Here is a 223579-nt window from a genome sequence, read left to right on the forward strand (position 1 = left end):
CAGTGAAACGATGCATCGCCGATGGTAGTGTGGGGTTTCCCCATGTGAGAGTAGGTCATCGTCAAGATTCATTTCGCAAAACCCCTATCTGCGCATGCAGGTAGGGGTTTTGTCTTTGTGGGCCAAAAAAGTCCCCTGGCCTCACAACAATTCCTGTGGGAGCGGGCGCGCCCGCGAAGCAGAGAACGCGGTGGATGGCACCGGCTTTGCCGGTGTTCGCGGGCGTGCCCGCTCCCACAGGGATTTGCGCCAGCATTCAGAAATTGAGCAAGACAGTCGCTCCCACAGGTAACGCATCACGCGTGATATCGTTCCCCCCACCGACCTCAGCAGCTGCCAGAGAGTTTCCGATGCCCCACAACACCCATCTCCACCCCGGCTTCATGATCGTCCACGGCAACCGCCTCGACGACCTGCGCAGCCTGGTAGTGAGCTGGATGCGTCGCTACCCCCTGGCGCCGCTGGAAAACGAAATCGCGCTGGTACAAAGCAATGGCATCGCCCAATGGCTCAAGTTGGCCTTGGCCGAAGACCCGCAGGCCGACGACCTGGGCGGCTGTGGCATCGCCGCTGCAATCGATGTGCAATTGCCTGGCAGCTTCATGTGGACGCTGTATCGGAGCGTGCTGGGCCGCGACGAGATCCCGGAAGTTTCCCTGCTCGACAAGGCACCGCTAACCTGGCGCCTCATGCGCCTGCTGCCAGCGTTGATCGAGCGCCCGCATTTCGAGCCGCTGCGGCGTTTCCTTACCGATGACAGCGACCTGCGCAAGCGTTACCAACTCGCCGAGCGGCTGGCCGACCTGTTCGACCAGTACCAGGTCTACCGTGCCGACTGGCTAAAGGACTGGGCTGCGGGCGAGCACATCCTCAATACTGCACGGGGCGAGCGCAAAGCGCTGCCTGGGGGCAACCGCTGGCAAGCCGAACTGTGGCGTGCGCTGCTGGACGATGTCGGCGAAGAGGGGATGGCACAGAGCCGCGCCGGGGTGCATCAACGCTTCATCGAGCGTATCAACAGCCTGCAGGAGGCACCTGCCGGGCTGCCATCGCGGGTAATCGTATTCGGCATTTCCTCGCTGCCAGCCCAGGCTCTGGAAGCACTGGCCGGGTTGGCGCGCTTTAGTCAGGTGCTGTTGTGCGTGCACAACCCCTGCCGCCACCACTGGGCCGATATCGTTGCCGACAAGGACCTGCTGCGCCATCAGTACAAGCGCCAGCAGCGCAAACAAGGCATGCCCCTGCAACTGGACGACCAGTCGTTGCATCAGCACGCCCACCCGTTGCTGGCTGCGTGGGGCAAGCAAGGCCGGGACTACATCAACCTGCTCGACAGCTACGACGACCCAGGCAGTTACCAAGGTGTATTCAGCGATGGTCGCATCGACCTGTTCAGTGACGGCTCGCCCACCACGCTGCTGAACCAGCTGCAAGACGACATCCTCGAGCTGCGCCCGCTCGCCGAAACCCGCGAGCTATGGTCGCCCGTCGATACCGCAAAAGACCGCTCCATTCGTTTCCACATTGCCCACAGCCCGCAACGCGAAGTGGAGATCCTTCACGACCAGTTGCTGGCCCGCTTCAGCGCCGACCCCACGCTACGCCCGCGTGACGTAATCGTCATGCTGCCGGCCATCGACACCTACGCGCCACATATCCGCGCCGTATTCGGCCAGTTGCAGCGCAATGACCCGCGCTTTATCCCCTTCACCCTCACCGACCAGGGCCAGCGCGGCCGCGAGCCATTGCTGATTGCCCTCGAGCACCTGCTCAAGTTGCCGGACAGCCGCTTTGCGGTCAGCGAAGTGCTCGACCTGCTGGACGTTCCGGCAGTCCGCGCCCGCTTCGGCATCCGCGAAAACGACCTGCCCACGCTTCACCGCTGGATCGAGGGTGCCGGCATACGCTGGGGGCTCAATGCCGAGCAGCGTGCCAGCCTGGGCTTGCCCGCAGGGCTTGAGCAGAACAGCTGGCGTTTCGGCTTGCGGCGCATGTTGCTGGGTTACGCGGTGGGTGTGGGTGACGCGTGTGACGGCATTGAGCCCTACGATGAAATTGGTGGCCTGGATGCGGCACTGATCGGCCCGCTGGCCGCGCTGCTCGATGCACTCGAAGTGGCGTGTCAGGCTTTGGCCGAGCCTGCTACCGTCAGCCAGTGGGGCGAGCGCCTGAATGCATTGTTGCAGGTGTTCTTCCTTGCCGAGGGCGAGCGTGATGAACTGTTGCTGATGCAATTGCAGGACCTGCGCGACAGCTGGCTTGAAGTATGCGAGGCCGTTGGCCTCCACGACCCGCTGCCATTGACCGTGGTGCGTGAAGCCTGGCTGTCGGGCCTCGACCAAGGCAAGCTGTCGCAACGCTTCCTCGCCGGCGCGGTGAATTTCTGCACCCTGATGCCGATGCGTGCCATCCCGTTCCGCGTGGTCTGCCTGCTGGGCATGAACGATGGCGACTACCCCCGCGCCCAGCAGCCGCTGGACTTTGACCTGATGGCCAGCGACTACCGCCCAGGTGACCGCTCGCGCCGCGAGGATGACCGATACTTGCTGCTCGAAGCGCTGCTATCGGCACGTGACCAGCTCTATGTCAGCTGGGTCGGGCGCAGTATCCGCGACAACAGCGAACGCCCGGCCTCGGTGCTGATCGGTCAGTTGCGCGATCACCTCGCCGCCGGCTGGCAGCTGGCCGGTGCGGAGCACGGGCAGCCTGCACAACCGGGCGAACAGCTGCTGCATGCCATGACCCAGGAGCACCCGCTGCAGCCATTCAGCCCGCGTTACTTCCAGAAGGGCAGCCCGTTGTTCAGCTTTGCCCACGAATGGCAGGTGCTGCACCGGCAGGACCAGCAGGACGAGCAGGGCGACTCCACCCTGGCGCCTTATCACGACGATGAAGCCTTGACCCTGACCCAGCTGAACGACTTCCTGCGCCACCCGGTGCGGCATTTCTTCAGTCAGCGGCTGAAGGTGTACTTCGAAGCGCTGGAGGCACCCACCCCGGACGAAGAACCCTTTGTCCTCGACACCCTGCAACGCTACGGCGCCAGTGAAAGTTTGCTGGGTGCAGCCTTGTCCGAGCCGGATAACGCCGAGCAAGCCTTGCACGCCCAGGCCCATCGCCTGCAAGCCTGTGGCCTGCTGCCGCTGGCCGGTTTCGGCGAGCTGCTGCAAAGCGAACTGATTGAACCACTACCCGACCTGCTGCAACGCCACGGCCAGTTGTTGCAACGCTGGCCGCAACTGGTCGAGGGCGCCTTGCCGGTGCATTTCGAGCACGGCCAGCATCGCCTTGAAGGTTGGCTGGGCCGGGTGTTCCAGGCGCCTGACCAGAGCCTGCTCAGCATCACCACCGTACCCAACACCATCAGCGCCGGGCGTAACAACCTCAAGTGGCACCGTTTGATTGCGCCCTGGGTCACGCACCTGGCAGCTTGCGCTGCGGGCTACCCTTACAACACTGCGTTGGTGGCCAGTGACCTGACCTTGTTGCTGGCACCATTGCCGCAAAACCAGGCCGCACAGCTACTGAGCGACCTGTTGGTGGCCCGCCAGGCAGCGATGAACGCGCCGCTGCCGGTTGCGGCCAAGACGGCATTCGCCTGGCTGGCCCAGGACGATGCCGACAAGGCGCTGGCAGCGGCTGCCCGCGCCTACGAAGGTGACGAGCGCACCAGCTTTGGCGAGCGTAGCGAGAGCATCGCCCTGGCACGCCAGTTCCGCGATTTTGCCGCACTCACCGCTGACGAAACCTTTGAAGGCTGGTGCGAAACGTTGTACCGCCCGTTGTTCACCGCCCCTTGGCAAACCCTGGGCAACCCGGAGAAAGGCGCATGACCCAGGCACGTCCATTGGCATTGAGTTTCCCGCTGCATGGCAGCCAGCTGATCGAGGCCAGCGCCGGTACGGGCAAGACCTTCACCATTTCGGCGCTCTACCTGCGGCTGATCCTCGGCCATGGTGGTGAGCAAGGCTTCGAGCGCGAACTGTTGCCTCCGCAAATCCTCGTGGTGACCTTCACCGACGCCGCCACCAAAGAACTGCGCGAACGTATCCGCGCCCGCCTGGCCGAAGCCGCCCGCTTCTTCCGTGGCGAACTTGAAGCTGCCGACCCGCTGTTGCACCAGTTGCGTGATGACTACCCGCAAGAGGCCTGGCCGCGTTGTGCCGGCCGCCTGGAAATCGCCGTGCAGTGGATGGACGAAGCCGCCGTGTCGACCATTCACGGCTGGTGCCAGCGCATGTTGCGCGAGCATGCTTTCGACAGCGGCAGCCTGTTCACCCAGACCCTGGAAACCGACCACAGCGAGCTGCTGGGCCAGGTGATGCGCGATTACTGGCGGCGTTTCTGTTATGGCATGCAGGGTGAGGCGCTGGCCTGGGTGCGCAGCCACTGGGTCAGCCCCGATGCCTTGCTGCCGCGCATCCGCCCGCTGTTTGGCCGTGTGCGTGCCCTGCAGGATGGGCCAGAACCCGCAGCACTGATCCAGGCATCGCTGCAGCAACGTGGTGAACAACTGGCCCGGCTCAAGGCGCCGTGGGCGCAGTGGTCCGAGGAGCTGCGGCAAATCTGCCGCGATGCACTGGCCGCCAAACAGGTCGACGGCCGCAAGATGCAGGCCCGCTACTTCGAGCCTTGGTTCGACAAGCTCTGCGCCTGGGCGGGTGATGAGCAACTGGTGGAGCTCGACCTGGGTACAGGCTTCACCCGCCTGACCCCGGCGGGCATGGCCGAAGCCTGGAAAGGCGAGCCACCCGAGCACCCGGCGCTGAACGCCATGCAGACCTTGCAGCAGCAATTGCAGGCCCTGGAAAGCCCGGATGCGCCCCTGCTCGAACATGCTGCCAACTGGGTATCGGCACGGTTCGAAGTGGAGAAGCGTCGGCGTGCGGAAATGGGCTTCGATGACATGCTGGTGCGCCTGCAATACGCCTTGGCCAGTGAGGCAGGTGAGCGCTTGGCCAGCCTGATCCGCGAACAGTTCCCGGTAGCGCTGATCGACGAATTCCAGGACACCGACCCGGTGCAGTACGGCATTTTCGAGCGCATCTACCAGATCAGCGAAAACCGCACGCAAACCGGCCTGTTCATGATTGGTGACCCCAAGCAGGCGATCTACGCCTTCCGGGGTGCCGATATCTACACCTACCTCGCTGCCCGGCGCGCCACCAGCGGCCGCCTGCACAGCCTGGACACCAACTACCGCTCCAGCAAGGCCATGGTTGCGGCGGTCAACCAGGTGTTCCTGCAGGCCGAGGCGCGTGAAACGGGGCGGGGTGCATTCCTGTTCCGCGAGGCCGATGACAACCCGCTGCCGTTCATCGAGGTACGCGCCAAAGGCCGTGGCGAGCAATTGCTGGTCGACGGTGAAGCGTGCGCAGCCTTGCAATGCTGGCAGCTGGAAAGCGAAGAGCCGGTTTCCAGCAGCGTCTACCGCCAGCAGTTGGCCGCCAGTTGCGCCAGCCATATCGTCGCCTTGCTCAATGGTGGGCAACAGGGCACGGTGGGCTTCCAGAACAGTGAGGGCACATTGCGCCCGTGCCTGCCCTCGGACATCGCCATCCTGGTGCGTGATGGCCATGAAGCGCAAATGGTGCGCGCCGAACTGGCTGCGCGTGACGTGCGCAGCGTGTACCTGTCCGATAAAGACTCGGTGTTTGCCGCCCAGGAAGCCCACGACCTGCTGGCCTGGCTCAAGGCCTGTGCCGAGCCTGACTCGGAGCGCCTGCTAAAGGCTGCACTTGCCAGCCTTACACTGGGCCTTTCGCTGGCCGCGCTGGACCGGTTGAACCAGGACGAGCGGGTCTGGGAAGGCTGGGTCATGCGTTTTCGTCATTACCGTGACACCTGGCAACGTCAGGGCGTGCTGCCGATGCTGCGGCACCTGCTGCACGACTTCCAGCTACCGCGCACGCTGATCCGTCGCAGTGATGGCGAACGGGTACTGACCAACCTGCTGCACCTGGCCGAGCTGTTGCAGCAGGCGTCCGGTGAGCTGGACGGTGAACAGGCGCTGATCCGTCACCTGGCCGAGCACCTGGCCAGTTCCGGGCAGGCGGGTGAAGAGCAGATCCTGCGCCTGGAAAGCGACGAACAGTTGGTCAAGGTCGTGACCATCCACAAGTCCAAGGGCCTGGAGTACCCCTTGGTCTATTTGCCGTTCATCTGCACCAGCAAACCGGTGGACGGCAGCCGCCTGCCGCTGGCCTGGCATGATAGCCAAGGCAACGCTCACCTCACCCTTACCCCGGACCAGGCGCAAATCGAGCGTGCCGACGACGAGCGCCTGGCCGAAGACTTGCGCCTGCTCTACGTCGCCCTGACCCGTGCCCAGCATGCTTGCTGGCTGGGTGTTGCCGACCTCAAGCGCGGCAACCAGAAAAGTTCGCAACTGCACCGCTCGGCATTTGGCTACTTGCTGGGTGGTGGCCTTGCCCTGGCGAGCTCCGGGCAACTTGCCGAGTGGTTGCAGGCATTGGCGGCGGCCTGCCCGCACATCGCGTGCCCAGGCCTGCCGCAGGCAGATGAGCAGTTGTATCGCATGCCACACGCCGAACGTGAGCTGCTGCCCGCACGCAAACCGCGCCGCTCGGCTGCCGAGCACTGGTGGATCGCTTCGTACAGTGCCCTGCGCGTCGGCGATCAGACGCTCGTTGCCGACAGCTCGCAGGCCCAGCAACTGCTGGATGACGAAGTGGCCGATGCCCAGGTACTGCGCGAGGTCCCGGCCGACAGCGGCGATATCCACCGTTTCCCGCGTGGGCCCAGCCCAGGCACCTTCCTTCATGGGTTGCTGGAATGGGCGGGCCATGAGGGGTTCGGCCAGGTCAGCAGCAACCCTCAGCTGATCGAACGTACGGTTGGCCAGCGCTGCAACCGCCGTGACTGGACGGGCTGGATTCCCACCCTTGACCAGTGGCTGCGACGTTTGCTGGTCGAGGCGCTGCCGTTGCCGGGCAACCAGCAGAGTGTGACCCTCGCGCAGTTGCAGCACTACCAGATCGAGATGGAGTTCTGGTTCGCCAGCCACCAGGTCGATGCCGAACAGCTCGACCGCCTGGTTGCACGCTACACCCACCCCGGCCTGGCGCGCCCTGCGGCGCAGCCGACCGTGCTCAACGGCATGTTCAAGGGCTTCATCGACCTGGCGTTCGAGCTGGACGGGCGGTACTACGTGGCCGATTACAAGTCCAACTGGCTGGGCCCGGACATCCAGGCCTACGATGCCATGGCCATGGAAAAGGCCATCATCGAGCATCGCTACGACCTGCAGTACGTGCTGTACCTGCTGGCGCTGCACCGGCAGTTGCGTGCCCGCCTGCCGGACTACGATTACGACCGCCATGTCGGCGGCGCCCTGTTCATCTTCCTGCGCGGCGCCAGCAGCAGCGGCCATGGCGTGTACCACACCAAGCCGCCACGCGAGCTGATCGAAAGCCTGGATGCGTTGTTCCGCGGTGAGCGTGCGCCCGCTCAGCAGGACCTGTTTGCCGGAGCTTTGATATGAGCCGCGCCATAAGCCGAAAGCTGGTCGACCTGTTACCCACCCCGCTGCACGCCGAGCACCTGTTGGCGCTGGCGCCGCAGCATGACAGCGGTGACCTGCTGCAACTGCTCGACCGCTGGGTAGAGCGGGGCTGGCTGCGTGCCCTGGACCGCGCGTTCGTGATGTTTCTTGAAGAGCGCGACCCCGGCAGTGACCCGTTGCTATTACTGGCGGCGGCGCTGGCCAGTCACCAGCTGGGCCATGGGCATGTCTGCCTGGACCTGCAACAAACCCTGGCTGAGCCCGATTTTGCCTTGTCGCTGCCGCCCGAAGGCGACGCCCTGACCGGCCCCTTGCTGCTGCCATCGCAGTTGTTGGCCAACCTCGATCTGCAGGCCTGGCGCCAGCGCATTGCTGCCAGCCCGCTGGTGGCTATCGGCGATACTCCAGGCCAGCAAGCTCGGCCGCTGGTGCTCAGCAGCGAGCGCTTGTACCTGCGCCGTTACTGGAGCTACGAGCGGCGCATCGACCATACCCTGCGTCAGCGCCTGACCCAGGCCGAGGCCCCACCGGCCGACCTGCCAGAGCGCCTGGCACAGTTGTTCGAAGCGGGTGCGCAAGCAGGCCAGGTGGACTGGCAGAAGCTCGCCTGCGCCCTGGCGACCCGTGCCGGTTTCAGCATCATCACCGGCGGCCCCGGCACCGGTAAAACCACCACAGTGGTGCGCCTGCTGGCGTTGTTGCAGGCGCCCGCGGTGGAGCAGGGCAGGCCGCTGCGCATTCGCCTGGCTGCGCCGACCGGCAAGGCGGCCGCTCGCCTCACAGAATCCATCGGCCAACAGGTCGAGCGCTTGCAGGTCAGCGCCGAGGTACGCGGGCAGATCCCCACCGAGGTCAGCACCGTGCACCGTCTGCTTGGCAGTCGCCCCGGCTCGCGGCACTTCCGCCACCATGCCGGCAACCCGCTGCCGCTGGATGTGCTGGTGGTGGACGAAGCATCGATGATCGACCTGGAAATGATGGCCAACCTGCTCGATGCCCTGCCACCACGCGCACGCCTGGTGCTACTGGGCGACAAGGACCAGCTGGCTTCGGTCGAAGCGGGTGCGGTACTGGGCGACCTGTGCCGTGATGCCGAGGAGGGCTGTTACTCGTCGGCGACCCAAGCTTGGCTGGAGCAGATTGGCGGCGAGTCGCTAGCCGGCAGTGGCCTGAAGGCCGGCGATGAACAACGCAACCCACTGGCCCAGCAGGTGGTCATGCTGCGCTTCTCACGGCGCTTTGGCGAAGGCAGCGGCATTGGCCAGCTGGCGCGGCTGGTCAACCGGCAGGAGTCCCACGCGGCGCGCAACCTGCTGGCCAAGCCGCCGGCCGACGTGCACAGCCTTGCCCTCAAGCACGAGCAGGACCGAGCATTCGACCGCCTGCTGCTCGACGGCCTGAACCGCGGCGCGGACGGTCCGCAGGGCTATCGCAGCTACTTGCGTACCCTTGGCCGCTACCGGCCTGCACTGGAAACCGCATTTGACGACCCCGCGTGGGAGCAATGGGCGGGCAAGGTGCTGCACAGTTTCGAGGACTTCCAGTTGTTGTGCGCGGTGCGCCGAGGTGCCTGGGGTGTCGAGGGCCTGAACGAGCGCGTGGCGCGGGTGCTGCACAATGCCGGCCTGATCGACAGCCAGCAGCCCTGGTACGAAGGGCGCCCGGTACTGGTGACGCGCAACGACTACGGCCTGGGCCTGATGAACGGTGACATCGGCATCGCCCTGCGCCTGCCGGATGAGCGTGGCGAGCCACTGCTGCGCGTGGCCTTCCCGCGTAACGACGGCAGTGGCGGCGTGCGTTTCGTCCTGCCCAGCCGGCTCAACGAAGTGGAAACGGTATTTGCCATGACCGTGCACAAGTCCCAGGGCTCGGAGTTCAGCCACACGGCACTGGTGCTGCCCGACGCTCTCAACCCGGTGTTGACCAAGGAGCTGGTGTATACCGGCATCACCCGTGCAAAGCACTGCTTCAGCCTGGTCGAGCCACGCCAGGGCATTTTCGAAGAGGCGGTGGCGCGCAAGGTAAGGCGTATTTCCGGGTTGATGCTCGAACAGGTGTAGGAGCGCGAAGGCCCTATCGCCGGCAAGCCAGCTCCCACAGGTACTGCATGGCCCTTGAAAGCTGCACTGTACTTGTGGGAGCTGGCTTGCCGGCGATAGGGCCTTCAATCCCCACACATACAGCGGCTCATTCCTACATTGATGCGGCCATGTGCTATCGTTGCGCCGATACCGTAAAGGACCTGAGAGATTTCCCACATGAACGTGGCCGCAAGGCGAGTGACAAGCTGTGCGCTTTCGCTATTGCTGGCCGCCCTGTTCATTTTTACAGGCCCCGCCCGGGCAGACACCGCCACAACCGCCGCCCAGGCGCAGCAACGCGCCAAGGCCGTCACCCAGGTCGTACTGGGCATCTTCAGCTACGCCCGCTGGCCCGTCGAACCCTCACCGTTGCGTTTGTGCCTGGTCGGCCCGACCGAATACGCCGATGACCTGATCAAAGGCCATGTGCAGGAGTCCGGCCGCCCGCTGCAAGTTCGGCGCTTGCTGGCAGATGATGCCCAGGTCGCCCAGGCCTGTGATGCCATCTACATCGGCAAACTCGACCAGGGCCAGCGCGACAAGCTGTTCGAGCGTGTCAGCGGTCACCCGGTACTGAGCATCAGCGAAGCGAACGACCCCTGCACCGTTGGCAGCCTGTTCTGCTTGCGGGTCAGTGACCAGCAGGTGGCCTTCGAGGTGAACCTGGATTCGGTGGCGCGTTCCGGCGTGCGCATCCACCCCAGCGTGCTGCAACTGTCGCGGCGCCGGGCGGTGCAGCCATGAAGGCCACCCGCAAGCCTGGCGTGCGCCCCACCCTGCGTTCGGTGCTGGGGCGTGGCCACCTCAGTGTCGCCCTGCTCGCCGTGGGCCTGGCCGGTATTTCGCTGACCCTCCTGGGTGTGCTCGCGCTGCGCGTCTACGCCAACCACAACCTGCACCTGATCGCCCGATCCATCAACTACACCGTGGAAGCCGCTGTGGTGTTCGACGACAGCGCCGCGGCCAACGAGTCGCTGGCGCTGATCGCCAGTAATGAGGAGGTGGCCGAGGCCAAGGTCTTCAACAACGAAGGCGAGCTGCTGGCGCACTGGCAACGCGGGGATACGGGCATGCTCGCCAAGCTTGAAGTGCAGGTGGCCACCGCCTTGCTGGATGAGCCGGTCAACCTGCCGATCATGCACCAGCAGCAGAAAGTCGGGCACACCGAATTGGTCGGTCAGGGCCGTAGCCTGTTGCTGTTTATGCTCAGTGGCTTGGCCGGCATCCTGTTCTGCACGATTCTCAGTGCCTTGGCCGCCCAGTATCTGTCGCGGCGCCTGCTCAGCAATATCACCCGCCCTCTGCGTGGCCTGGCCAGCGTTGCTCACGCCGCCCGCCGCGAGCGTAGCTTCGACAGGCGTGTGCCGGAAGCGCCGATTGCCGAGCTCAACGAACTGGGCAACGACTTCAATGCCCTGCTCGACGAGCTTGAAGTGTGGCAAAGCCACTTACAGAGCGAAAACCAGACCCTGGCCCACCAGGCCAGCCACGACAGCCTCACCGGGCTGCCCAACCGCGCCTTCTTCGAGGGGCGCTTGAGCCGCAGCGTGCGCAATGCGGCGCGGCAGCAGGAGCATCTGGCGCTGCTGTTCCTCGACAGCGACCACTTCAAGCAGATCAACGATACCCTCGGGCATGCCGCGGGCGACGAAGTGCTGATCAGTGTGGCCGAACGTGTGCGTGCCCAGCTGCGCGAGCACGACCTGGTGGCCCGCCTGGGCGGCGACGAGTTCGCCGTGCTGCTGACGCCGCTGCAGTCGCGTCAGGACGCTGAGCACATTGCCGAAAAGATTGTGGCCAGCATGAAGCTGCCGGTGCAGCTCGACAGCGGCCGAACTATCGCCACTTCGCTGAGTGTCGGTATTGCCTATTACCCGGACGACGGCGCTGACCCCGCCAGTCTTCTCAATGCCGCCGATGCGGCGATGTACCAGGCCAAACGCAAACGCCGTGGCCATTGGCAAGTGGCGCAGACGGAACGGTCCGCCAGTGAAATCAAGAACAGGAGCTGAACCCGTGATGCAAGCTTTACGTTTTCCCCTTTGGGCCTTGTTGCTCGCCGTGCTGGCGTTGACCGGTTGCCAGACTGCCCCACCCAAAGGCCTCACCCCCGAACAGATTGCCGTGCTCAAGCGCGAAGGCTTTACTCCAACCGATGAAGGCTGGGCCTACGACCTGTCCGGCAAAGTGCTGTTCGGTAGCGATCTGGATAGCCTCAACGGCCAGAGCCAGGAGATTGTCGAGCGCATTGGCAAGGCGCTGCTTGGCGTTGGCATCCAGGGCGTGCGAGTGGACGGGCATGCCGATGCGTCGGGCAAGGCGGCGTACAACCAGCAGCTGTCCGAGCGCCGTGCGCAGAGCGTGACCAAGGCACTGGTCGGGGTTGGCATGCTGGCGCAGAACATTCAGTCCCGAGGCCTGGGCAGTACCCAGCCGGTTGCGGACAACCGCACCAGCGCCGGGCGCACCGAGAACCGGCGGGTGTCCATTGTGGTGGCGTCTTACTGAGCCCAGTCTCGTGGCTCACCACATTCCACTGTGGGAGCGGGCGTGCCCGCGAAGCAGGCAACGCGGTGTCTGGCACCGGCTTCGCCGGTGTTCGCGGGCGCGCCCGCTCCCACAGAATCGGTGTTGCCCCGTCACTCCTGGGCAAAGCGAATCTGCCGCGTTTCCCCCATCAACAACGGCGCATTCGCCTCGGTCACGCCACGGATGTAATCCCACAGCAAGGTAATCCGCTTCAACTTGCGCAAATCCTCCCGGCAATACATCCAGAACTGCCGCGTCACCTCGATCTCCTCCGGCAATACCGTCACCAGGCGCGGGTCCTGCGCCGCCAGGAAGCACGGCAGTATGGCCAACCCACGGCCTTGCAACGCGGCGGTGTATTGCGCAATCACACTGGTACTGCGTAAGTGCGCGCTGGCGCTTGGAATCAGGTTGGCCAGGTAAAGCAGTTCCGAACTGAACGCCAGATCATCCACATAACTGATAAAGGGATGTTTGGCCAGGTCCGCCACCTGGCGAATCGGCGCATGGCTGTCCAGGTAGTCCTGGGTCGCATACAGCCGCAAGCGGTAATCACACAGCTTGCAGCACACGTAAGGCCCGTGCTCCGGCCGCTCCAGCGCGATCACGATGTCTGCCTCGCGCTTGGACAGGCTGATGAAGTGCGGCAGCGGCAGGATATCCACGGAAATCGCCGGGTAGGCATCCACAAAGTGGCTCAGCTGCGGGGTAATGAAAAAGCTGCCAAAGCCCTCGGTGCAGCCCATGCGCACATGCCCCGACAACGCCACGCCCGACCCGGACACCTGCTCGCAGGCCATGTGCAGTGTGCTTTCGATCGACTCGGCATAGCCCAGCAGGCGCTGGCCCTCGGCAGTGAGGACAAAGCCGTTGGTCCGCGACTTTTCGAACAGCAACGTGCCTAGCGCCCCCTCCAGCGAGCTGATGCGCCGCGACACCGTGGTGTAGTCCACGCTCAGCCGTTTGGCAGCACTGCTGGCCTTGCGGGTTCGGGCCACTTCAAGGAAAAACTTCAAATCGTCCCAGTTGAGCGCGCTCAGGGATGTGAGGTCTTTTTGCATGATGATCCGGTTTTTTTGTGCGTTCTTGTTGGATGTTTGCACATCTATACTCGAAACAAGCCTCAGGACGCCACCTCGCGTTTGCTTGGCGCTGGCGATCTCGTCCCGACAATAATTCCAAGGAGAACGCAGATGAACGCACCGCAATCCCCGAACCCGACCAAGGTCGAGCAGGTGAAGCTGCTGATCGACGGCCAGTGGGTCGAGTCGAAGACCACCGAATGGCGCGACATCGTCAACCCGGCCACCCAAGAGGTGCTGGCGCGCGTACCGTTCGCGACAGTAGAAGAAGTCGATGCAGCCGTAGCCGCTGCCCACCGAGCCTTCAAGACCTGGCGAGACACCCCGATTGGCGCGCGCATGCGCATCATGCTCAAGCTGCAGGCGCTGATCCGCGAACATAGCAAGCGCATTGCCCAGGTGCTCAGCGCCGAGCAGGGCAAAACCCTGGCTGACGCCGAAGGTGATATTTTCCGCGGCCTGGAAGTGGTGGAACACGCCGCTTCCATCGGCACCTTGCAGATGGGTGAATTCGCCGAAAACGTCGCCGGCGGTGTCGATACCTACACCCTGCGCCAGCCTATCGGCGTATGTGCCGGCATCACCCCGTTCAATTTCCCGGCGATGATCCCGCTGTGGATGTTCCCCATGGCCATCGTCTGCGGCAACACCTTCGTGCTCAAACCGTCCGAGCAGGACCCGCTGTCGACCATGCTGCTGGTCGAGCTGGCGCTGGAAGCCGGCGTACCCGCCGGTGTGCTGAACGTGGTGCACGGTGGCAAACAGGTGGTGGATGCCATCTGCACCCATCAGGACATCAAGGCGATTTCCTTCGTTGGCTCTACCGAAGTGGGTACCCACGTGTACAACCTGGGCAGCCAGCACGGCAAGCGCGTGCAGTCGATGATGGGCGCCAAGAACCACGCCGTGGTGCTGCCCGATGCCAACCGTACGCAAACCATCAATGCCCTGGTCGGTGCCGCCTTCGGCGCGGCGGGTCAGCGCTGCATGGCCACCTCGGTGGCGGTGCTGGTGGGCAAGGCCCGTGAGTGGCTGCCGGACATCAAGGAAGCAGCCAGCAAGCTCAAGGTCAATGCCGGGTGTGAGCCGGGCACCGATGTCGGCCCGGTGGTTTCCAGACGCGCCAAGGAACGTGTGCTGGGCCTGATCGAAAGCGGCATCAAGGAAGGCGCCAAGCTGGAACTCGATGGCCGCGACGTCACGGTGCCGGGTTACGAGCAAGGCAACTTCGTTGGCCCAACCCTGTTCTCGGGGGTGAAGACTGACATGCAGGTCTACACCCAGGAAATCTTCGGCCCGGTGCTGGTGACCCTGGAGGTCGATACCCTCGACGAAGCCATCGCCCTGGTCAACGCCAACCCGTTCGGCAACGGCACTGGCCTGTTCACCCAAAGCGGCGCGGCAGCGCGCAAGTTCCAGAGCGAAATCGATATCGGCCAGGTTGGCATCAACATCCCGATCCCGGTACCGGTGCCGTTCTTCAGCTTCACAGGCTCCCGTGGCTCCAAGCTCGGCGACCTCGGCCCGTACGGCAAGCAGGTGGTGCAGTTCTACACTCAGACCAAGACCGTCACCGCCCGCTGGTTCGATGACGACAGCGTCAACGACGGTGTGAACACCACCATCAGCCTGCGCTAAGGAGACGTCATGCGTATTGCATTCATTGGCCTGGGCAACATGGGCGCGCCCATGGCCCGCAACCTGATCAAGGCCGGGCACCAGTTGAACCTGTTTGACCTGAACAAAACCGTTCTGGCCGAGCTGGCAGAACTGGGTGGGCAGATCAGCCCGTCGCCCAAGGACGCGGCAGCCAACAGCGAGCTGGTCATCACCATGCTGCCGGCGGCGGCCCATGTGCGCAGCGTGTACCTGAACGAAGATGGCGTGCTGGCCGGTATTCGTGCCGGTACGCCTACCGTGGACTGCAGCACCATCGATCCGCAGACTGCCCGTGATGTGTCCAGGGCCGCAGCGGCCAAAGGCGTGGACATGGGCGATGCGCCGGTGTCCGGTGGCACTGGCGGTGCGGCAGCCGGCACCCTGACCTTCATGGTCGGCGCCAGCGTCGAGCTGTTCGCCACCCTCAAGCCGGTACTGGAGCAGATGGGCCGCAATATCGTGCACTGTGGTGAAGTCGGCACCGGGCAGATCGCCAAGATCTGCAACAACCTGCTGCTGGGCATCTCGATGATCGGCGTGTCCGAGGCCATGGCCCTGGGCAACGCGCTAGGCATCGATACCAAGGTGCTGGCCGGCATCATCAACAGCTCGACCGGGCGTTGCTGGAGTTCGGACACCTACAACCCGTGGCCGGGCATTATCGAAACCGCGCCAGCGTCGCGTGGCTATACCGGTGGCTTTGGCGCCGAACTGATGCTCAAGGACCTGGGGCTGGCCACCGAAGCGGCGCGCCAGGCACACCAGCCGGTGATCCTGGGGGCCGTGGCCCAGCAGTTGTATCAGGCCATGAGCTTGCGTGGCGAGGGGGGTAAGGATTTCTCGGCTATCGTCGAGGGGTATCGCAAGAAAGACTGACGCAAGAGGTGGGCTTCATCGCGGGCCAGGTGGCCTTCCCTCTGTAACTGCGCACCAGAGGGAAGGGCACCTGCCCCGCGATTTTTTTTGCCCCGATTCTGCAGGCGCCACATAACCCTGTGGGAGCGGGCATGCCCGCGAAAACCGGCAAAGCCGGTGCCATCCACCGCACTGCCTGTTTCGCGGGCGCGCCCGCTCCCACATAGTTAGTTGTGCAGTGTCTGATCAGGCGAAGACGAAATACTTGCGCACGGTCTCGACCACTTCCCAGGTGCCTTTCATCCCCGGCTCGATCACGAACACGTCACCGGCCTTCAGGTGCTTCGGCTCTTCGCCTTCCGGGGTGATGATGCAGTAGCCATCGAGGAAGTGACAGAACTCCCACTTCTCGTAATTGACCTCGAACTTGCCCGGGGTGCAGATCCAGGTGCCCATGATCTTGCTGCCGTCGGCCGACAGGTAGGCATTGAGGTTGACGGTGTGCGGATCGCCGCCGATGCGCTTCCACTTGGTGGCGTCCACGACCGGCGTCGGGCAGGTTTCGCGCAGGACGGTGATGAAATCGGACATGGGGCAACTCCTGGTGACTGGTTGAGTGACTGGTCACCATAGGGCCATCGGCCGAGCCGCAGTTGCCTGGGCTCGACGTCCAGCTGTCTGGTCGCGCTATGCCCACCAATACCGCACAAAGTGGAAGAACACCGGCGCCGCAAAGCACACCGAATCCATGCGGTCGAGCATGCCGCCATGGCCTTCGATCATGTGCCCCCAGTCCTTCACCCCGCGGTCGCGCTTGATTGCCGACATCACCAGCCCGCCGAAGAAGCCCATGGCGTTCACCGCCAACGCCATCAGCGCGGCCTGCCAGAAGGTGAACGGGGTAATCCAGCACAGCAGGGCGCCGATCAGGGTGGCCAGTGCCACACCGCCGGCCAGCCCTTCGACAGTCTTGGACGGGGACAGGTTGGGCGCCACCTTGTGTTTGCCAAACAGCTTGCCGCACACGTACTGCAACACGTCACTGATCTGGACCACCAGAATCAGCCAGGCGATCAACAACAGGTTGCGGCCCTCGTAACCCGGGATATCCAGCGTCATCAAGGCGGGTACGGACGACACGCAGTACACCGCGATCATCAGCCCCCACTGCACTTTCGAGGCGCGTTCGAGAAAACGCGTGGTGTCGCCGCCAAGGCTGGCCAGGATTGGCAGCAGCAGGAACAGGTACACCGGGATGAAGATGCTGAACAGGCCGTACCAGTCCATGGCGATCAGCACGTACTGCACCGGCAGCGCCACATAGAACGCCGCCACCAGCGCCGGGTAGTCGCTGCGCCGGGTCGGGGTAAGGGTCATGAACTCGCGCAGGGCATAGAACGACACGCCGTAGAACAGCACGATCACGCCGTACTTGCCGAACAGGAAGGCGATGCCGATCACCAGCACCATCACCCACCAGGCGTTGATGCGGGCGTTGAGGTTGTCGATTACCGCATGCGGTGCTTGGCCGGCGCGCCATTTGAGCAGGCGGCCGATCACGCTGGCGAGCAGCAGCAGGGCGCCGATGCCGGCGAACAGCGAAAGGGTGTTGTTGTCCATGTCAGGCATCCTTCGGGGCCAGGTTCAGCAGGGCCTGGCTGGCCCGCTCGAGAAAGGCCTGCTTGCTTTCATTAGCGTGCAGGTGCAGCGGTTCGCCAAAGCTCAGTGTGCACAGCAATGGCAGGGGCAGGGCACGGCCCTTGGGCATCACCCGGTTGAGGTTGGCGATCCAGACCGGTACCAGCTCGACGTCGGGGTTGGCTGCCGCCAGGTGGTACAAGCCGCTTCTGAACGGCATCAGCGGTTCGTCACCCAGGTTGCGGGTACCCTCCGGGAAGAAGATCAGCGAGTCGCCCTGGGCCACGGCTTCGAGGATCGGTTGCAGCGGGCTGGCCTGGCCTTCGCTGCGTTGGCGGTCGATCAGCACGCCGTTGAACACCTTGCGAATGAGAAAGTCGCGAATGCCCGGCTTGGCCCAGTAGTCCGCGCCAGCCACCGGGCGGGTGCGCTTGCGCAGCGGTTGCGGCAAGGAGGCCCACAGCAGCACGAAGTCACCATGGCTGCTGTGGTTGGCAAAGTACAGGCGCTGCACCGGCAGCGGCGTGCAACCCAGCCACAGGGCGCGGGCGCCCGTGATCAGGCGGGCGGCGGAGGTGATGACGTAGGCGGTCAGGTTGGCGAGCATGGGGCGTTCGTTATCCCTTCAAAGGCAGTGTCAGCAGGGTAGCCAAGGCTAGCGAGAGCTGCAGGCCCAGGCATACGGCCTGACGGCGCAACAGGCCTAGTGCGGCCTGGCTGCGGGCAGGCCAGGCGCGGCTGTCGGTGGCCTGTGGTTTGAGTTTCAGTTCGAACAAGGCGCGGTCCAGGGCCTGGGTGTCTGCCGCCAGGTCTGCGCTATTGGCAAGGTGGGCAAACAGCTCGGCATCGATTGCCACGCGGATGGCCCAGTACTTGTGCAGCACGCCGAGCGCCAGCAGCACGCTGCACAGCAGGCTGGCCAGCGGTTGCAGTGGGGCATTCAGCAGAGGTGCAAGGCCGTAGGCCAGGGCCAGCAAGGTGAGGCCGTCGGACAGGCGTTCCAGCTGTTTGCCTCGGCCCAGCAGGCTGGCAACCACGCGCAGGTTCATGGCTGTGCTCCCAGTTGCTGGAGCACATGGCGATGGGCACTGTGCAAGACGATGCCGGGGCGTGCTTTACGGATAAGGGATTCTGCCTGCTGGGCGTCATCGCAGCGGCCGGTAACGATCAGCCAGGCTGCCACGGCAGTGGCGCTGCGTGAGTAACCCAGGGCGCAGCAGACCAGTACCGGGCCTTGGGCGCGCAGGTGTTCGATGGCGTTGGCGGCCTGCCGTAGCAGGGCAATGTCTGGGGCTATCAAGTCCAGTGCAGGAAAACACTGATAGCCGAGAACTGACACGACCTCTGTGGGAGCGGGCGTGCCCGCGAAGCAGGCGCCGCGGTGGATGGCACGGGCTTCGCCCGTGTTCGCGGGCACGCCCGCTCCCACAATGGGAGCACCAGCGTTTGGCAGCTCCGCACACAGATCGACAATCGCAGCAAATTTCTCCCCCTCTCCGTGTCCTGGAATGCGCCCAAGGTATACGCCATCGCATACCTCATCCGCTTGAGGGTGGCCCTTCGTCCAAAGCCGCGAATTGAGCCACGCACCTGCCAGATAGGGCGCCAACAGCCACCGGCTCGCATTCGACAAGCGCCCGTCGACACCCTTCTGAAAACCACCCGCCCCGAACACGGCGTAGTTCAGCGCCACCAGCCCCAATGACACCGCCGGCCAACTCAACCACAGCCAAGCCCCGCCCATCGCAGCGGCAGGGAGTACACACAACAGCGCGCCCAAGGCATAACAACCGGCGACCTTCCAGCGCTTGGCATCCTGAGCAAGACGGGCCGCCTGAAAGGGCAGGCGCCCCGGATACCGCCACAGCCACAGGCAGGCAAACCCGGCCAGCGCCCCAGTGGGCACATCGATGAAATGATGCTGCCAGGTGGTCAGCACCGACACCCCGATCAGCGCCATCCAGCCATGCATCAGCCAACGCCAGGGCTGGCGTCGCACATGCCGGGCAAACATCGTCCAGATAATCACCAGCAAGGCGATGTGCAGCGAAGGCGCCTGGTTGAACGGCTTGTCGAAGCCCATCAACACATCGAACAGCCAGCCGAACAGCCCACCCAGCTCCGGCCGCTCAAAGGTGAAGCGCAGCGGCCACAGCAGGAAACAGGAGACGCTGATCACCTGTGCGCTGAGTAGCGCCAGCGCGTGGCGGTCCATTTCCTGGCGTGTGCGCGGCAGCAGGAAGGACAACCCGTAAAGCAAGTCGATCGACCAGTACGGGATGATCGTCCAGGGCCACAGCGGCATGCCGTGCTCCCAGCCGAACACCAGGCTGCCGACATCACTGCGCCCAGCCGTGTAATGGTTCGCCAGCCCATAGCTGATGAAGAACAACGGCCCCAGCAGCAGTAGCCAGAACACGCCCCGGCGGATCAACCCAGGCTCGCGTGGCGGGCTCACTCAGCGCACCCGCTGTGCCAGGCTGACGCTGAAAATGCCCCATTCATCGATACGCTGGGCCAGCTTGCGGAAGCCCGCCGCCTCAACCAACTGGTCCATCTCGGCCTGGCTGCGGCGGCGCATTACCCAAGCCTCGCCACCGCGGTGGCTGATGAGCGCGCGGGCGATCATCTCCAGTTGCGGGTGCCATGGCTGGCCGGTGTAGACCAGGTAGCCGCCATCCTCTACGGCGTCGGCCAGCCCGGCCAGGGAATTGCCCACCAGTTGGTTACTGGGGAAGAGTTCGTACAGCCCTGACACCACGGCCAGCGTTGGGGGTTGTTCTAGCGTGGCCAGGCTCTGGCGATCGAAAGCATCGCCCTGGACGAAGCGGGCAGTGTCGGCCAGGCCCTTTTCGCTGATCAGCGCGCTGCCTTGCTGAACGTTCAGTTCGCTGTAGTCGCGCAGAAGGATCGAATCCGGCAACTGCTCAAGGTCTTGCAGGGCTTCGAGGATATAGCGGCCATGGCCGGCGGCGATATCGACAATGTGCACGGGCCGTTGTTGTTCACGCAGGCAGGCGATGGCCAGGCGCAGCAATTCTTCGACGTGCAGCTTGCGCTGGCGAATGCCACGCCAGCCGATGGCGTGGAGGTAGTTCTGGTCGATCAGGCGGCCCAGCTTGCCCTTGCCGGTCGGCTGGTTGCGGTAAACGTAGTCGAGGGTGCTGCCGGAATCGAAGCCGGTGTCAAAACCTAGCTTCACGCCCGCAGACAACCCCTTGCCCAGGCTCAAGCCGGCGCGGGTGGCGCGCCAGTAAAGATCGCGGGGCGAGTTGCGTGGCAGCGGGGCAGCCAGGCTTTCTGCCTCGGCGCAACTGGCGCCGGTCTTGTCGGCATCCAGCAGTGAAGGCAACGCGGCGGGGCTGGCGAAGCAATGGTCGACAAACCGTTCGATGCGCCTCAGGGCATGGGCCCGATCACGTTCACCCAAGGTGTCGTGGAAGAACCCGGGCAGGATGTGCATTTCCTTGCGTGTGCTGCCGAGCCGGTCGAAAAACCGTTCTTGCGGCTGGCGCTCGACCACGAAGTCGGCCCCTGAGACCAGCACTTGGGTTGGTACCTGAATGGCCTGCGCATCCGCCACCACCCGGTCGGCGGCCTCGTACAGGCCCAGCAGCATGGTCACGGAAATCGGCCGGCTGATCAGTGGGTCGGCCACATATGACATGACCCGCTCAGGGTCATGGGTGAGCAGGCGCGGCTTGACGTAGCTGTTGACGAAGAAGTTGCCGCGCAAGGCTTTCAGCAGCTTCAGGCCCGGGCGGGCGAATGGCACGTACAGTTTGACCTTGAATGCCGGCGAGGCCAGCACCAGGCAGCGTACCTTGGGTGCGTAGTCGTGGGCCCAGGTGGCAATCAGCACGGCGCCGACGCTTTGCGCCAGCACCACCATGTCCTGTTCGGCGATACCGTGGTGGGCCTGGATATGTTCGATGAAGGTTTGCACGTCGCGCACGCTGGTGGCAAACCCTGGGCTGTCGCCGCGTGCACCGGGCGACTGGCCATGGCCGCGGGCATCCCAGGCGAAGAAGTCATAGCCCGGCATGTCCAGCTCATCGGCCAGGTGGGCCATGCGCCCGCCGTGTTCGTGGCCCCGGTGGAACATCACCACGGCCCGGCGTGGCTGGTGTTCGTTGCGGGTGGCAGGCCAGTGACGGTAATGCAGCTCGACACCGTCATGGGTGGAGAAGTGCAGCGCTTGCGCTTGGCGCATGGTCAACGTCCTTTTGCGACGACTATAGGCTCAGCGGGTTTCGGCCAGCCCCTGGCGAACCCGGTTGTAGAGGGTATAGAGCGAGAGCGCGAGGATGACCAGCAGCAGGCCATTGAACCAGCTGCCGTTCAGCAGGCCAAAGGCGACACCGGTGCCCAGCACGCCGAAGGCAAAGGCGCGGTCGCTTTTACCCATGGGGCCGTCGTAGCGCCGCGAGGCGCCTGCCAGCGGGCCCATGACACCGGCGTATTCGCTGAAGGTGGCGCACAGCACCACCAGCACTACCAGCGTAGGTGACACCCCGGGCAACAAAGCGAAGGGCAGGTACAGGGCTGCATCGGCAATCACGTCGCAGAGCTCGTTGAGGTAGGCACCAAGGGTGGATTGCTGGCCGAACTCCCGGGCCAGCATGCCATCAACCGCGTTCAGCGCCATGCGCAGCAGCATCCATACCGGCACCAGGATGAACAGCCAGGTGATGTGCGCCAGGGCGGCCAGCAGCAGGCCCAGCAGGACCGATACCACGGCGGCGGCGACGGTGACCTGGTTGGCGGTGACGCCTCGGTCGTAAAGGCGTTGCACGGCCGGGCGCAACAAGGCCTGGAAGCGTGGTTTCAGCTGGTAGATCGATGCCACTGGAAAGTCCTTTTAGTGGGGCGTCATGGCGCCATTGTGTGTGAGCCTTCTTCGCGGGTAAACCCACTCCCACAGGTATAGCGTCAACGCGCAAGTCTCCCAGCCCTTCAGGCTGCGCTGTCGTGCATAGCACTGATGCTGGGCACACCGCATACCCTGTGGGAGCGGGCGTGCCCGCGAAAAATCCAACGCGGTGTATGGCACCGGCTGCGCCGGTGTTCGCGGGCGCGCCCGCTCCCACAGGGATCGCGCCAGCTTTTAGTAATTGAGCAAGACAGTTGCTCCCACCAGCCGATCAACCAACCCCGACGCATACCCTGGCAACGCCGCAAAGTCCCGCGCGCACACCAGCAACCGGCGGTTGGCCCAGGGTTCCGCCAGGGCTACCCAGTGCAGGGGCAACAGCCCTTGCCAACGCTTCACCGCTGCCAGTGGCACCACCCCGACCCCAGCCCCGCCTGCAACCATGCGGATCACCCCATCAAACCCTTCGGCCCGCACTCTCACCTGCATGCGCCGCCCCTCCCGCAGTGCCTGTTCCTCCAGGTACAACGCCAATGCACTGCCTGCTCCAAGCCCGACATGACCATGCGCCAGGCTGTCGATGAAGCTGGGGGCAACCTGGCTGGCCAGCGGATGGCCTGGCGGCGTTACCAGCACCAGTGGGTCGTCACGAAACGGCCGGGTTTGCAGGTGCTGGAAAGGCGCGGCGGTTGAAACAATGCCAAGGTCTGCCATGCCTTGAGTAATCGCCTGCACGATGCGCAGGCTCGGCAGTTCCTGTATGTCCACGCTGATTCCGGGGTTGTCAGCCAGGTAACCGGCCACAAGTTCAGGCAGGTACTCCGTGAGTGCTGCGGTGTTGCACAGCAGGCGTACTTGGCCTTGCTGCCCCTGAGCGTACTGGCCCAGGTCGAATTGCAGGCGTTCGACCTGCTGGGCAATCAGGCGGGCATGCTGCAACAGCGCCTGGCCGGCCGGGGTCGGCTGAACACCACGGCGGTTACGCTCCAGTAAAGGGATGCCCAGCGACGCTTCCATGGCCCGGATGCGCGCACTGGCTGCCGGCAGCGACAGGTGGCTGCGGCTGGCACCGGCGGTGATGTTGCCGCACTCCAGGGTGTGCTGGAAAAGTTTGAGGTCGATCAGGTCGAAATGCATGTGCCTCTGGCTTTGCAAGAGTCTGGCTAATGGTATGGCAGATTTTCAGCTTGCCCGCCACGGGCCATTATCGGCCCATGAATACCTTGCTCGCTTTTTACCACAACATTGGCCCGGCGCTTACGCTGCTGGTGGTGCTGACCTTCCTGCTGGCCGGCGCAGTGAAAGGCGTGATCGGCCTGGGGCTGCCCACCATCGCAATGGGCCTGCTTGGCCTGGCTATGCCTCCGGCGCAGGCTGCTGCACTGCTGATCGTGCCGTCGACCCTTACCAACCTTTGGCAGTTGGCCAGCGGCGGGCACCTTCGCGCATTGCTGGTACGGCTGGGCCCGATGCTGGCGCTGATCTTCATTGGTACCTTGCTGGGCAGTGCCTGGCTGGGCATCAACAGTGGGCCATGGGCCGTGCATGCGTTGGGTGCGGCCTTGCTGGCGTACGCGGTGTACGGGCTGGTTGGGCCGGGCTTGCACCTGGCGACGGGGCACGAGCGTTGGCTGGGGCCTGTCTGCGGGCTGGTGACGGGGGTAATCACGGCGGCAACCGGGGTGTTCGTGATACCTGCGGTGCCCTACTTGCAGAGCCTGGGCCTGAGCCGCGAGCAGATGATCCAGGCCTTGGGCCTGTCGTTCACGGTTTCGACCCTGGCACTGGCTGTTGGCCTGGCCGGGCAGGATGCCCTCGGTGGCCAGGCCTTGGGTGCTTCGTTGCTGATGCTGGCGCCAGCCTTGCTTGGCATGCTGGCCGGGCAGTGGTTGCGTCAGCGCATCAGCGCGTTGCTGTTCAAGCGTTGTTTCTTCATCGGCCTGGCCGCACTGGGCGGCCACTTGCTGATCAACGGTTAGCGCTTGATGCGCTCAGCATGTCGACCCGCTGGATATCGAAATCGCGCTCCAGGTAGTCCATGCGCTTTTCGAAGAAGGCGGCCATGTGCGGCAGGGCCGAGTGCACATCCAGCGCGGCCTGGTCGGCCCACACTTCGAAGAACACGAACAGGCTCGGGTCCTGCTGGTCGCGCAGCATGTGGTACTCGATGCAACCTGGCTCCTGGCGGCTTGGCTCGACATAAGGGCGGAACAGGTTTTCGAACGCATCGGCCATTTCCGGGCGGGTCTTGGCTTTGAGGATGAAGGCGAACTGCTCACTCATGGGGCGCTACTCGGTGATGGGAGGTGAACCGATTCTACGGCAATAATGTGATGCTGATTCGTGACTTCTGGTCAATTGTATTTTGCCCGGCCACTGCTGTATCCCACCCCTGCGAGCCTCTAACCTGCCGACATCAAATTTTGACTCGGCCGGGGAGGCCAGCATGAAAAAGATTCTTCTGCTTAATGGTGGTAAACAGTTCGCTCACTCCGACGGCCGCCTCAACACGACCTTGCACGAAGCGGCCATCGCCCACCTGGACCGCGCCGGTTTCGATGTGCAGCAGACGTTCATCGACGGTGGCTACGACGTGCAGGCCGAGGTAGCGAAGTTTCTCTGGGCCGATGTGATCATCTACCAGATGCCGGGCTGGTGGATGGGCGCGCCCTGGACCGTGAAAAAGTACATCGACGATGTCTTTACCGCTGGCCATGGCAGCCTCTACGCCAACGATGGCCGCACCCGTTCGGACCACACGCAGAAGTACGGCAGCGGTGGCCTGGTGCACGGTAAGCAGTACATGCTGTCGCTGACCTGGAACGCGCCGCAGCAGGCCTTCGATGACCCGAGCGACTTCTTCGAGGGCAAGGGCGTGGATGCGGTCTACTTCCCGTTCCACAAGGCCAACCAGTTCCTCGGCATGACCGGGCTGCCGACTTTCCTGGCAACGGATGTGATGAAGCGCCCGGATGTACCGGCGGCGTTGGCAGCGTATGAAGCACATCTGGACAAGGTGTTCGGCAAGGCAGGGTAACAGGTTGCCTGCGCTGGCCTCTTCGCGGGCAAGCCCGCTCCCACAGGTATTACACAGCTTTCAAGGGCGGTGCAGTACCTGTGGGAGCGGGCGTGCCCGCGAAAGGGCCGGTACAAGCACAGCCGGACCTGGCCTGGACATGCGACTATCCAATCCTTGCACAGACCCATCACAGGCCCGAATGTGAAAACCCGATCCGAAGAACTCCAGGTATTCGTCGCCGTCATCGATTGCGGCTCGATCTCTGCCGCCGCCGAGCAGATGGGCCAGACCCCGTCCGCCGTCAGCCGCACCTTGTCGCGCCTGGAGGCCAAGCTGGGCACCACGTTGGTCAACCGCACCACCCGGCGCATGGACCTGACCGAAGAGGGCCGTTTCTTCCTCGAACGCTCGCGGCTGATCCTGGAGCAGATGGACGAGATGGAAGAGCGCCTGTCGATGAACCGGCAGACCCCCACCGGGCGCCTGCGCATCAATGCGGCCGCGCCGTTCATGCTGCATGCCATCCTGCCGTGGATCGGCGAGTTCCGCCGCCAGTACCCGGGCATCGAGCTGGAGCTGAACACCGATGACCTGATCATCGACCTGCTGGAGCAGAGCACCGATGTGGCCATCCGCATCGGCGAACTGGCTGACTCCAGCCTGCACGCACGCAACCTGGGTTGCAGCCCGGTGCAGGTGCTGGCCAGCCCGGCGTACCTTGAGCAGCACGGCACGCCGCAGCGGGTCGAAGACCTGGCCAACCACTGCCTGCTCGGTTTCAGCCAGCCCGAGTCGCTCAACCACTGGCCGCTGCGCCACGCCGAGGGGGACCGCTACATCATTCGCCCGGCGCTGATTGCTTCCAGCGGCGAGACCCTGCGCCAGTTGGCGCTGGCCGGCGAGGGCATCGTCAGCCTGTCGCACTTCATGACCCACGAAGACATCCGCGCCGGGCGCTTGCAGGTAGTGCTGAGCGAGGCCAACAACGGCTACCGCCAGCCGATTCACGCGGTGTACTACCGCAACACCCAGCTGGCGCTGCGTATCCAGTGCTTTCTTGATTTCATCCAGCAGAAGCTGACCATGTACGCCTGCTGAGTTGCCTGATCGCGACAGGTCCTGTCCACAGGCGGCGAAACTTCCTACGTGTGATTGCACAGTCGAAACGCTTCGGCCTTACTGACTGCTCAACAAAAACAACACCAAGGAAGTGTCATGCGTATTGTCCCGTTCCAGTACCTGGCTCTCGCAGCCGCGATCCTGAGCTGTTCCTCGGTTCATGCCGCCACGCTGGAGGGCGGCGCGGTGGCTGCACCCGATCAATATGGTGCACAGGTAGCCGCCGATATCCTGAAAAAGGGCGGCAACGCGGTAGACGCCGCAGTGGCGACTGCCTTCACCCTCGCGGTGACCTACCCTGAGGCCGGGAACATCGGCGGTGGCGGGTTCATGACCCTGTTCGTCGACGGCAAGCCTTACTTCCTCGACTACCGTGAAGTCGCGCCCAAGGCCGCGACGCGCAACATGTACCTCGACGACAAGGGCGAGGTCATCGAGAACCTCAGCCTGGTCGGCGTACGCGCCGCAGGTGTACCCGGCACGGTGATGGGCTTGTGGGAGGCACACAAGAAGTTCGGCAAGCTGCCCTGGAGCGAGCTGCTGACCCCGGCCATCGGCTATGCGAAAAACGGCTTCAAGGTGGCGGAGAAACAGTACCAGTACCGCAACGATGCCCAAGGCATGTTCAAGACGGCGACCAATTTCAACGACTACTTCGGCAACATGAAAGTCGGTGAGTTGTTCAAGCAGCCAGAAATGGCCCAGACCCTGGAGCGCATCGCCGACAAGGGCGTGAGCGAGTTCTACCAAGGCAAGACCGCCGACCTGCTGGTGGCGCAGATGCAGGCCGACAAGGGCCTGATCACCAAAGCAGACCTGAAGGATTACAAGGCCGTATGGCGTGAGCCGATGGCCGTAAGCTGGCGCGGCAACGTGGTCTACACCGCACCACCGCCAAGCTCTGGCGGCGTCGCCCTTGCCCAGTTGCTGGGCATCAAGGAAGACCGCGCGGCAGACTTCAAGGGGGTGGCGCACAACTCGGCGCAGTACATTCACCTGTTGGCCGAGATCGAGAAGCGCGTGTTTGCTGACCGCGCCGATTACCTCGGTGACCCTGCGTTCACCAAAGTGCCTGTGGATAAACTGGTGGCCAAGGATTACCTGGCCAAGCGTGCCGCGCAGGTCAACCCGAAGGCCATTTCCGACACCGACAAGGTCAAGCCGGGCCTTGAACCGCACCAGACCACGCACTTCTCCATCGTCGACAAGCAGGGCAACGCGGTCAGCAACACCTACACCCTCAACCTCGACTACGGCAGTGGTGTGGTGGTGAAGGGCGCCGGGTTCCTGCTCAATGACGAGATGGACGACTTCAGCGCCAAGCCGGGGGCGGCAAACGCCTTTGGTGTAGTGGGTGGCGATGCCAACGCCATCGAACCGGGCAAACGCATGTTGTCGTCGATGAGCCCGAGCCTGATGACCCGCGATGGCAAGGTGGCGCTGGTGATCGGTACACCGGGTGGCTCGCGGATCTTTACCTCGATCTTCCAGGTGATGAACAACCTGTACGACTACGGCATGCCGCTGGACAAGGCGGTAGCGGCGCAGCGGGTGCACCATCAGTTGCTGCCCAAGGACACCATCTACTTTGACGCCTATGCGCCGTTGACCGGGCCGGAGGCCGACAAGTTGAAGAAGATGGGTTATGTGCTGGAAGACCAAGGCTGGGAGATGGGCGATATCCAGGCGATCCGGGTGGATGGGGCGAAGCTGGAAACCGCCTCTGATCCGCGTGGGCGTGGGGTGGGGATGATCGTCAAATAAGCGGTCGCCTGTGCCGGCCTCATCGCCGGCAAGCCAGCTCCCACAGGTACGGCGCTGTTTTCAAATACTGCACCGTTCCTGTGGGAGCCTGGCTTGCCGGCGATGGGCCGCAAAGCGGCCCCAGGTTCTCAAGGTCAGACGCGGAACTGACTGACCAATGTTTGCAACTGCCCACCAAGGCGCGCCAGTTCAACACTGGACGCCGCGGTCTCATCACTGGCCGCCGCTGTCTGTTCCGACACATCACGCACATTCAGGATACTGCGGCTGATTTCTTCAGCCACGGCACTCTGCTGCTCGGCCGCCGCAGCAATCTGCTGGTTCATCGACTGGATGCTCGACACCGTGCTGGTGATGCTCTCCAGCGACGCCCCGGCCTTGCGCGCCAGATCGACACTGCTGTCGGTCAGGGTGCGGCTGCCCTGCATGGCGTTCGCCACTTGCTGGGTGCCGTGCTGCAGGCTGGCAATCAGCTCTTCGATCTCTTCGGTGGACTTCTGCGTACGCTGGGCCAGGCCGCGCACCTCGTCGGCGACCACGGCAAAACCACGCCCGGCCTCGCCGGCACGGGCTGCCTCGATTGCCGCGTTCAGCGCCAGCAGGTTGGTTTGTTCGGCCACCGACTTGATCACATCCATCACGCTGCCGATCTTCTGGCTTTCCTGCTGCAGCAGGTTCATGGCTTCGGTGGAGCGGTGCATGTCTTCGGCCAGGCGCTCAATCTGGCCAATTGCCTCGCCGACCACGCGGTCGCCGGCACGGGCTTCGTCGTCGGCACCGGTGGCGGCATGCGAGGCCTGCTCGGCATTGCGTGCCACTTCCTGAACGGTGGCGGCCATTTCGTGCATGGCGGTGGCCACCTGGTCGGTCTCGACCTTCTGGCTGTTGGCGCCCGCGCTGGTCTGTTCGGTGACTGCAGACAGCTCTTCGGCGGCGCTGGCGATCTGGGTGACGCCATCACGGATGCCGGTGATCAGCTCGCGCAGGGTGGTGCCCATGCGGGCAATGCCTTGCTGCAGCACGCCCAGTTCGTCGCGGCGGGTGACGCGCAGGTGCTGGGTCAGGTCGCCGCTGGCGATCTTTTCCACCGCTGCCAGGGTTTCACGCAGTGGCCCGGTGATCTGGCGGGTAATCAGCACCGCTGCCAGTACGCCAACCAGCAATGCCAACAGGGTGGCGATGGCCTGCAGGCTGCGGGCCTGGGTGCTTTCGATGTCGCGGCGTTGCAGCTGGATCTGGTACAGCGCATCGCTGCGCTTGACGATGTCGGCGCCCTGCACGGTCATTTCGGCGCGTGAGGTGGTGATGTCGGCGACTGCGTCGCGGAACTGGCGTACGGCGTCGCGGTAGGCCAGCACCGAGCGCTCGAACTGTTGCAGGCGGGCGTCTTCGGCGGGCAGCTGGCGCTTGAGGTTGTCGATGTCGGCCAGCGCCGCGTCCAGCTGGCGCAGGGCGGCCTGTTCGTTGGCGGCGGTGTTGTCGGCAATGTAGCCGCGCACGTCGATGCGCACCTGCAACAGTTGCTGGCGAGCCTTGCTGATCAGCTGGTACTGGGCCAGGCGTACGCTGTCGGCCTCGGGGCGTGCCATGACTTCCTGGCTAAGCACGTCCATGGCCTGGTCGGCGCGGGTGGCCGAGCTGTCCATTGCCGCACGTGCACTGCGGGTGGCGTCGTAGCCTTGGCGCATCTTGTTCAGCGACAGCTTGTAGGCGCTGATGGTCTCGCCCAGCTCATTCAACAGCTTGATGTTCTCCGGGCTCTTGAAGGTGCTGGCCAGGTAGGTTTGCTGCTTGCTGAAGGCGTCCAGCTTCGCCTGGGTGTTGGCGGCAGCGGTATCATCGCCGTTGGCGATCATGTACTGCAGGCGCGCAATACGCAGGTCGGTGAGGTCCTTGTTCAGCTGGCCGATGTCGCCCATCCAGTTGCTGCGGTCGATCAGGCTGCCCAGGCTGGTCCAGCCGGTGAGGGCCAGCAGGCCGGTAAGGACCAGCACCAGGCCGAAGCCCAGGCCGAGTTTGAGGTTGACGCTGATGTTGGCGAACCAGCTGTTCATGCACGCTCTCCAGAAGTAGTTTTCGCTCGCTTGATCTTCGATCGCCAGGCGTTGTTGTTCTGGATGCCCGCTGACTCGTGCAGGGGTTATCGGCAATGATGGGGGAAGCTGAAACGCTTTTTCAGCAGATTTGTAACTGGATTATTGGGGCTGCTTTGCAGCCCTTCGCGGGCACGCCCGCTCCCACAGGTTGATCGTTGCCCTTGAAGTCAGCGCAGTCTCTGTGGGAGCGGGCGTGCCCGCGAAGGGCCGCAAGGCGGCCCCAATTTGTATCAAAGGTTACGCGCACTGAAGGTATCGCAGCTGTTGACCTCGCCCTGGGCAAACCCGGCCTTGAACCAGCGCACCCGCTGCGCCGAAGTGCCATGGGTGAACGAGTCCGGCACCACGCGCCCGCGACCTTGCTGCTGCAACCGGTCATCACCAATGGCATTGGCCGCATTCAGCGCTTCCTCGACGTCACCCGGCTCCAGCCAGTTCAGGCGCTTCTGCGCCTGGTAGGCCCACACGCCCGCCAGGCAGTCGGCTTGCAGTTCCTGGCGCACCAGCAGGCCGTTGTCGCCTTCCATGCGTTGGCCATTGCGGCGTGCTGCATCCACCTTGGCCGAAACGCCCAGCAGGGTTTGCACGTGATGGCCGATTTCGTGAGCGATCACGTAGGCCTGGGCGAAGTCGCCAGCCGCGGCAAAGCGGGTTTCCATTTCGCGGAAGAACGACATATCCAGGTAAACCCGCTGGTCCGCCGGGCAATAGAACGGCCCCACTGCCGCAGAGGCAAAGCCACAGGCCGAGTTGACCTGGCCACTGAACAGCACCAGCTTGGGGTCGCGGTATTGTTTGCCAGCTTCGGCGAACAGGGCTTTCCAGGTGTCTTCGGTGTCGCCCAGGATCGAGGCGACAAACTCGGCCTGTTGGTCATTGGCCGGTGGCGCCTTGCCACCCGCACCACTGGGCGCCGTTTGCTGTTGCTGCTGCTCCATCTGGCCGGTGAGCTGGCCAAGAATCTGCAACGGGTCCTGCCCGGTGAGCCAGCCGATGCCGACGATCAGCAGGATCGCCCCAAGCCCCAGCCCCTTGCCGCCGCCAAAACGCATGCCGCCGCCGCCGCCACCTTCGCCTCGGGCATCGACCACGTTGTCGCTGCGTCGGCCTTTTCGCCATTCCATGAGTGCTCTCCCGAGCGTGAAACAAGAAGACAAAGATTAGTTCACGACAGCGACAGGTGTGAGGCCAAGGTGTTAATCCATAACCAAATGGTTATGTTTAAGGTGCCTGATTTCAATATTCATCGCGCGCGACTTGCCTGAAACTGCAAGTCCGCCTGCCACGCCCAGGCGTTCACATAATTCCAAGAGAGGAAACCGGCATGCCCGCACAGGACAACAGCCGCTTCGTGATCCGTGATCGCAACTGGCACCCCAAAGCCCTTACGCCTGACTACAAAACGTCCATTGCCCGCTCGCCGCGCCAGGCACTGGTCAGCATTCCACAGTCGATCAGCGAGACCACTGGTCCGAACTTTTCCCACCTGGGCTTCGGTGCCCATGACCATGACCTGCTGCTGAACTTCAACAATGGTGGCCTGCCGATCGGCGAGCGCATCATCGTTGCCGGCCGCGTCGTCGACCAGTACGGCAAGCCTGTGCCGAACACCCTGGTGGAGATGTGGCAAGCCAACGCTGGCGGCCGCTACCGCCACAAGAACGACCGCTACCTGGCACCGTTGGACCCTAACTTCGGTGGTGTCGGCCGCTGCCTGACCGACAGTGACGGCTACTACAGCTTCCGCACCATCAAGCCGGGCCCGTACCCATGGCGCAACGGCCCGAACGACTGGCGCCCGGCGCACATCCACTTCGGCATCAGCGGCCCGTCGATCGCCACCAAGCTGATCACCCAGCTGTACTTCGAAGGTGACCCGCTGATCCCGATGTGCCCGATCGTCAAGTCGATCGCCAACCCGGAAGCTGTACAGCAGTTGATCGCCAAGCTCGACATGAGCAACGCCAACCCGATGGACTGCCTGGCCTACCGCTTCGACATCGTGCTGCGCGGCCAGCGCAAGACCCACTTCGAAAACTGCTGAGGACACCGCCATGCCAATCGAACTGCTGCCGGAAACCCCTTCGCAGACAGCCGGCCCCTACGTGCACATCGGCCTGGCCCTGGAAGCGGCCGGCAACCCGACCCGAGACCAGGAAATCTGGAACCGCCTGGCCAAGCCTGACGCGCCGGGCGAGCACATTCTGCTGATCGGCCAGGTGTATGACGGTAACGGCCACCTGGTGCGCGACTCGTTCCTGGAAGTGTGGCAGGCCGACGCCAATGGCGAGTACCAGGATGCCTACAACCTGGAAAACGCCTTCAACAGCTTTGGCCGTACCGCTACCACTTTCGATGCCGGTGAGTGGACACTGCACACGGTCAAGCCGGGTGTGGTGAACAACGCCGCGGGCGTGCCGATGGCGCCGCACATCAACATCAGCCTGTTTGCCCGTGGTATCAACATCCACCTGCACACACGCCTGTACTTCGATGACGAGGCCCAGGCCAACGCCAAGTGCCCGGTGCTCAACCTGATCGAGCAGCCGCAGCGGCGTGAAACGCTGATTGCCAAGCGTTGCGAGGTGGACGGGAAGACGGCGTATCGTTTCGATATCCGCATTCAGGGTGAAGGCGAGACGGTGTTCTTCGACTTCTGAATGGGCCGGGGCTGCCAGGCAGCCCCCGTCTTTCAGCTTTTGACCGGCTTCAGGTCAAAGGCGCCAGGCTGATACTGGAACAGCAGGCAATCGGCAGCCGCCGTGCAACCGCTTTCGTGCACCAGGTCGGCTGGCAGCTTGTAGTAGCCACCGGCCGGGTATTCGACACGCTTGCCGTTGATCACTGCGTAGAAGGTTCCGCTCAAAACCACTGTAGGCAGCGTCTGGCTGTGCTGGTGCAGGCCGTTGTCAGTGCCTTTCCTGAATTTCACATACGCGGAGTACGGGCCGTTGCCGAAGATATCGCCTTCGACATTGGCGTAGCTGACGGCGCCATGGGTGTTGGGCACGTCCTGCCATTTCAGGGCGGCGCTATCGGCAACCGAAACGGTTTTTTCCGTGGCTTGGGCGCCGACTGCCAGGGTGGCGACGATGACGGCTGCAATGGCCGCGGGCAATGATTTCATGATGAAGCTCCTGCGCTGGATGAGGGTGCAGCGCAGATTAATCAATCACTCAGCACACAAATACGGCCTAACTGACGCATAACTTGTGCAGAAACAGCACAAATTATGCCGGCCACCTGTCTTGCGCATAGTAAGCCTGAACGTAGTCCAGCAACGCTCGTACCTTGGGTGCCAGGTAGCGGCTCTGCGGGTAAACGGCGTACAGGGTTCGCGCCGGTAGCCGCCATTCGCCCAAAACGGGTAACAGGCGCCCGTCACGCAGGGCGTCCTGCACGATGAAGCGGTCGAAGCTGGCGATGCCCAGCGCACCGATCGCGGCGGCACGCAACGCCATGGGCGAGTTGGCGCTCAAGCGCCGGGGCATGAGGATTTCCTGTCGTTCATCCGCGTCGTTGACCATTTGCAAGCGCTGGGGGTGGGGCAATTGGCTGTAACCGAGCAGAGGGTGACGGGCCAGGTCGGCGGGCGAGATGGGCGTGCCGTGGCGTTCCAGGTAGCGTGGTGCGGCCACCAGCAGTACTTCGCTGGTGGCCAGCCTCCGCGCCACCAGGCTTGAATCAGGCAGATGGCGGGTGACCCGCAGGCAGACATCCACCTGTTCCTCCAGCAGGTCGACGAAGCGGTCGCTGCAGTTCAGTTCGATCTGTAGCTGAGCATGGCGCTCGACGAAGTCCGGTAGCCAGCGGCCCAGTTCCAGCTCACCGAAGGCAGTGGACACGCCCAGGCGCAAGGTGCCGGTGGGTTGTTGCTGATGTTCCGACAGCTCCAGGGTCATTGCCTGCATCTGTTCGAGGATCTGCACGCAGTGACGGTAGAACAGTGCCCCGGCTTCGGTCAGGTGCAGGCGGCGAGTGGTACGGGCAAGCAGTTGTGTGCCGAGGTGGCGTTCAAGGTGCTTTACCTGGCGTGACAGCACGGTATGGGACAGGCCTGCCTGGCTGGCGGCGGCGCTGAAGCTGCCAAGTTCGACGACCCGGCGGAAGGTTTGCATGGCGCTCAACTGGTCCATCGGCACAACTCTCCTGGCAGCGTGCGGCAAGGCCCGTGAGGCCCTGCCGCGGCGCGGATCAGCGCCGAACCAGCAGCACCCCGCTTTCCATATGGTGGGTGTAGGGGAACTGGTCAAACAGCGCGCAACGTTCGATACGGTGGGTATCTTGCAGCTGGGCGATGTTCTGGGCCAGGGTCTCAGGGTTGCAAGAGATGTACAGAATCCGCTCGAAGCGCCGGGTCAGCTCGCAGGTATCCGGGTCCATCCCCGCGCGCGGCGGGTCGACGAACACCGTGCCGAAGTCGTAGCTTTTCAGGTCGATGCCTTCCAGGCGACGGAACGGCCGCACCTCATTCAGCGCCTGGGTCAGCTCTTCCGCCGACAAGCGCACCAAACGCACGTTATCCACAGCGTTCTCGTCGAGGTTGCTCAGCGCGGCATTGACCGAGGTCTTGCTGATTTCGGTGGCCAGCACCTGGCGCACGCGGGTGGCCAGCGGCAGGGTGAAGTTGCCGTTGCCGCAGTACAGCTCCAGCAAATCATCCTCACGCTCGCCAATGGCTTCGAACGCCCAGCTCAGCATCTTCTGGTTCACTGCTCCGTTAGGCTGGGTGAACGCGCCTTCCGGCTGGCGATAGCTGAACACGCGGCCCGCCACGTCGAGCTTTTCCTGCGCATAGTCGCGGCCGATCACCAGGCGCTTGCCTTTGGAACGGCCAATCACGCTAACGCCCAGCGCTTCGGCCAGTTGCCGTGCGGCCACTTCCCAGGCCTCGTCCAACGGGCGGTGGTAGCACATGGTGATCATGGCATCGCCGGCCAGGGTGGTCAGGAACTCCACCTGGAACAGGCGGTTGCCCAGTTCCTCGCTGGCCTGCCAGGCCGCCTTCAGGCGCGGCATCAGCGCATTGATGCGCTGGCTGGCAATGGGGAAATCCTCAATCAGGATTGCCTTGTGCTTCTCGCCCGGGGCGAACATGGCGTAGTGGCGCTGGCCGCCCTCGCGCCACAGGCGGAACTCGGCGCGCAGGCGGTAGTGCTCGCGCGGCGAGTCGAAAACAGCCGGCTCCGGCGCGCCGAAGGGCGCCAGCAGCTCGCGCAGCCGCGCCACCTTGGCATCCAGCTGGGTGGCGTAGGAGGAGGGGTCGAAAGCAGCACTCATGCGTTGAACCAGCCCAGCTTGATGACGAACAGGATGGAAAGGATCACCAGGGCCGGGTTCAGGTCGCGGTGGCGGCCAGAGATCAGCTTGACGGCGGTCCAGGAAATGAAGCCGAAGGCGATGCCGTTGGCGATCGAGTAGGTCAGCGGCATGGCCAGGGCGGTCACTACCACCGGCGCGGCTTCGGTGACGTCGTCCCAGTTTATTTCTGCCAGGCCCGAAGCCATCAGCACAGCGACGAACAGCAGTGCCGGCGCGGTGGCGAACGCCGGCACGCTACCGGCCAGCGGGGCGAAGAACAGCGCCAGCAGGAACAATACGGCAACCACGATGGCGGTCAGGCCGGTGCGGCCACCAGCGCTCACGCCCGCTGCGGATTCGATGTAGCTGGTGGTGGTAGAAGTACCCAGCAGCGAACCGGCCATGGCGGCGGTACTGTCGGCGATCAGGGCGCGGCCCATCTTCGGCATGTGGCCGTCCTTGCCCATCAGGCCGGCGCGCTTGGCTACGCCGATCAGGGTGCCGGAGTTGTCGAACAGGTCGACGAACAGGAAGGCGAAGATCACGCTGACCAGGCCTACGTCCAGTGCGCCGGCAATGTCCAGTTGCAGGAAGGTCGGCGCCAGCGACGGCGGCATGGAAACGATGCCGCCGAACGGCGTCACGCCCATCACGATCGAGGCAATGGTCACCGCCAGGATGCCGATCAGCACGGCGCCGCGCACTTTCAGCGACTCCAGGCCCACGATCAGGAAGAAGCCCAGCGTGGCAAGGATGGGGGCTGGCTGCTTGAGGTCGCCCAGGCCCACCAGGGTAGCCGGGTTATCGACGACGATGCCGGCGTTGTGCAGGGCGATCAGCGCCAGGAACAGGCCGATACCCGCAGCAATCGCCGACCGCAGTGGCAGTGGAATGCTGTTCACGATCCATTCGCGGATGCGGAAGATCGACAGCAGGAAGAACATCACCGCCGACAGGAACACCGCACCCAGCGCCACTTGCCAGGTGTGGCCCATGTGCAGCACCACGGTGTAGGTGAAGAACGCGTTCAGGCCCATGCCCGGCGCCAGGGCGATCGGGTAGTTGGCGATCAGGCCCATGGTGGTGGAGCCGATGGCTGCCGCCAGGCAGGTGGCGACGAAGATCGCCCCCTTGTCCATGCCGGTCTCGCCGAGGATGCTCGGGTTGACGAACAGGATGTAGGCCATGGCCAGGAAGGTGGTGACGCCCGCGAGAATCTCGGTGCGCACATTGGTGTTGTGTGCTTTTAGTTGAAACAGCCTTTCCAGCATGCCCGCTCCCCAAGGCGCCCCCGGCGCCATGAATGTATCGACCCCATCAGCAAAGCACAGACCGTACCGGTTGCCGTGGTTTTGTGTGGGGAGGAAAAAAGCCGCGCATCATACCAGCATGCTTGGCGGGGGCCTATGGCCGTTGGGGAATGGGTTATCTGTAGCCTGTACCGGCCCCTTCGCGGGCGCGCCCGCTCCCACAGGTACAGCGCAGGGCCGGAATGTGGCGCGGTCCCTGTGGGAGCGGGCGTGCCCGCGAAAGGGCCGGTACAGGCTATCCCTCAACCATTGTGCAACCGGTCCCGCCTGGCCAGTGTCGGGAACATTTTTATCCACACCCCGGTCACCACCAGCGTGCCTACCCCGCCCATCACCACTGCGGGCACTGTGCCAAACCAGTGCGCCGTCACCCCAGACTCGAACTCACCGAGCTGGTTTGAGGCACCGATGAACAAGCCGTTCACCGCGCTCACCCGCCCGCGCATTTCATCCGGGGTTTCCAGCTGAACGAACGAACTGCGAATTACCATGCTGATCATGTCCGCAGCGCCCAGCACCACCAGCACCGCCAGCGAGAACCAGAACGAGGTCGACAGGCCAAAGGCAATGGTCGCCACGCCGAACACGCCCACCGCGGTGAACATGGTGCGCCCCACGTTCCGCTCGAACGGGAAGCGCGCCAGCCACAGCGACATCAGCAACGCCCCCACTGCTGGCGCCGAGCGCAGCAGGCCCAGGCCCATCGGGCCGGTCAGCAGGATGTCCTTGGCGAATACCGGCAGCAGCGCGGTAGCCCCACCCAGCAGTACGGCGAACAGGTCCAGCGAAATGGCGCCGAGAATGTCAGGCCGGCTGCGGATGAAGCGAATGCCGGCCAACAGTGATTCGATGCTGGCACGCCCGCGCTGCACGACCTGGCCGCGCGCCTGCAGGCTCAGGGTGAGCACGCAGGCGATGGCGTACAGGGCCACGGTGGGGCCATACACCCAGATGCTGCCAAAGGCATACAGGAAACCGCCCACCGCTGGCGCCACGATGGTCGCTGATTGGGTAGCCGATGCCGAAGCCGCCACGGCCCTTGGGAACAGGCCAGGCGGTACTACGTTGGGCAATAGCGCCTGGGTTGCCGGCATTTCAAACGAGCGTGTGGCGCCCAGCAGGAAGGCCAGGGCGAAAATCAACTCGCGGGTGACGTTGTCGGTGGCGCTGCCCACTGCCAGCGCCAGGGCAATCAACCCTTGCAGGCTCTGGCACAAGGCAGCCACCTTGCGCCGGTCATAGCGGTCGGCCACATGCCCGGTGTGCAGCATGAACAGCACACGCGGGGCGAACTCGACCAGGCCGACGAGGCCCAGGTCCAGCACATTGCCGGTCAACTGGTAGAGGTGCCAGCCAATGGCCACGGTGAGCATCTGGAAGCCGCTGGCGGTGAACACGCGGGCCAGCCAGAAGGCCAGGAAAGGGCGGTGGTGACGCAACAACTGCGGTGCGGAATCAGACATCGGAAACCAGTGGCCTCGGCGCAGTAGAGGGGTTGCGCAGCGTATCATCTGTTTGTAACAAACGGTTACTGTTTGCCCATGTCGGCACTTTTCCACGCGTTGTGAAAGAGGGTGGGGCAACCGGTCACGCGGCAATCAACCACACGGCTTGCCGGGCCATTCGGGACTATGCTTCCTAGCATTCGTTGACCTGGATCAATCGTTCCAGATTCAACGAATTGGCCCTCTGGGCCGGAATCCCTGCGATCGAACAGAACAATTCCAACGCGCCGTACTCGACCAAGTGGGGGCAGTGGGCGACGGGGCCACAAGCCCGGACGCCGGATTATCTGAAGAGGAAGCACCATGTTCGGAATAGAGGCCTTAGAGCTCGCCCGAATGCAGTTTGCCTTTACCGTGTCGTTCCACATCCTGTTCCCGGCCATCACCATTGGCCTGGCGAGCTACCTGGCAGTCCTCGAAGGCCTCTGGCTGCGGACCCACAACCAGGTCTACCGTGACCTCTATCATTTCTGGTCGAAAATCTTCGCCGTCAACTTCGGCATGGGCGTGGTCTCGGGCCTGGTCATGGCCTACCAGTTCGGTACCAACTGGAGCCGCTTCTCCGAGTTCGCGGGCGCCGTAACCGGGCCGTTGCTGACCTACGAGGTGCTGACCGCCTTCTTCCTCGAAGCCGGCTTCCTGGGCGTCATGCTGTTCGGCTGGAACCGTGTGGGCCGTGGCTTGCATTTCTTTTCCACCTGCATGGTGGCGCTGGGCACCCTGGTTTCGACCTTCTGGATTCTTGCTTCCAACAGCTGGATGCAGACGCCCCAGGGCCACGAGATCATCGATGGCCGTGTGGTGCCAGTGGACTGGTTTGCGGTGGTGTTCAACCCCTCGTTCCCCTACCGGCTGATGCACATGGCCACGGCCGCGTTCGTTTCCACGGCGTTCTTCGTCGGTGCTTCAGCTGCCTGGCACTTGCTGCGCGGGCGCGATAACCCGGCGGTGCGCAAGATGCTGTCGATGGCCATGTGGATGGCGTTGATCGTGGCCCCGATCCAGGCGGTGATCGGTGACTTCCACGGCCTCAACACCCTCAAGCACCAGCCGGTGAAAATCGCTGCAATTGAAGGCCACTGGGAGAACGTGCCCGGCGAGCCGACCCCGCTGATCCTGTTCGGCATCCCCGACATGAAGGCCGAAACGACCCACTTCAAGCTTGAAATCCCGGCGCTGGGCAGCCTGATCCTGACCCACAGCCTGGATAAGCAGGTACCGGCGATGAAGGAGTTCCCGCCCGAAGACCGGCCCAACTCGACCATTGTCTTCTGGTCGTTCCGCATCATGGTCGGGCTTGGCTTGCTGATGATCTTCGTGGGCCTGTGGAGCCTGTGGCTGCGCAAGCGGGGCACGCTCTACACCTCGCGCCCGTTCCTGTACCTGGCGCTGTGGATGGGGCCTTCCGGGCTGATCGCCTTGCTGGCCGGCTGGTTCACCACCGAGATCGGCCGCCAGCCCTGGGTGGTGTATGGCCTGATGCGCACGGCGGACGGTGTGTCCAACCACAGTTATGCACAGCTTGGCTTCACCCTGGTGGCGTTCGTGGTGGTGTACTTTGCCCTGTTCGGCACCGGCCTTGGCTACATGATGCGCCTGGTGCGCAAAGGGCCACAGACCGGCGAAGGCGACGAGCACACACCGGGCGGCCCTGGCCAGCAACGTACGCCGGCGCGGCCGCTGTCTGCCGCCGATGATGGCCATGAGGCCAAGACTGCCAGCCTGAGCAAGGAGGACTGAGCCATGGGTATCGACCTTCCGCTGATCTGGGCCGTGATCATCATCTTTGGCGTCATGATGTACGTGGTGATGGACGGTTTCGACCTGGGTATCGGCATGCTCTTCCCCTTCGTCAAGGGCGAGCAGGACCGGGATGTAATGATGAACACCGTCGCCCCGGTGTGGGACGGCAACGAAACCTGGCTGATCCTGGGCGGTGCCGGGTTGTTCGGGGCGTTCCCGATGGCCTATGCAGTGATCCTCGAAGCGCTGTACCTGCCATTGATCCTGATGCTGATCGGCCTGATCTTCCGCGGCGTGGCGTTCGAGTTCCGCTTCAAGGCCACGGCCGACAAGCGGCATATCTGGGACAAGGCATTCATCTGGGGGTCACTGGTTGCCACCTTCTTCCAGGGCGTGGCCTTGGGCGCCTTCCTCGAAGGGTTCAAGGTGGTCGACCGCCATTTTGCCGGCGGCACCCTCGACTGGCTTACCCCGTTCAGCCTGTTCTGTGGCCTGGGCCTGATCGTTGCCTACACGCTGCTGGGCTGTACCTGGCTGATCATGAAGACCGAAGGGCCACTGCAACAGAAGATGCACGACATGGCGCGGCCGCTGGCGCTGGTGCTGCTGGTGGTGATCGGTATCGTCAGCCTGTGGACACCCATTGCTTATCCACAGATCGCCGACCGCTGGTTCAGCATGCCTAACCTGATCTGGTTCATGCCGGTACCGCTGCTGGTGCTGGTGACCTTCTACGGGTTGCTCAAGGCGGTGGCGCGCAATGCGCACTACACGCCGTTCCTGCTGACCCTGGTGCTGATCTTCCTCGGCTACAGCGGCCTGGGTATCAGCCTGTGGCCGAACATCATCCCGCCGTCGATCTCGATCTGGGATGCTGCCGCGCCACCGCAAAGCCAGGGCTTCATGCTGGTGGGCACACTGTTCATCCTGCCGTTCATCCTCATGTACACCTTCTGGAGCTACTACGTGTTCCGCGGCAAGGTGACCCATGAAGACGGCTACCACTAGGAGGGCCGCATGATGACCGGCAAGCATGGCTTGGAAGAGAAGAAACCGCTGTGGCAGCGGCTGGGTTGGCTGGTGCTGATCTGGGCGATGAGCGTGGCGGCGCTGGGTGTGGCGGCATGGGTGATGCGCCTGTTCATGGGGGCAGCGGGCCTTACCACCCATTAAGCTAAGCCTGCTCTGGCCCTATCGCCGGCAAGCCAGCTCCCACAGGTACTGCATAGGGCTTGAAGCTGATGCTTTCCCTGTGGGAGCTGGCTTGCCGGCGATAGGGCCGGTGCAGGCTTACTTGCGGGCTTTCAGGATGACGAACTTGGGCGTCGCCGCCACCTGCTCCACACCCCGGAACAACCGCGCCAGCTTGCTGTGATAGCCCAGGTGGCGGTTGCCCACGATATACAACGCCCCACCCACCACCAGCGCCTCACGCGCCTGCTGGAACATGCGCCAGGCCAGGAAGTCGCCCACCACCTGCTGCTGGTGGAACGGGGGGTTGCACAGCACCACGTCCAGCGACTGCTTCTCCACACCTGCCAGCCCATCGGCTGCGGCGAAGGTTGCCGGGCGCTCGCCCAGCGCGGCCTGCCAGTTTTCCCGCGCCGATTGCACCGCCATGTACGACTCGTCGACCAGCGTGTATTCGGCATCGGGGTTGGCCAATGCACTGGCAATCGCCAGCACACCGTTACCACAACCCAGGTCTGCGACCCGCGCGCGGCCCAGGTCGCGTGGCAGGTGCGGCAGGAACGCACGCGTGCCGATATCCAGGCCTTCACGGCAGAACACGTTGGCGTGGTTGACCAGCTCCAGCGCCGGCGCGTCCAGCTGGTAGCAGCTAGGGTAGGGCGAGCGGGCGGCTGGCCGTTCTGCCACCGTTGCCGTCAGCAGGCGGGCCTTTTTCTGCGCCAGCGAGGCCTGGACCGGGCCGATGTACTTTTCCATCAGGTCGCCGGCCGCGCGCGGCAAGTGCTTGATCATTGCCCCGGCAATCACCTGTGCCCCCGGCGCCAGGTGGCCCTGCAAACGGATCAGCTGCTCTTCGAGCAGCGCCAGGGTTTTTGGTACGCGCACCAGTACCCGGTCGAACGGGCCCTGCCAGTGTTCGCTTGCCGGTACGAAGGGCACGCTGTCGAACGGCAAGCCATTGCGGGCCAGGTTTTTTTCCAGGGCCAGGTGCGCCAGGTGCGAATCGCCACTGCTGACCACCTGCAACTGGCCCGCCAGGCTGGCGGCCAGGGCGCCGAAGCTGTCATTGAGCACCAGCACCCGGCAGTGGCTGTCGGGCGCCTGTTCGTGCAACTGCGCAAGCAGGTACTCGTCGGCGGCATCGAAAGCCTGCAGCGGGTCGTTGGCCTGCTCCGGCTGGCGGATCAGTTCGAGTTCGGCGTAGGGGGTGGTCAACAGGGGCATGGCGTCTGGCTCGGGTATGAAACTGCCCGTTGCGGTTCGCCCCGGGCTTTGCCGGGCGATTCTACAGGGCTTTGCCCAAGGTCGCAGGTTTGCCGGTCAGATCCAGCCGCGCAGGGCGGCGATGGCGATGGCGCCGGCCTTGTTGGCGGCGTTGGTCTTGGTGATCACGCTGCGGATATGGAAGTTCACCGTGCTTTGCGACAGCGAGAGAATGCAGGCCACGTCGGCGGCGGTCTTGCCGGCGGCCGACCACTTCAGCACTTCCAGTTCGCGCTCGCTCATTTTCGGTTGCGGCGGGCACAGTGCGTTCAGGTGGTGTTCGCCCAGCACGGCATGCAGGGTATGGCATAGCCACTGCACGCTACCGGCCTTGTCGTAGAGCTCGGCTATGTCGATGTTGCCGGCAGGCCGGGCAACGCTGATCTGGCTTTCATTGTGCTGCAGGTCGTGGAGGGATTGTGTCCAGCCATGGCGCAGGCCGTACTGGCAGGCCGCTTCACGAAAATGCGGGGCTTCACGATACAGTTCGTCTGTCCACAGCACCGGCATGGTCGAGCTGTGGCTGACGTTGGCAGCCGGGTCCTGCTTGTAGAACTCGTCACGCTGGTAGCGCTCGATCCACTCATCCGGGTAGTTGCTGTAGAGGTACACCTTGGGTGTCTGGGTGGCGATCTGGATGCGTATTTTCAGCCCGAGATAATCCATGCCCAGGTCTTGTGCCAGATGTACCGCAATGTCGAACAGCTTCCGCGGGCTGCGTTCGTTGACGAACGTCTGAAGATGTTCGGGATTCCAGTGAAGCATCTGAAACACTCCTCGTGGGCGCCGGATCCAATCTATTTGGGTACCCGGGTCATTGTAGAAAAAGTCCTACCATGGCGTTGGGATTTTTTTGCTATAGCGCTCACGTTTTTCTGCAACTTCGGCACGATCACCCTTTATGAGGCCCTACAAAGCAGTGGTTTTTATCCGGGCCACTTTGCGCGACACTGTGCGCACGTCAAACCTGGAGCCCGATATGACCGCTAGCGCCGAAAAGTTCACCCGCCAGACCCTGCTCGATGTTCAGCCGCTCACGCCGAACCTCTTCAGCCTGCGGGTTACGCGCGATGCAGGGTTCCGCTTCCGTTCCGGCCAGTTCGCCCGCCTTGGCGTGACCAAGGCCGATGGCAGCGTGGTGTGGCGCGCCTATTCCATGGTCAGTGCCCCCCATGACGAACACCTCGACTTCTTCTCCATCGTGGTGCCGGGTGGCGAATTCACCAGTGAGCTGAGCCGGCTGGGTGCAGGGGACACCCTGTTGATCGACCGCCAGGCGTTTGGCTTCCTCACCCTCGACCGCTTCGTTGGTGGCCGTGACTTGTGGTTGCTGGCGACCGGTACTGGCATCGCGCCATTTATGTCGATCCTGCAAGACTTCGAGGCATGGGAGCGTTTTGACAGCATCAAGCTGGTGTACTCGGTACGCGAAGCGAAGGAGCTGGCTTATGTGGATGAAATCGCCGGGCTGGAGCAGCGCGACTACCTGGCAGAGTTCGCTGGCAAGTTGCAGTTCATTCCTGTGGTGACCCGCGAGCAGCACCCGGGTGCGTTGAACCAGCGTATTACCACGCTGATCGAGAATGGCGAGCTGGAGAAAGCTGCCGGGCTGGAGCTGTCGCCGGAGCATTCGCGGGTGATGTTGTGCGGTAACCCGGAAATGATCGACGAGACACGCAAGGTGCTGAAGGCACGCGACCTGCAACTGAGCCTGAGCAAGCGGCCGGGGCAGGTGGCTGTGGAAAACTACTGGTAAGCCCATTGGGGCCGTTGTGGGAGCGGGCTTGCCCGCGAACACCGGCGGAGCCGGTGCCATCCACCGCGCTGGATTCTTCGCGGGCATGCCCGCTCCCACTCTGCCCTCTACAGCGTCAAGGCAGGCGATTCTGGTTCTGCGTTTTCAGCAAGTCGCGAATCTCGGTCAGCAGGGTCTCTTCCGCCGACGGCACAGGCGGCGCAGTCGGTGCCACTGCTTCTTCACGCTTCAGGCGGTTGATTGCTTTCACGCCCATGAAAATGGCAAAGGCCACGATCAGGAAGTCGATCACGGTCTGGATGAACTTGCCATACGCCAGCACCACCGCCGGAACGTCCCCTTCGGCCGCCTTCAGGGTAATCGCCAGGTCGCTGAAGTCCACACCCCCGATCAACAGGCCCAGTGGCGGCATGACCACGTCTCCAACGAAGGACGAGACGATCTTGCCGAAGGCCGCGCCGATGATGATACCCACCGCCATGTCGACAACATTGCCTTTGACCGCGAAGGCCTTGAATTCACTGATCATGCCCATGTCTGGTTCCTTGTAACAAAAGGTAAGGTTAACGCAGTGTAAGCCACTAAAACGCTTCATGCGTGGTGTTCAGGGGTAGTGACTGTGGTTAGAACGAATAGTTTTGTCGCATCCCGAGGCGTTCGAGGCACGTCCTGCTCGGCTATCATGGCGGTTTTTTCCAGGAGACCCACCCATGGCCAAGGCCAAGCGCTTGTATGGCTGCACCGAGTGCGGCGCGACCTTCCCCAAATGGGCTGGCCAGTGCGGCGAATGCGGGGCCTGGAACACCCTGGTCGAAACCATGATCGAAAGCGGTGGTGCGGCAGCCCCCAGCAGCGGCCGTGCCGGCTGGACCGGGCAACAGGCACAAATCAAGACCCTGGCCGAAGTCAGCGTCGAAGAGATCCCGCGCTTTACCACCAGCAGCACCGAACTGGACCGCGTGCTGGGCGGCGGCCTGGTGGATGGCTCGGTGGTGCTGATTGGTGGCGACCCCGGTATCGGCAAGTCGACCATCCTGCTGCAGACGTTGTGCAACATCGCCGTGGGCATGCCGGCGCTGTACGTCACCGGCGAGGAATCGCAGCAGCAGGTGGCCATGCGTTCCCGGCGCCTGGGCTTGCCCCAGGACAAGCTCAAGGTGATGACCGAAACCTGCATCGAAACCATCATTGCCACCGCTCGTGTCGAGAAACCGCGGGTAATGGTGATCGACTCGATCCAGACCATTTTCACCGAGCAGTTGCAGTCGGCACCCGGCGGCGTGGCCCAGGTGCGCGAGAGCACGGCCTTGCTGGTGCGCTACGCCAAGCAGAGCGGTACGGCCATTTTCCTGGTCGGCCATGTGACCAAGGAAGGCTCGCTGGCCGGCCCGCGGGTACTGGAGCACATGGTCGATACCGTGTTGTATTTCGAAGGTGAGTCCGACGGCCGCCTGCGTTTGCTGCGGGCAGTGAAAAACCGTTTTGGCGCGGTCAACGAACTGGGCGTGTTCGGCATGACCGACCGCGGCCTGAAAGAGGTGTCCAACCCGTCGGCAATCTTCCTCAACCGTACCCAGGAAGAAGTGCCGGGCAGTGTGGTGATGGCGACCTGGGAGGGTACCCGACCGATGCTGGTCGAGGTGCAGGCGCTGGTCGACGACAGCCACCTGGCCAACCCGCGCCGGGTAACCCTGGGCCTGGACCAGAACCGCCTGGCCATGTTGCTGGCAGTGTTGCATCGCCATGGCGGTATCCCCACTCATGACCAGGACGTGTTCCTCAACGTGGTGGGCGGGGTGAAGGTGCTGGAAACGGCCTCGGACCTGGCGCTGCTGGCGGCGGTGATGTCGAGCTTGCGTAACCGGCCGCTGGCCCATGGCCTGCTGGTGTTTGGCGAGATTGGCCTGTCGGGTGAGGTGCGGCCGGTGCCTAGCGGGCAGGAGCGCTTGAAGGAGGCGGCCAAGCACGGCTTCAAGCGGGCCATCGTGCCCAAGGGCAATGCGCCGAAAGAGTCGCCAGCGGGGTTGCAGGTTATTGCCGTGACCCGGTTGGAGCAGGCCCTGGATGCATTGTTCGAGTAATTCGTAGCCTGTGCTGGCCCTTTCGCGGGCTTGCCCGCTCCCACAGGTACAGCGCCAGCCGTGAATGTGGCGCTTTACCTGTGGGAGCGGGCAAGCCCGCGAAAGGGCCAGTACAGGCAAAAGAAAAGGGGCCGACGATGCGCGTCAGCCCCCAACCCACCTCACCGCTCAGTCAGCGGTCAATGCTCGGCCACCGGCGTGCGCCTGACCGTTTCATTACCATGCTCGTCCAGTTCCAGCATCGGCACTTCGTTGCCTTCTGAATCGAACAGCTTGCCATCCTTGAAGTAGTCGCCATCACGTAGCGCCGAAATATCCGAATACTGGATCGTGCGCTCATACGCTGCAGCAAACACCGACTGGTTTTCCGAGTTGCCGGTGGTGAAGTGGTTGAAGATCAGGTTCAGCAGGATGGCCATGATCGCCGCCGAGCTGATGCCCGAGTGGAAGATGGTCTCGAACCAGTTCGGGAAGTGGTGGTAGAAGGTTGGCGCGGCAATCGGGATCATGCCAAAGCCAAGCGAGGCCGCGACGATGATCAGGTTGACGTTGTTCTTGTAGCTGACCTTGGACAGGGTGCGGATACCGCTTGCCGCCACGGTGCCGAACAGCACGATGCCTGCGCCGCCCAGTACCGGGGTAGGCACGGCGGCGATCACCCGGCCCATCACTGGCAGCAGTCCGAGTACCACCAGGATCACGCCGCCGGTTGCCACGACGTATCGGCTTTTGACGCCGGTCACGGCCACCAGGCCAACGTTCTGGGCGAACGCACTCTGGGTGAACGAGCCGAAGATCGGCGCCAGGATGCTCGATGCCATGTCGGCGCGCAGGCCGTTGCCCAAGCGCTTGGAGTCGACCTTGGTGTCGATGATCTCACCCACGGCGAGGATATCGGCCGAGGTTTCCACCAGGGTCACCATGATCACGATGCACATCGACAGGATGGCGGCGATGTGGAACTCCGGCATGCCAAAGTGGAACGGCGTGGGGAAGGCGAACATCGGGCCTTCGGTGACCTTGCTGAAGTCGGTCATGCCCAGCGCCCAGGCGATCAGGGTGCCGACCACCATGGCCAGCAGGATCGACAGGCGCGAGATGGTCGCGCTGCCCAGCTTGCTGAGCAGCAGCACGATGGCGAAAGTCAGCGCGGCCAGGCCGATGTTGGCCATGCTGCCGAATTCTGGCGACGCGCTGTTGCCACCCATCACCCAGCGTGCGGCCACCGGCATCAGTGTCAGACCGATGGTGGTAATGACGATGCCGGTCACCAGCGGCGGGAAGAACTTGGTGATGCGCGAGAACACCGGGGTGATCAGGAAGCCGATCAGCGATGCTGCCATGACGGCGCCGAGCACCCCGGGCAGGCCACCGCCACCCTCGCTGCTGAGGATGGCACCCATGGTTGCCACACCGGCAAACGACACGCCCTGCACCAGCGGCAACTGGCAGCCGAAGAACGGCAGGCCGAGGGTTTGCAGCAACGTGGCCAGGCCACCGGCAAACAGCGATGCGGCAATCAACATGCCGATTTCGGCGCCGTTCAGGCCGGCGGCCTGCCCCAGGATCAGGGGTACCGCGACGATCCCCCCGTACATGGTCAACACATGCTGCAGACCATAGGCCAGGTTGGCACCAAGGCCGAGGTTTTCATCCTCGGGGCGCTTGGCGGGAGACGTGCTAGGGGACGTAGTCATGGAGCAGGCTCTCTGTTTATTGTTGTGTCGCTACTGTAGACAGTTCCTACAATTTATTGCCACAAGAATTGTATACAATATTTTGATCGGAGCGCGCACAAGGGGGCTCGCCGGATGTGCGAAAACCCAATGCAGAAGGCGTACCAAGTCGTCAAAAGCTGTTCTAGAGAGGTGTGTACAAAGCGCTGCTACCCAGGCTTAAAGCTGTCTGGGTAGACAGGAAACACAATGCGGGAAGGCTATTAGCTAGCTAAGAGATTTCATTATTCGATGAGTTCGCGCAGCTCACGCATCATTTCGGTGCTGTCGGCCACGTTCAATTCCACAAGACGGTGCAAATGGCTCATCGAATCGATGTCGATGTACAGGCAGATGAAGCCCAGGCACTCCGGTTCTTCGTGGCGCAGTTCGACCTGCATCTGCACCTCGGTCTCCCCATCGTTGAGCAGGATGTAGGCCTCGAAATCCTGGGTCAGGTCGGCATCCCAGGGTTTCGGGCATTCGACCAGCAGGCCTTTGAGGGAAAGGTCGAGCAGCTTCACTTCCCAGCAACGTTCGCCCTGGCACAGCCTGGTCGGGGCGTCGAACGGGATACGCTGGAAACGGCGGCGTTCGTCGTGATCGCTCATGGGATAGATCCTCTGATAGGTCCTAAGGTGACATCCTGACTATAGTTAGAGTGGTATGTGCATCAGGTACCGCAATCTGGCCGCAGAGGCTCTAGACCAAAGCAAGTATGGCAATGCGCGATGACTGGCCCTAGACTCGGTGGGCGGTCTTTCCAATCCACCAGCTGGAAGCTAACCATGAACAACAATAATAGCCTGCTACGCCACATTCCGTGGCTGGCGCTGGCAGTCATAGGCGCCTGCGCGCTGGGTGTGGTTGCCCTGCGTCGCGGTGAGGCGATCAACGCCTTGTGGATCGTGGTTGCGGCAGTGGCCATCTACCTGGTCGCCTACCGCTACTACAGCCTGTTCATCGCCACCAAGGTGATGCAACTCGACCCGCGGCGGGCCACGCCGGCGGTGCTCAACAACGACGGCCTGGACTACGTCCCGACCAACAAACACATTCTGTTCGGCCACCACTTCGCGGCCATCGCTGGCGCAGGCCCTCTGGTGGGGCCGGTACTGGCAGCACAAATGGGCTACCTGCCCGGTACGCTTTGGCTGATTGCCGGCGTGGTGCTGGCCGGTGCGGTACAGGACTTCATGGTCCTGTTCCTGTCCACCCGTCGCAACGGCCGCTCGCTGGGCGACATGGTGCGCGAGGAGATGGGCCGCATTCCGGGCACCATCGCCCTGTTCGGCTGCTTCCTGATCATGATCATCATCCTTGCGGTGCTGGCGCTGATCGTGGTCAAGGCCCTGGCCGAGAGCCCATGGGGCATGTTCACGGTGATAGCGACCATCCCGATCGCGATGTTCATGGGCATCTACATGCGCTACATCCGCCCGGGCCGCATTGGCGAGATCTCGGTCGTGGGCGTGGTATTGCTGCTGGCGTCGATCTGGCTGGGTGGCGTGATCGCTGCGGACCCTGTCTGGGGCCCGGCGTTCACCTTCACGGGCGTGCAGATCACCTGGATGCTGGTGGGCTATGGCTTCGTCGCAGCGGTGCTGCCCGTGTGGCTGGTGCTGGCGCCGCGTGACTACCTGTCGACCTTCCTCAAGATCGGTACCATCGTTGGCCTGGCCATCGGTATCCTGATCATCGCGCCCGAGCTGAAAATGCCGGCGCTGACCCAGTTCACCGACGGTACTGGCCCCGTGTGGAAGGGCACCCTGTTCCCGTTCCTGTTCATCACCATTGCCTGTGGTGCGGTGTCCGGCTTCCACGCGCTGATCTCTTCGGGGACCACGCCCAAGCTGCTCGACAACGAAACCAACGCCCGCTACATCGGCTACGGCGGCATGCTGATGGAGTCGTTCGTTGCCATCATGGCCATGGTCGCCGCTTCGGTGATCGAGCCGGGCGTGTATTTCGCCATGAACAGCCCGGCCGCCGTGGTCGGTGCAGACGTGGCATCGGTGGCGCAGACGGTCAGCAGCTGGGGCTTCCTGATTACCCCTGAGCAGCTTGAAGCCGTGGCCCGTGACATTGGCGAGCACACCATCCTGGCCCGTGCCGGTGGTGCGCCGACCCTGGCGGTCGGTATCGCGCAGATCCTGCACCAGGTGTTGCCAGGTGAGAACACCATGGCCTTCTGGTACCACTTCGCGATCCTGTTCGAGGCGTTGTTCATCCTCACCGCGGTGGATGCCGGTACCCGTGCCGGTCGCTTCATGCTGCAGGACCTGCTGGGCAGCTTCGTGCCGGCGCTCAAACGCACCGAATCGTGGGGCGCCAACCTGCTCGCCACCGCGGGTTGCGTGGCACTCTGGGGCTATCTGCTGTACCAGGGCGTGATCGACCCGCTGGGCGGCATCAACACCCTGTGGCCGCTGTTCGGTATTTCCAACCAGATGCTCGCCGGTATTGCCTTGATGCTCGGTACCGTGGTGCTCATCAAGATGAAGCGTCAGCGCTACATCTGGGTCACCTTGCTGCCGGCCGTCTGGCTGCTGATCTGCACCACGGCTGCCGGCCTGATCAAGCTGTTCGACCCGAACCCGGCCGTTGGCTTCCTGGCCCTGGCCAAGAAGTACAGCACCGCGCTGGACGCCGGCCAGGTACTGGCCCCGGCCAAGGACATCGGGCAGATGCAGCACGTGATCTTCAACGCCTACACCAACGCCGGCCTGACGATTCTGTTCCTGCTGGTGGTGTTCAGCATCCTGTTCTTCGCCATCAAGGTTGGCTATGCCGCCCTGGGCCGCAAGGAGCGCACCGACAAGGAAACGCCGTTCCAGGCGTTGCCTGACGCGTAATCGAGAGGACTGCAGTCATGTTCAACGACCTGGGTCGACTGGGAAAATACCTGGGGCAGGCAGCCCGCCTGATGGTCGGCATGCCCGACTACGACAACTATGTCGAACACATGCAGAAGACGCACCCGGACAAGCCGGTCATGACGTACGAGGAATTCTTCCGGGAACGTCAGGAAGCCCGTTACGGTGGCAAGTCCGGGCCCAGGTGCTGTTGACCCTTACGCGTTAACCTGTCACGGCCTCATCGCCGGCAAGCCGGCTCCCACAGGTACCCACAGGCCTCAAAGCCTGTGCAGTACCTGTGGGAGCTGGCTTGCCGGCGATGAGGCCCATGTTTTTTCCGCACAGGAGATGTTCTGCGTGCAGACGCCTATTCCCGTAACCGTACTCACAGGCTTTCTCGGTGCTGGCAAGACCACCTTGCTCAAGCACATGCTCAAGGCCGAGCACGGCCTGAAGCTCGCCGTGATCGAAAACGAATTCAGCGAAGCCGGCATCGACAGCCAGTTGCTGGGCGACGAGCCGGTGCAGGTGATGACCCTGGCCAATGGCTGCGTATGCTGCAGCATCCACGGCGACCTCACCCGCGCCCTGTACCTGCTGCTTGAACGCCTGGACGCTGGTGAAATTGCCTTCGACCGCCTGGTGATCGAATGCACGGGGCTGGCCGACCCGGCGCCCGTTGCGCAAACCTTTTTCATCGACGAGGAGCTGCGTGAGCGCTACATCCTCGACGGTATCATTACCTTGGTGGATGCTGCCCACGCCGACCTGCACCTCACCCAGGCCATCGCCCAGGCCCAGGTCGGTTTTGCCGATCGCCTGCTGCTGAGCAAGACCGACCTGGTCGAGCCGCCTGCGGTACAGGCCCTGAGCGAACGCCTGGCCCGCATTAATGGCCGGGCCGCCATCCGTGTCGTCGAACACGGCCGCATCGACCTGGCTGAGCTACTGGATGTGCGGGGTTTCAACCTCAACCCCGACCTGGGCGCGAACCTGAAGCCAACGTTACGCCCTGTACTCAAACCGGCTACCCCGGACCGCATTTCCACACTGGTGTTGCGCACGGAAACCGCGCTGGACATCGACCGCCTCAGCGGCTTCATGAACGAACTGCTGGAGACCCACGGCAAACAGCTGCTGCGTTACAAGGGCGTGCTGAACATAGCGGGTGAAGACCGCAAGCTGGTGTTCCAGGGCGTGCTCAAGCTGTACGGCTTTGACTGGGACGCCGAGTGGGCCGACGGTGAAACCCGCGAGAGCGTGATGGTGTTCATCGCCGATGAACTGCCCGAGGCTACGATTCGGGCTGGCTTCGAGGCGTTGGCTGCGGGCTGAGCCGGCGCGGCGTTGCGGCCTGGAACCACTGCGGCCATGAGCTGCGGTGGCGGGTTTCAACCTCGATGCACGGGATCAGGCGGTCAGTCAGCACGGCGGTTTGCCGCACTGCCTTGGCGGTGCGGTACTTGACGCTGTGGATGCACTCGCGGTCGCCGAACTCGCAGCGGTTCAGCGCGGTACCGCCGCAGGGGCCGTTGGCCAGGCCCTTGGGGCAGGTTTCAGGGCAGATGTACAGGGTGTCTTCCAGTCGGCAACGGCCACACGTATCGCAACCCACCAGCGGGCGCTTCACACTGCGCTCCAGCGTGTGAAGCACTTGTGCGCCAATGCGCGTTGCCCACAGCGGCTGGCGCACCGCCCAGCCAAATGCCTTGCTCAGGCCGTTGCGGCGGCTGAACAGCAGCGAGTGCATGCCATGCATCAGGTGATAGCGGGCTTTCTCCTTGCGCGAGGCGTCGACCCGTGATTCGCCCTGGCGCCAGCCTGCCTGTGGCGGATGGAAGACCACTGCGGGCAGGCCGGGCATCTGCCAACTGGCCTGCCAGGCGGGCGCCCACTGCTCCAATGTATGGACCAGGGTTTGCCAGTGCTCGATACGGGCTTCAAGGGCCAGCAGCTGCTTGAGCTCGTGAACCCCCGACAGGTGCACACCGGCATAGCCCATCAGCTTCACACCGATGATCTGCAAGGCCAGGCGGTCAACGCTGCGCGCCTGTGCAAACGCCTTGGACTGCGCGGCCTCCGCTTCGAGCATGTCACGCATGGACGGGGTGACGGTGACGCCGGCCACGTGATCGAGCATTCCCGCGCGCCCGTGGGTGAGGCTCATCAGGCACGCCAGCATGGGCTTGGGCGTGGGCTGGCGGTGCATCCAGTACATGGCTTCCTGATGCTTGGCGGCATCGAAGCCCAGTTGCAGCGTGAGGAAATCGGCCCCCGCTGCCAGCTTTTTCTCGGCCTTGAAATACTGCGCGCCGCCTTCCTCCTCGTGGTACTTGAACGGGTTCAGCGCCGCGCCCAGCAGCCAGTGCGGGCAGGCCTGGCGGGCGATTTGCAGGGCGGCGACCGACTCCAGGTAGCGCACCGGGCGCTGGCCTGGTTCATGGCCGGGCAGGCGGTCGCCGGTCAGCAGCAACAGCTGGTCGAGGCCGGCGGCGTCCATACGCTGCAGCTGGGTGAGCAGGTGGTGGCGTTCGCGGTCCTTGCCGGAAAAATGCGGCAGGGCAGGTACCGGGTTGCTGAACGAAGCGAGCGCGTCCAGTGGCGACATGTCCAGCGGGCTGCCCACGCGATCGCCGATGGCCACGGTCATCGGCCAGCCGCACAGGTGCGCACGGGCCATGATCGCCTCCATGGCGGCAAAGCGTTCTGCAGAAGGCTTGGGGACGAACTCCATGACGCAGACGAAGTTCTGGTCGCGCAGCGCGGTTTTCAACAGGCTCATGGGGCCGGGCACCTGGTGTGGTCAGGGTGGCATTGTGCGGTAGAAGGCAGGCGGGGTCATGTCCGAGTGCGCAGCAGGGTGCTCTGAATGAGACATGTTGCTGATCATGAGAAATTCTTGAGTTCATCTCAAATTTTATGAGTTTGTCTCAATACCCCCACCCGCCGGAAAATCCCTTCATCAATTTGAGCACGCTGAAGGGACGAGACATGGCACTGGCACATAACCTGGGCTTTCCACACATTGGCGGCGACCGCGAACTGCGGGCCCGCCACTGGCAAGTGCAGAAAGACGCCGGTATCGAACTGCTGCCAGTCGGCGACTGTGCCCAGCATGGCTATACGCTGAGCACCGGTGACCAGCCGTTTGCCCTCAACTGGGAACCCCTGTTCGAAGAAGTGGAGCAAGCCAGCGCGCTGGGCCATGCAGTCAAGCCAGTCGTGATCGGGCCATTGACCTACCTGTGGCAGGGCCAGGCCTGTAATGCCGACGTCGACAAGCTGGAACTGCTCGACCGCCTGTTGCCCCTGTATGACCACGTCCTCAACCGCTTGGCTGCGCTGGGCGTTGAATGGGTGCAGATCGACGAACCGATCCTCGCCCACGAGCTGCCGCAGGACTGGAAAAACGCCTACGAGCGCGTCTACAACATCCTTCAACGTGCACCGCTGAAGAAGCTGATTGCCACCTACGCCGGCGGCCTCGATGGCAACCTCGGCCTGGCCGCCAACCTGCCGGTCGATGGCCTGCATATCGATCTGGTGCAGGCGCCTGAGCAGTACCAGGCCATTCTCGACCGCCTGCCGGCCTACAAGGTGCTGTCGCTGGGCGTGGTCGGTGGCGGCGATGCCGCGCCTTGCGACATGGGACGAACGCTTGACCTGCTGCACGATGCCCATGAGCGTCTGGGTGAACGGCTGTGGCTGGCGCCGGCCTGCTCGCTGGCGCAAAGCCCGGTGGAAGTGGCTGTGCAGAAGTGCCAGGAAGTGGCCCTGCTGGCTGGTGCGCTGGAGCAGACCCGAATCGCTGCTTGATCATTGGCTCTTGCACAAACCTTGAAACAGTAGCGGTCCCTGTGGGAGCGGGCTTGCCCGCGAAGAGGCCGGCACAGGCAATACAAACCTCCTAGAATGCCGACTCCGATCAAATCCACAGGGAAGTGATGCGATGCGCATTCTGGTAGTCGGCGCCAGCAAAGGGCTGGGCAAGGCATTCATGGAGGGGCTGGGCAAACCCGGCGATACGTTGATCGGTGTGTCGCGCAAAGAGCCTGCGGCCGTGAACACCGGTCAGGACATCCAGGCCCAGTGGATCGAGGCCGATCTCGGCCAGCCCGCTGCCGCCGTCGAGGCCATTGCCGCAGCAGTGGCCGAGGGCGGGGTGGATACGCTGATCTACAACCTCGGCTTGTGGGAAGCCGAAGCATTCGAGGCGCATTACAGCTTCCTCGAAGACCGTGATGTGGCATTGCAGCGCATGGTCGACTGCAACATCACGGCGACCATCCTGCTGATCAAGCGGCTACTGCCGTTGCTGCTTGAAAGCGAAAAACCACGCATCATCCTCACCGGCTCAACCTCGGGCTTGCCCCAGAGTGGCCGCCCGGAAGTGACATTTGCCGCGTCCAAGTTCGCCCTGCGTGGCATCGCCGAGGCGTTGCGCGAAGGGTATCGGGGACAGGGCCTTGGGGTGACCTGCCTGAACCTGGGTTATCTGAATACCGAAGACAGCCTGGACGTGCCGGTGGCCGAGGCTGCGGTGCGTGGGGACGGGGGGCTGATACCGCTGCACGATGTGGTGCTGATGGTGCGCTCGTTATTGGAGCTTTCGGCGGCCAGCTATGTGCGTGAGCTGACCTTGCCAGCTATTGCCGATGAGCGGTTCTAAGGCTTTGTAAGCAGGCCCGGCCTCTTCGCGGGCTTGCCCGCTCCCACAGGTACAGCGCAAACATTGAAGTTTGTGCAGTCCCTGTGGGAGCGGGCAAGCCCGCGAAGAGGCCGGGCATGGTTAAATCAATCTGTGATCAACGCTCGATGGCCAAGGCCACGCCTTGCCCGCCACCAATGCACAAGGTGGCCAGGCCCTTCCTTGCATCGCGCTTGATCATCTCGTGCAGCAAGGTCACCAGCACCCGACACCCGGATGCACCAATCGGGTGGCCCAGTGCAATTGCCCCGCCATTCACGTTGACCCGCGCCGCATCCCATTCCAGTGCTTTACCCACCGCCAGCGCCTGTGCGGCAAAGGCTTCGTTGGCTTCGATCAGGTCCAGGTCAGCCAACTGCCAGCCGGCCTTGTCCAGACAACGCTGGGTCGCCGAAACCGGGCCGATGCCCATGATCGACGGGTCTACCCCGGCACTGGCATAGGCCGCAATCTTCGCCAGCACTGGCAGGCCCAAAGCCTTGGCCTTGGTGGCGCTCATCAGGAGCACGGCGGCTGCACCGTCATTCAGGCTGGAGGCGTTGCCAGCGGTGACGCTACCGTCCTTCTTGAACGCAGGGCGCAGTTTGGCCAGGGATTCAGCGGTGGTGTCCGGGCGTGGCTGTTCGTCACGGGCAAAGACTTTCGGCTCACCCTTTTTCTGCGGCAGCACGATCGGGGTGATTTCCGCGTCGAAGCGGCCGGCCTCGATAGCCGCCACCGCCTTGCGCTGCGATTCGGCGGCGAACGCGTCTTGCTGTTCACGGCTGAGGCTGTGCTTATCCACAAGGTTCTCGGCGGTGATGCCCATGTGGTAGTCGTTGAAGGCATCCCACAGGCCGTCGGTGATCATGCTGTCGATCAGCTGGCCATGGCCCATGCGCTGGCCGGTACGGGCCGAGGGCATCACGTACGGTGCAAGGCTCATGTTTTCCTGGCCACCGGCAATCACCACCTCGGCGTCGCCACAGCGAATGGCCTGGGCGGCCAGGTGCAGGGCCTTCAGGCCCGAGCCGCAGACCTTGTTCAGGGTCAGTGCCGGTACGCTGTAGGGCAGGCCGGCCTTGATCGCGGCCTGGCGTGCCGGGTTCTGCCCGGCGCCGGCGGTGAGCACCTGGCCGAGGATGACTTCGTCGACCTGCGCCGGGTCCAGCCCGGTCTGCTCCAGCAGGTGCTTGATCACGGCGGCGCCGAGGTCGACCGCAGGCACAGTGGCCAGGGCGCCCTGGAAGCTGCCGATGGCGGTACGGGTTGCGGCGACGATGACCACGTCGTTCATGTTGTTGTTCTCCGTGCGATGGGCGTAGTGCCCAAGCATCGGTGGCTTTGGCTCATTTGTTAAGTTTGTTTTTCTTTCAGATTGATGTGAAAAGCCAATCAATGAGCGCCGGGTGCTCTATCCGACTAAGCTGATTCTCGTGCTGTTCTCATTCAACCGAATGGAGCTCATTCCCATGCGCATCCTGATAGCCCTGTTTATCCTGATCGGCAGCAGCACAGCATTCGCCGCCACCCAATGCACCACCGCCGACAAAAGTACCTGGCAAAACCAGGAAAAATTCCAGGCGCAGCTCAAGGAACAGGGCTACAAGATCAACAAGTTCAAGGTCACCAAGGGCAACTGTTACGAGATCTACGGTTTCGACAAGGATGGCCGCAAGGTCGAGATCTACCATGACCCGGTGACTGGCAAGGCGGTCAAGTCCGAGTACCATGATTGAACAGCGACGGCACGGTACAGCTGTGGGACCCGCTCCTGCGGCTGTGCCATCTCTCCATTGCCGGTGTGTTCTTCGCGGATTACTTTTTCAACGAAGAAGGTGACGACTGGCACCAGTGGCTGGGTTATTACGCACTGGCTTGTGTAGTGGTGCGCGTGGTGTGGGGCTTTGTTGGCCCACGCAGTGCGCGTTGGGCCGACTTCTGGCCTACCCCGGCGCGGCTGGCGGCACATACCCGTGCACTGGTGCGCGGCGAGCCGTACCACCGCCTTGGCCATTCGCCGATTGGCGCCCTGGTAATGCTGTTGATGCTGACCGGCATCGCAGGCCTGGTCCTGACCGGCTGGGCATCGCAAGAGGTGGATGCCTTGTGGGGTGAGGACTGGCCGACCGATGTACACAGCTGGTTGGCCGATGCGGTGCTGGTGTTGGTGTGTGTGCATGTGCTGGCGGCTATCGTCGAGAGCGTGCGCCTGCGCGAGAACCTGCCGTGGTCGATGATTACCGGGCGCCGCCGGCGCCGCGATTAGGTAAACCTGCACCGGCCTCTTCGCGGGCTTGCCCGCTCCCACAGGTACTGCACAGGCCTTGAGGATTGTGAAATACCTGTGGGAGCGGGCAAGCCCGCGAAGAAGCCGGTACAGGCAACACCAATCAAACAGCCGTACACTGATGGGTCACACAGTGAATCCCCCCACCCCCTGCCGCAATGGCATCGATATCCAGCTGCACAATCTCGCGCCCCGGGTACAAAGCCGCCAACAGCGCCCGTGCCTTTTCATCCGCCTGCGCATCGCCAAACTGCGGCGCGATGATCGCACCATTGATCACGAAGTAATTGATGTAACCCGCCGCAAAATCATCATTGCCTTTGCTGAACCTGTTGCGTCGCCCGCGCATTGGCGGCGATACCACATGTATCTGCAACGTGCGCCCCTCCGCATCGGTGGCGCGCTTTAGAACCTCAAGGTGCTTGCGCGTTACCGCGTAGTCATACGAATCCGGGTCGTTGTCCAGGTTGGCGATCACCACCCCTGGCCGCACGAAGCGGGCATAGAAATCCACATGCCCGTCGGTAATGTCCTTGCCGGCAATGCCCGGCAGCCAGATGATCTTGCTCAACCCCAAGCGGTCTTTAAGTTCGGCCTCGACTTCGGCCTTGCTCCAGCCCGGGTTGCGGTTGGCATTTACCCAGCTGCTTTCGGTCATGATGCCAGAACCATGGCCGTCCACTTCAATGGCCCCACCTTCACCCACCAGCTCACTGCGCTGATAGTGACCGTCAGCCAGGTTGGCGACCCGTTTGGCCAACTGCGCATCGTGGCGGTGGCGCTGCTTGTTGCCCCAGCCGTTGAAGTTGAAGTCCACCGCACCTAGCGCGCTGTCGTCATCGAGGACAAAGTTGGCGGCGATGTCGCGCATCCAGATGTCGTCCAGGTTGCACTCCACAAAGCGTGTGCGCGGGCTGCCACAGTGCTGCTCGGCCAGTTTGCGTTCGCTGGGCCGGCAGAACACGGTCACTGGCTGATAACGCGCGATGGCCTGGGCGATACGGCCCAGGGCGGCTTGCACATCGGCGGTGAAGTCTTCCCAGATGGCAGCCTGGGCGCCAAAGGCGATGAAGGCGCGTTGTTGCGGTTCGCCTTCGTCGGGCATGAACCAGCGCCCCGTTTCGTCGGCACGCGCCAGGCTCAGCGGCAGGCCAAGGCCGGCGCCGAGGCCGGCAGCCAGTGACAATTGCAGGAAGGTTCTACGGCTTGGCATGGTTCAGTCCTGTGCAGTCTTGAAGCGGGTTCCATTTCGGATAAGGCTTGTTCGCGGAAAGACCTCCAGAGAGTCCGCTGAAACCACTGCCCCCATAATTGGTAACAAAGCCTGTGTGGACATGCGCTGCACAGAAGCAGTATCTACTTCGCTCCATGTCGTTCTATGCATGAAATACTGCCTATGCTGCAAATCCAGTCCTTCAAATTCCAACTGATACCTACCGGCCAACAGCTGCGCCTGATGCGTTGCTTCGCCGGTTCGTGCAGGTTCGTTTTCAACCAAGCGCTGGCCTTGCAGCAGGCCAATCGCGAGTTGGGTGGCGCGCACATCGGCTACTTAGCGATGGCAAAACGTCTGACTGTTTGGCGAAACAGCAGCGAAACGGCATGGCTAAAGGAGGCTCCCGTCCATCCGCTTCAGCAAGCTCTCAAGGATTTAGAAAAAGCCTACAAAAACTTCTTCGAGAAGCGAGCTGACTTACCTCGGTTTAAGCACAAGGCTCGTAACAACAGTTTCCGTTACCCCTCTCCCGAGCAGATCAAGCTTGACCAGGACAATAGCCGGGTGTTCCTACCCAAGCTTGGTTGGCTGCGTTATCGCAATAGTCGGGTGGTATTGGGCGAGCTGCGCAACGTAACAGTTAGCCTGAGCGGCGGTCGATGGTTTGTTTCCGTCCAGACCCGCCGCGCAGTGCAAGTTTCCGCAGTACAAGGCGGAGCAGTTGGTATCGATTTGGGCATCGCCCGCTTTGCTACATTGAGTGACGGAAGTCATATTGATCCATTAAACAGCTTCAAGCGGCACGAAACGGCTCTAAGAAAGGCACAACAGGCTATGAGCCGTAAGAACAGGTTTAGCAGCAACTGGATGTGTGCAAAGGCTCGTGTCCAGCGCTTGCATGTACGTATTGGCAACGTGCGTCGTGACTATCTGCATAAAGCTTCGACAGCCATCAGCAAAAACCACGCGATGGTGTGTATAGAGGAGTTGCAGGTCCGCAATTTGAGCGCCTCGGCGGCAGGCTCATCGAAAGTGCCGGGCAGGAACGTTCGAGCGAAGTCTGGCTTGAACAAGGCCATCCTTGATCAGGGTTGGTTCGAGTTCCGTAGACAGTTGAACTACAAACTGGCTTGGAAGGGCGGTTCGCTGATAGCGGTTCCGGCTCATTACACCAGCCAGACGTGTCCATGCTGCGTTCATGTATCGAGCGATAACCGACAGAGTCAAGCCAAGTTCAGCTGCGTCATGTGTGGTTATAGTGAACATGCCGATCTGATCGGCGCGATGAACATCCTTGCTCGCGGGATGCAAAAATTGCGAGACGAAGAGCAGGGCACGGCAGACGCTTCTGTCGGGTGGGAAACTGCAGCCCGGATCGTCTGTGAAGTGAGTGGTGTTACAGAGCCGCCAGCAGCAGAAACCCGCCGAGGTGGATTGGCCCGCAAGGGCTGAACACGGTAGGAGTCTCCACCATTTCTGGGTGGTGAGGATGCCAAGCAACGATAGGCGTATTCCTGAATGTTGATTTTGAAAGATGGTTTACCTGCGTTTGTACTTATTGGTATAGACAGACCAATTGTGGAGGGAGTCTGATCATCGAGTGCATTGCCAATACAGGCAGCCAAGAGCACGACAGTCATGCTAAATCCTTGGCTGCTGTTGGGTGATGCAATGAATGCCGCCACCGCCGTAGGCAATGTGGTCGATGCGCACCGGCACGATCTCCCGGCCCGGGAAGGCATGGGCCAGCTGCGCTGCAGCGTCCTGGTCGGCGGCGATGCCGTAGGCCGGCATGATGATCGCGCCGTTGGCGATGTAGAAGTTGGTGTAGGACGCGCAGAACACTTCGGCATCCGGGTCGACAGCAGCGCTGGCCTCGTACAGGTCGAGCAGCTCGAAGTGGCGGCCTTGGGCATCGGTGGCCAGTTCCAGGGCGCGACGGTTTTCCCGCACGACTTCGGCGTACACCGAGTGCGGGTCATGAGTGGCGTCGACCAGCAGAACGCCGGGGCGGGCGAAGGCGCACACGCCATCGACGTGGCCATCGGTCATGTCGCCGGTAACGTATTGCGGGTCGCCCGGCAGCCAGATGGTCTTGCGGATGCCCAGGTGGCGGGCAAAGCACGCCTCGAACTCGGCCTTGCTGACGCCGGGGTTGCGGTTGGGGTTGAGCAGCACCGACTCGGTGGTGATCAGCGTGCCTTCGCCATCGACATGAATCGCACCGCCCTCGTTGCACAGCGCAGTGCTGAAACCGTCCAGGCCCAGGTGGTCGAGGATGCGCCGGCCCAGGCTGCGGTCCAGGTTGTGCTGCGACTTGCCGCCCCAGGCATTGAAGCGCCAGCTCAGGCCGGCCAGGCCGTGCTGCGGGTGGCAGACAAAGCTTGGGCCGCTGTCCCGGCACCAGCTGTCGTCCACTGCCAGTTCGATCAGCTCGATATTGGCACCACAAAGGGCACGGGCGCTGGCCATGGCGGTTGGGTCGACCACCATCTTCACCGGCTCGAAACGGGCGATGGCCGCTGCGACACGGGCGTAGTCCTGTTGTACATCGGCCAGGCGCACGTTCCAGCCGCTTTCCCACAGGGCCTGGTTGTGCGGCCAGACCATCCAGGTGGCCGCGTGGCGTGCCCATTCGGCGGGCATGCGCCAGCCGCTGTCGAGGGACAGGTGCATAGTGAACTCCGATCTATTAAGGATTTTTATCAACGAAGCCCGCCGTCGCGGGTGTTGGTGTCCATGCTATGGCTAGGCCTGGCCGACGACAAACGATAGATTTAGCGCACATCTGATCAGCAGGGCTTATCAATCATGCTTAAACACTGGCCACCCCTGAATGCCCTGCGCGGCTTCGAGGCCGCTGCACGGCTGGGCAGTTTCCACAAGGCTGCCGAGGCGCTGAACCTGACCCAGTCGGCGATCAGCCAGCAGATCCGCAGCCTGGAAACCTACCTGGAGCAGCCGCTGTTCCATCGCAGTGGCCGTAGCGTGAGCCTGACCGACGCCGGCCATGACCTGCTCAGTACCACGCAATCGATGTTGCAACATTTGGCTGTGGGCATTCGCCGGCTTGACCAGTACCGCAAGCCCAACCAGCTGGTGGTCAACACCAGCCCGGCGTTTGCCAGGCATTGGCTGTTGCCGCGGTTGGCCGATTTTCACCAGCGCTGCCCGGAGGTGGACTTGTGGTTGTTCACCAGTTTCGAGGTGCCGGACATGGCCACCGAAACCATCGATCTGGCCATCCGCGATGACCTCAGCGCCCAGGCCGAATGCAGTTTCAGCGTGCTGCATCAGGACCAGCTGTACCCGGCCTGCCATCCTTCATTAACGGCTTCGACCGCGCGCACGACCTTGCATGGCGAACGGGAGATGGACTGGAGCCACTGGCAACTGGAGGGGGGCGAGGATGTTGGCCAGCAGGGCAAGGGGCTGAATTTTTCTGACCCGGGGCTTTTGCTGGACGCGGCGAGCGAGGGGCTGGGTATTGCCCTGGTCAGTCAGCTGTTGGCGCGGCGGGCGATGGAGGAGGGGCGTTTGCAGGCGTTGTCGGTGCAGCGGGTCAGGGGGCCGGCGTGGGCTTGCCTGGTGCACCGGGACAGCCAGGATGACCCGCTTGCCAGGCAGTTTCTGGAATGGCTGAAAGAAGCGCTGCTAGCAGATTGATTTTGCCTGTGCCGGCCCTTTCGCGGGCACGCCCGCTCCCACAGTGACCGCACAAGTCCCGAGTCCTGTGAAGTACCTGTGGGAGCGGGCATGCCCGCGAAGAGGCCGGCACAGGCAAACCCGGTTTTGCATCCCCATGATCACCCCGTAATATGTGTCGGATAACCTGCGGGGGTAGTCTCACCCTCTGATCAATCGGAATCGCCCCAAGCGGCGCTTCCCCGGCATAAACCTGACGAGGTACAGACATTGGCCATCATTCATCCTAAGGTTCGCGGTTTCATCTGCACCACGACTCACCCGAAGGGCTGCGAGCTCAACGTCCGTGACCAGATCGAAGCCACCCGCAAGCTGGGCGTGCGCGAGGATGGCCCGAAGAAGGTCCTGGTCATCGGTGCTTCCAGCGGCTACGGCCTGGCAGCCCGCATCACCGCGGCGTTCGGCTTCAAGGCCGACACCCTGGGCGTGTTCTTCGAAAAACCAGGCACCGAGACCAAGGCCGGCACTGCGGGCTGGTACAACGCCGCGGCCTTCGACAAGTTTGCCAAGGCCGAGGGCCTGTACAGCAAGTCGATCAACGGTGACGCCTTCTCTGATGAAGCCCGTGCCAAGGTCATCGAGCTGATCAAGAACGAAATGGGTGGCAAGGTCGACCTGGTGATCTACTCGCTGGCATCGCCTGTGCGCAAGCTGCCGCAGACCGGCGAAGTGATTCGTTCGGCACTCAAGCCTATCGGCCAGCCGTACAAGTCGACCGCCATCGACACCAACAAGGACACCATCATCGAGGCCAGCATCGAGCCGGCCACCGAGCAGGAAATCGCCGACACCGTTACCGTCATGGGTGGCCAGGACTGGCAGCTGTGGATCGACGCCCTGGCAGGCGCCAACGTGCTGGCCGAAGGCGCCCGTACCGTGGCCTTCAGCTACATCGGCAGCGACATCACCTGGCCGATCTACTGGCACGGTGCACTGGGCCAGGCCAAACAGGACCTGGACGAAACTGCCCTGCGCCTGAACCAGAAACTGGCCGATGAAGTGAAAGGCGGCGCCAACGTGGCCGTGCTGAAGTCGGTGGTCACCCAGGCCAGTTCGGCCATTCCGGTGATGCCGCTGTACCTGTCGATGGTCTTCAAGATCATGCAGGAGAAGGGCGTTCACGAAGGCACCCAGGACCAGCTGGACCGCATGTACCGCGACCGCATGTACCGCGCTGACGGTGCGCCGGCCGAAGTCGACGAGAAGGGCCGTCTGCGCCTGGACGACTGGGAACTGCGCGATGACGTGCAGGACGCTTGCAAGGCCCTGTGGCCAACCGTGACCACCGAGAACCTGTTCGACCTGACCGACTATGCCGGTTACAAGAAGCAGTTCCTCAACCTGTTCGGCTTCGAGCGCGCTGACGTCAACTACGACGAAGACGTGGCTACCGATGTGAAGTTCGACTGCATCGAGCTCTAATCGGGTAAGCCTGTACCGGCCCCTTCGCGGGCTTGCCCGCTCCCACAGGTATTTCACTGCCTTCAGGCCCTGTGAAAATCCCTGTGGGAGCGGGCAAGCCCGCGAAGAGGCAGGTACAGGCTACAAATTATTTGCTAGTTTTGGCGCACAACAACAGGGAATGCGCCATGAGCAGCCTCACCCAACCCGCCACCCCGTTCCGCCACACCGCAGCCGACGGATACACCCTCGGCGGCTTCGTCTGGCGCCACGCCCAACCTGACCCCCAGCGCCCGCTGGTGATCATCAACGCTGCCACTTCGGTACGCTGCCGCTACTACTCGCGTTTTGCCGACTACCTGTTCGCCCACGGCCTTGATGTGCTGACCTACGATTATCGGGGCATCGGCGAGTCCCGCCCGGCGTCTTTGCGCGGTTTTCGGGCCACCTGGAGCGATTGGGGCCGGCTGGATTTCGAAGCCATGCTGGCGCATGCGGCCGAACATTTCCCCGGCCAGCCGGTGGACGTAGTGGGGCACAGTTTCGGCGGCTGGGCAGTGGGGCTGGCACCTTCTGCAAGCCGGGTCCGGCGGGTTGTGATGGTGGGTGCGCAGTTTGCCTACTGGCGCGATTATGCGGCCGGCCAGCGCTGGCAGCTGTTCGGCAAATGGCATGTGGTAATGCCGCTGCTGACCCGGGTGTTCGGTTACTTCCCCGGCAAGCGCCTGGGGTGGCTGGAAGATACGCCGTCCGGCGTGGTACATGACTGGACTACCCGAACCCCGCGTTACGAACACAGGCCCAGCGGGCGTGGCCTTGAGACGCTACCGTTCGCCCAGGTGCGGGCGGCGACGCTGGCGATCAGCCTGACCGACGACCCGTTTGGCACGGTGGCAGCAACCGAGCGGTTGTTGAGTTATCTACAGGGTGCCCGGCACCTGCGTATCGCGCCTGTGGATATCTCGGTCGAGGAGATTGGCCATTTCGCGTTTTTCCATGACCGGTTTCGCGAGAGTCTGTGGCCTGTGGCGTTGCAATGGTTGCAGGTTGGGAGACTGGAAGGTGGGGTGCCAGGAAGGATCATGAATTGATGTTGCTTGCCCTGGCCTCATCGCCGGCAAGCCAGCTCCCACAAGGACCTCATTCAGCCTGATGTCAGTGGAATACCCATTGGGTCACTGTCTTGCCCTGCAGCAAATGGTTGGCGCGATTCTTGTGGGAGCTGGCTTGCCGGCGATGGGCCGCAAAGCGGCCCCGGCTATCTCAAGCCTTGCGCGACAGCGGCAACTCAACAAACTTCACCCCAGCCAGCCCATGCTTGATCAGCGCACGGATATTGCCATGGTCGCTGCCCTCAGGCGTGGCAACCACATCACGGTAATGCTCGCCAAAGGCCAGCAGCGCTTCCTGATCGCTCAGCCCTTCCAGCAGTGCCAGGCCCAGGGTCTTGCACGAACCTTCGTTCTGCCCGGCAGCATTCTCCACACCACCATTGTTGAACGCCTGAGGCTGGTAGCTGTAGTTGTCGGCAATGAACGCCAGGGTGTCGGCAAATACATGTTGGCCGCCGGCCAGGCTGGCGCGCAGGGTATTCAGATCAGTCACGAGGTTTTCCTTTTTCGAACGCCGCTTGTTGATCGGCGCTGGCTTCTTTCTGGTATTGGGCTTTCCACTCGGCGTAGGGCATGCCGTACACCGCTTCGCGGGCGTCATCCAGGCTCAGGTCGAGCTGGCGCTCGTCGGCCGCGGCCTTGTACCACTTGGACAGGCAGTTGCGGCAGAAACCGGACAGGTTCATCAGGTCGATGTTCTGTACGTCGGTGCGGTTTTGCAGGTGTTCGACCAGGCGCCGGAACGCGGCGGCTTCGAGTTCGAGCTGTTGCTGTGGGGTCATGGGCGTCTCTCAGGTCATGCGGTTCTTCAGGTGGCGGCCACCGTTGATGACCACCTGGCTGCCGGTGCTGTACTGGCTGGCGAGCAGGTACTTGACGGTCTCGATCAGTGGGCCGGCGCCGGGTTCGAATTCCAGCAAGGCCTTTTTCAGGGTTTGCTGGCGGTAGGCTTCATCGCCCCCTTCCTTGAGGATCAGCAGCCCGGGCAGGATACCGTTCACATGCACCTTGGGCGCATATTTTTCGGCAAACGACAGCACCATGTTCTGCAACGCGGCCTTGGTGGCGGCGTAGCCGATGTGGCTTTTGCTGCCGCGCGATGAGGTTTCGTCGCAGATGTGGATGATGTCGGCTTTATCCACCTTGGCCAGCAGGTCACCCAGGGCCAGGTTGAGGTGGTAGGGCGCTTCGACGTGCAGGCGGAACATGGTCTCGAGGTTGTCGAGGCCGTCGTCCAGCCACAGCGAGGCATTGTGGATGATGGCGCGCAGGCCGTCGTAATGGTTGTGCAGGTGGTCGATCAGGGCCTGGCGGTCGGCCGCCTGGCACAGGTCGGCCTGGAACTGCACGATGTTCGGGTGGGCCGTCTGTGCTTGGACGCTGCGGCTGGCACTGACCACCGTATGGCCGGCCTGTGCCAGTTCAAGGGCCAGGGCCAGCCCGACGCGCTGGCTGGCTCCGGTAACGAGAATGGGGCTGTTCATGTTCGGGGCGGTCAACTGTCTGTCCTTTGATTGCCGCCCAGCATACCCGAACTGTTTCCCTGTTGTATGGCCTGGCCTCAGCGGCTGCGCAAGGCGCCAGCGGTGGCCGGTGAGGCATGTAGCCAGTTGGCCAGCAGCCGCGTGGACAGCGGGATGAACAGGTACACCATTACTGGCGTCAGGGCCAGGGTGCTGATCAGTACCCGTGGCACCATGTCCAGTGGCGCCAGCCAGTGGCTGAACAGCAGGTTGAACGCCAGCGAAACCGGAAAGAAGGCCAGCCAGATAGCCACCGCTTGCTTCCAGCGTGGTGGTTTTTGCACCGTATTGGTGCCAAACCAGTCGTCGATACCGCTGACGCGCGCCTCTTTGGGGCGCTCGAACAGGCCGTTGCCACGTTGCAACCAGGCGCGGCGCGAGGCCGAATGCTCCCAGGCATGCAGGGTGGGCTCGTCGCTGAAGCGGAAGATGATCTGGAATTCGTCGCCATCGCTGGGCGGGGCAAGGATGCCCGAGCCGAGGTAGCCGGGGAAGTCGGTGGCCAGCTGTTCGCCTTCATGCAACCAGGCCAGCAGGTCCTGGTAGCGGCCATGGGCGGCGCGGCGCGACACCATCAGGGTGACGGGTGGGGTAGACATCGTGTATCTCCTGGCAACGGGGCTGGCGGGTAGCTGGCCCCTTTGGCTGCGTGGCCCGGGGTGGTGGGCAACGCAGGCGTGCATGCAAGAATCGGGCGCGCATTATCGCGCATGTGCAATGTTCGGCGAATAATCAGGCGGCAAACGGTTGCACCCTGCGACCGGTGTCGTCGTAGTAGAATGCGCGTTCAACTTCCGCACCCAGGGTAAACCGTGCAGATGAACGAACAGGGACGTAATCGGCTGATCGAGCAAGCGCTTGATCAGCAGGAGCTGTTTCCGATCCGTGAGGTCTCCCGCCTGACGGATGTCAATGCCGTGACCCTGCGCGCTTGGGAGCGCCGCTATGGGCTGATCCGGCCAACCCGCACCGACAGTGGCCACCGCCTGTATTCCCAGGTTGATATCGACGACATCCGGCGCATCCTCGGCTGGCTGGAGCGTGGTGTGGCAGTCAGTAAAGTCGGCAGCATTATCGCTCGCGGCCATGCCCTGGCCGGGCAGGCGGGTGACACAACCGACGCTTGGCCGCGCTGGCAGCAGCAGATTCGCCAGGCGCTGCAACGCTTCGATGTGGCCGGCCTGGACAGGCTGTTCGACGAAGTATTTGCTGCCAATGCCCTGGACCAGGTGTTCGCCGAGGTGTTCATGCCCGTGTGGCACGACCTGGCAGCCGGGCAGGGCGACTACGGGCAGACCAGCGAGTGGCTGTTCCTCGACCAGTTCCTGCGCGGCCGGGTGTTTGCCCGCATGCAACTGGCCCATGCGCCACGCAGCCGCACCGTGCTGTTGGCACCGCTGCCGGGGCTGCGTCATGAACTGGAGTTACTGGTGGCCGGCCTGACCCTGGGCAGCGACGACGTTGGCGTGACAACCCTGGCGGCCGGGCAGCCGCTGCTGGAGCTGGCACTGGCCTGTGAGCGCCTGAGGCCGGACGCCCTGGTGCTGTTATCGCACCAGGCGCCCACGGCTGAGGTCTGCCGGCGCCTGGTGCGTTTGGCGGCAGGGTTGCATTGCCCGCTGTTGCTGGCCGGTGAAGCGTCGGAAGTGGCACAGGAAAACCTGGCAGGCAGCCCGATTGCCTGCCTGGGTGCGCAGGGCAGTGTGATGCGTCAGCGGTTGCGGCAGTTTCTGGCCGGTCAGCTCGACACCTGAGTGTGCAGGTCGGGGTGGGCCCGGCGATGGGCCTGGAGGATATAGTCGCGCAGGCGCTCGATTTCTTCGGCCGGGCTTTGGCTGAGGTCGTAGGCCGCCAGGTCCGGGCCGATACGCCGACCCAATACGCCATGCAGCTCGATCGGGCTGATGCCGTCCGGGGCGAAGCGCAACTCGAAGCGCGACGGCGCCGCTTGCAAGCCGCGTAATTCCAGCAGTACACCTTTGAACGAAATGTCGCGAACCCACAGGCCGCTTTCCTGATCAAAGCTATCAAGCAGCGGGCTGGGCCGGTCCATCGACAGGCGCCAGGGGCGCAGCATGGGACCGTCTTCGTAGATTTCCGGTGAGCCCAGTTGCAGGTGCAGGGCGTGGAATTCATCTTCCACCAGTTGCAGCGGGAAGCTGATCTGCTGGTTGTTGAACTGGGCCTGCAGGGTTACCTGTTCGTTGGCCACCAAGCGGGTCAGCAAGCTTTGAATGCGGCGATCGCCATTGACCAGCAGGCTCGACATGGAGTCGGCCAGGTTCAGTTGCGGCGAATGCTGCATGTTCTGGATGAAATCCAGCTCGGCCTGGGTCAGAAGCGCATCTGCTTGCATGATCGAACTCGTTGGTGGCGATTTCTTCATCGGGATTGACCGTGCGTGGCGAACTTGGTTCAGACGCGTTCGTCGGGTTTCGGACGAGCGCGCAGTTGAGCCAGCTCCCGTTCCAGTTCGACCTGGCGGCTGACGTCTTTCTGGATACCGATGAAATAGGTGCGCTGTTCGCCGTCGCGCCGAACCGGGGTGATCGACAATTCGTTCCAGAAGGCGCTGCCATCCTTGCGGTAGTTACGCAGCACTTCACGGCATGGGCGGCCCTCGGCCAGGGCCTTGCGGATGCGGGCACGGCCAAGCTGGTCACGGTCTGCGGCCTGCAGGAAGCGGCAGTCCTGATACAGCACCTCATCGCGGCTGTAGCCGGTCAGGCGTTCAAAGGCGGCGTTCACATAGATCAGGATGTTGTCGTCGCCTTCCTGTTCGGCGACCACGATCCCGTCATTGGACGCATCGACCATTGATTGCAGTAATTGCGCGTTGATCATGTTCGGGCCATTGGGCAAAGAGGGGCTGAAGACGGCGACTTTGGTAGAGGCGGCCTTTTGCCAGCGCTGGATGCTAGTATCCTACGTTTTCACTCAGTTTCGGAATCCTCTACCCGATGAAAGTCGCCATTATTTCCGGATCGGTCTATGGCACCGCCGAAGAAGTCGCCCGTCACGCCGAATCGCTGCTCAAGGCGGCAGGCCTGGAGGCCTGGCATGCTGCACGTGCCACCCTGCAGGATCTTGAAGGTTTTGCCCCTGACGCCTTGCTGGCCGTGACCTCGACCACTGGCATGGGCGAACTGCCGGACAACCTGATGCCGCTGTTCTGCGCCATTCGCGACACCCTGCCAGCCGCCTGGCGTGGCCTGCCGGGTGCGGTGATTGCGCTGGGTGATTCCAGTTATGGCGATACCTATTGCGGTGGTGGCGAGCAGATGCGCGAGTTGTTTGCCGAATTGGGTGTGCGCGAGGTGCAGCCGATGCTGCGCCTGGATGCGAGCGAGACGGTGACCCCGGAGGCCGATGCAGAGCCTTGGTTGGCTGAGTTGGCCGCAGTATTGAAAGCCTGATCCATGTCCGCAGCCTGACCCGGCCTCTTCGCGGGCACGCCCGCTCCCACAGGAAAATCACCAAACCTGAGGGCAGTGGATATCCCTGTGGGAGCGGGCGTGCCCGCGAAGAGGCCAGCAAGGCCAGTTCAATCCTTGCTGTCAGAAACCGGCCACTCGCGCAACAACGCCAACCACGCCTGCGCCGCGCGCGACAGGTAGGCCCCGCGCCGCCAGATAAACGCTATATCCCAGCGCAGGTCTTGCGGCGAGCGCAGCGGTAAACGCACCACCCCAGGGCGCTCCAGCGCTTTTGCCACCACCCGGGGCAGCAACACCACGCCCTGGCCTGCCGCCACCAGCGCCGCCAAAAAATCCGCCTGGCCACTGCGCCCGCCTTCCTTCGGGGTAAACCCTTGCAGCTGGCACGCCTTCAGCAGCCGGTCATTGAGCACGAAGCTGCGCTGATACAGCAGGAACGGCGTATCGGCCAGTTGCCCCAGGCTCACCCCGTCCAAGTCCGCCAAGGCATGGCCAGCCGGTAGCAGGGCGTCCAGCGGTTCGTTGCAAAATGGCTGGTAGTCGAACCCATCGTCGCCGGGTGTCAGGCTGCCACCCAGTTCCAGCTCGCCACTTCTGACCGCCTGCTCGACGCTACGGCTGCCGCCTTCGAGCAACTGGATCGCAATGTTCGGGTGGCGCCGCCGATACTCGGCGAACAACCCAGCGAACAAGGCATCACTGCCCAGCATCGGCAAACCCAGGCGCAGTTCACCGCGCTCCATCTGGCTGAGGTCATCCAGTTCGCTCAGCAGCGCCTGACGCTGGCGTAGCAGGGCTTCACCGCGCTCCAGCACGATGCGCCCGGCAGCCGTCAGGTGCAGCTGCGAGGCTTGGCGCTCCAGCAGCGGCTGGCCCACATCTTGCTCCAGCTGGGCCACCTGTTTGCTAACGGCTGACTGGCTGATGTGCAGCGTCTGCGCCGCCTGGGTAAAACCACCGCGGTGAACCACTTCGATAAAGCTGCGCAGCTGTTTGAATTCCATAGCCTGAATTCCATTCTGGAATGGCGATTAGTCTAACAATTCGCTTCTGGCCTAGGCAGCCGAATCTTAAAATGAGGGCCTGTCGAGGAACCCCACCATGAAACCCGCGTTACTGAAAAAAGCCCTGCGGCTGCTCGTCGAACTGGCGATTCTTTGTGCCTTGTTCCTGCTTGGCGGCAAACTTGCCACGTGGCTGGGCTGGCCAATCCCCGGTGGCGTGATGGGCTTGGCGCTGTTGCTGATGCTGTTTGCCTCGGGTGCGCTCAAACCGGCCATGCTGCAACTGGGTGCCGGCTGGTTGATGGCCGAAATGCTGCTGTTCTTCATTCCGGCACTGATGAGCTTGCTCGACTACGGCGCGCTGATCCGCGATGAGGGCTGGCGCATCTTGCTGGTGATTGCCGTGAGCACGCTGATGGTCATGGTCGTAACCGCACTCACCGTGGAACTGGTGTGCCGCTGGAGCCTGCGCCATGAGCCTTGAGCCCATGCCGCTGTTCTGGCTGGCCCTGACGTTGCTGGCTTACCTGGGCAGCCGCTGGCTGTACCGGCGCAGCGGGCGTTACCTGCTGTCACCGCTGATTCTGGTACCCGTGCTGTTGCTGGCGGTGGCGGTGCCGCTGCACACGGCCTATGCCGAATATGCGCGCAACACCCACTGGTTGATGAGCGTGCTCGGCCCGGTAACCGTGGCCTTTGCGGTGCCGATCTGGCAGCAGCGGGCGATGCTGGCGCGCCACTGGCCGGCACTGATGGTGGGCATGGTGGCCGGCAGCAGTGCCTCAATCGCCAGCTCATGGGGGCTGGCGCACCTGCTGGCGCTGGACAGCGCGACAAGCTTGTCGCTGGTGCCGCGTTCGATCACTACGCCGTTTGCCATGCCATTGGCCCATGACCTGGGCGGGATACCGGAACTGACGGCAGTGTTCGTGATGTTTACCGGCGTGCTCGGCGCCATGTTCGGCGGTGTGCTGCTGCGTTGGTTGCCGCTACGCACACCGTTGGCACGCGGCGCGCTGTTCGGCGTGGGTGCGCATGGCGCAGGGGTGAGCCGGGCACAAGAGGTCGGCCGCGAAGAAGGCTCGGTGGCCGGCCTGGTCATGGTCCTGACCGGGTTGTTGAACCTGTTCGCGGCGCCGCTGCTGGCCATGCTGCTCTGACCGTTCGTGCCACTGACTCGCACAGTCATCAAGCTGGCTGGCAACGCAAGTTCCAGCCTTCGGGCTGCTGGCTAGAATTTGCCTCGACATAGAGAGCACATGTATGTGCCGAGGTGACATGCAATGACCGCAGCCTTGCCCTATTCCCTCCCTGTTACTTCACCGGGTTACTTCTGATGCCTATGGCCGAAATTCCATTGTGCGTCTGGCGTACCCGGGGCCAAAGTTTCGACTTCCGGGGCCAGAGCATCCGCTACTGGACCGCAGGGCAAGGAGAGCCCCTGCTTCTGTTACACGGCTTCCCCACGGCCAGTTGGGACTGGCACTACCTGTGGGGGCCCTTGACCCAACGCTTCCGGGTGATCGCGTGCGACATGCTCGGCTTTGGTGACTCGGCCAAACCTGTCGATCACGCCTACAGCCTGATGGAACAAGCCGACTTGCAGCAGGCCCTGCTCGGCCATTTACAGGTTGACCAGCCGGTGCACCTGCTGGCCCACGACTACGGCGGCAGCGTGGCGCAAGAGCTGTTGGCGCGGCACCATGAACAGTACGCCGACATTGCCAGTTGCGTGTTCCTCAACAGTGGGTTGTTCCCGGAAAGCTGCCGCATGCTGCTGATCCAGAAGCTGCTGCTCAGCCGGTTCGGCTGGCTGGTGGGCCGCTCGTTCGGGCGTGACGACCTGGTGCGCAACGTGACCCAGGTGTACGGCCCGTGCACCCACCCCAGTGAAAGTGCCCTGGATGATTTCTGGAGCCTGATCGCCGCCAACCGGGGCACGCGTATCCTGCACAAGCTGGTGGGCTACATGCCCGAGCGCAGGTTGCACCGCGAACGCTGGGTCGGGGCGATGCAGCGCAAGGGCGTGCCACTGCGTTTCATCAATGGTGTGGTCGACCCGCTTTCCGGTGGGCACATGCTGGAGCGTTACCGGCAACTGGTGCCCGAGCCGGACACCGTGCAGTTGCAGGGTATTGGCCACTACCCGCACACCGAAGCGCCCGTACAGGTGCTGCGCCACTACCTGGCCTTTCGTGACCAACCGCTGAACTATTACCCGCAGAAGGTAGCGTGGTCCTGACCGGGCCTCATCGCCCTGCGTTATTGCCAGGCATTCAGCCTGCGTGAGCTTGATTGTCCGCCTGCCGCTGGCGGCGGACACTCGGCTGACCTGAACTTGCCTGGAGCCATGAGCATGAGTGAGCCTGTCCGTCTGCAAGATCGCGTGGTGATCGTTACCGGAGCCGGCGGTGGCCTGGGCCGTGCCCATGCGCTGCTGTTTGCCGCGCGTGGGGCCAAAGTCGTGGTCAATGATCTTGGCGGTTCTACCCACGGTGAAGGTGCCAGTGCTTCGGCTGCCGACCGGGTGGTGGCAGAGATCCGCGCAGCCGGTGGCATTGCCATCGCCAACCATGACTCGGTGAGCCAGGGCGCCCGTATTGTCGAGCAGGCGCTGGACAGCTTTGGCCGTGTGGATGTGCTGGTGAACAATGCCGGCATCCTGCGTGACAAGACCTTCCACAAGATGGACGACAGCGACTGGGAGCAGGTGTATCAGGTGCATGTCGAAGGGGCCTTCAAAGTCACCCGCGCCGCCTGGCCCCATCTGCGCGATCAGAACTGGGGGAGGGTGATCTTTACCGCTTCCACCTCTGGCATCTACGGCAACTTCGGCCAGGCCAACTACGGTATGGCCAAGCTGGGCCTGTACGGGTTGACCCGCACCTTGGCGATCGAAGGGCGCAAGCACGGCATCCTGGTGAACGCCATTGCCCCCACGGGAGGCACCCGCATGACCGAAGGGCTGATCCCTGTGCAGGTCTTCGAGCGGCTCAAACCGGAACTGGTCAGCCCGCTGGTGGTGTATCTGGGGAGCGAGCAGTCCCAAGGCACCGGGGAGTTGTTCGAGGTGGGGGGCGGTTGGGTAGGCAAGGTGCGCTGGGAGCGCAGCCTGGGGGTGGGCTTTGATCCGCGTGAAGGATTTACCCCCGAGCAGGTGGCGCAGAACTGGGCGCGGATTGGTGATTTTGAGGGGGCGGTGCACCCGCAGGACAGTTTGCAGGCGCTGCAGCAGATGATGGCCAACTTGCAGAAGTACCCGCTGGGTTGAAATCTGTGTTGCCTGCGCCGGCCTCTTCGCGGGCTTGCCCGCTCCCACAGGGATATCACTGCCCTCAGGCCTGGTGGTATCCCTGTGGGAGCGGGCAAGCCCGCGAAGAGGCCAGCACAGGCAGAAGATAATTCAGGGCAAAAAAAAAAGGCCGCTGCAAGCCGCAGCGGCCAATCGAGACGTCAGATCAAGGAGCTTCAAAATCTACGTCGGTGAACCTCGCAGGCCTGAAGAGCGGGGGGGAAGAGCCCTTCATGCCGTGCCAGTGAGTTAAGAATAAGCGCTTGATCCTGTGGGAAAAATAGCCGCTTATGACATTCACCTTTACGTATCGGGCAATAGTGCCGCAGGCGCTCAGGCGGCCGGCGAATAGCCCATGCGCCAGCTGGTTTCCTGCGCTGCCGCCAGCAGCCGTTGCGCCGCCGGCCCATGTTCGTCGGCGTGAAAAATCGACGTCGGCCCGACCACGGTCATCACCGCAGCGATCTGCCCCATGGCATTGAACACGGGCGCCGAAAGCGCATCCACGCCCGGCATCAGCAGCCCGTGCACATGGTGCAGGCCACGTTCGCGAATGCCCGCCAGTACCGCCTGATAATCATCGGCACCTTGCTGCAAGGTGGCCAGCTCCCGGTCACGCAATTCCACGGTCTCGCGCTCGGGCAGGTAGGCGGCGAACACCAGGCCTGTGGACGAGGTGAGCAGCGGCAGCACCGAGCCCATCTGCGTAACCACGGTCACTGCACGCACCGCCGGCTCAATGCTGACCACGGTCGCACCCTGGTTGCCCCACACCGCAATGAAGCAGCTCTCGTTGAGCTCGTCGCGCAGTTGCGACAACGGCAGCGCGGCAATCTTCAATACATCGATGCTGCCCAGCGCCGCCAGCCCCACCCGCAAGGCTTCGCGGCCAAGGCCGTAATGGTTGGTAGCAGCATCCTGTTCGGCAAAGCCGCTGGCAATCAGCGCCTGCAAGTAACGGTGCACCTTGCTCGCTGGCATTTGCACATGCTCGGCCAGGCGTGACAGCGAGGTGGAAGGGGAGAGTTCGGCAAGGGCTTTGAGGATGTCGGTGCCGACCTCCGCCGAGCGGACTTTCTGCTTGCCGTTGTCGGCGGGGGAGCTGGCTTTGGCCATGGACATCTTCTTCCGGATTCTTCGAGTCGCGCCTTTATAGCTTGACGCCAGGCGCGTAGCAAATTACGTTATTCGTAATTCGATTACGATAAAAACAATGCAGACGCGCTGTCACCCCACACCGGGCCAGCAGCCAGCTGCCAGCAACGGCTCGGCCAGAGCCCGGAGGCATCGATGAATCGCGACACCTCACCCGACCTTCCTTACCTCAGCGGCTTCGGCAACGAATTTGCCAGCGAAGCACTGCCAGGGGCCCTGCCGGTCGGGCAGAACTCGCCACAGAAGGCGCCTTATGGGCTGTATGCCGAGCTGCTCTCGGGCACGGCGTTCACCATGGCCCGCAGCGAGCTGCGCCGTACCTGGCTGTACCGCATTCGCCCGTCGGCGTTGCACCCGCGCTTCGAGCGCCTGGCGCGTCAACCGCTGACCGGGCCGCTGGGTGCCATCAACCCGAACCGCCTGCGCTGGAGCCCCCAGCCGATTCCTGCAGAGCCCACCGACTTCATCGAAGGCTGGCTGCCGATGGTGGCCAACGCCGCAGCGGAAAAACCGGCTGGCGTGAGCATCTACATCTACCGCGCCAACCGCTCGATGGAGCGGGTGTTCTTCAACGCCGATGGTGAACTGCTGCTGGTGCCGGAACAGGGGCGCCTGCGCATTGCCACTGAATTGGGCGTGATGGAGGTCGAGCCGCTGGAAATCGCGGTGATTCCACGCGGCATGAAGTTCCGCGTTGAACTGCTCGACAGCCAGGCCCGCGGCTATATCGCTGAAAACCACGGTGCGCCGCTGCGCATTCCGGACCTGGGCCCGATTGGCAGCAACGGCCTGGCCAACCCGCGCGACTTCCTCACCCCGGTAGCGCACTACGAAGAGGCCGAAGGGCCGGTGCAACTGGTGCAAAAATTCCTGGGCGAGCATTGGGCCTGCGAACTGCAGCACTCACCGCTGGATGTGGTTGCCTGGCACGGCAGCAACGTGCCGTACAAATACGACCTGCGCCGCTTCAACACCATCGGCACCGTCAGCTTCGACCACCCTGACCCGTCCATCTTCACTGTGCTGACCTCGCCCACCAGCGTGCATGGCCTGGCCAACATGGACTTCGTGATCTTCCCGCCGCGCTGGATGGTGGCGGAGAACACCTTCCGTCCGCCATGGTTCCACCGCAACCTGATGAACGAGTTCATGGGCCTGATCAACGGTGCCTACGATGCCAAGGCCGAAGGCTTCCTGCCCGGTGGCGCCTCGCTGCACGGGGTGATGAGCGCCCATGGCCCCGATGCCGAAACCTGCGAAAAAGCCATTGCCGCCGACCTGGCGCCGCACAAGATCGACAACACCATGGCCTTCATGTTCGAGACCAGCCAAGTGCTGCGCCCGAGCCTGCAGGCCCTCGAATGCCCGCAATTGCAGGCCGACTACGATAGTTGCTGGGCCACCTTGCCGAGCACCTTCAACCCGAACCGGAGATAACCCATGAACCACACTGCCAATGCCCGTAGCTGGGTCGAGCACGCCAACGGGCACAGCGACTTCCCGCTGCAGAACCTGCCGTTGGGCATCTTCAGCCGGCCGGGTGAAGCCAGGCGCTGTGGCGTGGCCATCGGTGACGCGATCCTGGACCTGGAGGCGGTGCTGGCCGCCGGCCTGTTTGACGGTGCCGCCAAGTCTGCCGTCGAAGCCACCCGTGGCGGGGCGCTGAACGCATTCTTCGCATTGGGCCGCACTGCCCGTGTGGCGCTTCGCGAGCGCTTGCAGGTGCTGCTTGGCGAGCACAGCGAACACCAGGCGGCCTTGAACGCTGCCCTGTACCCTGCCAGCGCCTGCCAGCTGCATGTGCCAGCGCAGATCGGTGACTACACCGACTTCTACGTAGGCATCGAGCACGCCAAGAACGTGGGCAAGCTGTTCCGGCCCGACAACCCGCTGCTGCCCAACTACAAGTACGTGCCGATCGGTTATCACGGCCGCGCCTCCACCATTCGCCCGTCCGGCACCGATGTGCGCCGCCCCAAGGGCCAGACCCTGCCGGCTGGCCATACTGAGCCGAGCTTTGGCCCGTGCGCGCGCCTGGACTACGAACTGGAGCTGGGCATCTGGATTGGCCAGGGCAATGACATGGGCCAGGCGATTGCGATAGGCGACGCCGCCGAGCACGTGGCTGGCCTGTGCCTGCTCAACGACTGGTCGGCACGCGACATCCAGGCGTGGGAATACCAGCCGTTGGGGCCGTTCCTGTCCAAGAGCTTCATCACCACCATTTCGCCCTGGGTGGTCACCGCCGAAGCGCTGGAGCCATTCCGCTGCGCCCAGCCGGCACGCCCTGAAGGCGACCCGCAGCCCCTGTCGTACCTGCTGGACAAGCGCGACCAGGCCGCCGGTGCATTCGATATCGAACTTGAAGTGTTGCTGCTGACCGAGCGCATGCGTGAGCAGGGTATTGCCCCGCATCGCCTTGCCCTGAGCAACACTCGCAACATGTACTGGACGGTAGCGCAGTTGGTAGCGCACCACAGCGTCAACGGCTGCCAGCTGCAGCCGGGCGACCTGTTTGGTTCGGGCACGCTGTCGGGCCCGACGGCAGGTTCGTTCGGCAGCCTGCTGGAGATCACCGAAGGCGGCAAGCTGCCGGTGGAACTGGCCAACGGCGAGGTGCGCAAGTTCCTTGAAGACGGCGACGAAATTATCCTGCGTGCCCGCTGCACGCTTGACGGCGTGGCCAGCATCGGCTTCGGCGAATGCCGCGGCACGGTCATTGCGGCCAACTGAGGAGGGGCGGGTATGGAGCTGTACACCTATTACCGTTCCACCTCGTCCTACCGGGTGCGCATTGCCCTGGCACTGAAGGGGCTGGCTTACCAGTCCCTGCCGGTCAACCTGTTGCAGGGTGAGCAGCGCGGGGCGGGCTATGTTGCCGTCAACCCGCAGGGCCGCGTACCGGCCTTGCGCACTGATGGCGGTGAATTGCTGGTGCAGTCACCCGCGATCATCGAGTACCTGGAAGAGGTTTATCCACAGCCGGCACTGCTGCCGGCTGCGGCACAGGACCGCGCCAAGGTACGTGGCGTGGCTGCAATCATCGGTTGCGACATTCATCCGTTGCATAACGTCAGTGTACTCAACCGGCTGCGCCAGGCCGGGCAGGACGAGGGCCAGGTCAACCAGTGGATCGGCCATTGGATCAGCCAGGGCCTGGCGGCGGTGGAGCAACTGATTGGTGATCATGGCTATTGTTTCGGTGACCAACCGGGGCTGGCGGATGTGTACCTGATTCCACAGCTGTATGCCGCCGAACGTTTCAACATCGACCTGGGCGGCTTCCCGCGTATCCTTCGGGTTGCCGCACTGGCGGCCGGTCACCCGGCGTTCGCCAAGGCCCACCCTGCACAGCAGCCGGACAGCCCGGCTCAGTGAAGCGAACGGTTCGCCGTCGGAAGCTTGCCGATACGTTCGGACAGCTTCAGGCGCTGGACCGGGTCGTCCGTCAGCAGTAATGCATGCTCCAGGTCGAAGCGCTCGGCCTGCGGGCAATCCAGATGCTGGTACAGCGATGCGCGGGTTACGTAGTCGCTGACCTGTACCGGGCCCAACTGCATGATCCGCTCGGCATCGATCAAGGCGGCCAGGTGGTCATCGTTGCTGATGTGCAGCTGGCGTAGGTTGCGTGACAGGCGTTGCAGCATTTGCAGCGGGCTGGCAGTGCGCATGTGCTCTGCCGTCAGCGCAACGTGTGGGCCGAACTGGCGGGCCAGCAGCTCACGGCAATCGTTGGGGTACAGGCGCCGGCCACCGCAGGGGTCGAGCAGGTGGTCGGCACCCGGCACGCGCAGCAGGAAATGGCCAGGGAAGCCCACCCCCTCCAGCGGAATGGCCAGGCGCGCGGCAAGCTCCAGGGCAAGGATGGCCAGGGTAAGCGGTTGGCCACGGCGGCGTTGTAGCACCTTGTCCATCATCGCCGCCTGCGGGCGCAGGGGGTGGTATTCATCCTGCTGGAAGCCCAGCGCATTAAGCTGGCGCAGCAGCGGCTGGGCCAGTTCGCACAGCGGTAGCATCGGCAAGTTGGTACTTATTTCCCGTTGCAGGGCGTGCAGCGAGGCAAGGCTGGCCGCGGGGTCGACACTTCGGTCGTGCTCGGCGGCAATCCACAATGCGGCTTCCAGCAGGGCGACAGGCTCGCGTTCCAGGCAGGCCAGGCAGGCTTGACGTGGCTTCATGGGGGCTTCTCCACACACGCTTGAGTATTAGCCGTGGCGCGTGGTTTCGTCCAGTGGTCCGGCGGCGGCGCCAGCGTCGGGGCCGTGCCTATACTGGAGAAAGCACCTCATGGGGGGCCTGTCGATGTTCGCACTGATGCAAAGCACCCGTACCCAGTCCCTGCACCTGTTCAATGACCCGGCTACGGGCCTGAAAGCGGTTGTGGCGATTCACAGTGAGCAACTGGGCCCGGCCATGGGCGGTTGCCGCTACCTGCCCTATGCCGATGACGAAAGCGCCATGACCGACGCCATTCGCCTGGCCCAGGGCATGAGCTACAAGGCTGCACTGGCGGGCTTGGCGCTGGGTGGCGGCAAGGCGGTGATCATGCGCAACCCGCATGTGGAAAACCGCGCCGCGCTGTTCGAGGTATTCGGCCGCTTCATCGATACCCTGGATGGGCGCTTCATCATTGCCGTGGACAGCGGCACCTCGACCCTGGACATGGACTGCATTGCCCAGAGCACTCCCCATGTAACCAGCACCACCGCCTCGGGTGATCCCTCGCCGCATGCGGCGATGGGGGTATTTGCCGGTATTCGCGCCACATCCTACGCGCGGTTGGGCAGCTACAACCTCGAAGGCTTGCGGGTGGCGGTGCAAGGGCTGGGCAATGTGGGCTATGCCCTGGCCGAACAACTGCATGCAGCGGGGGCGGAGCTGCTGGTCAGCGACCTAGACCCTGGGCGGGTGCGGCTGGCGGTGGATCAGTTCGATGCAAAACCTGTGACCAACGATGCGTTGATCAGCACCCCCTGCGACATCTTTGCACCCTGCGGCGTAGGGCCGGTGCTGAACGGGCAGAGTGTGATGCAACTGCGTTGTGCGGCAGTGGCAGGGGCGGCAAACAACCAGCTGACCACCTTGCAGGTGGCCGACCAGCTGGAGTCGCGGGGGATACTGTATGCGCCCGACTACGTGATCAACGCCGGAGGGCTGATATACGTGGCGCTGACACATCGTGGCGCAGACCCGGGCACCATCACCGCGCACCTGGCGCGAATACCTTCACGGCTGACCGAAGTGTTTGGCCATGCCCAGGCGGAAAAGCGTTCGCCGGCGCGGGTGGCGCAGATGTTGGCGGAGCGGTTGTTGTATGGCTGATGGGATTTGTGCTGCTTGCACTGGCCCTATCGCCGGCAAGCCAGCTCCCACAGGGATATCACCATTTTCAGAACCTGTGATATCCCTGTGGGAGCTGGCTTGCCGGCGATGAGGCCAGTGCAGGTAATTACTCTGCTGCAGGCGCTTCGAGCAATTCGGCCAACGCATCCGGCTGGCTCTTGAACGCCCGGGCGAACACATCGCGGTTCTTGGCCATGTAGATACCGGCTTCCTCAACCTGCTGCTCAGTCAGCGATGGCACTGCCTTGTGCAGCACTTCGGCCAGCCGCTCGGCCAGTTCGAGCATTTTGTCGTGACGGTCTGCTTCGGCCTTATCCATGAACAAGCGCTCCGGGTCGCGGCTGCTGCGGTACACCACTTCGACGGCCATTCATCACCTCTATGCCTTTTTGCTGGTTGTGTTGCGGTTTACTGTATGGGTGTACAGTAATGGCAATGTTGGTTGGTTCGCAAGCAGAAATTGTAGCGTGGTGTTGGGCACAACATCTTTATCGCCTGTGAGATCGAGCGCCGCCCGCGCGGCGCATCGCGAGCTGGCGCTCGCTCCTACGTTTGTTTCGGGCCAGTATCGCCTGCGCCAGACGCGCGCGACCGCCTTGTTTGTTCGACGCGATATCGAGACATGCGCCAAGGCATTCGCGCGCAAATCTCACAGGCATAACTGGCCCGAAACAAACGTAGGAGCGAGCGCCAGCTCGCGATGCGCCGCGCGGGCGGCGCTCGATCTCACAGACGCCGAAACATTCACGCCGAACACCCAGCAGCCTCCACACACTCCACCATGCCTCAAAGTGCCCTGCGGCAATCGGCCGCCTTCCAAGCCAGGGGCCTGGCCCTTTAACTGCATGGCACAAGCGTCACACCGGTGACGCATCATCCTTAAAGACGTATCGGGGAATGGAACATCGTGAACATCAAATGGGCAGACAAGCTACGCAAGGGCCTGCATGGTTCGGCCGACTCGCTGGGCAACCTGTGCGTCGAGGCCTTCCATTACCTGGCGCTGTTCGGCATCGGCGCAATCACCGCCTATGCAGCGGTGGTCACCTTCCTGGACATGCTCGGCAAGGGCGGGATCAGTGTCGATGACATCCTGCTGCTGTTCATCTACCTGGAGCTGGGGGCCATGGTAGGCATCTACTTCAAGACCAACCACATGCCGATCCGCTTCCTGCTGTACGTGGCGATTACCGCGCTGACCCGCCTGCTGATCGGCGATGTCTCCCACCACAAGGCGCCGGACGAAGGGCTGTTGTACCTGTGCGGGGGCATCCTGCTGCTGGCGTTCTCGATCCTGGTGGTGCGCTACGCCTCGTACCGCTACCCGTCGACCAAGGTGCTGGATGCCAACGGCAAGGAAGTAGAGGAGGGCAAGTAGCCCTCAGTTGGCCAGGAAGGGGCGCGGCTCGTGACGGGCGTCGCGGGTCAGCGCAGCCAGCACCTGCATGGGGTTCTGGCTGAGTTCGATGGCCAGGCCCAGGCGAATGCTGTCGATCACCCGCTGTAGGCGAACAGGGTCGTTGCGCTGGGCCTGGGTAATGAGGCGCTTGGCGACTACGCCGGCGTCGTCGGAGAGGGTGAGCATGATGCTGCCGTCGAGGTTGGCAATGCTCAGGTTGACCCGATATTCCGGGGCGAATGCAGCGCTGATTCGGTCGAAAGGGTTATTCATGCATAAGGTGCCTGCAAAGAGTGTCTGCAGAAATTGACCGGCCTCTGCCAGGTTTGTTCCTGACGGGCAATTAGCCACTACCGCGACTACACTCCTTGAATCGCAGCCGCGATGCATGGCCAATGGCCGGCAAAGGAGTGCCCGTGGTTCCCTCATCTGCTGCCCGTCAGCGAGGCGCAATTGGCCTTATGGCGGTGGTTACTTTGGGCCTTGCCCTGTTGTTCATGCTGGTGGTGCTCGACAGCGGCCGCCTCTACCTTGAGCAGCGCAAGCTGCAGCGCATTGCCGACATGTCGGCGCTGGAGGCGGCTGGCCAGTTTGCCGTGTGCACCGGCAGCGGGCCGCAAGCCACGGCTATCGCCCGAGTCGCCGCCACACGCAACGGCCATGCTCCCAGCAACCCGCTGACGGCCAGTTGCGGGTACTTGCAGACCGGCGCCAACAGCCTGCGTACCTTCACCAGTGACAACAATCGCAATGAAGCCATACGGGTAGATGTGAGCAACACGGTGGCGACCAGTGTGGCGGCAGGGGTGTACAGCCTGGCGCAGGGCAATGGCGTACCTGCTACCACGACTTTGCAAGCGCATGCTGTGGCGTCGTCGCCTATGCCGCCGCAGGCAATGTTGAGCATTCGAACCACGCTGGCCAAGGTCGATTCGCGTCAATCGCCGTTGCTCAATGAGCTACTGAAGGTTTTGGGCGGCGATGTTCAGCTCGATGTAGCAGGGTGGAATGGGATCGCTGATACACAGATCAATTTACTAAAGTATCTCGACAAGCTGGCTATTGAAGTAGGCGTGGAGGTGGGCGACTACGAGCAGTTGCTCAAGGCTGATGCCACCGCCAAGAAGATGTTACAAGCGGCGGTCAAGGTTTTGCAGCAGAGCGGTGCAGCAGTCGATGTGGTGAGCAATTTGGGGCAAGTCGCGCTGGGTGCCAGCAACAGTACAGTGTTGCATTTAGGGGACATTCTCGATATTCAAAACGGCACAGCAAAGGCGGGCTTGGACGCCAGCATCCAATTGCTGCAATTGGTGCAGGGTGTGATCATGCTGGCTAATAGCAAGAGCGCAGCCTACGCCGACTTGCCGATCAGCGTGCTTGGGCTGGTCAACGGCCGTTTACGGCTGAAAGTGATAGAACCTCAACAGATCTCAGCAGTCGGTGATCCGCGCACTGATGAGCTGCTTGTTCATACGGCTCAAGTGCGGGCGATGATTTCGCTTGACCTGCCAATACTTAACGGCGTCGTAGGGTTGGTGAATGAATTCAGTAAACTGCTCGCGCCTCTGACCAATGTGCTCAACAACTTGCTCAGCCTCAACCTCGCCAGCACTTTGGAATCTGTATTTTGTGCACTGGGGGCACCATGCACTCTTAGCGATATCATCCTCTTACCCGAAAAACTTCAGCTAGATATCGGTCTTGAGGTTGCCGAAGCAACCGCCTGGCTCAACCCGCAGTCGCCTGACACCTTCAGTTGCGCACCCAAGCGTTTAAATGTTCGGGTTAAAAGCTCTGTTGCCAAAATCGAAGTCGGACGTTTCACGCCCACTGAAGCGTTCTTCTTAGACGACACACTGGTGAATAAGGAGAAACGCAAGGTTAAGGCACTGCCATTGATCGACATCGGTACGCAGCGTTGCACACGACCACTGTTGGGATTAGTAAACCCTACTTGCGAACCGCGTGTGCCTTACGCTGCTGGCGGCCTTGGTCTAAGGGTAGACAGCAAAGTGCTTGGCAGGGGGGCGGAGGAGCAGTCACTCGTATTTCAGGCACCGCTGAATATTCCGCCCAATATCGGCCTACCCTCCGCTTACCTGAGCATGCGGACGATCAACGATAATGTCGTCGGCAGTCTCAGCGACACACTGCTTGGTGTTAAACTTGAGGCCTATAAACCCACGGTGAATAGCGGTCTTGGTGATCTGCTGGTAATCGCCGGTAACGTGCTCGCTGGTGTCAAAAGCATCCTCGATCCCCTGATCAAAAACCTGCTCAGCCCGTTGCTCGATCCAATAATCAACGTGCTGCTCAAGGTATTGGGCATCGACCTGGTCAACGCTGAAGTCGGCGCCAACCTCACCTGTTCCAGCCGCGCTCAGCTGGCGCTGTAAAGCGGCAACCACACCCGCAAGCACGCACCTTCGTCGCTGTTATGCGCCTCCAGCCTGCCGCCCATGGCCCCGACAATACTGTGGCTGACCGACAAACCCAGGCCGGTGCCCAGGCCGGCGGGCTTGGTGGTGAAGAAGGGTTCGAAGATACGCTCCAACAGGCGCGGGTCGATGCCGCCACCGTTGTCCTCCACCAACAGGCATAACTGCCCCGCCTCCACGCGTTGGCTGACGCGGATCCGCGGCTTGGCAACCTGCCGTTCGAGCAACGCATCACGGGCATTGACCATCAGGTTGATCAGTACCTGTTCGAGCTGGTCCTCATGGCCCAGCACTTCCGGGTACAGGTCGGGTTCCTCGATGTGCAAGGCCACGCCTTTACCGCTCAACCCTTCCGCCAGCAACCCCTGCGCACCGTGCACCGCAACCCAGGCGGCAAAAACCTGTTGCTCCACTTCCGAGCGGCGCCCATAGCTGCGCAGATGTTCGACCAGGCGCGCAACACGTTCGACCTGGGTATCGATGCGTTGCAGCTTGCCCGTCACATACTCGGCATCGACCACGCCGCTTTCCAGGCGCTTGAGGGTGTTTACCAGCGCCAGGCGCATGGTGCTCAAGGGCTGGTTGATTTCATGCACCAGGCCGGTCGCCAGTTCACCCAGCGTGGCCATCTTGGCCCCTTGCAGCAGTTGCCGCTGGCTGTGGCGTACTTCGCTATTGTCGCGCCCCACCGCCTGCACTTCCTGCAACTGGCCGTGCTCATCGAACAGGCCACGCTCGGCCCATACCCACCAGGCTGTTCTACGCCCAGGCAATTGCAGGCAGATTTCGGCGCTGGCCAACGGCTGCTCCGGGGTCAACCGCGCCAGGCGCTGGAGAAAGGCCGTACGCTGGGTGTCGGACAGCCACTGGCCAAGGTTCATACCCGTCAATTGTTGCGCTGTGCACTCCAGCTGTTGGGCAAGCGGGTGGTTGCCGAACAGCAGTTCAAGGTCTGGGCGATAGCGGCAGATGATGGCGGGTGAGTCTTCTACCAGCACCCGGTAGCGCTCCTCGCTTTGACGTACCCGCTCGGCCGCCTCGGTCGCTTCGCTCACATCCAGCCACAGCCCCACGGCCTCCACAGGCTGGCCAAGGTCGTCACGCAACAGGCGGGCCTCGTCCAGTACCCAGTGGTAGCCACCAAGGTGATCGCGCAGGCGGTAGCGGCTGCGCACCTGGCCGTCGCGCAACAACGTGCGGGTGCGCTCCAGCCACAACCAGCGGTCTTCGGGGTGCAGCATCTGGCTGGGTTGGCGGGCCTGTTCGCTGTCTGGCGCCCAGCCCAGCAGCGGTGTCAGGCTGGCGCTGAAAAACTCACTGTGCAGAGCGCCCTCGCTGTAGCGCTGGATGTAGATGACGGCGGGCGAACTGGCGATCAGGTTTTCGAGCCGGGCGCGAGCGGCCGCAGCCTGTTGTTCCTGGGCCTTCAGTGCGGTGATGTCGAGCATGAACCCCTGTACCTGACGGCCTTGCAACTGGCCTGCCCATTGCAACCAGCGCGGGCTTGCCGGGTTGTCGGCCGGCAGCAGGCGCACATTCAGGTTCAGGGCAGTGCCTTCGCGCAATTGCTCCAGCGCCATGCGTGCGGCTTCACGGTCGGCAGGGTGCAACCGGCCCAGCCACTGTTCGGCAGTGGCTTCACAAGGTACCCCCAGGCGCAAGGCCAGGGCCGGGTCGAACTGCAGCGGCCCCTGCAAGGGCCATGACCAGCAGCCTGCCCCCAACTGCTTTTGCAGTTCATTCAAGTGATGTGAGCGTTGCTGCAACTGGTGCTGGCGCAGGCGGCTGAGCAGGGGCTCGATCAACGCTTGCAGCAGGGTGCTGACTGTTTCGCTGGCCGGTGGCTGTTGCGCCCCCGCGCACAGCAACCAGGCCTGAACGGCATGACCGTGCAGGTAGGGCAGGACCAGCAAGGGCAAGCCGGCGCACGATGGCTGCAACAAGGGGTTGTCAGCAGCCACTTCCCGGGCCCGCGGTGACAGCGTTTGCAGCCAGGGGCGCAAGCGGTCGTCGTCTGCCCAGGGCCATTCGCTGTTGCTGCAAGCGTAGGTGTACCAACCGGCATCGCCCGGCAGCATCAGGCGCAGCGAGCCGGCATGCCAGTGCTCCGCCATCTGCTGCAACTGTTCGGCCACGGTCGGCTTCAGGCGTTCCAGGTCGCAGTCACGCAGGGCACGGCCAAGCTGCGTTGCCAGTTGCTGCTGGGCCAGGTGCTGGCCTTGTTGTTCGCGCTCGCCCAGTAGGTCGCCGATGTCGAACAGTTGCAGCAGCCAACCATCGGCCTGTCGCATCAGCCAGCCCCGGGTGTGCAGGGCGGCGCCGTGTACGGTGGTAAAATCCAGGTCCAGCGGCTGCCCCTGCCAGTCGGCAGGCGGCCCTTCAAGCACTAGCCAGCTATGGCGTTGCAAGTAGTCATGCACGCGGGGAGCGTTGTGTGCACAAGCCGGTAGCACCGTGCGCAAAGGCCCCGCCAGGCGCTGTACCTGCCCCTGATCATCCAGCCACAGCTGCAGCCCCACCGCTGGCGGGGCGGGCGCTGTCTGTTCGGTAGCCTGGCCACCCAACCAACGATCGAACATGCCGCTCATAGCTGCAGGCTCGCTTCGGCCCGCAGGCGGTCGGGCAGCTGCGGCACTTCACCGATCAGCGGCAGTACCAGCATCGGCAGTACGTTGGTCAATTTGGTCTTGGGGTAGTTGATGGTCACGGTCAGCAACTTGTCGGCGCCCAGGGTCACCTGGGCGTCGCTGGCGGCCTGGAAGTTGAACGCAGAGGGCATCCACTGCAACTGCTGGCTGATGACCTGGCGGGCCAGGTTCTGCACATCGGTGCTGTAGCTGGCGCTGTCCGGGTCCAGGGCTACGCAGCGGCGCACAGCCTCGGCGCTGGCCTGGTTGAATGATTGCAGCATCAGCATGGGCAGGGTGTAGCTGACCAGGCCGTAGAACACGGCGAAAAAAATCATGAACACGGCTGCGAACTCAATGGCCGCTGCGCCTTTCTGCCGTTTTGCCGGGCCTGCTTTCATCGATTGCGTCTACCCTGACGATGAGTCCTGAGTAACAGCATAGAACCGATCGTTGAACAGGGATGGCCAATTGCCTATACATAGCCTTGCATTGCTTGTCTGGCTGGCGCTGTGCGCCGGGCAGGATGCCCGCGAACGGCAAATTTCCAACGTGCTGACGCTGGGGGCCGGCGCCTGTGCGCTGGCCTGGTTGCTGGCCACCGGGCAGACCTGGCTGGGCGCCCACGGCAGTGATGCCGCACTGGCGTTTGTCGTTGTCCTGCTGCTGACGCTGCCCGGCTACGTGCTCGGCCAGTTCGGGGCCGGCGACGTCAAGCTGCTGGCCGCACTGGCCCTGGCCACCAGCCTGGATCACGTACTCGGCACGTTTATCGGTGCCGGTTTGGCACTGGTTGCCTGGCAACTGGTGCGGCGCAAGGCGCGCCAGCCTGGGGAGAAAAAGCCGTTTGCGCCGTGCTTGCTGGCAGGGTTTGCCGTTTCGCTTGCCTGGGTTGGTTGAGCCGGCAAGCCAACACCCGTCAGCCAAGGCCAATGGGGCCGCTTTGCGGCCCATCGCCGGCAAGCCGGGCTCCCACAGAACTGCACATCACTTACTGATTTAGCAGGGGCCCTGTGGGAGCGGGCAAGCCCGCGAACACCGGCGCAGCCGGTGCCATGCACCGCGCTGGATTCTTCGCGGGCACGCCCGCTCCCACAGGGTACGCGGTGCGCCCGGCATCAGTTCTCTGCGCGACAGCGCAGCCCAATGGTTGTACCTGCGTGGCATCAGTCTGCTGGCCGGTCAGTTGTTGCGCTCGGTCATCTTGGTCCAGCGGTAGAAGTCCGGGATTTCGTACTTGTAGGTATCCAGCCAGCGCTGCATCGACTGGTCGCGTTCCCGCGCGGTCTGCACTTGCAGGCGGCGCGATGCCTGTTCGCCGCTGGACTGCACGCGCAGCAGCCTTTCGGTGGCCGTTTCATCCTGTGCGGTTTGTCGGGGGTATTCCTCGGCCTGCAACGCAGTGCTGCCTACACAGCAGGCCAGTACCATCACGTACCTGATCATGATCACCTCCGCGTATCAGTTGACCATCACGTCCGGGGTTTTGGCCGACGCGATCGGGCCTCGGCCGCCAGCCTTGATCCGGTTTGCCCGCGCCTGGGCTTCGGCAAACTGCCCAGCCTTCAGCTGCAGCCGGCCTACCAGATCGGTGGCTTGCTGCCAGTTGTCCTGCACCAGCGCCAGGGTCACCAGGTTGACCGCCGGCAGCGCGTTGTCGTCCTTCAGTTCGATGGCGGTCAACAACTCGAAGCGCGCCTGCTCATAGCGCCCCAGGTTCATCAGCACTACGCCAAGGTCGTTGCGTACCCGCTCGTCGGTGGGTGCAAGCCGCACTGCACGCTGAAGGTTCTGCAGGGCTTGTATGTCGTCGCCCCGGGCCGACGCAAGCTGGCCCAGCCCGTGTTCGCCCTCGGCGGCCAGGCAACCCCCGAGCAGGCTGCGGTACAAGGGTTCGGCCTCGCCAAGGCCAAGTAGCCGCGACACTTTGGCCTTGCGCAGGCGTACCTGGTCCAGCGAATCCGGCAATTGCTGCAGGTGGGCAAGGCTGGCGTGCGGGCGCCCGTCGTTGAGCATTTCGTCTGCCAGGTTCAGCGCCAGTTGCTGGTCTGCGTCGGGCTTGCTGCAACTGCTGGTGGCGAACAGCTGCCGCAACCCTTCAGGCTGTTGCCCGGCACATCCGGTCAACAACACCAGGCTCGCGCACAACAGGATGGTCTTCATCAATCACTCCTCATGGGCTCAATGCCCGCGCCAATGCAGAAAAGCCCGGCCCGGCGAGCACGATAAGCAACGCCGGAAACAGGAACACCATCATCACGGCCGACATCTTTGCCGACATCATCGAGACCCGCTCTTGCAGGCGGGTAAGGCGGCGGTCATCAAGCAACGCCTTCAAGGCCTGCAACGACTTCATCGCGCCGCTGCCCTGTGCCAGCAGCTGGCGCAGGATCACGCAGGTATCGGTGAACTCGTCCACCGCCAGCAGCTGTGCGACCTTTTCCAGCTCCGCGCCCAGTGCCATGCCCGAATCCACCCGTTGCAGCACCTGGCGCAGTTCTGCGCTTATATTCGGGATCAGCGTCTGCCCTTCGTGGCTCAGCACGCGTAGCGCCTGCTCAACGGCAAGGCCGGTCTCGAAGAGAATTCGCAGCAAGGGGATCAACAGGCTGACCTCTTCTGCGATGCGTTGCTGGCGACGTGCCGCAGCCAAGGCCAACAGACGCTTGGGCAGCAGGTAACCGACGCCCAGCGCGCACAATGGCCAGACTACCCAGCTGGCTGCGGCATTGCCCTTGAAGCCCTGTTGCAACAGCAGCGTCATCGCCACCGCCAGCAGCGGCAGGCCCAGTTGAACGGCGGCAAACAGGGCGCGCTGGCGGCTGCGGCGCCAGCCGATACGTTCGAGCAGGGCCTGGCTTTCGCTGTCGAATTTCTGTAGCCGCTGCCCCCACGGGCTGCTGCCCAGCCAGTGCAGCCAGTCACCCAGGCGCTCGTCGCGGGCCAGCCGCCCTTGCAGCCGGCGGGCCACCAGCGCCCGTGCGCGCCATTGGCGAACCGCCTGCAGGCCAAACAGGCTGGCGGCAATGAACAGGCACAGGGCGCAGATCAGCAAGGCCATGGTCACAGGCTCCTCATCATGCGCCACAGCACCAGGCAACCGACCACCTGCAGGGCGAAGGCCATCAACAGCATCATCTGGCCGCTGCTGTCGCGCCACATGGCCAGCAGGTAATGCGGGTTGGCCATCATGAAGTAGCCGACCATTGCCAGTGGCAATGAGCCGAGGATGATTGCAGTGATGCGGGTTTCACCGGTCATCGCCTTGAGCTGGCGCGCACCTTGCTCCCGCTCGCGGATCAGTTTGATCAGGTTTTCCATCAGCTCGCTGGCATTGCCGCCATAACGCTGGTTGATGCGCAAGCCGAGGGCGAACAGCCGCAGTTCATCCTGCTTGTGCAGTTCGGCCAACTCGCTGACCGCGTCCTCCAGCGCCACGCCCAGCTGCACGTTGCGCCGCACCCGCGCCATGGTCGAGCGCAGGGGCTCGCGGCTACTGTCGATGCCACCCAGCACCGCGTCATTGAGGGTGCGGCCGGCCTTGAGGCTACGCACGCTGTAGTCCAGCAGGCTGGGCAACTGATCGACGATCTGGCGCATCTGCCGCCGGCTTTGCCAGCTCAGGATCAGGTACGCAAGGCTTGGCAGGCCAATCAGCAGCATCAATGCAGCCACCCAGCCGGCGGCGATCAGCGCCAGCAGTACCATGCCCAGCCACGCCAGTAACCAGCGCTGTGGCTCGAACTCGACAGCCCCCAGGCCGGCGCGCTGCAGCAGGGCGTCGAGCCACTCGCGCCGGGCAGTGCCATTGCGCACAATACTGAACGCCCGCCCCAGGCGTTGCAGGATGCGCTCTTCGTGCCGCTTGTACAGGCCACGGCGCAACAGCAACAGGGCCACGCCCAGCAACAGCGGCGACAGCGCCAGCAGCAAGGGGCCGGTCACAGCACGCCCTCTGCGCGCAGCTTGCTGCCCGCCGGGTTGGGTGCCTCGCGCAGAAAGCTATCGCCGCCACGGCGATCGAGGCGGAACAGGGTGTTGGTCACGTACACCTCATCGCGCACGCCGACTACTTCCAGCACCTCGCTGACGCAGCGTCGGCCATCAGGCAGGCGGGTCAGCTGGATCACTACGTCCAGCGCCGCGCAGACCATTTGCCGCAAGGTCTTTTCGGCAATCTGCCGGCCGCTCAGGCCGACCAGGGTTTCCAGGCGCAGCAGCGCATCCTGCGCGGTGTTGGCGTGCACCGTGCTCATCGAGCCATCGTGGCCGGTGTTCATCGCGGTCAGTACATCAAGCACTTCGCTGCCGCGGATCTCGCCCAGGATGATGCGGTCGGGGCGCATGCGCAGGGCGTTGCGGATCAGTTCGCTGGCCTTGATTTCGCCATGCCCTTCGGCATTTGGCGGGCGGGTTTCCAGGCGCACCACGTGGGGGTGGTGCAATTGCAGTTCGGCGACGTCTTCGATGGTGACCAGGCGTTCGCGCGGCGCGATCATCTGGCTGAGGATGTTCAGCAAGGTGGTCTTGCCAGTGCCGGTGCCGCCGCTGACCAGGATGTTGCAGCGTTTGCCCACGGCGCGTTCGAAGAAGTCGAAGATGGGCTGGTCGATGGCGCGGGTGGCCAGCAGGTCGGCACTCTTGAGCATGTCCTGGCGGAACTTGCGGATCGACAGGCACGGACCGTCCAGTGCCACGGGCGGAATGATCGCGTTCACCCGGCTGCCATCGGGCATACGGGCGTCGACCATGGGTGACGATTCGTCCAGGCGCCGGCCGAGCGGTGCCAGGATGCGCTGCATCACCCGCTCCACATGGTGGGCATCGATGAAGCGCAGGTCGGTCTGCTGCAACAGGCCAGCCCGCTCCACGAACACCCGGTGAGGCCCGTTTACCAGAATCTCGGTGACGGTCACGTCACGCAGCAACACTTCCAGCGGACCGAAACCGGTCAGCTCATCCACCAGTTCTTCGGCCAGACGCTCCATTTCGTAGCGCGACAGGGCCAGGCGCAGGCGCGCGACGTAATCGCCTACCTGCTCCAGTACGAACTGGGTCAGGGCAGGCCGTGCGCCTTCGAGCAGGTTGCGGCCGCTGTCCTCGATGGCGTCGATGGCAAAGCGGTGCAGGGCACGTTTAAGCGCATAAGGGTCGCCGGAGGCGTGTTGCTGGCCGCCAAAGGGTTGGTCATTGTTCATTTGCTCCCCCAAAGCCGTCGCAACCAGGTAAAGGCCGGTGGTGAGAGGTTTTCCGAGCGCCGTGCCAGGCGTTCGCCCAGGCCGCGCAGGGCTTGGGTGAGGTTTTCACGCGGGGCCAGCTCGAACAGGCTCAGGCCCTGGTTTTTCACGTTCAGGCGCACTTCGGGGCTGTAGGGGATGGCCTTGAGCAAGGGCAGCCCATAGCGTTTGGCCAGGGTATCGGCGTCGGGTGCAACGTTGTTCAGATAGCGGTCCACCAACAGGCTGGCGTGCTCCAGTTTCATGCCGTGGTCGCGCCACAGGTCGAGCACTTCCAGGTTGCGCCGGCAGTCGAGGATGTTCTGGTCGGTGTAGACGATCAGTTTGTCGCAGTGGCTTACCAGCGTGCGCAGGGCCTCGCTGTCGGCATGCCCGGTGAGGTTCACGACGATGTGCTGGAAGTGCTGGCGCAAGGCACTCAGCAGCATGTACAGCTCGGCGGCACTGGTTTGTTGCAGCGGGTCGTCGGTCTCGGCGTAGGTCAGCAGGCGCAAGCCTTTCTTGTCGCGGGTGAATGCGCTGTCGATCAGTGTGGTGTCGAGGCGGCGCAAGTGGCGCAGGGCGTCGCCGAAGAAGAACGAAGCCTCCAGGCCGAGCAGTGCCAGGCTATCGCCGCGCGGCAGGCCCAGGTCCAGCAACAGGGTTTGCTGGCCGCTTTCCTGCACCACCCGGGCGAGGTGGGTGGTGAGCAATGCGCCGTCGGCACTGGTTTGTACGCCGAACAGCACCGTCAGCCCGCCGAGGCTGGGGTTGCTGGTGACCGCCGGCATGCGCTTGCCCAGGCGCCGCACCAGCCCGGCCACTTCGCTGGCACGCGAGCCATAGGCCACGAAGTCGCGGGCGCCAGCGCGCATGGCATGCAGCACCAGCTGGTTGTCCATGCCATCGCCAAGGGCGACGATCGCCAGCATCGGCCTGGCCTCCAGCACCCCCTCGATCAAGGCGCACTGGCTGACCAGCTGTTCGCGGTCCAGGCCGATGAACATCAGGTTGCTGAACGTGGCATTGACCAGCGCCAGCAGCTCGTCGAGGCTGCCGGCACTGGCACCAATCACCTGGCCTTGTGGTGCCAGTGCGCCCTGCAGCCAGTGCAGGTCGTCTTCGTTGCGGGTGATGGCCAGAAAGGTGGGGTTCAGGCTCTCGTTCATTGGGAAAGCCCGCCCTTGCCATCGAAGTTGCCATTCTCCAGGAAGAACAACCGCCCCCAGCTGGGGTCGTAATTGCGCAGGTTCTCGCCCGGCAGTTGCGGCAGCCGGGCGTTGGCGGCCAGGGGCTGGACCAGATGCGGGGTAACGATCATCAGCAGTTCGGTTTCTTCGCGGCGCATGGCCGAGTTGCGGAAGAACGCACCCAGTACCGGCAGGCTACCCAGGCCGGGCAGGCGGTCTACCGCGGAACGGGTGTTGTTGCTGACCAGGCCGCTGATGATGAAGCTTTCGCCATCGGCCAAGGCAATGCTGGTGTCGGTGCGCCTTACCGTCAAACCCGGCACCTGGGTGCCGGCAATGGTCACCACGTTGCTGTAGTCCAGTTCGCTGACCTCCGGCGCCACCTTGAGGGTGATCCTGCCTGGGCTGACCACGGTCGGTGTCAGCGCCAGGCGCACACCGAACTCTTTGTATTCGATCGACACGTTGTCGCTGCCCGCGCTGGGCACCGGGATGGGAATTTCGCCGCCTGCCAGGAAGCTTGCCGTCTGGCCGCTGAGCACGGTCAGGCTCGGGCGCGCCAGGGTGTAGGCGAAGCCGCTGTTTTCCAGGGCGTTGATCATGGCCAGGAAACGGCTGCTGCCGCCGCCCCAGACGATGTTGAACACGGTGTCGTCGAGGGGGATCGACGGGGTTACGTTCGGCACCGAGCCGGGGCTGACGGACGTGCCGGGCACGGTCCCTGGCGAGCCGATCAGGCTATTGTTGGAGCCCTTGAAGAACAGCCGCGCACCGGCCTCCTTGTATTTGCTGCGGCGTACCTCCACGAAGCGGATATCGGCCTGCACCTGGCTGATCAGCTGTGCATCCTGTGACGGCAAGAAGCTGTCTTCGGCCATGTCGGCACTGGCCCGCCCTTTGACGAACACCATGGCCCTGTGGGGGGCCGGGGCGCATGCTGTCCACAGCATCAGCGAGGTATTGCCCTGGCCCACGGCGGTAATCACCACGCCGCGCTCTCCGCTGGCCTGCACATCGGCCACCTTGGGTTCGCCCACGGCAACCCGGGTGATGGTCAGCGGCAGGCGCAATTCCTGCTGCAGGCCCTGGTCGATCTCGATGACCGAGGGCAACTGGTTGAACGCTTCGCAGCCCTTGCCGGCCGCCTGGGCCTGGGGCAAGAGCACGGCCAGCAGCCCGCTACAACATGCTTGTCTGAAGAAGGAACTGCGCATCGCTGCATCCTTGCCGGGTCAGGGGGTCTTGGTCGTGTCGTCAGCCTTGGCGCCACGGATGATGTGCATGGCGGGTGCCGCGTTGCTGGTCGCCAGGTTGGTAACGTTGGCCACCGGCGACTGGGACAGCTGGCTGAAACGGTAGAGTTCGCGGTTGGCGGCTTCTACCTGCGGTTTGGCATCGGGCTCGGCCCAGTAGCGGGCCAGGCGCTGTTCATCGGCACTGCGCACGGCCAGGCGCAACGTGCCGGCCTGGGCAGCCAGCATCAGGCGGCTGGCCAGGGCCTCGGGCACAGCCAGCGCCACGGTGCGGGTGCCCGTGCTGTTCAGGCTGGCTTGTTCGCGCCGGGCTTTTTGCTCTTCGGCGGTTTGCGCCGGCCGGCCGTCGTTGGCAAGGCCCGTTTGCTCGCCGACGCTAAGCACGCGCAAGGCGGGTAACACGACCTGGGCGGAAGATTGCGGGTTGTTGGGTTCTTCACGCAAAAACAGCAGCACGTCCACGTAGTCGCCCGGGCGCAGTTGGCCGGCTGCCCCTACCACTTCGTCGACACCGACTGCCACGGCGCGCTCGTGGGCGCGGATCATTCGCGCCAGCGGCCCCCCAGCCTGAAAGCTCGAATCGTCCAGCCAGGTGCCTGCTGCCAGCGGCCTGGCGCTGGTGCGCCCGACCACCTGGGCGGTTTGCTGGTAGGCCCCGGCGGGGGCAACCTGAAGGCGCTCGACCAGCACATCGTCTTCGGTGACCGGTGTATTGGCAGGTAGCGCCTTGCGCAGAACGACCACGGCCGTGCGGGGCGGCTCCGGTGGCGTGGTGGGAGGTGGCGCGACGGCTACAGCCGGTTGATCCGCCGTTGGGGCAACCGCCACGGGCGCCGGTGCAGGGCGACTGAGCACCACACCCCAGTAACCTGCCAGTAGGGCTGCCAGCAGGAAGAACGCCGCCAGGAATAGGGTCAAGCGACTGCTCATCTCGGCCTCCCTGCACGCGTCGAGTGATGGCAAAAAGTTACTATTTCGCTATAGGACGGTAGCGCAGCCATCACAATTTGCCATGAGCCAGAGCGGTTTTTTTCGGGATTTTGATTAAGTCTAGGCAATACAGAGGGTTAGCAATTTCCCAAGCGTTAATTCTCTTGGATTAATGCTTTTGGATTAATCCTTTAATACATTTGCAGCCCGCCTCAGCTTGACGATGCTGATGGCAAATGGGTGTCACTTTGATACCGCAATCGTCGGCATGCATGCCGCAAGGAGCTGAAGCATGAAACTGTTCATCTTTCACTGCATGAGTTTTCTGCATCGCAAGGATGGTGCGTCCGGTATCGAATACGCAGTCATCGCGACAATGGTGGCGGTCGTGCTGGCCGCGTTCGTCGGAGACATTTCCGGCTCCGTCAAGGATACCTTCGATACCATCAAAGATGCCCTCGCTGGCGGGGGCGCGTAATCAGGAGCCATCGACATGCAGACCGCTTCTGCGAGCCAGCAGATCCTCCTGGTGGATGACGAGCAGGACGTTCTGCTGGAGCTGGCCGAACTGCTCGATAACGAAGGCTTCGCCTGCCTGACCGCCACGTCGGTAAAGGCTGCCTTGCAACAGCTTACCCGTTACCCGGACATTGCCCTGGTGATCACCGACCTGCGTATGCCGGAGGAAAGCGGCATTGGTCTGATCAAGCGCCTGCGCGACCATACGGCCCGCCAGCACCTGCCGGTGATCGTCATGTCCGGGCAGGCGGACCTGGACGATGTCAGTGATTTGCTGCGCCTGCAGGTGGTGGATTTCTTCCGCAAGCCGCTTTACCACGCGCGGCTGCTGACAACCCTGGAGAACCTGTTCCCGGTACCCAGGTTGAGGGTAGTGATTTGAGGGAGGGCTTGAATGGCCTTTAATAACCCTTGATAAAAAAAGCCCGGCACTTGGCCGGGCTTTTTCATTGTTGCGGTCAGGCCTCCGGGTCACTCAGTTCCAGGGCACCGCGCTTGCTGCGCAGCTTGCCGTAGAAGTGTTCCAGCGCGTGGTTGAGCTTGGTGGCGGCACCGTCGACTGCCTGGTCCACCGAAGTGGCAGTGTGGGTCACGGAAATCGGTTGGTGGCCTTTGGGGCGAGCCTCCATCTGGCAGCGTTTGTCATGCGGTCCGGGCTTGGCGCCGTTCTCGTCGCGCAGGTGAACCTCGATGCGGGTGAGGTCTTCTTCGTAACGTTCCAGCGAGTTCTGCAGTGTGCTGCGGACCCACTGGTCGAGCCGGGCATTGCCTTCGAAATGGTTGCTGCTGTTGACCTGGATTTGCATGATTCAATCCTTATTCAGCTTGCTCGCATGGAGGCGCGCCCAGGTCCTTGAGACCCTTGGAATTTCTGCGCCTCTTGACTCTAAGGTCAGGCAACTGGGAGATGAATTCAACCCCTTTTTGAAAATAAATTTCTTGTTGCAAATGGGGCTGCTGTGCAGCCCTTCGCGGGCACGCCCGCTCCCACAGGTTGCGCGCCGGTGCAGAAATGCACTATCCCTGTGGGAGCGGGCATGCCCGCGAAGGGCCGCACAGCGGCCCCTTACGGTTGGTCAGAACTCCACCGATGTCTGCACATACAAGGTGCGCGGCTCACCCACATACTTGCCCTTGTTGTTGTCATCATAAGAACGCGTGTAGTACTCGCGGTTGAACAGGTTCTTCACGCCAACCGCCACTTTCAGGTTCGACAGCTGCGGGCCAAAGTCGTACCCGGCACGGGTGCTGACCAGCATGTAGCCAGGGATGCGCCCGGTGCTGCCGTCGGCGCTTTCGGTGCTGGTATTGGCATTGTCGGCGTACTGGCTGCTCTGGAAGCTGCCGTCCAGGTTCAACTGCCAAGGGCCTTCGGTGTAGCCCACGCCCAGGTTGCCCTTGTGGCGTGACGAGAACGGCACCTGGTTGCCTTTGTTCGGCCCGTCTTCGCGGATGGTGGCGTCCACGAACGCATAGCTGGCGTGCACGTCGAAGCCGGCCAGGGCCGGGCTCAGGCCGTCCAGTGCATAGCGAATGCTGGTCTCGATACCCTGGTGGCGGGTTTCGCCACGGGCGATGACCGAATCGTTGGTCTGGTTGCTTTCGTACTGGTTGTCGAAGTTGATCAGGAAGGCGCCGATCTCGGCCTGCAGGTCGCCGCTGTCATAACGGGTACCCACTTCCCAGGTGCGCGCCTTTTCCGGTTTCACTTCGCCGCTGCTGACCCGGTTGGGCATCTGGCTGTACTGCACGCTGCCGAACGAGCCTTCGGTGTTGGCGTACAGGTTCCAGCTGTCGGTCAGGTGGTACATCACGTTCAGTGCCGGCAGCGCAGTGTTGTAGCTGCCCTGGTAGCGCTGGCCGTTGAGCTTGTTGCTCTGCTCGGAGTCGATCATCTCGTAGCGCACGCCGGGGGTGATGGTCCAGCGGCCGATGTCGATACGGTCGTCCAGGTAGATGGCGTGGGCTTCGGTGCTGCCACGGGTGTCGCGGTCGTTGCGGCTGGCCGTGGTCGGCAGGTTGCCGTTCAGCGGCTCGCGGAAGCGCAGTTCGTGGCCGGCTTCGTTGACGTAGCGGTAGCCGATGCCCAGTTCGTGCCAGCTGTCGCCAAGGGCCAAGCCCTGCGAGAAGCGGGTTTCGATGCCGCGCACCCAGTATTCGCGTGGCGACAGCGAGACGAAGCTGCCTTGGTCCAGGTAACCGCTGCGCAGGGTCTTGGTGAAGAAGCTGTTGACGCTGAACTGGCGGTCGTCCTGCTTGTAGTCGTAGCCGAAATTGAACAGGGTGCGGCGGCCCCAGAACTTGTCTTTCAGGCGCGTGGACTGGTACGGGTCGGCATCGAAGTCGGCCGTGCTCAGGCCACCGGGCATGTCGGCTTCGCCCTCGTAGTACTGGGCCATGGCGTGCAGGCTGTTGGCTTCGTCCAGTTGCAGCTTGCCCTTGAGGATCAGGTCGTCGATCTGCGTGTCGCTGTGTTCGCGCCAATCACCACCGCGGGTACCGGAGTACAGCAAGGCGCCGCCCAGGCCGTTGGCATTGGTGCCGCCGACCAGCAAGTTGGCGCTGTTCTTGAAACCATCGTGGCTGGAGGACGGGCTGATCTGGTTCTGCATGGCCGCCTTGAAGGTGGCCTCCTCGGGGATCGCCCGGGTGACGAAGTTGACGATGCCGCCAACGTTCTGTGGGCCGTAGCGCACCGCGCCGCCACCGCGCACCACATCCACGGCGTCCATGTTGCCCATGCTCAACGGTGCCAGCGACAGTTGCGGCTGGCCGTAGGGGGCGAAGGGCACCGGTATGCCATCCATCAGCACGGTGGAACGCGAGGCCAGGCGCGGGTTGAGGCCGCGGATGCCAAAGTTGAGCGCCAGGTCATGGCTGCCGGTGCCGTTGTTGTCGGGGGCGTTGACACCGGGGATGCGGTTGAGCACTTCGCGGGCGGTGGTCGCGCCGTTGCGCTCGAATTCTTCACGGCGCACCACGTCGCGGGCGCCGGGGTGCTCGAACACATTGTCCTGCTGCGCTTCGGCCAGCCAGTCGCCGACTACGGTGGAGGCGCCGAGCTCGACCGGGGCGTTGGCAGCGGGGCTACCGACGGGCTGCAGGCTGAAGGCGTTGTCGGTTTCCTGCCGCACCTGCAGGCCGCTGCCGCGCAGCAACACGTCGAGGCCTTGGCGCACATCGTACTGGCCATCCAGGCCTTGGGTGCTGATGCCTTGGGTCAGTTGCGAGCCGAACGAGATCAGCGCACCGCTTTCGCGGCCGAACTGGTTGAGTGCGTCTTCAAGCGAGCCGGCGGCGATGTGGTAGCTGCGGGTTTCGGCATGGGCGGCGGGCATGGCCAGGCCGAGGGTGGTGGTGAGCAGCAGGGCGTGGAGCAGGGGGCTGGGGCGCAACGGCATGGGTCGGGTCCTGAAAGAGGGGTTCTGCCATGTCTGTCACGCGAGGTTGGGAAAATGGCTCAGTTGATTTGATTTTTTTTGCGGGTGTTTTCGCCATGACATTTTTGTCGCCTGTGAGACCGAGCGCCGCCCGCGCGGCGCATCGCGAGCAAGCTCGCTCCTACATCTGTTTCGGGCCAGTATCGCCTGCGCCAATGCGCGCGACCGCCTTGTTTGTTCCACCCGATATCGAGCCGGACGGCAAGGGGCCGCGCGCCTCTTCATCAGGAATAATTTGCCCGAAACAGATGTAGGAGCGAGCTTGCTCGCGATGCGCCGCGCGGGCGGCGCTCGATTTACGTCCCCCCGCAAAAACCAGGGCGGTCACCTGTTAGCCATCACACTACATCCACCGTTACCCAATACCGAGTAAAGCGCCGCACCCGCACCGGCAGCGCGACTTCCAGCATTTGCAGGATGCGCTCGCTGTCATCCAGCGGGTACGACCCGGAAATGCGCAAGCCGGCGACCTTCTCGCTGCACCCCAGTTGGCCGTGGCGATAGCGCCCAAGCTCGGCAAGAAAATCCGCCAGGCGCATCTGCGAGGCCACCAGCATGCCATCGACCCAGGCGCCCACATTGCGGTCCAGCGCCGAGATCGACTGCCAGCCCCCCGTGAAGCGTGCCTGCTGCCCAGCCAGTAACGGTTGTCCCGCGACGCTGGCCACACCCTCGAAGACGGAAACCAGGCTGTAGCCGTCGAACTGGCGCACGTTGAAGCGCCCGCTGTCCAGGCGTAATGCCCCTTCGCCGGTACGCAGCAGCAACGGCCGGGCATCGCTGGCCACCTGCAGCGCCAGTTCGCCTTCAAACAGCCGCACCCGGCGCTGTTGCCCGTCGAAGCGCACGTCGGCGGCACTGCGGGTGTTGAGTTGCAACACGCTGCCGTCTTCCAGGCCCATGCGCCGGCGCTGCCCGACCGGGCTGCGGTAGTCGGCCATAAGGCCCGGCATGGGGTTGTGTTGTTGCAGCCCAAGCCCGGTGGCACTGGCCACACCCACCAGCAGCAGTGCCTTGAGCGCGCGCCGCCGGGCCGGCGAGTGGGGGGCTTGCAGGGTTGCATGCACCACCGGCGAGGACACGCCGCGCAGCCGCTGGTTTACCTGTTGGATATGCGCCCAGGCCCGCTGGTGCTCGAGGTCAGCCTTTAACCAATGGTCGAAGGCCAGTTGTTGCGCCTGGCCAAATTCATCGCCCTGGGACTCGATCAGCCAGTGCACGGCCTGCTCCGCCACCTGCGGGGAAAACGAGGCGTTCACAGGGCGAAGTAGCAGCGCATGGCCGCCTTGCTCAGGTAGCGCTTGACCGTGGCCAGCGAGATACCCAGTTCGCGGGCGATTTCACCCTGGCCCAGGCCATCGACCTGTGCCAGCAGGAAGGCGCGCTTGACCAAGGGAGGCAGGCCATCCAGCAGGCGGTCGAGCTCCAGCAGGGTCTCGAAAATGATCGCCTTCTGCTCCTCGCACGGTGCGACCTCTTCCGGCACCTGTGCCAGCGCTTGCAGGTAGGCGCGCTCCAGCTCCTGGCGGCGAAAGTGGTTGCACAGCACGCGCTTGGCTACCGTTGCAAGGAACGCGCGCGGCTCGACCAGTTGCGGTGCTTCGCGGGCCTGCAGCAGGCGCAGGTAGGTGTCCTGGGCCAGGTCCGCGGCGCTCTGCGGGCAGCCCAGGCGGCGGCGCAACCAGCCGGTGAGCCAGTTGTGATGGGCGTGGTAAAGGCCTTCGACCGTGGATGAGAGCGCGCTGGGCACCGTGATACTCCGGCGCTGTACAGCGCAACTGGTAGTAAGAATTGTTCGCATTGTATTGACTGAAGGGTTTTTCGGCAATCGTCAGCCGTCTGCGGGCTTTGCTTATGAGAATTGAAATCATTATTATTGCACCCCCGAAAAACGCCCGGACCTTCGCCATGACGCGCAAAACTGCCGGCCTCTCGCTCAGCTATCGGCTGGCCGTTGCCTCACGCAGCCTGGCCGCGCTGTTGGGCGGCTACCTGCTGGCGTCCATGGCCAGCGTCTGCATTGCCCTGGTGGCGCCGTTGCCAAAGGTTGATGCCACGCTGACCGGTCTGTTGCTGTCGTTCGTCTTCTACCTGCTGGCATTCATCTGGTGCTTCGCGTGCCGCAGCGCCTGGCGTGCCTGGTTGGGCGTACTGGCGCCAAGCCTGCTGCTGGGGATGATCAGCGGCGTTGCCTACTGGATGAAAAACCCATGAAAGAAGGCTTCCGCCAGGCGATGGCCTGGCTGCACACCTGGACCGGGCTGATTTTCGGCTGGCTGTTGTTCGCCATCTTCCTCACCGGCACGTTGTCGTATTTCAAGGAAGAAATTACCCACTGGGCACAGCCCGAAGTGCGCAGCCATGCCCTTGACCCGCTCAATAGCCTGGACATGGCCCAGCACTACTTGCAAGAGCATGGCGCGCATTCGGGCACGTGGTTCATCCGCATGCCCAACGCACGCGAGGCGGCCTTGAGTGTGGGCTACCGCGACCCTGATAGCGGGCAGCGGGGGTTCGTGAGCAAAACCCTCGATACACAGACGGGCCAGCCGGTGGAAGCACGCGACAGCCGCGGTGGCGAGTTCTTCTACCGTTTCCACTTCCAGTTGCAGATGCCTTACCCGTTCGGCCGTTGGCTGTCGACCTTCTGCGCCTTCATCATGCTGCTGGGGCTGGTTACCGGCATCATCACCCACAAGAAGATCTTCAAGGAGTTCTTCACCTTCCGCCCCGGCAAAGGGCAGCGCTCCTGGCTGGACGGGCACAACGCCATTGGCGTGCTGGTGCTGCCGTTCCACCTGATGATCAGTTACAGCAGCCTGGTGCTGTTCATGTACATGGTGATGCCGGCGGGGATCATGGCCAGTTATGGCAATGACACCGACAAGTACTTCAACGACCTGTTCGGCCGCAACGATGCGCCGAAGGCCGCCCAGGTGGCTGCGCCGCTGGTGCCCCTGCCGAGCCTGTATGCCCAGGTGCAGGCCCTGCAACCGGGCGCGCGCATTGGCAACATCCAGGTGCAAAACCCGGGTGACAGCAATGCTCGCGTCACCTTCACCCAATCGGCTGCCGACCACGTGGCTTACCGGCGCAGTGCCAACTGGACCTTCGACGGCGCCAGTGGCGCGCTGCTGAGCCAGGGCAAGCCCGAGAGCGGGGCGATGATGACCGCCTTCAGTTTTGCCGGGCTGCACATGGGCAATTTCGCCGGGCCTTGGCTGCGCTGGTTGTACTTCTTCTTCGGGGTGGCGGGTACTGCGGTGATTGGCACGGGGCTTGTGATGTGGTTGGGCAAACGCCAACTGAAGCACGCCAAGAGCGAGCACATGCCGGGTGAACTGCGCCTGGTCGAAGTGCTGAACATTGCCAGCATGAGCGGCTTGTTGCTGGCGGTGGCGGGTTTCTTCTGGGCCAACCGCCTTATCCCGATGGGCGTCGAAGGCCGGGCCGACTGGGAGGTCAATGCCTTCTTCATGGCCTGGGGCCTGTCGCTTTTGCATGCCGTGCTGCGCAGTGGGCGCAGGGCCTGGGGCGAGCAACTTGCGTTGGGTGCGCTGGCCTTTGCCTTGCTGCCGTTGCTCAACGGCCTGAGCACTGATCGGGGCCTGAACCATTCGCTGCTGGAAGGTGACTGGGCCATCGCCGGCTTCGACCTGACAGCCCTGGCAACCGGGCTGTTCCTGGCCTGGCTGGCCGGCAAGATGCTGCGCAGCCCCAAGCCGGTTGCCAAGCGCCCACGTGTGGCGAAAAAGCCGAGCACCGAAACGGCGGAGGCGAGCTGATGCTGGGTAACGCACTTATCGCATTCGCAGGTTTTGTTGCCTTGTGCCTGGCCATGGAAAAACACTTCAGCGACTTGCTCGGGCGCAAGCCGCGCCCTGGGCAGTTGCGGCTGTTGCGTATCGCCGGTTGGCTGTTGCTGATGCTGTCGCTGGTCCTGAGCGTGCACTTGCGTGGCTGGGCCCACGGCCTGGTGGAGTGGACTGCGGTGATGATGGCCGGGGTGACCTTGTGGGTGTTCGGGCTACCTTACCAACCGCGCCTGCTGCTGGGCCTGGCCGCCGCCAGCGTGGTGCTGGGGCCGTTGCTGGCCGTGTTTGCAGTGTGACCCTGTGAGCGAGCCGGGGGACATGACCGAACTGGACGCCGAAAATGGCGGCGGGCGTGCCCGTTTCGTCCAGGTATTCCTGGCCCAACGGGCGCGCATGGAGGCGCTGGTCAGCCGCCGGGTCGGCTGCCGCGCCACGGCTTCGGACCTGGTCCAGGAACTGTTCCTGCGCTTCTGGCGCCGCCCCGAGGTCAAGGTCGAGGCACTGGATACCTACCTGCTGCGTTGCGCCGGCAACCTGGCCATTGACCACCTGCGCAGTGAGGGCAGCCGAGAGCGTGTGGCAGAAGCCGCCTTGCCGGTAGACGAGATGGCCATGGCCCAGGCACCCGAGCAGGCCCTGGAGGTGGACCACGACCTGCAGCGCATCGAGGCCGCCTTGCGTGCCTTGCCCGAGCGCACCCGGCAGATCTTTCTGCTCAACCGCATCCACGGCTGCAAGTACGGCGAAATCGCCAAGGCCATGCAGTTGTCCCAGAGTGCCGTGGAAAAGCATATGATGCGCGCCCTTGAAGCGTGCAAGGCCAGTGTTGCCGAGCCCGCGCCCACTCCACGCCGGCCAGGGAGCGCCCGTCGATGAGCAGCATGCCCCCCATTACCGAGGCGCAATCCCAGGCAGCACTGCAATGGCTCAGCCGCATCAACGAGCAGCCCGCGCAAGCCGAAGGGGCGGCGTTCAAGCGCTGGTTGCTGGCCGACCCCGGGCACCGTGACGCCTACCAACAGGCCCAGGCACTGTGGCAGAAAAGCGCCACCCCGGCTTTGCTGTTGGCGGACGAGGAACAGGACGCCCTGCAGCGCTACCTCGATGCCATGGCCAGCCCGCCGACCCGCAGCCCGTGGCGGCGCGTGGCGGCACTGGCGATGGCGGCCTGCCTGGTGCTGGCAGTGGGGATTGCCGGTGGCTGGCACCCGGCCTACTGGTTACAGGACTTGCAGGCCGACTACAGCACTGCCGGGCAGATTCGCCAGGTGACCTTGGCCGACCAGTCGCAAGTAACGCTGGATGCGGGTAGCGCCATTGCCGTCGATTTTGCCCAGGGTGAGCGCCGTGTGCGGTTGCTGCATGGCGCGGCGTTCTTCCAGGTGACGCATACCGGCGAGCCGTTCCTGGTTGAAGCGGCCGGTGGCGAAGTTCGAGTGCTCGGCACCCAGTTCGAGGTGCGTGAGCAAGGCGAGGGCGCCCAGGTGACGGTGCGCAGCGGGCGTGTGGGGGTGAGCCCTGCGCAGGGCACCTTGGCGCGTGAGCTGACTGCCAACCAGCAGGTGAACTACAGCGCAGGCAAGGTCGGTGACACCCAGGTTGTGGACAGTGACAACCGCCTGGCCTGGCGCCAAGGGTGGCTGAACTATTACCAGGTGCCGCTGGCTCAGGTGGTAGAAGACCTCCGGCGCTATTACCCAGGGCGCATTGTGTTGCTGGATGGCGAACTGGGGCAGCGCAAGGTCAGTGGCAGTTTCCCGGTGGGCGAGCCGTTGCTGGCGCTGGATTCGCTGGGCAAGGTGATGGGCTTTTCGCGGCAGACCGTATTGGGGCGTTTGACCTTGGTTCGGTAGTCGCCTGCACCGGCCTCTTCGCGGGCACGCCCGCTCCCACAGTTATTGCGCAAGTCCCTGTGGGAGCGGGCATGCCCGCGAAGAGGCCAGCGCAGGAGAAAAAATTTTCAGAAAGCGGGTGAGGTAACAGGACGTGGCATCCGTGTAATGAGTGGAAGTGCGATTCATTCGCAATAATCACCCTCTCACAGGTCAGCGTCCATGAAGTTCTCCCCGCGTTGCGTCCCTCTCTGGTTCGGCCTTGCCATGCTCCCGGCCATTGCTGTCGCCCCCTTGGCCAGTGCCGCCGAGCAACAGCAGACCTATGCCTTCGCCCAGCCGGCCCAGCCCCTGGCCCAGGCGCTCAACGCCTTCAGCCGCACCACCGGCCAGAGTGTGGTCTACACACTGGAACTGCCGGGCGTGCAGGCACCGGCACTGAACGGCCGCTTCAGCGCCGAACAGGCCCTGCAGCAGTTGCTGGGCAACGCCGGGCTGGCCTGGCGCCGAGTGGATGCACGTACGCTGACCCTCGAAACCGCAGATACCTCCGGCGCCCTCAACCTGCAGGCCACCACCGTGACCTCGCAAATGGACGTGTACAGCTATCAACCGCCGGCCACCGCCTCGATCATGCGCGGGCAGGGCCCGAACCAGGACATCCCCCAGGCCATCAACGTGGTACCGGCCCAGGTCATTCGCGATCAGGCCCCGCGCAACCTGGATGATGCCCTGGCCAACGTCAGCGGCATTACCCAGGGCAACAACTTTGGCGGCACCTCCGACACGGTGATGAAGCGCGGTTTTGGCGACAACCGCGACGGCTCGATCATGCGTGATGGCATGCCCATCGTGCAGGGCCGCAGCCTCAACGCCAGCACCGAGCGGGTCGAAGTGCTCAAGGGCCCGGCCTCGCTGCTGTACGGCATCCAGGACCCTGGCGGGGTGATCAACGTGGTCAGCAAGCGCCCGCAACTTGAACAGTACAACGCGCTGACCGTACGCGGCTCCACCTACGGCAGTGGCAAGAATGGCAGTGGCGGCGGGTTCGACAGCACTGGCGCACTGGGTGACAGCAACTTCGCTTACCGGCTGATCGTCGATCACGAAGACGAGGATTACTGGCGCAACTATGGCGTGCACCGCGAGTCACTGGTAGCGCCGTCGCTGGCCTGGCTGGGCGAAGACACCCAGGTGGTGCTGGCCTACGAGCACCGCGAATTTCTTTACCCGTTTGACCGTGGCACTGCGTTCGGCAACAACGGCCACCCGCTGAACATTCCCGCCACGCGTCGGCTGGACGAGCCGTTCAACGACATGGAAGGGCGCTCCGACCTGTATCGGCTGGAAGTCGACCACCAGCTGGCCGACGACTGGAAGCTGCACTTTGGCTACAGCTTCAACCGCGAAACATACGATGCAAGCCAGGTGCGGGTGACCGGCGTCAACGAAGCCAAGGGCACACTGACCCGCAGCATCGACGGCACCCACAACGCCATGAGCCGCGACCAGTTCGCCACCCTCAGCCTGGCCGGCAATGTGGAGTTGGCCGGCATGCAGAATGACCTGTTGTTCGGCATCGACCATGAAGACCGCAAGGTGTATCGCGGCGACCTGATCCGCCAGACGGCACGCTCCACCTTCAGTTACCTCAACCCCGTTTACGGCCAGGAGGTGGAAGGCACCAGCGTACGTGCCAGTGACAGCGACCAGACCGACAAGCTGCGCACCGATGCGCTGTTCGTGCAGGACGCGTTGCACCTGGATGATCACTGGATCCTGGTGGCCGGCGCGCGCTTCCAGCAGTTCGACCAGTATGCCGGCCGCGGTCGACCGTTCACGGCCAATACCGATAACAGCGGCCAGGCCTGGGTGCCGCATGCCGGCATTGTCTACAAGGTCGATGACCAGCTGTCGTTCTATGGCAGTTACAGCGAGTCGTTCAAGCCCAACTCCAGCATTGCGCCGCTGACGGGCGGCGTAGTACTGGACTCGTCCGTTGCGCCCGAGGAAGGCAAGTCGTGGGAGCTGGGCGCCAAGCTGGACATGCCCGGCCGTCTGACCGGTACCTTGGCGCTGTTCGACATCACCAAGCGTAATGTGCTGGTCGCCAATTTCGACAGCGGAACCGGCGAGACGGTCTACAGCAATGCCGGCGAGGTCAATTCAAGAGGTGTGGAGCTTGACCTGACCGGCCAGCTCAGCGAGCGCTGGAGCCTGATCGGCAGCTATGCCTTTACCGATGCCAAGGTGACGAAAGACCCGGACCTTGAGGGCAACCGCCTGCAGAACGTGGCCAGGCACACGGGCTCGTTGTCGGCTGTGTACGACTTCGGCAGCCTGTTCGGTGGCGACAAGCTACGGTTCGGTGCAGGCGCACGCTACGTGGGTGAACGGGCGGGCAACTCGACCAACACCTTCGACCTGCCGTCGTACACCGTGGCTGATGCGTTCGCTACCTATGAGACCAAGCTCGATGAGCACAATGTCCGGCTGCAATTGAACGTGAAGAACCTGTTCGACAAGGTGTACTACAGCTCGGCGGTGAACCAGTACTTTGTGGCGATTGGCGATGCGCGGCAGGTGAGCTTGTCGAGCACCTTCGAGTTCTAGGTAGCAGGGGGCCGCTTTGCGGCCCATCGCCGGCAAGCCAGCTCCCACAGGTATTGCGACAACTTCAAGCCTGTGGAAATCCTGTGGGAGCTGGCTTGCCGGCGATGGGCTGCAAAGCAGCCCCAATGTCACAGGCTGAAGGCCAAACGGTACTCGCCCGGTGTGGCACCCATCGCCTGGCGGAACCGGTTGCTGAAATGGCTGGCACTGGCAAACCCGCACAGCAGGGCAATTTCCCCCAGCGGCATCGCCCCCAACTGCAACAACCCGCAAGCCCGGTGCAGCCGCCGGGCCAGCAGGTACTGGTGCGGCGGTAGCCCGAAACTGGTGCGGAACATGCGCGCAAAGTGGTATTCGGACAGGTTGCAGCGCAAGGCCAGTTCACCCAGGGTAAGCGGCTGGTCCAGGTGCGCCTCGATGTAATCGACCAGTTGCCGGCGCAGGTTGGGTGCCAGCCCGCCTTTCAGGCGCAGGCCCTGGCGCAGGCCGACCTGGCTGAGCAGCGCATGGTCGACGATCTCGTGCGCCAGGGTACTGGCCAGCAAGCGCTCGCCGGGCTCGTCCCAGCCCAGGGTGATCAATTGGCGAAAGCGAGTGGCCTGTTGCGGGTCGTCGAGAAAGGTCGCCTCCTGCAACTGCAATTCACGGGGTTCCCGGTCGAGCAGGCGCACGCAACCCAAGGCGAACTGCGCCTCGCTGACATACAGGTGCGCCAGCCGGATCGCACCATTGACCACCCAGTTCGACTCCTGCCCGGCCGGCATCACGCACAGCTTGCCGGGCGCGCCCTTGTCTGCCGGTCGTTGGCGGCGGAAGGTGCCGGTGCCGTCGGCGATGTAGCACGACAGGGTGTGATGGGTCGGCGCCTGGTAGTCGCGGGCATCGTCACGGTTGCTCCACAACGCCGCCGCCAGCCCGTCGCCCAGGTGCGCGCTCAGCTCCAGCCGCGCGTGGGGCGAGGCGTGCATGGCGTTGAACACTTGCAGCTGGGTGAGTGGGGTCATGGGCGGTTCCTCTTGCCAGCCATCCTACTGCCACTTGGGCAGGCTGACAGCTACCTGCGGGACAAAAGCGCAAGTTTGTGCAAGCTGCATGCGCCGCGCACGGTGAACACTGTTGGCACTGGCGAGGGCTGCGCCCTCGATCGCCGGCAAGCCAGCTCCCACAGGTACAGCGCCCGGCTTGGGGTTGACGCTGTCCCTGTGGGAGCTGGCTTGCCGGCGATGGGCCGCGCAGCGGCCCCGGGATGTAATGTCGATCGCCTGAGGAACTGCACCCATGAACCTGTCACTGTACCTGCTCACTGTCCTGATCTGGGGCACCACCTGGATTGCCCTGAAGCTCCAGTTGGGCGTGGTCGCCATCCCCGTCTCGATCGTATACCGCTTCGCCCTGGCCGGCCTCATTCTGTTCGCCATCCTGCTGCTCACCCGCCGCCTGCAACCCATGAACCGCCGCGGCCACCAGATCTGCCTGGCCCAGGGCTTGTGCCTGTTCTGCGTCAATTTCATGTGTTTTCTCACGGCCAGCCAGTGGATTGCCAGTGGCCTGATCGCCGTGGTGTTCTCCACCGCCACGCTGTGGAACGCGCTTAACGCACGGGTTTTCTTCGGCCAGAAAATCGCCAGCAATGTGCTGGGTGGCGGCGCCCTGGGCTTGCTCGGCCTGGGCTTGCTGTTCTGGCCCGAGCTGTCGCACCACAGCGCCAGCCGCGAGACGTTGTACGGCCTTGGCTTGGCCTTGCTCGGCACGCTGTGCTTCTCGGCGGGCAACATGCTGTCGAGCATGCAGCAAAAAGCCGGGCTCAGGCCCATGACCACCAATGCCTGGGGCATGGCGTACGGGGCGATGATGCTGGCGGTTTATTGCCTGGCCAGCGGTATTCCTTTCGACATGGAATGGAACACCCGCTATATCGGGTCTTTGATGTACCTGGTGATACCGGGCTCGGTGATCGGCTTCACGGCCTACCTGACCCTGGTCGGGCGCATGGGGCCGGAGCGGGCAGCCTATTGCACGGTGCTGTTCCCGTTGGTGGCGTTGAATGTGTCGGCGGTGGCCGAGGGGTATCAGTGGACGGCGCCGGCCCTGATGGGGCTGGTGGCGGTGATGGCGGGGAATGTGCTGGTGTTTCGCAAGCCCAAGGCCAAGGTGGCTGAGGGGTTGGTGGTGGCCAAATAGATGATGTGCTGCCTGCACCGGCCTCTTCGCGGGCTTGCCCGCTCCCACAGGTAAAACACAGGCCTCAATATCTGTGCAGTTCCTGTGGGAGCGGGCGCGCCCGCGAAGGGGCCAGTACAGGCTAAGAAAGGCTATCAGCCCTTCCAAACCTGCGGGTTCACCAGATCCCGCGGCCGCTCACCCAGCAGCGCCGCGCGCAGGTTGTCCATCGCCCGGTTGGCCATGGCCTGGCGGGTTTCGGCAGTAGCCGAACCAATGTGCGGCAAGGTCAGCGCATTGGGCAGCTTGAACAGCGGCGAATCGCTCAGCGGCTCCTTTTCGTACACATCCAGGCCAGCCCCACGAATGGTGCCGTTGTGCAGCGCTTCGATCAGCGCCGCTTCGTCTACCACCGGCCCGCGGGCAATGTTGATCAGGAAGGCGCTCGGCTTCATCAGCTTCAGCTCACGTGCCCCAATCAACTTGCGCGTGGCGTCGGACAGCGGCACCACGATGACCACGAAATCCGCTTCTGCCAGCAACTCATCCAGGCTGCGGAACTGCGCCCCCAGCTCTTGTTCCAGCGCGGTCTTGCGGCTGTTGCCCGCGTAGATGACCGACATGTTGAAACCGAACCGCCCACGGCGGGCAACGGCAGCGCCAATGTTGCCCATGCCGACGATACCCAGCGTCTTGCCATGCACATCGCTGCCGAAGTGCGCCGGGCCCACGGTGGCCTGCCAGTTGCCGGCCTTGGTCCAGGCATCCAGCTCGGCGGTGCGGCGGGCACAGCCCATCACCAGCGAGAAGCCCAGGTCGGCGGTGCTTTCGGTGAGCACGTCGGGGGTGTTGGTCAGGGCGATGCCACGCTCGTTGAAGTAGTCCAGGTCATAGTTGTCGTAACCGACCGAAACGCTGGACACCACCTCCAGTTTGGCCGCGCCTTCAAGCTGGGCACGGCCGAGCTTGCGGCCAACGCCGATCAGGCCGTGGGCCTCGGGCAGGGCTTCGTTGAACTGGGCATTGATGTCGCCGAGCTTGGGGTTCGGCAGAATCACGTTGAAGTCTTGCTGCAGGCGCTCGGCCATGGCCGGGGTGATACGGCTGAAGGCCAGGACGGTCTTTTTCATCGGGCTGCTTCCAAAAGAAAAGCTACAAGCTACAAGCTACAAGCCACAAGAAAAAGCAGCACCTGCACATATCTGCTTTTTCTTGCAGCTTGCAGCTTGCAGCTTGCAGCTGCTTTTAGTTGGCGATCAGCACCTGATGGGTTTTAAGGTCGGCCTCATGGGCTGCGAGAATCTCCGGCAGCGAGTTGCGCAGGTACTCGACCCAGGTCTTGATCTTGGCATCCAGGTATTGCCGCGACGGGTAGATGGCGTACAGGTTCAGCTCCTGCAGGCGGTACTCGGGCAGCACCCGCACCAGGCTGCCATCACGCAGGCCGTCGATGGCCGAGTAAATGGGCAGCACGCCCACGCCCATGCCGCTGCGGATCGCGGTCTTCATGGCGTCGGCGGTGTTCACCATGAACGGCGAGCTGGTGATGTTGACCATTTCCTGGCCTTCCGGCCCGTCGAACAGCCACTTTTCCAGCGGAATCACCGGGCTGACCATGCGCAGGCAGGCGTGCTTGAGCAGGTCGGCGGGCTTTTGCGCGCTGCCGTGGCGGGCAATGTAGCCGGGCGAGGCGCAGACGATGCTGTAGGTAATGCCCAGCCGCTGGGATACGAACCCTGAGTCGGGCAGCTCGGTGGCCAGCACGATGGACACGTCATAGCCTTCGTCGAGAAGGTCGGGCACGCGGTTGGCCATGGTCAGGTCGAAGGTCACGTCCGGGTGCGATTCGCGGTAGCGGGCGATGGCATCCACCACGAAGTGCTGGCCGACCCCGGTCATCGAGTGCACCTTCAACTGCCCGGCAGGGCGGGCGTGGGCATCGCTGGCTTCGGCTTCGGCTTCTTCCACATAGGTAAGAATCTGTTCGCAACGCATCAGGTAGCGCTTGCCGGCTTCGGTCAGGGCAATGCGGCGGGTAGTGCGGTTGAGCAGCCTTGTTTGCAGATGGGCTTCCAGGTTGGAGACCGCCCGCGACACGTTCGCGGTGGTCGTATCCAGTTGTGCCGCCGCAGCGGTGAAGCTGCCTAGCTGGGCTACGCAACTGAAAGCACGCATGTTTTGCAGGGTGTCCATGGGTCACTCTCAATGTAGAGGACAAAATTGTGTCACGAAGTAACGACAAAAAGCTGAAAAGTTACCTTCGACCAAAGGCGGATTATCGCTGTTTCGGTAACAAAGATTCGCAGGAATCTGCGCTTATCGCCAGTGCTGCCGCCCCCTAGAATTGCCCGGCCCCTTCACCTCTTCCTCGGGAAATCGCAGCTGTGCCGCGTCGCATCATCAGAACGCTCAATGCGTTCAGTGCCTGTGCCCTTGCCCTCACCTTGAGCGGCTGTATCGGAACCTGGGGCATTGCCCCGCAAAGCAAGACGCTGCAAGCCAATACCTTGACCACCGACGCGGCCATACGCGAAGCCGCGACCGACGCCCATTGGCCCGACCAGCAGTGGTGGCACGCCTATGGCGACCCCCAGCTGGACCGTTGGGTTGCCCTGGCAGTGGCCGGCAGCCCAAGCCTGGCCATGGCCGCCGCGCGGGTGCGCGAAGCCAAGGCCATGGCCGGTGTGGTCGAGTCGGCAGAAAAGCTCCAGGTCAATGGCCAGGCTGCGCTCAAGCGCCACAACTGGCCTGAGGACCAGTTCTACGGCCCGGGCGCACTGTCGGGTGCCAACACCTGGGACAACAACGCCGCCTTTGGCTTCAGCTACGCACTCGACCTGTGGGGTCGTGAACGCAATGCCAGCGAGCAGGCTGTGGACCAGGCGCACATGAGTGTTGCCGAAGCCCGCCAGGCGCAGCTGGAGCTGCAGAACAACGTGGTGCGTGCCTACATCCAGCTGAGCCTGCACTTTGCCCAGCGCGATATCGTCAAGGCCGAGCTGGAGCAGCAGGAGCAGATCCTGGCCCTGGCCAAGCGCCGCCTGGACGCCGGCATCGGCACCCATTTCGAAGTCAGCCAGGCCGAAGCACCGCTGCCGGAAACCCACCGCCAGCTCGATAGCCTGAACGAAGACATCGCCCTGACCCGCAACCAGTTGGCCGCACTGGCCGGCAAGGGCCCGGGGGAGGGCGCACAGTTGCAGCGCCCGACCCTGGCCCTGGCCGCGCCGCTGAAACTGCCATCGAACCTGCCCGCCCAGCTGGTCGGCCAGCGCCCCGACGTGGTCGCCAGCCGCTGGCAGGTGGCTGCACAGGCGCGTGGCATCGACGTTGCCCATACCGGCTTCTTCCCGAATGTGGACCTGGTTGGCAGCCTGGGCTTCATGGCCACCGGCGGTGGCCCGCTGGAGTTCCTGACCGGGCGCAAGTTCAACTACAACGTCGGCCCGGCCATCAGCCTGCCCATCTTCGACGGTGGCCGCCTGCGCTCGGAACTGGGTGTGGCTGCGGCGGGGTATGACGTGGCCGTGGCACGTTACAACCAGACCGTGGTTGGCGCGCTGAAGAACATCTCCGACCAACTGATCCGCCGCGAGTCGATGAAAGAACAGTCGCATTTCGCCGCCGAATCCGTCGCGGCCGCGCAGAAAACCTACGACATCGCCATGGTCGCCTTCCAGCGTGGTCTAACCGACTACCTGAACGTGCTCAATGCGCAAACCTTGCTGTTCCGCCAGCAGCAGGTGCAGCAGCAGGTGCAGGCTGCCCGCCTGATCGCCCATGCCGAGCTGGTCACCGCCTTGGGTGGTGGCCTGCAGGCTGGCCAGGATGTGCCAGATGAGCAGCGCCAAGCGGCGCCGAAAACCCCGGCCACCCTGGCCATTTTCGACAAGAAGCCGGATAACGCCGAATGAGCACTTCCAGTTTGCCCGTGCGCTGGCTGCAAAGCCTGGAATGGCGCCGGGGCTTCTTTGCCTGGGCGCGCACCGACGGGGTGACGTGGGTGTACATCTTCAAGGTGCTGGCCGCCGCCTTCATCACCTTGTGGCTGGCCATGCGCCTGGAGCTGCCGCAACCGCGCACGGCCATGATCACTGTGTTCATCGTGATGCAGCCGCAAAGTGGCCACGTGTTCGCCAAGAGCTTCTACCGGGTGCTCGGCACCCTGGCCGGTTCGGCAATGATGGTGGCGCTGATCGCCATCTTCCCGCAAAACACCGAGCTGTTCCTGCCTAGCCTGGCCCTGTGGGTGGGGCTGTGCTCGGCCGGCGCCATGCGCTACCGCACCTTCCGCGCCTATGGCTTTGTGCTGGCCGGCTACACCGCGGCCATGATCGGCCTGCCGGTGTTGCAGCACCCCGACCAGGCGTTCATGGCGGCGGTATGGCGGGTGTTGGAGATTGCCCTGGGTATTCTGGTGTCGACTTTCGTCAGCGCCGCGATCTTGCCGCAGTCAGCTAGTGCTGCCATGCGCAACGCCCTGTACCAGCGCTTTGGCGTGTTCGCCGGGGTGGTGGTCGAGGCCCTGCGTGGTGACAGCCAGAAGGACCGTTTCGAAAGCAGCAACGTGCGTTTCGTTGCCGAAGCGGTCGGCCTTGAGAGCCTGCGCAACGTCACCGCCTTCGAAGACCCGCACATGCGCCGCCGTTCTGGCCGCCTGGTGCGGATGAACAGCGAATTCATGGCCATCACCACGCGCTTCAACGCCTTGCACCGGTTGCTGGAGCGCCTGCGCGCCCGTGGCCCGTTGCAGATCGTCGGTGCCATCGAGCCAGGGCTGAATACGCTGGTAGAACTGTTGCAGCCCTATGTGGGCCGGGCGCTGACCGATGCCGATGCGCTGCGCCTCACCCTGGAGCTGGCCGCCTACAAGGAAGGCCTGCAAGCCCAGGTGCGAGGGCTGCGTGCCGAGTACCTGGCGACCGACCCCAGCGAGGCCGACCTGCTCGACTTCCACACCGCATTCGAGCTGCTGTACCGCTTTGTCGACGAAATGTACAGCTACGCCGAAACCCACGCTTCGCTGGCTGCGCACAAGCACGAGCGCGAACAGTGGGATGAGCCCTACGTGGCGCAGACCAGCTGGCTGGTGTCGCTGGCCGCCGGCGTGCGGGCCTCGGCAGTGTTGTTGCTGCTGGGCAGCTACTGGCTGCTCAGCGACTGGCCCAGCGGCGCCATGATGACCCTTATCGCCACCGTCACCGTGGGCCTCTCGGCGGCCTCGCCGAACCCCAAGCGCATGTCGTTCCAGATGGCTTGCGGCACGGCCATTGGCGCCTTTGTCGGCTTCTTCGAAACCTTCTTCGTGTTCCCCTGGATCGATGGCTTCCCCCTGCTGTGCATGGTGTTGGCGCCGGTGTTCGTGCTGGGCGCGTTCCTCTCGTCGCGCCCGGCCTATGCCGGTTATGGCATCGGCCTGCTGGTGTTCTTTGCCATCGGCTCGGTGCCCAACAACCTCACCGTGTATGACCCGTATACGTTCATCAACGACTACATCGGCATGGTCATCGGCATGTTCGTCTGTGCCGCCGCCGGGGCGATCATCCTGCCGCCCAACAGCCGCTGGTTGTGGAGCCGCCTGGAGCAGGAACTGCGCGAGCAGGTGCTGTTTGCCATCAGCGGCCGCCTGCGTGGTATCGGCACGGCCTTTGAAAGCCGCACCCGCGACTTGCTGCACCAGGCCTATGGTCTGGCGGCCGGTAAACCGCAGGTGCAAAGCCAGCTGATGGGCTGGATGTTCACCGTGCTGGAAATCGGCCACGCCGTGATCGAGCTGCGCAAGGAACAGGCCCGCGCACCGGTGCACCCGGCCTATGCCGAATCACAGCCGTGGCGCCAGGCCATCCGCGTGATGGGCCGCGCCCTGGCACGGCTGTTCCTGCAACCCAGTGCCAGCAACCACGAACGCGCGCTGGTGGCGGTGGACCATGCCATTGCCCGTGTGCAAGCCACTGACGAGCCGTTTGCCCGGCACTTCGACACCTCGGTGCTACGCCGTGCACAAAGCTACCTGCACTTCATCCGTTCTTCCCTGCTGGACCCACTGTCGCCGCTGGTACCGGCGAAAGGACTGCACGATGCTCCGTGAAAGCATGCCCCGTGAAATCGCCTTCCATGGCGTGTACATGCCCACCATGACCTTGATGTTCCTGTTCGCCCTGGGCCTGGCCTGGGGGCTGGACCGGTTCATCGCCAGCCATGATGGCTATCGCTTCTTCTGGCACCCGGCGCTGCTGCGCCTGAGCCTGTTCGTCTGCCTGTTCGGCGCCCTGGCGCTGTCGCTTTACTGGTGAGAACCCTTCGATGAAAAAGTTTTTCAGCCTGATCGCTACCTTGCTGGTGCTGACCGCCGCCGTGGTGATTGGTCGCCAGTTGTGGCTGCACTACATGACCACGCCCTGGACCCGTGACGGCCGCGTGCGTGCCGATATCATCAACGTTGCCGCCGATGTGCCGGGCTACGTGGTGGATGTGCCGGTCAAGGACAACCAACGGGTGAAGAAGGGTGACCTGCTGATCCAGATCGACCCCGAGCACTACCAGTTGGCGGTCGACCAGGCCAAGGCCATGGTCGCTTCGCGCAAGGCCACCTGGGAGATGCGCAAGGTCAACGCCAAGCGCCGTGCCGACATGGACAACCTGGTGATCTCCAAGGAAAACCGCGACGACGCCAGCAACATCGCCAACTCCGCCCAGGCGGACTACCAGCAGGCCCTTGCCGAACTGGCGGCCGCCGAGTTGAACCTCAAGCGCACCCACATCGTCGCCACGGTGGACGGCTACGTGACCAACCTGAACATCCACAAGGGCGACTATGCGCGTACCGGTGAAGCAGTGATGGCGGTGGTCGACGAGAACTCGTTCTGGGTGTACGGGTTCTTCGAAGAAACCAAACTGCCGCACGTGAAAGTGGGCGACCAGGCCGAGTTGCAGATGATGAGCGGCGAGCGCATCAAGGGCCATGTGGAGAGCATCGCCCGCGGCATCTACGACCGCGACAACCCACAGAGCCGCGAGTTGATCGCCGATGTGAACCCGACCTTCAACTGGGTGCGCCTGGCACAGCGGGTGCCTGTGCGGATACACATTGACGAAGTGCCGGAAGGGTTTTTGCTGGCGGCGGGGACGACGTGTACGGTGGTGGTGAAGCCGAGCGAGGGGTGAGCTGGCCCAGTCAGAGCTGCTGAGGCCCCTTCGCAGGCAAGCTCATTTCCACAGTCACGTGCAGTTTTTAAGTTTTGGGAAATGGCCTACTCGCTTCGGAGAAGAATCGCGAGTTGCTGCTATTGGCAGTGTTTTACCAGAAGAGCAGGCTGGGACCGCCATTCAAGCAGCATTTCGCCTGATCCAGGAACACTCATCCCATGCCCGAAAGAGCGCCATCTCTGATCGACACGCCAAATGGCTACAAAGCTTGGCTTGCTGATCTCAAGGTTCGTATTCATAAGAGCCAGCAAAAGGCCAGTCTCGCCGTGAATCGGGAGCTAGTGAGTCTTTACTGGCATCTTGGGCGAGACATTGTCGAGCGACAGGCTGCTCAGGGTTGGGGGGCTAAGGTCATAGAGCGACTGGCTCATGACCTGAAAGCTGAGTTCCCGGGGATGAAAGGCTTTTCGCGGGCCAACCTGATGTACATGCGAGCGTTTGCCGAGGCTTGGCCAGAGGAGGCAATTGTCCAACAGGCTGTTGGACAATTGCCGTGGGGCCACAATCTGGTGTTGCTGACAAAGCTGAAAAAACCGGAGGAGCGGCTTGCGTATGCGACGCGGGCATCGGAGTACGGATGGTCGCGCTCAACTCTGCAGATGCACATCGAGTCGAGGTTGCTGGAGCGGGAAGGCAATGCCATCTCGAATTTTTCGACGCATTTACAGCCGCCAGGTACTGATCTGGCAAAACAGTTTCTCAAGGATCCTTATCTTTTCGACTTCCTGAATGTGACCCCCGAAGCCAGTGAACGAGAGATTGAAGCAGCTTTAGTAGAACACATCACATTATTCCTGCTTGAACTGGGGGCAGGTTTTGCCTTCGTCGGGCGCCAAGTGCATCTGGAGGTCGGAGGTGATGACTTCTACATCGATCTCCTGTTCTACCACTTGAAGCTGCGTTGCTATGTGGTGATAGAACTGAAGACTGAGAAGTTCAAGCCGGAGCATCTGGGTCAACTGAGCTTTTACCTCACTGCAGTTGACTTGCAGATGAAGCTGGAACAAGACAACCCTACGATTGGATTGCTTCTATGCAAAGGCAAGAACAAGGTGGTCGCTGAATACGCATTGCGTGGCAAGGCTCAACCTATTGGAGTCGCTGAGTTTCAGTTGATCAGTGCTTTACCAGAAGAGTTGCAGGCAAGCTTGCCGAGTATCGAGCAGATCGAGCAGGAACTTGCTAGTCGTCGCGATTGACCCATCCCTTATGGGATGCCGCTCAAGCCTCCCTACCTGGGCCTGACATGCACAGCCCCGCACTCTCGCAGCAATTGATCCCAATCGTCTGGTGGATGGCCAGTTAGCAGCATCTTCTGAAAGACCTTGTAAGCGTCCTCGCTGCTGTCGTAAGCCCGCTTGGTCGAATCGTCATTGACCCAAGCCAGTACGATGATCCGGCTGGCGGTGTGATAGCGAAAGAACAAGCGGTATTGCTGAAAGAATTTCGCTCTGAACCAGTGCTTGTGGTCGACGCTCAGCGTTGCGCCCTGCCTGTACTCAACTTTGGTCAATGCAATCGCATTACCCGGCTGATCAGCGGTTCACGCCGCCCCCACCAACACTGGAACCTCAACCCGGTCGATCACCTTTGCGCTGATCGACGGATCCAGCAACCGCCCCAGCCGCGACAGGTGGCGGTGGCCCATGATGATCAGCTCGCAGTTCAACGCCTGCGCCTTGGCCACGATAGCCTCTACTGGCTGCCCGGCCACCATGTAGCCCTGGCTGGTGAAGCCGGCTTGCTGCAATGCGCGCACCGCCTCGGCCACGGCGTGGTCGGCATGCTGCTGTTCCTCGCAGGCTGCGGGGTATTCCTCCAGTTCCTCGGCGGTGTATGGCGCGGGTTGCTCGTGCACGGCGAAGGTGGAATCGATGGCCAGCAGGATGTGCAGTTCGTGTTCGGCGGGGCGGCAGTAGCGGCGGGCGAGGGTGAGCAGGGCGGTGGAGGCGGGGGAGGCGTCGATGGCAATCAGGACGGGGGTGGGCATTGGGGATCCTTGGCTGAGGCTGGCTGATAAGTCTGCAGGACCGGCCCTTTCGCGGGCATGCCCGCTCCCACAGGTACTGCGCAGCCTTCAGATACTGTGCGGTCCCTGTGGGAGCGGGCGTGCCCGCGAATAGGCCAGACCTGGCAATGGTTCATTTATCGCCGATCACATTCGGTGAATAAATGCCCCACCACGCACGAGCGCATTGCGTCTGGTGCAATCCCCCAACCTGCTACCATCGCCATTCCCACTGCTGTAACGGAAAACGGCCATGCAACTCCCGGACATGAACCTGCTCATTGCCCTCGATGTCTTGCTTGATGAAGGCAGTGTGGTTGGCGCGGCACAGCGCATGAACCTGAGCCCGGCAGCCATGAGCCGCACCCTGGGGCGTATCCGCGACGCATTGGGCGACCCTATCCTGGTGCGCGCCGGCCGTGGTCTGGTTCCCACGCCACGGGCGTTGGCCCTGCGTGAACAGGTGCACGGGCTGGTGGAGCAGGCCGGGCAGGTGTTCCGCAGCCGTGACGATGTGGACCTGGTGAGCCTGGACCGCGCGTTCAACATTCGCACCAACGACCTGTTCATCGCCCTGTACGGTGCCCAGTTGCTGCGCATGATGCTGGCCCAGGCGCCGCGTACGGTGCTGCGTTTTGTGCCGGAGGGCAGTGGCGACGATGATGCGGTGCTGCGCAACGGGCAGATCGACCTGATCATCAGTTCGGCCGTTGAGCTAGGCCCGGAAATCAAGGTCCAGAGCCTGTTCAACACTTACTTCGTGGGGCTTGCACGCGAAGGGCATCCGATCTTCGATGCGCCCATCACCCCACAGCGCTTCGCCAGCTACCCGCAGATCAGTGTGTCCCGGCGCGGCCGTGCCAATGGGCCGATCGATGTGGCGCTGGCCCCTCACAAGGTAGAGCGGCGGGTCGCATTGATCACCACGAGCTTCCATTCAGCCATGTTCTCGTTGCCGGATTCGGACCTGATCCTCCCGATACCGGCCAATATCCTTAACAGTGTGAACCGGCTGAAACTGCCATTGCGGTCGTTTGAAATTCCCGTGCCACTGGAAAAAGTGAACGTCAAACAGGCGTGGCACCCGCGTTTCGACAACGACCCGGCCCACCGGTGGCTGCGCCAGACACTTAAAGCCTGTGGCAGCATAGACCCGTGAAACCGGATGGGATTCTTCGCGGGCACGCCCGCTCCCACAGGGATATCACTGCCCTGAAGAGTAGCTATGCCCCTGTGGGAGCGGGCGTGCCCGCGAAGCAGGCGACTCGGTTGTGAAGTGGATTGCGTCTGACGCAACATAACACTACCGAGAATTCAGTTTTCGTCAGCATTCGACCTTCTTAGACTTGCTCCAGTCGTAATTTTGTTGCTGGAGATGTCTGCCCATGAGTTCCCTGTCCGCCCCGTCTGCCGCCATTGCCGCCGCCCCCGCGCCGGCTGCGCCTGCGCAGACGGCGTTCGGCCTGCAGGTCGTGGTAGGGCTGTTCGGTGTATTGCTGGCCGTGTTGTGTGCGGGCCTCAACGAGTCGGTGACCAAGATTTCCCTGGCCGACATCCGTGGTGCCATGGGCATCGGTGCCGACGAAGGCGCCTGGCTGCTGGCGGTGTACAGCGCCGCTTCGGTTTCGGCCATGGCCTTTGCGCCCTGGCTGGCCACCACCTTCTCGCTGCGCCGTTTCACCATGAGCGCCATCGGGCTGTTCGCCGTGCTCGGCCTGCTGCAACCGTTCGCCCCCAATCTGCACAGCCTGATGCTGCTGCGCGTGCTGCAAGGCTTCGCCTCTGGCGCCTTGCCGCCGATGCTAATGAGCGTGGCCCTGCGCTTCCTGCCGCCCGGCATCAAGGTGTACGGCCTGGCCTGTTACGCCCTTACCGCCACCTTCGGCCCCAACCTCGGCACGCCGCTGGCGGGGCTGTGGACCGAGTACGTGGGTTGGCAGTGGGCGTTCTGGCAGATCATCCTGCCGTCGGCGCTGGCGATGGCCTGTGTCGGTTGGGGCCTGCCGCAAGACCCGCTCCGCCTGGAGCGTTTCAAACAGTTCGACTGGCGCGGGGTGCTGCTCGGCCTGCCGGCCATCAGTTGCATCGTGCTGGGCCTGTCGCTGGGTGATCGCTGGGGCTGGTTCGACTCGCCGCTGATCTGCTGGCTGCTCGGCGGTGGCCTGCTGCTGCTGGTGCTGTTCATGTACAACGAATGGTCCGAGCCGTTGCCGTTCTTCCAGCTGCGCATGCTGTCGCGGCGCAACCTGAGTTTCGCCCTGGTGACCCTGGCCGGCGTGCTGATCGTGTTGTCCGGCGTGGGCAGCATTCCGTCGGCCTACTTGGCGCAGATCCAGGGTTACCGCCCGGCGCAGACCAGCCCGTTGATGATGCTGGTAGCCATGCCGCAGCTGGTTGCCCTGCCGCTGACCGCAGCGCTTTGCAACATCCGCGCGGTGGACTGCCGCTGGGTGCTGGGCATCGGCCTGGCAATGCTGGCGGTGTCCTGCGTGGGCAGCAGCCTGCTGACCAGCGAGTGGATCCGTGGCGACTTCTACCCGTTCTACCTGCTGCAGGTGTTCGGCCAGCCCATGGCGGTGCTGCCTTTGCTGATGCTGTCGACCAACGGCATGACCCCACAGGAAGGCCCGTTCGCCTCCAGCTGGTTCAACACCGTAAAAGGCCTGGCCGCAGTGATCGCCGGCGGCCTGCTGGATGCCCTGGGTACCCTGCGCCGGCATTTCCATTCCAACCATCTGGTGGACAGCCTGGGCAACGCCCCGCTGGTCGACGGCAACACCGCAGGCCTGGCCAGGCGCATCCATGACCAGGCGCTGGTACTGACCTCCGCCGACCTCTACCTGGTCATGGCCTGCATCGCCGTGGCCCTGATCTGCCTGATTCCTTTCGTGCCTACCCGGGTCTATCCGCCGCGTGCGGTGGCCTGAACCCTGGATGAATTCGAGAACCACTGAAATGACCAACAAGCGCAAAACCCTGTTCATCGGCTCGGTGCTGGCCGTGGCTGTCCTGGCTGGCATCGTCGGCCCGTGGGTGCTCGGCAGCGACCACCGCCAGAGCACCAACGATGCCTATGTAATCGCCGACTACACCGTGGTCGCGCCAAAGGTGGCCGGCTTCATCAAGGACGTGCTGGTGGAGGACAACCAGCAGGTCACGGCCGGCCAGTTGTTGGCGACCATCGATGCCCGTGACTACCAGGCCGCCCTGGACGCCGCACAGGCGCAGTTGCTGGTAGCCCAGGCGCAAAGCGCCGATGCCCGCGCCACCCTCGAACGCCAGGCCGCATTGATTGCCCAGGCCGAAGCCGCCGTGAAAGCTGCCCAGGCCGAAGCGGCGTTCGCCGACCACGAGGTCAACCGCTACAGCCGCCTGGCCGAACAGGGCGCCGGTACCGTGCAGAATGCCCAGCAGGCGCGCAGCGGGGTCGACCAGGCCCGCGCCCGCCTGGCCAATGCCCAGGCGGCGCTGGTGGCGGCGCGCAAGCAAGTGGACATTCTCACGGCCCAGGTGGCCAGTGCCGATGGCCAGCTCAAGCGCGCCGAGGCGGGCCTGCAAAAGGCCCAGCTCGACCTGTCCTACACGCGTATCACCGCCCCGGTGGACGGCATGGTTGGCGAGCGCGCCCTGCGGGTAGGCGCCTACGTCAACCCGGGCGCCCGCCTGCTGTCGGTGGTGCCGTTGCAGCAGGCCTATGTAGTCGGCAACTTCCAGGAAACCCAGCTGACCCATGTGCAGCCTGGGCAACCGGTAAACATCACGGTCGACACATTCTCCGGCGAGAAGCTGCAAGGCCATGTAGAAAGCATCGCCCCGGCAACGGGCGTGACCTTCGCCGCTGTGAAACCGGACAACGCCACTGGCAACTTCACCAAAGTGGTGCAGCGCATCCCGGTGAAGATCGTCTTCGATGATGGCCAGCCGCTGCTCTCGCGCCTGCGGGTGGGCATGTCGGTGGAAGCGACCATCGATACCCGTGGCGACAAGCTGGACGGCAAAGAGGTAACTGCACGATGAAGCCGGCATCACGCTTGTGCCCTTTGCTGCTGGCTGTGTTGCTGGCGGGTTGCACGATGGGCCCGGACTTCCAGCGCCCCGACACCCAGGCACCGCAGCAGTGGGCGCCGTTGCAAGGCGAGGCAGCGGCCAGTCAGCCGCAGGCCGAACCGCTGGAGTTGCGCTGGTGGGAAACCTTCCATGACGCGCAGCTTGGCGCTTTGATCCAGCGGGTTGCCGAACGCAACCTCGACCTGCAGATGGCCAGCGCCCGCCTGCTGCAAAGCCGCGCCTTGCGCAGCACCGTGGCGGCGGATGAACTGCCGTCGGTAGACGCGAACGCTGGCTACAGCCGTGCCCGCAACAGCGCCGAAGGCCTGAGCGACCCCTCTGGCAAGGCTGGCAAAGAGGCTTACAACCTCTGGCAAGGTGACCTGGTGGCGGGTTGGGAGCTGGACTTGTGGGGCCGCGTGCGGCGCCAGGTGGAGGCTGCCGATGCCACGGTCGAGGTGGCCGAGAATGACCGCCGTGGGGTGCTGCTGGCCCTGCTGTCGGAAACTGCCGGCAACTACATCCAGCTGCGCGCGGTGCAGCACACTATCGAGGTGACTCAGGACAACCTCAAGGTCGCCCGGCACAGCCTGAAACTCTCTGAAAACCGCCAGGCCGAAGGCGTCGCCACCCGGCTTGATGTGGCCCAGGCCAGCGCTCAGGTCGCTTCGATCGAGTCACGCCTGCCCAGCCTGGAAGCCCGCCGCGATGACCTGATCAACGCCCTCAGCCTGCTCGCCGCCGAGCCACCGCGCAGCTTGCAAGCCGAATTGTCGAAGGGCGGCGAGCTGCCCGCACCGCAACAGAAGTTTGCCATCGGCTTGCCGTCCGAGCTGGCCGAGCGCCGCCCGGACATCCGCCAGGCCGAGGCCCGCCTGCATGCCGCCACCGCCAGCATTGGTGTGGCCAAGGCCGATTTCTATCCGAGCATCCGCTTGTCGGGCAGCATCGGTTTTCAGGCGATGCAGCTGTCCGATTTCGGCGCCTGGGATTCACGCCGTTTTGCCTTCGGTCCGCAGTTGTCTTTGCCGATCTTCGAGGGCGGCCGGCTCAAAGGCACCTTGGAACTGCGCGAGGCGCAGCAGCAGGAAGCGGCGCTGAACTATCGCAAGGTGGTGCTGGGTGCCTGGCATGAAATCGACGATGTGCTACGCCTGTACAACGCCAGCCAGTTGCGTCGTGACCATTTGGCCGAGGCCGTACGGCAGAACCGCATCGCCCTGGAGACTGCCCAGCGCCAGTATGTGGAAGGGGCGGTGGACTTTCTCAATGTGCTGACCGTGCAGGGTGCCTTGCTGGCCAGCGAAGAGCAGTGGATCGACAGTTCGGCCGCGGTGTCGCAGGCGCTGGTGGGGCTGTACAAGGCCCTGGGTGGTGGCTGGCAGGCGTTTGATGAGCAGCCGGTGAAGAAAGCATGAAAGCGGGGGCCGCTTTGCGGCCCATCGCCGGCAAGCCAGCTCCCACAGGGGCAGCGCTGTACCTGAGACCTGCGCTGTCCCTGTGGGAGCTGGCTTGCCGGCGATGGGCTGCAAAGCAGCCCCGGCAATTGACCTGTTTACCTAGGAGGCACAGATGCACATTTCCCTGAACGGCAAACGCGCCATCGTCAGCGGCTCCACCGCCGGCATTGGCCTGGCCATCGCCATCGGCCTGGCCGAGGCCGGGGCCGAAGTGGTACTCAACGGCCGCACCCAGGCCCGTGTCGACGAAGCCCTCAAGGCCGTGCGCGAGCGCCTGCCGCAAGCACGCATCATCGGCATCGCCGCCGACCTCGGCAGCAAGGACGGCGCGCAGAAACTCTTCGACCAAGTGCCGCACGCCGACATCCTTATCAACAACCTCGGCATCTTCGAGCCCAAGCCGTTCTTCGAGATCGAGGATGAGGACTGGCAGCGCTTCTTCGACGTCAACGTACTCAGCGCTGTGCGGCTGTCGCGTCATTACGCCCAAGGCATGGCCGAGCGCAGATGGGGGCGGGTGGTGTTCCTGTCCAGCGAATCGGCGCTGCAGATCCCGACCGAAATGATTCACTACGGCATGACCAAGACGGCACTGCTGGCGGTGTCGCGTGGGCTGGCCGAAACCCTGGCAGGCACCGGGGTGACGGTGAATGCGGTGTTGCCGGGGCCGACCCGCTCGGAAGGTGTGGGCGATTTCTTTGCCAAGCTGGCGCAGGAACAGGGGGTGTCGAGTGATGAACTGGAAGCCAACTTCCTGGCTGAGCACCGGCCGACTTCGCTGATAAAGCGGCTGGCGACGGTGGAAGAGGTGGCCAATATGGTGGTGTACCTCGCGTCGATGCAGGCCAGCGCCACTACCGGGGCTGCATTGCGGGTGGATGGTGGGGTACTGCGCTCCATCGCCTGATTTTGTGTTGCCTGTACTGGCCTGTTCGCGGGCTTGCCCGCTCCCACAGGTATTGCACCAGCTTCGGGATCACACTACTCCTGTGGGAGCGGGCAAGCCCGCGAAGAGGCCAGTACAGGCGACCGAAGCTCAGAGAGGGCGCAGCAAGCCAAAGCGTTTGCGCAACGCCCAATCCAGCAACCGCCGCGGCAGCAAGCGGGCCATCAGTGGCAACGCGGTACTGCCATTCCCCAGTCGCACCAGTGCCGGTACCGGTGTCTTGCCGACCGCCGCCAACACCCCCTGGGCAAACACCGCCGCCGAAGTCGGTTTGTCTTGCGATGCCCGGGCCCGGGCCTGCACATGCTCGCGCAACGGCCACCACGCCGAATCCGCCGCCAGTACCTGCTCTGCCTGGCGCTGGGCGTTGTTGGCGAACTGGGTGTCAATCGCCCCCGGCTGCACTTCCATCACCTGCACACTAAATGGCGCCAGTTCCAGGCGCAAGGCATCGCTCAGCGCGTGCACGGCAGCTTTGGAAGCGCAGTAGGCGCCGGCGAATGGCGTGACCAGTACACCGGAAACGCTGCCGATATTTACCACTGTGCCCCGTGAACGGCGCAGCAGCGGGAACAGCGCGCGGGTAACGCCGACCAGGGCGAACACGTTGGTCTCGAACTGCTGGCGCAGGGCATCCACACCACCATCAAGCAGCGGCCCCATGGCGCCGTAGCCGGCGTTGTTGATCAGGATGTCGAGGCTTGGCAGTTCCTCGGCCAGGCGGGCCAGCGCCTCGCTGTCGTTCACGTCCAGCTGCCGGGCGGTGTATCCGGCGGCACTCAGCTGCTCGACATCCTCGGGCTTGCGGGCGGTGGCCCAGACATGGTGCCCGGCATCGCGGAAGGCGTCGGCCAGGGCGCGGCCGATGCCGCTGGAGCAACCGGTGATCAGAACGGTGGGCATGTGAGTGGCCTTCGATTAATTGGCGAATGTGCCTTGCAGGTGCTCGGCACGAAATTCCAGGGTCTGCGGACGGTACCCGGAGCGCAGCGGCGGCAATGGCAAGCAGTCTTTCCATTCGGCCCCCGGCTGCAATTCACCCGGCCCCCGGTAACGCGGCGCATTGTAGGTATTCTCGGCCAGGTTCACGGTATCACCCGGCGCATACGCCGCCACCCGCCAGCGCAGCTCGGTAAGCGGCACGTTGTTGCCGTTTTTCATGCGAACTTGCAGCGCACGGTCGGCAGGGCATTGCTCGGGGGCATAAACGAGGCGCAAGTCCAGGCGGGCCAGTCGTGAGGTTTCGCGGTTGTCCTGCCACACGACAAACAACGCCACCAGGCCCAGGCCGCACACGGCGGCCAGCGAAATCGGCAGGGCCTTGGCCGGGTAGCGCAGCAGCAGTACCAGCCAGGTAAGGATGAGGAAGGCACCGATGATCATGGGGCGGGCAGACCTTGGTTGCGCGGGGTCTGACCATCGTAGCCTGAAATGGGGTGGGGCTCAAAAGCGGGGAGGGCTGTGCCCTCCAATCGCCGGCAAGCCAGCTCCCACAGTTACCGTACAAGGCTTGAGAGCGATGCGGTCCAGGTGGGAGCTGGCTTGCCGGCGATGGGCCGCAACGCGGCCCCAGGGGTTCACTTACTGCGCGATGGTTTTCACCGAAACACCACGCTCGACGGGTGTGGAGGTTCGCCCATACACATCCTCGAAGCGCTCGATGTCATCCTCGCCCAGGTAGCTGCCCGACTGCACTTCGATGATCTCCAGCGGGATCTTGCCCGGGTTGCGCAGGCGGTGGATCGAGGCGATCGGAATGTACGTGGACTGGTTCTCGGTCAGCAGGAACACGTTCTCGTCACAGGTGACCTCGGCAGTGCCCGACACCACGATCCAGTGCTCGGCGCGGTGGTGGTGCATCTGCAGCGACAGGCTGGCGCCCGGCTTGACGGTGATGTGCTTGACCTGGAAGCGGCCGCCCATGTCCACCGAGTCGTACGAGCCCCACGGGCGATACACTTCAAGGTGGTTCTGGGTTTCGGTGCGGCCCTGTTCGTCGAGGGTCTTCACCATCTGCTTCACGCCCTGGACCTTGTCCTTGTGGGCGATCATCATGGCGTCCTTGGTCTCGACCACCACGATGTTTTCCAGGCCGATCACCGACACCAGCTTGCCGTTGCCATGAATCATGCAGTTGCGGCTGTCCTGCACCACCACGTCGCCTTTGGTGACGTTGCCATCCTCGTCTTTCTCGTGCACTTCCCACAGCGACGACCAGCAGCCCACGTCGCTCCAGCCGGCCGACATCGGCACCACGCAGGCGCGCTGGGTTTTTTCCATCACGGCGTAGTCGATGGAGTTGTCCGGGCAGCAGGCGAAGGTGGCTTCGTCGATGCTCAGCACATCGTCGTCTTCCTGGCTGCGCTCAAGGGCCAGCACGCAGGTGTCGTAGATGTCGCCTTCGTGCTTTTTCAGCTCTTCGAGGAAGCGGCTGGCGCGGAACAGGAACATGCCGCTGTTCCAGAAGTAACCACCGGCCTGGACGAATTCGGCGGCACGTTTCTCGTCAGGTTTTTCAACAAACTGGGCCACCCGTGCCACGCCTTCGGGCAGCAGGGCGTCCTGGCTGGAGCGGATGTAGCCGTAGCCGGTTTCCGGTTTGGTCGCCGGCACGCCGAACAGCACCATCTCGCCACGCTCGGCGGCCACGGTGGCCAGGGCCAGGGCGCGTTGCAAGGCCTTCTGGTCATCGATCACGTGGTCGGCGGGCAGCACCAGCATCAGCTCGTCGCGGCCTTCATTGACCAGCTTCATGGCGGCCATGGCCACGGCGGGCGCGGTGTTGCGGCCGAACGGCTCCATCAGGATGCCTTGGGTTTCGAGCTTCAGCGCCGCCAACTGCTCCTGGACAATGAACTTGTGGTCTTTGTTGCAAACCACGATCGGCGCGTCCATGCCTTCGAACACCAAACGTTCGATGGTTTGCTGGAAAAGGGTGTGTTCACCGGTCAGGGCCAGGAACTGCTTGGGGAACTGCTTGCGCGACAGAGGCCACAGACGGGAACCGCTACCACCAGAAAGAATTACCGGGATCATTGTGTTTCTCCAATAAGGTTCGAAAGAGGCAGAGGGGATCAGTTGCTAGCCACGGGGCGAGTTACCCACATCGGCGACAAGGCGTTGCCGGAACCTGTTACATACAGTACCGCGGCCTCGCCGCGCTCCAGGGCAACGGGTTTCACGTCGCCGACTTTCTTGTCTCCTTGGAACAGCGCCAGGTTGACCTTCACGGGGTTGATTTCACGTTCACCACGGCCGTTGGCGGCCACCGGCTTGACTACTTCGGTCTTGCCGTCGGCGGTTTTCAGGGTCAGTTGCTGGTCGCTCAGGTTCTGCACGCGCACCAGGGCTTTCTGCTTGTTCTTGAACGGCGGTTCTTCGATCAGTTGCGGGTTGCCGCTGCTGCTGTTGACCAGGGTGTAGTACTTGTCCGAGGCCAGCTTCACCGGCACGCTCTTGCCGCCAACCTGGGCGGTGTAGTCGCCACCGGGCAGGAAGCTGAAGTCGCTGCTGGCCTGAGCGCCAACCTGCTTGATCTGGGTGTTGCCGACGCTGGCGGCAGCCGGTGCGCTGGCGGCGTTGAACAGGCGCACGAAGGTCGAGCCTTTTGGCGCGCTTGGGCCGTACAGCGCAGCGTCGGCACCGGCAAAGGCCTGCATGGAAGCAAGGGAAAGGCCGGCCGCGAGGGTGAGGGCTTTGGCAATGGAAGTCTTGGTAGTCATGTGCATTTCCTCTCTATCGTTCAGTGGTTCGTCCGGGTGGACGACAAGGCCAGGTTTTCTTCGGATTTACGGGCGTTTTTCAGCTGCGCGATCCACTGCGGATCGAAGCTGCCGAGGTCGGTTTTCATGGGCAGGTAACGTTCGGGGAATTCCCACACCACCACTTGCGGTGCGGCGTTCTTGAAGGCATCGCTTTGCAGGTACTTGAGCATTGGCAGCAGCGGGCCATGGCCGTCTTCGGCGTAGTTGGCCACGTCGCTGCGCAGGGCCTGCTGCAATGCACCCAGGAAGTTCCAGTGCGGGTTGGCGCTGTAGCTGGTGCCTACCAGCGCCACCGGGATTTCGTTGTTGGCGAACAGTGCGTCGTCACTTTCACCCGCTGCTTGTGCCGGGCGGGTGCTGCGCTGTTGCAGGTTGTCCGGGGTTGGCAGCAGGTTGCTGAACAGCGGGTCGAGCGGCAGGAAGTTGGTCAGGTCGCCTTTGTAGGGCGCGGTGCTGCCGGCTTCGGTGACGAAGGTTTGCGGGTCACCGTTGAGCAGGTGCTGCCGGCTTACCGCCTCGGCCAGGGCCTGGGCGGCGACTTCGGCGCCCATCGGTGTCCAGTGGGTATCGGTGCGCAGGAATACCTGGCCGCGAGCCTTGGCTTGTTCCATGGCCGCTTGCAGGTCCGGGGCAAACACGTTGGCCTGGCGCACCTGGGCGTGGAACTGGTTGTACAGGTCGTCGTGCAGGCTGGCCGGTTGCTCCTTGCCCAGGTATTCCGAATAGATACGCGCCTTGGCGGGCACGATGGCCAGCACCAGCTGGCTGCCATGCTGCTGCAAGGTGTCGCGCACGCCGCGGATCAGCGCCAGGTTTTCCTGCATCTGTTGTTCGGCACCGGCGGTGGGGTTGAACTCCTCGTCGCTGAACAGCCACTGGTCGCGGCCCAGCACCACACCAGGGCGGCCTTCGTTGAACAACTTGAAGTCCAGCGCCGCCCAGAGGTTGGTGCCCAGGCGCTTGATCGGGAATTCGGCGTCGTAGTGGGTTTCGGCGGCCTTGGCCAGCTTGCCGTTGAGCACGGTCATCTGCTCGGTGCGCTGGAAGCTTTGCAGGCCACCGGTAGACCACACGCCCATGCCGACAAGCAAGCCGAGGAACGACAGTGAATACGTGATGCGTAAGGTACGGTTCATGTCATCGGCCTCAGAACTGGAAGTACAGGAACGGTGAGTAGCTTTGCGCCGAGAGCTTGAGGATCGAGGCCACGAACAGCAGTAGCACCAGGGCGCGGGTCATCACCCGGGCCCAGTCCAGGCCGATCGAGCCATCCGCGTTGACCTGCACCGGGGTTGCTTTTGGCGCTGGCTTGGCATTGCGGTAGAAGTCGCGCAGGCCGAAGAACGCCAGGGTGAGGTAGGCGATGACCAGGGTGGCCACTTGCAGGCCGGTGAGCTGGGCGCGGTTGAGTTCCGACAGCTGCCAGTCGCCGAAGCTGAACATGGCGCCGTACATGCGGCCGGCCACGTGCAGGTTTTCGGCGCGGAAGATCACCCAGCCGACCACCACCAGCAGGAAGGTGAAGGCCCATTTCACCGGGTTGAAGCGCTGCGGGTTGGTGTCGATGCCCAGCGCGCGCTCGATGGCCAGCCACATGCCGTGCCAGGCGCCCCAGATGATGTAGGTGAAGTTGGCGCCGTGCCACAGGCCGCCCAGCAGCATGGTCAGGAACAGGTTGCGGTAGGTGTTGAAGGTGCCTTTGCGGTTACCGCCCAGGGTGATGTACAGGTAGTCGCGCAGCCAGGTCGACAGGCTGATGTGCCAGCGACGCCAGAACTCGGTGATCGACTGGCTGATGTACGGCTGCTTGAAGTTCTCCATGAAGCGGAAGCCCATCATCAGGCCCAGGCCGATAGCCATGTCGCTGTAGCCGGAAAAGTCGAAGTACAGCTGCGCGGTGTAGGCCAGTGCGCCAAGCCAGGCGTCGCCAGTGGTTGGGTTTTGCAGGGCGAAGCAGTGGTCGGCCACCACCGCCAGGGTGTCGGCGATGAACACTTTCTTGATGAAGCCCTGCATGAAGCGGGTGCAGCCTTCGGAGAACTTGTCCAGGGTGTGGGTGCGGTTGTTGAACTGGTCGACCAGGTCCTTGAAGCGCAGCACGGGGCCGGCGATCAGGTGCGGGAAGATCGCCACGAACGCCGCGAAGTCGATGAGGTTGCGGGTGGCCGGGGTGTCACCGCGGTACACATCGATGATGTAGCTGATCGACTCGAAGATATAGAACGAGATACCGATCGGCAGCAGCACGTGGGTGAGGATGAACGGCTCCAGGCCGAACGAGCTGATGATCGCGTTGAGGCTGTCGACGCCGAAGTTGGCGTACTTGAAGTAACCCAGGATCGCCAGGTCGACGCCCACACCCAGCAGCAGCCAGCGTTGGGCGGGCTTGGTGCGCACACCGGCGGCACCGACTTTAAGGCCGATCCAGTAGTTCCACAGGGTGACACCGGCGAACAGGGCCAGGAAGTCCACCCGCCACCAGGCATAGAAGATGTAGCTCGCGACCAGCAGCAGCAGGTTGCGATAGCGTTGCCCGCTCAAGTAGTACAGGCCGAGGAAGATCGGCAAGAACAGGAACAGGAACACGTTGGACGAGAAGACCATCCCGGTTCTCCTTTTTGTTCACAGCATCCGGGGCACAGCGCCCCCCAAACCCCCCAGCAAAAAGCTGGAGGGCAACTTAGATCCCTGTGGGAGCGGGCATGCCCGCGAACAAGGGCGAAGCCCTTGCCATGCACCACAGTGGCTTCTTCGCGGGCATGCCCGCTCCCACAGGTTCCGACCCCACTAGGGAGTCAATTCATTTCTTGAGTTCTGCGCTCGGGTCGTAGACCCGGGTCAGGTTGCCGCCCAGGCGGAAGCTGTCGAACGGTTGCATGCCATGCTTGCGCTCCAGCGTGTCGCCGACGCACTGGTACAGGGCGCACCACGGTTCGAGCCAGGCGTACTTGCTGTCGACCTTTAGGTCTTTCATGTCTTGTTTTTCGCCCGCGCGTTCAGCGAAGTGCTTGGGGTCGCGGGCGCCGTACAGCACGCCTTCACCCAGGCGCTGCAGGGCAAAGTTGTTTTCGCTGCGCAGGTCCACACCGTTGGCCTTGGCAAAACTGGCAATCATCGCCAGCGGTGGAAGGGCGTAGTTGTGGTAGGCCAGGGCGCGCTGCTTGCGCTTGATCTCGTTGGGCAGGAAGCCCTGCTCGTCCACCTGGTTGGCGCCGATCTTGTATTCCTTCACGGCCCAGTCGAACAGGTCGCGGCGGTTGGTAGCCACCGAGGTGGCCATGACCGACCAGGCGGCCCAGTAGCTGTGGTTGTTGATCTTCGCCAGTGGCAGGTTGCTCCAGTCGCGCACGGTTTGCTCGGCCAGGCGGGCGAACCATTTTTCGATCAGCTCGGCCTCGGCCTGGTGCGCGGCCAGCGGCTGCGAGTTGGAGAACTTCAGGCGCAGCCACGAACCACTCATGCTGCCCAGCGCCCATTTGCGCATGGACTTGCCCGTGTGGTTGTAGTTGCTGGACATCAGCGCATCGGCACGCGCCCAGGTGCCCAACCAGGTCAGGGCGCAGTCGAGTTGTGCCGGGCGGCCGTCACGCATGTACTGGTTGACCATCTTGGCCACGCCACGCTCCAGGGTGGTGATGTCCTTGGTGGAGTCGCGGAATGCCTGCTCGGAATCCTCGTTGAGGGTTGCCCGGGCACTGTCCGAACCTTCGTACTTGCTGCGGAACTGCAGCGCACCGGTGTACGGCTTGGGCGTGGCTTCGCAGCGAAAGTTACCGTCACCGGTCTTGAGCTTTTCGATCCCCTCGTAGTACCCCTGTGGGGGGACCAGCGCAGCATGTGCGGCCCCCCCGAACAGGGCCAGCGCGAGCAGGGCGGGGCGGAAGATTCGCTTGAAGGTGGTCATGGGTCGCCTCACTGGCCGGCTTGCGCGGTTTGCGCAGGCACGGCGAAGTTGTTGCGTTTGCAGAGTTTTGCTTCGACTTTCTGGGTGCCGCTTTCCGGGCCCTGCACCTCGAAGGCCAGCAGGCTCTGGCTGGCCCAGTCCTCGTCTTCACGCATCTGGAAGACAAAGCGGCCGTCGGTGTCGGAGGTTTCCGGTTTTTCCAGCTTGATGTCCTCGTGGCGGCCGTTGAGGTACCACAGGGTGGCCTGCAACACCTTCACCGACGGGTCTTCGAACTTCACGTCCATTTGCATGTTGCGGTTGATCAAGTCCTTGATCACGCCGCCCTTGCCGTTGACCATCAATTCGTTTTTGCCGGGCTTGAGGGTGGTGCTGGCGCTCATCAGGGCCGGGCGGTCGTCGCAGCCGTCGTCGAGCAGGCCAAGGATTTGCCGCCAGATGGTTTCCTGGTCCAGGCGGTACAGCGGGGAAAATTCCCAGATCAGGATCTTCGGCGGGTTCTTCTGGAACTCCTCGCTGCCCAGGTACTGGATCATCGAGCCTTCCAGGCCACCACCGGGGAAGGCGACGTTGAGCACGTCGGCGCCGATGTACTGTTCGAGGAAGCCCGAGAAGTTGTAGTTCTTGCCACTGTGGCTGGTGCCGACCAGGGTGATCTGCGCGTTGCCACTGTCACCGAACAGGTCGTCGCCACCGCCGCTGGAGCCTTTGGGCTCGGTGGCGAACTGGTCCATGTACTGCACCGCATAGCTGGTGCCGCAGAGCTGGCCGGCGACGTTGTGCAGGGTGCCGGTCTTGCCCATTCGCCCGGATTTCTGGGTTTCGAATTCCTTGCGCGGAATGCCTTCGAACGCCGGCATGTGGTGCACGGTGTCGGCCACGATCCTGGCCGCACGCTCGGCACCGTAGGGCGTCCAGTGCTGGTCACCGCGGAAGTAGAAGTCCTTGCCCTGGTCGGCAGCGGCCAGCTGTTCGTTGGTCAGCGGCGACAGGTCGGGCACGTTGTAGCCCATGCTGGCGAAGCGCTTGAGCATGGCCTGGTAGTTACCCAGCGCCTTCTGGTAATCGAAGGCGGCTTTCTCGGCCGGGTTGAGCATGTTGCGGTTCACCAGGCCACGGGTCGGCTGGTACACCACCACCACTTCCACGCCGCGCTTCTTGAACGCGTCGTGCACCTGCTGCAGGCGCTTGTAGCCGGCCGGGGTGGTGTTGAACTCGGTGCGCAGGTCTTCGCGGGTACGGAACAGCCAGTCCCCCTTGGCCTGCACCAGCGTGGTGAAGTTCTGCTGGTAACGGGTGGTGTAGCGGCTGGCGTCATGCGCTTCGGGGCACAGCTGGCAGCACGGCTCGGCGCTGAAGGTGGGGGCCTTCACGTCGTCGGCGCGCACGCCCTGGCTGATCGCCAGAAGGGCGGCGGACAGGCCCAGCAGTTTCATCAGGTGTGGGGTCATGGTCTGGGCTTCCTTAATCGATCATTTCGGTCTGGCGTTCGACCGGGTCGATCAGCACAGCCTTTTGCTGGCGCACCAGCAGGTCGAGGATTTCGTCCTGGCGTTCGCCGAGGATGCCGTTGAGGCTGATACCGCTGGCCTTGCGCGGGGCGAGCATCGACACCTTGTACAGCTCGACCGACAGCGGCGAGTCGATCGACAGCGGGCCGGAGCCGTTGGCCGTGAGCTCGCCGCCCACCAGAATCAACGACACCTTGGTGTCGAACGGGTCCAGGGCAATGTCGCGGTCGGTGTCGGACAGGTCTTTGATGTGGCCGTACACGCCCACCAGGCCGTTGGCCATGGCGACGTTTTCGTACAGGCGGATGTTCACGCTGTTACGCACGCGGATGCCGTGGCGGCGGTTGTTGATCAGCTTGTTGCCCCAGATCAGGTTGTCGCCGCTCTCGTACAGGGTGATGCCGTCGGTGTGGTTGCGGTAGATCTCGTTGTAGGCGATCAGGTTGTTGACGCTGTTACGGTCGATCACCACGCCTGAGAGCTTGTTGTCGTAGCTCTTGTTGTTGATGATCCAGCTGTCGTTCACCTCACGCGAAACGATGATGCCGTGCTTCTTCTTGGTGCCATGCACCGTGTTGCCGGCGATGATCAGGCGGTGCGAGCGGTCGTGCGGGTCGATGCCGTAGACGATGTTGTCGCGGTAGGTACTGTCCTTCACCACGAAGTCCTGGGTTTCGTAGCAGTAGAAGCCGTACCACATGTCGCTGAACTCTGAGCCGATGATCCAGCCGGTGGGTTCCGGGCGGCCCATGCGCTTGGCCATGTTCGGCGTGTACTGCGAGATGCTCACACCGTACGACTTGGACTTGGCGTAGCCGAAGCTGGCCATCTTCGTATTGACGATGTAGGTCTCGGTGCCGCCCCACGACAGCAGGAACGGGCGGAATTCCTTGGGCGAGCGGAAGGTCGCCGGGCCATTGTCCTTTTCGCGCCAGCCGGTCACCTGGGTGTCGGTGACGAACAGCTTGCCGTCGTTGACCAGGAACGAACCGCCCTCCTGGGACAGGCGCAGCTGCTTGACCTTGCCGTCGATCTCGAGGATGCCCTTTTGCCCGACCACAATCGGCAGTCGCGCCAGGTAAACACCGGGCTCGACTTCGCTCAGGTACTGCTTGGGCACCTTCTTGCTCAGCTCCACCAGGTCGACATGGCCGTCATCGACGAAGATCGCCTGGGGAATACCGTGCTGGCGCTGCACCCACTCGGCCGCCTTGTTGTCACCGCCGACGAACTCCTTGAGGGTGTCCTCCTGGAACATGCGGCGCAGGCTGACTTTCCCCTTGCGGCTACGGTCGATCTTTTTCTGCACGGCCTCGGCCGTGAAACCGGTCAGGTCAGGCAGCTTGGGCGGGTCCATCTGCAGCGGCTCGATCGGCGCGCTGGCCACGGTGTAGGTCTTGGCCTGCTGCAGTTCCTTGGCAATCACCTGAGGTTCTGCGGCGGCGACCAGGCCGCTGGCCAGCAGCAAGGCGCTGGCCAACAGGCTGTGACGTAAGTGCGGGTGAAGGTTCATCAGGTTTCTCCCGGCCTCAGAATCGCCAGATCACGTCGACGAAGGCGCGGTGCATGTACGAATCCGCTTCCTTGCCATAGGCGTCGCCCGGCTTGAACACACCGGCACGCAGGCGCACCAGGGCGGACGGCTCGTCGATCGCCTGGCTCATTGATGCCGGCAGCAGGCCTTGCTTGAAGTACTTGGTCACGACCACGTCCATTTCCTGGCCAAGGTCTTTTTCACCGTCGACCAGCTGGCGGTTGACGCCGTTGTCGTCGACAGCGGCATTGATGCCGCTGGAGCCGATGTTCTGGTTACCGTCGACACGCCAGAACTTGTGGTAGATCAGGCTGGCGTCGTAGTCGTCGCGCAGCTGCCAGGAGGCGAACAGGGTGGCGGCCTGCAGGTTGCCCAGTTCGCCACGGAATGCTTCGCCGAAACGGTGCACGCGCGAGCGGGTGCCGGTGAAGTTGGAGCGGTTGCTCTCAAGGCCGGTCTGCTCGAAGTTGTTCGAACCGTCGTCGCCACCGCCGCCGCTGCCACGGGCATAGGCCGCGCCGACCTGCCATTGCGGGTCCAGGCGCAGGCGGATGCCGAGGTCGGTGGCCCAGGCATTGACGTCGCCGCTCTGCTTGCCGGTGGCAACCTGCTCGTCGCCGACGGCCTGGCTGCTGAGGGTGTCGCGGTCACCGGTCAGCCAGGTGACGCTGCCCCAGTAGTTGACGGTGTGGTCGTTGCGCCAGTTGTAGGCGTCGCTGTTGGCTTCCAGGCCCAGCCAGGTCAGGTCGCCGGTGCGGGTCTTGTCCAGTGCGTCCACGGTTTCGCCCGGGTTTTTCAGGCTGCCGCTGTCGTGGGTGTGGTGGGCACGTACGCCTACCCAGTGGCCAGGCGTCCACTGCGTGGCGACGTTGCCGTAGATGTGCGTGCGGTCCTTGTCTTCCGGGGCCAGCTCGGTGAGGTCGGTGCGGTATTCGCTGAAGCGCTGGGCCACGCCCAGGTCGGCCTTGAGCAGGGTGGTGTCGAAGGTCCAGTTCAGTGCTTCGATGTTAGTGTCGCGCCACATGCCATCGTCGCTGCGCAGGCGCTGGCGACCAAGGCGAAGTTGCTCGCCCGGGTAGGCGGTGAGGCCACTGTAACCCACCCAGAACTCGCGCATGGCCAGGTAGCTCTTGTCGGGCGTGCGGCCATGATCGCCGGTGTCGGTGGTGGTGCCGTCGTCGTTCTGGCGCAGGGTGTCGGTTTCGATGGTGTCGGTGGCGGCGACGGCCTGGCCCATGGCGTAGGCGCTCCAGTTGCCGCGTTCGCCGTACACCCACGGGCGCAGGTCCAGGCCCAGGCCGTTGACGTCACCGCCAGGGCGGGTGCCCAGGTCGCGGTCGTCTTCCGACTGGCCGGTGATTTTCACGTCCAGGCCAAAGTTCTTTTCAGCAGTCATTTCCGCCAGGGTCGGGCAGGACCACAGCAGGGCGAAGCTCAGGCCGATGCCAGCTTTCACGAAGGGATTGAGCGTCATAGCGAGTCCTCACCGTCTACTTCTTTTTCGTCGTCTTGCAGGGCTTCCAGGGCCAACGTGCTGTTCGCGCCCTGGGCCATGCTGCCACGTGCCTGCTTCTCTTGCGCCAGCAGCTGCTGGGCCTGGCTGCGCTGGTCTGGCGTGAGTTGCTGGTCGAGTTGCTGCAGCAGTTCGCTCGATTGCGGGGTCGGGTTGACCTGCGACAGCTGGGCAAATACCCAGGCATTACCCGGTTGCGGGCGGATGCCGTGGCCTTCGCTGAACAATTGCGCCAGGGCGTAGTCGGCGCTGTTCTGCCCGCCACGGGCGGCGGCCAGCAGGTGGTCGACGGCCTTCTGCGGCTCGACGTTGCCCAGATAGCCGCGGCGGTACAGCTGGCCCAGGTAGTAATGGGCGCTGATCTCGCCTGCGTCGGCGGCGGCCTGCAGGTGTTGCTCGGCCTTTTTGGCGTCGGCTGGCAGGGTCTTGCCTTCGTAGTACAGGCGGCCCAATAGCAGTTCGGCACGAGGCTGTTCGGCTTCCCGGCCCTTGTCGATGTAGGCCAGCAACTGGTCGGTGTCGCCCAGTTCAGGGAAGTCGTAGACCAGCTGTGCCAGGCTGACCCATGAGGCCGGGTTGGCCGGGGCCACCTGCTCAAGCAGCGCCTTGGCGGTTTTCTCGTCGGTCTGGCCGAGGCTGCGGTCAGCCAGCACACGGGCAACGCTGTCGACCCGGGTGGCCGGCACTGCACCACGGGCGTAGGCGGCTTTGAGCTGGCCGAGCAGGGCCGCTTGCTGGTCGGCCTGGCCACGCTTCTGGTACACGGTGGCCAGTTCGACGTAGCAGATGTCGGTGGTGTTCAGGGCGGCCTTGCAGATTGTTTCCACGTCGCCCAGGTGCTGGTCGTAGGTGCCTTGGGTGCGGTAAAGCAGCACCTGGGCCAGGCCCGCTTCCGGGTTGCCGGCGGCGCGCCATTGGTCGATCTGCTGCTGGGCATTGACCTTGGGGAAGCTCTGCGGGTAGCTGAGGTAGAGCATCGCTAGCGGGATCAGGGTATTGCTTTCGCCTTGACGGGCGGCTTGCTTGAGCAGGGTTTCGGCTTCTTCGCGTTCGGCCTGGGTGCTGTCAGGCTTGGCCACCAGCAGGCGACCAAGGCGTGCCTGGGCGCGGGGCGACGTGGCCGCTGCGGCGCGGTAGGTGGCCTCGGCTTCCTTGATTTGCGACGGGTCGCGGGTGGCCACCTTGATGTCGGCAAGGCCCACTTGCGCTTCGCTGTAGCCCAGGTCGGCCAGGGCCTTGTAGTTGCGCTCGGCCAGGGCTGTGTCACCGCGCTTCATGGCTTCGTTGGCCAGACGCTGGTCGGGCAGGCCGGCACAGCCGGCCAGGGCGATGGCCATGGCCAGACCACACAAGCCAAGGTTCACACGGACCCTGTGGGAGCGGGCAAGCCCGCGAATTGGCGTGGCCGACGATGCTGCCCATGCTGGCCTCTTCGCGGGCATGCCCGCTCCCACAGGATAGGTGTTGGTATCAGAGATCATCGTCCGGTCCTCTTACAGCCCACGGGCCACGGCTTTGTCGATCAGCCAGTTCAGCGATGGGCCACGGTCGCTGTTGACCGCAGCCGGGCGGCCGGCCAGTTCGGCGGGCAGGCCGCTATCGGGCTTGATCTGCACGCGAATGTCGGAAGCCAGGTCTTCGCTGTTGAGGCTGGCGCTGCTGACAATCTGACCGGTGCGGACTTCGTCTTCGCCGGCCACCTGGAAGTTGACCTGGGTGCCTGGCTTGACCTCGTCGAACTGGCGGTAGCTGAAGCGCGCCTCGACCATCGGCGTGGTGGTGCGCGGGATCAGCTGGAAGATGGCCTGGCCCTTGGCGGCATACTGGCCGTCGTCCACCAGCTGGCGGGCGACCACGCAATCGCAGGGGCTGGTCAGGGTGCCGGACAGCTGCTTGCCGAACAGCTCCTCGATCTTGGCCGGTTCCAGTTGCGCGTCATCCAGGTTGCCTTTGAGCATGTCCAGCATGCTGGTGGTGAAGCTGGCCAGTGGTGCGCCCTTGGCAATTTGCCCACCACTTTCGACCAGGCTGCTCACGGTACCGTCGCGCGGCATGGTGATGGTGGTGGTCGGCACTGCGACCACACCGGCTTCGGCATGGCTGACGAAGTACATGCCGTAGAGCGATTTGGCGACAAAGCCGAAAGCAGCCACGCCGACCACGAACACGCCCAGGGTGACGGTAACGGCCTTGAGCCGGCCGAAGGCGCTCAGGCCAGAGCCGCCGTCTTTTTGCTTGCGCGCCTTGGTGAAGTTGTCACGTTGCAGGGTGCTGAGCACGTCGCCGATGCTGATCAGCTCACCCGACAGGTGGCTGGTGATGATGTGCCGCAGTGTGGCGATGTCGCGGGGTTCGAGGTTCTGGAACTGCGCGCCGGTACGGCCGCTGCCCGGGTTGTACGAGCGCACCTGGAACTCGATGTCGATCGACAGGCCCAGGTTGTCGACCACGAACTGCAGGCGCCCGCGCAGCACATCGCCCACCGACAGTGGCTGCTTGGTGTGGAAGCTCAGGCCACCGGCAGAAAGGTCGTCGACCTTCACTTCGTGGGTCTGGCGCTGGGCGTCCAGGAACCGCAGCTTGGCGGGAATGCGCACCCGGGCGTGTTGGCGCTGGGCTTCGGACTCATGCACGACATTGACGTTCACGGCGGTATTCATGGGGTTTGTTCCTGTTAGATCCGATCCGGGTTGGGCTCACACGACCATGAACAGCACAGCAACGAAGATGCTGGCAGCCGAGAAGGTCATGGTCCGCGAGGACCAGGTGTTGAACCATTGTTGAAAGCTGGCGAGGTCACGCTTGAGGGCAGTGGGCTGACGCGTCCACGACTGCTTGTCGAGGCGGAAGAACACGTAGATCTTCATCAGCGCGCCGATGATCTGGTTGTAATAGAGAATCAGCGGGTAGGCCGGGCCGACGTTGTGGCCGCTGCACAGCAGCATGACGGTGAGGATCAGGCGGGTGATGCCGATCCACAGCAGGTACACCAGCAGGAAGGCCAGGCCGAACTTGAGGCTGGCGATTACCGCCACGGTCAGCCCCAGCAGGCTGGTCCACATCGACACGCGCTGGTCGAACAACACGATGCTGGTGAACAGCCCCAGGCGGCCCAGGCCCAGGCCCAGTGCACGGGAGTTCTGCCGCAGGTTGTTGCCGTACCAGCGGTACATCAGCTTGCGGCTCGCCTTGAAGAAGCTCTTTTCTGGCGGGTGCTCGACCGTGTTGATGGCGGCGTCCGGCACGTAGAAGGTGTCGTAGCCCAGGCGCATCAGGCTGAACCAGCTGGACTTGTCGTCGCCGGTGAGGAACTTGAAGCGGCCCAGGCGCCAGTGCATCAGCGAGTCGCTTTCGACGTCGGCGATGAACTCGGGGTTGGTCACCACGCTGGCGCGGAACATCGACATGCGCCCGGTCATGGTCAGCACGCGCTTGCTCAGGGCCATGGAGCACATGTTGATGTGGCGCTGGGCGAAGCGCAGCTTGTGCCATTCGCTCATGATGTAGCCGCCACGCACTTCGCAGAACTCGTTGGTGGTCAGGCCGCCCACGTTGGGGAACAGCTTGAACCACGGCACGGTCTTGCGTACCACGCCATCGGCCAGCACGGTGTCACCGTCGATCACCGCCACCACGGCGTTTTCGTCCGGCAGCATGCGCGAAATGGCACGGAAGCCGTAGGCCAGGCCATCGCGCTTGCCGGTGCCGGCAATGCGCACGATGTCCAGCTTCACATGGGCCGGCGGGTTGTACTTGGCCCACAGGCTCTTCACCAGCAGTTCATCGGACATTTCCACCAGCGAGCAGACCACGGTGGTGGGGAAACCACAGTTGATGGCCTCGCGGATCACCGAGCTGTACACCTGGGCGGTGGTCAGCGCTTCGATGCGGAAACTGGTCACCATCAGGTACACATGCGACGGGGCGGTGGCATCGCCCATTTTCTGCACCTTGCGGCGCAGGTACGGGTAGACGATGTACAGGAAGATCATGCCGCGGATGAAATGGGTGGCGCCCATGGAATAGCGCCAGATGCCGACTGCGCCGACCAGGAAGATGAAGTGCTTCGACTGCGAGTCGAAGATATCGGCTGGCAGGGCCAGGGCGATCAGCATGAGCAGGCTCATGTAGAGCAGCCACCCGGCGCACTGCAACAGCACGGTCTGGAGCCTTTGCATGTTCAGCATCCGTCGAGAATTCGGGGGAGGGCGGGCAGCGCAAGTGGGGAGGCTTGCGCTGCCCGGCCAGGCACTTACCAGCAGATGCCTTCAGTGCGGCTGGTGGTGCAGGTCGGTTTGCTCATGAAGCCGACCAGGTCGATCACCTGCTTGCCGGTTGGCGCTTGCTGGGCCAGCGCACGGAACTGCTCGTCGCGGTTGCCGAGCACGATGATGTCGGCGTTGTCGATCACCTGCTGGAAGTCGGCGTTGAGCAGCGACGACACGTGCGGGATCTTCGACTCGATGTAGTCCTTGTTGGCGCCGTGTACACGGGCGTACTGGACGTTCTCGTCGTAGATGTCCAGCTGGTAGCCCTTGCCGATCAGGCGCTCGGCCAGCTCTACCAGCGGGCTTTCGCGCAGGTCGTCGGTACCGGCCTTGAAGCTCAGGCCCAGCAGGGCGACCTTGCGCTTGTCGTGGGCTTCGATCAGCTCGAAGGCGTTCTGCACCTGCGATTCGTTGCTGCGCATCAGCGAGTCGAGCAGCGGTGCGCGTACATCGAGGCTGGCGGCACGGTAGGTGAGGGCGCGCACGTCCTTGGGCAGGCACGAACCGCCGAAGGCGAAACCAGGGCGCATGTAGTACTGGGACAGGTTCAGCACGGTGTCCTGGCAGACCACGTCCATCACTTCGCGGCCATCGACGCCCACGGCCTTGGCGATGTTGCCGATCTCGTTGGCGAAGGTGACCTTGGTGGCGTGCCACACGTTGCAGGTGTACTTGATCATCTCGGCCACTTCGATCGGCTTGCGGATGACCGGGGCGTCGAGTTCTTCGTAGAGGGCTTGAAGGATGTCGCCGCTGGCGCTGTCCAGTTCGCCGATGACGGTCATCGGTGGCTGGTCGTAGTCCTTGATTGCGGTGCTTTCACGCAGGAATTCCGGGTTGACCGCCACGCCGAAGTCGACGCCGGCCTTTTTGCCCGAGCAGTCCTCGAGGATCGGGATGACCACGTTCTTGACGGTACCCGGCAGCACGGTGCTGCGCACCACGATGGTGTGGCGGCGGGTGGTGTCGCGCAGCACATAGCCGATTTCGCGGCACACCGACTCGATGTACTCCAGGCCCAGGTCGCCGTTTTTCTTGCTGGGCGTACCCACGCAGATCATCGACACGTCGCTGGCACGGATGGCTTCGGCGAAGTCTGTGGTGCCGCGCAGGCGGCCATTGGCGATGCCCTGTTGCAGCAGTGCTTCCAGGCCAGGTTCGACGATGGGCGACTTGCCCTGGTTGATCAGGTCGATCTTGGTGCTGGACACGTCCACGCCGATCACTTCATGGCCTCGCGCCGTCAGGCAGCCTGCACAGACTGCACCCACATAACCCAAACCAAAGATGCTGATACGCATCGCTATCACCTCATGTGTTTATCACGCCGACGCTTATCAGAAGTGCCGGCCGGGTTGATTAACAACAGTTTTCGGGCGCACGGATCCATGGCGAATGCACACTTCGCCGAGCGCAGGCAAAACAAATCCGGAGCGCAAAAAGTTATGCACTCAACGTTGGCAGTAAAAAGCCATCAATTAAAAAACGTGCCCTGAAATGCAGCCGTCTTTATTGCAATACGCTACTTGGCGCGTTGCTGTGCTTGTTCTTTCAAGTGGAAAAATCCTTTGAAATCAACCACTAGGACGATTCGTAAGGGGCGCGCTTCTCCTGCGTGGACAGGGTTTCGGGGTTTCCGTGATACCTGTCGAAGTTATCTAGGCGGGTAATGGATACCTGCCCGTGTCATCTGTAAGTCATCTCTCACAGCCCGGGGGCAGGAAATTCGTTACGGCACTATGAGCGGCAGGTTGCAGGAGAAGTTCCTGAGTGGGTTTCGCCCGGATGAAAGATTTCTAAATATTTATTCAGTTGTAGGCAGTTTCAATTTGATAGCACGCGGGGGTTTCGTCCCTGTGTATCAAGGGTGAAACTGTTGCGAGATATTTTTATGCCAGTATCGAAAAATATTTTTCAAAAATCGTCAAAAAAGGTATGAGCGGTCTTATGACGGTTGGCGATAACGGTGGCACTGAAGGAATTTTGTCGCCGGTTTTTTGGCGTTATGGCGGTTTGCAGTGTGCCCTGTTGCAGGGCAGGAGGATGTATCCGGGCTGCTGGCCTCTTCGCGGGCACGCCCGCTCCCACAGGGGTTACGAGCAAGACAGTTGCTCTTGCAGGCAGGCGCAGTTCATGTGGGAGATTGCCCAGCCCATTGGGCTGCGCTGTCGCGCAGAGAACTGATGCCCGGGCGCACCGCGTACCCTGTGGGAGCGGGCGTGCCCGCGAACACCGGCGAAGCCGGTGCTATACACCGCGTTGGATTCTTCGCGGCGGTTCGACGCCTCGACGCGCCCGCTCCCACAGGTTCAAGGTGAACCCAAAGCCATTGCAGGATAAGCCGCCAATAGTGGCTCTCAGTAAAAGAATCTCTTGTTTGTCATTCAAAGCCGGCTGGCTTCCCCGGTCGTCCCATACGCCATGAAGGTGAACTCAGTTGTTGCGTGCGCAAGCAGGTCTATGGGTAGTTTCTCCCGGCTATGAGTTCTGGTAGTGGCATTGCTTGGTGTGGTTCAAAAATACTGTGATCCAACACAGGTATTTTTAAACGACAAAGCAGGGGAGTTGACGGTGGGTACTCATAAAAGTGTCACGCAGTTGTTCCGCCAGAACAGTGCATTCGTAACCCGGGAAAAAGCAGCGCAGGATAGTCCAGGCCTGTGCATCGCAATGTCGCGACTGGGAGAAAAAAGCAACCAAAGTAAAGCCGTGGCGAGCCTGCTGGCAGTGGATAGCGCAGGGTCTGTGCTTTGCTCCAAAAATACAGAGCGTAATAGCAAATGTGGCTACTCCGCCTATGGCTACGGGCCGCTTCATCCCTTGTCCCCGGCCCTTGGGTTCAATGGCGAGGTCGCGGACCAGCACACTCAACGCTATGGTTTAGGCTTGGGATACCGCGAGTATGACACACGATTGATGCGCTTTTTTTCCCCTGACCGCATCAGCCCCTTCGGCGCGGGAGGGTTGAATACTTACAGTTACTGTGCAGGCGATCCTGTTAATTATAAAGATCCGAGTGGCTCTGCGAGAGACTGGATTTCATATTTAACTTTCAAAAAAAAGCTGGCGGGTCAGCGTGATTGTGTCAAGCTTAAAGTGCAGAGGTTTACGCTTGAAAAGTATCACTATGATAAGAAGGTGGAGGCGTTACAGAATAAAAGGTCTCCAAGAAATCTCGCGCAGGCAAAGCGTGCATATAAAAAATTCGAGGCGGCGAAGTCTGCAGTTTACAAATCGCAGGAACAGGAGGAGCTGTATCGATTGAAAATGACGAAAGCCCGTTATCCCAACCACTCCATTGAGGCTATTCAACAAAAACTGGCTAAGGAGCGGATTGTGCCGAAATTCAATCCTGAAGAATACACGGGCACACCTTCACGGTTGCTTACTTTCCCATCAGAACTTGGAAGGCGCGCGCAGGATATCCGGGGTGCATTGATGGGGCGGTTGCGCGCGCTAGCCACAAGTATGACTGGCGCAAAACAACCGTAGCAAACGCCGGCACACGGTGCGCCGCGTGGGCGGCGCTCGGTTTGACAGGCGCGCTGGCTTACTCGCCCGGATGATCCCGCAAAAACACCAGATGATCCGCCTTGGACTGCTCGGCACTGTAGTAGTACCCCTGCACATCGAACTGCTTGAGCCGCTCCGGGTCGCTGATGCGTTGCTGGATGACGAAGCGGCTCATCATGCCGCGGGCTTTCTTGGCGTAGAAACTGATGATCTTGTACTGGCCGTTTTTCCAGTCCTTGAAGTCGACGTTGATCACCCGGGCCTTGAGGGCGCTGCGTTTCACTGCGCTGAAGTACTCGTTGCTGGCCAGGTTCAGCAGCACGTCATCGCCCTGTTCGGCCAGGGCCTGGTTCAGCCATTCGCTGATGCGCGTGCCCCAGAAGGCGTACAGGTCCTTGCCGCGGGCGTTGGCCAGCTTGGTGCCCATTTCCAGGCGGTAGGGTTGCATCAGGTCCAGCGGGCGCAGCAGGCCGTACAGGCCCGAGAGCATGCGCAGATGGTTTTGCGCGTAGCTGAAGTCGTCTTCGCCCAGGCTCTCGGCGTCGAGGCCGGTGTACACGTCACCCTTGAACGCCAGTAGCGCCTGCTTGGCATTGGCGGGGGTGAAGTCCGGAGTCCAGCTGCCGAAACGGGCGGCATTCAGGCCGGCGAGCTTGTCGGACAGGTGCATCAGTTCGCTGATTTGTGCCGGCGACAGTTCGCGCAGCTGCTGGATCAGTTCCTGAGAGTCGTCCAGGTACTGGGGCAGGGTGAAGCGCTCGGTTACCGGCGGGGTATCGTAGTCGAGGGTCTTGGCGGGGGAAATCACCGTCAGCATCGGGTCGGCTCCTGGCATCGTTGGCCGGAGATTCTACGGGCTGGGCGGTGCAAGTCCAAACTATGGCGACGATAGTCACAGACCATGGGGCGGTGCAGGCGCTATAGTTCGCGTTTTGCCGTTGCGGAGCCTTCCACCGTGCGCATTGCCTTTGCCTTGCTGGCCGCGCTGTTGAGCCTGGCCGTGCAAGCCGCCCCTTCACCCCAGGTAAGCCTGGACCGCAGCCTTTGGCCCGAGCAACTGGACAGCCCGGCGCTGTTCGATGTGGCCTCGCGTGCCGAGATCCTCTCGTTCGCCCAGGTGTTGCACGAAAGCGAACTGCTGGACGATGCGGCGCTGGCGTCGCGGCTGGGGCTGCGGCAGATCAACCTGCAGAAGGTGCGCCAGGTGAGGGCGCGCATGTGGCAAAGGCTGTGGGAAGGTTATGAACAAGCCCAGCGCAGCTGCGAGCAGGATGCGTCATTCTGCTACCCGGTAACCTCAATGGCGGATTTGCGCACACAGGCAGCGACGTTCGCTGCGGATGTCGGCACGTTCTATACCAGCTGGATCGAGCCAAGCCATCAGTTCCATGTGCGTTACCTGGACGATCAATTGCGCAAGGCAGCACTGCTGCCGCAGACCAGCAGTGAAGTGGAGCGGTTGTCTTCGCGCGAACGCAACGGTGATCAACTGAACGACCGCATGTTCCTGCTGACCTTCGTCGGCGGGCCCGGGCCGGATGGCGGGAATACCGACCTGCTGACGGATTACCTGCGTCGGCAGAAGCTTCAGGGCACATTCTTCGTGCTGGGCAACCGCTTGCAGCAACGCCGTGACGCGGGGGCGGCGAATGCGTTGCGCCAACTGTATCGCGGGCAGTGTGTGGGCATTCAAGGCTGGGAATACCGTTCCCATGCCCAGTGGACAGATTGGCAGGACTCCCTGCGGCGCAGTCAGGCGCGGGTGCAGGCCGACTTGCCGGACCAGTATGTGCCGCTGTTCCGCCCGCCTTATGGCCAACGCCGTGCCGATGGCGAGGCGTTCATGGCCAGGCAGCAACTGCGGGTATCGTTGTGGGATATCGATGCCGAGGACGATGGCGCACTGGGCCCGGAGGCATCGGCGCAGCGCGTGCTGACGCTGATGCTGTTGTGGCGCAAGGGCGTGATCCAGTTCCACGACAGCCTGCCCAAGGCCCAGCCGGCGGTGGATTGGCTGCTGCGTAATACCGCACAAAGCGGGATCGGCTGGGAAGGTTGCCGGGAATATGGATATAGCGAATAGAGGGTATGACTTCTGACTGTAGTCCCGTCTGGCGCCGCCGCCAAGGCCTCTTCGTCAATCGGAAAAATAAACTTCAAAAAGACGTAAAAATGCTTTTTTCGGTCATGGTTTTTGCGGTATGAAGAAACCAGACAGCCGATTCCTGCAGCACAGGTGGCGTCATCCAGGCCCACCTGAGCAGGTTCGCTTCCCGCCCGTAACAACGCGGATACGGGGAGAGCGGTAGTCACTTTGCGGCGCAACAGACCGCGCCGTATGGCTTCGACATAAGGTGACCGAGTATGGATGACCAAGGACGCAACCCTTCCTCCAGCAAGCCAATCCTCTATGTGCTCGATACCAACGTCCTGATTCACGACCCCAACGCGTTACTGAACTTCGAGGAGCATCATGTCGGCATCCCGATGACGGTGCTGGAGGAACTCGACAAGCTCAAGACCGGTAAACAGACCATCGCCGCCGAATGCCGCCAGGCCATCCGCCTGATCGACCAGACCCTGGGTGATGCTTCGCCCAGCGATGTGGAGCAGGGCGTGCCGATCCAGCGTAACAAGAGTGGGCCCAAGGGCTTTCTGTCGATCCTGATGAGCCCGCGCAACGAACCCAGCAAGTTGTTGCCGGAAAACCTCAACGACAACATCATCATCAACACCCTGCTTGAAGTACGTAGCCGGCGCACCGACCTGGATGTGGTGCTGGTTACCAAAGACATCAACATGCGCCTGAAGGCCCGTGCCTGTGGCATTGCGGCCGAGGACTACAGCACCGACCAGCTGGTGGATGACGTGTCCTTGCTGTCCAAGGGCTACCATTCGGTTACCGGCTCGTTCTGGGACCGGGTGAGCAAGGTCGATACCCGCCAGGAGCGCGGCCGCACCTGGCATCGGGTGCAGATGATCGACAACCTGCCAGCCGTGCACATCAACGAGTTCATCATTGATGAGCAGGGCTTCGTCGGCTGGATCAAAGGCATTCGCAACGATGAACTGCTGCTGCTTGACCTGCACCAGGAACCCCTGTTGCACCAGGAGGCATGGGGGCTGAAACCACGCGACATCCATCAGAGCCTGGCGCTGTTCGCCCTGCTCGACCCGGATATCCATCTGGTAAACCTGACCGGCGCCGCCGGTTCCGGCAAGACCATCCTGGCCCTGGCCGCCGCCATCGAGCAGACCATGGTCAGCAAGCGCTACCGGCGCATCATTGCCACCCGCAGCGTGCAGGGGCTGGACCAGGAGATCGGCTTCCTGCCGGGCACCGAAGCGGAGAAAATGGAGCCCTGGCTGGGTGCGATTACCGACAACCTCGAAGCCTTGCACATGGATGACGAAAGCACCCATGGCAGCGTCGAGTACATCCTTGAGCGCGTGCCGTTGCAGTTCAAGTCGCTGAACTACATTCGTGGTCGCAGCTTCCAGCAAAGCCTGATCCTGATCGACGAGTGCCAGAACCTGACGCCGCACCAGATGAAAACCATCATCACCCGTGCCGGCTCCGGTTCCAAGGTGGTCTGCCTGGGCAACCTGGCGCAGATCGACACCCCCTACCTGTCCGCGACCAGCTCGGGCCTGACCTACCTGACCGAGCGCTTCAAGGACTTCCCCCACGGCGTGCATATCACCCTGCAGGGTGTGCCGCGTTCGGTGCTGGCCGAGTACGCCGAGTCGCATTTGTAACCTCTACCGCCGGGCGGTTCGCCGCCCGGCCTCTTCGCGGGCACGCCCGCTCCCACAGGTATTGCGCTGTCTTCAGGTCCTGTGTTGTACCTGTGGGAGCGGGCGTGCCCGCGAAGAGGCCGGCCCTGGCGACACATACCTCTGCTCAAACCTGACCCACAGGTTTACACTGCGAACTCCCTTCACAGGAGCAGAGCAGTGCTGACACATCTTGATTCCCAGGGGCGGGCCAACATGGTCGACGTCACTGAAAAGGCGGTGACCGAGCGCGAGGCCGTCGCCGAGGCGCGGGTGCGGATGTTGCCGCAGACCTTGCAGATGATCGTCGACGGCGAACACCCCAAGGGTGATGTGTTCGCCGTGGCGCGTATCGCCGGCATCCAGGCGGCGAAGAAGACCAGCGACCTGATCCCGTTGTGCCACCCGCTGATGCTGACCAGCGTCAAGGTCGAACTCAGTGCCGAGGGCCAGGACGCGGTACGTATTGTCGCCCGTTGCAAGCTGGCCGGGCAGACCGGTGTGGAGATGGAAGCGCTGACCGCTGCCAGCGTTGCTGCGCTGACGATCTACGACATGTGCAAGGCTGTGGATAAAGGCATGGTCATCGAGCAGGTTCGCTTGCTGGAGAAAGTCGGCGGCAAGAGTGGCCACTACAAGGTGCAGGCGTGATGAAGATCAAGGTGATGTACTTCGCCCGTTACCGCGAGCTGCTGGGCGTGGATGCCGAGCGGGTGGAGGGTGAGTTCAAGGTTATTGACGATGTGCGCCAAGCCTTGTTGGGCAAGGGCGGGCCGTATGAACTGCTGGCCGAGCGGAACCTGATGTGCGCGCGCAACGAAGAGCTGTGCAAGCTCGGTGAACCGTTGGAAGACGGTGATGAAGTGGCGTTCTTCCCGCCGGTAACCGGAGGCTGAACATGGCAGTGCGAGTGCAGGAAGGCGCGTTCGACCCGGGAGCCGAGGTGAATGCCATGCATGCGGCGAACGTGGGCGTGGGCGCGGTGGTGGGTTTTGTCGGCTATGTGCGGGATTTCAACGATGGCCGTGAAGTGGCGGGGATGTTCCTTGAGCATTATCCGGGCATGACCGAGAAGGCCTTGGCCAAGATCGTGGTCGAAGCCGAGCAGCGCTGGCCGTTGCTCAAGGTGGAGGTGTTGCACCGCATCGGCGCGCTGGAACCAGGCGAGCCGATTGTGTTCGTGGGGGTGGCCAGTGCCCATCGGCAGGCGGCGTTCGATGCCTGCAACTTCATCATGGACTACCTGAAGACCCGGGCGCCGTTCTGGAAGAAGGAGAATACCCAGGAGGGGCCTAGGTGGGTGGAAGGGAAGCAGAGTGACCAGGATGCCGCCGGGCGCTGGTAGATTCTTGTTTGATGGCCGGGGCTTTGCCCCGGTTCGCGGGCTTGCCCGCTCCCACAGGTACTGCACAGGTTTCGGAAGCTGTGCAGTACCTGTGGGAGCGGGCAAGCCCGCGAAGAATCCGACACCTATCAGTGATGCTTGCGCGGCACCGGCTTCAGCAGCTCATCCGGCGGCATCTCGCACTTGATCTTGCGCCCCAGCAGCTCTTCGATCGCCGGCAGCTGGTAGGAGTCATCCTCACCGGCAAAGCTGATCGACACGCCATTGGCCCCCGCACGGCCGGTCCGGCCAATGCGGTGCACATAGTCGTCCGGGTCTTCTGGCAGGGTGAAGTTGATCACGTGGCTGATGCCATCGATGTGAATGCCTCGCCCGGCCACGTCAGTCGCCACCAGCACGGTAATGCGCCCTTCGCGGAAGCTTTCCAGGGTGCGGATGCGCTTGTGCTGCGGCACGTCGCCCGACAGCTGGGCGGCATTGATGCCGTCGCGTACCAGTTTTTCCTCGATGCGCCGCACTTCGTCCTTGCGGTTGGCGAACACCATTACCCGTTCCCACTTGTTCTGGGTCACCAGGTTGTACAACAGCTTGTACTTGTCGCTGCCCGCTACCGCATACACGTGTTGCTCGACCGTATCGCTGGCCACGTTTTCCGGCTCGATCTCGACGATGGCCGGGTTGGTGGTCCACTGCTTGGCCAGGTTCATCACGTCGTCGGTGAAGGTGGCGGAGAACAGCAGGGTCTGGCGCTCGCTTTTTGGCGGCGTCTGGCGAATGATCTGGCGTACTTGCGGGATGAAGCCCATGTCGAGCATGCGGTCGGCTTCGTCCAGCACCATCACCTCGACCATGTCCAGGTGCACCTCGCCGCGCTGGTTGAAGTCCAGCAAGCGGCCAGGGGTGGCCACCAGAATGTCGCAGTGGCGCGTTTCCAGGGCCTTGAGCTGCTTGTCGAAGTCCATGCCGCCGACGAAGCTCATCACGTTAAGGCCGGTGTACTTGGTCAGGGCGACGGCGTCCTTGGCGATCTGTACCACCAGCTCGCGGGTAGGCGCGATGATCAGCGCGCGCGGTTCGCCCATGTAACGTTCCTTGGGCGGTGGCGTTTGCTGCAACTGGGAAATGATCGAAATCAGGAACGCCGCGGTCTTGCCGGTACCGGTCTGGGCCCGGCCGATGGCGTCCTGGCCAGCCAGGGTGTAACCCAGCACCTGCGCCTGGATCGGCGTGCAGTACGGGAAGCCCAGGTCGTGGATGGCGTGCATCAGTTCGTTGGACAACTTGAAGTCGTGGAAGCGGGTCTTGCCTTCCTGTGGCTCGACCACGAAGTCTTCCGGTTTCCACAGGCTGGCCTGCGGCTTGGGCTTGCGCTCGCGACGCGGTTTGTCCTTGGCCGGGGTATCGGCTGTTGGCGTGGCGGTAGGCCGTTCAGCCTTTGGGGCAGGTTTGGCGCGTGGGGCGGCCGGTTTGGGCGCCGGCCGGGCCTCTGCGGCGGGGGCGGGCGCAGGCGGCGTCACGCTGGCAGCAGGAGCGACGGCCTGTGGCGCGGCGTCTCCCTTGCCGAAAATTTTCTTGAGTGCCTTGAGCACGATCGTCTCATCAACTGGTTAAGGAATGTACGCCGGGCAGTGTAAAGCAAGAATCGGGCGCGGCGTAGTGGAATAGCCTTACAACTACAGAGTGCACCGGCTTATTGCAGTTGCTCGCTCAGCCAGAGCTGGATGTCGTTCAGCTCTTCGACCACCACTTCGTGCTCCATCGGGTACTCGTGCCAGCGGGCGGCGATACCCCAGGTGTTCAGGTACTCGAAGGCGGTGCGGCCCATGGAGGGGATCACCACCGGGTCATGCACGCCATGCAGGCACAGGGCCGGGGTGCGTTGCTGGCAGGCACTCAACTGGTGCTGGTCGTTGAAGGTGGGGGCGTAGGTGGACAGGGCGATCACCCCGCCGAGTGCTTCTTGCCACTTTATATAAGCAGTGTGCAGTACCACCGCACCACCTTGGGAGAAACCGGCCAGGAAGATCCGCGACAGGTTGATGCCTTTGGCCTGCTCGGCCTTGACCAGGGCAATCACCTGATCGGCCGACTCTTCAAGTTGCACTTCGTCAATGGCACGGGCTGGCGTCATGGCCTTGATGTCATACCAACTGGGCATGGCGTAGCCGCCGTTGATGGTAACTGGGCGGGTGGGGGCCTGGGGCATGATGAAGCGGGTGCTGGGCAGACGCTCCTGCATGAATTCGGCAACCGGTAGGAAGTCGTAACGGTCGGCCCCCAAACCGTGCAACCAGATCACACAGGCGTCTGCGGTTTTCTGCGGTTCAAGAATCAGCGGGTTGGTCATGACTGCTCCGAAAGTGTGCGGGTCTTGTTAGGGCGTGCCTGAAAAGAAGGCGCTGCAAATGATTGTCGGAAAAAGAATGTCGCAACGATACAACTTTCCCTACTTGACGAGCGCTTAAACGCTACAGCTGCAAATTCTGGTACGCGCTTTGCAATCCATTCTGTGATGCAAAGGGCAGGCCGTGACGGTAACACCCTTTGCACGCGAAGGCTGTCACAGAACAGCCCATTGCGCCAATTGACCCAATAACAAGCCAATACGGGTCGGATACGCCTCAAAAGGGTGCGGTGCAATTCCGGCTCGATACAACAAGAGCGATTTGGAGGTTGTGAATGAAGATGTTGAAAACCACCCTGGCAGTCCTGACCGCTGCCGCCGCACTGGGCGCCGTGAGCACTGCCCAGGCCGGCGCCACCCTCGATGCGGTCAAGAAGAAGGGCTTCGTCCAGTGTGGCGTGAGCGACGGCCTTCCGGGCTTCTCGGTACCTGATGCGCAGGGCAAGATCGTCGGCATCGACGCCGATGTGTGCCGCGCCGTGGCCGCCGCCGTGTTCGGCGATGCCACCAAGGTCAAGTTCAGCCAGCTCAACGCCAAGGAACGCTTCACCGCCCTGCAGTCGGGCGAGGTTGACGTGCTGTCGCGCAACACCACCTGGACCAGCTCGCGCGATGCCGGCATGGGCCTGGTGTTTGCAGGCGTAACCTACTACGACGGTGTCGGCTTCCTGGTCAACAAGAAGCTGGGTGTATCCAGTGCCAAGGAACTCGATGGCGCGACCATCTGTATCCAGGCCGGTACCACCACCGAGCTGAACGTGTCGGACTTCTTCCGCGCCAACAACCTGAAGTACACCCCGATCACCTTCGACACCTCGGACGAAAGCGCCAAGTCGCTGGAATCGGGCCGTTGCGACGTGCTGACCTCGGACAAGTCGCAGCTGTTCGCCCAGCGTTCCAAGCTGGCCGCGCCGACCGAGTACGTGGTACTGCCGGAAACCATCTCCAAGGAGCCCCTGGGCCCGGTGGTGCGTAAAGGAGACGAGGAGTGGTTCAGCATCGTCAAGTGGACCCTGTTCGCCATGCTCAATGCCGAAGAGGCGGGCATCACTTCGAAGAATGTCGAAGCCGAGGCCAAGGCCACCAAGAACCCGGACGTGGCCCGCCTGCTGGGTGGTGACGGCGAGTACGGCAAGGACCTCAAGCTGCCCAAAGACTGGGTAGTGCAAATCGTGAAGCAAGTTGGCAACTACGGCGAAGTGTTCGAGAAGAACCTGGGCCAGAGCACCGACCTGAAGATCGACCGTGGCATGAACGCCCTTTGGAACAACGGCGGCATCCAGTACGCGCCACCTGTGCGCTGATGGCTGCACCCTGCGGCGGCATCCCGCCGCCGCAGGCTGTTCGAATCCCTACTGTCCGGGGCACTTCATGCAAAATCAAATCGGCGCACCCAAGGGCTTGTCCCTTAACGATCCGCGTGTGCGCGCGTGGCTGTTCCAGGTCCTCACGATCGTGTTCGTGGTCGGCCTGGGCTGGTACCTGTTCCACAACACGCAAACCAACCTGCAACACCGGGGTATCACCTCGGGTTTCGACTTTCTCGACCGCAGCGCCGGCTTCGGCATCGCCCAGCACCTGATCCCCTATGTGGAGTCAGACAGCTATGCGCGGGTGTTCGTCATCGGCCTGCTCAATACCCTGCTGGTGACCTTCATCGGTGTCATCCTGGCGACGATCCTGGGCTTCATCATCGGTGTGGCGCGGTTGTCGCCAAACTGGATGATCAACAAGCTCGCGACCGTGTATGTGGAAACCTTCCGCAACATCCCGCCGCTGTTGCAAATCCTGTTCTGGTACTTCGCCGTGTTCCTGACCCTGCCGGGACCGCGGGGCAGCATCAACATCGACGACACCTTCTTTATCAGTAACCGCGGTTTGAACATGCCCGGCGCTTCGATGACCGACGGCTTCTGGCCGTTCGTCGTTGCCTTGGCGGTCGCCATTGCCGCCATTGTCGTGATGGTGCGTTACGCCAACAAACGTTTCGACGAGACCGGTGTGCCGTTCCACAAGTTCTGGGTGGGGCTGGCGCTGCTCATCGCGATCCCGGGCCTGAGCGTGCTGGTGTTCGGCAGCCCGGTGACCTGGGAAGTGCCGCAGCTGAAGGGCTTCAACTTCGTCGGTGGCTGGGTGCTGATCCCTGAGTTGCTGGCGCTGACGTTGGCACTGACGATCTATACGGCAGCCTTCATCGCTGAAATCGTGCGCTCCGGCATCCGTTCGGTCAGCCATGGCCAGACCGAAGCCGCACGCTCGCTGGGCCTGCGCGAAGGGCCAACCCTGCGCAAGGTGATCATCCCCCAGGCACTGCGGGTGATCATTCCGCCGCTGACCAGCCAGTACCTGAACCTGGCGAAGAACTCGTCGCTGGCGGCCGGTATCGGCTATCCGGAGATGGTCTCGCTGTTTGCCGGTACCGTGCTCAACCAGACCGGCCAGGCCATCGAGGTGATTGCGATCACCATGAGTGTCTATCTCGCCATCAGCATCAGCATTTCGCTGCTGATGAACTGGTACAACAAGCGCATTGCGCTGATCGAGCGGTGAGGATACGCCCGTGAATGCCCATGTTTTCAAACCCGACATGCCGCCACCGGTGAAAACCGTCGGCGTGCTCGCATGGATGCGTGCCAATCTGTTTTCCAGCTGGCTCAATACGCTGCTGACCCTGTTTGCCATCTACCTGGTGTGGCTGATCGTGCCGCCGCTCATCCAGTGGGCGTTGATCGACGCCAACTGGGTCGGTACCACCCGTGCCGACTGCACCAAGGAAGGCGCCTGCTGGGTGTTCGTGCAGCAACGCTTCGGCCAGTTCATGTATGGCTACTACCCGGCCGAGTTGCGCTGGCGCGTGGACCTGACCGTGTGGCTTGCCGTGCTCGGCGCCGCGCCGCTGTTCATCAAGCGCTTTCCGCGCAAGGCCTTCTATGGCCTGGGCTTTTTGGTGCTGTACCCGATCCTGGCCTACACCCTGCTGCATGGCGGTGTGGTTGGCCTGGAAACCGTGGCCACCAGCCAGTGGGGCGGGCTGATGCTGACCCTGGTGATCGCCACCGTGGGCATCGTCGGCGCCTTGCCGCTGGGCATCCTGTTGGCCCTGGGCCGGCGTTCGAAAATGCCGGCGGTGAAGGTGGTGTGCGTGACCTTCATCGAGTTCTGGCGCGGCGTGCCGTTGATCACCGTGCTGTTCATGTCGTCGGTGATGCTGCCGTTGTTCCTGCCTGAGGGCATGAGCTTCGACAAGCTGCTGCGGGCGATGATCGGCGTGATCCTGTTCCAGTCGGCGTATATCGCCGAGGTGGTGCGCGGTGGCTTGCAGGCCATCCCCAAAGGCCAGTACGAAGCCGCTGCGGCCATGGGCCTGGGCTACTGGCGTTCGATGGGCCTGGTGATTCTGCCTCAGGCGCTGAAGCTGGTGATCCCGGGCATCGTCAACACCTTCATTGCCCTGTTCAAGGACACAAGCCTGGTGATCATCATCGGCCTGTTCGACCTGCTGAACAGCGTCAAGCAAGCCGCCGCCGACCCGGCCTGGCTGGGCATGGCTACCGAGGGCTATGTGTTCGCCGCCCTGGTGTTCTGGATTTTCTGTTTCGGTATGTCCCGCTACTCCATGCACCTGGAGCGCAAGCTGGACACTGGCCACAAGCGTTAGGAGTTTCGAAATGAGTGAAGCGATCAAGCAGCCTGCCGGCCCCGAAGGCATCATCCAGATGCAGGGTGTGAACAAGTGGTATGGCCAGTTCCATGTGCTCAAGGACATCAACCTGAACGTGCGCCAGGGCGAGCGTATCGTGCTGTGCGGGCCGTCCGGTTCGGGCAAGTCCACCACCATCCGTTGCCTCAACCGCCTGGAAGAACACCAGCAGGGGCGTATCGTGGTGGATGGTGTGGAGCTGACCAACGACCTCAAGCAGATCGAGGCCATCCGCCGCGAAGTGGGCATGGTGTTCCAGCACTTCAACCTGTTCCCGCACCTGAGCATCCTGGAAAACTGCACCCTGGCGCCGATGTGGGTGCGCAAGATGCCCCGGCGCAAGGCTGAGGAAATTGCCATGCATTATCTGGAGCGCGTGCGTATTCCTGAACAGGCGCACAAGTACCCGGGGCAGTTGTCCGGTGGTCAGCAGCAGCGTGTGGCGATTGCCCGCGCCTTGTGCATGAAGCCGAAGATCATGCTGTTCGACGAGCCGACCTCGGCGCTGGACCCGGAAATGGTCAAGGAGGTGCTCGATACCATGGTGGGCCTGGCCGAAGATGGCATGACCATGCTCTGCGTAACTCACGAAATGGGCTTTGCCCGCACGGTGGCGAACCGGGTGATCTTCATGGACAAGGGGGAGATTGTGGAGCAGGCGGCGCCGGACGATTTCTTCGACCGGCCGCGCAGTGACCGGACCAAGTTGTTCCTGAGCCAGATCCTGCATTGATGCTGCTGGGGCTGCTTTGCAGCCCATCGCCGGCAAGCCAGCTCCCACAGGTACTGCACAGGGCTTGAGGCCGGTGCTATCCCTGTGGGAGCTGGCTTGCCGGCGATGGGCCGCAAAGCGGCCCGGTTTTTTATTTCTCTTCTGTGACCGCTGCCGGCGCCGGTGGCGGCCGCAGCCCCACCTCTGCCACCAGTTTAAGCTGCTGCCCGTTACGCATCACCTCGATGGTGATCTTCTCGTTGGGCTTGATCCGCGCCACCTGGTTCATCGACTTGCGCCCGTCACCGGCCGGTTCGCCATTGATGCTCAGGATCACGTCACCCAGTTGCAACCCGGCTTTTGCCGCTGGCCCTTCGCGGAAAATGCCCGCCACCACGATACCCGGGCGGTCTTTCATGCCGAACGACTCGGCCAGCTCCTGGCTCAGCGGCTGTACTTCAATACCCAGCCAGCCACGAATAACCTGGCCGTGCTCGACGATCGACTTCATCACCTCCAGTGCCAGTTTCACCGGGATGGCGAAGCCGATGCCCTGTGAACCGCCCGACTTGGAGAAGATTGCGGTGTTGATGCCGACCAGGTTGCCATTGGCATCGACCAAGGCGCCGCCCGAGTTACCCGGGTTGATTGCGGCGTCGGTCTGGATGAAGTCTTCGTAGTTGTTCAGGCCCAGCTGGTTACGGCCGGTGGCGCTGATGATACCCATGGTGACGGTCTGGCCGACCCCGAACGGGTTGCCGATGGCCAGCGACACGTCGCCGATGTGAATGGTGTCAGAACGGCCGATGGTGATTGCCGGCAGGCTCTTCAGGTCGATCTTCAACACGGCCAGGTCGGTTTCCGGGTCGCTGCCGATTACCCGTGCCAGGGTCTCACGGCCATCCTTCAGGGCTACCACGATCTGGTCGGCGCCGCTGGTGACATGGTTGTTGGTCAGCAGGTAGCCCTCGGGGCTCATGATCACTGCCGAGCCCAGGCTCGACTCCCAGCGGCGCTGCTTGGGCAGGTTGTCGCCGAAGAAGCGGCGGAACTGCGGGTCTTCGAACAGCGGGTGGGCGCTCTTGTTCACCACCTTGGTGGTGTACAGGTTGACCACTGCAGGTGCGGCCAGGGTCACGGCGTCGGCGTACGACACCGGGCCCTGCATGATGCGCGTGGTCTGCGGTGCCTGTTGCAGGTTGACGTCCTGGCTGGGCAGGCCGACCCACTCCGGGAACCGCTGGATGATCAACATGGCGATCAGCACGCCGGTGAGCAGGGGCCAGCCAAAGTAACGAAACGCCTTGAACATGAACGAATCCTGGAAAGAGCGGGGGCCACTGGCCGCGCAGCGGGGCATGGGCGCGCGCGATGATACACCGGTTCCCCCGGTGCCGACGACGGCCCATAATGGCCGGCATTATACGGGCGTTACGCCCGAGAAAAGCGCAGTTTTCGAGGAGATTTTCATGGCCGTCGCTCTCAACACCCTGGTCGAGGAAGCCGAACGCTACCTGGGCAGCGCGAAGATCCAGGATTATTGCCCCAATGGCCTGCAGGTCGAAGGCCGGCCGCAGGTCAGCCGTATCGTCAGCGGTGTTACCGCCAGCCAGGCGCTGCTGGATGCAGCAGTCGAAGCCGAGGCCGACCTGGTGCTGGTACACCATGGTTACTTCTGGAAGGGTGAGAACCCATGCATTACCGGTATCCGCCAGCGTCGGCTGAAGACCTTGCTGAACAACGATATCAGCCTGCTGGCTTTTCACCTGCCGCTGGATGTGCACCCGGACGTCGGCAACAACGTGCAGCTGGCGCGGCAACTGGACATCACTGTCGAAGGGCCGCTGGACCCGCAGAACCCCAAGGTGGTGGGGCTGGTCGGTTCGCTGGCCGAGCCGATGACCGCCCGCGATTTTGCCCGGCGTGTGCAGGAAGTGCTGGGGCGCGAGCCGTTGCTGGTTGAAGGTGACGAAATGATCCGCCGGGTCGGCTGGTGCACCGGGGGCGGGCAGGGGTACATCGACACCGCGATTGCAGCCGGCGTCGATTTGTACCTGACGGGTGAGGCGTCGGAGCAGACCTACCACAGTGCACGCGAGAACGGCGTCAGCTTCATCGCGGCCGGGCACCATGCCACCGAGCGGTATGGGGTGCAGGCGTTGGGTGACTATCTGGCGCGGCGCTTTGCCGTGGAACACCTGTTCATCGATTGCCCGAATCCGATCTGATATCGGCGTTGCCTTCTTCGCGGGCGCGCCCGCTCCCACAGGTACTACGCAGGCCAGGAGACTTGTGGAGCTCTTTGTGGGAGCTGGCTTGCCGGCGATGGGCCGCAGAGCGGCCCCCGTTCCAGCCCAAACCCGCAGTCATATCGTTAGACCTTTTCGATCTAGTCCGCTGCCTAAATAGAAGAAGCCGCTGTGATAAAGTGGCTCGCTCGAACACGGCCCGCAGGCCGTCCATAAGATCGTTTTTCGTGAGTAGCCATGGTCGACAAACTGACGCACTTGAAACAGCTGGAGGCGGAAAGCATCCACATTATCCGCGAGGTGGCCGCCGAGTTCGACAACCCGGTGATGCTGTACTCGATCGGCAAGGATTCCGCCGTGATGCTGCACCTGGCGCGCAAGGCCTTCTTCCCGGGCAAGCTGCCGTTCCCGGTGATGCACGTCGACACCCAGTGGAAATTCCAGGAGATGTACAGCTTCCGCGACAAGATGGTCGAGGAAATGGGCCTGGAACTGATCACCCACGTCAACCCTGAGGGTGTGGCGCAGGGCATCAACCCGTTCACCCATGGCAGCTCCAAGCACACCGACATCATGAAGACCCAGGGCCTGAAGCAGGCACTGGACAAGCATGGTTTCGATGCAGCCTTCGGTGGCGCGCGCCGCGACGAAGAGAAGTCGCGGGCCAAAGAGCGTGTGTACTCCTTCCGTGACAGCAAGCACCGCTGGGACCCGAAAAACCAGCGCCCGGAGCTGTGGAACGTATACAACGGCAAAGTCAACAAGGGCGAGTCGATCCGCGTCTTCCCGCTGTCGAACTGGACCGAGCTGGACATCTGGCAGTACATCTACCTTGAAGGCATCCCGATCGTGCCGCTGTACTTCGCCGCCGAGCGTGAAGTCATCGAGAAGAACGGCACCCTGATCATGATCGACGACGAGCGCATCCTCGAGCACCTCTCCGAGGAAGAAAAAGCCCGCATCGTCAAGAAGAAGGTGCGTTTCCGTACCCTCGGCTGCTACCCGCTCACGGGCGCTGTCGAATCGGAAGCCGAAACGCTCACCGACATCATCCAGGAAATGCTCCTGACGCGCACTTCCGAGCGCCAGGGCCGGGTCATCGACCACGATGGCGCCGGTTCCATGGAAGACAAGAAACGTCAGGGCTACTTCTAATTTTCAGGGTTACTCCATGTCGCACCAATCCGATTTGATCAGCGAAGACATCCTCGCTTATCTGGCTCAGCACGAGCGTAAAGAACTGCTGCGTTTCCTCACCTGCGGCAACGTGGATGACGGCAAGAGCACCCTGATCGGGCGCCTGCTGCACGACTCCAAGATGATCTACGAGGACCACCTCGAGGCCATCACCCGTGACTCGAAAAAGTCCGGCACCACCGGCGAAGAAGTCGACCTGGCATTGCTGGTAGACGGCCTGCAGGCCGAGCGTGAGCAGGGCATCACCATCGATGTCGCCTACCGCTACTTCTCCACCGCCAAGCGCAAGTTCATCATCGCCGACACCCCGGGCCACGAGCAGTACACCCGCAACATGGCCACCGGTGCGTCCACCTGTGACCTGGCGATCATCCTGGTCGATGCCCGCTACGGTGTGCAGACCCAGACCCGCCGTCACAGCTACATTGCCTCGTTGCTGGGCATCAAGCACATCGTGGTCGCGGTCAACAAGATGGACCTGAAGGGCTTCGATGAAGGCGTCTTCGAGTCGATCAAGGCTGACTACCTGAAGTTCGCCGAAGCCATCAACCTGACCCCGAGCAGCCTGCACTTCGTGCCGATGTCGGCGCTCAAGGGCGACAACGTGGTCAACCACAGCGAGCAGTCGCCGTGGTACGCCGGCCCGACGCTGATGGAAATCCTCGAAACCGTCGAGGTTTCGGCCGACCGCAACTTCACCGACCTGCGCTTCCCGGTGCAGTACGTCAACCGTCCGAACCTGAACTTCCGCGGCTTCGCCGGCACCCTCGCCAGCGGCGTGGTGCACAAGGGCGACGAAATCGTCGTGCTGCCGTCGGGCAAGAGCAGCCGGGTCAAGTCCATCGTCACCTACGAAGGTGAACTGGAAAACGCCGGCCCAGGCCAGGCCGTGACCCTGACCATGGAAGACGAGATCGACATCTCCCGTGGTGACCTGCTGGTACACGCCGACAACGTTCCACCGGTGACCGACCAGTTCGACGCCATGCTGGTGTGGATGGCCGAGGAGCCGATGCTCCCGGGCAAGAAGTACGACATCAAGCGCGCCACCAGCTACGTGCCGGGCTCGATTGCCAGCATCACCCACAAGGTCGATGTGAACACCCTTGAAAAGGACGCTGCCAGCGCCCTGCAACTGAACGAGATTGGCCGCGTCAAGGTATCCCTGGACAGCGCCATTGCCCTGGACGGTTACGACAGCAACCGCACCACCGGTGCGTTCATTGTCATCGACCGCCTGACCAACGGCACCGTCGGCGCCGGCATGATCATCGCCCAGCCAGTCCTGCCGCACGGCAGCACCGGCCAGCATGGCAAGCAGGCCCACGTGTCCACCGAAGAGCGCGCCCTGCGCTTCGGCCAGCAGCCAGCCACCGTGCTGTTCAGCGGCCTGTCCGGCGCTGGCAAGAGCACCCTGGCCTACGCCGTGGAGCGCAAGCTGTTCGACATGGGTCGTGCAGTGTACGTGCTCGATGGCCAGAACCTGCGCCACGACCTGAACAAGGGCCTGCCACAGGACCGTGCCGGCCGCACCGAGAACTGGCGCCGCGCCGCCCATGTGGCGCGCCAGTTCAACGAAGCCGGCATGCTGACCCTGGCTGCGTTCGTGGCCCCGGATGCCGAAGGCCGCGAACAGGCCAAGGCGCTGATCGGCAAGGAGCGCCTGGTGACCGTTTACGTCCAGGCCTCGCCGCTGGCCTGCCGCGAGCGTGACCCGCAAGGCCTGTACGCTGCCGGTGGCGACAACATCCCGGGCGAAAGCTTCCCGTTCGATGTGCCGCTGGATGCCGACCTGGTGATCGATACCCAGTCGATCAGCGTGGACGAAGGCGTGAAGCTGGTGCTGGACGTGCTGCGTCAGCGTGGCGCGATCTAAGCGCTAGGCTGCGATGAAAACCCCGCTTCGGCGGGGTTTTTTATTTGTGGTTTCCACAGGCTGACGCGATCCGTGTGAGCGGCCTTGTGTCGCGAGAGGTCTGCGCAGCAGCCCCGAGTCATCTGATCCAGTTTACAAATTGACTTGTTGACAAGTTGACGGTTAAAAATCGAGACCCTATCTTATTTACCAATAGCCTCTACGTATTCAAGGATTCCCCATGGCCACTGCTACTCGCGAAGCGCTCCACCCGGCATTCGCTTGCATCGAAGCTGCCAAAGCTGCCTTGCGCCAGCGTTTCGAGGAGCACCTTGCACGTGCATCTGAAGCGGTGTTGATGGAAGCGGTGGCCCAGGCAGACGAAAAAGCGTTTGTTGCGCTAGCCAAGGTCGATGTTGAAACGAAGCGCAGTGTTGCAACGCGCAACCAGGAAGCCATCGCCAGGATGAAGGCGCGCGCATTCGAGCGTGTCGCCAGCCGTTGCGAGTTGCTGGATGCCAAGGCAGCTTGTGAAATACTGGGTATCAGCAAGCAAGCGCTGAGCCAGAAGGCAAAGGCAGGTAAGCTGCTCGCCTACACCAATACTGGTAATCGCAGAAAGTTCTATCCGTCGTTTCAGTTTGCCGAAAATAAGCCGAGAGCAGTTGTTGAGGAGCTGATCACGTCGCTCGATGTAGATCCTGCTGACACCGAAGCCATGAATTTTCTGGTTCAGCATTTGGTCGGCAGCATGGACTACTCCGAACCTGGAGAGCCGGGCAACGAGTTGCCACGTTTCGAATTGCTGGATGACAGTGCAGCCTTGGAAATCATCCAGCGTGACTTCAAGAATGCTTTTATAGCAGGGCAGTAATACCTGGCCTTTTCAGGAGATTCGACTTGTGCCTCTACTCCACCGCTACACCCAAGCTATCCAGAAGCTCTATTACCGTTTCCCCGTTCGCCAGAACGGCCGCCATCACCGGTTGATGGCTTATCGCTTTGACCTGCTTTGAGCGGCCCTCGAACAGCACGACATTGCACCCTTTCATTGAGCCGGTAATGGTGTAGACCGCTGACTGATAAACCAGGCCATCAACACGGCGGTGAAGCATGCATGCTTGGCTGATTTCCTGGGTGAGTGCATAGCCCTCCCGGCCCTGACCCTTGGCCTGCACCATATCCCGTATCTTGTGATGAGTGGTCCGATTCGCCAGGGCCGCTACGTCGACTACGCACAATTCTCGTGCTGTCTTGAGCAGATGCAGGGAGGTCTGTTCCAGGTGCGACAGACGCACTGGCTGGCCTTCAATGCCCTGGCCCGGCTGGAACGACTCGGCGACGGCAACTTCCTCGGTAAAGCCGAGGTAATAAACACCTACCTGTCTGGCAGGGTCGGCATAGCGAGTATCGGAATCAGCTCGATAATTGACGGGGTTGGCATCATGGCGAGAAGGCTGCACACGGTATAAGAAAGTACCTGCAGGTATTAATCTAAAAAGCGCTTCATGCTTGTTCAGTGCTTCCTGCACCTGATCAGCTATTTGGCTCACATTTCTGATCCCTGAACAGTGATAGCCCCTTCGATTCTCTCCACTTCACGATGAGTGCCATTACTGTTTCGGCATTGCCATCCTCTTCGTTGCCTGGGTAGTAGATCAGGTCCGAACCGGCGGGATGTGCTACCAACTCGATAAACAGCTCCAGTAACCGGTCCTGCCATGCTGGAGAACCCTCCGCCTGGATCAACGCTTTAACAATCGACTGGAATTCAGCGTATGTATAGTTCGTAAGGCAGTGCTTCTCGCTGGTCACCATGGCGCCTCCGATGACAGTGCATATTGCATGGCGCTCATTATTCGCAGGTTCGCGGCGTCGTACATCAACCCACCCCATTCGGGCAGGTGCAGGTGGATAATCTGGTAGGAGCGCAAACCTTTCGCGGTGTCACAGAAGGGTGCGCGAGGAGGCCAGCCTTTCTTGAGGCGGTTGAGTTGTGCGGGGATGAATTGCTGGCTGTAGATCGGGTCTTCTGCAATTGCTAGCCAGAAGGAACGGGAGAAGTGGTCGAAGCTGTCGAATGTTCGACCTGCGAGTTTTTGGATGATGAACTCTGGAAGAAAGCTGGCCATGGAGTCGTCCCTTGGGTGAAAGGCTTGGAAATTGTGCCCAGGGATGCTCTGTTTGTATGTCGGAGGCGGGTTGTCTGTCAGTAGGAGCGTTCCTACTGATTGGAAAGATGTTTCTTATATGTGTTTTTCCGACACGGGTATTACCCGCTTTTCTTTCACCGCCTTGTACGAAAAACTCGAATAGATTTCCTTCACCCCCGGCAACCGCTGCAGCACCTCGCGGGTGAATTCGCCGAACGACTCCAGATCCCGCGCCAATATCTCCAGCAAAAAGTCATAACGCCCGGAGATGTTGTGGCAGGCGACGATTTCGGGGATTTCCATCAGCCGCTTCTCGAACGCCAGCGCCATGTCCTTGGTGTGCGAGTCCATCATGATGCTGACGAACGCAGTTACACCAAACCCCAAGGACTTTGGCGAGAGGATGGCCTGATAGCCGGTGATGTAGCCGTTGTCTTCCAGCAGTTTGACCCGTCGCCAGCAGGGCGAGGTGGTCAGTGCCACCTGGTCGGCCAGTTCGGCAACGGTGAGGCGGGCGTTGTCCTGCAGGGCGGCGAGCAGTGCGCGGTCGGTGCGGTCGAGGCTCGAAGGCATGATTTGCCCTCCTGATTATCCAATTATTGTTTTTGTCCCAATAACCACCCGCATGCGTGGGCCATTTTGGAAAAAATCGGGTAGCTCGGTGGCATAAGCTTATAACAAACCACCAGAGGCTGTTGCCATGCGCGACTCCCATAACAACACCGGTTTTTCCACGCGGGCCATTCACCATGGCTACGACCCGCTGTCCCACGGTGGCGCGCTGGTGCCGCCGGTGTACCAGACCGCCACATATGCATTTCCCACCGTCGAATACGGCGCGGCCTGCTTTGCCGGGGAAGAGGCGGGGCATTTCTATAGCCGTATCTCCAACCCTACCCTGGCCCTGCTGGAGCAGCGCATGGCTTCGCTGGAGGGAGGCGAAGCGGGGTTGGCGTTGGCGTCGGGGATGGGGGCGATCACCTCGACCATCTGGACCCTGCTGCGGCCCGGCGACGAGTTGATTGTCGGGCGCACGTTGTATGGCTGCACCTTTGCCTTCTTGCACCATGGCATTGGTGAGTTCGGGGTAAAGGTCCGCCATGTTGACCTCAACGATGCCAAGGCGCTTAAAGCGGCGATCAACAGCAAAACGCGGATGATCTACTTCGAAACACCGGCCAACCCCAACATGCAACTGGTGGATATTGCTGCGGTAGCCGAGGCGGTGCGGGGGCATGATGTGTGGGTGGTGGTCGACAACACCTATTGCACGCCGTACCTGCAGCGGCCGCTGGAACTGGGGGCGGACCTGGTGGTGCATTCGGCGACCAAGTACCTCAGCGGCCATGGCGACATTACCGCCGGGCTGGTGGTGGGGCGCAAGGCGCTGATCGACCGCATTCGCCTGGAAGGGCTCAAAGACATGACCGGGGCGGTGCTGTCGCCGCATGACGCTGCGTTATTGATGCGCGGGATCAAGACCCTCGCGCTGCGCATGGACCGCCACTGCGCCAATGCACTGGAGGTGGCGCAGTTCCTGGCTCGGCAGCCTCAGGTCGAGTTGATTCACTACCCGGGCTTGCCATCGTTCGCCCAGTACGAGCTGGCGCAGCGGCAGATGCGTTTGCCGGGTGGGATGATTGCTTTTGAGTTGAAGGGTGGGATCGAGGCCGGGCGGCGTTTCATGAATGCCTTGCAGCTGTTTGCCCGGGCGGTGAGCCTGGGGGATGCCGAGTCGCTGGCGCAGCACCCGGCGAGCATGACGCATTCCAGCTATACGCCGAAGGAGCGGGCGCATCACGGGATCTCGGAGGGGCTGGTGCGCCTGTCGGTGGGGCTGGAGGATGTGGAGGACCTGCTGGCGGATGTCGAACAGGCATTGCAGGCTTGCAGCTAGGGTGCCTGTGCTGGCCTCTTCGCGGGCACGCCCGCTCCCACAGGTATTTCACAGGTCTTGAGTCCTGTGGTGTCCCTGTGGGAGCGGGCGTGCCCGCGAAGAGGCCGGTGAATCCAGCGCACAAAAAAGGCCTCTTTCGAGGCCTTCTTCATGTTTGCCAGCTTAGCGCTTGAGCCCGTAGCTCTCGTCGAGCATACCAGGCGAGTTTGGCGCTTTTGGCGCGTAGTCGCGGGGTACTTCAGCAGTGTCCTTCGGCGGCGTCAGGCGATCGCGTGGGCCTTGGCTGCCTTCGGAGTGCAGCGCGGCCAGCAGGCGCTGACGGGTCAGTTCGTCGAGGGCCAGGGTATTGGCGCCGTCGGCCAGGTGGTCCTGGACATCCTGGTAGCTCTGGGTCAGCTTTTTCACCAGTACCGCAGTGCTGTTGAAGTGGGTCACCACTTCGTTCTGGTAGCTGTCGAAGCGCTTCTGCATTTCATCCAGCTGACGCTGGGTGCTGCTGGGCGCGGCATTGGGCAGCAGGCGGGCCACGACGAAACCAACTACCACACCAATGACCAGGGCCAGGGTCGGCAACAACCAAACAAGGAGCGAGAGTTCCACGAGTCCTTCCTCTATAAACGGCTTTGCTTTACGTTAACGGCTCAGACCTGCGCTGTATACCGCGAGCGATCGCAAATCAGAACAGAATTCCTCACCTAGACGAATCGACCCTCCCCGAGGTCACGGAGTAGTGCCTTGCTTGTCCGCGAAACCCCCTTGTTCATCGACGGCCCCAGCGGCCAGCTGGAAGCCTTGTACCTGGACGTGGCCGATGCCCGCGGCGCGGTGCTGATCTGCCACCCCAACCCGGTCCAGGGCGGCACCATGCTCAACAAGGTGGTCTCGACCCTGCAACGCACTGCCCGCGATGCCGGCTATGTGACCCTGCGTTTCAACTACCGTGGTGTAGGCCAGAGCGCCGGTAGCCATGACATGGGCGCCGGCGAAGTGGCCGATGCCGAGGCCGCCGCAGCCTGGCTGCGTGCGAAGCACCCCGAGCTGCCAGTGGTACTGATGGGCTTCTCGTTCGGTGGCTTTGTCGCGACCAGCCTGGCCGGCCGCCTGGAAGCTGCCGGGGTATCGCTGCAACACTTGTTCATGATTGCCCCGGCAGTCATGCGCCTGACGGCCGAATTCCCGTTGCCACAGCACTGCCCGATCACCGTGGTGCAGCCAGACGCCGATGAAGTGGTTGCGCCGCAGCTGGTTTACGAATGGTCCGACAGCCTGTCGCGCCCCCATGAGCTGCTGAAAGTGGCAGAATGTGGCCACTTCTTCCATGGCAAGCTGACCGATCTGAAGGATCTGCTGCTGCCGCGCCTTTCGAACTGAGCCAAGCCTGAATAAGCGAACACCCATGACCACGCGCATTCTTACCGGTATCACCACCACCGGCACTCCGCACCTGGGCAACTACGCCGGCGCCATTCGCCCGGCGATCCGTGCCAGCCAGCAGCCCGGTGTCGACTCGTTCTACTTCCTGGCCGACTACCACGCCCTGATCAAGTGCGATGACCCGCTGCGCATCCAGCGCTCGCGCCTGGAAATCGCCGCCACCTGGCTGGCCGGTGGCCTGGACCCGGACAAGGTGACCTTCTACCGCCAGTCCGACATCCCGGAAATCCCCGAGCTGACCTGGCTGCTGACCTGCGTTGCCGCCAAGGGCCTGCTGAACCGTGCCCATGCCTACAAGGCCTCGGTGGACAAGAACGTCGAGGCCGGCGAAGACCCGGACGCCGGCGTGACCATGGGCCTGTTCAGCTACCCGGTGCTGATGGCCGCCGACATCCTCATGTTCAACGCCAACAAGGTGCCGGTCGGCCGTGACCAGATCCAGCACGTGGAAATGGCCCGCGACATCGGTCAGCGCTTCAACCACCTGTTCGGCCAGGGCAAGGACTTCTTCGCCCTGCCGGAGGCGGTGATCGAAGAAAGCGTGGCGACCCTGCCAGGCCTGGACGGGCGCAAGATGTCCAAGAGCTACGACAACACCATCCCGTTGTTCACTAGCGCCAAGGATATGAAAGACGCCATCTCGCGCATCGTCACCGACTCGCGCGCCCCAGGCGAAGCGAAAGACCCGGACAACTCGCACCTGTTCACCCTTTACCAGGCTTTCTCGACGCCAGCGCAGTGCGCTGAATTCCGTGATGAGCTGTTGCAGGGCCTGGGCTGGGGCGATGCCAAGCAGCGCCTGTTCCAGCTGCTGGACGGCCAGCTGGCCGAAAAACGCGAGTACTACCACCAGTTGATCGCCCGCCCGGCAGACCTGGAAGACATCCTGCTGGCCGGCGCCGCCAAGGCCCGCAAAATCGCCACGCCGTTCCTCGAACAACTGCGCGAGTCCGTTGGCTTGCGTTCGTTCCGCAGTGGCGTACAGGCCAATACCGAAGTGAAGAAGAAAGCCGCCAAGAGTGCGCGCTTTGTCAGCTTCCGTGATGAAGACGGCAGCTTCCGCTTCCGCCTGCTGGCCGCCGACGGCGAGCAACTGCTGCTGTCGCGCAGCTTTGCCGATGGCAGGAGCGCCGGCGCCGTGAGCAAGCAGTTGCAGCAAGGTGGCGAGGCCGATGTGCGTGTCGAAGGCTTGGGCTTCGGCCTGTGGCTGAATGGCGAGCAGGTTGCCGACGGGCCGCAGTTCGACAGCGCCGAGGCCCTTGATGCAGCCATTCAAAGCCTGCGCGATGCCCTGGCACCACAGCAGGACTGAGGCATATTGACGCAAGTCTGATTGCCATAAGGCGGGCCTGTCGCTACAGTGACGGCCCGTTTTTTGTTGCCTCGCTAACGAATCATGACTCCCTTAGAACGCTATCAAGCAGATCTGAAACGTCCCGACTTCTTCCATGACGCGGCGCAGGAAACTGCGGTGCGTCACTTGCAGCGCCTGTACGACGACCTTGTACACGCGCAGAACAACAAGCCGGGCGTGTTCGGCAAGCTGTTCGGCAAGAAGGAACAGACCCCGGTCAAGGGCCTGTACTTCTGGGGTGGGGTAGGGCGAGGCAAGACCTACCTGGTCGATACCTTCTATGAGGCGCTGCCGTTCAAGCAGAAGATGCGCACGCACTTCCACCGCTTCATGAAGCGTGTGCATGAGGAAATGAAAACCCTCAAGGGCGAGAAGAACCCGCTCACCATCATCGCCAAGCGCTTCAGCGACGAAGCCAAGGTCATCTGCTTCGACGAATTCTTCGTGTCGGACATTACCGATGCCATGATCCTCGGCACCCTGATGGAAGAGCTCTTCAAGAACGGCGTTTCGCTGGTGGCCACCTCCAACATCGTGCCGGACGGCCTGTACAAGGACGGCCTGCAACGTGCGCGCTTCCTGCCGGCCATTGCCATGATCAAGCAGTTCACCGATGTGGTGAACGTCGACAGCGGCGTCGACTACCGCCTGCGCCACCTGGAGCAGGCCGAACTGTTCCACTACCCGCTCAATGACGCGGCGCACCAGAGCATGCGCGCCAGCTTCAAGGCGCTGACCCCGGAATGCACCCAGGCGGTCGAAAACGATGTGCTGATGATCGAGAACCGCCCGATCCATGCCCTGCGTACCTGCGACGACGTGGCCTGGTTCGACTTCCGCGCCCTGTGCGACGGGCCGCGCAGCCAGAACGACTACATCGAACTGGGCAAGATCTTCCACGCCGTGCTGCTGAGCAACGTGGAGCAGATGGGGGTCGCCACCGACGACATCGCCCGCCGTTTCATCAACATGGTGGACGAGTTCTACGACCGCAACGTCAAGCTGATCATCTCGGCTGAGGTGGAGCTGAAAGACCTGTATACCGGTGGGCGTCTGAGCTTCGAGTTCCAGCGCACCCTGAGCCGGTTGCTGGAGATGCAGTCGCACGAATTCCTGTCGCGGGCGCACAAGCCATAAGATTTTTGGGGCCGCTTTGCGGCCCATCGCGACGCAAGGCCGCTCCCACATTGACCTGTGTATGCAGGACCTTGTGGGAGCGGCCTTGTGTCGCGATGGGCTGCGAAGCAGCCCCCTGGGCCTCAAGCCTCCTGCATGAACTGCTGCCGATACTGGTTCGGCGACAACTCGGTATGCTGGCGGAACAACCGCGCAAAGAAACTGGCATCGTCATAGCCGACCTCATAACTGATGGTCTTGATGCTCTTGCGCGTGCTCGACAACAACCCTTTGGCGGTCTCGATCCGTAGCCGTTGCAGGTAGTGCAGGGGCTTGTCACCCGTTGCGCCCTGGAAGCGGCGCATGAAGTTGCGGATGCTCATGCCGTGGTTGCGGGCCACGTCCTCGAAGCGGAACTTGTCGGCGAAGTGCTCTTCCAGCCAGTGCTGGATCTGCAGGATGATCAGGTCCTGGTGCAGCTTCTGCCCGCCAAAGCCCATGCGCCCTGGGGTGTAGTTGCGCTGCACTTCGTAGAGGATGTCGCGGGCCACGGCGCGGGCCACGTTGGCGCCGCAGAAGCGTTCGATCAGGTAGATGTACAGGTCGCAGGCCGAGGTGGCACCGCCAGCGCAATAGATATTGTCGGCGTCGGTCAGGTGCTTGTCCTGGTTCAACCGGATCTTCGGGAAGCGCTCGGCAAACGTGTTGAAGAAGCGCCAGTAGGTGGTCGCCTCCTTGCCATCGAGCAGGCCGGACTCGGCCAGCCAGAACACGCCACTGGCTTCGGCGCACAGCACCGCGCCACGCGCATGCTGGTCACGCAGCCAAGGTAGCACCTGTGGGTAACGTTGCAGCAGGTTGTCGAAGTCGTCCCAGTAGGCCGGAAGGATGATCACATCGGCGTCGTCCAGGCCACCGTCGACCGGCAGCTGTACATTGCTGAAGCTGTCCACGGGCTGGCCGTCGGGGCTCACCAGGCGGATTTCGAACATGGGCTGCAAGCCCAGGCCAAGCTGCTTGCTGTAGCGCAGGGCGGCGAGATGGAAGAAGTCCTTGGCCTGCATCAAGGTAGAAGCAAATACCTTGTCAATGGCCAGGATGCTGACGCGCCGCAGCGACGCGGAGGGTTGGGTAAACATCATTGTCATTGTTCTTATAGGGTAGAGTGGTCAATCACCGGCTGGATCGTCTTATTTTTTGGCGATTGTGTCTACCCCGCAGCACCGCGTGGTCTTCTTCGCGGGCAAGCCCGCTCCCACAGGGGCTGCGCTGAACCCTGTGGGAGCGGGCGTGCCCGCGAATAGGCCGGTAAAGGATTACGCTCAAGGCGCCGGGTTCGGTTGCTCCTGATGAATTGCCTCGATCGCTGCCAGCAGCTCGTCATTCAGGTTCAGCTCGATGCTGGCCAGGTTGCTGTCCAGTTGCTCCAGGCTGGTAGCGCCAATGATGTTGCTGGTCACGAACGGTTGCCGGGTGACGAATGCCAGGGCCATCTGCGCCGGGTCCAGGCCATGCTCGCGAGCCAGTTGCACGTAGCGGCTACAGGCTGCAACGGTCTGCGGGTTGGAGTAGCGGGCAAAGCGGCTGAAGAGGGTGAGGCGTGCGTTGTCCGGGCGTGCACCGTTCTCGTACTTGCCCGAGAGCATGCCGAACGCCAGTGGCGAATAAGCCAGCAGGCCGCACTGCTCGCGGATGGCCACTTCCGCCAGGCCCACCTCGAAGCTGCGGTTGAGCAGGTTGTACGGGTTCTGGATCGACACCGCCCGCGGCCAGCCACGGCTTTCGGCCAGTTGCAGGAACTTCATGGTGCCCCACGGCGTTTCGTTGGACAGGCCGACATGGCGGATCTTGCCTGCGCGCACCTGTTCGTCGAGTACTTCGAGGGTTTCTTCCAGCGGGGTGAAGTGGTCCTGCGGCAGGTGCTGGTAGCCCAGCTTGCCGAAGAAGTTGGTGCTGCGTTCCGGCCAGTGCAGCTGGTACAGGTCGATACGGTCGGTCTGCAGGCGCTTCAGGCTCTCGTCCAGCGCCGCGACGATGTGCTGGCGGTTGTGCTTGAGCTGGCCGTCGCGGATGTGGCTGATGCCGTTGCCTGGGCCTGCGACCTTGCTGGCCAGCACCCAGTCGTCGCGGTCACCATTGGCACGGAACCAGTTGCCGATGATGCGCTCGGTGGCCGCATAGGTTTCCGGGCGGGGCGGCACCGGGTACATCTCGGCGGTGTCGATGAAGTTGACCCCGGCGGCCTTGGCCCGGGCAATCTGTTCGAAGGCTTCGGCCTGAACGTTCTGTTCACCCCAGGTCATGGTGCCCAGGCACAGGGCGCTGACGTTGAGGTCGGTACGGCCGAGCTGGCGGTATTCCATCGGTTAGACACTCCTTGGCAATAGATGCCCATCAAAGCAGGTTGAAATTTTTCTCGCAATCTGGATAATTCAGCCCCTCTCCGCGTGGCGGAAGTGATGCACCATCACGCAGGAAGAACCCCGTCGAACATTGGCGTGCCCGACCCGAGCCCCCAAAAGCGTCTGTGTTCGGCTGCGCGCTTGCCCTTGGCAAGCTGTGCACTATCCAGTAAGATTCGCCGTCTATTTTTCGCTGGGCGGCCTCTGAGGCTTTAGAGAATGAAAACTTTTACTGCTAAACCGGAAACAGTAAAGCGCGAGTGGTTCGTAGTCGACGCCGCTGGCCAGACCCTGGGTCGTCTGGCTACCGAAATCGCTACCCGTCTGCGTGGCAAACACAAACCAGAATACACCCCTCACGTTGACACCGGCGACTACATCGTCGTTATCAACGCCGAGCAGGTTCGTGTGACTGGTGCCAAGTCTTCCGACAAAATGTACTACTCCCACTCCGGTTTCCCGGGCGGTATCAAGGAAATCAACTTCGAGAAGTTGATCGCCAAGGCCCCTGAGCGTGTTATCGAAACCGCGGTCAAAGGCATGCTGCCTAAGAACCCGCTGGGTCGCGACATGTACCGTAAGCTGAAAGTGTACGCGGGTGCTGCTCACCCACACACTGCTCAGCAGCCTCAAGAACTGAAGATCTAACGGGATAGTTCATTATGTCGGCGACTCAAAATTACGGCACTGGCCGTCGCAAGACCGCAACCGCTCGCGTATTCCTGCGTCCGGGTACTGGTAACATCTCCATCAACAACCGTTCTCTGGACGTGTTCTTCGGTCGCGAAACCGCTCGCATGGTTGTTCGTCAGCCGCTCGAGCTGACCGAAACCGTTGAGAAGTTCGACATCTACGTCACCGTTTCCGGTGGTGGTGTCAGCGGTCAAGCCGGTGCGATCCGTCACGGTATCACCCGCGCTCTGATGGAATACGACGAAACCCTGCGTGGCGCTCTGCGTCGTGCTGGCTACGTCACCCGCGACGCTCGTGAAGTCGAGCGTAAGAAAGTGGGTCTGCGTAAAGCGCGTAAGCGTCCTCAGTACTCCAAGCGTTAATACCGCTTCGGCAGTCGAGAAAAGCCCGGTTCCTTGGAACCGGGCTTTTTTTTTGGCTTGAACTAACCTGTCAGCATGTCAGTGGCCGCTTGTCGCATAGACACAGATCAAGCAAACCGCGGGTAGAGGGCCCTTGCCGGGGTAATCACCTTGTCAGTGTGTGGATTTGTTTCTTACCATGGCGACCAAATTTTAGTGCCACTGACACAACCTAAGTACGAGCCTGATTCAACAGGCCAAGCAAGCTGATGGGAGAGGACTGAATGAGCAATGACGGCGTCAACGCAGGCCGGCGCCGCTTCCTCGTAGCCGCGACATCCGTGGTCGGGGCAGCGGGAGCAGTGGGGGCTGCGGTACCGTTCGTGGGGTCATGGTTTCCCAGTGCCAAGGCGAAAGCCGCAGGTGCACCGGTGAAGGTCAATATCGCCAAGGTCGAGGCCGGGCAGCAGATGGTGGCCGAGTGGCGTGGCCAGCCGGTGTTCATCGTGCGGCGAACGCAGGAGATCCTCGGCAACCTGAAAAAAATCACCGGCGACCTGTCTGACCCAGACTCCAAGGCCTCGGTGCAGCCGACCTATGTCGACCCCGAGGTTCGCTCGATCAAGCCGGAAATCCTCATTCTCGTTGGCCTGTGCACGCACCTGGGCTGCTCGCCCACCTTCCGCCCGGAAGTTGCACCGGCCGACCTTGGTCCGAAATGGGTGGGTGGCTACTTCTGCCCGTGCCACGGCTCCCACTACGACCTGGCTGGCCGTGTCTACAAGTCGCAGCCGGCACCTCTCAACCTGCCCGTGCCGCCGCACTCTTATGAGTCGGACGAAATCGTCGTCATCGGCGTCGACCAGGAGAAAGCATGATGAGCAAGTTCATGGACTGGATTGATGCTCGCTTCCCCGCCACCAAGATGTGGGAAGACCACCTGAGCAAGTATTACGCGCCCAAGAACTTCAACTTCCTGTACTTCTTCGGCTCCCTGGCATTGCTGGTACTGGTCAACCAGATCGTCACCGGCGTATGGCTGACCATGAGCTTCACGCCCTCGGCGGAAGAGGCATTCGCCTCGGTCGAGTACATCATGCGTGACGTGGAATACGGCTGGATCCTGCGCTACCTGCACTCCACCGGTGCGTCGGCGTTCTTCATCGTGGTCTACCTGCACATGTTCCGTGGCTTGCTCTACGGCTCCTACCAGAAGCCACGCGAGCTGGTGTGGCTGTTCGGCATGCTGATCTACCTGGCACTGATGGCCGAAGCCTTCATGGGCTACCTGCTGCCGTGGGGGCAGATGTCGTACTGGGGTGCCCAGGTGATCATCTCCCTGTTCGGTGCGATCCCGGTGATCGGTGGTGACCTCACCCAGTGGATTCGTGGTGACTACCTGATTTCGGGGATTACCCTGAACCGCTTCTTCGCCCTGCACGTGGTTGCCCTGCCGATCGTGATTCTCGGCCTGGTGGTGCTGCACATTCTTGCTCTGCACGAAGTGGGATCGAACAACCCCGATGGTGTCGACATCAAGAAGAAAAAGGACGAAAACGGCATTCCGCTGGACGGCATTCCGTTCCACCCGTACTACACCGTCAAGGACATTGTCGGCGTGGTGGTGTTCCTCTTCGTGTTCTGCGCCGTGGTGTTCTTCTTCCCGGAAATGGGCGGTTACTTCCTGGAAAAACCGAACTTCGAGCAGGCCAACGCCTTCAAGACACCTGAGCACATTGCGCCGGTGTGGTACTTCACACCGTTCTACGCAATCTTGCGTGCGGTGCCTGACAAACTGATGGGTGTCATTGCCATGGGCGCGGCCATCGCCGTGCTGTTCGTACTGCCGTGGCTCGACCGCAGCCCGGTGAAATCCATGCGTTACAAGGGCTGGATCAGCAAGGTCTTCCTGCTGGTGTTCTGCGTGGCCTTCGTCATCCTCGGTGTGCTGGGCGTACTGGCGCCGACACCTGGGCGTACCTTGCTGTCGCAGGTGTGCACGGTGTTGTACTTCGCCTACTTCCTGCTGATGCCGTTCTACACAAGGCTCGAGAAGACCAAACCGGTTCCGGAAAGGGTGACTGGCTGATGAAAAAGTTGATTGCAGTATTTTTGCTGGCAGTGATGCCTGCCTTTTCCTTCGCTGCCGAACACAGCCTGGAGCTGGACAAGGCCGATATCGACCTGACCGACAAGGCCGCCATGCAGGACGGTGCGCGCACCTTTGCCAACTATTGCATGGGTTGCCACAGTGCCAAGTTCCAGCGTTATGAGCGGGTAGCCGATGACCTGGGTATCCCGCACGAGCTGATGCTCGAGAAGCTGGTGTTCACCGGTGCCAAGATCGGTGACCACATGCAGATCGGCATGAAGCCCAGTGACGCCAAGACCTGGTTTGGCGCCGCACCGCCCGACCTCACCCTGGTGGCTCGCGTGCGGGGTACCGACTGGCTCTACACCTACCTGCGCAGCTTCTACGAGGACCCGTCGCGGCCTTACGGGGTGAACAACAAGGTGTTCCCGAACGTCGGCATGCCTAACGTGCTGGTCGGCCTGCAGGGTAACCAGGTGATTGGCTGCAAACAGGTGCAGACGGTGACCGATGGCAAGAAGCAATTCGACCCGTTGACCGGCAGCCCGATTACCCACGAAGCCTGTGACCAGCTGACCATTACGCCGAAATCCGGTACCCTGACCACCGAGCAGTTCGACGAGAAGGTCAAGAACCTGGTGACCTTCCTGGCCTATTCGGCCAACCCGGTCAAACTGGAAAGCCAGCGCATCGGTACCTATGTGTTGCTGTACCTGGCTTTCTTCTTCGTATTCGCCTACTTGCTCAAGCGTGAATACTGGAAGGACGTGCACTGATCACGCAGTAGTTTCTGGTTGTTGAACGCGCCCGGGGCGCCCCAGCAGAAATGCTGGGGCGCCCCGGGCGCGTTTTCATTTACAGTTGCACAAGCATCCCGTGCGAGGAGCCGCTACATGGGCGCAACCAACAGGTTAGCCTGCTATTCCGATCCCGCTGATCATTACTCTCATCGGGTACGCCTGGTGCTGGCCGAGAAGGGTGTCAGCGTACAGGTCATCGATGTCGACCCGGCCCGCCTGCCGCCCAAGCTGGCTGAGGTCAACCCTTACGGCAGCGTGCCGACCCTGGTCGACCGTGACCTGGCGTTGTATGAATCGACCGTGGTGATGGAATACCTCGAAGAGCGTTACCCGCACCCGCCGCTGATGCCGGTATACCCGGTTGCGCGCGGTAACAGCCGTTTGCTGATACACCGCATCCAGCGTGACTGGTGTGCCCTGGCCGATACCGTGCTCGATTCGCGCAGCAGTGAAGCGGTCCGTACCGAAGCACGCAAGGCCCTGCGCGAAAGCCTGACCGGCGTTTCGCCACTGTTCAATGAATTCGCCTGCTTCATGAGCGATGAGCAAAGCCTGGTCGATTGCTGTCTATTGCCCATACTCTGGCGTTTGCCAGTGTTGGGTATCGAGTTGCCGCGGCAAGCCAAGCCGCTGCTGGATTACATGGAGCGTCAGTTTGCCCGCGAGTCTTTCCAGGCGAGCCTGTCCTCCGTAGAACGTGAAATGCGCAAGCTTTAAGGAGCCGTTGATGAACTCCAGTCGCCCCTATCTGGTTCGAGCACTGTATGAGTGGATCGTCGACAACGATTGCACGCCCCATATGCTGGTCAATGCCGAATTCCCGAAAGTTCAGGTGCCGGATGGTTTCGCCAGTGATGGTCAGATCGTCTTGAATATCTCGCCAAGTGCCGTGCGCAGCCTGCACATGGACAACGATGCGGTCAGCTTCGAGGGCCGCTTCAGTGGCGTGGCTCATTCGCTGTTCGTGCCGGTTGGCGCCATCCTGGGTATCTACGCCCGTGAAAATGGCCAGGGCATGGTCTTTGAGCTGGAATCCCCGCTGGAGGGTGACGAGCTGGAAGACGATGAGGTGCAGCCAGATGATGATGGCCCGCCAGAGGGTGGTGGCCAGCCACCACGCCCGAGTGGTCGGCCAAGCTTGAAGGTGGTGAAGTAACAAAAAAAGGCGATCCGTAAGGGTCGCCTTTTTCTTTGCTGCCAACCTTGGGTTACAGGTCGCTGATGGTGCGTACCTGGTCCTTGTTGATGCGGGTGCGCTTGCCGTCGAGTTGCTGGAACTCGTAGAAGCCAGCGTCGCGGTCGTACTTCGGTGCGTCGACAGCCTGGATTTCACGGCCATCGTTGAGGGTGATCAGGCTAGGGGTGGAGCAGCCGGCCAGGGTGGCGAAGGTGCCGAACAGCAGGGCAGGCAGCAGAAGCTTTTTCATGCGGTGTTTCCCGGGTTTCTGAAATGTGGGGCATTGTTGTTGCCTGTGCTGGCCTCTTCGCGGGCTTGCCCGCTCCCACAGGCGTTGCGCAAATCGAAAAAACTGTGGGAGCGGGCAAGCCCGCGAAGAGGCCGGCACAGGCAATCAGTGAATCAGTCGATGTACTCGAACAGCTTGACGATCTTCTGCACGCCCGACACGCCCTGAACCACGGCGGTGGCCGAGTTGGCCTCCTGCTGCGTCACCAGGCCCAGCAGGTAGACGATGCCGTTCTCGGTGATCACCTTGATGCGCGAGCTGGGCACGGCATTGTCAGTCAGCATCTGTGTCTTGATCTTGGTGGTCAGCCAGGCGTCGTTGTTGCGCGCCAGGATCGAGGAAGGCTGCATCACCTGCAGTTCGTTGTGCACTTTCTTGACGCGCTGTACCTGGCCGGCGGTCTGCTCGGCGAGGCTCTTGAGGTCTGCACGTGGCGTCTGGCCGGCCAGCAGGACGATGCCGTTGTAGCTGCTGACAACGATGTGCGAGCCCTTGTCCAGGTCAGGGCTGGCCTTGGAAATGTTTACGGCGGCTTTGGTTTCGATCAGCGAATCGTCGATTTTGCTGCCGATGGTGCGCGTGCCGCGATCGTCCTCGATGGGCGAATTACGGGTAGAGGTGAGTACCGAGCTGCAACCGGTGACGCTCAGGCACAGGGTCAGGGCCATCAGGCCGAGGCGCATAGGGGTCATTCTTCACTCCCGAACAGTTGGCTGTCGATCAGATCGCACAGGCAGTGGATCGCCAGCAGGTGGACTTCCTGGATGCGCGCAGTAACGGTTGAAGGTACGCGGATTTCCACGTCTTCGGGCAGCAGCAGCGAAGCCATGCCGCCGCCGTCGCGACCCGTCAATGCTACGACAATCATTTCGCGGTCATGTGCGGCCTGGATCGCCTGGATCACGTTGGCCGAGTTGCCGCTGGTGGAGATCGCCAGCAGAACGTCCCCAGGCTGGCCCAGGGCGCGGATCTGCTTGGAAAAGACTTCGTTGTAGCTGTAGTCGTTGGCGATCGAGGTCAGGGTCGAGCTGTCGGTGGTCAGCGCAATGGCCGGCAGGCTCGGGCGTTCGCGCTCGAAGCGGTTGAGCAGCTCGGACGAAAAGTGCTGGGCATCACCGGCAGAGCCGCCGTTGCCACAGGCGAGCATCTTGCCCTCGTTGAGCAGCGCATTGACCATGACCAGGCTTGCCTGCTCGATGTGCGGTGCCAGGATGTCCATTGCCTGTTGCTTGGTGTCGATGCTGGCCTGGAACAGCCGGCGAATTCGGGATTGCATGTCCATCTGGTGACCTTAAGTGGGGCGGTGGCCTTTGCTACGCGCAACAACGACCAGCCCGCGATACATAGAGCAAAAAATACGAAGTGAGTTCAGCATTCGAAGGCGTTTTTCAGCCATTGAAGCGGTCTGCCTGCATGGTGGCTGCCCTGCAGGGCGACAACGTCGAAGCGGCAGGGGTGGTTGCCCCAGCGGGGTTCCTTCTGCAGGAACAGGCTGGCGGCGAGCACCAACCGGTTCTGCTTGCGCCCGTCGATACTTTCGAGGGCACCACCGAAGCCCGCGTGCAACCGGTAGCGGACCTCGACGAATACTACTGTATCGGCGTCGAGCATGACCAGATCAAGCTCGCCGCCTTTGCATCGCCAGTTGCGTGCCAGCAGTTGCAGGCCCTGCCCTTGAAGGTACTCAAGGGCCCGGGTTTCTGCCGCTTGCCCGGCACGGGTGGGCGATGCTGTTGCCATCAACGCGCAGTATCAGGCAGGCGCTTGACCTGGCCGCCAGCAAATTCGGCCCATGGCAGCTGGCGCTCGACACGCTGGTTGGCATTGATGCTCAGGCTGCCCGAAAGGCCCAGGACACGGTTGTCCGGCAGCGCTTTCAGTTGGCCCAGGCGTGGTGCGAGGCTGTAGGCATCGACGCCCATGGCATACAGGCGGCCAAGGCTGCCGGCAGCTTGCGGCCACTGCTGGACAACCTGCTGGCGCAAGCTGTTGCTGGTGTCGAGCAGCCATGGCGTTTCGCAGAAGCGGATGCCGTTCATGTCGTTGTACTGGTTAACGTCACCACTGGCGCTGTACAGGTTCGAGGTGGCATAGACCGGCACGTCACCAGCGTACTGGAAGTTCAGGGTCGGCTTGATCTGCTGGGCCTGTTGCGGGGTCGAGGCCAGGAAGATGAAATCGATGTCCTGGCGGCGCGACGGTTGTGCGGCGATGCTGCCACCTACCGTGCTTTGCAGGCTCTTGGCGCGGCCTTCGCTCTGGCGCAGCTGGAACAGGTCGGCAATCTGCTGGGCCAGGGCAACCGGCTGGGCAATGCGCTCGGCAGCGAGCAGGGTGCCGCCATTGCCTTCCCAGTCCTGGCGGAAGGCGGCCAGCACGCGGTCACCCCATTCGCCACTGGGCACCAACGCCACGGCGCGGACCATGCCGTCGGCGCGGGCGCGGCGGGCGACTTCACGGGCTTCGTCTTCGGCGGCCAGGCCGAACTGGAACAGTTGCGGCGGCGCTTTCTGGCCAGCGTCGGCGTAGTTGAGGGCCAGGGTGGTGATCGGCAACTGCGGTTTGGCCGCCAGTTGCTTCACCAGTGGTTTTTCCAGCGGGCCGATGACCAGTTGCACGCCAGCGGCCTGGGCCTGGCGGTAGAAGTCGTCAAGCGAGCCGATGCGCGAGCTGTCGAACACCTGCACTGCAGGTGCTGGCTGGCCGGCTTGCTGGGCCTGGAAATGGGCGGCCATGAAGCCATCACGCAGGGCGCGGGCAACACCGGCCAGCGGGCCCTCCTGAGGCAGCAGCAGGGCGATCTTGGTCAGCGGCTGGCTGGCCAGCTCCTTGAGCTTGGTCAGTGCCAGTGGCAGTTGTTGTGCCGCTGGGTGGTCCGGGTGCTGTTTGACCCAGGTTTCGATAGCCGCTTGCTGTTGTTCCAGGGTGCCTGCGCTTTTCACGGCGAACGCCAGGCTGGTCCAGCCGGCCAGGGTCTGGTCGTTGGCTGGCTGTTGCAGTTGCTCTGCCGGCAGCGAGGCGACCAGGGCCCAGATGGCGTCGTTGTTGGCACTGGCGGCCTGGCCGCTCAGCAGCGGGGCCAGCAGTACGCGCTGTTGCGCAGCAGCCAGGGCCTGGCCGTCGGCTTCGAGGGCGGCGGCGTGCACGCTGTAGGTGCGCGCTTGCTGCTCTGCCGGCAGTTCGGCAACGCGCTGCAGACTAGGGTGCGCCAGGGCAGTCAGTGCCGCCTTGGGCTGGTTACGGCTCATGGCCAGCTCGGCAGCGAGGGTGCTGGCGAACACTTGTTGGGCCGGCTTGAGCGTGTCCAGCGGGACTTGCTCGAGAATGCGTGCGGCGCGTGGGAAGTCCTTCTGCTTGTAGGCCAGGTCGGCTGCGCTCAGGCGCAGCAGGGCGGCGTCTTCCGCAGACTTGCTGGAAGCGGCCTTTTCGAGCAGTTGCTCGATGCTGGCGTCCGGGGTGCGTGGCAGTTCGCCCAGGCTGGATGAGGGCGAGCTGGCGCAGGCTGCCAGCAGGGCAGCGAGGCAGAGGGCTGTTAGCAGCCGCAGGCAAGCGATCATGTAAAGGTCCTGTTACTCGATCAAGTTGGCCGGCAATTGTACCCAAGCACTGGCCGGGGCGCGATGTCGCTGTGCTGATCCTTCACTATAGGTGGCTTGCCGCTGGTCGCAGGTGAAGTTCTTTGCGCCCTGTTACAGGCGCTCGGGCTACAATGGCGCCTTTGATCCGAATGACAGGTGTGCGCAGTGACTGATGTGGCAGGGGCTTCGAAATCCACGGTGGGGACGCTGTATGTGGTGGCAACCCCCATCGGCAACCTTGACGACATGAGCGCCAGGGCGCTGAAGGTGCTGGCGGATGTGGCGCTCATCGCCGCCGAAGACACCCGTCATTCGATCCGTCTGTTGCAGCACTTTGGTATCGATACGCCGCTGGCGGCCTGCCATGAGCACAACGAACGCGATGAGGGCGGGCGTTTTCTCACCAAGTTGCTGGCTGGCGAGAACGTGGCGCTGGTATCCGATGCCGGTACGCCGCTGATTTCCGACCCGGGCTACCACCTGGTGCGCCAGGCGCGGGCCGCAGGTGTGAATGTGGTGCCGGTGCCGGGCGCGTGCGCCTTGATTGCCGCGTTGTCGGCGGCCGGCCTGCCATCGGACCGCTTCATCTTCGAAGGCTTCCTGCCGGCGAAGCAGGCGGGGCGCAAGGCGCGTCTGGAGCAGGTGAAGGAAGAACCGCGCACGCTGATCTTCTATGAGGCGCCGCACCGTATCCTGGAATGCCTGGAAGACATGGAGGCGGTATTTGGTGGCGAGCGCCCGGCGCTGCTGGCGCGCGAGCTGACCAAGACATTCGAGACCCTCAAGGGCTTGCCGTTGGCTGAGCTGCGATCATTCGTTGCTGGCGACAGTAACCAGCAGCGCGGTGAGTGCGTGGTGCTGGTGGGTGGCTGGAGTGCGCCCGAGGGCGAACAGGCCATCAGTGCCGAGGCGCAGCGCGTGCTTGACTTGCTGCTGGCAGAGCTGCCGCTCAAGCGGGCGGCGGCGCTTGCGGCGGAAATTACCGGGGTACGCAAGAACCTGCTGTATCAACTTGCCCTGGAAAAGCAGAAGGCTGAGTAGTGGCAGAATGATATATGTGCCGGTATTGCTTGTTCTTGGGCGCGCGTGCCGGTAACCTTGTCGGCGGAGAGTCGATCGGACAGTCGCTGCCTGCTTTTGTTCCGCAACTTCGGTTGTGCGAGCAGCAGGGGGAGGAAAGTCCGGGCTCCATAGGGCAGAGTGCCAGGTAACGCCTGGGAGGCGCGAGCCTACGGAAAGTGCCACAGAAAATAACCGCCTAAGCACTTCGGTGCCGGTAAGGGTGAAAAGGTGCGGTAAGAGCGCACCGCACGGCTGGCAACAGTTCGTGGCTAGGTAAACCCCACTCGGAGCAAGACCAAATAGGGTTCCATCAGGCGTGGCCCGCGTCGGAACCGGGTAGGTTGCTAGAGGCGTCCAGTGATGGCCGTCGTAGAGGAATGACTGTCCTCGACAAAACCCGGCTTACAGATCGACTCTCCACCTTTTCCTTCCCTGCTTGATTCGATAGCAGATCCTCTCTGGTAATACCGAAAAAATCTTACTCTTGATAAATCACTTTAACTTCTAACTCCATGTGCTCGCGTGGGTTTGATTTTTCTCGTGTTTTTTTCCTGTCGGCAGTGCTTCCACATTCCCATATCGCGCTAAATCTCCGTCCTGTAAGGCTTTTCCTTATGAACGTGCCTTGACGGTGCTGCGGGCGGATTCCTATAGTGTGCGCAAGTGGCAGAAAGTGGGATGAAGTGGGTTTTCTGGCACAAAAAAGCTAACATTGTGGGGAATCGCAGCCGTGTTCCGCGGAGCCAACGCCGTCAGCCTCGATGCAAAGGGCCGTCTCGCCATGCCGAGCCGGTACCGTGACGAGCTCGATTCGCGTTGCAATGGCCAGCTGATCGTGACCATTGATGCCGTTGATCCCTGCTTGTGTGTTTATCCCCTCGATGAGTGGGAGCAGATAGAAGCCAAGTTGCGTGCCTTGCCGTCGTTGCGTGAGGAAAACCGCCGCCTGCAGCGTTTGCTGATCGGCAATGCGGTTGACCTGGAGCTCGATGGCAGCGGTCGTTTCCTGGTACCGCCCCGCCTGCGTGAGTACGCCAAGCTCGACAAGAAGGCGATGCTGGTGGGGCAACTGAACAAATTCCAGCTGTGGGATGAAGATGCCTGGAACGCGGTTTCGGCAGCCGACCTTGCAGCTATTCAACAACCGGGCGCCATGCCCGACGAATTGCGTGACCTGATCCTGTGACCATAGATAGCGGCTTCAACCACATTACCGTCCTGCTCGACGAGGCTGTCGAGGCATTGGCCCTGCGCGCCGACGGTTGCTATCTGGACGGCACGTTTGGCCGTGGCGGACACAGCCGGCTGATTCTCAGCAAGCTCGGGCCGCAAGGGCGGCTGCTGGGCTTCGATAAAGATCCACAGGCGATTGCCACGGGGCAAGCGCTGGCGGCCGAAGACGGCCGCTTTGTCATTGTGCAGCGCAGCTTTGCCGAGCTGGGCGCGGAAGTGGCCGAGCGCGGCCTGCACGGCAAGGTCAGCGGTGTGCTGCTGGACCTGGGCGTGTCCTCGCCGCAACTGGATGACCCCGAGCGTGGCTTCAGCTTCCTCAATGATGGCCCGCTGGACATGCGCATGAACCCGGACCAGGGCATCAGTGCCGCCGAGTTCATCGCCACGGCGCCTGTGGAAGAAATTGCCCGCGTCTTCAAGGAGTACGGTGAAGAGCGCTTCGCTGGCCGAATGGCGCGTGTCGTGGTTGAGCGTCGTGAAAAGCAGCCGTTCACCCGTACTGCCGACCTGGCAGAGGTGCTCAAGGTGGCCAACCCTGCCTGGGAAAAAGGCAAGAACCCGGCTACCCGTGCCTTCCAGGGCCTTCGTATCCACGTCAACAACGAGCTGGGCGACCTTGAGGCCGGCCTTGAGGCGGCACTCGATGCGCTCGAAGTGGGTGGTCGCCTGGCGGTCATCAGCTTCCACTCGCTGGAAGACCGTATCGTGAAGCTGTTCATGCGCAAGCTGGTAAAGGGCGAGGCCGACAACCTGCCACGCAACCTGCCGGTACAGCACAAGGTCTTCGAGCCGAAAATCAAGCTTATAGGCAAAGCCCAGTTCGCTTCCGAAGCCGAACTCAAGGCCAACCCCCGGTCGCGTAGCGCCGTGATGCGTGTGGCGGAGAAGCTGCGGTGAGCAGGCTGTTTGCCAAGCCTTTGCCAGGCGGAAGCTTCCTGATGCTTCTGCTGTTCATTGCCGTGCTGGTTTCGGCCATTGCCGTGTCTTACAGCGCGCACTGGAACCGCCAGTTGCTCAATACCCTGTACGGTGAGTTGAACGAGCGTGACAAGGCCCAGGCCGAGTGGGGCCGGCTGATTCTTGAACAGAGCACCTGGACCGCCGCCAGCCGTATCGAGAACCTGGCGTCCGAGCAGTTGAAGATGCGCGTGCCTTCGGCTGACGAAGTACGGATGGTGGCGCCATGATGAAGCTCGAAGGCGCACTCTACCCGTGGCGCTTCCGCGTGGTAATCGGCTTGCTGGCCATCATGGTGGGTGCCATCTGCTGGCGCATCATCGACCTGCAGGTGGTCGACCGTGACTTCCTCAAGGGCCAGGGCGATGCGCGCAGCCTGCGTCATATTCCTATCCCGGCGCACCGCGGCCTGATTACCGACCGCAACGGTGAGCCGCTGGCCGTGAGTACCCCGGTTACCACCCTGTGGGCCAACCCCAAGGAAATGCAGGCGTCCAGGGACCGTTGGCCACAGCTGGCTGCGGCGCTGGGGCAAAACCCGCAGCAGCTCACCGAGCGCCTGACCCAGCAGGCGAGCAAAGAGTTCATCTATCTGGTCCGCGGCCTGACCCCGGAACAGGGCCAGCATGTGCTCGACCTGAAAGTGCCAGGTGTGTACGGCCTGGAAGAATTCCGCCGCTTCTATCCGGCCGGTGATGTCACGGCGCACATGGTCGGCTTCACCGACCTGGACGACCATGGTCGCGAGGGTGTGGAGCTGGCCTATGACGAATGGCTGGCCGGCGTGCCGGGCAAGCGGCAGGTGATCAAGGACCGGCGCGGCCGGCTGATCAAGGACATCCAGGTAACCAAGAACGCCAAGGCCGGTAAGACCTTGGCGTTGTCGATAGACCTGCGCCTGCAGTACCTGGCCACCCGCGAACTGCGTAATGCCATTGCCGAACAGGACGCCAAGGCCGGCAGCCTGGTGATCATGGACGTCAAGACCGGTGAGGTCCTGGCCATGGTCAACCAGCCGACCTACAACCCCAACAACCGCCGCAGCATGTTCCCGGCGGCCATGCGTAACCGGGCGATCATCGACGTGTTCGAGCCCGGTTCCACGGTCAAGCCGATCTCCATGAGTGCGGCCCTGCAGAGCGGCCGCTGGAAGCCGACCGACAAGGTCGAAGTCTACCCGGGCAGCCTGCAGATCGGCCGCTACACCATCAAGGACGTATCGCGCAGCGAAGGCCCGATCCTCGACCTGACCGGTATCCTGATCAACTCCAGTAACGTCGGGATGAGCAAGATCGCCTTCGACATCGGCGGCGAGGCCATTTACCGGGTCATGTCCCAGGTTGGCCTTGGCCAGTACACCGGCCTTGGCTTCCCGGGTGAGCGTGTCGGCAACCTGCCTAACCACCGCGAGTGGCGCAAGGCCGAGACCGCGACGCTGTCCTACGGCTACGGCGTGTCGGTGACCGCCCTGCAATTGGTGCATGCCTACGCGGCACTGGCCAACGACGGCAAGATGGTGCCGCTGTCGATTCTCAAGGTCGACCAGCCGCCGGAAGCGGTGCAAGCCATTCCGAAGGAAACCGCCGAAACCGTTCAGGGCATGTTGCAGCAGGTGATCGAAGCGCCGCGCGGCGTGTTCCGCGCCCAGGTGCCGTTCTATCACGTGGCCGGCAAGTCCGGTACCGCGCGTAAGGCCACCGTGGGTTCCAAGGGCTACACCGAAAACGCCTACCGCTCGCTGTTCGCTGGCTTCGGGCCAATGAGCGACCCGCGCTACGCCATCGTCGTGGTCATCGACGAGCCGGGCAAGGGCGGCTACTTCGGTGGCCTGGTTTCGGCGCCAGTGTTCAGCAAGGTCATGTCCGGCACCCTGCGGTTGATGAACGTACCGCCAGACAACTTGCCGCCACCTGCACCAGCAGCGCCCGCCGGGCAATCGCAAGTCAATGCAGCAGACGCCAAGGGAGGGCGTGGATGATGACAATGCCATTAAGCAAACTTTTCGCCCACGCCAGCCGTGACCCGCTGATCCGTGAACTGACCCTGGACAGCCGCAGTGTGCGCCCGGGCGACCTCTTCCTGGCTGTGCCGGGCGCCAAGGTCGATGGCCGCGAGCACATCGCTGATGCCTTGGCCCGTGGCGCTGCCGCCGTGGCCTATGAAGAACAGGGCGCCAACGTGCTGCCGCTGACCGACGTGCCGCTGATTCCGGTGAAGGGCCTGATTGCCCAGTTGTCCGAGATTGCTGGCCGGTTCTATGGCGAGCCCAGCCGCCAGCTGAACCTGGTGGGCGTGACCGGCACCAACGGCAAGACCAGCGTGACCCAGCTGGTGGCGCAGGCACTGGACCTGCTCGGCCAGCGCTGCGGCCTGATCGGCACGTTGGGTACAGGCTTTTATGGCGAGCTGCAAAGCGGCCGGCTGACCACGCCAGACCCGATCGCCGTGCAGTCGACGCTCAATGACCTCAAGAAAGGTGGCGCCAAGGCCGTGGCCATGGAGGTTTCCTCCCATGCCCTGGAACAAGGCCGGGTTGCTGCGCTGGAATTCGACATCGCGGTCATGACCAACCTGTCCCGTGACCACCTCGATTACCACGGCAGCATGGAGGCCTACGAGGCCGCCAAGGCCAAGTTGTTCGCCTGGCCGAGCCTGCGTTGCCAGGTGGTCAACCTGGATGATGACTTCGGTCGTCGTCTGGCTGACGATTTCGCCCGCAAGCCGATGACCGATCGTATCGAGACCCGGCTGATCAGCTATAGCCTGGAAAACCAGGACGCGTCGCTGTTCTGCCCTGAGGCCAGGTTTGACGACGATGGCGTCCGCGCCACGCTCGTCACCAGCCAAGGTGAGCGCACCCTGCGCAGCCAGTTGCTGGGGCGCTTCAACCTCAGCAACATGCTCGCCGCCGTGGCGACACTGCTGGCGCTGGACTATTCGCTGGACGAAATCCTCAAGGTCACCCCGCAACTGCAAGGGCCGGTAGGCCGCATGCAGCGCCTGGGTGGCGGCGACAGGCCACTGGTGGTGGTCGACTACGCGCACACCCCGGATGCCCTGGAAAAGGTGCTCGAAGCCCTGCGCCCACACGCCCACGGCAAGCTGCTGTGCCTGTTTGGCTGCGGCGGCGACCGCGACCGCGGCAAGCGCCCGCTGATGGCCGGAGTGGCCGAGCGCCTGGCCGACCGCGTGGTGGTTACCGATGACAACCCGCGTACCGAAGACCCGCTGCGTATCTTTGACGACATCCGTCCTGGTTTCACCGGGCCTGGCAGCGTCGAGTTCGTTGCCGGTCGTGGCGAGGCCATTGCGCACCTGATTGCCACCGCCGCTGCCAACGATGTGATCGTGCTGGCCGGCAAGGGGCATGAGGATTACCAGGAGATCAATGGCGAGCGCCATGATTTTTCCGACCTGATCGAAGCCGAGAAGGCGCTTGCAGCCTGGGAGGCTCCACATGCTTAAGCCGCTGTCACTCAGCCAGCTGACCACAGCACTGAGTGGTCAACAAATCGGCGGCGACGCCACGTTCACCGGTGTCAGCATCGACAGCCGCAGCGTCGGCGCCGGGCAGCTGTTCGTTGCCCTGGCCGGCCCGCGTTTCGATGGCCATGACTACCTGGCCGACGTGAAAGCCAAAGGCGCAGTCGCTGCCCTGGTCGAACGTGCAGTGGCCGGTGTCGACCTGCCGCAGTTGCTGGTCAAGGATTGCCGTGTAGCGCTCGGCCAGCTCGGTGCCCTCAACCGCGCTGCGTTCGACAAGCCTGTCGTTGCCATTACCGGCTCCAGCGGCAAGACCACCGTAAAGGAAATGCTGGCCAGCATCCTGCGTACCCGTGGCCTGGTGCACGCCACTCGCGGCAACCTGAACAACGACCTTGGTGCGCCGCTGACCCTGCTGGAGATCGCCCCGGAGCACAGCGCTGCGGTGATCGAGCTGGGTGCGTCGCGCATAGGTGAAATCCGCTACACCGTTGGCCTGACCCAACCTCAGGTGGTCATCATCAACAACGCCGGTACCGCCCACGTTGGCGAGTTCGGCGGCCCGGAGAAAATCGTTGAAGCCAAGGGCGAAATCCTTGAAGGCCTGGGCGAGGGCGGCATCGCCATCCTTAACCTGGACGACAAGGCTTTCCCCATCTGGAAGGCGCGTGCCGGTGCGCACCACGTCATCAGTTTTGCGCGCAGCAATCCGCAGGCCGACCTCTGCGCCACAGACATCGGTCGCGATGCCCGTGGTTGCCCGTCTTTCAAACTGCACGGCGCCGGTGAAACGGTAGGTGTGCAACTCAATGTGCTGGGTGAGCACAACGTCAGCAATGCGCTGGCCGCCGCCGCCGCTGCCCATGCCGTTGGTCTGAGCCTGAGCGGCATCGCCGCAGGCCTGGCTGCCGTGCAACCGGTCAAGGGCCGTACCGTGGCGCAGATCGCGCCGAACGGCGTGCGGGTGATCGACGATAGTTACAACGCAAATCCCACCTCCATGTGTGCGGCCATTGATATACTCGCCGGCTTTTCCGGGCGCACCGTTCTGGTGCTTGGGGATATCGGCGAACTGGGGCAATGGGCGGAAGAAGGCCACCGTCAGGTGGGTGACTACGCGCGTGGCAAGGTAGATGCCCTGTACGCAGTGGGTTCCAACATGACACATGCGGTCAGGGCGTTCGGCGCCAATGGCCGTCATTTCGCTACTCAAGCTGAGCTGATCGACGCGGTTAGCGCCGAAAGTGCCAGCGACACCACAATCTTGATCAAGGGCTCGCGCAGCGCTGCGATGGAAAACGTCGTGGCGGCATTGTGCGGTGCCAGCGGGGAGAAACATTAATGCTGCTGCTGTTGGCCGAGTATCTGCAACAGTTCCATAAAGGCTTCGCGGTCTTCCAGTACCTGTCCCTGCGCGGGATTCTTGGTGTACTGACCGCGTTGTCGCTGGCGCTGTGGCTGGGGCCGTGGATGATCCGTACCCTGCAAATTCGCCAGATCGGCCAGGCCGTGCGTAACGACGGCCCGCAATCGCACCTGTCCAAGTCCGGCACCCCGACCATGGGTGGTGCGCTGATCCTGTCGGCCATTGCCGTCAGCACGCTGCTGTGGGCAGACCTGAGCAACCGCTACGTCTGGGTGGTGTTGATCGTTACCCTGGCGTTCGGCGCCATCGGCTGGGTCGACGACTACCGCAAGGTGATCGAAAAGAACTCTCGTGGCCTGCCAAGCCGCTGGAAGTACTTCTGGCAGTCGGTGTTCGGCCTGGCTGCAGCCGTGTTCCTGTACAAGACCGCGCCAACCAGCGTCGAGACCACGCTGATTTTGCCGTTCATCAAGGATGTCACCATCCCGCTGGGCGTTGGCTTCGTCGTACTGACCTACTTCGTCATCGTCGGCTCCAGCAACGCGGTCAACCTCACTGACGGCCTCGACGGCCTGGCAATCATGCCGACGGTGATGGTCGGCGGCGCCCTGGGCATCTTCTGCTATCTGTCGGGTAACGTGAAGTTTGCCGAGTACCTGCTGATTCCTTACGTGCCGGGCTCGGGCGAGCTGATCGTGTTCTGCGGCGCGCTGATCGGTGCCGGCCTGGGCTTCCTGTGGTTCAACACCTACCCGGCACAAGTCTTCATGGGCGACGTCGGTGCGCTGGCGCTGGGCGCCGCACTGGGCACCATTGCGGTGATCGTCCGCCAGGAAATCGTCCTGTTCATCATGGGCGGCATCTTCGTTGTGGAAACCCTGTCGGTGGTGATCCAGGTCGCCTCTTTCAAGCTGACCGGCAAGCGCGTGTTCCGCATGGCGCCGATCCACCACCACTTTGAACTCAAGGGCTGGCCAGAGCCACGGGTGATCGTCCGCTTCTGGATCATCACCGTGATCCTGGTGCTGATCGGCCTTGCAACCCTGAAACTGAGGTAGATGAGCGTGTCCTTGATCGCTTCCGACCAATTCCGCATCGTTGTCGGCCTCGGCAAGAGCGGCATGTCCCTGGTTCGCTTCCTGGCGAGCCGGGGCATTGCCTTTGCGGTCGCCGACACCCGCGAGCAACCGCCGGAACTGGACACCCTGCGCCGTGATTACCCGCAGGTGGAAGTGCGCTGTGGCGAGCTGGACGTGGACTTCCTGTGCCGCGCCAACGAACTGTACGTAAGCCCTGGCCTTGCCCTGGCTACCCCTGCGCTGCAACAGGCCGCCGCGCGCGGCGTGAAGCTGTCCGGTGACATCGAACTGTTCGCCCGCAACGCCAAGGCGCCGATCATTGCCATCAGCGGTTCCAACGCCAAGAGCACCGTTACCACCCTTGTCGGCGAAATGGCCGCCAAGGCAGGCAAGCGCGTAGCGGTGGGCGGCAACCTCGGCACCCCGGCGCTGGACCTGCTGGCCGATGACGTGGAGTTGTACGTGCTGGAGCTGTCCAGCTTCCAGCTGGAAACCACTGACCAGCTCAATGCCGAAGTGGCCACCGTGCTGAACATCAGCGAAGACCACATGGACCGCTACAGCGGGCTGCCGGCGTACCACCTTGCCAAGCACCGGATTTTCCGCGGCGCCAAGCAGGTTGTGGTCAACCGCCAGGACGCCCTCAGCCGGCCGCTGCCGGTGGAAGGCCGCCCCTGCTGGACCTTCGGCCTCAACCAGCCGGACTTCAAGGCCTTTGGCCTGCGTGAAGTCGACGGTGAGAAATACCTGGCATTCGAGTTCCAGGCGCTGATGCCGGCGCGCGAGCTGAAGGTTCGTGGCGCCCACAACCAGAGCAACGCATTGGCAGCCTTGGCGCTGGGGCATGCCGCGGGCCTTGCGTTCGAGCCCATGCTCGAAGCCCTGCGCGAGTTCGGTGGCCTGGCCCACCGCTGCCAGTGGGTACGTGAGCGTAACGGTGTGAACTGGTACGACGATTCCAAGGCCACCAACGTCGGCGCTGCCCTGGCTGCCATCGAGGGCCTGGGTGCCGATATCGAAGGCAAGCTGGTGCTGATCGCCGGTGGTGACGGTAAAGGTGCCGAGTTCACGGCGCTGCGCGAGCCGGTCAAGCGCTTCTGTCGCGCAGTGGTATTGCTCGGTCGCGATGCCGAGCGCCTGGCCGAAGCCCTGGGCGATGACGTGCCGCTTGTTCGGGTCAAGACCCTGGACGAGGCCGTGCAACAGTGCGCCGAACTGGCCCAGGCCGGTGATGCCGTGCTGCTGTCGCCGGCGTGCGCCAGCCTGGACATGTTCAAGAACTTTGAAGAGCGCGGGCGCCTGTTCGCCCAGGCAGCGGGGGGGCTTGCATGATCTTCGGCATCTTCAAACCCTACCCGTCGCCGCTGATCAGCGGCCGCGGCATCGACCTGGACTTCCCGATGCTGGCCGGCTGCCTGGCGCTGCTGGGCCTGGGCCTGGTGATGATCACCTCGGCGTCCTCGGAAGTGGCTGCGGTGCAGTCGGGCAACCCGCTTTACCACATGTTCCGCCACCTCGTGTACGTATTCCTTGGCCTGGTAGCCTGCGGTGCGACCATGCTGGTGCCAATCGCCACCTGGCAGCGCATGGGCTTCATGATGCTGCTGGGCGCCTTCGGCCTGCTGGTGCTGGTGCTGGTACCGGGTATCGGCCGTGAAGTAAACGGTTCCATGCGCTGGATCGGCTTCAGCTTCTTCAACGTCCAGCCTTCGGAAATCGCCAAGGTGTTCGTGGTCGTCTACCTGGCCGGTTACCTGGTACGCAGGCAGACCGAGGTACGCGAAACCTGGATGGGCTTCTTCAAGCCGTTCATCGTGCTGCTGCCCATGGCTGCCTTGCTGCTGATGGAGCCGGACTTCGGCGCCACCGTGGTGATGATGGGGGCGGCAGCGGCCATGCTGTTCCTCGGTGGGGTGGGGCTGTTCCGCTTCAGCCTGATGGTGGTGTTGGCGGTGCTGGCGGTGTTCGTGCTGGTGCAGGCGCAGCCGTACCGGATGGCGCGGCTTATCACCTTCACCGACCCGTGGTCTGACCAGTTCGGTTCGGGCTACCAGTTGACCCAGGCACTGATTGCCTTCGGTCGGGGCGAATGGCTGGGCGTTGGCCTGGGCAATAGCGTGCAGAAGCAGTTCTACCTGCCCGAAGCACATACCGACTTCGTGTTCTCGGTACTGGCAGAAGAGCTGGGTGTCGTCGGCTCGCTGGTGACCATTGCATTGTTCGTGTTCGTCACCGTGCGTGCCCTGTACATCGGCCTGTGGGCCGAGAAGGCCAAGCAGTTCTTTGCCGCCTATGTGGCCTTCGGCCTGGCGTTCCTGTGGATCGGCCAGTTTCTGATCAACATCGGGGTGAACGTCGGCCTGCTGCCGACCAAGGGCCTGACCCTGCCATTCCTCAGCTACGGCGGCAGTTCGTTGGTGATCTGCTGCGCGTGCGTGGGCTTGTTACTGCGTATCGAGTGGGAAAGCCGCACGCATCTTGGCAGCGAGGAGCACGAATTCAGCGAAAGCGATTTTGCCGAGGAGACCAGTCATGGCCGCTGACGGCAAAAACGTACTGATCATGGCAGGCGGCACCGGGGGCCATGTGTTCCCGGCCCTGGCCTGCGCCCGAGAGTTCCAGGCACGCGGTTACACCGTGCACTGGCTAGGCACCCCGCGCGGTATCGAGAACGAACTGGTGCCCCAGGCCGGCTTGCCGCTGCACCTGATCCAGGTCAGCGGCCTGCGTGGCAAAAGCAAACTGTCTTTGCTCAAGGCACCGTTCACCCTGGTCAAGGCTGTGCTGCAGGCGCGGCGGATCATTCGCCAGCTCAAGCCGGTCTGCGTACTGGGCTTTGGCGGCTACGTGACCGGCCCCGGCGGCGTGGCCGCACGGCTGTGCGGCGTGCCGTTGGTGATCCACGAGCAGAACGCCCGGGCAGGTACCGCCAATCGGTTGTTGATGCCACTCTCGGCGCGGGTCTGCGAAGCTTTCCCCAACACCTTCGAGGCCAGCGACAAACGTCGTACCACCGGCAACCCGGTGCGCCCGGAGCTGTTCATGGACGCGCAACGCGCACCCCTGGCCGAGCGCCGTGCACGCCTGCTGGTACTCGGTGGCAGCCTGGGTGCGGAACCATTGAACAAATTGTTGCCTAAGGCCCTGTCCGAAGTACCCGCTGCGTTGCGGCCAGAGGTATTCCACCAGGCCGGCAAGCAACATGCACCGATTACCGCCGAGCGTTATCACGAGGCGGGCGTCGAGGCTCAGGTAGAGCCCTTCATCAAGGACATGGCCCAAGCCTATGGCTGGGCCGACATGGTGGTGTGCCGGGCCGGTGCCCTGACCGTCAGCGAGCTGGCGGCAGCGGGCCTGCCTTCGATGCTGGTGCCTTTGCCCCACGCCATCGACGACCACCAGACCCACAACGCCCAATATCTGGCCCGTGAAGGCGCTGCCTTCCTGATGCCACAAGCGACAACTGGCGCAGCGCAGCTCGCTGAACGCCTGAACGAGGTGCTGATGCAACCCGAGAAACTCAACGTCATGGCAGGCACCGCACGGCGCCTGGCCAAACCTGCTGCAACCAGCACCGTGGTCGATATCTGCCTGGAGGTGGCCCATGGTTGAAAGCCAGAAAGCCATGCCCCAGCCGAAGATGGGCCGTATCCGCCGCATTCACTTCGTCGGTATCGGCGGCGTCGGCATGTGCGGTATCGCCGAAGTGTTGCTGAACCTGGGCTATGAAGTGTCCGGTTCGGACCTTAAGGCCTCGCCAGTTACCGAGCGCCTCGAATCGTTCGGTGCCGAGATCTTCGTCGGCCATCGCGCCGAGAACGCCGCCACCGCCGATGTGCTGGTAGTGTCCAGCGCCATCAACCCGGCCAACCCGGAAGTGGCCACCGCCCTTGAGCGGCGCATTCCGGTGGTGCCGCGTGCCGAGATGCTCGCCGAACTGATGCGCTACCGTCATGGTGTGGCGGTTGCCGGTACCCACGGCAAGACCACCACCACCAGCCTGCTGGCCTCGGTGTTCGCTGCCGGCGGCCTGGACCCGACGTTCGTCATCGGTGGCCGGCTGACCGCCGCTGGCACCAATGCCCAGCTGGGCACCAGCCGCTACCTGATCGCCGAAGCCGACGAGAGCGACGCCAGCTTCCTGCACTTGCAGCCGATGGTGGCCGTGGTCACCAACATCGACGCCGACCACATGGCGACCTACGAAGGTGACTTCAACAAGCTGAAGAAAACCTTCGTCGAGTTCCTGCACAACCTGCCGTTCTACGGCCTGGCCGTGATGTGCCTGGACGACCCGGTGGTGCGCGAGATCCTGCCGCAGGTGAAGCGCCCGACCGTGACCTATGGCTTCAGCGAAGAGGCCGACATCCGCGCCATCAACGTGCGCCAGCAGGGCATGCAGACCCACTTCACCGTACTGCGCCGCGACCGCGAGCCGCTTGAGGTGTCGGTGAACATGCCCGGTAATCACAACGTGCTCAACGCCCTGGCCACCATTGCCATCGCCACTGACGAAGGCATTACCGACGAGGCCATCATCCAGGGCCTGTCCGGCTTCCAGGGTGTCGGCCGACGCTTCCAGGTGTACGGCGAACTGCCAGTCGAAGGCGGCAGCGTGATGCTGGTCGACGACTACGGCCACCACCCGACCGAAGTGGCTGCGGTGATCAAGGCCGTGCGCGGAGGCTGGCCAAGCCGCCGCCTAGTGATCGTCTACCAGCCGCACCGTTACAGCCGTACCCGTGACTTGTACGACGATTTCGTCCAGGTGCTGGGCGATGCCAACGTGCTACTGCTGATGGAAGTGTACCCGGCTGGCGAAGAGCCGATCCCGGGTGCCGACAGCCGCCAGCTGTGCCACAGCATCCGCCAGCGCGGCAAGCTGGACCCGATCTACATCGAACGTGGTGCCGAACTGGCGCCGTTGGTCAAGCCACTGCTGCGCGCGGGCGACATCCTGATCTGCCAGGGTGCCGGTGATGTAGGCGGGCTGGCCCCGCAGTTGATGAAAAGCCCGCTGTTCGCTGGCGCCAAGCAGGAGAAGTCGAAATGACCAGCGCCTACGACAAGCTGCACTCCACCCTGGACGTAAAAGCGTTCGGCCGCGTTGCCGTGCTGTACGGCGGCAAGAGCGCCGAGCGTGAAGTGTCGCTGAAGTCCGGCGCTGCGGTAATCGACGCGCTGACCACGGCCGGCGTCGACGTGGTTGCCATCGACGTGGGCGACGACCTGCTCGACCGCCTGCAGAGCGAGAAGATCGACCGCGCTTTCATCACCCTTCACGGCCGTGGCGGTGAAGACGGCAGCATGCAAGGCCTGCTGGAGTGCCTGGGCATTCCCTACACCGGCAGTGGCATCCTTGCCTCGGCGCTGGCCATGGACAAGTTGCGCACCAAGCAGGTGTGGCAGAGCCTGGGTATTCCCACCCCGCGCCACGCCGTGTTGGCGAGCGAAAACGATTGTTTGCAAGCCAGTACGGAACTGGGCTTCCCGCTTATCGTCAAACCCGCCCATGAAGGCTCTAGCATCGGCATGGCCAAGGTGAACAGCGCCCAGGAACTGGTCGCCGCCTGGCAGGACGCCGCCAAATACGATTCCCAGGTACTGGTGGAGCAGTGGATCCACGGCCCGGAGTTCACCATCGCGGTACTGCGCGGCCAGGTGCTGCCGCCGATCGCCCTGGGTACGCCGCACGTGTTCTACGACTACGACGCCAAGTACATCGCCAACGATACCCAGTACCGCATCCCGTGCGGCCTGGATAGCGTCAAGGAACAGGAACTGATCGACCTGACCGCGCGCGCCTGTGATGCCATCGGCATCGAAGGCTGGGGGCGGCTGGACGTGATGCAGGACGAGCAGGGCCGGTTCTGGCTGCTCGAAGTCAACACCGCACCGGGCATGACTGATCATAGCCTGGTGCCCATGGCGGCCCGCGCGGCCGGCCTGGACTTCCAGCAGCTGGTGCTGGCGATCCTGGCTGAAAGCGTGGCGACGCGAGGTTAACCACCATGCAAGGCGCGATGATACGTCAGCAGCAACCCGTTACCGGCCGCAGCAAGCCGGTGCCACGTGGTGCCAGCCGGCTGGTGGCCGACGAGCCCGTATCGGCGCGCCTGCCGCGGCCAAGCCTGGGTGGCCTCAAGCGCCTGCTGTGGCCGGTGCTGCTGGTGGCGGCAGGCTTTGGTGCCTATGAGGGCGCCATTCGCCTGATGCCGTATGCAGACCGGCCGATCACCAAGATCGATGTGCAGGGCGACCTCAGCTACATCAGCCAGCAGTCGGTGCAGCAACGTATCGCGCCCTACGTGGCGGCGAGCTTCTTCAGCGTCGACCTGCCGGCGATGCGCGCCGAGCTTGAGCAGATGCCGTGGATTGCCCACGCCGAAGTGCGCCGGGTGTGGCCCGACGAGGTGGTGATCCGCCTTGAGGAGCAACTGCCGGTGGCACGCTGGGGTGACGAAGCCTTGCTCAACAACCAGGGCCAGGCTTTTACTCCGCGCGAGCTGGCCAACTACGAGCACCTGCCGCAGCTGGCCGGGCCGCAGCGTGCCCAGCAACAAGTCATGCAGCAGTATCAGGTATTGAGCCAGATGCTGCGCCCCATGGGCTTTTCCATCGCTCGCCTGGAGCTGCGCGAGCGAGGCAGCTGGTTCCTGACTACCGGTGCGAGCAGCGCCGGGCCAGGCATCGAGCTGCTGCTGGGGCGCGACCATCTGGTGGAGAAGATGCGCCGTTTCATTGCCATTTACGACAAGACACTCAAAGACCAGATCACCACTATCGCCCGCATTGATCTGCGTTATTCCAACGGACTTGCCGTTGGCTGGCGGGAACCGATTGCACCGACGACGGCCCAACCCGCCGTTGCGAAGAATTAGAGAGAGGCAGGACCATGGCAAACGCGCATAGCGGCAAAATGATCGTCGGGCTGGACATTGGCACCTCCAAGGTGGTGGCGCTGGTGGGCGAAGTGGGCGAAGACGGCACCCTGGAAATCGTCGGGATCGGCACCCATCCGTCCCGCGGCCTGAAAAAAGGCGTGGTGGTGAACATCGAGTCCACCGTGCAGTCGATCCAGCGCGCCGTCGAAGAAGCGCAGCTGATGGCCGGCTGCCGTATCCACTCGGCGTTCGTTGGCGTGGCCGGCAACCACATCCGCAGCCTGAACTCTCACGGCATCGTGGCCATTCGCGACCGCGAGGTCAGCCTGGCCGACCTGGAGCGCGTGCTCGACGCCGCCCAGGCCGTGGCGATTCCGGCCGACCAGCGCGTGCTGCACACCCTGCCGCAGGATTACGTGATCGACAACCAGGAAGGCGTGCGCGAGCCACTGGGCATGTCGGGCGTGCGCCTGGAAGCCAAGGTGCATGTGGTCACTTGCGCCGTGAATGCTGCGCAGAACATCGAGAAGTGCGTACGCCGCTGTGGCCTGGAAATCGACGACATCATCCTCGAGCAGCTGGCTTCGGCCTACTCGGTGCTGACCGACGATGAGAAAGAGCTGGGCGTGTGCCTGGTGGATATCGGTGGCGGCACTACCGACATCGCCATCTTCACCGAGGGCGCCATCCGCCACACCGCGGTCATCCCGATTGCCGGTGACCAGGTGACCAACGACATCGCCATGGCCCTGCGGACACCCACCCAGTACGCCGAAGAAATCAAGATCCGCTACGCCTGTGCCCTGGCCAAGCTGGCCGGTGCCGGCGAGACCATCAAGGTGCCGAGCGTGGGCGACCGCCCACCGCGCGAGCTGTCGCGCCAGGCCCTGGCCGAGGTAGTGGAGCCACGTTACGACGAGCTCTTCACCCTGATCCAGGCCGAACTGCGCCGCAGCGGCTACGAGGACCTAGTGCCGGCCGGCATCGTTCTTACCGGTGGCACCGCGAAGATGGAAGGTGCCGTGGAACTGGCCGAGGAAATCTTCCACATGCCGGTGCGCCTGGGCGTACCGCACAGCGTTCGGGGGCTGAGCGACGTGGTGCGCAACCCGATCTATTCCACCGGCGTGGGCCTGCTCACCTACGGCCTGCTGAAGCAGTCCGAGGACATGGTCCTGACCGGTAACAGCAACAGCAGCAACAACAGCTATGGCGATGAACCGAAGGCCCCAGTACTTGAGCGCTTCAAGAAGTGGGTCCAGGGCAACTTCTAAGTTACAAAGCAGTAGTGGTAGGCGCAACAACTAGAGAACTGTAAGGAGAGGGAAAATGTTCGAGCTCGTAGACAACGTCCCGCAAAGCCCGGTCATCAAGGTGATCGGCGTGGGTGGCGGTGGCGGCAACGCCGTCAACCACATGGTCAAGAGCAGCATCGAAGGCGTCGAATTCATCTGCGCCAACACTGATGCTCAAGCGCTGAAAAACATCGGTGCGCGTACCATCCTGCAATTGGGCACAGGCGTGACCAAGGGCCTGGGTGCTGGTGCCAATCCGGAAGTCGGCCGTCAGGCCGCGCTGGAAGACCGTGAGCGCATCGCAGAAGTGCTGCAGGGCACCAACATGGTGTTCATCACCACCGGCATGGGCGGCGGTACCGGCACCGGTGCGGCACCGATCATTGCCGAAGTGGCCAAGGAAATGGGCATCCTCACCGTAGCCGTGGTGACCCGTCCGTTCCCGTTCGAAGGCCGCAAACGTATGCAGATCGCCGATGAAGGCATCCGCATGCTGGCCGAAAGCGTCGACTCGTTGATCACCATTCCCAACGAGAAGCTGCTGACCATCCTGGGCAAGGATGCCAGCCTGCTGTCCGCCTTCGCCAAGGCCGACGATGTGCTGGCAGGTGCCGTTCGCGGTATCTCCGATATCATCAAGCGCCCGGGCATGATCAACGTCGACTTTGCCGACGTGCGCACCGTAATGGGTGAAATGGGCATGGCGATGATGGGTACTGGCTGCGCCAGCGGCCCGAACCGTGCGCGTGAAGCCACCGAGGCTGCAATCCGCAACCCGCTGCTGGAAGACGTCAACCTGCAGGGCGCCCGCGGCATCCTGGTGAACATCACCGCAGGCCCTGACCTGTCGCTGGGTGAATACTCCGATGTGGGTAGCATCATCGAAGCCTTCGCCTCTGACCAGGCCATGGTCAAGGTCGGTACCGTGATCGACCCGGACATGCGTGACGAGCTGCACGTGACCGTTGTGGCCACTGGCCTGGGTGCGCGCATCGAGAAGCCGGTCAAGGTGGTCGACAACACCCTGCAGACCGCCCAGCAGGCGTACGAAGCGTCTAACCCTGCACCGGTTCGCCAAGAGCAACCAGCGGTGAACTACCGTGACCTGGAGCGCCCGACCGTGATGCGCAACCAGGCCCATGCAGGTGCTGCTGCAGCCGCTAAACTGAACCCTCAGGACGACCTGGACTACCTCGATATCCCGGCTTTCCTGCGTCGTCAGGCTGATTAATGGAATTTATCAGGGGTATAAAGGTGATTGGTATTCATCAAAGGTTGGGTCTGTTATCATCCCCAGCCTTTGTTGATACCTGTTCGCAATTTGCGCTGAAGCGGCCAATGCCATGATTAAACAACGCACCCTGAAGAATACCATCCGTGCCACAGGTGTCGGTCTGCACTCCGGGGAGAAGGTTTACCTGACCCTCAAGCCTGCACCTGTTGACACCGGCATCGTCTTCCGCCGCGCCGACCTCGACCCTGTGGTCGAAATCGCTGCGCGTGCGGCCAACGTCGGCGAGACAACCATGTCGACGACGCTGGTCAACGGTGACGTCAAGGTCGATACGGTCGAGCACCTGCTCTCCGCCATGGCGGGCCTGGGCATCGATAACGCCTACGTCGAGCTCTCCGCCTCGGAAGTGCCGATCATGGATGGCAGCGCCGGTCCTTTTGTATTCCTGATTCAGTCTGCCGGCCTGGAAGAACAGGACGCAGCCAAGAAGTTCATCCGCATCCTGCGTGAGGTAACCGTGGAAGAGGGCGACAAGCGCGCCACGTTCCTGCCTTTCGAAGGGTTCAAGGTGAGCTTCGAGATCGACTTCGATCACCCGGTCCTCAAGGGCCAGACCCAGAGTGCAGTCGTCGACTTCTCCAGCACGTCGTTCGTGAAGGAAGTCAGCCGCGCCCGCACTTTCGGCTTCATGCGTGACATCGAGTACCTGCGCAAGCACAACCTTGCGCTGGGCGGCAGTGTCGAGAACGCCATCGTGGTCGACGAGACCGGTGTGCTTAACGAAGACGGCCTTCGTTCCGATGACGAATTCGTCAAGCACAAGATCCTCGACGCCATTGGCGACCTCTATCTGCTGGGCAACAGCCTGATCGGCGAGTTCAAGGGCTACAAGTCCGGCCACGCGCTGAACAACCAGCTGCTGCGCAAGCTGATTGCTGAAACCGATGCCTGGGAAGTGGTTACGTTCGAAGATGCCAGCACGGCACCGATCTCGTACATGCGCCCTGTTGCGGCCGTGTAAGTTCGAACACTCTCTCTAGTGTTGTAATCAAGGCCACCTTCGGGTGGCCTTTTTATGGCTTGCCCTGAGCGTGGGCGGCCAACCGCTCCAGCGCTGCGCGCAGCTTGGGGTCGGTGATGCCCTCGGCAGTGTCGCGCAGGCTCTCGGCGGCGCTGTTCGACAGCTCGGCCGCGTGCCCGCCACGTTTGGCCGGTACCAGCGGCGGCTGCACCTTGTACAGGATGCGCCGCAGGTTGCCGAAGGCTTCCATGGCCTGTAATGCCGCCAGCAAGCGCTTTTGCTGGTAGCGCAGGCGGGTAGCCCAATGACCGTCGGTTACTACCAGCAACAAGGTGCCGTCACGCCATGAGGCGACATGGCAGTGCTCGCGGGCAGCCGGTTGCAGCTGGCTCTCCAGCAGGCGCTGCAAGTGCTCCAGGCGCTCGGCCTGGTTCAGCAGCAGGCGCAGCGGGCGCACCTGGCGCAGCAGGGCTGAAGGTGGCTGGGCGGGGGAGGGTTTGTAGGCCATGGGGTTCGTATGAGGTTGCAAGAACCGCAGTTTAACACCTCTGTGACCTGTACCGGCCTCTTCGCGGGCTTGCCCGCTCCCACAGGATTACCACAGGCCCCAGGGTTGTGCGTTACCTGTGGGAGCGGGCAAGCCCGCGAAGAGGCCGGCACAGGCGGCGCAAGATAAGACTAATTCTCGATAGCTTTCATCTTGCCAGGCCTTGAACTCAGGGAAAATGCCCCTATCTAAAACAAGCCCCCGCCAAAACGCTGTAATAGCATCGTGGAAATCCACCACTTTCCTCACCATCGTTTCCGGGTAGAATGCTCGTTCGCATGCGGCCTCAGGGCTGCACGGGCGACTCATGGGGCCGCCCTCCATCCCTACGTGTGGAAGATCCTGCCGATATGTTTGCGCCTTTGTTAAAAAAACTTTTTGGAAGCAAGAACGAGCGTGAAGTGAAACGCATGCTCAAGACGGTGAGTATCGTCAATGCCTTCGAAGAGAAGATGGTGGCCCTCTCCGACGAGCAGCTGCGGGGCAAGACCGCAGAGTTCAAGGAGCGCCTGGCCAAAGGCGAGACACTGGACCAATTGCTGCCTGAAGCCTTCGCCGTGGCCCGTGAGGCCGGCAAGCGCGTCATGGGCATGCGCCACTTTGATGTGCAGCTGATCGGCGGCATGACCCTGCACGAGGGCATGATCGCAGAAATGCGCACCGGTGAAGGCAAGACCTTGGTCGGTACCCTGGCCGTGTACCTCAACGCACTGTCCGGCAAGGGCGTGCACGTGGTCACCGTCAACGACTACCTGGCCCGCCGTGACGCCAACTGGATGCGCCCGCTGTACGAGTTCCTCGGCCTGTCGGTCGGTATCGTCTCGGCCTTCCAGCCGCCGGAAGAAAAGCGCGCCGCCTATGCGTCCGACATCACCTACGGCACCAACAACGAATTCGGTTTCGACTACCTGCGCGACAACATGGCATTCAGCCAGGAAGAGAAGTTCCAGCGTGAACTGAACTTCGCCGTGATCGACGAAGTCGACTCCATCCTCATCGACGAAGCACGTACCCCGCTGATCATCTCTGGCCAGGCCGAGGACAGCTCCAAGCTGTACATCGAGATCAACCGCCTGATCCCGCGCCTGACGCAGCACATCGAGGAAGTGGAAGGCCAGGTCACCCAGGAAGGCCACTTCACCATCGACGAGAAGAGCCGCCAGGTCGAGCTGAACGAAGCCGGTCACCAGTACATCGAAGAGATGCTGACCCAGGCCGGCTTGCTGGCCGAGGGCGAGAGCCTGTATTCCGCGCACAACCTGGGCTTGCTGACCCACGTCTACGCCGGCCTGCGCGCGCACAAGCTGTTCCACCGCAACATCGAGTACATTGTCCAGGACGGCCAGGTACTGCTGATCGACGAACACACCGGCCGTACCATGCCGGGCCGTCGCCTGTCCGAAGGCCTGCACCAGGCCATCGAGGCCAAAGAGAACCTGAACATCCAGGCCGAGAGCCAGACCCTGGCTTCGACCACGTTCCAGAACTACTTCCGCCTGTACACCAAGCTGTCCGGCATGACCGGTACCGCTGATACCGAAGCGTTCGAGTTCCAGTCGATCTACGCCCTGAACGTGATGGTCATTCCGCCGAACAAACCACTGGCGCGTAAAGACTTCAACGACCTGGTGTACCTGACCGCCGACGAGAAGTACGCTGCGATCATTGCCGACATCAAGGAAAGCATGAAGCAGGGCCGGCCGATCCTGGTGGGTACCGCGACCATCGAAACCTCCGAGCACATGTCGAACCTGCTCAAGAAGGAAGGCATCGACCACAAGGTACTGAACGCCAAGTACCACGAGAAGGAAGCCGAGATCATTGCGCAAGCCGGTGCCCCGGGTGCGCTGACCATCGCCACCAACATGGCTGGCCGTGGTACCGACATTCTCCTGGGTGGTAACTGGGAAGCCGAAGTGGCCACCCTGGAAAACCCGACTGCCGAGCAGGTCGCCCAGATCAAGGCCGGCTGGCAGAAGCGTCACCAGCAGGTGATCGAAGCCGGTGGCCTGCACGTGATCGCTTCCGAGCGCCACGAGTCGCGCCGAATCGACAACCAGTTGCGTGGCCGTTCCGGCCGTCAGGGTGACCCGGGCTCCAGCCGCTTCTACCTGTCGTTGGAAGACAGCCTGATGCGTATCTTCGCCTCTGATCGGGTGAAGAACTTCATGAAGGCACTGGGCATGCAGTCGGGCGAGGCCATCGAACACCGCATGGTCACCAACGCCATCGAGAAGGCACAGCGCAAGGTCGAAGGCCGCAACTTCGACATCCGCAAGCAATTGCTCGAATACGACGACGTGGCCAACGAGCAGCGCAAGGTGATCTACCACATGCGCAACAGCCTGCTGGCTGCCGAGAACATCGGTGACACCATCGTCGAATTCCGCAAGGAAGTGCTGGACGCTACCATCAGCCAGCACATCCCGCCGCAGTCGCTGCCTGAGCAGTGGGATGTGGCCGGCCTGGAAGCTTCGCTGGCCAGCGATTTCGCCATGAAGCTGCCGATCCAGCAGTGGCTCGACGAGGATGATCACCTCTACGAAGAGACCCTGCGCGAGAAGCTGCTGAACGAGATCACTACCGCCTACACCGAGAAGGAAGACCAGGCCGGTATCGACGCTCTGCGCACCTTCGAGAAGCAAATCCTGCTGCGCGTGCTGGACGACCTGTGGAAAGACCACCTGTCGACCATGGACCACCTGCGTCACGGTATTCACCTGCGCGGCTATGCGCAGAAGAACCCGAAACAGGAGTACAAGCGCGAATCGTTCACCCTGTTCCAGGAGCTGCTCGAGTCGATCAAGCGCGACACCATCCGCGTGCTGTCGCACGTTCAGGTTCGCCGCGAAGACCCGGCCGAAGAGGAAGCCCGCCTGCGCCGCGAGGCCGAGGAGCTGGCCAGCCGCATGCAGTTCCAGCATGCCCCTGCCCCAGGCCTTGAAAGCGGGCAGTTGAGCGAGGAGGGCGACGAAGTGGCCGTTGCCTCAGCACCTGTACGCAACGACCAGAAGCTGGGCCGCAACGAGCCGTGCTGGTGTGGCTCGGGCAAGAAGTTCAAGCATTGCCACGGGCAGATCGAGTGATCTGACCTGATTGCTGTATCGTGACAACCCTGGGGGCCGCATTGCGGCCCCCTTTTTCCATATTCACCGTTTTCTAGGAGCGCTCTAATGGCTGTTGGTCTTGGTCCTTTGCCCACCCTGCACCCGGTTCCGGGTTTTGAACTCGGCATCGCTTCTGCCGGCATCAAGCGCCCTGGGCGCAAGGATGTGGTGGTCATGCGTTGTGCCGAAGGCTCCAGCGTGGCTGGCGTGTTCACGCTCAATGCCTTCTGTGCAGCGCCAGTGATCCTGTCCAAGCAGCGTGTACAGGGCACCGTGCGCTACCTGCTGACCAATACCGGTAACGCCAACGCCGGTACCGGCGCGCCAGGCCTGGCCGCTGCCGAGCGTACCTGCGCCAAGCTGGCCGAGCTGACGGGCGTGCCGGCCGAATCGGTACTGCCGTTCTCCACCGGCGTGATCGGCGAGCCGCTGCCGGTCGAGAAGATCGAAGGTGCGCTGCAGGCCGCCCTCGACAACCTGTCGGAAAACCACTGGGCCGAAGCTGCCACCGGCATCATGACCACCGACACCCTGCCCAAGGGTGCCAGCCGCCAGTTCCAGCACGATGGCGTGACTGTGACGGTCACCGGCATCAGCAAGGGTGCAGGCATGATCCGCCCGAACATGGCCACCATGCTCGGCTACATCGCTACCGACGCCAAGGTTGCTCCGGCGGTGCTCAAGGACCTGATGCTGGACGGCGCCAACAAGTCGTTCAACCGCATCACCATCGATGGCGATACCTCGACCAACGATTGCTGCATGCTGATCGCTACCGGCAAGGCCAATCTGCCGGAAGTGACCGAAGCCAGCGGTGCGCTGTTCGAAGCGCTGAAAAAGGCCGTGTTCGAAGTGTGCATGGAAGTCGCCCAGGCCATCGTCCGTGACGGCGAAGGCGCTACCAAGTTCGTGACCGTGCAGGTCAACGGTGGCGGCAACCATCAGGAGTGCCTGGACGTGGGCTATGCGGTGGCGCATTCGCCACTGATCAAGACCGCACTGTTCGCCTCCGACCCGAACTGGGGCCGTATCCTCGCCGCCGTTGGCCGTGCAGGCGTGCCGGAGCTGGATGTGAGCCTGATCGACGTGTACCTGGACAACGTGTGCATCGCCAGCCAGGGCGGCCGCAGCCCAAGCTACACCGAAGCGCAAGGTTCGGCCGTAATGGCCCAGGAAGAGATCACCATCCGTATTGAACTGGGCCGTGGTGCGTGCAGCGAAACCATCTGGACCACCGACCTGTCCCACGAATACGTGAAGATCAACGCCGAATACCGTACCTGATCCAAATGGGGCCGCTTTGCGGCCCAATCGCCGGCAAGCCAGCTCCCACAGGTACAGCGTATCCTTCAGGCCCTGTGCTGTACCTGTGGGAGCTGGCTTGCCGGCGATGGGCTGCAAAGCAGCCCCAAAAAATCCAAACCGATGGAGCCGAACCATGAGCTATCACCTGATCATCGGCGACAAGCTGTATTCCTCCTGGTCGCTACGTGGCGCCCTGGCCCTCGAGCTGGCCGGCGTGCCCTACGATGAAACCCTGATCAAACTCAATCAGCCTGACACCCGTCAGCGTATCCTCGCGTATTCCGCCACCGGCAAGGTCCCGCTGCTGAAGACCGAGCACGGTGTGATCGCCGACTCGCTGGCCATTGCCGAATACCTCAACGAACGCCACCCCGAGGCCCAGCTGTGGCCTGCCGACGTTGCTGCCCGTGCCCAGGCCCGTTCGGCCTGCGCGCAGATGCACAGCGGGTTCTTTGCGCTGCGTGGCGCCATGCCGTTCGACCTCTCGCGTGACAAGGCCCTGGACGATGTGCCGCTGGACGTGCAGGTGGACATCGACCGTATTGTTGCGCTGTGGTCCGAATGCCGTGTGGTGGCCAAGGACAGCGGGCCATTCCTGTTTGGCAAGCCGAGCCTGGCCGATGCCTTCTTCGCCCCGGTGGCCGTGCGCCTGCGCACCTACCGCGTGGAGGTACCCGCAGAGGCGGCCGCCTACATCGAAACCATCTATCAGTGGCCAGCCTTCAAGGCTTGGCAACAGGCCGGCCTGGCGGAGCGTGAAGGGTGAAACGGATTCATGTAGTAGCTGCTGTCATTCGTGGCAATGACGGCCGTATCCTGATTGCCCGCCGGGCGGATACCCAGCACCAGGGTGGCCTGTGGGAGTTCCCTGGTGGCAAGGTGGAAGCGGGCGAAAGCGTGGAGGCAGCGCTGGCCCGTGAGCTGCGCGAGGAGCTGGGCATCGAGGTGACCCGCTCGCGTGCGCTGATCAAGGTCAGCCATGACTACCCGGACAAACAGGTGCTGCTGGATGTGCGCGAAGTCGACGCGTTCACCGGCGAGCCCCATGGCGCCGAGGGGCAGCCGCTGGAATGGGGGGCCCCGCGCGACTTGCCGCAATACGAGTTCCCTGAGGCCAACAAGCCGATCGTGGCTGCCGCGCGCCTGCCGGATCAGTACCTGATTACCCCGGATGGCCTGGAAGTGCCGCAGATGCTCAAGGGCATCCAGAAAGCAGTAGCCGATGGTACTCGCCTGATCCAGTTGCGTGCCCCGGACATGTACGACCCCAAATACCGCGACGTGGCGGTGGATGCGGTCGGGCTATGCGCAGGTAAAGCACAGCTGATGCTCAAAGGGCCGCTGGAGTGGCTGGGCGACTTCCCATCGGCGGGTTGGCACCTGACGGCGGCACAGCTGCGCAAGTACGCGGCCAAGGGCCGGCCGTTCCCCAAGCAGCGCTGGCTGGCGGCGTCCTGCCACAGCGCTGAGGAACTGGCGCTGGCAGCGCAGATGGATGTGGACTTTGTCACCCTGTCGCCGGTGCAGGCGACCCAGACCCACCCTGAGGCTGTGCCATTGGGCTGGGATGAGGCGCAGCGGTTGATCGCCGGGTTCAACAAGCCAGTCTACCTGCTGGGTGGGGTAGGGCCGGGGGAGCGTGAGCAGGCCTGGGAAGCCGGTGCACAAGGTGTTGCCGGGATCCGGGCGTTCTGGCCTGAGGCCTGAGCAATTGGGGCCGCTTTGCGGCCCATCGCCGGCAAGCCAGCTCCCACAGGAAACTCACAAGCCCTGAAACTGTGCAGTACCTGTGGGAGCTGGCAATGGGCTCACACAGGAAACTCACAAGCCCTGAAACGGCGCGGTACCTGTGGGAGCTGGCTTGCCGGCGATGGGCTGCAAAGCAGCCCCAAAACTATCAGCCTTGAGGCTTTTCGGCAGGCTGCCACAGAACCTCAGCCACCCCCTGCCGCCGCCCGATGATTCGCGCTGCCACAAACAGCAGATCCGAAAGCCGGTTGATGTACGCCAACCCAACCCCTTCCAGCGGCTCCAGCGCATTCAACTGCTGACAGCGCCGCTCTGCGCTGCGCGCCAGGCTCCGGCACACATGCGCCTGCGCCACCAGTGCCGAACCACTGGGCAGAATGAAGTTCTTCAATGGCCCCAACTCGTCGTTCCATGCATCGATGGCCGCTTCCAGCCGCTCGACCTCCGCCAGGTTCAACGCCTGGTAACTCGGCATCGCCAACTCGCCCCCCAGGTCGAACAAACGGTGCTGACACGGTGCCAGCACGGTGCTCACCTCATCCAGCCCTTGCTCGTCCAGCCCCGCCAGCAGCACGCCCAGTTGGCTGTTCAGGCTGTCTACCTCGCCAATCGCCTCGATCCGCGGGTGGTCCTTGGGCACCCGTCGGCCATCGCCCAGGCCGGTTTCGCCCTTGTCGCCGGTACGGGTGTAAATCTTCGACAGGCGGTAACCCATGTCACTTCTCCGTGTTGGCCGGCATCGCCGGCTGGCCGAGGGGCAGGCGCAGGGTGAAGCAGGTGCCCTGACCGGGCGTGGACTGCACCTCCATCTGCCCCTTGTGATTGTTGGTGATGATGAAATATGAAACCGACAAGCCCAGCCCGGTGCCCTGGCCGATTTCCTTGGTGGTGAAAAATGGCTCGAAGGTGCGTTTGCGCACTGCCTCGGGCATGCCGACGCCGTTGTCCTCGACCTGGATTTCCGCCCACGGCGGGTTCAGCCGCGTGCGCAGGGTAATGCGCCCCGGCTCACTCGGCTGCGGGCGCAAGTGGATGGCTTGGGCGGCGTTTTTCAGCAGGTTGAGCAGCACCTGTTCCAGTTCGTTGGCCGTACAAGGCACTGGCCCGAGCGCGGGGTCGAACTGGCGCACGATGGCCTGGCCTTTGAAGTCGAAACCGATGGTGAGGTCGAAGTCGTTGCCGGCAATTTCCACCGCCTGGTCGATCAAGGCTGGCAGGTCGCACGGTGCCAGCTGACGGTTGCTACGGCGGCTGAAGCTGAGCATGTGGGTAACGATCTTGGCTGCCCGTGCGCCGGCCTGCTGGATACCATCGAGCAGTTGCGGCACTTCACGGCTGGCCAGGTAACGGTTGACCGTGGGCAGGTCGATGCCCAGTTCTTCGGCTTGCTCCTGGTTGCGCGGCAACTCTGGCGACAGGCGCCGGCGAATGTTCTGTACGTTGTGCAGGATAGCGCCTAGCGGGTTGTTGATTTCGTGGGCCATGCCCGCCGCCAGGCCGCCGACCGAGAGCATCTTCTCGGATTGCACCATCATCTCTTCAAGCGACAGGCGCTGGGTAATGTCGTCGATACGGATGACCACGCCGCGCCCGCCGCCGCCGGTCAGTGGATAGAAGGTAAGGGCGTAGTGGCGCAGGTCGTCACCCTTTGGCCAGGTAACCCGCTCGATCTTCGCCACCCGGTGCTTTTCCACGGTGTCCTTCAGTTGTGGCAGGAACGGCTTTAGCGGCTCGAAGGCAATGAATACCGGCTGGTTCAGGGCTTCATCCAGTGGCGTGCCGGAAAGCACCGTGGCTTCGTGGTTCCATTGGGTCACGTAAAGCTGTTCGTCGAGGGCGATCAACGCCGAGGGCATCGAGTCGATGATGCTGTTGAGGTAGTTCTGGAAGCCGGTGAGCTTTTTTTCGATCTTGCTGCGCACCTGCACTTCCAGCTCCAGCTTGCGGTTGGTATGGCGCGTTTCCTCGGCCAGGCCTTGGGCCTGGTCGTAGGCATCCTGGAACTCGTCGCGAGCGCGCTTGAGCTGCTGCTCGCGGGCCTCGATGCGCGACAGCATGGTATTGAAGGCTGCGGCCAGGCTGCCGATTTCGTCGTCGTTGCCACGCGTGGCGCGCAGCGCGTAGCTCTCTTCACGGGTGACCTGGCGGCTGAGCTCTTCAAGCTGATGGATCGGCTGGGTGATCAGGCGTTTGATCTGCCGGGCGATGACGATCCACAGCAGGATGCTGAACACCAGGATGCCCAGGCTGGCGCTGAGGGTGCCGGTGTAGAAGGCGGTGGGCAGCTCGCTGCTGGCGACCAGCAGCAGGTGCGCTGGCGGGTTGGCGTCGCGCGGGATGCGAATCAGCTGGGTACTGCGAAACTCCATCAGGCGCCAGCCATCGATGTTGCGAAAACGCTTGGGCAGGGCCAGCGGCTCGCCATGCTGCAATTGCGCCAGCATGCGGCCGTCGCCACCGTACACGGCGGCGGCACGCAACGGTGTGTAGCTGTCCAGCTCCTTGAGCAGGGCGCTGGCGGTGTCCGGGGTATCGCCGGCACGGGCTGCAAGCTGTGGGTTGGCCACCAGCCTGCCGATGGTCTGCAGCGCCTGGGGGGCCATGCTTTCCTGGGTTATCCAGTAGGCCGCACTGATGAAGGTAAGGTTGGCCACCAGCAGGATGGTTACCAGCAGTACCAGCAGGGCCGCCAGCAGCTTCTGCCCGACCGGGAGGTTTTCCAGGCGTTGGCGCAAGGTCATGGGCTAGGCAATGTCCGTATCCGGTTCAAGGGGCCGCATCAGTCGCAGGGCAAGCCACGTGTGCGCAAGTTATCGACCAGGCGTTGCTGCAGGCGTTCCAGCTGGGGCAACTGCAGCCCGTGGCGGCCGGCTGCACGGCAGGCATGGCCGAGCAGGTAGTGCACCTCGGTGCGTCGGTTGGCGCGCACGTCCTGGTACATGGAAGAGTAGTTGGCTGCGGTGGCGAGGATAACCCGCTGCACTTCTTCGCCCAGTTCAACCGCAGCTTGCGGTTGGCCACAGCGGCGCAGCAACTCGGCCAGTTCGGCGCACAGTGCGTCCACTTCACCCAGGTGCCCCAGCAATCCGCCGTTCTGGCAGTCGTGCAGCACGGTCAGCGGGTTGATGGCGCAGTTGAGTGCCAGCTTGCGCCACAGGCGGGTGAGTATGTCCACGGTCCATTCTGCCGGGATGCCGGCTTCGTGCAGGTCATCGAACCAGGCGGGGGTGGCCGGGTTGCGTGGGTCGCCCAGCCAGTTGAAGCCGTGCCCGGCAAAGCGCACCTGCCAGTCGCCCTCACGGAAGGCGCCTTCGGTGCTGGAGGCAAAAATGCAGCGTGCGTGGGGCACCAGGTCGGCCACTTCGTCCTGGCTGCCCAGGCCGTTCTGCAGCAACAGCACTTCGGCACCCTCGGCCAGCCGTGTTGCCACACCGGCAATGGCCGGGGCGGCATCGTAGGCCTTGCAGGCCACCAGCAGACGGTGGATCGGCCCATGTGCCTGCGCGGTTTCTGCGGGGATGGCGTAGTGGTGGGGCTGGTCCTGTTCGATCAGGGTCAGGCCGCGGGCTTGCTGGTAGGCCTGCAAGCGTTGCCCGTCCCGCAGGATCAGGCGCACTGCCTTGCCCGCGCGCGCCAGGCGGCAAGCCCACAGGCTGCCCAGGCTGCCGGCGCCGAGAATATGCCAGGTGCTGCTCATATGCGTTTCGCAACCCGTTATAATGAGTCCGCATTTTAACCGTCAAACCCAGCGCGCTCCATCTTCAGCCTGAGCGCGCTTTTATTTTGGGAGAACAACCATGCCTTCGTTCGACGTGGTATCGGAACTGGACAAGCACGAAGTGCAGAACGCGGTCGACAACGCCATCAAGGAACTGGACCGCCGCTACGACCTCAAGGGCAAGGGCACCTTCGAGTTCAAGGAAAAGGACCAGACAGTGATGCTCACTGCCGAGGAAGAGTTCCAGCTCGAAGCGATGCTGGAAATCCTGCGCTTGGCGCTGGTCAAGCGCAAGATCGACGTGAAGTGCCTGGAAACCAAAGACCCGTACCCATCGGGCAAGGAAAAGAAACAGGAAGCCAAGTTCCGCGAAGGCATCGACAAGGACCTGGCCAAGAAGATCGTCGCCACCATCAAGGATGGCAAGCTGAAAGTGCAGGCCGCTATCCAGGGTGAGCAAGTACGCGTAACCGGCAAGAAGCGTGACGACCTGCAGGAAGCCATTGCCCTGCTGCGCACCAAGGAGTTCGACATGCCGCTGCAGTTCAACAACTTCCGCGACTGATGCAGGTAATGCCCGGAACCCCGATGGCCAAATGATGTCCATCGGTTCCATGGCCGCGTTGCGGGTTGCGGCCGGTTTTACCGTGTACATGCCGCCAGGCATCAGGAGATGAATATGGATTTGAACGCTGAAGTCGATCAGCTCGTCCGCCAGTCCCAGACGTGGATTCCGTTGATCATGCAATACGGCAGCCGCCTGCTGCTGGCGCTGCTGACACTGGCCATTGGCTGGTGGCTGATCAACCGGGTAAGTGCGCGCCTTGGCAAGCTGGCCGGGTTGCGCGCCGACGCGGCCCTGCAAGGGTTTATCAGCACCTTGTCGAACATTGTGCTGAAGGTGCTGCTGTTCGTCAGCGTGGCGTCGATGATCGGTATCGAGACCACCTCGTTCGTCGCTGCCATCGGTGCCGCAGGCCTGGCCATCGGCCTGGCGTTGCAAGGCAGCCTGGCAAATTTCGCTGGCGGCGTGCTGATCCTGATGTTCCGCCCGTTCCGCATTGGTGACTGGATCGAGGCGCAAGGCGTGTCGGGTACGGTCGACAGCATCCAGATCTTCCACACCGTGCTGCGCACGGGTGATAACAAGACAGTGATCATGCCCAACGGCAGCCTGTCCAACGGCATCATCACCAACACCAACCGCCAGCCGACGCGCAAGGTGGTGTTCGATGTGGGCGTGGACTATGAGGCTGACCTGCAAAAGGCCCGTAACGTGCTGCTGGAGCTGGCGCAGGACCCACGCGTGCTGCCCGACCCCGCACCGCAAGCGGTGATTTCGACCCTGGGCGACAGTTCGATCACCGTGTCGTTGCGCCTGTGGACCAAGACTGCCGACTACTGGGATGTGATGTTCATGCTCAATGAGCATGCGCGTGACCGGTTGAAGGCTGAAGGAATCGACATCCCGTTTCCGCAGCGGGTGATCCGTGTGGTGCAGGAGACAGCCGCGCAGTAAGGCTGTAAAACCCGGGGCCGCTTCGCGCCCCATCGCCGGCAAGCCAGCTCCCACAAGTACAGCGCCGCTCTCGAATCTGGCGCGATACCTGTGGGAGCTGGCTTGCCGGCGATGGGGCGCGAAGCGGCCCCGTTTTTACACTTGTTCACAGCAATTTCCGGCCATTTCTGGCATATAGCCTGACCCCAGCTGCCACACCCGATACGCCATCATGAAACCACTGCTTTACATCACCCCCCTGCGCGCCCTGCTGTTCGGCCTTACCCTGGCCCTGTTCGAGCTGCTTACCTACCTGGCCAGCGACGCGGTCATGCCGGCCATGCCGGTGGTGGTGGGCGACCTGAACGCCAGCCCCGAGTACATCCCCCACGCCCTCAACCTGTACCTGCTGGGCGGCGTGGTGCTGCAATGGCTGATCGGGCCGCTGGCCGACCGCTATGGCCGGCGCCCGCTGCTGCTGGCCGGTTGCGCGTTCTTCGGCGTGGCCTGCCTGGCCACGTTCTGGGTCCACGACATCGGCCTGTTCAACTTGCTGCGCCTGTTGCAGGGGATCGGCCTGGGCTTTGTGGTCACGGTCAGCTACCCCGCGCTGAACGAAGCCTTTAGCGAGGCAGATGCCGTACGCATGATGGCCTTGCTGGCCAATATTGCCTTGCTGTCACCGCTGCTGGGACCGCTGGTGGGCACGTTGCTGTTGCAGTGGCTGGACTGGCGCTGGCTGTTCGTGGCCTTTGCCATCGGCGCGGTGCTGGCCTGGGTGCTGTTGTACCGGTTGATGCCGGAAACCCTGGGTGTTGAGCGCCGTGACGGTTCTCGCCTGGCGTTTACCCCGATTCACCTGCTGCCGTTGCTGGCCGGTTACGGCCAATTGCTGGCCAACCGCCGCTTCGTTGCCGGCAGTGCCGCCCTGGGGCTGGTCGGCTTGCCGCTGATTGGCTGGATCGGCCTGTCGCCGGTGTTGCTGATTCACGATGAGGGCTTGAGCACAATGGCATATGCCTTGTGGCAGCTGCCGGTGTTCGGTGGTCTGATCCTTGGCAACCTGATCATCAACCGCATCGCCGACCGCTACCCGTTGCCCGCACTGGTGCGGGGGGCGCTGTGGCCGTACCTGGCTGGCCTGTGCCTGATGCTGCTGGCGACCTGGTACTGGCCGAGCGTGACCAGCGTGGTAGCAGGCATGTCTTTGTACGCGTTGGGGCTGGGCGTAGCCAACGCGGTGCTGTACCGCATGACGCTGTTCTCCAGTGAACAGAGCAAGGGCCTGGTTTCGGCCATGTTGGGGATGATCACCATTGCCTTGCTGGGGCTGGGCGGTGCGGTGCTGGCGATGATTGGTGCCGGGGCCAGCTTGCTGCACTTTGCCCTGGCGGCGGGGGTGGCGGGGGCACTGGCGCTGTGGCCGCTGTGGTTTGTGGTAGGTGGGCGGCCTGGGGAAGGGGCTGTTACTCAGTAATCGTCTTTGCCTGCACCGGCCTCTTCGCGGGCTTGCCCGCTCCCACAGGTACCGCACAGCCCTTGAGATCTGTGCGATTCCTGTGGGAGCGGGCAAGCCCGCGAAGAGGCCAGTACAGGCGCTAACAATCTGTCAGGGCCGCTCGGCCGCCGAGTTTTCCTCTGCCACCGGCGTACCCCGCCCAGCCTCCTGGCGCCACTGCAAGGCGATCAGGATCAGCGTGGGTACACCCAGCAATGCGGTAATCAGGAAGAAGTCGTGGTAACCGAACTTCTCCACCATCACCCCCGAATACCCGCCGATCAGACGCGGTAGCAGCAGCATGATCGAGCTGAGCAGCGCGTACTGGGTGGCCGAGAATTTCAGGTTGGTCAGGCTCGACAGGTAGGCAACGAAGGCAGAAGTGGCCAGGCCGGAGCTGAAGTTGTCCAGCGAGATGGTCACCACCAGCATTTCCAGGTTTGGCCCCATGTCGGCCAGCATCAGGAACAGGATGTTGGTGGCCGCTGAGGCTGCGCCGCCGATGAACAGGATCGGCATGATGCCGAAGCGCACGATCAACAAGCCGCCGACCCCGGCGCCGACCAGGGTCATGATCAGGCCGAAGATCTTGCTGACACTGGCGATCTGGTCCTTGGTGAAACCCATGTCGATGTAGAACACGTTGGCCATCACGCCCATCACGGTATCGGACATGCGATAGGTGGCAATCAGGCCGAGCAGCAGCAGGGCCTGCCAGCGGTAGCGCGCAATGAAGTCGTGGACCGGCGTAAGTACAGGTGCCAGGCCGCGACGGCCGAGGCTCGATAAACACGCCCAGCTCAGCAGCACATACAGGATCAGGCGCAGGAAAGCGCGGTCTTCCAGCAGCAGGTCAAGCGGCGTGGCATCACCGGAAATGACGCTGGACCAGCCGGTATTGAACATTTGGGTGAAGCTGGCCGGCACCGACACCAGCAGGATGATCAGCACGAACACCGACGCCAGCTGGTGCACCAGCCCATAGCGCGCCGCCGACAATTGCGTGCGCAGGGGCACTGGCGGCTCGCGCATGACCAGAGTGGTGAACAGGGCAGGCAGCATCATCACCCCGAACATGACGTAGGTGCCGGCCCAGGCCTTGTGCAGGTAGCTGAAACCGGTGGAGCCGAACCACTCGGCGAAGAACAGGGCGCCGGCCGTGGCCAGCAAGGCGGCAACCCGGTAGCCGGCCATGTAGCTGGCAGCAAGCGCGGCCTGGCGCTGGTCGTCGGCGATTTCCAGGCGGTAGGCGTCTACGGCAATGTCCTGGGTAGCCGAGGCAAAGGCCACCAATACGGCCATGGCGATCAGCCACGACAGATGTTGTTGCGGGTCGCACAGGCTCATGCCGACCAGGCCGATGACTACCAGCGATTGCGACAACAGCAGCCACGAACGGCGCCGACCCAGCCCACCCAGCAGCGGCAGGCGCCATTGGTCGAGCAGCGGCGACCACACCCACTTGAAGGCGTAGGCCAGGCCGATCAGGCTGGCGTAACCAATGGTCTCGCGGGCAACGCCGGCTTCACGCAACCACACCGACAGGGTCGAGAAAACCAGCATGTAGGGCAGACCGGCGGCGAAACCGAGCAGCAAAAGTACCAAGGTTGACGGGCTGGCATAGGCAGCAAGCGCAGCGCGCCAGGTTTTACGGGGCATGGGCCAACATCTGCCTCAAGTTTGCGAAAACAAAGCGCGCACTCTAACCGCTGTGCTCCATTGGGCGCCAGCCATGGCGCGTCATATCCACACGATTGTTGGTTACATTCACACCTTCCGCGCGTAATCGCGCCCTTTGTTCATCCCCCGACGGGGTACCCATTGCCAGGCTCAAGCGCCCACCTGCACCGAGCACCCGGTGCCAGGGCAGGCGGGTGTCCGCAGGCAACTGCCCGAGGGTGCGCCCGACCCAACGCGCCGCACGGCCAAGCCCCGCCAGCTCGGCCAGCTGGCCGTAGCTCACCACCTTGCCGCTAGGCACCTGGCCAAGTACTGAATATAGCGCCGTTCGTCGGCCCTCGGCGGATTCCAAGGCGTGTTCATATCCATCAGACATCACGCCCCCCTTGGGCTACAGATGAAAACGGACCGGTGGTCCGGCAAATGAGAGTTGAACTCAACGCCAAGTGCTCGGTCTGTCCTTGCTCTGGGCGTTGGTATCTGGATAATGCCCGGCTTTTTTCGTCAAATCGAACCCGTAGTCCGCTTATGAATTCTAGATCGTTGTTGTGCCTGCTCGCTGCTTCCTTGTGCGCCGCCCCGGTGTTCGCCGACACCGTGTGGATGAAGAACGGTGACCGGCTCAGTGGCAAGATCAAAGTCTTCGACGGTGGCAAGCTGCTGCTGGAAACGCCTTACGGTGGGTCCATCGCCCTGGACTGGAAAGAAGTCCAGACCCTGGAAAGCGACCAGGAAATGCTGGTCAAGCAAGATGCCTACACCGGAGAAAAGGCCAAGTCGCTCAAAGCGGCCGAGCCTGGCAAGGTCACCCTGGCCAATGGCGAGGCGCCCAAGACCGTGGAGCTGGCAAGCATCGAGCAGATCATGAAGCCCAAGCCACTGGTCGAGGACTTCGTGTGGAAGGGCAACGTCGACGTGGCGCTGGACTACAAGCGTGCCGAGAATGATACCGACGATTACGACATCGGCTTCAAGACCACGGCCCGTCACGGCCGCTGGCGGCACAACGCCGAAGGCGAGTACAACCGCGAGACCAAGGACGACGTTACCACCACCGACAACTGGAGTGCCGAGTATGCCCTGGACCGTTTCATGACCGAGAAGTGGTTCTGGCAGGGCCGTGCGGAATACAAGCGCGACCGCATCGAAGACCTGGCCCGTCAGCGCACCGTGGGTACCGGCCCGGGTTACCAGTTCTGGGATGACGAACTGGGGGCGTTCTCGCTGGGTTCGCTGGTCAACCGTACCGACTTCGAATACCAGGATGGCAGCAAGGACAATTTCTACTCCGCGGCGGTGAAGTGGGATTACACCCGCTACCTGATCGGCAAGAACGTGCAGTTGTTCACCAACGGCGAGTTCGCCAAGCCGCTGGGTGGCGTTGCCGACTACTCGCTGGATGCCGAAGTTGGCCTGCGCTACAAGGTTACCGAGTGGGCCTCGCTCAACCTCAAGGCGGAGAAGGACATCATCACCGGGACGCGTGAAAGTGACCTGGACAAGACCCGCTATACCGCGGGCTTCGGCGTGACCTGGTAAATCCTTGGGGGCCGCTTTGCGCCCCATCGCCGGCAAGCCAGCTCCCACAGGATCACCACAGGCCTGAGTCTTGTGCGGTAACTGTGGGAGCTGGCTTGCCGGCGATAGGGCTGCAAAGCAGCCCCATTGGCACTGGAACTGATAATGCTTATCTTGTCATCTATCCAGTCTGCCACCAGGAGCCGCCCCCAAGTGAGTATCAACGCCATCCGCCCCGCCCGGGAACTGCTGCTCAAGGAATACCGCGGCGTGCTCTCGACCCATTCCAAGTCGATGCCCGGCTTCCCGTTCGGTTCGGTCGTTCCGTACTGCCTGGACGCCCAGGGCAACCCGCTGATCCTCATCAGCCGCATCGCCCAGCACACCCACAACCTGCAAAAAGACCCCAAGTGCTCGCTGCTGGTGGGTGAGCGCGAGGCCGAGGACGTGCAAGCCGTGGGGCGCCTGACGGTGATGGCCGAGGCGCACAAGCTGGTCGACGAAGCCGCCATCGAGGCTGCCGCCGAACGCTACTACCGCTACTTCCCCGACGCCGCCAACTATCACAAGGCCCACGACTTCGACTTCTGGGTGCTGCAGCCGGTACGCCACCGCTACATTGGCGGTTTCGGCGCGATCCATTGGCTCGATCAGGTGACTTTGGCCAACCCCTTCGCCGGCAAGGCCGAGGCAAGCATGGTCGAACACATGAACAGTGATCACGCCAACGCCATCGCCCACTATGTGGAACTGACCGACCTGCCACGCCATGCGCCGGCGCAAATGGCCGGGGTCGATAGTGAAGGCATGCACCTGCGCATTGGCCAGGCGCTGCACTGGTTGCCTTTCCCCAGTACTTGCAACACGCCGACACAAGTCCGCGAAGCCCTGGTTTTACTGGCGCGCGCCGACCAGTGGCCGGTTGCGACGGCAGCCGAGGGTTGAAAAGCCGAGCATACGCATCCATCTGTAGGTCTTACAGGAAGGTTCTCTTCCAACGAGGATTGCTTTGATGCGTGCTTTTCTACTGTTGCTTCTGCTGTTTCCCGTGCTGGAGCTTTTCGTTTTCGTGAAGGTCAGCGCGGCCATCGGGTTTTTCCCGGCGCTGCTGTTGATCATCGCCGGCTCCGCCCTGGGTGTGCTGGTGATGCGCGTGGCCGGCCTGGCCACCGCATTGCGTGCCCGTGAAAGCCTGCAGCGTGGCGAACTGCCCGCCGAGGACATGTTCCAGGGCATGATGCTGGCGGTCGGTGGCGGCCTGCTGCTGCTGCCAGGCTTCATCAGCGACGTGCTGGGCCTGCTGTGCCTGCTGCCGTTCACCCGCCACCTGGCCGCACGCAAGATGCGCGAGCGTGCCGAGGCCCAGGCCATGCGCCAGCGTGCATTCCAGGACGACCCGTTCCAGGCGCGACCACGTGAGAGTGGCCACCGTCCGAATGTGATCGAAGGCGAGTACGAGCGCCGCGACAAGTAAAACGCCCGGGGCCGCATATGCGGCCCCGGTGTTTTTCAGCCTGAAGAAAAATTTTGCATATCAAGCCTTGTAATTGAATATGGCGGCCTCATGTATGTGGTCACCGCAAGGTTTCTGGTGGTTACGCCAGACATGACACAGGTGGTTCGCCCATTGCGGGCCACTCCCCGGCAACGCCGGACAGCATCAACCCGCCGGTGTCGATACCGGCCGATGAAAACCACAATTTGGGAGAGATCGACAATGAAGCTTCGTCCTCTGCATGACCGCGTCGTTATCCGTCGCAGCGAAGAAGAATCGAAAACCGCTGGCGGTATCGTCCTGCCGGGTTCGGCCGCTGAAAAACCAAACCGCGGCGAAGTTGTAGCCGTCGGCACCGGTCGCATCCTGGACAACGGCGAAGTTCGCGCGCTGGCCGTGAAAGTGGGTGACAAAGTGGTCTTCGGCCCTTACTCGGGCAGCAACACCGTGAAAGTCGATGGCGAAGACCTGCTGGTCATGGCCGAGAACGAAATCCTCGCCGTTATCGAAGGCTGATTTCCCCGACTTCCCGTTACTCCAAAGAATTCCAAGGATTAAACGATCATGGCTGCTAAAGACGTAAAATTCGGCGATTCCGCTCGTAAGAAAATGCTGGTTGGTGTCAACGTTCTGGCTGACGCGGTAAAAGCGACCCTGGGCCCGAAAGGCCGTAACGTGGTACTGGCCAAGAGCTTCGGCGCGCCAACCATCACCAAGGACGGCGTTTCCGTCGCCAAAGAAATCGAGCTGAAAGACGCCTTCGAAAACATGGGCGCCCAGCTGGTCAAGGAAGTTGCTTCCAAGGCCAACGATGCTGCCGGTGACGGCACCACCACCGCTACCGTTCTGGCTCAGGCCATCGTCAACGAAGGCCTGAAAGCCGTCGCTGCCGGCATGAACCCGATGGACCTGAAGCGCGGTATCGACAAGGCCACTGCTGCCGTCGTTGCCGAGCTGAAGAACCTGTCCAAGCCATGCGCCGACTCCAAGGCCATCGCCCAGGTAGGCACCATCTCCGCCAACTCTGACGACTCCATCGGCAACATCATTGCCGAAGCCATGGAAAAAGTCGGTAAAGAAGGCGTGATCACCGTTGAAGAAGGCTCGGGCCTGGAAAACGAACTGTCCGTCGTAGAAGGCATGCAGTTCGACCGTGGCTACCTGTCGCCATACTTCGTCAACAAGCCGGACACCATGGTTGCCGAGCTGGAAGGCCCGCTGCTGCTGCTGGTCGACAAGAAGATCTCCAACATCCGTGAGCTGCTGCCAGTACTGGAAGCCGTTGCCAAGGCCGGCCGCCCACTGCTGATCGTTGCCGAAGACGTTGAAGGCGAAGCGCTGGCTACCCTGGTAGTCAACAACATGCGCGGCATCGTCAAGGTTGCAGCCGTCAAGGCTCCAGGCTTCGGCGACCGTCGCAAGGCCATGCTGCAGGACATCGCCGTCCTGACTGGCGGCCAGGTCATCTCCGAAGAAATCGGCCTGTCCCTGGAAACCGCTACCCTGGAGCACCTGGGTAACGCCAAGCGTGTGACCCTGTCCAAGGAAAACACCATCATCATCGACGGCGCTGGCGCCGAAGACGACATCCAGGCTCGCGTCAAGCAGATCCGCGCCCAGATCGAAGAAACTTCGTCGGACTACGACCGTGAGAAGCTGCAAGAGCGTCTGGCCAAGCTGGCTGGCGGTGTTGCCGTGATCAAGGTCGGTGCTGGCACCGAAGTTGAAATGAAAGAGAAGAAAGCCCGCGTTGAAGACGCCCTGCACGCTACCCGTGCAGCCGTTGAAGAAGGCGTGGTGCCTGGCGGTGGTGTTGCCCTGGTTCGCGCCCTGGCTGCCATTGCCGATCTGAAAGGCGACAACGAAGATCAGAACGTCGGTATCGCCCTGCTGCGTCGCGCTGTTGAAGCCCCGCTGCGCCAGATCACTGCCAACGCCGGCGACGAGCCAAGCGTTGTGGCCGACAAGGTCAAGCAAGGTTCGGGTAACTTCGGTTACAACGCTGCTACCGGCGAGTACGGCGACATGATCGAGATGGGCATCCTGGACCCAGCCAAGGTCACCCGTTCGGCCCTGCAAGCTGCTGCTTCGATTGGCGGTCTGATGATCACCACCGAAGCCATGATTGCTGACGCTCCGAGCGAAGCACCAGCTGCCGGCGGCATGCCAGACATGGGCGGCATGGGTGGCATGGGCGGCATGATGTAAGCCAGCCTTACCCCCAGTAGTATGAAAAAGCCCCGGTTCGTGAGAACCGGGGCTTTTTCGTTTTACCTGTGAGGGCCATTGGGGCTGCTGCGCAACCCATCGCCGGCAAGCCAGCTCCCACAGGATCTCCACAGGCCTGAGGCTTGTGCTGCACCTGTGGGAGCTGGCTTGCCGGCGATGGGCCGCAAAGCGGCCCCTCAATCAGGCGACGCTACGTTCGGCGACTGGCGCCTCCACCATGACCCGGCGATACAGGATCAGGTAATACGACCCCAGCCCGATCAACCAGCAGAACACCCCCGTCCACACGTTGTGCGACAAGAAATGCGCGCCCTGCATCATCCGCCCAACGCCTAATACCGACCCAGCCAGCAAGGCCACAACAAACGCCACTCGCGCCAGCCGCGGCTTGCGATCACGCAGCATGAAGAACAAGCCGAACAGGCAGAACCCGGTCGCCGCATGCCCGCCTGGCCAGCACAGCCCAGGCTTGTCGGTAGCCGGTCGCGGTTCCAGCAGCTTGCTGTAGGTCTCGCTGCCGCCAAACTGGGTCAGGCTCCATGGGCACTGCACCTGCGTCACCTTCTTCAACGGTGTGACAAACGCCGTGGACAGGCCCAGCGCCAGCACCAGGCAGCCCAGCTCGCGGCGCCAGCTGAACAGACGTTTCCAGAAGAAACTGGCGGCGAAGGTCAGTAGCGACAAAACCCCAAGCAGGATGACCACTTGTTTGACCCGGTCATGCAGGATGTTTTCCAGCAAGTAACTGTGGCGCCCGATGAACTGCCCGGCAGCGGGATCGAAGAACAGGTTGGCCACATCCATGTCGATCGACGTCAA

210 protein-coding genes and 1 other RNA gene (1 of these 211 cut by a window edge) are annotated in these 223579 nt (G+C 62.8%); 118 read left to right on the forward strand and 93 right to left on the reverse strand.

Going from position 1 to position 223579, the window contains the following annotated elements; genetic code table 11:
- Positions 1-350 precede the first annotated feature (350 nt).
- The 6 genes from recC to ACFY9W_RS06280 all read left to right on the forward strand — a co-directional run bounded on the left by recC (position 351) and on the right by ACFY9W_RS06280 (position 12117).
- The gene (gene recC, locus ACFY9W_RS06255) at positions 351-3833 is read left to right on the forward strand and encodes an exodeoxyribonuclease V subunit gamma (RefSeq protein WP_391127229.1); all 3483 of its coding nucleotides are present in this window, start codon (positions 351-353) and stop codon (positions 3831-3833) included.
- Complete coding sequence (gene recB / locus ACFY9W_RS06260) at positions 3830-7504, forward strand: exodeoxyribonuclease V subunit beta (protein ID WP_391127232.1); 3675 nt, start codon at positions 3830-3832, stop codon at positions 7502-7504. Before recC ends, recB begins: the two co-directional genes overlap by 4 nt.
- Positions 7505-7512: 8 nt before the next feature.
- A complete protein-coding gene (gene recD, locus ACFY9W_RS06265) occupies positions 7513-9588 on the forward strand; it encodes an exodeoxyribonuclease V subunit alpha (protein ID WP_391127776.1) in 2076 nt (691 codons plus the stop codon).
- Between the two features lie 198 nt (positions 9589-9786).
- Positions 9787-10353 carry a YfiR/HmsC family protein gene (locus ACFY9W_RS06270; RefSeq protein ID WP_391127235.1) on the forward strand — a complete coding sequence of 189 codons (567 nt, stop codon included), beginning with the start codon at positions 9787-9789 and terminating at the stop codon, positions 10351-10353.
- Complete coding sequence (locus ACFY9W_RS06275; protein ID WP_391127238.1) at positions 10350-11621, forward strand: diguanylate cyclase domain-containing protein; 1272 nt, start codon at positions 10350-10352, stop codon at positions 11619-11621. Before ACFY9W_RS06270 ends, ACFY9W_RS06275 begins: the two co-directional genes overlap by 4 nt.
- A 4-nt stretch (positions 11622-11625) precedes the next feature.
- Complete coding sequence (locus ACFY9W_RS06280; RefSeq protein ID WP_391127241.1) at positions 11626-12117, forward strand: OmpA family protein; 492 nt, start codon at positions 11626-11628, stop codon at positions 12115-12117.
- Positions 12118-12248: 131 nt separating this feature from the next.
- On the opposite strand, the gene ACFY9W_RS06285 is transcribed toward ACFY9W_RS06280, so the two are convergent.
- Positions 12249-13199, reverse strand: a complete 951-nt coding sequence (locus ACFY9W_RS06285) for a LysR substrate-binding domain-containing protein (protein WP_391127244.1) — start codon at positions 13197-13199, stop codon at positions 12249-12251.
- 132 nt (positions 13200-13331) lie between these two features.
- Between ACFY9W_RS06285 and ACFY9W_RS06290 the strand changes: the two genes are divergently transcribed.
- Positions 13332-14858 carry a CoA-acylating methylmalonate-semialdehyde dehydrogenase gene (locus ACFY9W_RS06290; protein ID WP_391127247.1) on the forward strand — a complete coding sequence of 509 codons (1527 nt, stop codon included), beginning with the start codon at positions 13332-13334 and terminating at the stop codon, positions 14856-14858.
- Positions 14859-14867: 9 nt separating this feature from the next.
- The gene (gene mmsB / locus ACFY9W_RS06295) at positions 14868-15755 is read left to right on the forward strand and encodes a 3-hydroxyisobutyrate dehydrogenase (RefSeq protein ID WP_391127250.1); all 888 of its coding nucleotides are present in this window, start codon (positions 14868-14870) and stop codon (positions 15753-15755) included.
- A 225-nt stretch (positions 15756-15980) separates the two neighbouring features.
- On the opposite strand, the gene ACFY9W_RS06300 is transcribed toward mmsB, so the two are convergent.
- From ACFY9W_RS06300 to ACFY9W_RS06335, 8 genes are all read right to left on the reverse strand, one after another.
- On the reverse strand, positions 15981-16325 hold the full coding sequence (locus ACFY9W_RS06300; protein WP_003258412.1) for a cupin domain-containing protein: 345 nt from the start codon (positions 16323-16325) through the stop codon (positions 15981-15983).
- 96 nt (positions 16326-16421) lie between these two features.
- A complete protein-coding gene (locus ACFY9W_RS06305; protein WP_391127254.1) occupies positions 16422-17354 on the reverse strand; it encodes a phosphatidate cytidylyltransferase in 933 nt (310 codons plus the stop codon).
- A gap of 1 nt (position 17355) precedes the next feature.
- On the reverse strand, positions 17356-17979 hold the full coding sequence (locus tag ACFY9W_RS06310) for a 1-acyl-sn-glycerol-3-phosphate acyltransferase (protein ID WP_391127257.1): 624 nt from the start codon (positions 17977-17979) through the stop codon (positions 17356-17358).
- 10 nt (positions 17980-17989) lie between these two features.
- Positions 17990-18421: a hypothetical protein gene (locus tag ACFY9W_RS06315; RefSeq protein WP_391127260.1), complete on the reverse strand. Its 432-nt coding sequence runs from the start codon at positions 18419-18421 to the stop codon at positions 17990-17992.
- A complete protein-coding gene (locus ACFY9W_RS06320; protein WP_391127263.1) occupies positions 18418-19830 on the reverse strand; it encodes a dual specificity protein phosphatase family protein in 1413 nt (470 codons plus the stop codon). Before ACFY9W_RS06320 ends, ACFY9W_RS06315 begins: the two co-directional genes overlap by 4 nt.
- Positions 19831-21585, reverse strand: a complete 1755-nt coding sequence (locus ACFY9W_RS06325) for an alpha/beta fold hydrolase (RefSeq protein WP_391127266.1) — start codon at positions 21583-21585, stop codon at positions 19831-19833.
- 30 nt (positions 21586-21615) lie between these two features.
- Positions 21616-22221 (reverse strand): CDP-alcohol phosphatidyltransferase family protein, encoded by a 606-nt coding sequence (locus ACFY9W_RS06330; RefSeq protein ID WP_391127269.1) that lies wholly within the window; start codon positions 22219-22221, stop codon positions 21616-21618.
- A 258-nt stretch (positions 22222-22479) separates the two neighbouring features.
- Positions 22480-23382, reverse strand: coding sequence for a LysR substrate-binding domain-containing protein (locus tag ACFY9W_RS06335; RefSeq protein ID WP_391127272.1), 903 nt, complete (start codon positions 23380-23382; stop codon positions 22480-22482).
- Between the two features lie 77 nt (positions 23383-23459).
- On the opposite strand from ACFY9W_RS06335, the gene ACFY9W_RS06340 reads away from it, so the two are divergent.
- Positions 23460-24224, forward strand: a complete 765-nt coding sequence (locus tag ACFY9W_RS06340; protein WP_391127275.1) for a TSUP family transporter — start codon at positions 23460-23462, stop codon at positions 24222-24224.
- Here the strand turns inward: ACFY9W_RS06340 and ACFY9W_RS06345 are convergent.
- Positions 24214-24528, reverse strand: coding sequence for an antibiotic biosynthesis monooxygenase (locus tag ACFY9W_RS06345; protein WP_391127278.1), 315 nt, complete (start codon positions 24526-24528; stop codon positions 24214-24216). The two genes, ACFY9W_RS06340 and ACFY9W_RS06345, sit on opposite strands and share 11 nt — an antisense overlap.
- A 163-nt stretch (positions 24529-24691) precedes the next feature.
- On the opposite strand from ACFY9W_RS06345, the gene ACFY9W_RS06350 reads away from it, so the two are divergent.
- The 3 genes from ACFY9W_RS06350 to ggt all read left to right on the forward strand — a co-directional run bounded on the left by ACFY9W_RS06350 (position 24692) and on the right by ggt (position 28147).
- On the forward strand, positions 24692-25282 hold the full coding sequence (locus tag ACFY9W_RS06350) for an NAD(P)H-dependent oxidoreductase (protein ID WP_391127281.1): 591 nt from the start codon (positions 24692-24694) through the stop codon (positions 25280-25282).
- A 183-nt stretch (positions 25283-25465) separates the two neighbouring features.
- Positions 25466-26362, forward strand: a complete 897-nt coding sequence (locus ACFY9W_RS06355; protein WP_391127284.1) for a LysR substrate-binding domain-containing protein — start codon at positions 25466-25468, stop codon at positions 26360-26362.
- Between the two features lie 117 nt (positions 26363-26479).
- A complete protein-coding gene (gene ggt / locus ACFY9W_RS06360) occupies positions 26480-28147 on the forward strand; it encodes a gamma-glutamyltransferase (protein WP_391127287.1) in 1668 nt (555 codons plus the stop codon).
- A 134-nt stretch (positions 28148-28281) separates the two neighbouring features.
- Here the strand turns inward: ggt and ACFY9W_RS06365 are convergent, their stop codons facing one another.
- On the reverse strand, positions 28282-30201 hold the full coding sequence (locus ACFY9W_RS06365) for a methyl-accepting chemotaxis protein (RefSeq protein WP_391127290.1): 1920 nt from the start codon (positions 30199-30201) through the stop codon (positions 28282-28284).
- Positions 30202-30473: 272 nt separating this feature from the next.
- Positions 30474-31367 carry a neutral zinc metallopeptidase gene (locus ACFY9W_RS06370; RefSeq protein ID WP_391127293.1) on the reverse strand — a complete coding sequence of 298 codons (894 nt, stop codon included), beginning with the start codon at positions 31365-31367 and terminating at the stop codon, positions 30474-30476.
- Positions 31368-31567: 200 nt separating this feature from the next.
- Between ACFY9W_RS06370 and pcaH the strand changes: the two genes are divergently transcribed.
- Positions 31568-32287: a protocatechuate 3,4-dioxygenase subunit beta gene (gene pcaH / locus ACFY9W_RS06375; protein WP_016489110.1), complete on the forward strand. Its 720-nt coding sequence runs from the start codon at positions 31568-31570 to the stop codon at positions 32285-32287.
- A gap of 10 nt (positions 32288-32297) precedes the next feature.
- Positions 32298-32903 carry a protocatechuate 3,4-dioxygenase subunit alpha gene (pcaG, locus tag ACFY9W_RS06380; RefSeq protein ID WP_012274187.1) on the forward strand — a complete coding sequence of 202 codons (606 nt, stop codon included), beginning with the start codon at positions 32298-32300 and terminating at the stop codon, positions 32901-32903.
- Positions 32904-32935: 32 nt separating this feature from the next.
- On the opposite strand, the gene ACFY9W_RS06385 is transcribed toward pcaG, so the two are convergent.
- The 5 genes from ACFY9W_RS06385 to ACFY9W_RS06405 all read right to left on the reverse strand — a co-directional run bounded on the left by ACFY9W_RS06385 (position 32936) and on the right by ACFY9W_RS06405 (position 38317).
- Positions 32936-33370, reverse strand: coding sequence for a cupin domain-containing protein (locus ACFY9W_RS06385; protein WP_391127296.1), 435 nt, complete (start codon positions 33368-33370; stop codon positions 32936-32938).
- 103 nt (positions 33371-33473) lie between these two features.
- Complete coding sequence (locus ACFY9W_RS06390; protein ID WP_391127300.1) at positions 33474-34379, reverse strand: LysR substrate-binding domain-containing protein; 906 nt, start codon at positions 34377-34379, stop codon at positions 33474-33476.
- Between the two features lie 58 nt (positions 34380-34437).
- Entirely contained in the window at positions 34438-35523 is a 1086-nt protein-coding gene (trmA, locus tag ACFY9W_RS06395) for a tRNA (uridine(54)-C5)-methyltransferase TrmA (RefSeq protein WP_391127303.1), read from the reverse strand.
- Entirely contained in the window at positions 35520-36815 is a 1296-nt protein-coding gene (locus tag ACFY9W_RS06400; RefSeq protein WP_012274185.1) for an NCS2 family permease, read from the reverse strand. Before ACFY9W_RS06400 ends, trmA begins: the two co-directional genes overlap by 4 nt.
- Before the next feature lie 281 nt (positions 36816-37096).
- On the reverse strand, positions 37097-38317 hold the full coding sequence (locus ACFY9W_RS06405; protein ID WP_391127306.1) for an MFS transporter: 1221 nt from the start codon (positions 38315-38317) through the stop codon (positions 37097-37099).
- Positions 38318-38662: 345 nt separating this feature from the next.
- Here ACFY9W_RS06405 and ACFY9W_RS06410 point away from each other — a divergent pair, with 345 nt between their 5' ends.
- Genes ACFY9W_RS06410 through ACFY9W_RS06420 form a run of 3 tightly spaced genes read left to right on the forward strand, consistent with a single transcriptional unit; the run spans position 38663 to position 41275 of the window.
- Positions 38663-40099 carry a cytochrome ubiquinol oxidase subunit I gene (locus ACFY9W_RS06410; protein WP_391127309.1) on the forward strand — a complete coding sequence of 479 codons (1437 nt, stop codon included), beginning with the start codon at positions 38663-38665 and terminating at the stop codon, positions 40097-40099.
- Between the two features lie 3 nt (positions 40100-40102).
- Positions 40103-41110 (forward strand): cytochrome d ubiquinol oxidase subunit II, encoded by a 1008-nt coding sequence (gene cydB, locus ACFY9W_RS06415; RefSeq protein ID WP_391127312.1) that lies wholly within the window; start codon positions 40103-40105, stop codon positions 41108-41110.
- A 9-nt stretch (positions 41111-41119) separates the two neighbouring features.
- Positions 41120-41275: a DUF2474 domain-containing protein gene (locus ACFY9W_RS06420; RefSeq protein WP_016489104.1), complete on the forward strand. Its 156-nt coding sequence runs from the start codon at positions 41120-41122 to the stop codon at positions 41273-41275.
- Between the two features lie 117 nt (positions 41276-41392).
- Here the strand turns inward: ACFY9W_RS06420 and ACFY9W_RS06425 are convergent, their stop codons facing one another.
- Complete coding sequence (locus ACFY9W_RS06425) at positions 41393-42517, reverse strand: methyltransferase (RefSeq protein ID WP_391127315.1); 1125 nt, start codon at positions 42515-42517, stop codon at positions 41393-41395.
- A gap of 96 nt (positions 42518-42613) precedes the next feature.
- Positions 42614-43321, reverse strand: coding sequence for an autoinducer binding domain-containing protein (locus ACFY9W_RS06430; RefSeq protein WP_391127318.1), 708 nt, complete (start codon positions 43319-43321; stop codon positions 42614-42616).
- 214 nt (positions 43322-43535) lie between these two features.
- On the opposite strand from ACFY9W_RS06430, the gene ACFY9W_RS06435 reads away from it, so the two are divergent.
- Positions 43536-44312, forward strand: a complete 777-nt coding sequence (locus tag ACFY9W_RS06435) for a ferredoxin--NADP reductase (protein ID WP_028699862.1) — start codon at positions 43536-43538, stop codon at positions 44310-44312.
- A gap of 115 nt (positions 44313-44427) precedes the next feature.
- Here the strand turns inward: ACFY9W_RS06435 and mscL are convergent, their stop codons facing one another.
- Positions 44428-44847: a large-conductance mechanosensitive channel protein MscL gene (gene mscL, locus ACFY9W_RS06440; RefSeq protein WP_391127322.1), complete on the reverse strand. Its 420-nt coding sequence runs from the start codon at positions 44845-44847 to the stop codon at positions 44428-44430.
- A gap of 175 nt (positions 44848-45022) precedes the next feature.
- On the opposite strand from mscL, the gene radA reads away from it, so the two are divergent.
- Complete coding sequence (gene radA, locus ACFY9W_RS06445) at positions 45023-46393, forward strand: DNA repair protein RadA (protein ID WP_391127325.1); 1371 nt, start codon at positions 45023-45025, stop codon at positions 46391-46393.
- Positions 46394-46572: 179 nt separating this feature from the next.
- On the opposite strand, the gene ACFY9W_RS06450 is transcribed toward radA, so the two are convergent.
- Both ACFY9W_RS06450 and ACFY9W_RS06455 read right to left on the reverse strand, forming a co-directional pair.
- Entirely contained in the window at positions 46573-48090 is a 1518-nt protein-coding gene (locus tag ACFY9W_RS06450) for a solute carrier family 23 protein (RefSeq protein ID WP_391127328.1), read from the reverse strand.
- Positions 48091-48353: 263 nt separating this feature from the next.
- Positions 48354-48719 (reverse strand): PilZ domain-containing protein, encoded by a 366-nt coding sequence (locus ACFY9W_RS06455; RefSeq protein WP_391127332.1) that lies wholly within the window; start codon positions 48717-48719, stop codon positions 48354-48356.
- A 177-nt stretch (positions 48720-48896) separates the two neighbouring features.
- On the opposite strand from ACFY9W_RS06455, the gene ACFY9W_RS06460 reads away from it, so the two are divergent.
- The 3 genes from ACFY9W_RS06460 (at position 48897) to yjiA (ending at position 52301) form a co-directional block, all read left to right on the forward strand.
- Positions 48897-50963 (forward strand): carbon starvation CstA family protein, encoded by a 2067-nt coding sequence (locus ACFY9W_RS06460; RefSeq protein ID WP_391127335.1) that lies wholly within the window; start codon positions 48897-48899, stop codon positions 50961-50963.
- A 17-nt stretch (positions 50964-50980) separates the two neighbouring features.
- Positions 50981-51178, forward strand: coding sequence for a CstA-like transporter-associated (seleno)protein (locus ACFY9W_RS06465; protein WP_391127338.1), 198 nt, complete (start codon positions 50981-50983; stop codon positions 51176-51178).
- A gap of 145 nt (positions 51179-51323) precedes the next feature.
- Positions 51324-52301 (forward strand): GTPase, encoded by a 978-nt coding sequence (gene yjiA, locus ACFY9W_RS06470; RefSeq protein ID WP_391127341.1) that lies wholly within the window; start codon positions 51324-51326, stop codon positions 52299-52301.
- On the opposite strand, the gene ACFY9W_RS06475 is transcribed toward yjiA, so the two are convergent.
- Complete coding sequence (locus tag ACFY9W_RS06475) at positions 52261-53748, reverse strand: methylenetetrahydrofolate reductase C-terminal domain-containing protein (RefSeq protein ID WP_391127344.1); 1488 nt, start codon at positions 53746-53748, stop codon at positions 52261-52263. The genes yjiA and ACFY9W_RS06475 overlap by 41 nt on opposite strands.
- Positions 53749-53957: 209 nt before the next feature.
- On the opposite strand from ACFY9W_RS06475, the gene ACFY9W_RS06480 reads away from it, so the two are divergent.
- Both ACFY9W_RS06480 and ACFY9W_RS06485 read left to right on the forward strand, forming a co-directional pair.
- Positions 53958-54782, forward strand: a complete 825-nt coding sequence (locus ACFY9W_RS06480; protein ID WP_391127347.1) for a 5-methyltetrahydropteroyltriglutamate--homocysteine methyltransferase — start codon at positions 53958-53960, stop codon at positions 54780-54782.
- Positions 54783-54915: 133 nt separating this feature from the next.
- A complete protein-coding gene (locus tag ACFY9W_RS06485) occupies positions 54916-55635 on the forward strand; it encodes an SDR family NAD(P)-dependent oxidoreductase (protein ID WP_391127350.1) in 720 nt (239 codons plus the stop codon).
- 136 nt (positions 55636-55771) lie between these two features.
- On the opposite strand, the gene ACFY9W_RS06490 is transcribed toward ACFY9W_RS06485, so the two are convergent.
- On the reverse strand, positions 55772-56950 hold the full coding sequence (locus tag ACFY9W_RS06490) for an acetyl-CoA C-acetyltransferase (RefSeq protein WP_391127353.1): 1179 nt from the start codon (positions 56948-56950) through the stop codon (positions 55772-55774).
- Positions 56951-57125: 175 nt separating this feature from the next.
- Between ACFY9W_RS06490 and ACFY9W_RS06495 the strand changes: the two genes are divergently transcribed.
- Together ACFY9W_RS06495 and ACFY9W_RS06500 are read left to right on the forward strand one after the other, a co-directional pair.
- Positions 57126-57392, forward strand: a complete 267-nt coding sequence (locus ACFY9W_RS06495; protein ID WP_391127356.1) for a PepSY domain-containing protein — start codon at positions 57126-57128, stop codon at positions 57390-57392.
- Positions 57389-57922, forward strand: coding sequence for a cytochrome b/b6 domain-containing protein (locus ACFY9W_RS06500; RefSeq protein WP_391127359.1), 534 nt, complete (start codon positions 57389-57391; stop codon positions 57920-57922). Before ACFY9W_RS06495 ends, ACFY9W_RS06500 begins: the two co-directional genes overlap by 4 nt.
- A 124-nt stretch (positions 57923-58046) precedes the next feature.
- Here ACFY9W_RS06500 and ACFY9W_RS06505 read toward each other — a convergent pair whose 3' ends face one another.
- Positions 58047-59156, reverse strand: a complete 1110-nt coding sequence (locus ACFY9W_RS06505; RefSeq protein WP_391127362.1) for an agmatine deiminase family protein — start codon at positions 59154-59156, stop codon at positions 58047-58049.
- A gap of 183 nt (positions 59157-59339) precedes the next feature.
- Here ACFY9W_RS06505 and ACFY9W_RS06510 point away from each other — a divergent pair, with 183 nt between their 5' ends.
- The gene (locus tag ACFY9W_RS06510) at positions 59340-60611 is read left to right on the forward strand and encodes an RNA-guided endonuclease TnpB family protein (protein ID WP_391127365.1); all 1272 of its coding nucleotides are present in this window, start codon (positions 59340-59342) and stop codon (positions 60609-60611) included.
- Between the two features lie 189 nt (positions 60612-60800).
- Here ACFY9W_RS06510 and ACFY9W_RS06515 read toward each other — a convergent pair whose 3' ends face one another.
- Positions 60801-61835: an agmatine deiminase family protein gene (locus ACFY9W_RS06515; protein ID WP_391127368.1), complete on the reverse strand. Its 1035-nt coding sequence runs from the start codon at positions 61833-61835 to the stop codon at positions 60801-60803.
- A 135-nt stretch (positions 61836-61970) separates the two neighbouring features.
- Between ACFY9W_RS06515 and ACFY9W_RS06520 the strand changes: the two genes are divergently transcribed.
- The 3 genes from ACFY9W_RS06520 (at position 61971) to ACFY9W_RS06530 (ending at position 65356) form a co-directional block, all read left to right on the forward strand.
- A complete protein-coding gene (locus ACFY9W_RS06520) occupies positions 61971-62825 on the forward strand; it encodes a LysR substrate-binding domain-containing protein (protein WP_391127371.1) in 855 nt (284 codons plus the stop codon).
- 249 nt (positions 62826-63074) lie between these two features.
- Positions 63075-64286, forward strand: coding sequence for an enoyl-ACP reductase FabV (gene fabV / locus ACFY9W_RS06525; protein ID WP_391127373.1), 1212 nt, complete (start codon positions 63075-63077; stop codon positions 64284-64286).
- Between the two features lie 167 nt (positions 64287-64453).
- Positions 64454-65356, forward strand: coding sequence for an alpha/beta fold hydrolase (locus tag ACFY9W_RS06530; protein WP_391127376.1), 903 nt, complete (start codon positions 64454-64456; stop codon positions 65354-65356).
- Positions 65357-65528: 172 nt separating this feature from the next.
- On the opposite strand, the gene ACFY9W_RS06535 is transcribed toward ACFY9W_RS06530, so the two are convergent.
- The 4 genes from ACFY9W_RS06535 to ACFY9W_RS06550 form a co-directional block, all read right to left on the reverse strand.
- A complete protein-coding gene (locus tag ACFY9W_RS06535) occupies positions 65529-65870 on the reverse strand; it encodes a HopJ type III effector protein (protein ID WP_391127379.1) in 342 nt (113 codons plus the stop codon).
- Entirely contained in the window at positions 65863-66159 is a 297-nt protein-coding gene (locus ACFY9W_RS06540) for a DUF1244 domain-containing protein (protein WP_391127381.1), read from the reverse strand. The genes ACFY9W_RS06535 and ACFY9W_RS06540 overlap by 8 nt, the downstream gene beginning before the upstream one ends.
- 9 nt (positions 66160-66168) lie before the next feature.
- The gene (gene folM / locus ACFY9W_RS06545) at positions 66169-66861 is read right to left on the reverse strand and encodes a dihydromonapterin reductase (RefSeq protein WP_391127779.1); all 693 of its coding nucleotides are present in this window, start codon (positions 66859-66861) and stop codon (positions 66169-66171) included.
- A 77-nt stretch (positions 66862-66938) separates the two neighbouring features.
- Positions 66939-67499, reverse strand: a complete 561-nt coding sequence (locus ACFY9W_RS06550; protein WP_391127384.1) for an antibiotic biosynthesis monooxygenase — start codon at positions 67497-67499, stop codon at positions 66939-66941.
- A 219-nt stretch (positions 67500-67718) separates the two neighbouring features.
- On the opposite strand from ACFY9W_RS06550, the gene ACFY9W_RS06555 reads away from it, so the two are divergent.
- Complete coding sequence (locus ACFY9W_RS06555; RefSeq protein ID WP_391127387.1) at positions 67719-68654, forward strand: MerR family transcriptional regulator; 936 nt, start codon at positions 67719-67721, stop codon at positions 68652-68654.
- Here ACFY9W_RS06555 and ACFY9W_RS06560 read toward each other — a convergent pair.
- Both ACFY9W_RS06560 and ACFY9W_RS06565 read right to left on the reverse strand, forming a co-directional pair.
- The gene (locus ACFY9W_RS06560; RefSeq protein ID WP_391127390.1) at positions 68639-69256 is read right to left on the reverse strand and encodes a hypothetical protein; all 618 of its coding nucleotides are present in this window, start codon (positions 69254-69256) and stop codon (positions 68639-68641) included. The genes ACFY9W_RS06555 and ACFY9W_RS06560 overlap by 16 nt on opposite strands.
- 59 nt (positions 69257-69315) lie before the next feature.
- Positions 69316-69744: a PAS domain S-box protein gene (locus ACFY9W_RS06565; RefSeq protein ID WP_391127393.1), complete on the reverse strand. Its 429-nt coding sequence runs from the start codon at positions 69742-69744 to the stop codon at positions 69316-69318.
- Positions 69745-69860: 116 nt separating this feature from the next.
- On the opposite strand from ACFY9W_RS06565, the gene ACFY9W_RS06570 reads away from it, so the two are divergent.
- Positions 69861-70316 (forward strand): flavodoxin, encoded by a 456-nt coding sequence (locus ACFY9W_RS06570; protein WP_391127396.1) that lies wholly within the window; start codon positions 69861-69863, stop codon positions 70314-70316.
- 128 nt (positions 70317-70444) lie between these two features.
- Here the strand turns inward: ACFY9W_RS06570 and ACFY9W_RS06575 are convergent, their stop codons facing one another.
- The gene (locus tag ACFY9W_RS06575; protein WP_391127399.1) at positions 70445-71341 is read right to left on the reverse strand and encodes a LysR substrate-binding domain-containing protein; all 897 of its coding nucleotides are present in this window, start codon (positions 71339-71341) and stop codon (positions 70445-70447) included.
- A gap of 97 nt (positions 71342-71438) precedes the next feature.
- Between ACFY9W_RS06575 and ACFY9W_RS06580 the strand changes: the two genes are divergently transcribed.
- The 4 genes from ACFY9W_RS06580 to ACFY9W_RS06595 all read left to right on the forward strand — a co-directional run bounded on the left by ACFY9W_RS06580 (position 71439) and on the right by ACFY9W_RS06595 (position 74612).
- The gene (locus tag ACFY9W_RS06580; protein WP_391127402.1) at positions 71439-71825 is read left to right on the forward strand and encodes a CidA/LrgA family protein; all 387 of its coding nucleotides are present in this window, start codon (positions 71439-71441) and stop codon (positions 71823-71825) included.
- A complete protein-coding gene (locus tag ACFY9W_RS06585) occupies positions 71815-72501 on the forward strand; it encodes an LrgB family protein (RefSeq protein WP_391127404.1) in 687 nt (228 codons plus the stop codon). The genes ACFY9W_RS06580 and ACFY9W_RS06585 overlap by 11 nt, the downstream gene beginning before the upstream one ends.
- A 176-nt stretch (positions 72502-72677) precedes the next feature.
- Positions 72678-73583, forward strand: a complete 906-nt coding sequence (locus tag ACFY9W_RS06590) for an alpha/beta fold hydrolase (protein ID WP_391127407.1) — start codon at positions 72678-72680, stop codon at positions 73581-73583.
- Between the two features lie 114 nt (positions 73584-73697).
- Positions 73698-74612, forward strand: a complete 915-nt coding sequence (locus ACFY9W_RS06595; RefSeq protein WP_391127410.1) for an SDR family NAD(P)-dependent oxidoreductase — start codon at positions 73698-73700, stop codon at positions 74610-74612.
- A gap of 354 nt (positions 74613-74966) precedes the next feature.
- On the opposite strand, the gene ACFY9W_RS06600 is transcribed toward ACFY9W_RS06595, so the two are convergent.
- Entirely contained in the window at positions 74967-75749 is a 783-nt protein-coding gene (locus tag ACFY9W_RS06600; protein ID WP_391127413.1) for a helix-turn-helix domain-containing protein, read from the reverse strand.
- A 174-nt stretch (positions 75750-75923) separates the two neighbouring features.
- Between ACFY9W_RS06600 and hmgA the strand changes: the two genes are divergently transcribed.
- From hmgA to maiA, 3 genes are read left to right on the forward strand one after another with little or no spacing between them, the layout of a single operon-like run.
- The gene (gene hmgA / locus ACFY9W_RS06605) at positions 75924-77225 is read left to right on the forward strand and encodes a homogentisate 1,2-dioxygenase (protein WP_391127417.1); all 1302 of its coding nucleotides are present in this window, start codon (positions 75924-75926) and stop codon (positions 77223-77225) included.
- Between the two features lie 3 nt (positions 77226-77228).
- Positions 77229-78521, forward strand: coding sequence for a fumarylacetoacetase (gene fahA, locus ACFY9W_RS06610; RefSeq protein ID WP_391127420.1), 1293 nt, complete (start codon positions 77229-77231; stop codon positions 78519-78521).
- Positions 78522-78533: 12 nt separating this feature from the next.
- Positions 78534-79166: a maleylacetoacetate isomerase gene (gene maiA, locus ACFY9W_RS06615; protein ID WP_391127423.1), complete on the forward strand. Its 633-nt coding sequence runs from the start codon at positions 78534-78536 to the stop codon at positions 79164-79166.
- Here maiA and ACFY9W_RS06620 read toward each other — a convergent pair.
- Complete coding sequence (locus ACFY9W_RS06620; RefSeq protein WP_391127426.1) at positions 79160-79966, reverse strand: tetratricopeptide repeat protein; 807 nt, start codon at positions 79964-79966, stop codon at positions 79160-79162. The two genes, maiA and ACFY9W_RS06620, sit on opposite strands and share 7 nt — an antisense overlap.
- A gap of 124 nt (positions 79967-80090) precedes the next feature.
- Here ACFY9W_RS06620 and ACFY9W_RS06625 point away from each other — a divergent pair, with 124 nt between their 5' ends.
- Positions 80091-81110, forward strand: coding sequence for a Glu/Leu/Phe/Val dehydrogenase dimerization domain-containing protein (locus ACFY9W_RS06625; protein WP_391127429.1), 1020 nt, complete (start codon positions 80091-80093; stop codon positions 81108-81110).
- Between the two features lie 127 nt (positions 81111-81237).
- Here ACFY9W_RS06625 and ACFY9W_RS06630 read toward each other — a convergent pair whose 3' ends face one another.
- On the reverse strand, positions 81238-81501 hold the full coding sequence (locus ACFY9W_RS06630) for a YebG family protein (RefSeq protein WP_016497959.1): 264 nt from the start codon (positions 81499-81501) through the stop codon (positions 81238-81240).
- 537 nt (positions 81502-82038) lie between these two features.
- Here ACFY9W_RS06630 and ACFY9W_RS06635 point away from each other — a divergent pair.
- A complete protein-coding gene (locus tag ACFY9W_RS06635) occupies positions 82039-82509 on the forward strand; it encodes a phosphate-starvation-inducible protein PsiE (RefSeq protein ID WP_201207815.1) in 471 nt (156 codons plus the stop codon).
- A 3-nt stretch (positions 82510-82512) separates the two neighbouring features.
- Here the strand turns inward: ACFY9W_RS06635 and ACFY9W_RS06640 are convergent, their stop codons facing one another.
- On the reverse strand, positions 82513-82803 hold the full coding sequence (locus tag ACFY9W_RS06640) for a DUF3509 domain-containing protein (RefSeq protein WP_391127432.1): 291 nt from the start codon (positions 82801-82803) through the stop codon (positions 82513-82515).
- Positions 82804-82946: 143 nt separating this feature from the next.
- On the opposite strand from ACFY9W_RS06640, the gene ACFY9W_RS06645 reads away from it, so the two are divergent.
- Entirely contained in the window at positions 82947-84926 is a 1980-nt protein-coding gene (locus ACFY9W_RS06645) for a pilus assembly protein TadG-related protein (protein ID WP_391127435.1), read from the forward strand.
- Here the strand turns inward: ACFY9W_RS06645 and ACFY9W_RS06650 are convergent.
- Positions 84911-87556, reverse strand: coding sequence for an ATP-binding protein (locus ACFY9W_RS06650; protein WP_391127439.1), 2646 nt, complete (start codon positions 87554-87556; stop codon positions 84911-84913). The two genes, ACFY9W_RS06645 and ACFY9W_RS06650, sit on opposite strands and share 16 nt — an antisense overlap.
- On the reverse strand, positions 87553-87996 hold the full coding sequence (locus ACFY9W_RS06655; protein ID WP_391127442.1) for a TadE/TadG family type IV pilus assembly protein: 444 nt from the start codon (positions 87994-87996) through the stop codon (positions 87553-87555). Before ACFY9W_RS06655 ends, ACFY9W_RS06650 begins: the two co-directional genes overlap by 4 nt.
- A gap of 76 nt (positions 87997-88072) precedes the next feature.
- On the opposite strand from ACFY9W_RS06655, the gene ACFY9W_RS06660 reads away from it, so the two are divergent.
- On the forward strand, positions 88073-88495 hold the full coding sequence (locus ACFY9W_RS06660; RefSeq protein WP_391127782.1) for a prepilin peptidase: 423 nt from the start codon (positions 88073-88075) through the stop codon (positions 88493-88495).
- Positions 88496-88777: 282 nt separating this feature from the next.
- Here the strand turns inward: ACFY9W_RS06660 and ACFY9W_RS06665 are convergent, their stop codons facing one another.
- From ACFY9W_RS06665 to cpaB, 8 genes are read right to left on the reverse strand one after another with little or no spacing between them, the layout of a single operon-like run.
- Complete coding sequence (locus ACFY9W_RS06665) at positions 88778-89041, reverse strand: DUF3613 domain-containing protein (protein ID WP_391127445.1); 264 nt, start codon at positions 89039-89041, stop codon at positions 88778-88780.
- Between the two features lie 15 nt (positions 89042-89056).
- Positions 89057-89758: a tetratricopeptide repeat protein gene (locus ACFY9W_RS06670; protein WP_391127448.1), complete on the reverse strand. Its 702-nt coding sequence runs from the start codon at positions 89756-89758 to the stop codon at positions 89057-89059.
- 10 nt (positions 89759-89768) lie between these two features.
- Positions 89769-90656, reverse strand: a complete 888-nt coding sequence (locus tag ACFY9W_RS06675; RefSeq protein ID WP_391127451.1) for a type II secretion system F family protein — start codon at positions 90654-90656, stop codon at positions 89769-89771.
- Positions 90657-90658: 2 nt separating this feature from the next.
- Positions 90659-91540, reverse strand: a complete 882-nt coding sequence (locus tag ACFY9W_RS06680; RefSeq protein WP_391127454.1) for a type II secretion system F family protein — start codon at positions 91538-91540, stop codon at positions 90659-90661.
- Entirely contained in the window at positions 91537-92793 is a 1257-nt protein-coding gene (locus ACFY9W_RS06685) for an ATPase, T2SS/T4P/T4SS family (protein ID WP_391127457.1), read from the reverse strand. Before ACFY9W_RS06685 ends, ACFY9W_RS06680 begins: the two co-directional genes overlap by 4 nt.
- A complete protein-coding gene (locus ACFY9W_RS06690; RefSeq protein ID WP_391127459.1) occupies positions 92790-93980 on the reverse strand; it encodes a pilus assembly protein in 1191 nt (396 codons plus the stop codon). Before ACFY9W_RS06690 ends, ACFY9W_RS06685 begins: the two co-directional genes overlap by 4 nt.
- On the reverse strand, positions 93977-95215 hold the full coding sequence (locus ACFY9W_RS06695) for a pilus assembly protein N-terminal domain-containing protein (protein WP_391127462.1): 1239 nt from the start codon (positions 95213-95215) through the stop codon (positions 93977-93979). Before ACFY9W_RS06695 ends, ACFY9W_RS06690 begins: the two co-directional genes overlap by 4 nt.
- Before the next feature lie 18 nt (positions 95216-95233).
- Positions 95234-96184 (reverse strand): Flp pilus assembly protein CpaB, encoded by a 951-nt coding sequence (gene cpaB / locus ACFY9W_RS06700; RefSeq protein WP_391127465.1) that lies wholly within the window; start codon positions 96182-96184, stop codon positions 95234-95236.
- 292 nt (positions 96185-96476) lie between these two features.
- Between cpaB and ACFY9W_RS06705 the strand changes: the two genes are divergently transcribed.
- Together ACFY9W_RS06705 and ACFY9W_RS06710 are read left to right on the forward strand one after the other, a co-directional pair.
- Positions 96477-96662, forward strand: coding sequence for a Flp family type IVb pilin (locus ACFY9W_RS06705; protein WP_391127468.1), 186 nt, complete (start codon positions 96477-96479; stop codon positions 96660-96662).
- Between the two features lie 15 nt (positions 96663-96677).
- Positions 96678-97085, forward strand: coding sequence for a response regulator (locus tag ACFY9W_RS06710; protein WP_391127471.1), 408 nt, complete (start codon positions 96678-96680; stop codon positions 97083-97085).
- Between the two features lie 76 nt (positions 97086-97161).
- Here ACFY9W_RS06710 and ACFY9W_RS06715 read toward each other — a convergent pair whose 3' ends face one another.
- Complete coding sequence (locus tag ACFY9W_RS06715; RefSeq protein WP_391127474.1) at positions 97162-97509, reverse strand: HPF/RaiA family ribosome-associated protein; 348 nt, start codon at positions 97507-97509, stop codon at positions 97162-97164.
- Between the two features lie 270 nt (positions 97510-97779).
- On the reverse strand, positions 97780-100104 hold the full coding sequence (gene fecA / locus ACFY9W_RS06720) for a TonB-dependent Fe(3+) dicitrate receptor FecA (protein WP_391127476.1): 2325 nt from the start codon (positions 100102-100104) through the stop codon (positions 97780-97782).
- A 29-nt stretch (positions 100105-100133) separates the two neighbouring features.
- On the opposite strand from fecA, the gene ACFY9W_RS06725 reads away from it, so the two are divergent.
- The gene (locus tag ACFY9W_RS06725; RefSeq protein ID WP_391127479.1) at positions 100134-100397 is read left to right on the forward strand and encodes a hypothetical protein; all 264 of its coding nucleotides are present in this window, start codon (positions 100134-100136) and stop codon (positions 100395-100397) included.
- Positions 100398-100481: 84 nt separating this feature from the next.
- Here ACFY9W_RS06725 and ACFY9W_RS06730 read toward each other — a convergent pair whose 3' ends face one another.
- Positions 100482-101402 carry a FecR domain-containing protein gene (locus ACFY9W_RS06730; protein ID WP_391127482.1) on the reverse strand — a complete coding sequence of 307 codons (921 nt, stop codon included), beginning with the start codon at positions 101400-101402 and terminating at the stop codon, positions 100482-100484.
- A complete protein-coding gene (locus ACFY9W_RS06735) occupies positions 101399-101944 on the reverse strand; it encodes a sigma-70 family RNA polymerase sigma factor (RefSeq protein ID WP_391127485.1) in 546 nt (181 codons plus the stop codon). Before ACFY9W_RS06735 ends, ACFY9W_RS06730 begins: the two co-directional genes overlap by 4 nt.
- A gap of 107 nt (positions 101945-102051) precedes the next feature.
- Here ACFY9W_RS06735 and ACFY9W_RS06740 point away from each other — a divergent pair, with 107 nt between their 5' ends.
- From ACFY9W_RS06740 to ACFY9W_RS06765, 6 genes are all read left to right on the forward strand, one after another.
- Positions 102052-102357: a DUF3649 domain-containing protein gene (locus ACFY9W_RS06740; RefSeq protein WP_016497978.1), complete on the forward strand. Its 306-nt coding sequence runs from the start codon at positions 102052-102054 to the stop codon at positions 102355-102357.
- A complete protein-coding gene (locus ACFY9W_RS06745) occupies positions 102354-103928 on the forward strand; it encodes a PepSY domain-containing protein (RefSeq protein WP_391127488.1) in 1575 nt (524 codons plus the stop codon). The genes ACFY9W_RS06740 and ACFY9W_RS06745 overlap by 4 nt, the downstream gene beginning before the upstream one ends.
- Positions 103928-104254, forward strand: coding sequence for a DUF3325 domain-containing protein (locus ACFY9W_RS06750; RefSeq protein ID WP_110740528.1), 327 nt, complete (start codon positions 103928-103930; stop codon positions 104252-104254). Before ACFY9W_RS06745 ends, ACFY9W_RS06750 begins: the two co-directional genes overlap by 1 nt.
- A gap of 22 nt (positions 104255-104276) precedes the next feature.
- Positions 104277-104834, forward strand: a complete 558-nt coding sequence (locus ACFY9W_RS06755) for a sigma-70 family RNA polymerase sigma factor (RefSeq protein ID WP_391127492.1) — start codon at positions 104277-104279, stop codon at positions 104832-104834.
- The gene (locus ACFY9W_RS06760; RefSeq protein ID WP_391127495.1) at positions 104831-105811 is read left to right on the forward strand and encodes a FecR domain-containing protein; all 981 of its coding nucleotides are present in this window, start codon (positions 104831-104833) and stop codon (positions 105809-105811) included. The genes ACFY9W_RS06755 and ACFY9W_RS06760 overlap by 4 nt, the downstream gene beginning before the upstream one ends.
- A gap of 201 nt (positions 105812-106012) precedes the next feature.
- Positions 106013-108403, forward strand: coding sequence for a TonB-dependent siderophore receptor (locus tag ACFY9W_RS06765; protein ID WP_391127498.1), 2391 nt, complete (start codon positions 106013-106015; stop codon positions 108401-108403).
- Between the two features lie 128 nt (positions 108404-108531).
- On the opposite strand, the gene ACFY9W_RS06770 is transcribed toward ACFY9W_RS06765, so the two are convergent.
- A complete protein-coding gene (locus ACFY9W_RS06770) occupies positions 108532-109407 on the reverse strand; it encodes a helix-turn-helix domain-containing protein (protein WP_391127501.1) in 876 nt (291 codons plus the stop codon).
- 274 nt (positions 109408-109681) lie between these two features.
- On the opposite strand from ACFY9W_RS06770, the gene ACFY9W_RS06775 reads away from it, so the two are divergent.
- Complete coding sequence (locus ACFY9W_RS06775; protein WP_391127504.1) at positions 109682-110584, forward strand: EamA family transporter; 903 nt, start codon at positions 109682-109684, stop codon at positions 110582-110584.
- A gap of 134 nt (positions 110585-110718) precedes the next feature.
- Here ACFY9W_RS06775 and ACFY9W_RS06780 read toward each other — a convergent pair whose 3' ends face one another.
- Together ACFY9W_RS06780 and ACFY9W_RS06785 are read right to left on the reverse strand one after the other, a co-directional pair.
- Positions 110719-111693, reverse strand: a complete 975-nt coding sequence (locus ACFY9W_RS06780; protein ID WP_391127506.1) for an NAD(P)-dependent oxidoreductase — start codon at positions 111691-111693, stop codon at positions 110719-110721.
- A gap of 115 nt (positions 111694-111808) precedes the next feature.
- Positions 111809-112756 (reverse strand): LysR family transcriptional regulator, encoded by a 948-nt coding sequence (locus tag ACFY9W_RS06785; protein ID WP_016713499.1) that lies wholly within the window; start codon positions 112754-112756, stop codon positions 111809-111811.
- 191 nt (positions 112757-112947) lie between these two features.
- Between ACFY9W_RS06785 and ACFY9W_RS06790 the strand changes: the two genes are divergently transcribed.
- The 5 genes from ACFY9W_RS06790 (at position 112948) to ACFY9W_RS06810 (ending at position 118968) form a co-directional block, all read left to right on the forward strand.
- A complete protein-coding gene (locus ACFY9W_RS06790; RefSeq protein WP_391127509.1) occupies positions 112948-114477 on the forward strand; it encodes an efflux transporter outer membrane subunit in 1530 nt (509 codons plus the stop codon).
- On the forward strand, positions 114474-116651 hold the full coding sequence (locus ACFY9W_RS06795) for an FUSC family protein (RefSeq protein WP_391127512.1): 2178 nt from the start codon (positions 114474-114476) through the stop codon (positions 116649-116651). Before ACFY9W_RS06790 ends, ACFY9W_RS06795 begins: the two co-directional genes overlap by 4 nt.
- A gap of 4 nt (positions 116652-116655) precedes the next feature.
- On the forward strand, positions 116656-116856 hold the full coding sequence (locus ACFY9W_RS06800) for a DUF1656 domain-containing protein (RefSeq protein WP_008097766.1): 201 nt from the start codon (positions 116656-116658) through the stop codon (positions 116854-116856).
- 10 nt (positions 116857-116866) lie between these two features.
- Positions 116867-117727 carry an efflux RND transporter periplasmic adaptor subunit gene (locus ACFY9W_RS06805; RefSeq protein WP_391127514.1) on the forward strand — a complete coding sequence of 287 codons (861 nt, stop codon included), beginning with the start codon at positions 116867-116869 and terminating at the stop codon, positions 117725-117727.
- A gap of 200 nt (positions 117728-117927) precedes the next feature.
- Positions 117928-118968 (forward strand): PDDEXK nuclease domain-containing protein, encoded by a 1041-nt coding sequence (locus ACFY9W_RS06810; protein ID WP_391127518.1) that lies wholly within the window; start codon positions 117928-117930, stop codon positions 118966-118968.
- A gap of 32 nt (positions 118969-119000) precedes the next feature.
- On the opposite strand, the gene ACFY9W_RS06815 is transcribed toward ACFY9W_RS06810, so the two are convergent.
- Positions 119001-119282: a type II toxin-antitoxin system YhaV family toxin gene (locus ACFY9W_RS06815; protein WP_391127521.1), complete on the reverse strand. Its 282-nt coding sequence runs from the start codon at positions 119280-119282 to the stop codon at positions 119001-119003.
- A gap of 30 nt (positions 119283-119312) precedes the next feature.
- Positions 119313-119759, reverse strand: coding sequence for a universal stress protein (locus tag ACFY9W_RS06820; RefSeq protein WP_391127524.1), 447 nt, complete (start codon positions 119757-119759; stop codon positions 119313-119315).
- A 271-nt stretch (positions 119760-120030) separates the two neighbouring features.
- Between ACFY9W_RS06820 and ACFY9W_RS06825 the strand changes: the two genes are divergently transcribed.
- The 5 genes from ACFY9W_RS06825 to ACFY9W_RS06845 all read left to right on the forward strand — a co-directional run bounded on the left by ACFY9W_RS06825 (position 120031) and on the right by ACFY9W_RS06845 (position 126191).
- A complete protein-coding gene (locus ACFY9W_RS06825; RefSeq protein WP_391127527.1) occupies positions 120031-120936 on the forward strand; it encodes a LysR substrate-binding domain-containing protein in 906 nt (301 codons plus the stop codon).
- Positions 120937-121162: 226 nt separating this feature from the next.
- Complete coding sequence (locus ACFY9W_RS06830; RefSeq protein ID WP_391127530.1) at positions 121163-122704, forward strand: MFS transporter; 1542 nt, start codon at positions 121163-121165, stop codon at positions 122702-122704.
- Positions 122705-122732: 28 nt separating this feature from the next.
- On the forward strand, positions 122733-123794 hold the full coding sequence (locus ACFY9W_RS06835; RefSeq protein ID WP_391127533.1) for an efflux RND transporter periplasmic adaptor subunit: 1062 nt from the start codon (positions 122733-122735) through the stop codon (positions 123792-123794).
- Positions 123791-125242 carry an efflux transporter outer membrane subunit gene (locus ACFY9W_RS06840; RefSeq protein ID WP_391127536.1) on the forward strand — a complete coding sequence of 484 codons (1452 nt, stop codon included), beginning with the start codon at positions 123791-123793 and terminating at the stop codon, positions 125240-125242. Before ACFY9W_RS06835 ends, ACFY9W_RS06840 begins: the two co-directional genes overlap by 4 nt.
- A gap of 154 nt (positions 125243-125396) precedes the next feature.
- Complete coding sequence (locus ACFY9W_RS06845) at positions 125397-126191, forward strand: SDR family oxidoreductase (protein ID WP_391127539.1); 795 nt, start codon at positions 125397-125399, stop codon at positions 126189-126191.
- 129 nt (positions 126192-126320) lie between these two features.
- Here ACFY9W_RS06845 and ACFY9W_RS06850 read toward each other — a convergent pair whose 3' ends face one another.
- The 14 genes from ACFY9W_RS06850 to ACFY9W_RS06915 all read right to left on the reverse strand — a co-directional run bounded on the left by ACFY9W_RS06850 (position 126321) and on the right by ACFY9W_RS06915 (position 144025).
- Complete coding sequence (locus tag ACFY9W_RS06850) at positions 126321-127133, reverse strand: SDR family oxidoreductase (protein WP_391127542.1); 813 nt, start codon at positions 127131-127133, stop codon at positions 126321-126323.
- A 15-nt stretch (positions 127134-127148) separates the two neighbouring features.
- Positions 127149-127613: a multidrug transporter gene (locus tag ACFY9W_RS06855; RefSeq protein WP_391127545.1), complete on the reverse strand. Its 465-nt coding sequence runs from the start codon at positions 127611-127613 to the stop codon at positions 127149-127151.
- Between the two features lie 198 nt (positions 127614-127811).
- Positions 127812-129266: a mannose-1-phosphate guanylyltransferase/mannose-6-phosphate isomerase gene (locus ACFY9W_RS06860; protein WP_391127547.1), complete on the reverse strand. Its 1455-nt coding sequence runs from the start codon at positions 129264-129266 to the stop codon at positions 127812-127814.
- 38 nt (positions 129267-129304) lie between these two features.
- On the reverse strand, positions 129305-129952 hold the full coding sequence (locus ACFY9W_RS06865; RefSeq protein ID WP_391127549.1) for an alginate O-acetyltransferase AlgF: 648 nt from the start codon (positions 129950-129952) through the stop codon (positions 129305-129307).
- A 20-nt stretch (positions 129953-129972) separates the two neighbouring features.
- A complete protein-coding gene (locus ACFY9W_RS06870) occupies positions 129973-131130 on the reverse strand; it encodes an alginate O-acetyltransferase (RefSeq protein ID WP_391127551.1) in 1158 nt (385 codons plus the stop codon).
- A 10-nt stretch (positions 131131-131140) separates the two neighbouring features.
- Positions 131141-132598 (reverse strand): MBOAT family O-acyltransferase, encoded by a 1458-nt coding sequence (locus ACFY9W_RS06875; RefSeq protein ID WP_391127554.1) that lies wholly within the window; start codon positions 132596-132598, stop codon positions 131141-131143.
- A gap of 196 nt (positions 132599-132794) precedes the next feature.
- Complete coding sequence (locus ACFY9W_RS06880; protein ID WP_391127556.1) at positions 132795-133898, reverse strand: mannuronate-specific alginate lyase; 1104 nt, start codon at positions 133896-133898, stop codon at positions 132795-132797.
- An 8-nt stretch (positions 133899-133906) separates the two neighbouring features.
- A complete protein-coding gene (locus tag ACFY9W_RS06885) occupies positions 133907-135349 on the reverse strand; it encodes an alginate biosynthesis protein AlgX (protein WP_391127559.1) in 1443 nt (480 codons plus the stop codon).
- A 13-nt stretch (positions 135350-135362) separates the two neighbouring features.
- On the reverse strand, positions 135363-136922 hold the full coding sequence (algG, locus tag ACFY9W_RS06890; protein WP_391127562.1) for a mannuronan 5-epimerase AlgG: 1560 nt from the start codon (positions 136920-136922) through the stop codon (positions 135363-135365).
- Positions 136923-136938: 16 nt separating this feature from the next.
- Positions 136939-138417, reverse strand: a complete 1479-nt coding sequence (locus tag ACFY9W_RS06895) for an alginate export family protein (protein WP_286111237.1) — start codon at positions 138415-138417, stop codon at positions 136939-136941.
- Positions 138414-139898, reverse strand: a complete 1485-nt coding sequence (gene algK / locus ACFY9W_RS06900) for an alginate biosynthesis TPR repeat lipoprotein AlgK (protein WP_391127566.1) — start codon at positions 139896-139898, stop codon at positions 138414-138416. Before algK ends, ACFY9W_RS06895 begins: the two co-directional genes overlap by 4 nt.
- Before the next feature lie 51 nt (positions 139899-139949).
- Positions 139950-141116, reverse strand: coding sequence for a PilZ domain-containing protein (locus ACFY9W_RS06905; RefSeq protein WP_391127569.1), 1167 nt, complete (start codon positions 141114-141116; stop codon positions 139950-139952).
- Positions 141117-141152: 36 nt separating this feature from the next.
- On the reverse strand, positions 141153-142634 hold the full coding sequence (locus ACFY9W_RS06910; RefSeq protein ID WP_105945717.1) for a glycosyltransferase family 2 protein: 1482 nt from the start codon (positions 142632-142634) through the stop codon (positions 141153-141155).
- Positions 142635-142708: 74 nt separating this feature from the next.
- Positions 142709-144025, reverse strand: a complete 1317-nt coding sequence (locus tag ACFY9W_RS06915) for a nucleotide sugar dehydrogenase (RefSeq protein WP_391127573.1) — start codon at positions 144023-144025, stop codon at positions 142709-142711.
- Positions 144026-145217: 1192 nt separating this feature from the next.
- On the opposite strand from ACFY9W_RS06915, the gene ACFY9W_RS06920 reads away from it, so the two are divergent.
- Positions 145218-146216 carry an RHS repeat-associated core domain-containing protein gene (locus tag ACFY9W_RS06920; RefSeq protein ID WP_391127576.1) on the forward strand — a complete coding sequence of 333 codons (999 nt, stop codon included), beginning with the start codon at positions 145218-145220 and terminating at the stop codon, positions 146214-146216.
- 58 nt (positions 146217-146274) lie between these two features.
- On the opposite strand, the gene yaaA is transcribed toward ACFY9W_RS06920, so the two are convergent.
- Positions 146275-147054: a peroxide stress protein YaaA gene (gene yaaA / locus ACFY9W_RS06925; protein ID WP_391127579.1), complete on the reverse strand. Its 780-nt coding sequence runs from the start codon at positions 147052-147054 to the stop codon at positions 146275-146277.
- 138 nt (positions 147055-147192) lie between these two features.
- Here yaaA and ACFY9W_RS06930 point away from each other — a divergent pair, with 138 nt between their 5' ends.
- The 5 genes from ACFY9W_RS06930 (at position 147193) to moaE (ending at position 151359) form a co-directional block, all read left to right on the forward strand.
- Positions 147193-148320: a polysaccharide deacetylase family protein gene (locus ACFY9W_RS06930; RefSeq protein WP_391127581.1), complete on the forward strand. Its 1128-nt coding sequence runs from the start codon at positions 147193-147195 to the stop codon at positions 148318-148320.
- 281 nt (positions 148321-148601) lie between these two features.
- A complete protein-coding gene (locus tag ACFY9W_RS06935) occupies positions 148602-149996 on the forward strand; it encodes a PhoH family protein (protein WP_391127584.1) in 1395 nt (464 codons plus the stop codon).
- A gap of 198 nt (positions 149997-150194) precedes the next feature.
- On the forward strand, positions 150195-150665 hold the full coding sequence (gene moaC / locus ACFY9W_RS06940; protein WP_391127587.1) for a cyclic pyranopterin monophosphate synthase MoaC: 471 nt from the start codon (positions 150195-150197) through the stop codon (positions 150663-150665).
- Complete coding sequence (gene moaD, locus ACFY9W_RS06945; protein WP_391127590.1) at positions 150665-150910, forward strand: molybdopterin converting factor subunit 1; 246 nt, start codon at positions 150665-150667, stop codon at positions 150908-150910. Before moaC ends, moaD begins: the two co-directional genes overlap by 1 nt.
- 2 nt (positions 150911-150912) lie before the next feature.
- Positions 150913-151359 (forward strand): molybdopterin synthase catalytic subunit MoaE, encoded by a 447-nt coding sequence (moaE, locus tag ACFY9W_RS06950; RefSeq protein WP_060499776.1) that lies wholly within the window; start codon positions 150913-150915, stop codon positions 151357-151359.
- A gap of 128 nt (positions 151360-151487) precedes the next feature.
- Here moaE and rhlB read toward each other — a convergent pair whose 3' ends face one another.
- Both rhlB and ACFY9W_RS06960 read right to left on the reverse strand, forming a co-directional pair.
- Positions 151488-152948 (reverse strand): ATP-dependent RNA helicase RhlB, encoded by a 1461-nt coding sequence (gene rhlB / locus ACFY9W_RS06955; protein WP_391127595.1) that lies wholly within the window; start codon positions 152946-152948, stop codon positions 151488-151490.
- Between the two features lie 101 nt (positions 152949-153049).
- Positions 153050-153706, reverse strand: coding sequence for an alpha/beta hydrolase (locus tag ACFY9W_RS06960; protein ID WP_391127598.1), 657 nt, complete (start codon positions 153704-153706; stop codon positions 153050-153052).
- Between the two features lie 332 nt (positions 153707-154038).
- Here ACFY9W_RS06960 and ACFY9W_RS06965 point away from each other — a divergent pair, with 332 nt between their 5' ends.
- From ACFY9W_RS06965 to ACFY9W_RS06980, 4 genes are all read left to right on the forward strand, one after another.
- On the forward strand, positions 154039-155067 hold the full coding sequence (locus ACFY9W_RS06965; protein WP_391127601.1) for a transporter substrate-binding domain-containing protein: 1029 nt from the start codon (positions 154039-154041) through the stop codon (positions 155065-155067).
- Positions 155068-155134: 67 nt separating this feature from the next.
- Positions 155135-156313 (forward strand): ABC transporter permease subunit, encoded by a 1179-nt coding sequence (locus ACFY9W_RS06970; RefSeq protein ID WP_391127604.1) that lies wholly within the window; start codon positions 155135-155137, stop codon positions 156311-156313.
- A gap of 10 nt (positions 156314-156323) precedes the next feature.
- Positions 156324-157421: an ABC transporter permease subunit gene (locus ACFY9W_RS06975; RefSeq protein ID WP_391127607.1), complete on the forward strand. Its 1098-nt coding sequence runs from the start codon at positions 156324-156326 to the stop codon at positions 157419-157421.
- Between the two features lie 10 nt (positions 157422-157431).
- Positions 157432-158196, forward strand: coding sequence for an amino acid ABC transporter ATP-binding protein (locus ACFY9W_RS06980; protein WP_003251792.1), 765 nt, complete (start codon positions 157432-157434; stop codon positions 158194-158196).
- Between the two features lie 130 nt (positions 158197-158326).
- On the opposite strand, the gene algW is transcribed toward ACFY9W_RS06980, so the two are convergent.
- A complete protein-coding gene (algW, locus tag ACFY9W_RS06985; RefSeq protein ID WP_391127612.1) occupies positions 158327-159487 on the reverse strand; it encodes a Do family serine endopeptidase AlgW in 1161 nt (386 codons plus the stop codon).
- A 157-nt stretch (positions 159488-159644) separates the two neighbouring features.
- Here algW and ACFY9W_RS06990 point away from each other — a divergent pair, with 157 nt between their 5' ends.
- The 4 genes from ACFY9W_RS06990 (at position 159645) to ACFY9W_RS07005 (ending at position 164350) form a co-directional block, all read left to right on the forward strand.
- On the forward strand, positions 159645-160403 hold the full coding sequence (locus ACFY9W_RS06990) for a Nif3-like dinuclear metal center hexameric protein (RefSeq protein WP_391127615.1): 759 nt from the start codon (positions 159645-159647) through the stop codon (positions 160401-160403).
- Positions 160404-160661: 258 nt separating this feature from the next.
- Positions 160662-161579 carry a sulfate adenylyltransferase subunit CysD gene (cysD, locus tag ACFY9W_RS06995; RefSeq protein WP_003251799.1) on the forward strand — a complete coding sequence of 306 codons (918 nt, stop codon included), beginning with the start codon at positions 160662-160664 and terminating at the stop codon, positions 161577-161579.
- A 16-nt stretch (positions 161580-161595) separates the two neighbouring features.
- Entirely contained in the window at positions 161596-163497 is a 1902-nt protein-coding gene (gene cysN, locus ACFY9W_RS07000; RefSeq protein ID WP_391127619.1) for a sulfate adenylyltransferase subunit CysN, read from the forward strand.
- A gap of 220 nt (positions 163498-163717) precedes the next feature.
- On the forward strand, positions 163718-164350 hold the full coding sequence (locus ACFY9W_RS07005) for a hypothetical protein (protein ID WP_391127622.1): 633 nt from the start codon (positions 163718-163720) through the stop codon (positions 164348-164350).
- Between the two features lie 34 nt (positions 164351-164384).
- Here the strand turns inward: ACFY9W_RS07005 and ACFY9W_RS07010 are convergent, their stop codons facing one another.
- From ACFY9W_RS07010 to ACFY9W_RS07025, 4 genes are all read right to left on the reverse strand, one after another.
- Positions 164385-165029 (reverse strand): RES domain-containing protein, encoded by a 645-nt coding sequence (locus ACFY9W_RS07010; RefSeq protein ID WP_391127625.1) that lies wholly within the window; start codon positions 165027-165029, stop codon positions 164385-164387.
- The gene (locus tag ACFY9W_RS07015) at positions 165013-165294 is read right to left on the reverse strand and encodes a bacteriocin immunity protein (RefSeq protein WP_391127628.1); all 282 of its coding nucleotides are present in this window, start codon (positions 165292-165294) and stop codon (positions 165013-165015) included. Before ACFY9W_RS07015 ends, ACFY9W_RS07010 begins: the two co-directional genes overlap by 17 nt.
- Positions 165288-165608, reverse strand: coding sequence for an S-type pyocin (locus ACFY9W_RS07020; protein WP_391127631.1), 321 nt, complete (start codon positions 165606-165608; stop codon positions 165288-165290). Before ACFY9W_RS07020 ends, ACFY9W_RS07015 begins: the two co-directional genes overlap by 7 nt.
- A gap of 114 nt (positions 165609-165722) precedes the next feature.
- A complete protein-coding gene (locus ACFY9W_RS07025) occupies positions 165723-166202 on the reverse strand; it encodes an Lrp/AsnC ligand binding domain-containing protein (protein ID WP_391127634.1) in 480 nt (159 codons plus the stop codon).
- 127 nt (positions 166203-166329) lie between these two features.
- Between ACFY9W_RS07025 and ACFY9W_RS07030 the strand changes: the two genes are divergently transcribed.
- On the forward strand, positions 166330-167526 hold the full coding sequence (locus ACFY9W_RS07030; RefSeq protein WP_391127637.1) for a methionine gamma-lyase: 1197 nt from the start codon (positions 166330-166332) through the stop codon (positions 167524-167526).
- 162 nt (positions 167527-167688) lie between these two features.
- Here ACFY9W_RS07030 and ACFY9W_RS07035 read toward each other — a convergent pair whose 3' ends face one another.
- Positions 167689-168126, reverse strand: coding sequence for a ZapG family protein (locus tag ACFY9W_RS07035; protein WP_391127640.1), 438 nt, complete (start codon positions 168124-168126; stop codon positions 167689-167691).
- 135 nt (positions 168127-168261) lie between these two features.
- Here ACFY9W_RS07035 and ACFY9W_RS07040 point away from each other — a divergent pair, with 135 nt between their 5' ends.
- From ACFY9W_RS07040 to zapE, 3 genes are all read left to right on the forward strand, one after another.
- On the forward strand, positions 168262-168897 hold the full coding sequence (locus ACFY9W_RS07040) for an alpha/beta fold hydrolase (RefSeq protein ID WP_391127643.1): 636 nt from the start codon (positions 168262-168264) through the stop codon (positions 168895-168897).
- A gap of 25 nt (positions 168898-168922) precedes the next feature.
- Positions 168923-170272: a tryptophan--tRNA ligase gene (locus ACFY9W_RS07045; protein WP_391127645.1), complete on the forward strand. Its 1350-nt coding sequence runs from the start codon at positions 168923-168925 to the stop codon at positions 170270-170272.
- An 84-nt stretch (positions 170273-170356) separates the two neighbouring features.
- Positions 170357-171451, forward strand: coding sequence for a cell division protein ZapE (gene zapE, locus ACFY9W_RS07050; RefSeq protein WP_391127648.1), 1095 nt, complete (start codon positions 170357-170359; stop codon positions 171449-171451).
- 122 nt (positions 171452-171573) lie between these two features.
- On the opposite strand, the gene ACFY9W_RS07055 is transcribed toward zapE, so the two are convergent.
- Positions 171574-172494: a helix-turn-helix domain-containing protein gene (locus ACFY9W_RS07055; RefSeq protein ID WP_391127785.1), complete on the reverse strand. Its 921-nt coding sequence runs from the start codon at positions 172492-172494 to the stop codon at positions 171574-171576.
- Positions 172495-172752: 258 nt separating this feature from the next.
- Complete coding sequence (locus tag ACFY9W_RS07060) at positions 172753-173793, reverse strand: NADP(H)-dependent aldo-keto reductase (RefSeq protein WP_391127651.1); 1041 nt, start codon at positions 173791-173793, stop codon at positions 172753-172755.
- A gap of 258 nt (positions 173794-174051) precedes the next feature.
- Here ACFY9W_RS07060 and rplM point away from each other — a divergent pair, with 258 nt between their 5' ends.
- The 7 genes from rplM (at position 174052) to ACFY9W_RS07095 (ending at position 178914) form a co-directional block, all read left to right on the forward strand.
- Positions 174052-174480, forward strand: a complete 429-nt coding sequence (gene rplM, locus ACFY9W_RS07065) for a 50S ribosomal protein L13 (protein ID WP_003251819.1) — start codon at positions 174052-174054, stop codon at positions 174478-174480.
- Positions 174481-174494: 14 nt separating this feature from the next.
- Positions 174495-174887 carry a 30S ribosomal protein S9 gene (gene rpsI, locus ACFY9W_RS07070; RefSeq protein ID WP_003260797.1) on the forward strand — a complete coding sequence of 131 codons (393 nt, stop codon included), beginning with the start codon at positions 174495-174497 and terminating at the stop codon, positions 174885-174887.
- A gap of 263 nt (positions 174888-175150) precedes the next feature.
- On the forward strand, positions 175151-175744 hold the full coding sequence (gene petA, locus ACFY9W_RS07075) for a ubiquinol-cytochrome c reductase iron-sulfur subunit (RefSeq protein ID WP_391127655.1): 594 nt from the start codon (positions 175151-175153) through the stop codon (positions 175742-175744).
- Positions 175744-176955 (forward strand): cytochrome b N-terminal domain-containing protein, encoded by a 1212-nt coding sequence (locus tag ACFY9W_RS07080; protein WP_391127788.1) that lies wholly within the window; start codon positions 175744-175746, stop codon positions 176953-176955. Before petA ends, ACFY9W_RS07080 begins: the two co-directional genes overlap by 1 nt.
- On the forward strand, positions 176955-177734 hold the full coding sequence (locus tag ACFY9W_RS07085; protein WP_391127658.1) for a cytochrome c1: 780 nt from the start codon (positions 176955-176957) through the stop codon (positions 177732-177734). Before ACFY9W_RS07080 ends, ACFY9W_RS07085 begins: the two co-directional genes overlap by 1 nt.
- 117 nt (positions 177735-177851) lie before the next feature.
- Positions 177852-178475, forward strand: a complete 624-nt coding sequence (locus ACFY9W_RS07090; RefSeq protein ID WP_391127661.1) for a glutathione S-transferase N-terminal domain-containing protein — start codon at positions 177852-177854, stop codon at positions 178473-178475.
- Between the two features lie 10 nt (positions 178476-178485).
- Positions 178486-178914, forward strand: a complete 429-nt coding sequence (locus tag ACFY9W_RS07095) for a ClpXP protease specificity-enhancing factor (RefSeq protein ID WP_391127663.1) — start codon at positions 178486-178488, stop codon at positions 178912-178914.
- A gap of 52 nt (positions 178915-178966) precedes the next feature.
- Here ACFY9W_RS07095 and ACFY9W_RS07100 read toward each other — a convergent pair whose 3' ends face one another.
- The 5 genes from ACFY9W_RS07100 to ACFY9W_RS07120 form a co-directional block, all read right to left on the reverse strand.
- Complete coding sequence (locus ACFY9W_RS07100; RefSeq protein WP_391127666.1) at positions 178967-179185, reverse strand: YgdI/YgdR family lipoprotein; 219 nt, start codon at positions 179183-179185, stop codon at positions 178967-178969.
- Between the two features lie 152 nt (positions 179186-179337).
- A complete protein-coding gene (locus tag ACFY9W_RS07105) occupies positions 179338-179916 on the reverse strand; it encodes a BON domain-containing protein (protein WP_016713549.1) in 579 nt (192 codons plus the stop codon).
- A complete protein-coding gene (locus tag ACFY9W_RS07110; RefSeq protein ID WP_012274070.1) occupies positions 179913-180506 on the reverse strand; it encodes a phosphoheptose isomerase in 594 nt (197 codons plus the stop codon). The genes ACFY9W_RS07105 and ACFY9W_RS07110 overlap by 4 nt, the downstream gene beginning before the upstream one ends.
- An 86-nt stretch (positions 180507-180592) precedes the next feature.
- Complete coding sequence (locus tag ACFY9W_RS07115; RefSeq protein ID WP_391127671.1) at positions 180593-180964, reverse strand: YraN family protein; 372 nt, start codon at positions 180962-180964, stop codon at positions 180593-180595.
- Positions 180964-182781, reverse strand: a complete 1818-nt coding sequence (locus tag ACFY9W_RS07120) for a penicillin-binding protein activator (protein ID WP_391127674.1) — start codon at positions 182779-182781, stop codon at positions 180964-180966. The genes ACFY9W_RS07115 and ACFY9W_RS07120 overlap by 1 nt, the downstream gene beginning before the upstream one ends.
- A gap of 186 nt (positions 182782-182967) precedes the next feature.
- On the opposite strand from ACFY9W_RS07120, the gene rsmI reads away from it, so the two are divergent.
- The 18 genes from rsmI (at position 182968) to lpxC (ending at position 202416) form a co-directional block, all read left to right on the forward strand.
- Positions 182968-183843, forward strand: a complete 876-nt coding sequence (rsmI, locus tag ACFY9W_RS07125; RefSeq protein WP_391127677.1) for a 16S rRNA (cytidine(1402)-2'-O)-methyltransferase — start codon at positions 182968-182970, stop codon at positions 183841-183843.
- Positions 183844-183910: 67 nt separating this feature from the next.
- Positions 183911-184285, forward strand: an RNA gene (rnpB, locus tag ACFY9W_RS07130) — RNase P RNA component class A.
- A 309-nt stretch (positions 184286-184594) separates the two neighbouring features.
- A complete protein-coding gene (mraZ, locus tag ACFY9W_RS07135; protein ID WP_004575120.1) occupies positions 184595-185050 on the forward strand; it encodes a division/cell wall cluster transcriptional repressor MraZ in 456 nt (151 codons plus the stop codon).
- Positions 185047-185994, forward strand: coding sequence for a 16S rRNA (cytosine(1402)-N(4))-methyltransferase RsmH (rsmH, locus tag ACFY9W_RS07140; RefSeq protein WP_391127680.1), 948 nt, complete (start codon positions 185047-185049; stop codon positions 185992-185994). The genes mraZ and rsmH overlap by 4 nt, the downstream gene beginning before the upstream one ends.
- On the forward strand, positions 185991-186284 hold the full coding sequence (gene ftsL / locus ACFY9W_RS07145; RefSeq protein WP_391127682.1) for a cell division protein FtsL: 294 nt from the start codon (positions 185991-185993) through the stop codon (positions 186282-186284). The genes rsmH and ftsL overlap by 4 nt, the downstream gene beginning before the upstream one ends.
- Positions 186284-188032, forward strand: coding sequence for a penicillin-binding transpeptidase domain-containing protein (locus tag ACFY9W_RS07150; RefSeq protein ID WP_391127791.1), 1749 nt, complete (start codon positions 186284-186286; stop codon positions 188030-188032). Before ftsL ends, ACFY9W_RS07150 begins: the two co-directional genes overlap by 1 nt.
- Positions 188029-189519, forward strand: a complete 1491-nt coding sequence (locus tag ACFY9W_RS07155) for a UDP-N-acetylmuramoyl-L-alanyl-D-glutamate--2,6-diaminopimelate ligase (RefSeq protein WP_391127685.1) — start codon at positions 188029-188031, stop codon at positions 189517-189519. Before ACFY9W_RS07150 ends, ACFY9W_RS07155 begins: the two co-directional genes overlap by 4 nt.
- Positions 189512-190879, forward strand: a complete 1368-nt coding sequence (gene murF, locus ACFY9W_RS07160) for a UDP-N-acetylmuramoyl-tripeptide--D-alanyl-D-alanine ligase (protein WP_391127688.1) — start codon at positions 189512-189514, stop codon at positions 190877-190879. Before ACFY9W_RS07155 ends, murF begins: the two co-directional genes overlap by 8 nt.
- Entirely contained in the window at positions 190879-191961 is a 1083-nt protein-coding gene (mraY, locus tag ACFY9W_RS07165) for a phospho-N-acetylmuramoyl-pentapeptide-transferase (protein WP_003251852.1), read from the forward strand. Before murF ends, mraY begins: the two co-directional genes overlap by 1 nt.
- A 6-nt stretch (positions 191962-191967) precedes the next feature.
- Positions 191968-193314, forward strand: coding sequence for a UDP-N-acetylmuramoyl-L-alanine--D-glutamate ligase (gene murD, locus ACFY9W_RS07170; protein WP_391127691.1), 1347 nt, complete (start codon positions 191968-191970; stop codon positions 193312-193314).
- On the forward strand, positions 193311-194525 hold the full coding sequence (ftsW, locus tag ACFY9W_RS07175; protein WP_060499795.1) for a putative lipid II flippase FtsW: 1215 nt from the start codon (positions 193311-193313) through the stop codon (positions 194523-194525). The genes murD and ftsW overlap by 4 nt, the downstream gene beginning before the upstream one ends.
- Positions 194515-195594 (forward strand): undecaprenyldiphospho-muramoylpentapeptide beta-N-acetylglucosaminyltransferase, encoded by a 1080-nt coding sequence (murG, locus tag ACFY9W_RS07180; RefSeq protein ID WP_391127695.1) that lies wholly within the window; start codon positions 194515-194517, stop codon positions 195592-195594. The genes ftsW and murG overlap by 11 nt, the downstream gene beginning before the upstream one ends.
- A complete protein-coding gene (murC, locus tag ACFY9W_RS07185; protein ID WP_016713564.1) occupies positions 195587-197035 on the forward strand; it encodes a UDP-N-acetylmuramate--L-alanine ligase in 1449 nt (482 codons plus the stop codon). Before murG ends, murC begins: the two co-directional genes overlap by 8 nt.
- Positions 197032-197988, forward strand: a complete 957-nt coding sequence (locus ACFY9W_RS07190; RefSeq protein ID WP_391127699.1) for a D-alanine--D-alanine ligase — start codon at positions 197032-197034, stop codon at positions 197986-197988. Before murC ends, ACFY9W_RS07190 begins: the two co-directional genes overlap by 4 nt.
- A gap of 5 nt (positions 197989-197993) precedes the next feature.
- A complete protein-coding gene (locus ACFY9W_RS07195) occupies positions 197994-198863 on the forward strand; it encodes a cell division protein FtsQ/DivIB (protein ID WP_016498051.1) in 870 nt (289 codons plus the stop codon).
- Between the two features lie 14 nt (positions 198864-198877).
- Complete coding sequence (ftsA, locus tag ACFY9W_RS07200) at positions 198878-200140, forward strand: cell division protein FtsA (RefSeq protein WP_016713566.1); 1263 nt, start codon at positions 198878-198880, stop codon at positions 200138-200140.
- Positions 200141-200195: 55 nt separating this feature from the next.
- Positions 200196-201392: a cell division protein FtsZ gene (gene ftsZ, locus ACFY9W_RS07205; RefSeq protein WP_284354440.1), complete on the forward strand. Its 1197-nt coding sequence runs from the start codon at positions 200196-200198 to the stop codon at positions 201390-201392.
- Between the two features lie 112 nt (positions 201393-201504).
- Complete coding sequence (lpxC, locus tag ACFY9W_RS07210; protein ID WP_391127704.1) at positions 201505-202416, forward strand: UDP-3-O-acyl-N-acetylglucosamine deacetylase; 912 nt, start codon at positions 201505-201507, stop codon at positions 202414-202416.
- A gap of 52 nt (positions 202417-202468) precedes the next feature.
- Here lpxC and ACFY9W_RS07215 read toward each other — a convergent pair whose 3' ends face one another.
- Positions 202469-202924: a DUF721 domain-containing protein gene (locus tag ACFY9W_RS07215; RefSeq protein WP_003251875.1), complete on the reverse strand. Its 456-nt coding sequence runs from the start codon at positions 202922-202924 to the stop codon at positions 202469-202471.
- Positions 202925-203313: 389 nt separating this feature from the next.
- Here ACFY9W_RS07215 and secA point away from each other — a divergent pair, with 389 nt between their 5' ends.
- The 4 genes from secA to ACFY9W_RS07235 all read left to right on the forward strand — a co-directional run bounded on the left by secA (position 203314) and on the right by ACFY9W_RS07235 (position 209082).
- A complete protein-coding gene (gene secA, locus ACFY9W_RS07220) occupies positions 203314-206049 on the forward strand; it encodes a preprotein translocase subunit SecA (protein ID WP_391127708.1) in 2736 nt (911 codons plus the stop codon).
- Positions 206050-206136: 87 nt separating this feature from the next.
- On the forward strand, positions 206137-207354 hold the full coding sequence (gene argJ, locus ACFY9W_RS07225; protein WP_391127711.1) for a bifunctional glutamate N-acetyltransferase/amino-acid acetyltransferase ArgJ: 1218 nt from the start codon (positions 206137-206139) through the stop codon (positions 207352-207354).
- Between the two features lie 154 nt (positions 207355-207508).
- The gene (locus ACFY9W_RS07230; protein WP_391127714.1) at positions 207509-208141 is read left to right on the forward strand and encodes a glutathione S-transferase N-terminal domain-containing protein; all 633 of its coding nucleotides are present in this window, start codon (positions 207509-207511) and stop codon (positions 208139-208141) included.
- On the forward strand, positions 208138-209082 hold the full coding sequence (locus tag ACFY9W_RS07235; protein WP_391127717.1) for a Nudix family hydrolase: 945 nt from the start codon (positions 208138-208140) through the stop codon (positions 209080-209082). The genes ACFY9W_RS07230 and ACFY9W_RS07235 overlap by 4 nt, the downstream gene beginning before the upstream one ends.
- 190 nt (positions 209083-209272) lie before the next feature.
- Here ACFY9W_RS07235 and ACFY9W_RS07240 read toward each other — a convergent pair whose 3' ends face one another.
- Genes ACFY9W_RS07240 through ACFY9W_RS07250 form a run of 3 tightly spaced genes read right to left on the reverse strand, consistent with a single transcriptional unit; the run spans position 209273 to position 212821 of the window.
- Positions 209273-209839, reverse strand: a complete 567-nt coding sequence (locus ACFY9W_RS07240; protein WP_391127720.1) for a cob(I)yrinic acid a,c-diamide adenosyltransferase — start codon at positions 209837-209839, stop codon at positions 209273-209275.
- Position 209840: 1 nt separating this feature from the next.
- Positions 209841-211865 (reverse strand): ATP-binding protein, encoded by a 2025-nt coding sequence (locus ACFY9W_RS07245; protein ID WP_391127723.1) that lies wholly within the window; start codon positions 211863-211865, stop codon positions 209841-209843.
- A gap of 38 nt (positions 211866-211903) precedes the next feature.
- The gene (locus tag ACFY9W_RS07250; protein ID WP_391127726.1) at positions 211904-212821 is read right to left on the reverse strand and encodes a putative 2-dehydropantoate 2-reductase; all 918 of its coding nucleotides are present in this window, start codon (positions 212819-212821) and stop codon (positions 211904-211906) included.
- 100 nt (positions 212822-212921) lie between these two features.
- Here ACFY9W_RS07250 and ACFY9W_RS07255 point away from each other — a divergent pair, with 100 nt between their 5' ends.
- From ACFY9W_RS07255 to ACFY9W_RS07265, 3 genes are all read left to right on the forward strand, one after another.
- Positions 212922-213407 (forward strand): YajQ family cyclic di-GMP-binding protein, encoded by a 486-nt coding sequence (locus ACFY9W_RS07255; RefSeq protein WP_391127728.1) that lies wholly within the window; start codon positions 212922-212924, stop codon positions 213405-213407.
- 114 nt (positions 213408-213521) lie between these two features.
- On the forward strand, positions 213522-214361 hold the full coding sequence (locus tag ACFY9W_RS07260) for a mechanosensitive ion channel domain-containing protein (RefSeq protein ID WP_391127731.1): 840 nt from the start codon (positions 213522-213524) through the stop codon (positions 214359-214361).
- A gap of 211 nt (positions 214362-214572) precedes the next feature.
- Positions 214573-215817, forward strand: a complete 1245-nt coding sequence (locus ACFY9W_RS07265; RefSeq protein ID WP_391127734.1) for an MFS transporter — start codon at positions 214573-214575, stop codon at positions 215815-215817.
- A gap of 132 nt (positions 215818-215949) precedes the next feature.
- Here the strand turns inward: ACFY9W_RS07265 and ACFY9W_RS07270 are convergent, their stop codons facing one another.
- Entirely contained in the window at positions 215950-217497 is a 1548-nt protein-coding gene (locus ACFY9W_RS07270) for an AmpG family muropeptide MFS transporter (protein WP_391127737.1), read from the reverse strand.
- A 43-nt stretch (positions 217498-217540) separates the two neighbouring features.
- Entirely contained in the window at positions 217541-217894 is a 354-nt protein-coding gene (locus tag ACFY9W_RS07275; RefSeq protein WP_391127740.1) for an MGMT family protein, read from the reverse strand.
- Positions 217895-218046: 152 nt separating this feature from the next.
- Between ACFY9W_RS07275 and ACFY9W_RS07280 the strand changes: the two genes are divergently transcribed.
- From ACFY9W_RS07280 to groL, 5 genes are all read left to right on the forward strand, one after another.
- Positions 218047-219057 carry a DUF481 domain-containing protein gene (locus ACFY9W_RS07280; RefSeq protein WP_391127743.1) on the forward strand — a complete coding sequence of 337 codons (1011 nt, stop codon included), beginning with the start codon at positions 218047-218049 and terminating at the stop codon, positions 219055-219057.
- Positions 219058-219249: 192 nt separating this feature from the next.
- Entirely contained in the window at positions 219250-219981 is a 732-nt protein-coding gene (locus ACFY9W_RS07285) for a DUF2470 domain-containing protein (protein WP_391127746.1), read from the forward strand.
- 67 nt (positions 219982-220048) lie between these two features.
- Positions 220049-220510 (forward strand): FxsA family protein, encoded by a 462-nt coding sequence (locus tag ACFY9W_RS07290; RefSeq protein ID WP_391127749.1) that lies wholly within the window; start codon positions 220049-220051, stop codon positions 220508-220510.
- Positions 220511-220753: 243 nt separating this feature from the next.
- Positions 220754-221047, forward strand: coding sequence for a co-chaperone GroES (locus tag ACFY9W_RS07295; protein WP_003260750.1), 294 nt, complete (start codon positions 220754-220756; stop codon positions 221045-221047).
- A gap of 48 nt (positions 221048-221095) precedes the next feature.
- Positions 221096-222739 carry a chaperonin GroEL gene (gene groL / locus ACFY9W_RS07300; protein ID WP_391127753.1) on the forward strand — a complete coding sequence of 548 codons (1644 nt, stop codon included), beginning with the start codon at positions 221096-221098 and terminating at the stop codon, positions 222737-222739.
- Positions 222740-222940: 201 nt separating this feature from the next.
- Here groL and ACFY9W_RS07305 read toward each other — a convergent pair whose 3' ends face one another.
- Positions 222941-223579: the 3' portion of a phosphatase PAP2 family protein gene (locus ACFY9W_RS07305; protein ID WP_391127756.1), read on the reverse strand. 90 nt of this gene lie beyond the right edge of the window; only the last 639 of its 729 coding nucleotides appear in the window; the start codon falls outside the window, past its right edge — the gene reads right to left on this strand; the stop codon is at positions 222941-222943.

It is taken from the genome of Pseudomonas sp. NPDC008258 (assembly GCF_042956345.1).
Lineage (GTDB): Bacteria > Pseudomonadota > Gammaproteobacteria > Pseudomonadales > Pseudomonadaceae > Aquipseudomonas.

What these genes read in the sequence shown, in the direction of transcription:
- recC (WP_391127229.1), top strand. Translation starts at nt 351, where the DNA reads ATGCCCCACAACACCCATCTCCACCCCGGCTTCATGATCGTCCACGGC.
- recB (WP_391127232.1), top strand. Translation starts at nt 3,830, where the DNA reads ATGACCCAGGCACGTCCATTGGCATTGAGTTTCCCGCTGCATGGCAGC.
- ACFY9W_RS06270 (WP_391127235.1), top strand. Translation starts at nt 9,787, where the DNA reads ATGAACGTGGCCGCAAGGCGAGTGACAAGCTGTGCGCTTTCGCTATTG.
- ACFY9W_RS06275 (WP_391127238.1), top strand. Translation starts at nt 10,350, where the DNA reads ATGAAGGCCACCCGCAAGCCTGGCGTGCGCCCCACCCTGCGTTCGGTG.
- ACFY9W_RS06285 (WP_391127244.1), bottom strand. Translation starts at nt 13,199, where the DNA reads ATGCAAAAAGACCTCACATCCCTGAGCGCGCTCAACTGGGACGATTTG.
- ACFY9W_RS06290 (WP_391127247.1), top strand. Translation starts at nt 13,332, where the DNA reads ATGAACGCACCGCAATCCCCGAACCCGACCAAGGTCGAGCAGGTGAAG.
- mmsB (WP_391127250.1), top strand. Translation starts at nt 14,868, where the DNA reads ATGCGTATTGCATTCATTGGCCTGGGCAACATGGGCGCGCCCATGGCC.
- ACFY9W_RS06300 (WP_003258412.1), bottom strand. Translation starts at nt 16,325, where the DNA reads ATGTCCGATTTCATCACCGTCCTGCGCGAAACCTGCCCGACGCCGGTC.
- ACFY9W_RS06305 (WP_391127254.1), bottom strand. Translation starts at nt 17,354, where the DNA reads ATGGACAACAACACCCTTTCGCTGTTCGCCGGCATCGGCGCCCTGCTG.
- ACFY9W_RS06310 (WP_391127257.1), bottom strand. Translation starts at nt 17,979, where the DNA reads ATGCTCGCCAACCTGACCGCCTACGTCATCACCTCCGCCGCCCGCCTG.
- ACFY9W_RS06315 (WP_391127260.1), bottom strand. Translation starts at nt 18,421, where the DNA reads ATGAACCTGCGCGTGGTTGCCAGCCTGCTGGGCCGAGGCAAACAGCTG.
- ACFY9W_RS06325 (WP_391127266.1), bottom strand. Translation starts at nt 21,585, where the DNA reads ATGCGCCAAGCGCAAGCGCTGCACTTCTCCACCCATGACGGTGTCGAG.
- ACFY9W_RS06335 (WP_391127272.1), bottom strand. Translation starts at nt 23,382, where the DNA reads ATGCATTTCGACCTGATCGACCTCAAACTTTTCCAGCACACCCTGGAG.
- ACFY9W_RS06340 (WP_391127275.1), top strand. Translation starts at nt 23,460, where the DNA reads ATGAATACCTTGCTCGCTTTTTACCACAACATTGGCCCGGCGCTTACG.
- ACFY9W_RS06345 (WP_391127278.1), bottom strand. Translation starts at nt 24,528, where the DNA reads ATGAGTGAGCAGTTCGCCTTCATCCTCAAAGCCAAGACCCGCCCGGAA.
- ACFY9W_RS06350 (WP_391127281.1), top strand. Translation starts at nt 24,692, where the DNA reads ATGAAAAAGATTCTTCTGCTTAATGGTGGTAAACAGTTCGCTCACTCC.
- ggt (WP_391127287.1), top strand. Translation starts at nt 26,480, where the DNA reads ATGCGTATTGTCCCGTTCCAGTACCTGGCTCTCGCAGCCGCGATCCTG.
- ACFY9W_RS06365 (WP_391127290.1), bottom strand. Translation starts at nt 30,201, where the DNA reads ATGAACAGCTGGTTCGCCAACATCAGCGTCAACCTCAAACTCGGCCTG.
- ACFY9W_RS06370 (WP_391127293.1), bottom strand. Translation starts at nt 31,367, where the DNA reads ATGGAATGGCGAAAAGGCCGACGCAGCGACAACGTGGTCGATGCCCGA.
- pcaH (WP_016489110.1), top strand. Translation starts at nt 31,568, where the DNA reads ATGCCCGCACAGGACAACAGCCGCTTCGTGATCCGTGATCGCAACTGG.
- pcaG (WP_012274187.1), top strand. Translation starts at nt 32,298, where the DNA reads ATGCCAATCGAACTGCTGCCGGAAACCCCTTCGCAGACAGCCGGCCCC.
- ACFY9W_RS06385 (WP_391127296.1), bottom strand. Translation starts at nt 33,370, where the DNA reads ATGAAATCATTGCCCGCGGCCATTGCAGCCGTCATCGTCGCCACCCTG.
- ACFY9W_RS06390 (WP_391127300.1), bottom strand. Translation starts at nt 34,379, where the DNA reads ATGGACCAGTTGAGCGCCATGCAAACCTTCCGCCGGGTCGTCGAACTT.
- trmA (WP_391127303.1), bottom strand. Translation starts at nt 35,523, where the DNA reads ATGAGTGCTGCTTTCGACCCCTCCTCCTACGCCACCCAGCTGGATGCC.
- ACFY9W_RS06400 (WP_012274185.1), bottom strand. Translation starts at nt 36,815, where the DNA reads ATGCTGGAAAGGCTGTTTCAACTAAAAGCACACAACACCAATGTGCGC.
- ACFY9W_RS06405 (WP_391127306.1), bottom strand. Translation starts at nt 38,317, where the DNA reads ATGTCTGATTCCGCACCGCAGTTGTTGCGTCACCACCGCCCTTTCCTG.
- ACFY9W_RS06410 (WP_391127309.1), top strand. Translation starts at nt 38,663, where the DNA reads ATGTTCGGAATAGAGGCCTTAGAGCTCGCCCGAATGCAGTTTGCCTTT.
- cydB (WP_391127312.1), top strand. Translation starts at nt 40,103, where the DNA reads ATGGGTATCGACCTTCCGCTGATCTGGGCCGTGATCATCATCTTTGGC.
- ACFY9W_RS06420 (WP_016489104.1), top strand. Translation starts at nt 41,120, where the DNA reads ATGATGACCGGCAAGCATGGCTTGGAAGAGAAGAAACCGCTGTGGCAG.
- ACFY9W_RS06425 (WP_391127315.1), bottom strand. Translation starts at nt 42,517, where the DNA reads ATGCCCCTGTTGACCACCCCCTACGCCGAACTCGAACTGATCCGCCAG.
- ACFY9W_RS06430 (WP_391127318.1), bottom strand. Translation starts at nt 43,321, where the DNA reads ATGCTTCACTGGAATCCCGAACATCTTCAGACGTTCGTCAACGAACGC.
- ACFY9W_RS06435 (WP_028699862.1), top strand. Translation starts at nt 43,536, where the DNA reads ATGACCGCTAGCGCCGAAAAGTTCACCCGCCAGACCCTGCTCGATGTT.
- mscL (WP_391127322.1), bottom strand. Translation starts at nt 44,847, where the DNA reads ATGGGCATGATCAGTGAATTCAAGGCCTTCGCGGTCAAAGGCAATGTT.
- radA (WP_391127325.1), top strand. Translation starts at nt 45,023, where the DNA reads ATGGCCAAGGCCAAGCGCTTGTATGGCTGCACCGAGTGCGGCGCGACC.
- ACFY9W_RS06450 (WP_391127328.1), bottom strand. Translation starts at nt 48,090, where the DNA reads ATGACTACGTCCCCTAGCACGTCTCCCGCCAAGCGCCCCGAGGATGAA.
- ACFY9W_RS06455 (WP_391127332.1), bottom strand. Translation starts at nt 48,719, where the DNA reads ATGAGCGATCACGACGAACGCCGCCGTTTCCAGCGTATCCCGTTCGAC.
- ACFY9W_RS06460 (WP_391127335.1), top strand. Translation starts at nt 48,897, where the DNA reads ATGAACAACAATAATAGCCTGCTACGCCACATTCCGTGGCTGGCGCTG.
- ACFY9W_RS06465 (WP_391127338.1), top strand. Translation starts at nt 50,981, where the DNA reads ATGTTCAACGACCTGGGTCGACTGGGAAAATACCTGGGGCAGGCAGCC.
- ACFY9W_RS06475 (WP_391127344.1), bottom strand. Translation starts at nt 53,748, where the DNA reads ATGAGCCTGTTGAAAACCGCGCTGCGCGACCAGAACTTCGTCTGCGTC.
- ACFY9W_RS06480 (WP_391127347.1), top strand. Translation starts at nt 53,958, where the DNA reads ATGGCACTGGCACATAACCTGGGCTTTCCACACATTGGCGGCGACCGC.
- ACFY9W_RS06485 (WP_391127350.1), top strand. Translation starts at nt 54,916, where the DNA reads ATGCGCATTCTGGTAGTCGGCGCCAGCAAAGGGCTGGGCAAGGCATTC.
- ACFY9W_RS06490 (WP_391127353.1), bottom strand. Translation starts at nt 56,950, where the DNA reads ATGAACGACGTGGTCATCGTCGCCGCAACCCGTACCGCCATCGGCAGC.
- ACFY9W_RS06495 (WP_391127356.1), top strand. Translation starts at nt 57,126, where the DNA reads ATGCGCATCCTGATAGCCCTGTTTATCCTGATCGGCAGCAGCACAGCA.
- ACFY9W_RS06505 (WP_391127362.1), bottom strand. Translation starts at nt 59,156, where the DNA reads ATGCCAAGCCGTAGAACCTTCCTGCAATTGTCACTGGCTGCCGGCCTC.
- ACFY9W_RS06510 (WP_391127365.1), top strand. Translation starts at nt 59,340, where the DNA reads ATGCTGCAAATCCAGTCCTTCAAATTCCAACTGATACCTACCGGCCAA.
- ACFY9W_RS06515 (WP_391127368.1), bottom strand. Translation starts at nt 61,835, where the DNA reads ATGCACCTGTCCCTCGACAGCGGCTGGCGCATGCCCGCCGAATGGGCA.
- ACFY9W_RS06520 (WP_391127371.1), top strand. Translation starts at nt 61,971, where the DNA reads ATGCTTAAACACTGGCCACCCCTGAATGCCCTGCGCGGCTTCGAGGCC.
- ACFY9W_RS06530 (WP_391127376.1), top strand. Translation starts at nt 64,454, where the DNA reads ATGAGCAGCCTCACCCAACCCGCCACCCCGTTCCGCCACACCGCAGCC.
- ACFY9W_RS06540 (WP_391127381.1), bottom strand. Translation starts at nt 66,159, where the DNA reads ATGACCCCACAGCAACAGCTCGAACTCGAAGCCGCCGCGTTCCGGCGC.
- folM (WP_391127779.1), bottom strand. Translation starts at nt 66,861, where the DNA reads ATGAACAGCCCCATTCTCGTTACCGGAGCCAGCCAGCGCGTCGGGCTG.
- ACFY9W_RS06550 (WP_391127384.1), bottom strand. Translation starts at nt 67,499, where the DNA reads ATGTCTACCCCACCCGTCACCCTGATGGTGTCGCGCCGCGCCGCCCAT.
- ACFY9W_RS06555 (WP_391127387.1), top strand. Translation starts at nt 67,719, where the DNA reads ATGAACGAACAGGGACGTAATCGGCTGATCGAGCAAGCGCTTGATCAG.
- ACFY9W_RS06560 (WP_391127390.1), bottom strand. Translation starts at nt 69,256, where the DNA reads ATGCAAGCAGATGCGCTTCTGACCCAGGCCGAGCTGGATTTCATCCAG.
- ACFY9W_RS06565 (WP_391127393.1), bottom strand. Translation starts at nt 69,744, where the DNA reads ATGATCAACGCGCAATTACTGCAATCAATGGTCGATGCGTCCAATGAC.
- ACFY9W_RS06570 (WP_391127396.1), top strand. Translation starts at nt 69,861, where the DNA reads ATGAAAGTCGCCATTATTTCCGGATCGGTCTATGGCACCGCCGAAGAA.
- ACFY9W_RS06575 (WP_391127399.1), bottom strand. Translation starts at nt 71,341, where the DNA reads ATGGAATTCAAACAGCTGCGCAGCTTTATCGAAGTGGTTCACCGCGGT.
- ACFY9W_RS06580 (WP_391127402.1), top strand. Translation starts at nt 71,439, where the DNA reads ATGAAACCCGCGTTACTGAAAAAAGCCCTGCGGCTGCTCGTCGAACTG.
- ACFY9W_RS06585 (WP_391127404.1), top strand. Translation starts at nt 71,815, where the DNA reads ATGAGCCTTGAGCCCATGCCGCTGTTCTGGCTGGCCCTGACGTTGCTG.
- ACFY9W_RS06590 (WP_391127407.1), top strand. Translation starts at nt 72,678, where the DNA reads ATGCCTATGGCCGAAATTCCATTGTGCGTCTGGCGTACCCGGGGCCAA.
- ACFY9W_RS06595 (WP_391127410.1), top strand. Translation starts at nt 73,698, where the DNA reads ATGAGTGAGCCTGTCCGTCTGCAAGATCGCGTGGTGATCGTTACCGGA.
- ACFY9W_RS06600 (WP_391127413.1), bottom strand. Translation starts at nt 75,749, where the DNA reads ATGGCCAAAGCCAGCTCCCCCGCCGACAACGGCAAGCAGAAAGTCCGC.
- hmgA (WP_391127417.1), top strand. Translation starts at nt 75,924, where the DNA reads ATGAATCGCGACACCTCACCCGACCTTCCTTACCTCAGCGGCTTCGGC.
- fahA (WP_391127420.1), top strand. Translation starts at nt 77,229, where the DNA reads ATGAACCACACTGCCAATGCCCGTAGCTGGGTCGAGCACGCCAACGGG.
- maiA (WP_391127423.1), top strand. Translation starts at nt 78,534, where the DNA reads ATGGAGCTGTACACCTATTACCGTTCCACCTCGTCCTACCGGGTGCGC.
- ACFY9W_RS06620 (WP_391127426.1), bottom strand. Translation starts at nt 79,966, where the DNA reads ATGAAGCCACGTCAAGCCTGCCTGGCCTGCCTGGAACGCGAGCCTGTC.
- ACFY9W_RS06625 (WP_391127429.1), top strand. Translation starts at nt 80,091, where the DNA reads ATGTTCGCACTGATGCAAAGCACCCGTACCCAGTCCCTGCACCTGTTC.
- ACFY9W_RS06630 (WP_016497959.1), bottom strand. Translation starts at nt 81,501, where the DNA reads ATGGCCGTCGAAGTGGTGTACCGCAGCAGCCGCGACCCGGAGCGCTTG.
- ACFY9W_RS06640 (WP_391127432.1), bottom strand. Translation starts at nt 82,803, where the DNA reads ATGAATAACCCTTTCGACCGAATCAGCGCTGCATTCGCCCCGGAATAT.
- ACFY9W_RS06650 (WP_391127439.1), bottom strand. Translation starts at nt 87,556, where the DNA reads ATGAGCGGCATGTTCGATCGTTGGTTGGGTGGCCAGGCTACCGAACAG.
- ACFY9W_RS06655 (WP_391127442.1), bottom strand. Translation starts at nt 87,996, where the DNA reads ATGAAAGCAGGCCCGGCAAAACGGCAGAAAGGCGCAGCGGCCATTGAG.
- ACFY9W_RS06665 (WP_391127445.1), bottom strand. Translation starts at nt 89,041, where the DNA reads ATGATCAGGTACGTGATGGTACTGGCCTGCTGTGTAGGCAGCACTGCG.
- ACFY9W_RS06670 (WP_391127448.1), bottom strand. Translation starts at nt 89,758, where the DNA reads ATGAAGACCATCCTGTTGTGCGCGAGCCTGGTGTTGTTGACCGGATGT.
- ACFY9W_RS06675 (WP_391127451.1), bottom strand. Translation starts at nt 90,656, where the DNA reads ATGGCCTTGCTGATCTGCGCCCTGTGCCTGTTCATTGCCGCCAGCCTG.
- ACFY9W_RS06685 (WP_391127457.1), bottom strand. Translation starts at nt 92,793, where the DNA reads ATGAACAATGACCAACCCTTTGGCGGCCAGCAACACGCCTCCGGCGAC.
- ACFY9W_RS06690 (WP_391127459.1), bottom strand. Translation starts at nt 93,980, where the DNA reads ATGAACGAGAGCCTGAACCCCACCTTTCTGGCCATCACCCGCAACGAA.
- ACFY9W_RS06695 (WP_391127462.1), bottom strand. Translation starts at nt 95,215, where the DNA reads ATGCGCAGTTCCTTCTTCAGACAAGCATGTTGTAGCGGGCTGCTGGCC.
- cpaB (WP_391127465.1), bottom strand. Translation starts at nt 96,184, where the DNA reads ATGAGCAGTCGCTTGACCCTATTCCTGGCGGCGTTCTTCCTGCTGGCA.
- ACFY9W_RS06705 (WP_391127468.1), top strand. Translation starts at nt 96,477, where the DNA reads ATGAAACTGTTCATCTTTCACTGCATGAGTTTTCTGCATCGCAAGGAT.
- ACFY9W_RS06710 (WP_391127471.1), top strand. Translation starts at nt 96,678, where the DNA reads ATGCAGACCGCTTCTGCGAGCCAGCAGATCCTCCTGGTGGATGACGAG.
- ACFY9W_RS06715 (WP_391127474.1), bottom strand. Translation starts at nt 97,509, where the DNA reads ATGCAAATCCAGGTCAACAGCAGCAACCATTTCGAAGGCAATGCCCGG.
- fecA (WP_391127476.1), bottom strand. Translation starts at nt 100,104, where the DNA reads ATGCCGTTGCGCCCCAGCCCCCTGCTCCACGCCCTGCTGCTCACCACC.
- ACFY9W_RS06725 (WP_391127479.1), top strand. Translation starts at nt 100,134, where the DNA reads ATGTCTGTCACGCGAGGTTGGGAAAATGGCTCAGTTGATTTGATTTTT.
- ACFY9W_RS06735 (WP_391127485.1), bottom strand. Translation starts at nt 101,944, where the DNA reads ATGCGAACAATTCTTACTACCAGTTGCGCTGTACAGCGCCGGAGTATC.
- ACFY9W_RS06740 (WP_016497978.1), top strand. Translation starts at nt 102,052, where the DNA reads ATGACGCGCAAAACTGCCGGCCTCTCGCTCAGCTATCGGCTGGCCGTT.
- ACFY9W_RS06745 (WP_391127488.1), top strand. Translation starts at nt 102,354, where the DNA reads ATGAAAGAAGGCTTCCGCCAGGCGATGGCCTGGCTGCACACCTGGACC.
- ACFY9W_RS06750 (WP_110740528.1), top strand. Translation starts at nt 103,928, where the DNA reads ATGCTGGGTAACGCACTTATCGCATTCGCAGGTTTTGTTGCCTTGTGC.
- ACFY9W_RS06755 (WP_391127492.1), top strand. Translation starts at nt 104,277, where the DNA reads ATGACCGAACTGGACGCCGAAAATGGCGGCGGGCGTGCCCGTTTCGTC.
- ACFY9W_RS06760 (WP_391127495.1), top strand. Translation starts at nt 104,831, where the DNA reads ATGAGCAGCATGCCCCCCATTACCGAGGCGCAATCCCAGGCAGCACTG.
- ACFY9W_RS06765 (WP_391127498.1), top strand. Translation starts at nt 106,013, where the DNA reads ATGAAGTTCTCCCCGCGTTGCGTCCCTCTCTGGTTCGGCCTTGCCATG.
- ACFY9W_RS06770 (WP_391127501.1), bottom strand. Translation starts at nt 109,407, where the DNA reads ATGACCCCACTCACCCAGCTGCAAGTGTTCAACGCCATGCACGCCTCG.
- ACFY9W_RS06775 (WP_391127504.1), top strand. Translation starts at nt 109,682, where the DNA reads ATGAACCTGTCACTGTACCTGCTCACTGTCCTGATCTGGGGCACCACC.
- ACFY9W_RS06780 (WP_391127506.1), bottom strand. Translation starts at nt 111,693, where the DNA reads ATGAAAAAGACCGTCCTGGCCTTCAGCCGTATCACCCCGGCCATGGCC.
- ACFY9W_RS06785 (WP_016713499.1), bottom strand. Translation starts at nt 112,756, where the DNA reads ATGGACACCCTGCAAAACATGCGTGCTTTCAGTTGCGTAGCCCAGCTA.
- ACFY9W_RS06795 (WP_391127512.1), top strand. Translation starts at nt 114,474, where the DNA reads ATGAGCACTTCCAGTTTGCCCGTGCGCTGGCTGCAAAGCCTGGAATGG.
- ACFY9W_RS06800 (WP_008097766.1), top strand. Translation starts at nt 116,656, where the DNA reads ATGCCCCGTGAAATCGCCTTCCATGGCGTGTACATGCCCACCATGACC.
- ACFY9W_RS06805 (WP_391127514.1), top strand. Translation starts at nt 116,867, where the DNA reads ATGAAAAAGTTTTTCAGCCTGATCGCTACCTTGCTGGTGCTGACCGCC.
- ACFY9W_RS06810 (WP_391127518.1), top strand. Translation starts at nt 117,928, where the DNA reads ATGCCCGAAAGAGCGCCATCTCTGATCGACACGCCAAATGGCTACAAA.
- ACFY9W_RS06820 (WP_391127524.1), bottom strand. Translation starts at nt 119,759, where the DNA reads ATGCCCACCCCCGTCCTGATTGCCATCGACGCCTCCCCCGCCTCCACC.
- ACFY9W_RS06825 (WP_391127527.1), top strand. Translation starts at nt 120,031, where the DNA reads ATGCAACTCCCGGACATGAACCTGCTCATTGCCCTCGATGTCTTGCTT.
- ACFY9W_RS06830 (WP_391127530.1), top strand. Translation starts at nt 121,163, where the DNA reads ATGAGTTCCCTGTCCGCCCCGTCTGCCGCCATTGCCGCCGCCCCCGCG.
- ACFY9W_RS06835 (WP_391127533.1), top strand. Translation starts at nt 122,733, where the DNA reads ATGACCAACAAGCGCAAAACCCTGTTCATCGGCTCGGTGCTGGCCGTG.
- ACFY9W_RS06840 (WP_391127536.1), top strand. Translation starts at nt 123,791, where the DNA reads ATGAAGCCGGCATCACGCTTGTGCCCTTTGCTGCTGGCTGTGTTGCTG.
- ACFY9W_RS06845 (WP_391127539.1), top strand. Translation starts at nt 125,397, where the DNA reads ATGCACATTTCCCTGAACGGCAAACGCGCCATCGTCAGCGGCTCCACC.
- ACFY9W_RS06850 (WP_391127542.1), bottom strand. Translation starts at nt 127,133, where the DNA reads ATGCCCACCGTTCTGATCACCGGTTGCTCCAGCGGCATCGGCCGCGCC.
- ACFY9W_RS06855 (WP_391127545.1), bottom strand. Translation starts at nt 127,613, where the DNA reads ATGATCATCGGTGCCTTCCTCATCCTTACCTGGCTGGTACTGCTGCTG.
- ACFY9W_RS06860 (WP_391127547.1), bottom strand. Translation starts at nt 129,266, where the DNA reads ATGATCCCGGTAATTCTTTCTGGTGGTAGCGGTTCCCGTCTGTGGCCT.
- ACFY9W_RS06865 (WP_391127549.1), bottom strand. Translation starts at nt 129,952, where the DNA reads ATGACTACCAAGACTTCCATTGCCAAAGCCCTCACCCTCGCGGCCGGC.
- ACFY9W_RS06870 (WP_391127551.1), bottom strand. Translation starts at nt 131,130, where the DNA reads ATGAACCGTACCTTACGCATCACGTATTCACTGTCGTTCCTCGGCTTG.
- ACFY9W_RS06875 (WP_391127554.1), bottom strand. Translation starts at nt 132,598, where the DNA reads ATGGTCTTCTCGTCCAACGTGTTCCTGTTCCTGTTCTTGCCGATCTTC.
- ACFY9W_RS06880 (WP_391127556.1), bottom strand. Translation starts at nt 133,898, where the DNA reads ATGACCACCTTCAAGCGAATCTTCCGCCCCGCCCTGCTCGCGCTGGCC.
- ACFY9W_RS06885 (WP_391127559.1), bottom strand. Translation starts at nt 135,349, where the DNA reads ATGACCCCACACCTGATGAAACTGCTGGGCCTGTCCGCCGCCCTTCTG.
- algG (WP_391127562.1), bottom strand. Translation starts at nt 136,922, where the DNA reads ATGAACCTTCACCCGCACTTACGTCACAGCCTGTTGGCCAGCGCCTTG.
- ACFY9W_RS06895 (WP_286111237.1), bottom strand. Translation starts at nt 138,417, where the DNA reads ATGACGCTCAATCCCTTCGTGAAAGCTGGCATCGGCCTGAGCTTCGCC.
- algK (WP_391127566.1), bottom strand. Translation starts at nt 139,898, where the DNA reads ATGCCCGCGAAGAGGCCAGCATGGGCAGCATCGTCGGCCACGCCAATT.
- ACFY9W_RS06905 (WP_391127569.1), bottom strand. Translation starts at nt 141,116, where the DNA reads ATGAATACCGCCGTGAACGTCAATGTCGTGCATGAGTCCGAAGCCCAG.
- ACFY9W_RS06910 (WP_105945717.1), bottom strand. Translation starts at nt 142,634, where the DNA reads ATGCAAAGGCTCCAGACCGTGCTGTTGCAGTGCGCCGGGTGGCTGCTC.
- ACFY9W_RS06915 (WP_391127573.1), bottom strand. Translation starts at nt 144,025, where the DNA reads ATGCGTATCAGCATCTTTGGTTTGGGTTATGTGGGTGCAGTCTGTGCA.
- yaaA (WP_391127579.1), bottom strand. Translation starts at nt 147,054, where the DNA reads ATGCTGACGGTGATTTCCCCCGCCAAGACCCTCGACTACGATACCCCG.
- ACFY9W_RS06935 (WP_391127584.1), top strand. Translation starts at nt 148,602, where the DNA reads ATGGATGACCAAGGACGCAACCCTTCCTCCAGCAAGCCAATCCTCTAT.
- moaD (WP_391127590.1), top strand. Translation starts at nt 150,665, where the DNA reads ATGAAGATCAAGGTGATGTACTTCGCCCGTTACCGCGAGCTGCTGGGC.
- moaE (WP_060499776.1), top strand. Translation starts at nt 150,913, where the DNA reads ATGGCAGTGCGAGTGCAGGAAGGCGCGTTCGACCCGGGAGCCGAGGTG.
- ACFY9W_RS06960 (WP_391127598.1), bottom strand. Translation starts at nt 153,706, where the DNA reads ATGACCAACCCGCTGATTCTTGAACCGCAGAAAACCGCAGACGCCTGT.
- ACFY9W_RS06965 (WP_391127601.1), top strand. Translation starts at nt 154,039, where the DNA reads ATGAAGATGTTGAAAACCACCCTGGCAGTCCTGACCGCTGCCGCCGCA.
- ACFY9W_RS06970 (WP_391127604.1), top strand. Translation starts at nt 155,135, where the DNA reads ATGCAAAATCAAATCGGCGCACCCAAGGGCTTGTCCCTTAACGATCCG.
- ACFY9W_RS06980 (WP_003251792.1), top strand. Translation starts at nt 157,432, where the DNA reads ATGAGTGAAGCGATCAAGCAGCCTGCCGGCCCCGAAGGCATCATCCAG.
- algW (WP_391127612.1), bottom strand. Translation starts at nt 159,487, where the DNA reads ATGTTCAAGGCGTTTCGTTACTTTGGCTGGCCCCTGCTCACCGGCGTG.
- ACFY9W_RS06990 (WP_391127615.1), top strand. Translation starts at nt 159,645, where the DNA reads ATGGCCGTCGCTCTCAACACCCTGGTCGAGGAAGCCGAACGCTACCTG.
- cysD (WP_003251799.1), top strand. Translation starts at nt 160,662, where the DNA reads ATGGTCGACAAACTGACGCACTTGAAACAGCTGGAGGCGGAAAGCATC.
- cysN (WP_391127619.1), top strand. Translation starts at nt 161,596, where the DNA reads ATGTCGCACCAATCCGATTTGATCAGCGAAGACATCCTCGCTTATCTG.
- ACFY9W_RS07005 (WP_391127622.1), top strand. Translation starts at nt 163,718, where the DNA reads ATGGCCACTGCTACTCGCGAAGCGCTCCACCCGGCATTCGCTTGCATC.
- ACFY9W_RS07015 (WP_391127628.1), bottom strand. Translation starts at nt 165,294, where the DNA reads ATGGTGACCAGCGAGAAGCACTGCCTTACGAACTATACATACGCTGAA.
- ACFY9W_RS07020 (WP_391127631.1), bottom strand. Translation starts at nt 165,608, where the DNA reads ATGGCCAGCTTTCTTCCAGAGTTCATCATCCAAAAACTCGCAGGTCGA.
- ACFY9W_RS07025 (WP_391127634.1), bottom strand. Translation starts at nt 166,202, where the DNA reads ATGCCTTCGAGCCTCGACCGCACCGACCGCGCACTGCTCGCCGCCCTG.
- ACFY9W_RS07030 (WP_391127637.1), top strand. Translation starts at nt 166,330, where the DNA reads ATGCGCGACTCCCATAACAACACCGGTTTTTCCACGCGGGCCATTCAC.
- ACFY9W_RS07045 (WP_391127645.1), top strand. Translation starts at nt 168,923, where the DNA reads ATGACCACGCGCATTCTTACCGGTATCACCACCACCGGCACTCCGCAC.
- zapE (WP_391127648.1), top strand. Translation starts at nt 170,357, where the DNA reads ATGACTCCCTTAGAACGCTATCAAGCAGATCTGAAACGTCCCGACTTC.
- ACFY9W_RS07055 (WP_391127785.1), bottom strand. Translation starts at nt 172,494, where the DNA reads ATGCAGGCCAAGGACTTCTTCCATCTCGCCGCCCTGCGCTACAGCAAG.
- ACFY9W_RS07060 (WP_391127651.1), bottom strand. Translation starts at nt 173,793, where the DNA reads ATGGAATACCGCCAGCTCGGCCGTACCGACCTCAACGTCAGCGCCCTG.
- rplM (WP_003251819.1), top strand. Translation starts at nt 174,052, where the DNA reads ATGAAAACTTTTACTGCTAAACCGGAAACAGTAAAGCGCGAGTGGTTC.
- rpsI (WP_003260797.1), top strand. Translation starts at nt 174,495, where the DNA reads ATGTCGGCGACTCAAAATTACGGCACTGGCCGTCGCAAGACCGCAACC.
- petA (WP_391127655.1), top strand. Translation starts at nt 175,151, where the DNA reads ATGAGCAATGACGGCGTCAACGCAGGCCGGCGCCGCTTCCTCGTAGCC.
- ACFY9W_RS07080 (WP_391127788.1), top strand. Translation starts at nt 175,744, where the DNA reads ATGAGCAAGTTCATGGACTGGATTGATGCTCGCTTCCCCGCCACCAAG.
- ACFY9W_RS07085 (WP_391127658.1), top strand. Translation starts at nt 176,955, where the DNA reads ATGAAAAAGTTGATTGCAGTATTTTTGCTGGCAGTGATGCCTGCCTTT.
- ACFY9W_RS07090 (WP_391127661.1), top strand. Translation starts at nt 177,852, where the DNA reads ATGGGCGCAACCAACAGGTTAGCCTGCTATTCCGATCCCGCTGATCAT.
- ACFY9W_RS07095 (WP_391127663.1), top strand. Translation starts at nt 178,486, where the DNA reads ATGAACTCCAGTCGCCCCTATCTGGTTCGAGCACTGTATGAGTGGATC.
- ACFY9W_RS07100 (WP_391127666.1), bottom strand. Translation starts at nt 179,185, where the DNA reads ATGAAAAAGCTTCTGCTGCCTGCCCTGCTGTTCGGCACCTTCGCCACC.
- ACFY9W_RS07105 (WP_016713549.1), bottom strand. Translation starts at nt 179,916, where the DNA reads ATGACCCCTATGCGCCTCGGCCTGATGGCCCTGACCCTGTGCCTGAGC.
- ACFY9W_RS07110 (WP_012274070.1), bottom strand. Translation starts at nt 180,506, where the DNA reads ATGGACATGCAATCCCGAATTCGCCGGCTGTTCCAGGCCAGCATCGAC.
- ACFY9W_RS07115 (WP_391127671.1), bottom strand. Translation starts at nt 180,964, where the DNA reads ATGGCAACAGCATCGCCCACCCGTGCCGGGCAAGCGGCAGAAACCCGG.
- ACFY9W_RS07120 (WP_391127674.1), bottom strand. Translation starts at nt 182,781, where the DNA reads ATGATCGCTTGCCTGCGGCTGCTAACAGCCCTCTGCCTCGCTGCCCTG.
- ACFY9W_RS07150 (WP_391127791.1), top strand. Translation starts at nt 186,284, where the DNA reads ATGAAGCTCGAAGGCGCACTCTACCCGTGGCGCTTCCGCGTGGTAATC.
- ACFY9W_RS07155 (WP_391127685.1), top strand. Translation starts at nt 188,029, where the DNA reads ATGATGACAATGCCATTAAGCAAACTTTTCGCCCACGCCAGCCGTGAC.
- murF (WP_391127688.1), top strand. Translation starts at nt 189,512, where the DNA reads ATGCTTAAGCCGCTGTCACTCAGCCAGCTGACCACAGCACTGAGTGGT.
- mraY (WP_003251852.1), top strand. Translation starts at nt 190,879, where the DNA reads ATGCTGCTGCTGTTGGCCGAGTATCTGCAACAGTTCCATAAAGGCTTC.
- ftsW (WP_060499795.1), top strand. Translation starts at nt 193,311, where the DNA reads ATGATCTTCGGCATCTTCAAACCCTACCCGTCGCCGCTGATCAGCGGC.
- murG (WP_391127695.1), top strand. Translation starts at nt 194,515, where the DNA reads ATGGCCGCTGACGGCAAAAACGTACTGATCATGGCAGGCGGCACCGGG.
- murC (WP_016713564.1), top strand. Translation starts at nt 195,587, where the DNA reads ATGGTTGAAAGCCAGAAAGCCATGCCCCAGCCGAAGATGGGCCGTATC.
- ACFY9W_RS07190 (WP_391127699.1), top strand. Translation starts at nt 197,032, where the DNA reads ATGACCAGCGCCTACGACAAGCTGCACTCCACCCTGGACGTAAAAGCG.
- ACFY9W_RS07195 (WP_016498051.1), top strand. Translation starts at nt 197,994, where the DNA reads ATGCAAGGCGCGATGATACGTCAGCAGCAACCCGTTACCGGCCGCAGC.
- ftsA (WP_016713566.1), top strand. Translation starts at nt 198,878, where the DNA reads ATGGCAAACGCGCATAGCGGCAAAATGATCGTCGGGCTGGACATTGGC.
- ftsZ (WP_284354440.1), top strand. Translation starts at nt 200,196, where the DNA reads ATGTTCGAGCTCGTAGACAACGTCCCGCAAAGCCCGGTCATCAAGGTG.
- lpxC (WP_391127704.1), top strand. Translation starts at nt 201,505, where the DNA reads ATGATTAAACAACGCACCCTGAAGAATACCATCCGTGCCACAGGTGTC.
- ACFY9W_RS07215 (WP_003251875.1), bottom strand. Translation starts at nt 202,924, where the DNA reads ATGGCCTACAAACCCTCCCCCGCCCAGCCACCTTCAGCCCTGCTGCGC.
- secA (WP_391127708.1), top strand. Translation starts at nt 203,314, where the DNA reads ATGTTTGCGCCTTTGTTAAAAAAACTTTTTGGAAGCAAGAACGAGCGT.
- argJ (WP_391127711.1), top strand. Translation starts at nt 206,137, where the DNA reads ATGGCTGTTGGTCTTGGTCCTTTGCCCACCCTGCACCCGGTTCCGGGT.
- ACFY9W_RS07230 (WP_391127714.1), top strand. Translation starts at nt 207,509, where the DNA reads ATGAGCTATCACCTGATCATCGGCGACAAGCTGTATTCCTCCTGGTCG.
- ACFY9W_RS07240 (WP_391127720.1), bottom strand. Translation starts at nt 209,839, where the DNA reads ATGGGTTACCGCCTGTCGAAGATTTACACCCGTACCGGCGACAAGGGC.
- ACFY9W_RS07245 (WP_391127723.1), bottom strand. Translation starts at nt 211,865, where the DNA reads ATGACCTTGCGCCAACGCCTGGAAAACCTCCCGGTCGGGCAGAAGCTG.
- ACFY9W_RS07250 (WP_391127726.1), bottom strand. Translation starts at nt 212,821, where the DNA reads ATGAGCAGCACCTGGCATATTCTCGGCGCCGGCAGCCTGGGCAGCCTG.
- ACFY9W_RS07255 (WP_391127728.1), top strand. Translation starts at nt 212,922, where the DNA reads ATGCCTTCGTTCGACGTGGTATCGGAACTGGACAAGCACGAAGTGCAG.
- ACFY9W_RS07260 (WP_391127731.1), top strand. Translation starts at nt 213,522, where the DNA reads ATGGATTTGAACGCTGAAGTCGATCAGCTCGTCCGCCAGTCCCAGACG.
- ACFY9W_RS07265 (WP_391127734.1), top strand. Translation starts at nt 214,573, where the DNA reads ATGAAACCACTGCTTTACATCACCCCCCTGCGCGCCCTGCTGTTCGGC.
- ACFY9W_RS07270 (WP_391127737.1), bottom strand. Translation starts at nt 217,497, where the DNA reads ATGCCCCGTAAAACCTGGCGCGCTGCGCTTGCTGCCTATGCCAGCCCG.
- ACFY9W_RS07275 (WP_391127740.1), bottom strand. Translation starts at nt 217,894, where the DNA reads ATGTCTGATGGATATGAACACGCCTTGGAATCCGCCGAGGGCCGACGA.
- ACFY9W_RS07280 (WP_391127743.1), top strand. Translation starts at nt 218,047, where the DNA reads ATGAATTCTAGATCGTTGTTGTGCCTGCTCGCTGCTTCCTTGTGCGCC.
- ACFY9W_RS07290 (WP_391127749.1), top strand. Translation starts at nt 220,049, where the DNA reads ATGCGTGCTTTTCTACTGTTGCTTCTGCTGTTTCCCGTGCTGGAGCTT.
- ACFY9W_RS07295 (WP_003260750.1), top strand. Translation starts at nt 220,754, where the DNA reads ATGAAGCTTCGTCCTCTGCATGACCGCGTCGTTATCCGTCGCAGCGAA.
- groL (WP_391127753.1), top strand. Translation starts at nt 221,096, where the DNA reads ATGGCTGCTAAAGACGTAAAATTCGGCGATTCCGCTCGTAAGAAAATG.